Genomic DNA, 227,558 nt, shown 5'->3' with positions numbered 1-227,558 from the left:
GTAAGCGCGTTGCGTGAGGCCGGGGTGTTTTTCAGCCTGGCCAGCGGGCGCCCGCCCAAGGCCATGTTGCACCTGATCGAGACCTTCGGCATCGACGTGCCGGTGGCGGGCTTTAACGGCGGCACGTTGATCAACCCGGATGGCAGCATCCTGGTGGCCCACCACCTGCCGGCGGAAGCCGCGTTGGTCACGCTGGCGCTGTTTTCGGCCGAGCCGGACGTGGAGGTCTGGGTGTTCGCCGACGGCGACTGGCTGCGCCGTGACCCGCCTGGGCCGATGGTGCAGCGCGAAGCCGATGGACTGGGCTATGGGCCGGTGGTGGTGGACAGTTTCGAGCCGTACCTGGACCGGGTCGACAAGATCGTCGCCGCCAGCAACAACACACAGTTGCTGGTGGAGCTGGAGGCGCAGTTGCAGCCCAAGGTGAAGGGCTTGGCGCAAGTGTCGCGTTCGCAGCCGGTTTACCTGGACGTGACCGCCATGCTGGCAAATAAGGGCGAGGCCTTGAAGACCATCGCGACTCATCTTGGGGTGCCGCTTGCGCAAACGGCGGCCATTGGTGACGGTGGCAACGACCCGGCGATGTTTCATGTGGCCGGTTTGTCGATCGCCATGGGCCAGGCGGAAGAAACCGTCAAGCGTCAGGCCAGCGTGGTCACCGGCAGTAATGTCGAGGACGGCGCCGCCGAAGCGTTCGAACGGTTTATTCTTGCTGCACGTTAAGTAAGTTCAACTTCCGATCACTGTCGTGCAGTGGTCGGAAGTTGCAGGGCCGACTTACTTGGGCATTGCCCACTGCTGCAATTGGTAGCCGTCTTTATCGAGCTCGGCCCGCGCCTGCAGCAACAAGTTTTCCAGTTGCGCCGGGTCGGTGTAAGTGTTCGAGGACAGCTGTTTGCGGCCGATACGGGTATTGGTGCGATCGATGACGCTCAGGCTGAGGTCGCCATTGCCATCGTGCCAGGCCACGCACTGAAAGGGCTGGAAAGCGCGGTCTGCAATCAAAAGAGCTTCGTTGATGCGCAGCGGAGCGTTCATGTGGGTCGTCTCTCTCTATGCCCATTCAAGTGAGTACCGGCGGTTGGGCTGACCGTGCGGTGGGTTACTTGTACTGATGCACGATGGTGGGGTGCGGGTCACATGCTAGAGCGAGAAATTTTAACGTTCCCTGACTGACGTCATGTAAGCGGCTGTTTTAAAAGCTGAACCCAGGCGATAACGTTTCAAAGATAGGTGGCTTTTTGCCCGCAGTTATAGCGAATGGGTACAAGGGTCGCGTCAGGATTTTGCTAAGGTTCCTGTCAGTCATCCCAAACTGTTGTTTCTAATAACGTTAATGTTCTGACGCCAAGGAATATTCATGATCGTGCCCTCCGTCCAACGCCGCTTGCTGGTGGTAGACCCGTGTGCGGATTGCCATGGGTTGCTACCCGGCTTACGCACGGTCGGATGGGAAGTGGACAGTTGTGCGCTGGAAGCGGTGGGCGACCGTTCCTGCGACGTCGGCCTGCTGCGGTTGCAACCCTGCCATCTGGAACGTCCCGAAGCGGTCAAGGAGCTGATCGGCCGCAGCGGCACCGAGTGGATCGCGGTACTCAGCCAGGATGTATTGCGCCTGCAGAACGTTGGCGATTTTGTCTGCGAATGGTTCTTTGACTTTCATACCTTGCCGTTCGACGTGTCGCGGGTGCAGGTCACCCTGGGACGCGCCTTTGGCATGGCGCGCCTGCGCGGTAAAGGCCACACCCCAGTAGATGGGCCCGGGGATGAACTACTGGGCGACAGCCGCCCCATCCGTGAACTGCGTAAGTTGTTGTCGAAGTTGGCGCCGACAGAGTCCCCGGTGCTGATTCGTGGGGACAGTGGCACCGGCAAGGAACTCGTCGCCAAGACGTTGCACCGCCAGTCCCAGCGGCACGCCAAGCCGTTCGTGGCGATCAACTGCGGGGCGATTCCAGAGCACCTGATCCAGTCGGAACTCTTCGGCCATGAAAAGGGCGCCTTCACCGGGGCGCATCAGCGCAAGGTCGGACGTATCGAGGCCGCCCACGGTGGCACACTGTTCCTCGATGAAATCGGCGATCTACCGATGGAACTCCAAGCCAATTTGTTGCGGTTTCTTCAGGAAAAACAGATCGAGCGCGTCGGCGGCAGCCAGCCCATCCCGGTGGATGTGCGGGTGCTGGCGGCTACCCACGTTGACCTTGAGACCGCCGTCGAGAAGGGCACCTTTCGTGAAGACCTGTATTACCGTCTGAACGTCCTGCAAGTTGTCACGGCGCCGTTGCGCGAGCGACATGGTGACGTGGCGATGCTGGCCAACCATTTTTCACGCTTCTATAGCCAGGAAACCGGCCGCCGCCCGCGCAGCTTCAGCGAAGGGGCCTTGGTGGCAATGGGGCAACACCCGTGGCCGGGCAATGTGCGTGAATTGGCCAACCGCGTGCGCCGTGGTTTGGTGTTGGCCGAAGGGCGTCAGATCGAAGCGGTCGACCTGGGGCTGCAGGGCGAGCAGGCGGTTTCGCCACCGATGGCTACATTGGAAGATTACAAACACCGCGCCGAACGCCAGGCGTTGTGCGATGTGCTCGACCGGCACAGTGATAACCTGAGCGTCGCGGCGCGTGCACTGGGCATTTCCCGGCCGACATTCTACCGGTTGCTGCACAAACACCAGATCCGCTAGGGCGGGGGGGGGGAGAGGGCTTGTACCCGATGGCATTGTGTCAGTCAGCCAGTCTGTGACTGATATACCGCCATCGGGGGCAAGCCCCCTCCCACAAGTCCGCATTTCAATTAGAAGTAATACGGAAATTTCAGGCTGAAGGTAAAGTCCGGCGCATCGTCGGTCATCCCGATCGCCAGGTTCGGCACGATGGTCAGGTTATCCGATGCGGCAATCGTCATGCCCACGTTGAAGTAGCCGGCGTTGGCATCGCTGGAGACCACCGACTGCCAGTCGCCGCCGTCCGGCTTGAGCTTGCTTTTACGCTGCACCAGGTCCGACACCGAGAACGACATACTCATCTTCTCGTTGAGCGCGAACGCAACGCCCAGGCCGACCTGGAAGCTGTCGCCCAGGCGCACCTTGCCTCCCACCTTCTGGTTGACTTCGCTGCTGATGTCATCGAACGAGTCTTCGAAGTTGTGGGTGTACGACAGCGAGCCGAACAACACCGCAGGGTCGAAGGTCTTGACCAGCGAAATGCCCGGCGTGATCGACCAGACGCCGTTGCCCGTCGGCAGGCTTTCCGGCAGGTAGAGGTTGTCGTTGTTGGGCTGCTTGACCAGCTTGATGCCAAACGGCTCTTTACCCGTTGGCGCCTTTACCCGTACCGACACCACCGCATCCGGCAGGGTGGGGGTTTCATCGAGAAATTTGTAGGCCACGCCGAAGTTGACGTCACCGATGGTGGGGTCGCGGGTGACGGAGCCTTCCGAGGTCGCCGTGGCGTCGTTGCCGGCGCCGGCGGACTGGTAGGTCGAGTCGCGATAGACCACCGGCACGTTCAGGTCAAACTGCCAGCGATTGTCGACGTTGTAGCGCCCGGTCAGGTCAAGGGTCCAGCTGTCGGACTTGATCCGGTCCAGGTTGATGTTGCCGAGGAAGATCGAGTCCAGTGCCAGGAAGCCATTGAGGGTCAACTGGCGGGCGTCATAACGGGCATAGGTGACGCCGGTTTCGAAGCTGAACTTGCCATTGCCGAAAAAGCCGCTGGCTTCGTTGTAGAGGTTGCTCACGCTTTGCGCCGGCGCGGAATCATCCTTGAGCGACTGGCCGTAGGAACTGCCGCCGCCGCCCGCACCACCCGATGCCGCCGCCGCGCCCGTGCCGGCGACCACGGTACCGCCTTTCTTGAAGTCGGCGGGGGATTTGGCCAGGCGCCTGGGCGCTGGCGCCGCCGGTTGGTCTTCCACCTGGCGAACACGTTGTTCCAATACGGCAAGGGCTTTTTGCTGCACCTCGTAGCGTTGCTTGAGTTCCAGGAGTTCCTGCTTGAGGGTGTCGATATCGGCATCCGGTGCGGCATACAACACGGATGCGGGCAATAGCGTACTGAGACAGACCACCGCGCGGAGCGATAACGATCGATGCATGAAATAAGCCGTCCTTTTCTAATGCGTAAGTGTCGAGGGTCAGCGTAGTTCAATAACCGAGGGTGCGTAGGCCTTTGAGTTGATCCAGGTTGCAGTTCAACGCGCCGTTGTTCAAACCGTTATTGTTCATCACGACATTGAGCTGGGTCAGGTTGTTGACGAAGTTGCTATTGCCCGTCAAAACCGTGCCTTGCAGCACATTCCCGGTGCCGATCTGCTGCAGGCTGTTGCCCTGGTTGTGGTTGGCCTGGATCGCCATCTGCAGGCCGCCATTGTTGGCCGACACACTGACATGGCCTGCCGGGCTGTCGCCGGTGACCGTGCCACCGGCCACCAGTACTTGCCCGGATTGCACGAGGTTGGCAGGCGCTAAGCCGTCCTGCGTGACGTTGATGCCTACGGTGTTGTGGGCAGTGTTGCCGTCGCCGGCGGTGCGCACGCTTTGCACCACGCCCTGGCCAGTGCCAAGGCCAGCGCCGCCGATCACGTTGCCGGCCCCGGTGTTCTGGTTGCTTCCGGCCCCCGCCGAGCCAGTGGTTTGCACGTAGAACTGTGGCGTGATGGTGGCCTTGTCGAGCTGCAGGCTGGCCTTGCCGGTGATGCTGTCACCCACGGCATTGGTCCAGGTGCTGCTCATGACAATGCCGAAGCTGATGATTCGCCCCGGCATCACATAGCGGCCGCGCAGCTCGGCCATTTCCGAATCCTTGAGTTCGATCGGTTTGAAACCCGATGAAGCATAAGCGGGCATCGAGGCTGCCAGACACAAAACCGTCAGCCAACGGGAAGTGTTCATCTTTTGCTCCTGGAGCGTCCTGCCCCTTATTGCGCTTCTAGAAGAAGTCGCTCTGGATAAAACCGAAATCCATCAGCTCGGCGTCGCCTACGGGCCTGAACTCGTTCATCTGGTTCTTGGCGGTCAGCGGTGCGGGTGGGTCGAGCAACACGTTGGTCTTGTCGTAGCCTTCACCCAATACGGCGAACACGATGCCATTCCAGCCCTTGACGAAATCATCCCGCGAATAGCGCTTATGGCCCAGCACCGGGTCACCGATATACACCCAGTCCTTGTCGGCCCGCTGCATCACCACGAAGTGCTTGTAGCCGCGGATTTCCAGCAGCACCACGACGGGGATTTTCACGGTCGTCAGGGTGTCAGGGGCGATCTTGTAGCCCCGGGCGCGCATGCCGATGCTTTCGAGGTAGCGCTTCATGTCCAGCATGGAAAAACCCTGGGTACGCACCAGGTCCTGGTCGGCGGTGACCAGCATGCCTTTGATGATGTGTTCTTCGTCGACGTCCAGCCAATAGGCCTGGCGCAGGATGGTGGCGAGTGCCGCGGCACCACAACTGAAATCGGTTTTCTGTTCCACCAGGTTGGCGAACCGGCGTTCACGAATGCTCTCGACCTTCTTGAAGATCACTGCACCGCCGGGCATGGCAGAGATTGCCATGGTGCCTGCCCAAGTGGTGCCGGTGAGCAACATAAGAAGGGTGAGGGTCGCGATGCGCATGATCGAATGACCTGCTGGACACTGGAATAAAAAAGGGCCTTGTTGCCAAGGCCCCGTTGGATCAGAAGCGCACGCCACTGGCGCAGACGCTGCAACCTTGACCGATCGACAGGCTGTTGCTGCCTTGGTTGCCCGCACCGGATTGCAGGTTCACACCTACGTTACCGGAGTTGCGGTTAACCGAATTGTCGAGGCTTGAGTTGTTGGACACGTATTGAGGTTTGCCATAACCATGGCTGCTTGTGGCGGTATTGAGGTAGCTGTTATTGAGCGAGTTCTGCTCGGTATTGGAGGCCGCTGCGATGTTTTTGCCGTCAGCGGTGGTGATTGCCAGGTTATTTTTACCCTGGTTGCCTTGACCGGCCTGGCCGTTGTAACCCACGTTACCGGAGTTGCCGTTGACCGAGTTGTCCAGGGAGGCATTGTTTTGCGTGCCTTTGTTGACGAAGTTGTTGTGAGTGCTGCCCTGATCCACATCGATCACCGCGAACACCGTGGCAAAGTCGCCCTTGGCACTGGAGATGGCACCGGCGTTATCCGCCTGGTTGCCGGAGCCCGACTGCACGTTGACCCCTACGTTACCGCTGTTGCCGGTTACCGAACCGTCAGCAGAGGCATTGTTTTCAGTATTGGTGTCGTCGAATTTGTTGTGTTCGCTTTTTTGTACATCCGTGACCACAGCAGCAACCGTACCGGTAGGTTGCGGCGCTGGATGCCAGCCTCCGCCTGCTTGAGCGGCGGCAGCCATGAGTGCGGCGAGCGCGAAAACCATTGGTTTCAGAGCCATTTGAGGTTTCATGGTGTTTCTCCTTGCTTCTAATTAGTTGGGTTAAGTGTTGGTACGGTCCAGCCAGTGCTACCAAGCGTTTACTTGATAGTGATGCCCAGGGTGTTAGCCACTCGGTTCCCCACCCCGGCACTCTGGTTCACCTGAATCACTCCTCGGCTGCCGGTGAAGGCCTGGTCGCTGGTCACGACCTGGCGGCTGCCAGTGGTGGGGGTGAGCCCTGAGTCGGTCAACTGCGTCGTGTTCTGTTGCAACAGGACGCTGTCATCGATGCTTTGCGGACCAGGATTGAGGCTGATCCGCACGGCGTTGATCGATTGATTATTGGCCCCGGCCGACTGGTTGATGCCCAGTACGCCGTTGCCGTTGGTAAAAGAGGTGCCCAGGATCGCCGCCTTGGCGTTCAAGGACGGGTCGACGTTGCCGTCGAGTTTCTGAATGTTGAGGTTGGTCGCCTGGCCGCCGAGAGCGATGGCGCGGCTGTTGGACATTTGTTGCTGGGTACCGGCGGCCTGGTTGATCGACAGCACGCCCTGGTACTGTGTGCCGCTGTTGTCGACCACGGCGGAGTCGTCAGCCATTGTCGACGCGCTGCCCAGCAGCGCTAATATCCACACCAAGTGCTTCATCACTTGCCCCCCATCATGCTGCCGAGGTTGTTCAGGGGGGTCATGCCGCGCTGGATCGAATCACTGATCTGCCCACCCATCCCGCTGCCTGCTCCGTGGCCGGCGGCTGCGCCGGTGCCGAGGGTCGACATGCCGTTTTGCGTGGCGCTCAAGCCCGACGGATTGCCGCTGGGCTGGACGGAACGCGCAAGGCTCGAACCGCTGCGGATACCGCCGATGTCCACATCGCTGAGTTCACCGGAGATGGCGCTGATGACCTCTTTGCTGGGATTGGCATTGGCGGTGTTGGGGTAAGGGTCAGGGAGGGAGGTGCGCCCGTACATATGACCTTGCACGACACGCCCTGTCACGATCACACCGTCACCCGCCTGGCTCGGCAGGCTGATGCCGGCACTGAGCACGCAACTGATCAGCAGTGCGTTTATCGAGGCATGAGTGAGTGTGTTCACGGCGGCAGTCCTTATTATTCACGCTGACCCTAAACAGCGTTGTCAGGGACAGAGCAGAAGGCGTGCCGCTTTTGTTTTTTCTTGTTAATTCATGGTGTTGCCAATTGCGCTGGAGGGTGAGCCGGTTGTGGTGTTTCAGGCATGAGACAGTTGCGATCCTGCGCGATATGCCCGGCCGCTCGCGCCAGTTGTATCACTGATGAAACAGTGCCCATGACAAAACCATGAATCCGCACCCGCCGGGCGATTCAAGACACTTGGGTGTTTCAGAAATGGACAGTTGACGCTGCAGGCGCGCGTTCAGCCCTTGGGTGCTTTACGCGGGATGGAGTTGAGGACAGGGTTGCCGTCCTGGTTCTGGGTCAGGTAGACCGGCAGCACCTTGGGCAAGGAAGGGATGAGGTTGTTGACTTCACTGAGGTTATAAATCCCGCCAATGCGAATGGTCCCGGTGCCCGCGTCCGCCAGCATCGCGGGTTTGTCCAGGTAGCGGTTGATCAGCGGCAAGGCGTCGGCCAGGGCCAGGTTGTCGAGCACCAGTTTACCCGTGCGCCAGGCCAGCGCTGCGTCATTGGGCTGGATCGAGGCCACTCGTGGGGTGGCGTCGCCGCGCTGGTAACTGGCCTGCATGCCTGGGGTAAGCGGCACGCTGCCATGCACCGAGTCGCTGGCGATCTGCACCGAACCTTCGAGCAACATCACCCGAACCTGGTCTTCATACGTCCAGACATTGAACTGGGTGCCCGTCACCCGCACCTGCCCGTCGCCAGCCTGCACGATAAACGGATGATCGCTGTCATGAGTGACCTTGAAAAACGCTTCACCTTTTTTCAATTTGACTTGGCGTCTGTCTTTGTAAGCGCTGTAGACCAGTTCGGTGCCCAGGTTCAATTCCACCTGGCTGCCATCACCGAGGGTGACGCTGCGCAAGCCGTTGACTGCCTGGAAATGCTTATAGGAACTGGGCAACCAGCCGGCCTCCCAGCCAGTGAAGGCGGCCAGCGGTAACGCGGCGAGGCAAATGGTGGCTGCGACCGCGTAGGTTCGCCAGCGCGGGCGTGGCCTGGACGCCAAAACGACCGGCGCCGGCGTGCTGCGCGGCAGATGATCGGCCACGTCCCAGATTTCCAGCATTGCTGCATACTCAAAGGCGTGCAGCGGATGAGCATCGTGCCAGTGGGTAAAGGCCTGGCGCTCCGCCATCGTGCAGTCGCTCGCATGCATGCGCATGCACCAATGCGCGGCCGCATCGGTGATGGCGTCATACTCGGCTTCGGAAATGGGCTGGTCGGTCATTAACACATCCTGATTTGCGCCATTCTAACCTCCCAGGCAGGACGGCGAGAACCGCCATCGTGGCAAATGCGCATCAATGAGAATGAATCTCTCTGAAGCGCACCGGGCCCAGGCCGGCTGGCGACCTCTCAGGCCCCTGCGTCCAGCTCCCGGCCCAGATGGCTGATCAGGTAGGTGACCGAGTCGGCGTTGGCCAGGATCGTGTCGATGCGCCGATCCGCATTGCTCATGAAGACGGCACGGGCATCCGCCAGGTTTCGAGCGCCGGTGGTACTCAACACCTTGTCCTTGAGCAGCGAGGTACCCTGGCCGCTGCTGTAGTCGCTCCACTGCTGGGTGAGCGCGTCCAGGCTCTTGAACAACCGGGTGGCTGGCGTGAGCACCGAGAGGGCTGTTTCACGCAGGTCGGTCAGGTCGGTTTTCATCAGCGTGGCGCCTTTGATCTGCACATTGATCAGGTCCGGGAACGGTCGCATGCTGTCGAGGTAAGCCAGGTCTTCGGTCAGGGATTTCAAGTGCGTGATCTCGTGGATCAGCACCGCTGCGCGCGCATGGGCGGTGATGTCGAACGGGGTGGTGAGGCGATTTTGATAGACGTCCATGTTCGGATCGAAGAACCGGTCCAGCAGGTAGATTTTTTTGCTCGCATCCTCAGGCAGCACGAAGGCAAACGTATCTCGATCACCATGGCGGTGGGTACCGGTGACGAACCGCATTGAGTCGGGGTTGATCAGCGTGGGGTTGAGCAGCTCATCGAGCACCTCGTCGACGCGGGTTTCGATTCGCTGCACCTGCTGGGGCGACAGGCTGAGCACGCCGAACATTTCCGTGAAAAAGCGCCCGAGCCGACTGGTTGGCTCGCGCAGGGCGGCAAAATGCACCAGGTTGCGTTTGCACGTCACGGTGTAATACGTCGCCACGTTGAGCGCTTCGTTGATGCACTGCGCCTTCCAGCTGGACAGCGCGGCAATGGCTGTCATGCCCACCGCCTCGACGTTGATGGCCTCGCGCTCGGCCGAGCGGGTCAGCACCCTGTGGGTATATTTGGAGAGGGTCTTGCCATAGAGCGGATGATGCAGGTTCAGGTCCAGCACCCATTCGCCGCGGGCATTGCGCTGCACGTAGGGGCCGTGCTGGTCACCGTCACTCATGCGCCAGTGTTCAGCGGATGGCTTCACCGAATAGACCTTGCCATCCACCGGGACGAAATGGCGTTGATTGGCCTCATCCTTGTAAACGTGGGTCAAGAGGCTCTTTTTCAGGTCCTTCAGGTTGACCCCTGTGTTTTCGTACAGGCTCAGCCGGGTGCGCTGGGGTGCTGTCACATCGTGGGTCGCCAAGGTCATTGCCGCTGGCGCAGGGGCGTCAAGCCATTGCTCCACGGTGGTGGCTGGCTGGGGCGTCGCGGTGTCGGGCACGAGCCCGTCCAATTCCCTGCGCAGGGCAGCCATTTCGGCCACGCCGGCGATAAACGTCTTTAACCCGTGTTTCCAGCGGTGTTGCTGCAGGTCTTCGGCCGAGGTCATGAACAATTTGAAGCTGCGCCAGATCACCAGGGGGTAGGTCAGCTTGCCGGCCATGAACTGAATGCCTTGGGTAATGTCCTCGCTCAGCAGGCTCTTCACCGCGTCCCACTGCACCTTTGCGCCCAGGGTGAATTGGCTCGCCAGCATTTGCGACAACAGGCTGAGGTTGTCCGCGAACAGGCGTGTCAGCACGTTGCCGGAAATGGGCGTGTCGCCAAGACTGATCTCGGATAACTCGCGACGCGCGTGCTGGCGCAGCAGATTGCGGTAGGTCGCTTGTTGGCCGCCTTGCAGGCGGCTGATCACCCATTCCTGCAAAGCGCCTGGGGTAGTGAACTCACTGAGCAAGGTCGATTCACTGGTGTATTCCTTGAGCAGGTGCGTGTGGCTGTAGGGTGCATAAAGCAGCGTGGGGCCGGTAGCGCCTGCCTTGGGACCGATCAGGTAGCAGCCCAAGACCTTGGCTGGGATCGCGCCTGGCGTCGCGATCAGTTCAAGGGGACGAATGACCGCCGTTACGCCGTGGATCATGGCGCGGGCCACGGCGTCGGGCATGTCGAAGATTTGCTGAACGAAACTCCAGGCCGTACCCGACAGCCGTTCATCGAGCCTTTGTTCATGGGCGTACTGCAGCATTTGCCAAGGCAGCTGCCGACAAAACAGATCACGGCGTTTGAGCGCGTCATCGCCCTGGCCTTCCAGATGGCTGGCCAGGTGTGTCCGATACAGGCCCTTGAGGTCGAGTTGGCGCACCAGCTGTATCACGGCGTCGCCATCCAACCCAGCCGGCAGCGGCGTGGCGGAACGCGAACTGGGCCGGATATCGTCGGCGCGCAGCACGGGCCAGTGGCGCAAGGCAAAGTCCGTCAGGCTCTGGACATGCCCTTTGAGGTTGATCCGGGGCGCGATCAGCACATTGTCCGGGTCCAGCACCTGCTCGGGAAAGCGCGCCTTGAGCAGGCTGGAAAGGGTTGTCGCCGCCTGCTCGCGCATCGGGGTGATGCCGTGAAGATAGTCACGCTCCTGCGGTGCGCTGAGGCGGTATTGTTCGAGCAGCTCGGCATGCACAATCTGCTCGTGGGGGGGCGCCATGCCTAGCCACACCGGCAGCCCTTGCTGGAGCAGCATGGCTTTGGCGATGGCGAGGCTTCTAGCCAGGTTTGACGGCGGCGCTCGGCGCATCAAGGCGTCCAGCCAGTTCTGTAGCGCCCCAGCGCTCAGGTTCATCAGCAGCACATGGTCGATCTCGGCCCGTGTGCGTCGGCTGTAACTGCCTTGGCGGTTGTTCAGCAGGTGGTCGTCAATACGTTGCAGAGGGCCAAGCCTGAAGGTTTGATGGGGCTTACGTTTGGAGATGGGCAAGTTGTCCAGTAACGGCAGCCGCTGCGTTGGATCGGCGAGACGTTGCGTCAGTGCATCGCGCAGGTCGTCGACCGAGGTGAAGGCCTCATGGCCATGGTGGGGGGACCAAAGCAGAGCAATACCGGAATGCAGCGGGTCGAGCCCGCCGCGTTCGCTCAATACGAAGCAATTGGCCAGCGGCTCGGGCTCGGCTTGGCTGCCGACATAGAGCGACAAGCCGAAGGCGTCCGGTATGAAGCCGTTGAGGCCGTGACGAGTCAGTCGCGTCATGCTGTCGGCCTTGAGCGCGCTGTCGAGCAGCGCCAGCTCTCGTGGGGCGAGGCTTTTCTCCAGCTGGCGCAATTGCATTTCCCCACTGAGCCCCTGCAGCATGCCGAGGCTAAGGCGGGGCAGTTCATTGTCCAGAAACTCGCCCGGCAGCGTGCGCAGATCTTGTTGCCCAAAGGTTTTGAGGGTCTGCTCGATCACTCGATTGAAGAGGGTAACGGTCAGGCTGTTGAGCTTGGAAGCGACGCCCGCGATGCGTTTGCCGTAAAACCAGGCCAGTGATGATGGCGTCAGGGCTTCGGCCTGCCTGGCCAGGCGCGCGATAAAGTGTTCGACCATCGTCGAGGAGTCTTCGGGTAAGCGGGTTTCAAGCTCTTGCGCAGGCGTGGCGTAGGTATTGATGTGGACATCCTCGGCCTGCAGATCCAGCTGGCTTTTGGTTAACTGCGCATTCAGCGCCTTCGTCGCCAGGCTGTGCAGGGTCGGGTGTTTGCTCTGAGCGAGGGCGAGTGCCGCCTGGACGGCCTCCAGCCGTTGCAAATGGCCCTTGGTGCGTTGCGCCATGACGGTGGTCGGGCCACCCTTCGGGCCGGTGATGGGGTGCACGCTCCAGCGCCCGTCGGTCTGCAGCGCGAGTAAGCGGCTGTCGAGCATGAACCGGATATCCAGGGCGCTGTCGAGTAGCGCGCCCAGGTCGATGGTGCCGCCGCTGCGTCGAAAAAGCCCCAGGGAGTACTCCAGGTTGTCCAGCTGCTTGGCGGCAATGTCCTCGACCATTTCCTGGAATATATCGTCGGCCACGGGTAGGCCGACAACCTGCAACTGATCCATGCCAATGAATACGTTCTGTTCATCCAGGGACAAAAAATTGAGCAGTTCGTCTTCGTGGCCGGCCGTCTTGAGCATCGTCAGCAGGGTGGCGTGGAGGTCATCCAGATCCTTGAGCACCTGCAGGCCGCGGGCCTGGGTATACAGATAGGCGTGGTCATCACTGATCATCAGGGTGCTGGCCAGTTCAACTTGATGTTGATACTGCGCGCGTACCCGTATTTTCTCGATGCGCAATGGGCTGTCCAACGCAGTGCGTGCGGCTGTGCTCGGGAGCAAAAGGGCCCGCAGTGTGCGACTTTCGTCACTGGACAGGATGAAATTCTGGTGTTTGAACAGCAGGTCAGCGCGGAATTTGTCACGGATGACCCGGGCGAAGAACTCAAGGCGAGACTGGCCATTGTCAAAGTCCTCGTTCCAGTAGGTTTGCACCAGGCTGTTGAGCAGTTTCGACAGGATGCCGCTGGTTTGCTGTACGACGTTGTCCCAACGCACTTGGTCTTCGTCTCGTTGCGTCTGGTTAAAGTCGGTGGTGTCATGGCGTGGGTTGGAGAAACGGTGCGTCTGTTCGACTGGCCAGCCTTGCCTGGCATAAAACTGCAGCAACACCTCGCGCAACGGGGCAGAGGCGACCCAGCGGCTGTCTTCGCCGGCCCCCACCCGGCTGAAAAAATCGACTCGGGTGTCGCTTTGGTTCAGGCCCGGAAAATAGGCGCGGGCCATAATGCCGAGCAATGTGTCGAGCATTTCGTGCAGGTTGGGCAGTTGGCGTAATTGGGCGAGCATGGTCTGGACGTTGCTGTGCTGGTTAGCCAGGATCGTCTGCTCCTGGTCTTGCATGACCGCGCCCTGAACCACCTCGCGCGTGAGCGCCAGCGCCGCGTTGGCCGGTATTGCGTCGCGTTGGCTGATGGACAGAAACCGCAGCAGGTCGGCCCGTGTGCTGGGTTGTTTGAACCGATCGTGCAGTTCCTTGACCAGCACTGACGGGCTGTCGAACACTTCCAGGCCGCCATAGGGGGTATAGAGCACGGCGCGTTGTGCGTCTGGCGTGGGGCTCATCATGAACGCGCCGGCCAATGGAATGGAGGTTTTGTCGGTGAGGGTAATCAGCAGGCGTTCCACGGTCATCGGGTAGTTCTGGATCTTGGTGTCCTGCCGCGCCGCATGGGTGGCGTAGTAAAGCGTATGCAACCAATCCAGGTCTTTCACGGTAAATCCAAGCTTGCGCTCGCGCTCGGTGGGTGCCTTGCGTTTGATCGGGCGCAGGAATTCTTCGAAAAAATAAGGTGGGGTCAAGCGAGCCATCGGGTGTTCTCATCAGCGTCGGAAGAACAGGCAAAACTAAAGGCTGATGGGGCGGCGGTGGTGGTAGATAACTGGATCAAGCCGCAGGCGCCCGTTGACAGCAGGCATGGGCGGCGTTGTTTAATCGGTGTTCTGGATTCTCGTTGCCTCTTCCAATTATAAAATCGGAGCTACAGATGTCTGCCCAGTCCCCGGTAGTTGATCGTGCCAGCGTCTTCATCGGCTTCACTGAGCTGGTGGCCTTGCTGCAAACGGTGTTTGAAAAGCACGGTACCGCGCCCGAGGTTGCGGCCATTCTGGCGAACAATTGCGCCAGTGCCGAGCGCGACGGCGCCCATAGTCACGGGATTTTTCGCATGCCCGGCTATCTCAGTACGCTGGCCAGCGGCTGGGTGGACGGTCAGGCGCTGCCGGTGGTGACGGATGTGGCCTCTGGTTTCGTGCGGGTGGACGCCTGTAACGGGTTTGCCCAGCCGGCCCTGGCGGCCGCCCGATCCTTGCTGGTCGACAAGGCTCGCAGCGCCGGGATCGCGTTGCTGGCGATCCACAACTCCCACCATTTCGCCGCACTGTGGCCAGATGTCGAGCCCTTTGCCGACGAAGGCCTGGTGGCCTTGAGCGTGGTCAACAGCATGACCTGCGTGGTGCCCCACGGCGCTGATCGGCCGCTGTTCGGCACCAACCCTATCGCGTTCGCCGCGCCGCGCGCCGACGGCCCGCCGATCGTATTCGACCTGGCCACCAGCGCCATTGCCCATGGCGACGTGCAGATCGCCGCGCGCAAGGGCGAGCGCCTGCCGGCGGGCATGGGCGTGGACAGCCTGGGCCAGCCGACCCAGGACCCGAAAGCCATCCTGGAAGGCGGCGCGCTATTGCCATTTGGCGGGCACAAGGGCTCGGCCCTGTCGATGATGGTGGAGTTGCTGGCGGCCGCGTTGACCGGGGGGAACTTCTCGTTCGAGTTCAACTGGGCTGATCATCCAGGGGCGCGCACGCCCTGGACCGGCCAGTTGCTGATTGTCATCGACCCGAGCAAAACGGCTGGGCAAAGCTTCGCAGCGCGCAGTCAGGAACTGGTGCGGCAGATGCACGCGGTGGGGTTGCGACGGTTGCCGGGGGATCGGCGGCATCGCACTCGGGCGAAGTCTGAGGAAACAGGGATAGAACTTGAGGCGCAGGATCTGCGGCAGTTGCGCGAGTGGGCGGCGGGGTAAAAGGGGGCTGCGCCTTGCGCGCAGCCCGCACTCGTCAGTTACGGCGACCGAGCAACAGGCCTACTACCAGGCCAAAGCCTGCAGAAATGGCCACGGTCTGCCATGGGTGGCCACCGATATAGGTCTCGGTGGCATCCACGACCGGCTTGCTGCGCTCACGGACGCTGGAGACCGAGTCCAGGGCTTGCTTGAGTTTGATGGCGACCTGCTCACGCAGGGTTTCACCTTCCTCGCCCACCAGGGATGCGCTGCTCTTGAGCAGTTTGTCGGACTCTTCGATCAGCGCAGTCAGCTCGCTGAACGCTTGATCCTTGATTTGTTCTTCGACGGCTTGGGCGGCGGTTTTGCGGGCCATGTTTGACTCCTTGCAAGTGGATGTGGCGGTGACCAATGGAGTGTCGGGCAGTGGCAAAAGTTGCAGTTTATTTCGCGGGCTATCCATTTGCGGCAAAATCGAAATCGGGTCCTTTCGACCTACAGTGTAAGATGTCACCTATTTGTGCAGCAGGTAACTCAACATGAGCTTCAATCTCGCCAACAAGACCCTCGCCGAACGCGCCGAGCTGGAAGATGAAAAGTCCCGTCTCTACGACCTGTGGCAAGCCAACCTGGGCAAGGCCAAGGGCGAAGCCGCGCGGTTGTTCGGCGAGCGCGCCAAGCGCAAGGGCAAATGGGCCGAATGGGTGCGCGCGGAACTGGACGGCATGTCGCCGCCGGAGTTTTCCAACATGGTGCGCAGCGAAGTCAACAAGCTGATGGCGGCTAAATAAAGCTCGCCTCGATCGCCTCGCGGACCTTCAACAACAACGGGTCGAGCTGAGCCTGGGTGCGCCAGCCCAGCTCCACCGGATAACGGGGCAACGCCAGCGGGCAGGGCAGGACGCGCAAACTGGTCAGGCGGGCGATGGCTTCGGCGGCATGCCCCGGAATCGTCGCCACCGCCGCACTGCCCTTGAGCAGAAACGCCAAGGCGGCAAAATGGCTGGTGGACGCACACACTTGGCGGCTCAAGCCGTGCGCCGCCAAGCCCTCATCGGTAATGCCGATAAACCCGCCCGATGACACCAGCACATGGTCGCGCGCGACGAATTCCTTCAAATCGATCTGTTGCTGGCCGGGCGCCAGGCTGTCGGCGTCCACCAGGCAGCGATAATCACCCTCGCCGAGCACTTGCCGGCTCAGGCGCCGCTCGGCAAAACCGCCAGCGGTGATCGCCAGGTCCAGGCTGCGGTCGAGCAGGGCGGCTGCAACGATCTGGCTGTGGGTCTGGCGGAAAATCACCCGCAACATCGGCAGGCGCTGTGCAACGCTGTCCATCAGGCGGCGGCCGTAGGCAATCTCGAAATCGTCAGACAGGCCCAGTACCACCGAGCGGCCCTGGTAGTTCGGGCTTTGCGGGTTGATCATCGCCAGGCTTTGCCGGCAGCGGTCCAGCGCCTCGCTGATCACCGGTTTGAGTTGATTGGCGCGCACGGTCGGCGCCAGTCCGCGCCCGGTCCGCACAAACAACTGATCGCTGTACAGATCGCGCAAACGCCGCAAACCGGCGCTGATGGCCGATTGTGTGACCCCCAGGCGCAAAGCCGCACGGCTGGCGCTGGACTCGTCATGCAGGGCTTCGAAGGTCTTGAGCAGGTTAAGGTCAACCTGCGCGATATTTATCTGGCTCATATCATTTAGCACTGAGGTGGGCTTTATTCATGATCCAGCCTGGCCGGAGAATGGGCAACCCCCACTGACTTGGAGTGACGTGATGCCTGTTTCTACCGTGGCCGCTTTACAAATTGGCTCGCTGCCGGGCGGCAAGGCCGAGACCCTGGAACAGATACTGGCCTATGAGGGCGACATCCAGCGCAGCGGCGCGCAGTTGGTGGTAATGCCTGAGGCGCTGCTGGGCGGCTATCCCAAAGGTGAAGGGTTCGGTACTCAATTGGGGTATCGCTTGCCTGAGGGTCGTGAAGCCTTTGCGCACTATTTTGCCAACGCTATCGATGTACCCGGTGTCGAGACCGAGGCACTGGCGGGGTTATCCGCGCGCACCGGTGCCAGCCTGGTACTTGGCGTGATTGAGCGCAGTGGCAGCACCTTGTATTGCACCGTGCTGTATTTCGAACCCACGGGCGGGCTCGTGGCCAAGCACCGCAAGCTAATGCCCACCGGCACCGAACGGCTGATCTGGGGCAAGGGCGATGGCTCCACGCTACCGGTGGTCGACACCGCAGTTGGGCGGATCGGCGGCGCGGTGTGCTGGGAAAACATGATGCCGCTGCTGCGCACCACCATGTATGCCAAGGGCGTGCAGGTGTGGTGCGCACCCACAGTGGACGAGCGAGAGATGTGGCAGGTGAGCATGCGCCACGTGGCCCATGAAGGGCGTTGCTTTGTGGTGAGCGCCTGCCAGGTACAGGCCTCGCCCGAGGCGTTGGGCGTGGAGGTGGCCAACTGGCCGGCGGATCGCGCTTTGATTGCCGGTGGCAGCGTGATCGTTGGGCCGATGGGCGACATTCTGGCCGGGCCGCTGGTGGGCGAGGCGGGACTGCTGACGGCGCGGATCGATACCGATGACTTGGTGCGGGCACGGTATGACTATGACGTAGTGGGGCACTACGCCAGGCCGGATATTTTTGAGTTGACGGTGGACGAGCGCGCCAAGCCGGGTGTGCGCTATATCACCGACTAAACGCGGTTAAAAATGTGGGAGGGGGCTTGCCCCCGATAGTGGTGGGTCAGTTGCAGATAGGCTGACTGGTACACCGCCATCGGGGGCAAGCCCCCTCCCACATTTGATCTTCAGCGTTTGTCGCCCGCCGTTCACCAGGTGGCGGTGTTGGGCAAATCCAGCGTGCCACGCTCGACAAAGCGCATCGTGCCAAACAGCCCGCCCGCCAGCTTGCCGCGCAGTACATACGGCAGGTTGTTCAAGCTTTGGGTCTGGCTCAGGCCCAGGGTCTGGCGCAACACGGTAAACGCCGAAACGCTGACCGGCACCATCAGCACGGTCTCGGAAAACCTCGGGATACTGCCGGCCTGGTCGCTCACGCCCGAGGCCAGTGGCCGGCCGTTGACCTCCAGGTCCAGGGCCACGCCGTTGTAGTCGATCGCCGTTTCATTGGGATTCTGCACCCGCAGTTTCACGGCGAAGCGCACTTCCAGGTCCTGGCTTTGCAGCGGTTCGATGCCCACCACATTGATGTTGACCGGGTCGCGCTGGGGGAACAGCGCGCAGGCGCTCAAGGTCAGCAACAACAGCGATAGAACCATGAGCTTGCGCATCTGAACGTGCTCCTACTGTTTCGTGACGTCCGGGTCCTGCATGACTTTGAGGGTCGAGGACTCCGGATCAAATTCATCTTCGTGCAGTTCTATGAACTCTTCGGGCAGGAAAATGTTCAGCAGGATGGCACAGAACGCGCCGACGGTGATCGGCGACTCGAAGATGTTGTGCAGCGCCTTGGGCAGGTCGCGCAGCACTTCCGGCACAGCGGCCACGCCCAGGCCCATCCCCAGGGAAATCGCCACGATCAATACGTTACGTCGATGCAGCCCGGCTTCGGCGAGGATCTTGATACCCGCCACGGCCACGGTGCCGAACATGATCAGGGTCGCGCCGCCCAGCACCGGCTTGGGCATCAGTTGCAGCACCGCGCCGATCATCGGGAACAGCCCCAGCAGCACCAGCAGGCCGGCGATGAAGTAGGCCACGTAGCGGCTGGCAACGCCGGTCAGCTGGATCACGCCGTTGTTCTGGGCGAACGTCACCATCGGCAGGCTGTTGAAGGTGGCTGCCATGGCCGAGTTGAGCCCGTCGGCCAGCAGGCCGGACTTGATGCGCTTGATGTACAGCGGGCCCTTGACCGGCTGCTGGGAAATCATCGAGTTGGCGGTCAGATCCCCGGCCGCCTCCAGCGGCGAAATCAGGAAGATCACCGCCACCGGGATAAACGCCACCCAGTCGAACGAGAAGCCGTACTTGAACGGCACCGGCACGCTGATCAACGGCACCTGGGGCAGGGCGCTCATGTCCACACGGCCCAGCATCCACGCCACGACGAAGCCCAGGGTCAGGCCGATCACGATCGAACCCAGGCGCAGGAACGGGTTGTCAAAGCGGTTGAGCACCACGATGGTCAGCAGCACCAGCGCCGCCAGGCCCATGTTACTGGCGGCGCCCAGGTCGCCCGCGCCAAAGCCGCCGGCCATGTCGGTGACCGCCACTTTGATCAGCGACAAGCCCATCAAGGTGATGATGGTGCCGGTGACCACTGGCGTAATCAGCTTGCGCAGCTTGCCGATGAACTGGCTGAGCACCACTTCGATAAACGCCGCGAAAAAGCAGATGCCAAAGATCGTCGAGAGGATTTCATCGGTGCCGCCGCCACGGGCCTTGACCATGAACCCGGCGCTCAGAATCACACTGATAAACGAGAAGCTGGTGCCCTGCAGGCATAACAGGCCCGAGCCGATGGGGCCGAAGGTACGCGCCTGCACGAAGGTGCCAAGCCCCGAGACGAACAGCGCCATGCTCACCAGGTAGGGCACTTCGCTTTCCAGGCCCAGCACGCCGCCGACGATCAGGGTCGGCGTGATGATGCCGACGAAGCTCGCCAGCACATGCTGCAAGGCGGCAAAAATTGCCGCGGTGAAGTGCGGACGGTCTTCCAGGCCATAGATCAGGTCGGATTTATAGCGCGGGCGGGGGGCTTGAGCGTCAGACAAAATGAGGGCTCGGGTCAGAAAATGGAGGCGCAGGATGCCAGAAACGGCCGATTGCCTGAAGTGTAAAAAAATATTTATGAAAGCCCCGCATTAAATCCTCAAGCGTGCCGATACTCCGTATAGGTCCACCTATCAATAACAACAGAGGTGGCCAAGGTCTGGGCAGCGCGTTGTCGCTGACCGATCGTTTCGCGGCAGGGATGCTCGCAAATACTATTTCTGAGAGCCGCCCTTATGTCCCTCCGTCATCTGAATATTGCCCCTCGAGCATTTCTCGGTTTCGCCTTTATTGCGCTATTAGTGGTGATATTGGGCGTGTTTGCGGTCAACCGCATGACGCAAATGCGCCAAGCCTCGATGGACATGAGTGCGAACCAGCTACCCAGCGTGACGTACCTGGCGACCGTCACTGAAAACGTGTTGCGCCTGCGCATCCTGTCGTTTCGCGTGCTGGTCAATCGTGAGCCCGCCAGCCTGCAGGAAGCCCAGGTGCGCATGGGCGTGCTGGCCGACAAGGTCAAGACCGCCCAGGCCGGTTATGCCGCGTTGCCCGCAGGGCCGGAAGAGCTGACGGTCTACAAGGCCTTTAGCGTCACCCTGGACAATTACCTCAAGGCCCAGGCCGATATGTTGGCGCTGTCAGAGCAAGGCAAGGTCGATGACATGCGCGCGCTGATCAACAGCCGAATCAAGGAGGGCACCGACCAGATGGGCGAGCAGTTGAACAAGCTGATCGCCCTCAATATCGCCGACGCCAAGACTGCTGATGCCGAGGCCGGGCAAAGTTATGAGGGCGCGATTGCCGGTGTGATCGGGGTGTCCGTCGCCGCCGCACTGCTCACCGTGCTGCTCGCGTGGCTGTTGACCCGCAGCATTGTCACGCCGCTGCGCAAGGCTGTGGAAGTGGCCGAAACCATTGCCGCCGGCAACCTCAGCAAAACCATCGAAGACGATGGCAAGGACGAGCCGGCGCGCTTGCTCGGTGCGTTGGCGAGCATGCAAACCAATCTGCGCCAGACTATCCAGCATATCGCCGGTTCGGCCACGCAGCTGGCTTCGGCGGCGGAAGAACTGAGTGCGGTGACCGAAGAAGCCTCCCGTGGCCTGCAACAGCAGAACAACGAAATTGACCAGGCGGCAACGGCGGTCAATGAAATGACAGCGGCCGTGGAAGAGGTGGCGCGCAACGCGGTGTCCACCTCCGAGGCGTCCGGCCAGTCCAATCAGGCGGCACGGGAAGGCCGGGACCGGGTAGTTGAGACCGTCGGAGCGATCCAGACCATGACCCAGGACGTGCAAAACACGGCGGCGATGATCGAAGGGTTGGCGACGCAAGGGCGTGACATCGGCAAGGTGCTGGACGTGATCCGGGCGATTGCCGAGCAGACCAACCTGCTGGCGCTCAACGCCGCAATTGAAGCGGCGCGTGCCGGTGAAGCCGGGCGAGGCTTTGCGGTGGTCGCCGACGAAGTGCGGGCGCTGGCCCATCGCACGGCGCAGTCCACCCAGGAAATCGAGAAGATGGTCGCCGGCATCCAGAACGGTACCGGTGAAGCCGTGCAGTCCATGCAACAAAGCAATCAGCGCACCCAACACACCCTGGAGCTGGCCCGCGCCGCGGGTGTGTCGCTGGAACAGATCACCCAGTCGATCAGCCTGATCAACGAACGCAACCTGGTGATTGCCAGCGCTTCGGAAGAGCAGGCCCAGGTATCACGCGAGGTCGACCGCAACCTGGTGAATATCCGTGACCTGGCGACGCAGTCGGCGGCGGGCGCCAACCAGACCAGCGCGGCCAGCCATGAGTTGTCGCGGTTGGCGGTGGACTTGAATGGAATGGTGGCCAAGTTCGTTATCTGACCCTTTGGAATGCAGCCAAAAGGTGGGGGCTTGGATTGCTGTTGTGTCAGGTGGGTATTGCTTCCAGGTTAGCCAGGTTTTCGGTGCTTTCCCCGCCAACGCAGCCAGCAGCGTAACCATTGAAAAATGTGGGAGGGGGCTTGCCCCCGATGGCGGTGGGGCAGCCGTGAATGCATCTGCTGACACACCCTGATCGGGGGCAAGCCCCCTCCCACATTGGATCGCTGTCGTGTCAGGGGTTATTGCTTCCAGGCGCCTGGGTTTACCAGGTTTTGCGGGCGCTCGCCTGATAACGCTTGCAGCAGATTATCCACCGCACACTTGGCCATCGCCTCCCGTGTCTCATGGGTCGCCGAGCCGATATGCGGTGTCGCCACCACGTTGTTCAAGCGCAGCAGCGGCGATGCGTGATCCAGCGGTTCTTTCTCGAACACATCCAACCCCGCCGCACGAATAGTGCGTTGCTGCAACGCCTCGACCAGCGCAGCCTCATCCACTACCTTGCCCCGGGAAATATTGATAAAGATCGTTTCCGGCCCCATCAACGCAAACTCTTCAGCGCCAATCAGCTTTTCGGTTTCAGCCGTCAAGGGCAAGGTCAGGCAGACAAAATCGGCCTCTTCAAGCAACGCCGGCAAGCTGCGGTACTGCGCGCCAAAGCGTGCTTGCACCGCCGGCTTGGGCGAGTGGCTGTGGTAGATCACCGGCATGCCGAAGCCAAAGTGCCCGCGTTGCGCCAAGGCTTCGCCGATGCGGCCCATGCCGATGATCCCCAGGGTCTTGCCGTGCACGTCGCTGCCGAAATGCGCCGGGCCGATGTTCTTGTTCCACTGGCCGGCGCGCACCATGTCGGCCAGTTCCACCACGCGCCGGGCGGTGGCCAGGATCAACGCGAAGCCGGTGTCGGCGGTGGTTTCGGTGAGCACATCCGGGGTGTTGCTGAGCAGGATGCCGCGCTGGGTAAGGTAGTCGATATCGTAGTTGTCCACGCCCACCGAGACGCTCGCTACCGCCTCCAGGTGTGGCGCAAGGTCGAGCAGCCTGGCGTCCAGGCGCAGGCTGGCGCCCAGCAGGCCGTGGGCGTTGGGCAGGGCTTCGCGCAGTCGGGCCAGGCCGGTTTCGTCGAGTGCGTCGATGAGGGTCACGTCGACCTGCCCATGCAGGCGCGCCATCAGCGGCGCGGAGAGTTTCTTGTAGAGAACCACGGATTTTTTCATCAGGAATTGGCCTTCATTTCGAGGGTAGCCGCGGGCGCGCGTACACGGTCGCTGGCGCCGGGCTTGAGGAAAATCGTCAGCACCACCGACAGCATCAATGCACCGCTCATCAGCAGGTACGAAGCGCCCGGTGAACCGGTGCTGCTATTGAGGTAACCCACCAGGTACGAACCGCCGAACGAGCCCAGCGCGCCCATGCTGTTGATCAGCGCCATGGCGCCGCCAGCGACGTTGGCCGGCAGGATTTCCGGGACGATGGCGAAGAACGGACCATACGGCGCGTACATGCACGCGCCGGCGATCACCAGCAGGATGTAGGACCACCAGAAATGCTCGGCACCGAGGGCGTAGGACGCATAAAACGCAATAGAGGCAATCAACAGCGGCGGCCAGACGAAGCGCTTGCGCTTTTGCAGCTTGTCCGAGCCCCAGGACACCACCAGCATACCGATCACCGCTGCGAGGTAAGGCAAAGCTGACAGCCAGCCGGCCTCGACCATGTCCATCTTCAAGCCGGCCTTGAGGATCGACGGCAGCCACAGCACGAAGCCATACACGCCAATGCTCCAGCAAAAAAACTGCAGCGCAAGGATGATCACCTTCGGCGAGCGGAACGCTTCACCATAATTTTTCACCGCCTTGATGCCCACCTGTTCGGCGGCGAGGGCGCTTTCCAGGCTCTGCTTCTCACTGTCGCTCAGCCACTTGGCGTCCTTGGGGCGCTCATCGGCCAGCTTCCACCAGATAAACGCCCAGAGCACCGCCGGCAAGCCCTCGATGATAAACATCCAGCGCCAGCTGAAATGCTGCACCAGATAGCCCGAGACCACCGACATCCACAGCATGGTCACCGGGTTGCCGAGGATCAGGAAAGTATTGGCCCGCGAGCGTTCCGCACGGGTGAACCAGTGGCACAGGTACACCAGCATCGCCGGCATCACGGCGGCTTCGACCACCCCGAGCATGAAGCGTATGGCGATCAGCATGTAGGCATTGGAGACCACGCCGGTCAGGGTGGCCAGGCCACCCCACAGGATCAGGCTGACGAAAATGAGTTTCTTGACGCTGCGCTTTTGCGCGTAGATCGCCCCTGGCACCTGGAAGAAAAAGTAGCCAAGGAAAAACAGCGCGCCGAGCAGGGACGACATGCCCGGAGTGATCATCAGGTCTTCGGCCATCCCGGAGGCGGCGGCGAAGCCGTAGTTGGCGCGGTCCAGGTACGCCAGGCTGTAGGTGATAAACACGATGGGCATGATGTACCACCAACGGCGGGTGGCGAGTTTCACGGTTTCCATAAGGTTGCTCCTGAGCTTGTTGTAGTTGTGGCAACAGGTAGTGGGTCAAGCAACGGATCGGCTGGGTAATTCGGCGCGGGTGGGCAGGCCTTCCATATCGCCGCGGCTTTGTACGGCGCGGCTGCCGATCCAGTTGCCGCGTTGTACCGCCTCGGGGAAACTCAAATTTTCCAGCAGGGCGCTGATCATGCCCACGGCAAAACCATCGCCGGCGCCTACGGTGTCGACCACCGTGTCCACGCGTACAGCGGCAACGAAACCCTGGTCCATCTGGGTGCGGTAATACGCGCCATCGGGCCCGAGCTTGATCGCCACGGCTTCGGCGCCCTGGTCGAGGTAGAACGCGGCAATGTCCGCCGGGTCGTCGAAGCCGGTGAGCAGGCGACCTTCGCCGAGGCCGGGCAATACCCAGTCAGCCAGGCCGGCCAATGCGTTGATTTCGCGGATCATCTGGCTTTCGCTGGCCCACAGTGACGGGCGCAGGTTCGGGTCGAACGACACGCTGCGACCGGCCTTGCGCATCTGTGTCATCAGTTCCACCGACAGCTCGCGGGTAGCCTCGGACAACGCCGGCGGAATCCCGGTGGCGTGCAGGTGGCGGGCTTGCAGCAGCGCCGGCGTGATCGCCGAAACCGACAAGTGGCTGGCCGCCGAGCCTTTGCGGAAGTACTCCACTTGAGGGTCGGCGCCGGCGTCTTCGCGGGACTTGAGTTGAAAGCCGGTGGGATGCAAGGGGTCGACGGCCACATGGCGACAGTCCAGGCCTTCGCTGGCCAGGGTGTCGACCACGAAGCGGCCGAGGGAGTCATGACCGACACGGCTCAACCACGCCACATTGAAACCCAGGCGCGACAGGCCAATCGCGACATTGCTGTCGGCCCCGGCAATGCGTTTGTGAAAATGATCGACCTGGGCCAGATCGCCGGTCTGCTCGGCGACAAACATCGCCATGGTTTCGCCAAACGACAGGATATCGATCTCAGACATGGGCATTCTCCATGCGGGGTTGGCCAAGGCGGGCGAGGGTGGCGACCTGTTGCGCGGTGACTTGAACCAAGTCATCGCCCTGCAGCGGGAATTCCACTGCCCGGGTAATACCTTGGGTCATGTGCGTGAGCAGTTGTTCCCACAGATGCAGGTCGGTGGCGCCAGGCGGCAGCGCGACCAGCTTGCCGTCCGGGCGACGGGCCACGGCCTTGCAGTGCAGGTAGTCCACATGCCGACCCAGCAGGCGCGCGGCGGTGAGGGCGGATTGGTCCTGCCACTGCCAGTTGCCGATGTCGAAGGTCATCCTGACCGGCAGGCCCAGGCGTTCGACCTCGGTGAAAAACCGTTGCATCGGCTCGATCCGACCGCCGTGCAGGGTTTGGTCGTTTTCCACCAGCAGCTTGACCGGGTGGCGATTGAGCAGGGCATGCAGGCTTTCGAGGTCGTTGGTGTCGGTGAAGTAACCCAGGGACACTTTGAGCCACCGCGAGCCGAAGGCCTGGGCGCGGTCGAGGGTAGCGGCGAGGTCGGCATTGGGCTGGGCACGGCCGGCCACCCAGAGTTCCAGGGGCGAGGAAAATACCGATTCCAGGCCTTGCTCGGCAGCGGCCTGGGCCAGCGTGCCGGGTTGTTCGGTGGTCAGCAGTTCTTCACGCCATTCGATGCGCTGGGCGCCTGCGGCGTGCAATAGCGCGACAAAACTCAATTGGCCCTGCTGGCGGACCAGCTCGGCGCCGTAACTGGAAAGGCTGATGGAGACGGGGTATTCATGCATTGTCGTTTACCTCTGAAACCGGTTTCATTTTTATGCGCAGAGCGAAATGTGGGAGGGGGCTTGCTCCCGACAGCGGTGGGTCAGCTACAGATAAGCTGACTGACAGACCGCAATCGGGGGCAAGCCCCCTCCCACAGGGAATTGGGTGGAGCCTCGGATAATCAGTTGGGGCAGGAAGTCCAGGGTACGCGTGGGGGCTGTATCACCGCGCAGACGTTTGAGCAGGCAGTCGAACGCACTGGCGCCGATTGCCTCGGTCGGCTGGGCGAGGGCGGTGATGCCAGTGCCGACCAGTGGGTACCAGTCCAGGTCGTCCAGGGCAATCAGGCCGATATCGTCGAACAGGTTGCAGCCCAGCACCTTGAGCGCCCGGGTGCAGGCCAGCGCGGCCACGCCGTTGGCGCAGAACAATGCCTTGCGCGCGGGTTTGGCCAGGAAGGTGCGCAGGTGGTGTTCCAGCTCGTCGTCCAACTCCAGCACGGCGCCACTCATGTCTGGGCGCCTGGCGACTTCAGCCTTGAAACTGTGCAGGCGTTCCAGCCGAGAACTGGTGCCGTCGGTCGCTTCGCTCACCAGCAATACCTCGGCGTAGCCCTGCTGCTCGAGATGCTCCACCGCCATCCGCACCGCCGCCGGGTTATCCAGCCCCACCAGGTCGCTGCGCAGCGGCTCGACCTTGCGGTCCACCAGCACCAGCGGCATCTCCCGTTGCAGTTCCAGCAGCTCATCAAGGTGATGGCCGAGGGTGTTCACGATCAACCCTTCAATGTTGTACGAACGCAGCGCCGCCAGGTGCTGGCGCTCCTGCTCGTCATCGCGGTCGGTGTTGCACACCACCAGGCTGTAGCCGTGCTGGCGGCAGGCGGTTTCGACGCCGTGCATTACGGCAATGGAATAGGGGTTGCGGATATCGGCCACCAACATGCCGATCAGGCGCGTGCGCCCGCGTTTCAGGCCACGGGCCATCTGGTTGGGGCGATAGCCGAGCTGTTCGATGGCTTGCTCGATGCGCAGGGCAATCGCGTCAGAGAGCAGGGCGCGGTCATCGCCGATAAAGCGCGACACGCTGGCCTTGGACACGCCAGCGCGCTCGGCTACATCGAGCATGGTCACGCGGCTGCGCTGGGCGGCAGAAAATGAAGTCACGGTAGCGCCTTTCTTATTGGAGTTGAGTTGCACTGAAACCGGTTTCAGAAAACACCATGTAGCCCGTGGACGTCAAGTTTTTTCGTCGTCAGATCAGCAGGCTCAACCAGGTCGACCCCAACAGGAGCAAGGCCATGCACTGGTTGAAGCGTTGCATGGCGGTGGCTGAGCGCAGCCACCGGCTCGAGCCGGCCCCTAACACTGCCCAGGCCGCGAGGCAGGGCAGGGAAATTATGAAGAACACCAGCGACAACGACAGCACCTGCCCTTGGCGGTCCGGGCCATTGCCCGCAAATACACTGACCACGGCCACGGCCATCATCCAGGTTTTCGGGTTGATCAGCTGCAGGCTGGCAGCGCTGGTCAGGCCCAGGCGCTTGTGGGTGGCTTGCGGGCCGACGGCCTGGGGCGGTGCGCTGAAAATCTGCCAGGCCAGGTAGCTCAACCAGGCAACGCCGGCCCATTGCATGGCGCTTTGCACCTTGGGCAGATGGGTCAGCGATTGACCGATGCCTGAGCCCACCAGCAAGACAATCCCCGCCGCACCCGCGCACGCGCCGAAAATGATCGGCAGCGCAGCCTTGAAGCCATAGCGCGCGCTGTTACTGAGCACCAGCACATTGGTGGGGCCGGGGGTAATCGAGGCGACGAAAGCGAACAGCATGAACGGCATGAAGGTGGACAGCATGGCGAAGCACTCCAGCGAACTCAGGGATGGAGTCGATCTTCACAAGCCTGCGGGTGCCCTGTCTGGAAGATTTGAGCAACGTTTGCGGTAGGCGGCGGGCGTCAACCCATACGCGCGCACAAACCAGCGGCCCAGATGACTCTGGTCGGCAAACCCCAAGGCACTCGCAACCTCGACGGGTTGCTCGCCGTTGGCCAGTAGATGCCGGGCGCGGGCCAGGCGCAGCTGCACCAGGTAGGCGTGGGGTGGCAGGCCGAACGCGCTTTTGAACGCGCGGCTCAGGCGAAAGCGGTCCACGCCACAGGCCAGCGCCAGTTCATCCATGCCTACGTCGTGATGCAGGTGGGCGTGCAGATATTCGCGGGCCTTGTGGGCCACGGCTGGCAGGCGTGGGTCTTCGCGGTAGCGAGTGCGCCAATGAAGTTGCCCGGTGAGGCGTTCAAGCAACTGGTCCATGGCCTGTTGGCGCACGATGCGCATCTCGCCGCTGTGCAGGGTCTGGAAGGCGCGGGTGGTGGCAAGTGCCAGGCGCGGGTCGCTGGCCAGGGTGCTGGCGAAGCTTAGTTGACTGTTGACGGGAGCCTCGTTGAACACCGCGCTCACTTCGCGGGTCAACCAGTTCGGGTCGAGGTAGAGCATATGGTAGGTAAAACCGTCGGCCGTGGGCGCGTCGCCGTCGTGCAATTCGCCGGGTTCCAGCAAGAACACCTGGCCGGGGACGCTGTTATGTCGGGTACGCCGGCAATTGAATTGCTGCACGCCTTGCTCGGTGACGCCGATCAGGTAGCTGTCGTGCCAGTGCGGATCGTAGGCATGGCCTTCGAAGTGCGCGCGCAGGGTCTCGATGCCGGTGTCGGCGTCCTGGGACAGGTCGATCCAATTGTGCGCAGCCATAAAGCACCGAGGATGAATAGGTATTGCCATTAGTGCGCAAGGGCGGCCAGGCGTCTAGAAGGTTTGTGCAGCCTCAGCCAAACAACCCTGCGGCAATATTGATCGAGAACCCCAGAATCGCCGTGTTGAACAAAAAGCCGATCAGCGATTGCCCCAACACCACCTTGCGCATGCCACGGGTGGCGACGCCCACATCGGACGTTTGCACTGCCACGCCGATGGTGAAGGAGAAATACAGAAAATCCCAATAGTTGGGGGTGAGCAAGCCTTCAGCGAAGCGCAGTGCCGGCTCCTTGCCGTTCCAGGTGTAGTAGAGGCGGGCGTAGTGCACGCTGAAAATCATCCCGATCAGCAGCCAAGAACCGAGCACCGTCAAGCCGGTGAAGCCGTAGTGCAACAGACGTTCGCTGCTGGCGAGGTCCTTGCTGCCCACCAGTTCGAAGGTGATGGTGGCCAGGCTGGCGATGGCGGCGATACACACCGTGAGCAGCACCAGCCCGGCGTTTTCGTCTTCGATTTCGGCGATGCGCTTGACGTCCTCGGCCTTGGCGCGAACGGTCAGCCACAGCATCAGCACCAGGTAGGTCCAGACGCCGGCATTCCAGCCGATCAGGATTTTGCTGGCGAGGGTCTCGGCCGGCACCAGGATGCCCACGGCGAGGCCCAGTACAGCGGCGGATGAAAGGCGAGGGTGGGTGCGGGCGAGGAAGGGCATGGTTGCTCACAAATGGGAAACTGTGAGCACCATAGCTCATCCGCCTGTACTTGATCATGAACTTGGTCGATAACCCCTGTAGGAGCGAGCTTGCTCGCGAAAAACGTCCAGCCAACGCGTTCTGTCTGAATAAACGCGCAGGCCCTGAGTTCTTCGCGAGCAAGCTCGCTCCTACAAAAAGCTTAATCGGCCGTGTGGCGCTTGCGCACCAGTTTCATCACCACCACAAAAAACACCGGCACAAACACCACCGCCAAGGTCGCGGTGATCATCCCGCCGATCACCCCCGTACCAATCGCCTGCTGGCTCGCCGAGCTGGCACCGGTGGCGATCGCCAGGGGCACCACGCCAAGGATGAACGCCAACGAGGTCATGATGATCGGGCGCAAGCGCAACCGCGCCGCCTTCAAGGTAGCGCTGATCAGGTCTTCGCCCTGGTCGTACAGGTCTTTGGCGAACTCGATGATCAGAATCGCATTCTTCGCCGACAGACCGATGATGGTGATCAAACCCACCTTGAAAAACACGTCGTTAGGCATACCGCGCAAGCTCACCGCCAGCACTGCGCCGAGTACGCCCAGCGGCACCACCAGCAATACCGAGGTCGGAATCGACCAGCTCTCATACAAGGCCGCCAGGCACAGGAACACGATCAGCAGCGACAAGCCCAGCAGGATCGGCGCCTGTGAGCCGGACAGGCGTTCCTGCAACGACAGGCCAGTCCATTCCTGGCCCAGGCCCGCCGGCAATTGGCTGACCAGGCGCTGGATTTCATCCATCGCCTCACCGGTACTGTGCCCTGGCGCCGCTTCACCGCTGATGGCAATGGCCGGGTAGCCGTTGTAACGGGTCAATTGCGTCGGGCCCTGGGTCCATCTGGCTTCGACGAACGCAGACAGCGGCACCATTTTGCCGGCATTGTTGCGCACGTTGATGTTCATCACGTCCGCCACCTGGCTGCGCTGGTCGCCTTCGGCCTGCACCACCACCCGCTGCATGCGGCCCTGGTTGGGGAAGTCGTTGATGTAGGCCGAACCGATGGCCGACGACAGCACATTGCCCACGTCGGCAAACGACACGCCCAGCGCGTTGGCCTGCTTGCGGTCCACTTCCAATTGCACTTGCGGCGCTTCGGCCAGGGCGCTTTCGCGCACATTGGCCAGGATCGGGCTTTTGCCGGCAGCCTCCAGCAACTCGGTACGCGCGGCCATCAACCCCGCATGGCCGACGCCACCACGGTCCTGCAGGCGGAACTCGAAGCCACTGGACGTGCCCAGGCCGTCGACCGGCGGTGGCAGGATCGCATAGGCAATCGCATCCTTGAGTTCGCTGAAGGCCATGTTGGCGCGCTCGGCAATTGACGCCGCGGAGTCATCGCTGCCGCGTTCCGACCAGTCCTTGAGCGTGGTGAATGCCAGCGCCGCGTTCTGCCCGGAGCCGGAGAAACTGAAGCCCATGATCATGGTGGTATCGCCCACACCCGGCTCACCGGCATTATGCGCCTCGATCTGCTCGGCCACCTGCACCGTGCGGTTCTTGCTGGCGCCCGGTGGCAGCTGGATATCGGTGATGGTGTAACCCTGGTCTTCCACCGGCAGGAACGAGGAGGGCAGGCGACTGAACAACAGCCCCAGGCCCACCAGCAGCACCAGATAGATCAGCAGGTAACGCCCGCTGCGCTTGAGGGCATAGGCCACCCAGCCTTCGTAGCGGTCGGTGAGCTGTTCAAAGCGTTTATTGAACCAACCGAAAAAGCCGCCCTTGGCATGGTGCTCGCCCTGGGCAATCGGCTTGAGCAAGGTGGCGCACAGCGCTGGCGTCAAGGTCAGCGCCAGAAAGGCCGAGAACAGGATCGAGGTGGCCATCGACAGCGAGAACTGCTGGTAGATCACCCCCACCGAGCCGGGCATGAACGCCATCGGCAGGAACACCGCCACCAGCACCAGGGTAATACCGACGATGGCACCGGTGATCTGGCCCATGGCCTTTTTCGTCGCCTCCTTGGGCGACAGGCCTTCGCTGGCCATGATCCGTTCGACGTTTTCCACCACCACAATTGCATCGTCCACCAGGATGCCGATCGCCAGCACCATGCCGAACATGGTCAGTACGTTGATCGAAAAACCCAGCAACAGCATGGTGGCAAAGGTGCCCATCAGCGCAATCGGTACCACCAGCGTGGGGATCAGGGTGTAGCGCACGTTCTGCAAGAACAGGAACATCACCGCAAACACCAGCGCCATCGCCTCCAGCAAGGTGTAGACCACCTTGGTGATCGAGACTTTGACGAACGGCGAGGTGTCGTAGGGGATCTTGTATTCCACGTTGGCCGGGAAATAGCGCGACAGCTCATCCATCTTCGCCCGCACCAGGGTCGCGGTGTTCAGCGCATTGGCACCGGGGGCCAGCTGCACACTCACGGCGGTGGACGGTTTGCCGTTCAGGCGCGTGGAGAACTGGTATTCCTGGCTGCCGACTTCCACCCGCGCCACGTCGCCGATGCGCACGGTGGAGCCGTCAGGGTTGGCCTTGAGCACGATGTCGGCGAACTCCGCCGGCGTCGACAGTTGGCCCTTGACCAGAATGGCGGCGGTGATTTCCTGGGTGCGGGTGCCGGGCAAGTCGCCGATGCTGCCCGCCGACACCTGGGCATTCTGCGCGCTGATGGCGGCATTCACGTCGGCCGGGGTGAGGTTGAAACCGATCAGCTTCTGCGGGTCGATCCAGATGCGCATGGCACGCTCGGCACCATACAGCTGGGCCTTGCCCACACCGTCCAGGCGCTTGAGTTCGTTCATCACGTTGCGCGCCAGGTAATCGCTGAGCGCCACGTCATCGAGCTTGCCGTCGTTGGACGTCAGCGTCACCAACAGTAGAAAGCCGGCCGAGACCTTCTCCACCTGCAGGCCTTGTTGCGTCACGGCTTGCGGCAGGCGAGGTTCCACCACCTTCAAGCGGTTTTGCACGTCCACCTGGGCCATTTCCGGGTTGGTGCCCGGCTGGAACGTGGCGGTGATGGTCGCCGAACCGAGGCTGCTCTGGGACTCGAAATACAGCAGGTGGTCAGCGCCGTTGAGTTCCTGCTCGATCAGGCTGACCACGCTTTCGTCCAGGGTCTGGGCCGAAGCGCCGGGGTACACCGCGTAGATTTCCACCTTCGGCGGCGCGACGTTGGGGTATTGGGCCACCGGCAACTGCGGAATCGCCAGGAAGCCGGCCAGCAAGATGAACAGGGCCACCACCCAGGCGAAAATCGGGCGGTCGATAAAGAACTGCGGCATGGCGGGTTATTCCTTCACGAGCGGGCTGTCGTCCACTTCAACTTTTTCACCGGGGCGCGCATGTTGCAGGCCCTCGACGACAATGCGGTCACCGGGCTTGAGGCCGCGGCTGACGACCCAGCGGTCTTCGATCACCGCGCCCAACTCCACCGGCTGCTGGCTGACGGTCTGCTCGCTGTCGAGCAACAGCACCATGGGGATGCCGGCGCTGTCGCGGGTAATCGCGCGTTGCGGCACGCTGATGCCCTGCTGGTCGACCGCCTGTTCCAGGCGCACCCGCACAAAGCTGCCGGGCAGCAGGTCGAGGTCCGGGTTGGGAAACTCGCTGCGCAGGATGATTTGCCCGGTGCCCGGGTCGACGCTGATCTCGGCGAACAGCAGCTTGCCCGGCAACGGGTACAGGCTGCCGTCATCCTGGATCAGGGTAGCCTTGGCCTGGTCCTGGCCGACTTGCTTCAGGCTCCCGGCACGAAAGGCGCGGCGCAGGTCATTGAGCTCGCGGGTCGACTGGGTGAGGTCGGCGTGGATCGGGTCCAGTTGCTGGATGATCGCCAGCGGCGTGGCTTCGTTTTGGCCGACCAGGGCGCCTTCGGTCACCAATGCACGGCCGATGCGCCCGGAAATCGGCGCAGTCACGGTGGCGTAGCCCAGGTTCAACCTGGCCCGCTCGACGGCAGCCTTGTTGGCGGCGACTTCGGCGTTGGCCTGGCGCAGCGCGGCGCGGGCGTTGTCGTATTCCTGGCCGCTGATGGCGTTGCCTTCCACCAACTGGCTGTAGCGCTGCTCCTGCAGGCGTGCCTGGAACGCGTTGGCTTCGGCTTTGCTCAGGTTGGCCCTGGCGCTGTCGAGGTCGGCCTTGAACGGGGCCGGGTCGATGCGAAACAGCACGTCACCCTGTTTCACGTCGTGGCCTTCGTTGAACACCCGTTGCATTACCACCCCGGCGACCCGCGCACGCACCTCGGCCATGCGCGGCGCGGCGATGCGCCCGCTCAACTCGCTGGTGATGGACAGGGGCTTGGCCTGCAGCGTCTCGATGCGCACTTTGGCCAGGGGCATTTCCGGCGCCTCGGCTGCCGACTTGTCACACGCGCTCAGCGCCAGTGTGAGGGCCAACAGGCAAAACGGCGCAAACAGATTCTTCGACATGCTCTTATCCCAATATTGACTGGCGCATCCTAAGGTCACCTGCGCCGTGGTGCTGTGAAGCTATGTAGTGCGTCTGTGAAGAAATGTAAGGGTCGGGGCGCTTGGCCTCGGGGCCGTATATCCTTGCACAACCTTGCTTACAAAGAAGATCAAATGTGGGAGGGGCGGTGCGACGATTCGACTTGCCCCCTCCCACATGGGATTTGTGTACGGCACATCACTGTATTTTCTGGAAACACCTTCATGCCCAACATCCTCCTGGTGGAAGACGACGCCGCACTTTCCGAGTTGATTGCCAGCTACCTGGAACGCAATGGCTACCAGGTCAGCGTGCTCAGCCGTGGCGACCAGGTGCGCGAACGGGCGCGCCTGAACCCGCCGGACCTGGTGATCCTCGACCTGATGCTGCCCGGCCTCGATGGCCTGCAGGTGTGCCGCCTGCTGCGCGCCGACTCGGCCGGCCTGCCGATCCTGATGCTCACTGCCCGTGATGACAGCCACGACCAGGTGCTGGGCCTAGAAATGGGCGCCGACGACTATGTGACCAAACCCTGCGAGCCACGCGTATTGCTCGCCCGTGTGCGCACCTTGCTGCGCCGCAGCAGCCTGTCGGAACCCCAGGTGGCCAGCGACAAAATCATCATGGGCAACCTGTGCATCGACCTGTCCGAACGCACCGTGACCTGGCGCGAGCAGGCGGTGGAGTTGTCCAGCGGCGAGTACAACCTGCTGGTGGTACTGGCCCGACATGCCGGCGAAGTGCTCAGCCGCGACCAGATCCTGCAACGCCTGCGCGGTATCGAGTTCAATGGCACCGACCGCTCGGTGGACGTGGCCATCTCCAAGCTGCGCCGCAAGTTCGATGACCACGCCGGCGAAGCGCGCAAGATCAAGACCGTGTGGGGCAAGGGCTACCTGTTCAGCCGTTCCGAGTGGGAATGCTGAGCCATGTTTCGTGTACTGCTGCGCCTCTACCTGATCACGATCGTCACCTACAGCGCGGCGATCTACTTGATCCCCTCACTGGTAATCCAGCTGTTCGAACACCGTTACATGGACTACAACATCGAACAGACCCGCGGCCAGCAGAAGCTGATCGTCAAGCAATACGTGCGCGCACCGGTGGAACGCTGGTCACAGGTCACCGAGCAGTTGGGCCGCGACTTTGCGCCGTTGAAAGTGCAATTGCTGCTGCGCCAGGATGCGCGCTACACCCCGGCGGAAGAAAAACTGCTGGAACAGGGTAAATCGGTGGTGCGCCTGGGGGAATGGGGTTGGATGGAGGAAATCAGCTCGCCGATCAACGAGCAATTCGTGGTCAAGCTGACGGTCCCGCCCGATCCGTTGGACATGAACGTGCTGTACTGGGCGATCAACGTGCTGATCGTCGCGGCGCTGCTCGCTTGCCTGCTGGTGTGGCTGCGCCCGCACTGGCGCGACCTGGAACGCCTGAAAAGCACCGCCGCGCAATTGGGGCAGGGCAACCTGGCCGAGCGCACGCGTATTCCCGCCAGCTCCAGCATCGGCAGCCTCGCCTCGGTGTTCGACACCATGGCCGATGACATCGAGAACCTGTTGAACCAGCAACGCGACCTGCTCAACGCAGTGTCACACGAGCTGCGCACACCGCTGACCCGCCTGGATTTTGGCCTGGCCCTGGCGCTGTCGGAAGACTTGCCCACAGCGAGCCGGGAGCGCCTGCAAAGCCTGGTGGCGCATATTCGTGAGCTGGACGAACTGGTACTGGAGCTGCTGTCTTACAGCCGCCTGCAAAACCCGGCGCAGTTGCCGGAACGGGTCGAGGTGGTGCTCGACGAATTCATCGACAGTGTATTGGGCAGTGTCGACGACGAACTGGAAAACCCCGAGATCGTGATCGACGTGGCGCTCGACTGCGCCGTGGAGCGCTTCAGCCTCGACCCGCGTCTCACCGCCCGCGCCTTGCAGAACCTGTTGCGCAATGCCACGCGTTACTGCGACAAGCGCATCCAGGTCGGCGTCAGGGTATGCCCCAAAAAAGGTTGTGAAATCTGCGTGGATGACGATGGTATTGGCATTCCAGCGGACCAGCGCGAACGTATCTTCGAGCCGTTCTACCGTTTGGACCGTAGCCGCGACCGCGCCACCGGTGGTTTCGGCCTGGGCCTGGCCATCAGTCGCCGGGCCCTGGAAGCCCAGGGCGGCACCTTGACCGCCGAGGCTTCACCGCTGGGCGGCGCGCGGTTTCGCGTGTGGTTGCCTGCCATCGAATGATCAAAGCACTTTGACCGCTCGCCCGATGGCCTGAATCGGCCCGGTCGGTTTACCGGTGGGCGAGCCGCTTGAGTCTTCCAGGGTCAGTTCGAACAGCTGATTCGGCGCCAGCGGTGGCAGCTTGTCCAGCGGCACCGACAAGGTCTGCCCCGGCTTGACCAGCCCCAGGGAAACCGGGCCCTGCCAGCCATCGGCCTTGGTCCAGAACTGTAGCGCCTTGTCGGCGGGCACCTGCATGACGCCCAGGGGAATCAACTGGATCTGCTGGCGATCGCTGGCCTGGATGACCCAGCCCGGCGCCTGGTCTTGCGGGGCCACCAGCACCACGACAAACGTGGGTTCAGCGATGGGCGGGCGCATCCATAACAGCGTCGCCAGCACCAGGGTCGCCGTCAGCCCCGCAGCGGTGAGGCCGCGCCACACCACCAGCAGGTTCCACCATGGCACCGGTTTGTCCACGCGCTTGTGCGCCTGGGTGAGGCTGCGTTCGATGCGTGGCCATAGCTGCGCCGAAGGCGACACCGGTGGCGCCAGCGCCGTCAGTGGCAGCAGGCGCTGCTCCCAGGCCTGCACGGCTGCGCGCAGTTGGGCATCGTGCAGCAGGCGTTGCTCGACGTCGGCGCGCTGTTCGGCGGGCAGGGTGCCCAATACGTATTCACTGGCCAGTTCGTCGTCGTTCATGCCATGCACTCCCGCAGGGCGGCGAGGCTCCGTTTGATCCAGGCTTTGACCGTCCCCAGCGGGGTGCCCAGCTTTTGCGCGATTTCGCTGTGAGAATAACCGTCCACATACGCATGCAGGATGCATTGGCGCCGGGGCGGGTCCAGCTGTGCCAGGCAGGTGTGAATCTGCGCCGAACGCGCCTCGAATTCAACGTGTTCGGCAGGTGCCGCCAGTTGTTCGTGGGTATCGCCGAGCGCGATGTCGCGGCCGGTGTTGCGCACGCTGTTCAGCGCCAGATGGCGGGTCACGCTGAACACCCAGCCGCGCGCCGAACCGCGGCTCGGGTCAAAGCCATGGGCGCCGTGCCAGACCTTGATGAAGGCGTCGTGCACGATGTCTTCGGCCAGGGCCCTGTCCCGCACGATCCGCAGGGCCACACCCAGCAGACGGCTGCTGTCGTGCTCATAGAGCCGGTGCAGGGCACGGTGATCGCCGCGGGCGCAGGCCAGCAGGCACGCTTGATAGTCAAAGATGATTTCAGCCAAACCAAGGATTCCTGCCACTTCAGTAGACATCTGCGCGTTGTAGGGGCGAGCGTCCTCGCGCCTACAAGGCGAGCGTAGCCGAGTTTGCTCAGTTAGCGGCCCAGAAGATGTAGTCTGCCTGGTACTTCACGGTTTGCTGCGTGCCCTTGTTGGCGACCGTGCATGCGCTTGCGGGGGCGACGCCGCCCTTGAGCGCAACGCGCTGGATGTAACTCACGCCACGCATCGCGCCGTTGCCTTCAGCCGGGTTGGCCTTGACCAGTTGATACGGCAGGTTGCCAGCGCTCGACGGCGCCACGGCCAACTGGGTACCGGTGATTTTCGAGCCATCATTGGCTTGCCAGGTGGCCGGCGGGCCGAAGTAGGTGCCCACTTGCTTGCCGTTGCGGTCGTTCAATACCGCCTTGGGCCCGACAAAGGTCCACTCGGTCTGGCCGGCGGCGTTGGCCTTGTCGCGGCACTCATAGGTGATTTCGCCGACACCGGTGGTTTCCAGGGCGACCTTATGGCCATCCGGCACCTTGATGCTGTCGGGTACAACGGCCTGGGCAAACACAGCGGGGCTGGCGACCAGCAAACCGGTGAGGCAGAGCAGGGCTTTAGCGTTCATGGGTAGTTCTCCATTGGGTAGAACAGCGGGGTTGCTGCAAGTACTACCCGTGAGCGGCCCGGTTGGATGCAGCGATTAGAAAATAAACTTGCCAGGGCGCACACTGTGCTCCCGCTTTACCCAAGGAGAGATTGGCAATGACTGGTGTACACACGTCTGCTCAACAAGGTTTCTCCACCCAGGCCGTCACCTACGCCCAAGGCCGGCCGGACTATCCCAGGCAACTCACGGGCTGGCTGACGGAGGTATTGCACATCGACGGCCAGTCGAGTGTGGTTGATCTGGGCGCCGGCACCGGCAAGTTCACCCGCTTGCTCAGCACCCTGGCGCCAACGTTGACGGCCGTCGAACCGGTGGCTGCAATGGGTGCCCAGTTGACCAGGCTTCTGCCGGATGTGCGCCTGGTCAATGGCACCGCAGAGTCCATCCCATTGCCCTCTGCCAGCACGGACGCCGTGGTGTGCGCCCAGGCGTTCCACTGGTTCTCCTCCGAGGCGGCCCTGGCGGAGATCCATCGCGTGCTCAAGGCCGACGGCCGCCTTGGCCTGGTCTGGAACGTGCGGGATGAATCGGTGGATTGGGTCGCGGCCATCACCCGGATCATCACCCCCTACGAGGGCGACACCCCGCGTTTTCATACCGGTCGCTGGCGTGAAGCCTTTACCGGCGAGTACTTTTCCGACCCTGAGATGAGCTGTTTTCCCTACAGCCATGTGGGCAGCCCTCAGGAAGTAATCATGGACCGCTTCCTCTCCGTGAGCTTTATCGCCGCGTTGGCTGATGGACCCAAGGCAGCGGTCACCGCACAATTGCAGGCGCTGATCGACACGCATCCGGCGTTGAAAGGTCGGGACACCGTGGCCTTCCCCTATCAGACCCAGGCCTACGTCTGCCATCGGCTCGGCTAAAAGGCATAAAGTCAGATCATATTGATATAAGTGGTTATAAGAAAAATCGCTATCCTGCGGCCAGAAATTTATAAGGCCGCAGGTAGCTGTAATGGATGTAGGTAATGTGGGGTTTGTGGTTGCTGGCCTGATCGTTGGTTTTATCGTGGGCATGACGGGCGTTGGCGGGGGCTCGTTGATGACGCCGATCCTGTTGTGGTTCGGCATCAACCCGGCCACGGCGGTGGGCACCGACCTGTTGTATGCCGCCATCACCAAGTCCGGTGGCGTGCTGGTGCACAGCAAGAACAGGAACATCGATTGGACCATCACCGGCTGGCTCACCCTGGGCAGTGTGCCGGCGGTATTGCTGACCCTGTGGTTCCTCGCCAGTCTGCACACCGACCCCAGCGCGATGAACGCGGTGATCAAGCAGGCCCTCGGTGTGGTGCTGCTGCTGACGGCCCTGGCGATCCTCTTCAAGAAAAGCCTGTTGGCTTTTGCCCAGCGCCATGCCGGCGATCACTACCACATGAGCCCGCGCAACCTGAACGCGCTGACCGTGGTGACCGGCGCGGTGCTCGGCACCATGGTGGCCCTGACCTCCATCGGTGCCGGGGCGTTGGGGACGGTGGCGTTGTTCATTCTGTATCCGTTCCTGGCCACGCGTCGCCTGGTGGGTACCGAGATCGCCCATGCCGTGCCGCTGACCCTGGTGGCGGGGCTGGGGCATGCCAGCATGGGCAATATGGATTGGCATTTGTTGGGCTTTTTGTTGATGGGGTCGTTGCCGGGGATCTATATGGGTAGCCATATGACGGGCAAGCTGCCGGATGGGGTGTTGCGTCCGTGTCTGGCGGTGATGTTGATGGCTATCGGCTACAAGCTTGCGTTCTAGGCTGGACGCGGTTCCAGTGTGGGAGGGGCGGTGCGACGGTTCGACTTGCCCCCGATGGCGGCCTGACAGCCGACCATGGTGTTGGATCAGAGCGAGTACATATCCGTTGCTGCGGTAACGGCGGCTTAGGGTTCCGCCCTGACGGCGGGTCACTTTTGGAAAAGAGCCCCAAAAGTAACCAAAAGGGCTCTTGCCCCACCACTCGGCACCTCGCCCAGGCTCGGTGTGCCCGTAATCCGACATTGATTTGGAGGGCCGCCGCCACGCGCCATCCATGGCGCGGGGCGGCTAAACCGGCATCCCTGCCGGTTTACCCTCCAAATCAATGTCGAATTCCGGCCAGCGTGGTTTAACGGGGCGCCTAAGATCAAAAGCAAGATCAAGAGCGGCTCGCTTCGCATCGTGGTTACCGTAGGCTGCTACAAGGTTGTGTAGATACCTATGGCTATCGGGGGCAAGCCCTAATGCCAGTCAGCCAAGGCTTTTTGTAGGAGCGAGGCGGGCGGCTAGCCCTTGCTCGCGAAGAACTCAGGGCCCCCGCGTTTATTCAGAATGAACGCGTTGCCTAGACGTTTTTCGCGAGCAAGCTCGCTCCTACAGTGGCATTAGGGCAAGCCCCCTCCTACATAGGAGTCGCCGTCAGGCCTTGGCCGGGCCGTTGCCGATTTGCCAGACAAATGGCGGTTCGGTGTCGTTGATGACCCAGTCACCCACGATGCGCGCCTTGTAGATCACCGGATTATGCGAAGACACCGTCCGCGCATTGCGCCAATGTCGATCCAGCGCTTTACCCTGGCGCACATCCGAAGCCCCCAGCGCATTGAACAGTTCACTGGTAGCGCGCTGTATAAGCTGCGACACCACCACCTGCGCAGTGGCCGATTCGATTTCCGCCGCCACATTGGCTTCGCGCTCCACGGCTTCATCCCCACCAAACCGCGCCAGGTACGCCCGTTGCGCCGGCAGCGTGGCTTTCAAGGCGCTGGCCTCGGCGGCGTAGACCAGGGCCGCCACTTCGCCCACCACTTGCTGAACCTGCGCGTCCTGGCTGACATGGGGCGCATTGCCATGGCTGTAGATGCGCTGTCGGCTGCGCACCTGGTGTGCCACGTCGCGCAGGGCTGCGCGGCCGATGCCCGCCAGGCTGGCGAGCAGCACCAACTGGTAGAACGCGGTCTGGTATTTGAACCGTGTGGCAAAGTCGATGACGTTGTCTGCCTCCACCACCGCATGGTCAAAGCGCGATGTGCCGCTGCCGGTGGTGCGCTGGCCAAAGCCGTCCCAGTCATCGCTGTGGACCACGCCTGGCTGGCGGGCGCGGGTGGCGGCGATTACGTCGGCGCCGGTGTCGCTGCGTTGGGCGTAGACGTCGATCCAGTCGGCGAAAATGCTGCCGGTGCTGTAGAACTTTTCACCGTTGAGGGTCCATTGGTCGCCATCGGGGCTGACCTGGGTGACCACGTCGCCGATGGCCACGTTGCCGATCTCGGTCCAGGCGCAACCGACGATATCGCCGTCCACGAAGCGCTTGAACCACAGGTCGCGGGCGGCGCTGGGCGGCGCGTTGAGTCGGTCTTCGGCAAAGGCAAAGTGCCCGCGCAGGGCTTGAGGCACGTTGGAGTCGGCTTCGGCCAGTTCGATCAGCAGTTCGAACAGCTGCGGCAGGGAAGCGCCGCCACCGCCGTACTCCACCGGCACGCGCACCGCGCCAAAGCCGGCCTCCTTGAGCCACTGGATCGGTTCGTAGGGCAGGGTGCGGCTCAGTTCGCGCTCCACTGCGCCATCAGCGATGCGCTGGAAAATCGGCCGAAAGCGCGCGGCCAGGGGCGGGTAGTCGACGCCAGTGGACAGTGGATTGATGACGTGTTGTTCGGTCATGGGCAGGGCTCCTCGGCAGTGGTCAATACGAGGTGATTGCACAGTCCGTGCCGGGGGCCGACGCCCGTATTTACGGGCTGAAGTCTTCAGCCACTGTTGCCCTGGCAACAGCTGATCGACAAACCCGCACAGTCTGGGACATCAGCGTGCCCACGCTGCAATCGGTGCAGCACGCCTGGCCTGGGCGTTTTCCCGGCCTGGCACGCTTGCTGCTCAGTAACTGGATACATCCCTGTGTGCGAGGAACTATTCAATGAGTCAGCAAGCCGTGAAATTTGCCTATTGGGTGCCCAACGTCAGCGGTGGGCTGGTGGTCAGCAAGATCGAGCAACGCACCCACTGGGGCATCGACTACAACCGCAAACTGGCGCAACTGGCCGAAGCCGCCGGCTTCGAGTACGGCTTGACCCAGATCCGCTTCACCGCCGGCTACGGCGCCGAGAACCAGCATGAGTCGGTAGCCTTCAGCCACGCGCTGCTCGCGGCCACCACGACCCTCAAGGTGATCGCGGCGATCCTGCCGGGCCCGTGGCAACCGGCGCTGGCGGCCAAGCAGCTGGCGACCATTGACCAGCTCACCAATGGCCGTATCGCGGTGAATATCGTCAGCGGCTGGTTCAAGGGCGAGTTCCAGGCCATTGGTGAGCCGTGGCTGGAGCACGATGAGCGCTATCGCCGCTCCGAAGAGTTCATCCGCTCGTTGAAAGGTATCTGGACCCAGGATGACTTCACCTTCAAGGGCGACTTCTACCGCTTCAATAATTACACCCTCAAACCCAAGCCGCTGGGCCAGCCGGAAGTATTCCAGGGCGGCAGTTCGCGAGCGGCACGGGACATGGCCGCGCGGGTGTCGGACTGGTACTTCACCAACGGCAACACCCCGGAAGGCATCAAGGCCCAGGTCGATGACATCCGCGCCAAGGCGGCGGCCAATAACCATTCGGTCAAAGTCGGCGTCAACGCCTTTATCATCGCCCGTGACACCGAGGAAGAGGCGCGCGCCGTGCTGGCCGAGATCATCGACCAGGCCGACCCGGAAGCGGTCAACGCCTTTGGTGATGCGGCCAAACAAGCGGGCAAGGCCTCACCGGAAGGCGAGGGTAACTGGGCCAAGTCCAGTTTCGAGGACCTGGTGCAGTACAACGACGGCTTCAAGACCAACCTGATCGGCACGCCGCAACAGATCGCCGAGCGCATCGTTGCGCTCAAGGCGGTGGGCGTGGACCTGGTGCTGGCTGGCTTCCTGCACTTCCAGGAAGAAGTCGAGTACTTCGGCAAGCGGGTATTGCCGCTGGTGCGCGAACTCGAAGCCAAGGCCGGCATCCGGCAGGTGGCTTGAAGACCACCACCGCCGCACGCAGTTTGCTGTGAGCGAACCGGCACATGCGCTCGAATTCCCTCTGGCCGACCGGCAGATGCTATGGCCATCAGCAGGCGCGCGGCGCCTCAGCTGAGGTCAGTGGTCTGCTGGTAATACGGCACGCTTTGCGGGCGCGCGACCTGATGCTGGACGATGCGCTTTTCCAGGCGCAGGGCGGCGGTGTGGTCTTCGTAATAGTCGTTGATCAGGGCGAAGCGCCGGTAGCCACTGCGTTCATACAGCGCGAGGGCACCGGGGTTATCGCTGCGCACTTCCAGGCGCAGGTAGGCGCAGTCGTGTTCCACCGCGATTGCCTCGATACGTGCGAGCAACTCTTTGCCCAGCCCCAGGCCGCGCGCAGGCTCGGCAATGGCAATGGAATACAGGCGCGCCAGCGAAGTACCACGGTGAAACAGCACCAGTGCATAGCCCAGCAATTGACCGTCGTTTTGCGCCACCAGCAACTGGCCATGGGCGCGGCTGACCATCCATTGGAAACTGCGCGATGACAGCCGGTCGGTGGTGAAGCAGTGCTGTTCCAGTGCCACCAGTTCAGGCACATCGCAGGGGGTTGCAGCGCAAAGGAAAGAGCCATATGACCGCCGTAAAAGTTGCGTAACGAAACGGGACTTCTCTAAAAGATCGTGCTTAATAGAAAAGGTCGAGTTCTCTAAAGCGGATCAAATATTATGTCGGCGGTACAAAGTCATTGGCGTGAAGTATCCGAGCAAACAGTCGCGGCGACAATAACTTCCAACGGTTATTTTTCGGCCCCGTCCAAAGGTGCAAGCCAAGTCGTGATTATTGTCGAACGCAAGGAAGACTGGGCCTCCTACTTCCCCAGTGAAGACATTGTGACTGCCCAGGAATACCTGGAACAGACCCGGGAAAACGAGACGGGCAAGCGCGTGCAGGTGATCAACCTGTGCCGCGGCTACAAGTACCTGGGGCATGGCTACTACTGTTCCCTGCTGGCCGAAGCGCGGGGGCACAAGGTGATTCCATCGGTGCGCACGATCAGCGAACTGACGAAAAAGGCGTTGTACGGCCTGGCCCTGGACGACTTGGATAAAACCCTCGATAAAGCCTTGAGTCACCATCTTTACAGCAATACCGAAGGCTTTACCCTGACACTTTATTTCGGTCGAACCAATATAGAGCCGTTGCAGGACTTGGCCCGTCAATTGTTTGAAGCGTTTCCGTGTCCGATCCTCTTGGTTGATTTCAAAAAGAATAACGGCTGGCACATCGAAGGGGTCAAGTCCGGCGTATTGCATAAGTTGCGCGATGATCAGGAAGACCAATTCGCCCACGCCCTCGACAACTTCAGCCGCAAGATCTGGCGCCAACCACGCTCGCGCCGACTGGCCCGTTATGATCTGGCGATCCTCCACGATCCCCACGAGCAACTGCCGCCGTCCAACGCGCAAGCGCTGGAGAATTTCGTACGGGTAGGCAAGGGCCTGGGCATCGATGTGGACCTGATCGAGCGCAAGGATTACTCGCGCCTGGCCGAGTACGACGCCTTGTTGATCCGCGAGACCACCAGCGTCGACAACCACACCTATCGCTTCGCCAAGAAAGCCGAGAGCGAGGGCCTGGTGGTGATGGACGACCCGGCATCGATCCTGCGCTGTACCAACAAGGTTTACCTCACCGATCTGCTCAACAGCCATCAATTGGGCATGCCCGCCACCGAAATTCTCTACAAGGAGCGACCGGAAGACTTCGAACGGGTCGGCGAGCGCCTGGGCTTCCCGTTGGTGCTGAAGATCCCCGACGGTTGCTTTTCCCGTGGGGTGATCAAGGTAGAAAGCCAGGCGGCGTTGCTCAAGGCCACCGCCGAGTTGTTCGAGCATTCGGTGCTGCTGCTCGCTCAGGAATTCTTCTACACCGAGTACGACTGGCGTATCGGCGTGCTCAACCGCAAGCCGATCTTTGCCTGCCAGTACTTCATGTCCAAGGGCCATTGGCAGATCTACAACCACAAGGCCATTGGCCAGGACATCAACGGCGAATGCCGCACCCTGGCGGTCCACGAAGCGCCCAAGGCGGTGGTGGAACTGGCGGTGAAAACCGCCAACCTGATCGGCGATGGCCTCTACGGCGTAGACCTCAAGCAGTCCGGTGACAAAGTGGTGGTGATCGAGGTCAACGACAACCCCAATCTGGACGCGGGCATCGAGGATGCCTATTTGCAGGACGACCTCTATGGCTTGGTGCTGGAGGAGTTCGTGCGGCGCCTGGAGCTCAAACGTCAAGGGCAAGTGTGGTAGCGCGCCTCATTCCAACGCTGAAGGCTGTTCAGGCGGTGGGTTGCAGGGTCAGGACTTCAAAGCCGTCCGCCGTTACCGCCACGGTATGTTCCCATTGCGCCGACAGGCTGTTGTCCTTGGTCACCACCGTCCAGCCATCTTTGAGGTTGCGCACCTTGGCGCTGCCCTGGTTGAGCATTGGCTCAATGGTAAACACCATGCCTTCACGCAGTTCCAGCCCGGTGCCGGGGCGGCCGAAATGCAGGATTTGCGGTTCTTCGTGCATTTCCCGGCCGATGCCATGGCCGCAGTATTCACGCACCACGCTGTAGCCGTTAGCCTGGGCGTGACGCTGGATCGCATGGCCGATATCACCCAGGCGGGCACCGGGCCGGACCTGGCGGATGCCGGCCCACATCGCCTCGAAGGTTATCTCCACCAGCCGCCGCGCCTTGGGGGTGACGGTGCCGATCATGTACATCTTGCTGGAGTCGGCGATAAAGCCGCCTTTTTCCAGGGTGATGTCGATGTTGATGATGTCGCCGTCCTTGAGGATTTCCTTCGCGCTGGGCATGCCATGGCACACCACTTCGTTGATCGAGGTATTGATGCAGAAGGGATAGTCATATTGCCCGAGGCTGGCCGGGCGGGCCTTCAACTCCTGGCGGATGAAGGCTTCGACGGCGCTGTCCAGTTCCAGAGTGGAGCGGCCGGCGGCGACAAAGCCGTCAAGCATACTGAATACCTGGGCGAGCAGGCGCCCGGATTCGCGCATCACCGCGAGCTGTTGTGACGTCTTGATCATTGACTGCGCCCTCGGATCAGGTCGGGCTTGTCCAGCAACAGCTTGTTGATCAGCTCGTTGTAGGGCAGGTGCGGGTTGAGCTCGGCCAGCAGGCCGATCTTGATCCAGAATTCGGCCTGGGCGTTGATGGAACGGTCCATTGCGGCGCTGGCCAGACGGAGTTGTTCGTGCAGTGGGTCGGTGATCTTGACGATGCCCATAGGTGTCACTGTACAGGATGGAATATACGAATCGTATATGTTTCGTATGTCTTGCGTAAAGCCCCTCGCGCTGAACGGTGGCGTCTGCATTTGTTTGCCATATGTTGCTGAAAAAAAAGCCGCGCAAGTTAGCGGCTGGCACGACCTTGTGGGTTAAACGTTTAATCGATGCGGTTCGACGATGATCCCTAAACTGAGTTAATGCTTATATAACCAAGCGGGATGCTTATGAAGAAAGGTTACAACAGCAGTGGATTTTGCCGAGTAGGCTTCTGAAGAAAGCGTCTTCCAGGGCTGGCAAGACGCCGCAGGCAAGTGCCTGCGCGATACCTATAAATCTGTTGGCAGTCTCAAAAAAAGGAGAGGTTAGCCATGCTTTCGGAACTAGAGCTTCGCAGTATTATTGAAGGAAGTTTCCTGCCTAAACGGTGTGAGTGCACCAAAGCCGAAGACGCTTCGCTGACGATCAGGGTCTATGACGACCGCGACCGTGAACGTGTGGACCTGGAGGTCAAGGGTATAAGCGCGGACAAGCTCGACAGCAGTCGAGCCATTTGCAACCTGATCTCCGAATTGCGCGAAGAACTCAGGCACACCCACGCCCCTGTCCTGCAGCGAGCAGGAGGGCGTGGTTATTACGTCTGAGTGGCCCGTGGGCCTGGCGTTCGCCAGGCCCAGTGTCGTTTGCGGGTCACCAGCTCATGCGCACACCGGCGTTGCCACTGACACCTTCCAGGGCGTTGCCGTCCAGGTTGGTGTTGTAGTCCGCCGCCAGGTAGACACTCACCGCTGACGACAGTTGGGCCACAACCCCTACGCCCACATCGGCGCTGGACGACTTGTGGTCGCTCTTGATGCGGTCCACATCATCAAAGGTCACCGTGTCGCTACCGCCGAACGTACGCCACACGTTGCCGCGCAGGTAAGGCTCCACTGGCGTGTTGCCCACCCGGTAGCGGCCCTTGAGGCGCGCACCGACTCGGCCGGTCCAGTATTCCTGGGAATCGAACGACACCTTGGAAATGCCGTCGTTCTGGCTGTCCAGGTCGATGGTCTGGCGGATCACCTGGGCTTGCGGCTCCACCACCCAATGTTCGGAGACGGTAAACGGATAACCCGCTTCGGCGGACAGCGCCAGGGCATGGCCCTTGGTGTTCATCTTCACGCCACGGTCGGATTTGTTATCGCCGTCCAGGTGCGTAAACATCGCGACCACATCCACATATCCGCCCGCGGAGTCGGTGAGCGTCCAGTAGGCGCCGAAGTTGTCGCCATCGAGCTTGACCCGTCCGGAGCGCCGGTCCTCAAAGCCTTCGGCGAATCCCTTGACGTCTCCGTTCAAGCGACTCTGCCCGATGAACAGGCCAAAGCGTTGCAGTTGCCCGCCACTGGTGTGCGCCGCATAAAGATCATGCCCCACCTGATAGCCCTTGACGCTGCCGTCGAAGCTTGGCGATACGGTGCCCGACCAGCTCTTGTTGAAGTCGCTGCCGTAGGCACGCGCCCAACCGGCCGGCACCGCACCGCTTTCAGTGAGCAGGCTTTGCTCGCCCTGGCGGTCATGAAAGGTGCCTAGGGCCATTCGGGTCATTATCTGCGCGGCTGGCACCACGACCGAGTACACCGGCACTTCGAGGCGGTACAGCGCGATAGGCTCGGCACCGGCCACGGCCGTTGGCAGCACCGGGTTGCTGGCGGCCGATTGCGGTGACGTGGCCGCCGCGACCTGGCTCGGCGGCGGCGCCGGGGGCTCGACTGGCGCCACCGGTTGCGCGGTCGGTGGTTCTACCGGCGGTTCATCGGGGCCGACCACAGGCGGCGTTGGCGGAATCGGTGGCACAGGCACCACCACCGGCGGGGTGGGCGGTGCTGGCGGGACGGCGGGCGGCTGCACGGCGACCACCGAGGAGCGCAGGTACCAGTTGTTTTCCGTACCGGCGGTGACGCCGCCTTTGAACAGCAGGTATTCATAGGCACCGGCCGACACCGAGCCCTTCAAGGCAAAGGCATCCGTGCTGCTGACCGCGCCGTTGACGGCCTGCACCACCTCGATCCCGTTGTTCTGGGTAAAGCCACCAGCACCGCCGAGGTTGGTCACGGCGAGCTGGGTATGACCGCTGAGCGTGCCGTCGGACACCACCAACTTGTCCGTGGCGGAGTTGTCATCACCCAGCACGGTCTGCAGCCACAATTGACCGTTGTTGCCCACGTAGTTGCCATGCACCGTGAGGGCATCACCGGCATTGGCGCTGCCGGTGGTCATGTCAATCGTGCCGGCGTTATTCAGCGTCGCCAGTTGGCCCGCGCTATAGGGGCGAATCGCGCCCTGGGTCACGGCCAACGTACTGCTGCCATCGATGTTGAACGTGCCGGTGCTGCTGGTACTGTCGCCGAGAAAAAAATCCCCGGCCAGGTCAAAGCGCGAGGCGTTGTTGAGGTTGACCGTCTCCCAGCCGACATAGCGCGCCGGCGTGCCGGAGGTGGCGTTGTCGAAGGTCAGTTGATCATTGCCCAGCCCGCCGTCCAGGGAGGGCGTGCTGGCCAACTGGCTTTCACTGAGGCCGCGCAGCATTGCGGTGTCATCGCCATCGCCCATCAGCACGGCGGATTTGATCTGGCCGCCGCCCAGCCAATTGAATGTATCGTTGCCGACACTGGCGCGGACCTCGCCATTGATCACGCCGCCACTGACGGTGATGCTGTCATCGCCGCCGCTGACACTGATATTGCCGCCGATGGTGCCGCCGGAAACAATGATCGTGTCGGTGCCGAAGCCGGTCACCAGGTTACCCAGGATCGCGCCGCCGGACATATCGTAGAGGTTATTGTCGAGCTTCATGTCGACGCGGCCGATGGTGCCACCGGTTTGCCGTGCGATGTCGCCGTCTTCGAACGCGCCGACGATGGTGCCGCCGGTCATCAGGAAGGTGTCGCGCGAATCGCCCTGGGCCAGGGACTGGATTCGCCCGCCGTTCATGATGAAGTCATCGACGCCGTTGCCTTGCTGCACTGCGCCGGTGATCACCCCTGAATCGATGCGCACGGCATCGGCGCCTGCGCCAAAGGTGACGCTGCCATTGATAGTGCCGGTGCCGCCAGAGGGCAGGGTCAGGGTGTTATTGCCTTGCAGGTCGGTAAGGCCAGTGGCACTGGTGCCGCTGTCGCACACGTACGTATCGTTACCGGGACCTGGGGTAAAGGCGCATGCGGAGTGCGCGGTCTGGGGAGTGATGTACTGCAGTGAAAGAAGGCCGACAGCAATAACGGCTCGGGTTGGAAAGCCTGATGCCTTGGTCATAACGTGTCCTGTGTATTGTTTTTGTTACTGCTGTTCTTCGGTCTAGCACACACCTCGCTCATCGTTGAAATTTCTGACAAAGGGTAGCAGGCCGCGCAGCGCACGGCCTGTAGGGCGATCAGCCTAATTGGCTACGGTAAGGCAGGTCCGGCCCGGTGCGGGTGCAGGTCAGCGCTGCAGCGCGGATCGCAAAGCCGAGCATGGCGTCGATCTGTTCGCGGCCAAGCTGTTGCAGGCCCTCGACCGAGTCCAATTGGTGCTCGGTCAACCAGGCAATCAGTGCGGCCTGGAAGGTATCGCCGGCGCCCACCGTATCGGCCATCACGATATCGATGGCCGGTTGCGACCAAGTGCCATGGCGGCGGCTGAACACGCTGGCGCCATCGCCGCCACGGGTGAGAAACACCAGCTGGCAACGGTGTTGCAGCCAGCCTTGCAGCACGCTTTCCGGGGACTGCTCGGGGTAGAGCAGGTGCAGGTCTTCATCGCTGACCTTGATCAGGTCCGCATGCTTGACCAACTCCGCCACCCGGTCGCGCCACAGTTGGATGTCCGGTTGCGGGTTCAGCCGCACGTTGGGGTCGAGGCTGATCAGGCGCTTGCCGCTCTCGCGCTTGACCAGGTTGAGCAGCGTATCGCCGATTGGCTGTACCACCAGCGAGAACGAGCCGACATGCAGGCCGCGAATTTCGTCACCCAGGGGCGGCAGGTGGCTCAGTTGCAACTGCCGGTCTGCGCAGCCTTCGCCACGAAAGCTGTACTGGGGCGAGCCATTGGCGCCCACGGCCACCATGGCCAGGGTGGTTGGCGCATCGAAGGGCACCAGGAAGTCTTGGTTCACGCCTTCGTTCTTGAGCACCTGCAACAAGCGCCGGCCCAGGTAGTCGTGGGAGATCCCGGCAAAGAACCCTGACTCGATCCCCAGGCGGCGCAGGCCGACCGCCACGTTGAACGGCGAACCCCCGGCAATCGCCTTGTAATTGAGCTTGGCAGCCTGCCCGTCGGCATCCTCCTCGCTGAAAAAATCAAACAGCGCTTCACCACACACCAGATACATAGTTGCTCGCTCTTAAAGGGTTGCCACAAGTTGTTGATAGCGCTCGTAGGCTTGTTGATAGGCGCTGACATTGGCCGGCACCGGTACGGTGCGGCTGGCCGGATCGAGGCTCACGCATTTGTCGCACAGGCTGGCCAGGGGTTCGCCGGACTGACACCACGCCGCCTGGATCGCCGCGCCCAGGGCCGCGGCCTCGCTTTGTTCGGTGCAGACCACTTCGGTGTTCATGATATCGGCGACCATCTGCCGCCACACCGGGCTTTTCGAACCGCCGCCGATCAAGCGGATGCCCAGGCTTTGCAGGCCGGTCTGGCGCAGCAGGTCCAGGCCGTAGCGCAGGCCGAAGGTGGTGCCTTCGACCACTGCGCGGCACAGGTTGGCGCGGGTCAGGTTGGTCATGGTCAGGCCGTGCAGGCTGCCCGTGGCGTGGGGTAGGGCGGGTACCCGCTCGCCGTTGAGAAACGGCAGCATGCTCACTCCGTCGGCACCGATGGTGGCCTGCTCGACCAGGGCGTTGAAGGCGTTCAGGTCGAGTTCGAACAGCTCGCGGATCACACTGGTGGCGTTGGTCAGGTTCATCGTGCAGATCAACGGTAACCAGCCACCGCTGGAGGAGCAGAAGGTGGCGACCGACGCCTGGGGGCTGACGTTGGGCTGGTCGGCAAAGGCATAGACGGTGCCCGATGAGCCCAGGCTCATAGTGATTACCCCAGGGGCGATATTGCCGGTGCCGATGGCGCCCATCATGTTGTCGCCGCCGCCGCTGGCGACGACCGCCTTGGGGTTGATGCCCAGGCGCTCGGCGATGGCCGGCAGGATCGCGCCCACCGCTTGATCGGCTTCAATCAGCTCGGGCAACGCCGCCTGCAGCCGGCCACTGGGGTCGATGTGCTGAAGCAGCGCCACGTCCCATTCACGGCTGCGCACGTTGAAATAGCCGGTGCCCGAGGCATCGCCGTATTCGGCGACGGCGCGGCCGGTGAGCCAGTAATTGAGGTAGTCGTGGGGCAGCAGGATATGCGCAATGCGCGCGAAAAGGTCCGGATGCTGTTCGCGGGTCCAGAGCAGTTTGGATACCGTGTAGCCCGGTGCAATGGCCACGCCCAGGCGCTCCAGCGAGCCGCTTTCGCCGCCCAGGTGCTGCAGCAGGCGATCGTTTTCGGCGGCGGTCTCGGTGTCGCACCACAGCTTCGCCGGGCGCAGCACTTCACCGTGCTCATCGAGCAGCACCAGGCCATGCTGCTGGCCGGAAACGCCGATGCCGAGGATGTCCTGGCCGTCCACCCCGGCCTGCTGCAGGGCGCGGTGGGTGGCTTTGGTAAAGGCGTCGAGCCATTCCTGGGTGTGCTGCTCACGTCGGCCGTTGGCGCCGCTGATCAAGGTGTGCGCGGCGGCGCCCAGCCCCAGGACCTTGCCGCTGGACGCGTCGAGGACGATGGCTTTGGTGCCCTGGGTGCCGCAGTCGATGCCGAGGAACAGGTTTTGCTGGGTCATGATGATTTGCTCAGCAGTCTTATTTTTTGGATTGGTAATACAGTCAAAATGTGGGAGGGGGCTTGCCCCCGATGGCGGTGGGTCAGTGAAACCTATATTGACTGATACACCGCCATCGGGGGCAAGCCCCCTCCCACAGGTTCAAGCCGGTTTCTTCAGTAACGGCTTCAGCGTTTCAGTGACGCCGTGATCGCGCAAACTTGCATAACACCGCTCGAACGCTGCCACAAACTCAGGCGAATTGGGAATAGCTGTGCCGAAAATCTCTTCAACGCCCAGCAAGCGCTTGCTGATCAAGCTGTCATCGCTGACCAGTTGCTGGCAGAACTGCGCACGCGGATCCGGGATTTTGTAGCTCACCCCGTTCTCATCGACACCCTTCAGATACAACGCCCACGCAGCGACCACCAGTGCAGCCCGTTCAGTCTCACGGCCGCCCGCAATCAGGCGATTGATCGTCGGCACAGTGAACTTTGGAAACTTCGACGAGCCATCCGAACACACGCGCTCCAACTGATCGGCAATCGCCTGGTTGGAGAAACGGTCCACCAGGGTCTGCTTGTATTCGGTCAGGTCGATGCCCGGCACCGGCGCCAGGTTCGGCGTGACGTCCAGGTCCATGTAGGCGCGCATATAGGCGACAAACAGCGGGTCGTTCATGGTTTCGTGAACAAACCGGTAGCCCTTGAGAAAACCCAGGTAAGTCAGGGCCAGGTGGCTGCCGTTGAGCAGGCCGATCTTCATTTCTTCGTAAGGCGTCACGTCGTCGGTGAACTGCACGCCGACCTTTTCCCAGGCCGGGCGCCCGTTGACGAACTTGTCTTCCAGCACCCACTGCACAAAGGGCTCGCACACCACCGGCCAGGCATCGTCGATGCCGTGCTCATCATGCAGTTGCAGGCGGTGGGCCGTGCTGGTCATCGGCGTGATGCGGTCGACCATGGCGTTCGGGAAGCTCACATTGGCATCGATCCAGTCATGCAGTTGCACGTCGTGCAATGCGGCGAACGCCAGCAGCGCCTTGCGGGTGACGGCGCCGTTGTGCGGCAGGTTATCGCAGGACATCACCGTGAACGCCGGGGTGCCGGCGGCGCGGCGTTGGGTCAGCGCGGCGCAGATAAAGCCGAATACGGTCTTCGGTGCGCCGGGGTGCGCCAGGTCATGCTGGATCTGCGGCAGATGGGCCATGAATTCGCCGTTGCTGTCGTCGATGCAGTAGCCGCCTTCGGTGATGGTCAGCGAGACGATACGAATGGCCGGGTCGGCCAGTTTGTCGATCAGGGCCTGGGCGCCGTCTTCTGCCAGCAGCATGTCGCTGATGGCGCCGATCACGCGCACTTCGGTGTCGTCCGTGTCGCCCAGTTCGTACAGGGTGAACAGATAATCCTGGCCGGCCAGGTCGTCGCGGGCCTTACGGTCTTCAGCGCGCAGGCCCACGCCGCAGATGCTCCAGTCCAGGCCTTCGCCGGTGTTCATCAAGGCGTCGGTGTAAAACGCCTGGTGCGCCCGGTGAAAACCGCCGACGCCGATATGCGCGATGCCCTGGCGGGTGTCGGCAATCGCGTAGGCCGGCAGTTGCACTTCGGGGGCCAGCTGGGTGAGGTTGTGTTTATTCAGTTTCATCTGGAAATACTCGCGAAATCAGGCGGCAGCGCGCAGGGGACGGGCTACGGCCACGCCGTCGGTGTCGAACAGGTGGCAGTGCGCCGGGTCCAGGTGCAGCTGCAGGGTTTCGCCATATTGGCTGGCCATGTCACCGCGAATACGCATGGTCAGCGGCTCGCCGTTGGCGGTGATGACGTGGCAGAAGGTGTCGCTGCCCAGGCGTTCGCCGACGTCGGCGGTGACAGTCAGGGTGGTCTGGCCGGGGGCGGCGATTTCCAGGTGCTCCGGGCGAATGCCCAGGGTCACCGCGCTGCCTACGCTGAGGGTCGGGCCGCTCAGCGGCAGGCTGATCAGGGTGCCGGCGTCCAGCTGCACGTCGCAGCCCTGGCCTTCCACGCGGGTCACTTTGCCTTTGAGGAAGCCCATTTTGGGCGTGCCGAGGAAGCCCGCGACAAACAGGTTGGCCGGCTGGTGATACAGCTCCAGCGGCGAGCCGACCTGTTCGATGCGGCCGCTGTTGAGCACCACGACTTTGTCGGCCAGGGTCATGGCTTCGACCTGGTCGTGGGTCACGTAGATCATGGTCGCTTGCAGCTCTTTATGCAGGCGTGCCAGTTCCAGGCGCATCTGCACGCGCAGGGCGGCGTCGAGGTTGGACAAGGGTTCGTCGAACAGGAAGATCTTCGGGTTGCGCACAATCGCGCGGCCAATCGCCACGCGCTGGCGCTGGCCGCCGGAAAGCTGCTTGGGCTTGCGCTCCAGCAGCGGGCCCAGCTCCAGGATGCGCGCCGCTTCGCTGACCTTGCTTTCCACCAGCTTCTTGTCGACGCCGGCCAAATCCAGGGCGAACGACATGTTCTTGCGCACGCTCATGTGCGGGTACAGCGCGTAGGTCTGGAACACCATCGCCAGGTCGCGCTTGGCCGGGGTCACTTCGGTGATGTCGCGCCCGTCCAGCTCGATGGTGCCTTCGCTGACTTCTTCCAGGCCGGCGATCAGGCGCAGGAGTGTGGATTTGCCACAGCCCGACGGGCCGACGAACACCACGAACTCTTTGTCATTCACTTCCAGGTCGATGCCCTTGATGATGGAAAAACCTTCGAAGCCTTTTTGCAGATTCTTGATTTTCAGGTTGGCCATGATGGGCCCTCCGCTTGGAATTATTATTTGACTGCGCCGAAAGACAGGCCGCGCACCAACTGTTTCTGGCTGATCCAGCCAAAAATCAGGATCGGCGCGCAGGCCAGGGTCGACACGGCGGACAACTTGGCCCAGAACAAGCCTTCGGGGCTGGAATAAGAGGCGATCAGTGCGGTCAGCGGCGCGGCGCTCGATGACGTCAGGTTCAGCGACCAGAAGGCCTCGTTCCAGCACAGGATCAACGACAGCAGCACGGTGGAGGCCAGGCCGCCCTTGGCGATCGGCAGCAGCACCCGCACCATTTCCTGCCACAGGGTGGCGCCATCCAGGCGTGCGGCTTCGAGGATGTCCTTGGGAATGTCCTTGAAGTAGGTGTAAACCATCCACACCACAATCGGCAGGTTGATCAGCGTGTAGATGATGATCAGCGCGATGCGCGTGTCCAGAAGGCCGAAGCTCTTGGCCAGCAGGTAGATCGGCATCAGTACGCCCACCGGCGGCAGCATCTTGGTGGACAGCATCCACAGCAGCGTGCCTTTGGTGCGCTTTGTCTCGTAGAAGGCCATGGAGTAGGCGGCCGGCACCGAGATCAGCAGGCACAGGGCGGTGGCGCTGAACGAGATCAGCACCGAGTTCCAGGCATAGCTGAAGTAGTTGCTGCGCTCATTGATGTGCAGGTAGTTCTCCAGCGTCGGCGTGAAGATGAACTGCGGCGGCGTGGCGAACGCGTCGATTTCAGTCTTGAAGCTGGTCAGCACCATCCAGAAGATCGGAAAGAAAATCAGGATCGCGATGGCCCAGGCCAGGGTGCCGAGCAACAGGCTTTGCAGGCGGCGGGATTGTTGAAGCGTCATGGCGCGGCCCTCAAGGCTTGTCAGTCAGGTTTTTGCCGATCATCCGCACCAGGATGATCGCCGCGATATTGGCGATGACCACGGCGATCAAGCCGCCGGCCGAGGCCATGCCCACGTCGAACTGCACCAGCGCCTGGTTGTAGATCAAGTAGGCGAGGTTGGTCGAGGCGTAGCCGGGGCCACCGTTGGTGGTGGTGAAGATTTCGGCGAATACCGAAAGCAGGAAGATGGTTTCGATCATCACCACCACCGCAATCGGACGCGCCAGGTGCGGCAGGGTCAGGTGCCAGAAGATCGCGATGGCGCCGGCGCCGTCCAGGCGCGCGGCCTCCTTTTGTTCCTGGTCGAGGGACTGCATGGCGGTCATCAGCAGCAGGATGGCGAAGGGCAGCCACTGCCACGACACAATGATGATGATCGACAGCAGCGGGTAGTGCGCCAGCCAGTCCACCGGTTCGGCGCCAAACAGCTTCCAGACGGCGGCCAGCACCCCCGATACCGGGTGGAAAATCAGGTTCTTCCAGATCAGCGCACCGACGGTGGGCATGATGAAAAACGGCGAAATCAGCAACACCCGCACCAGGCCGCGGCCGAAGAACTCACTGGCCTCCAGCAGCGCACTGATCAACACGCCGAACACCACGCTGATCAGCAGCACGCTGCCCACCAGCAACAACGTGTTAGTGGCACCGGGCAGGAAGCCTGAGTCGGTGACGAAGTAGGTGAAGTTCTCCAGGCCGACGAACTGGTTTTCGCCGGGGTAGAGCAGGTTGTAGCGGATCAGCGAAAAATACAGGGTCATGCCCAGCGGCACGATCATCCAGAGCAGCAACAAGGCCACCGAGGGGCTGACGAGGAACCAGCCGGGGTTGGCCAGGCGGTTTTTTGGTGTCGTATTCATGATAATCAAGGCCGGTTAGAGACAGGTGCGCAAACCCCTGTAGGAGCGAGCTTGCTCGCGAAGGTATTCCAGGCGCATTGCGGCGTCGGATGTACCTTTTTCGCGAGCAAGCTCGCTCCTACAGGATCGGGGGTTACTTGGGGTAACCGGCCCGCTTCATTTCGCGCTCGGTGGTGGTCTGCGCGGCCGTCAGTGCGGCATCGACCGTCTGCTGGCCGGTCAGTGCGCCGGAGAAGAACTTGCCGACCTGGGTACCAATCGCCTGGAACTCAGGAATGGTCACCAGTTGAATGCCGATATACGGCACCGGTTTTTCCGTCGGCTTGGTCGGGTCCGCCACTTTCAGCGATTCCAGGGTCACCTTGGCGAACGGCGCGGCCTTCATGTACTCGTCGCTGTAGGTAGACTTGCGTGTGCCTGGCGGTACGTTGGCAACACCGTCGGTCTTGGCGACCAATTCGCCATATTCCTTGGAGGTGGCCCAACTGGTGAACACTTTGGCGGCGTCCTTGGCCTTGGAACTGGTAGGGATCGCCAGGCTCCAGGAATACAGCCATGAGGTGCCTTTGTCGGTCTTCTCATGCGGGGCAAAGGTAAAGCCGACATGGTCAGCCACTTTGCTCTGGGTCTTGTCGGTGACAAACGAGCCGGCCACGCTGGCATCCACCCAGATCGCGCACTTGCCGCTGTTGAACAGCGCCAGGTTCTCGTTGAAGCCGTTGCTCGACGCACCCGGCGGGCCGGATTTTTTCATGTTGTCGACGTAGAAGTTCAGCGCGTCTTTCCACTCCGGGCCGTTGAATTCGGGCTGCCACTTCTCATCGAACCAGCGCGCCCCGTAGCCGTTGGCCAGGGTGGTGATCAGCGCCATGTTTTCGCCCCAGCCGGCTTTACCGCGCAGGCACAGGCCGTATTGTTCTTTGGATTTGTCGGTGAGCTTGGCCGCGTATTCGCCGATCTGGCTCCAGGTCGGGTGTTCGGGCATGTTCAGCCCGGCGTCCTTGAACAGGTCAGTGCGGTAATAGGTGATCGAGCTTTCGGCATAGAACGGCAGGGCGTACAGCGAGCCTTTGACAGAAAGGCCGTCGCGTACCGAAGGGAATACGTCGTCGAGGTCGTAGGAAGCCGGCAGGTCTTCCATCGGCTCCAGCCAGCCCTTGGCGCCCCAGAGTGCGGCTTCGTACATGCCGATGGTCAACACGTCGAACTGCCCGCCCTGGGTAGCGATGTCGGTGGTCAGGCGCTGGCGCAGCACGTTTTCTTCGAGCACCACCCAGTTCAGCTTGATCTCCGGATGCTCGGCCTCGAAGGTTTTCGAGAGTTTCTGCATGCGGATCATGTCGCTGTTGTTGACGGTGGCAATGGTCAGGGTTTGCGCGCCGAGGCTGACGGCGCTGAGGGTCATGCAGGTCAGCATGCAGGTGGAGACAAGCAGAGCTTTTGCTGTGAACTTCATCGCGCACTCCATTTCCGCGCCCAGGGGGCTACAGAAGGACAGTTATTGTTGTTGTGTCTTCCTACAAGAAGTCAGGAAGAGTGTGCGCTGATTACAGCCTTCAAATGCGCCGGTGACAAATCCTTGGGCGCACGCTCACTGATACTTTTTTGCACTCGATGATCGTCCCCGTGGCGCGTGGGGACGATCGATGCCGTATTTAACGCTCGATATCAGCCAGTACCCGCTCAGCCAGCAATCGAGACACCTCGATCAACTGGGCAATACCCAGCGCGCCTTCGCGGCGTGAGCCGTCGAGCTCAAACGCGAAATCGCAGGTGAGGGCGTGGGCAGAGGCGAGTGATTCGCTGAGGTTGACCAGTAAGTCTTGAGTGGAGATACCGTCTTTCACGGTGAACAGCACGCTGGGTGCTGGATCGATTGGGGGATTCGGGGTGGGTTTGATCATGGTGAAACTCCTGATTTAAGTGGAGCTGCCACCCGATCGCCGCGACGCTATTGGGTGGTAGCTGTACGCAGGTTCGCGGACCGGAATCAGGAAACCGGCATACCCGAAGGTATCCCGCGCACAGCCACCATGAAGCCGCACAGTAGACGATAAAAAAACGTCGACTAACAAGCGCAAATGGCACTTTGCATCTGATTAACCGGGCCGCGACGCCCGTCCGCTGCGTATGCAGCGGTGTACGGAGACTAGAGATTGAGTGTCCTAGGGACAACCTCAAATCCTTGTCAGACGTTTCTGCGTTTCCCAGTACCTCAAGCCAGGTTCTGCTCAGTCAAGCGCTGCACCGCCAACCGTCGATAGTGGGACGGCGTCATCCCCTTGAGCTGCTGGAAGCGCCGGTTGAAGTTGGAGATGTTATTGAACCCCGACTCAAAGCAGACATCGGTCACAGCTTTATTGCCATCGGCCAGTAACTCGCACGACTTGCTGATCCGAAGGCGATTGACGAATTCAATGAACGTGCGCCCGGTGGCTTGCTTGAACACCCGGGAAAAATAGGTCGGCTTCATTCCCAGGTAGTCCGCGACTTCCTCCAGCGGCAGTTCGCGGGCGTAGTGGGCGAAGATGTAGTCCACCGCGCGGTTGGTGCGGTCGATGCTGTGTTCGTCGGCCAGTTGTGGCGTGTTGACCCCAGACAACAGTTGGTAGTCCTCACAGGCGCTCAATACTTCCAGCAAGATAAAGAAATGCCCCAGCCGCGCCATGCCCTGGGCATCCTCGATGCGCTGCATCAAGCTCATCGCCTGGGCAATCGTGCGTTTGCAGCGAAACTCGATGCCGTATTGCGCGCGCTCCAGCAGCGGCGACAGGGTCTTGAGCTCATTGAAGATATGACTGCCGTTCTCCAGCAGTTCATCGGTGAAATTGACCAGCATGTCGCGCTTGGGGATGACCTCGTCTTCCTCCACCTGGCTGATCCAGTTGTGGGGCAGGTTGGGGCCGGTAAGGAACAGGCTTTGCGGGTAGAAATTACCGATGTAGTCGCCAATGAACACCTTGCCGGAGCTGGCGACGATCAGGTGCAGCTCGTATTCCTTGTGGAAGTGCCAGCGCACCAGGGGGCAGGGGAAGCCGTGCTGGCGATAGATGATGGACAGGCCGTTATGGTCGTCCATCAGCTCGTAGGAAGGGTCTGTGATGCGCGTTGCTCGGGTCATGCTGCCGTCGCTTTATTGTGGTTGCTGCGTAGGATAATGCCCCGTTGCGCGCAACCCTGCCAGCGCCGGGCGTTCAAAGGCTACGGTTTTTTGCCTCGATCCACTGGGACATGTACTGGGTACTTTTATGGGCATGGTGGCGCAGCATGCTGCCGGTGAAATTATCCCGTCGATGCGCCTCCAAATGGCTGCGGCAGTGTTCCAGGCAGGCCACCAGCGCTGGCCCGTGGATATGTTGGTCATAGCGCCGGGCAAGCAGCTGCCGGCCATTTTCCTGGGCCTGGGTCCACCGCTCGCGGTCTTGATACAGGCTCACGGCCGCAGCGGCCAGGGCTGCGGCACTGCGCTCGATGGCACCCGGCCAGGGCTGTCCATCCGCCATGGCTTCGGCGCCAATTGGCGTGGTGACATTCGGCGTGCCACACAGCATCGCGTCCGCCAGTTTGCCCTTGATCCCCGCGCCAAAGCGCAATGGCGCCAGGCAGATGCGCGCGGCCGTCATCACTTGCAGTGCATCTTCGGCCCAGTTCATCACATGAAAGCCCTGCGCCGGGTTGTGCAGGGCGGTGGCCTTGGGCGGGGTGTAGGCGCCGTAGACATGCAACTGGGCGCCGGGCAATTGCTGGCGGATCAACGGCCACAGGCTGTGCTTCATCCACAGCACCGCATCCCAGTTGGGCGCGTGGCGAAAGTTACCGATGCTGAGAAAGTGCGCGCGGTCTTCGAACGGCGCGAAGGCTTCGGTCGGGGGCGCCATCATCAGGGGGCACCAGTGGAGCAGGGCGGCGGGCACCTTGAACTGATCGGTGAGCAGGCGGATTTCCACGTCGGAGATCATTAGGCTGATGTCACAGCGGTAAATCGCGGCGATTTCGCGTTTGGCCAGGTCGGTGTCGGCCATCAACTGGAACTCCTGCTCCAGGTTCGGGGCGAACAAGGCGCTGAAGTCGTCATTGTCGGGAGCGGCCCTGAGTGCATCCTTGAGCCGCTGGTGCCGTGCGTCGCGCAGGCTTTGCAAATCGGAGGTTTCCAGCACGCGCAGGGCGTCGGGGCAGCACTTTTCCACGCGCCAGCCGAATTGTTCCTCCATCATGAAACGGTCGAACAGCACGATGTCCGGGGCCAGTTCGCGAACAAAATCATCGAAGCTGCTGTTATTCAGTTCAATGGCGCATTCGGCGATCCCCAGGGCGGGCAAGTCAGCCTTGTGTTCACCGATGGTTGCGGGGCTGCTGAAGGTAATGTCCCAACCTTGTGTGAGAAAACTCTCCAGAATCTGCATCATATGCCCGCCCGCAGCCGAGGAACGGGGCTCCGGCCAGACATAACCAATGACCAGGACTTTGGTGGCGGGCTGATTCATCTACGGCAGGTTCCTTGAGGTGCAGGCAAAAAGCGCGCAATTAAACCACAACCCAGCGATATGACAATTTGTGTCTGGCGGTAGGTAGCCAACCGACTTTGTGGTTAACTTCCGCCTCTCGAATTCGTTTAACCAAACCCAACATAAGGATTCCGATCATGGCTCAAGTCACCCTTCGTGGTAACCCTGTCCAGGTTGAAGGCGAACTGCCGCAAGCCGGCACCCAGGCCCCAGACTTCACCCTGACCGCCGGCGATCTGTCGGACGCTACCCTGGCGACCTTTGCCGGCAAGCGCAAAGTGTTGAACATCTTCCCAAGCGTCGACACCCCGACCTGCGCGACCTCGGTACGCAAGTTCAACGCCCAGGCCAACGAACTGAACAATACCGTCGTACTGTGCATTTCCTCGGACCTGCCGTTTGCCCAGGCGCGTTTCTGCGGCTCCGAAGGCCTGGAAAACGTGAAAAGCCTGTCGGACTTCCGCAGCGCTGCGTTCTCCCAGGACTACGGTGTGGACATCGTCGACGGCCCGCTGCGCAGCCTGACCGCTCGTGCTGTCGTTGTATTGGACGAGAACGACAACGTATTGCACAGCGAACTGGTTGCCGAAATTGGCCAGGAACCAAACTACGAAGCAGCCCTGGCTGTTTTGAAGTAATTGTTTGCGCGTATGACTGTCGTTTGGCGGTAACACGCGTCGTGCACGATTGCGGCCTGGCCTAGTCCAGGCCGTTTTCATTTGGGTGTCAGCAGCTTAGCGAAACAACCCATGCACCAGGACCCGACGCTGAAAAGTTGTAAGCCCAAGGTAAATAGCCGGTAAAGGCGCTTTTCTAAATGCGCCCCAGTGCTTATCTTTCAGCCTCCCAAAGTAGAAGCTCTCGCGCCCAATGGTTGATCAATCCATGCAATCCTCCCCCCGCAACTCCCGCCGCTGGCTGTTCGGCCTGCTCGTACTGCTGGTGATCGCCGGCCTGTGCTGGAAATTCTGGCCCGGCGGCGCGGCCCACAAGGACGCCCCGGCCGGCCACACCGGCAAGAGCGGCATGGCGCGCCCGGGGTTTGGCGGCGCTACCGGCCCGGTGCCGGTGCGGGTGGCGCCTGCGGTAATAGGGGAGTTCCCGGTGTATTACAAGGCGCTGGGCACGGTCACCGCGCTCAACACCATTAATGTGCGCAGCCGGGTGGGCGGTGAACTGGTCAAGATCGCCTTCGAGGAAGGGCAGATGGTCAAGGCCGGAGACTTGCTGGCGGAAATCGACCCGCGCAGCTACCAGAACGCCTTGCTCCAGGCCCAGGGCACGTTGCTGCAGAACCAGGCCCAGTTGAAAAACGCCCAGGTCGACGTCGAGCGCTATCGCGGCCTGTATGCCCAGGACAGCATCGCCAAGCAAACCCTGGACACCGCCGAAGCGCTGGTCCTGCAATACCAGGGCACCGTCAAGACCAACCAGGGCGCGGTCGACGATGCCAAGCTGAACCTTGAATTCACCAAGATCCGCGCGCCGATTGCCGGTCGCGTCGGCCTGCGTCAGCTCGATGTCGGCAACCTGGTGGCCGCCAACGACACCACCGCCCTGGCGGTCATTACCCAGACCCAGCCGATCAGCGTGGCCTTCACCCTGCCGGAAAACACCCTGGAAACCGTCCTCCAGCGTTACCACGCCGGCAACAAGCTGCCGGTGGAAGCCTGGGACCGTGGCGACGCGAAAAAGCAGGCAATGGGCGTGCTGCAGAGCCTGGACAACCAGATCGACGTGACCACCGGCACTCTGAAATTCAAGGCGCGCTTCGATAACAAGGATCAGGCGCTGTTTCCCAATCAGTTCGTCAACGTGCATTTGCTCGCCGATACCTTGCACAACGTGGTGCTGGCACCGTCCGCCGCGATCCAGTTCGGCAATAATGGCACCTTCGTCTACAAGCTCGATGGTGACAAGAAGGTCAAGGTCCAGCCGCTGGTGGTGGGCGACACCGACGGCGACAACACCGTGATCAAGCAAGGCCTGGCGGCGGGTGATCGGGTGGTCATGGAAGGCACCGACCGGCTCAAGGACGGCAGCGAAATCGAGGTGGTCAACGACAGCAGCCAAGTGCCGACCACCCCGACCGAACACCTGCAAGGCAAGCCTGCGGCAAAAGGGGAGACCGGTACTGACGCCGGCAAGGCGCAAAAGGTCGGCGCATGAACCTGTCGCGCCTGTTTATCCTTCGCCCGGTCGCCACCACGCTGAGCATGCTGGCGATTGTGCTGGCCGGCCTCATCGCCTACCGGTTGCTGCCGGTGTCGGCGTTGCCCCAGGTGGATTACCCGACCATTCGGGTGATGACGCTGTACCCGGGCGCCAGCCCCGACGTGATGACCAGCGCGGTCACCGCGCCGCTGGAGCGCCAGTTCGGGCAGATGCCCGGCCTCACCCAGATGGCGTCCACCAGCTCTGGCGGTGCGTCGGTGCTGACCCTGCGTTTCAACCTCGACATCAACATGGATGTCGCCGAGCAGCAGGTGCAGGCCGCGATCAACGCCGCCACCAACCTGCTGCCCAAGGACCTGCCGGCACCGCCGGTGTACAACAAGGTCAACCCGGCGGACACCCCGGTGCTGACCCTAGCGATTACCTCCAAGACCATGCTGCTGCCCAAGCTCAATGACCTGGTCGACACGCGCATGGCACAAAAGATCGCGCAGATCAGCGGTGTCGGCATGGTCAGTATTGCCGGCGGCCAGCGTCAGGCCGTGCGCATCAAGGTCAACCCCGAGGCCCTGGCGGCCAATGGCTTGAACCTGTCGGACGTGCGCACCCTGATCGCCGCCTCCAACGTCAACCAGCCCAAGGGCAACTTCGACGGCCCCACGCGGGTGTCGATGCTCGATGCCAACGATCAGTTGGTGTCGCCCGAGCAATATGCCGAACTGATCCTGGCTTACAGCAACGGCGCGCCTTTGCGCCTCAAGGACGTGGCGCAGATCGTCGACGGCGCCGAAAACGAGCGTCTTGCCGCCTGGGCCAATGAAAACCAGGCCGTGCTGCTCAATATCCAGCGCCAGCCGGGCGCCAACGTGATCGAGGTGGTGGACCGTATCAAGGCCTTGCTGCCGAGTATCACCGACAACCTGCCGGCGGGCCTGGATGTGACGGTGCTCACCGACCGTACTCAGACCATCCGCGCGTCGGTGAAAGACGTGCAGCACGAACTGCTGATCGCCATTGCCCTGGTGGTGATGGTCACGTTCCTGTTCCTGCGCCGTGTCAGCGCCACGATCATTCCGTCCATCGCCGTGCCGCTGTCGCTGATCGGCACCTTTGGCGTGATGTACCTGGCGGGGTTCTCGGTCAACAACCTGACGTTGATGGCCCTGACCATCGCCACCGGGTTCGTGGTGGACGATGCCATCGTGATGCTGGAGAACATCTCCCGCTATATCGAGGAAGGCGAGACGCCGATGGCCGCCGCGCTCAAGGGCGCCAAGCAGATCGGCTTCACCCTGATTTCCCTGACCCTGTCGCTGATCGCCGTGTTGATCCCGCTGCTGTTCATGGCCGACGTGGTCGGGCGCCTGTTCCGCGAGTTTGCCATCACCCTGGCCGTGGCGATCCTGATTTCCCTGGTGGTGTCCCTCACGCTCACGCCGATGATGTGCGCACGCTTGCTCAAGCGTGAACCGAAGGAAGAAGAGCAGGGCCGCTTTTACAAGGCCAGCGGTGCCTGGATCGATTGGCTGATCGAAGCCTACGGGCGCAAGTTGCAGTGGGTGCTCAGGCACCAACCGCTGACCCTGCTGCTGGCCATCGCCACCCTGGGCCTGACGGTGGTGCTGTACCTGGTGGTGCCCAAGGGCTTTTTCCCGGTGCAGGACACCGGGGTGATCCAGGGGATTTCCGAAGCGCCGCAATCGATTTCATTTGCCGCGATGAGCCAGCGCCAACAGGAACTGGCGAAGATCATCCTGGCCGATCCGGCGGTTGAAAGCCTGTCGTCCTATATCGGCGTGGATGGTGACAACGCCACCCTCAACAGCGGCCGCTTGCTGATCAACCTCAAGGCTCACGGGCAGCGTGACTTGAGCGCGACGCAGGTGATCGCCCGCCTGCAGCCGGAAATCGACAAGCTGGTGGGCATCCGCCTGTTCATGCAGCCGGTGCAGGACCTGACCATCGAGGATCGGGTCAGCCGCACCCAGTACCAATTCAACATGTCCTCGCCGGATGCCGAGTTGCTGGCGCTGTGGAGCGACAAGCTGGTGCACGCCCTCAGCCAGTTGCCGGAACTCACCGATGTGGCCAGCGACCTGCAGGACAAGGGCCTGCAGGTGTACCTGGTGATCGACCGTGATGCCGCCTCGCGCCTGGGGGTCAGTGTCTCGACCATCACCGACGCGCTGTACGACGCCTTCGGCCAGCGGCAGATTTCCACCATCTACACCCAGGCCAGCCAGTACCGCGTGGTACTGCAGGCCCAGTCGGGCGAAACCCTGGGCCCGGCCGCGCTCAACCAGATCCATGTGAAGACCACCGACGGCGGCCAGGTACGGCTGTCGAGCCTGGCCCATGTGGAGCAGCGCCAGGCGCAGTTGGCGATTGCCCATATCGGCCAGTTCCCGGCAGTGATGATGTCGTTCAACCTGGCCCCCGGTGTTGCGCTGGGCAAAGGCGTGGAGCTGATCAACCAGACCCAGAAGGACATCGGCATGCCGATCGGCGTGCAGACCCAGTTCCAGGGCGCGGCCCAGGCGTTCGAGGCCTCGCTGTCGAGCACCTTGCTGCTGATCCTGGCGGCGGTGGTCACCATGTACATCGTGCTCGGGGTGCTCTACGAGAGCTATATCCACCCGATCACCATCCTGTCGACCTTACCGTCGGCGGCGGTGGGGGCCTTGCTGGCGTTGCTGCTCAGTGGTAATGACCTGGGCATGATCGCGATCATCGGCATCATCCTGCTGATCGGTATCGTCAAGAAGAACGCGATCATGATGATCGACTTCGCCCTCGACGCCGAACGCAATCAGGGCCTGGACCCGCAGACCGCGATCTACCAGGCGGCGCTGCTGCGCTTTCGGCCCATCCTGATGACCACCCTGGCCGCCTTGTTCGGGGCGGTGCCGTTGATGCTGGCCACCGGTTCCGGTGCGGAACTGCGCCAGCCCCTGGGCCTGGTGATGGTCGGTGGCTTGCTGGTGAGCCAGGTGTTGACGCTGTTCACCACGCCGGTGATCTACCTGTATTTCGATCGCCTCGGCCGGCGCTGGCGCAAAGAACCGCAGAGCCTGGAGCCGGTTGAGTCATGAACCTGTCCGGACCTTTCATCCGCCGGCCGGTCGCCACGCTGCTGCTGAGCCTGGCGATCATGCTGCTCGGTGGCGTCAGCTTCAATCTGCTGCCGGTGTCGCCGTTGCCGCAGATCGATTTTCCGGTGATCGTGGTCTCGGCCAGCTTGCCCGGCGCCAGCCCCGAGGTGATGGCGTCTACCGTGGCCACGCCGCTGGAGCGCTCGTTCGGCGCGATTGCCGGCATCACCACCATGAGCAGTTCATCGAGCCAGGGCTCGACGCGGGTGATTCTGGCGTTCGATTCCGACCGGGATATCAACGGCGCGGCGCGCGAGGTGCAGGCGGCGATCAATGCCTCGCGCAATCTGCTGCCCAGTGGCATGCGCAGCATGCCCACGTACAAGAAGATCAACCCGTCCCAGGCGCCGATCATGGTGCTGTCGCTGACCTCGGACGTGTTGCAGAAGGGCCAGCTGTACGACCTGGCCTCGACCATTTTGTCCCAGAGCCTGTCCCAGGTGCCGGGGGTGGGCGAAGTGCAGATCGGCGGCAGCTCCCTGCCGGCGGTGCGCATCGAGCTGGAGCCCAAGGCCCTCGACCAGTACGGCGTGGCCCTGGACGATGTGCGCAACACCATCGCCAACGCCAACCAGCGCCGGCCCAAGGGCTCCCTGGAAGACAGCGAGCGCAACTGGCAGATCCAGGCCAATGACCAGCTGGAAAAAGCCAAGGACTACGAACCGCTGCTGATTCGCTACCAGGATGGTGCTGCGCTGCGCCTGAGGGATGTGGCGAAAATCAGCGACGGCGTGGAAGACCGCTACAACAGCGGTTTTTTCAACAATGATTCAGCGGTGCTGCTGGTGATCAACCGTCAGTCCGGCGCCAACATCATCGAGACCGTCCGGCAGATCAAGGCACAGCTGCCGGCGTTGCAGGCCGTATTGCCGTCCAGCGTCAAGCTCAACCTGGCCATGGACCGTTCGCCGGTCATCACCGCCACCCTGCATGAAGCCGAGATGACCCTGCTGATCGCCGTGGCCCTGGTGGTGCTGGTGGTGTACCTGTTCCTCGGCAACTTCCGCGCCTCGTTGATCCCCACCCTGGCGGTGCCGGTGTCGTTGGTGGGCACCTTTGCGGTGATGTACCTGTACGGCTTTTCGCTGAACAACTTCTCGCTGATGGCGCTGATCCTGGCCACCGGCCTGGTGGTGGACGATGCCATCGTGGTGCTGGAGAACATCTCCCGGCATATCGATGAGGGCGTGCCGCCGATGAAGGCCGCCTACCTGGGGGCCGAGGAGGTCGGCTTCACCTTGCTGTCGATGAACGTGTCGCTGGTGGCGGTGTTTCTTTCCATTCTGTTCATGGGGGGAATTGTCACCAACCTGTTCCGTGAGTTTTCCATCACTTTGTCGGCGGCGATCATTGTCTCGCTGATCGTGTCGCTGACCTTGACCCCGATGCTCTGCGCGCGCTGGCTCAAGCCCCATGTCAAAGGGCACATGACCGGGCTGCAGCGCTGGAGCCACCGCATCAACGAGCGCATGGTCGCCGCCTATGCCACCAGCCTGGACTGGGTGCTGCGCCATCGCCGCCTGACCCTGCTCAGCCTGCTCATCACCGTGGGCGTGAACATCGCGCTGTATGTGGTGGTGCCGAAAACCTTCATGCCTCAGCAGGACACCGGCCAGTTGATCGGTTTTGTGCGCGGTGATGACGGGCTGTCGTTCAATGTGATGCAGCCGAAGATGGAGATTTTCCGCCAGGCCGTGCTCAAGGACCCGGCGGTGCTCAGCGTGGCCGGCTTTATCGGCGGCAACAATGGCATCAATAACGCGGTGATGCTGGTGCGCCTCAAGCCTATTGCTGAGCGCAAGGTCTCGGCCCAGGCGGTGATCGAGCGCTTGCGCAAGGACGTGCCGCTGGTGCCGGGCGGGCGTCTGTTCCTGATGGCCGACCAGGACCTGCAGTTTGGCGGCGGTCGCGACCAGACCAGCGCGCAGTATTCCTACATCCTGCAAAGCGGTGACCTGGCCGCGTTGCGCCTGTGGTACCCGAAAGTGGTGGCGGCCCTGCGTGAACTGCCGGAGCTGACCGCCATCGATGCCCGTGAAGGACGCGGTGCAGCCCAGGTCACGCTGATCGTCGACCGCGATCAGGCCAAGCGCCTGGGCATCGACATGGACATGGTCACCGCGGTGCTCAACAACGCCTACAGCCAGCGGCAGATTTCCACGATCTACGACAGCCTCAACCAGTACCAGGTGGTGATGGAGGTCAACCAGAAATATGCCCAGGACCCGATCACCCTCAACCAGGTGCAGGTGATCACCGCCGATGGCGCGCGGGTGCCGCTGTCGACCATTGCCCATTACGAGAACAGCCTGGCTGACGATCGCGTCAGTCATGAAGGGCAGTTCGCCTCGGAAAGCATCGCCTTCGACATGGCGCCAGGGTTCACGGTGGAGCAGGGCACCGCCGCCATCGAACGGGCGATTGCCAAGGTCGGCCTGCCGGAAGACGTGATCGCCAAGATGGCCGGCACCGCCGACGCGTTCGCCGCGGCCCAGAAAGGCCAGCCGTTCATGATCCTCGGCGCGCTGGTGGCGGTGTACCTGGTGCTGGGTATTTTGTATGAAAGCTATATCCACCCGTTGACGATTCTGTCGACCTTGCCGTCGGCCGGCGTCGGCGCGTTGCTGTCGATCTACCTGCTGGGCGGGCAGTTCAGCCTGATCTCACTGCTGGGACTGTTCCTGCTGATCGGCGTGGTGAAGAAAAACGCGATCCTGATGATCGACCTGGCGCTGCAGCTTGAGCGCCATGACGGCATGAGCCCGCAGGCGTCGATTCGCAGCGCCTGCCTGCTGCGCCTGCGACCGATCCTGATGACCACGCTGGCGGCGATTCTCGGTGCCTTGCCGTTGCTGCTCGGCGCCGGCGATGGCGCGGAAATGCGCCAGCCCCTGGGCCTGACCATCATCGGCGGCCTGGTGTTCAGCCAGATCCTGACCCTCTACACCACCCCGGTGGTTTACCTCTATCTTGACCGCGCGCGCCACCGCTTCAACGCCTGGCGCGGTGTGCGTACCGATGCTGCCCTGGACACTGCGCTATGAACGATTCAACTCACGCCACTGCACCCCGGCCCCCTGTAGGAGCGAGCTTGCTCGCGAAAAACGGGCAGGCACCGCGTTCTTCCAGGCTCGGCGCGTTATCGTTGACGGTCTTCGCGAGCAAGCTCGCTCCTACAGTGGGTTTGGCGTTGTTGCTCAGCGCCTGCGCCATCGGCCCCGATTATCAGCGCCCTGCGGTGGTGGAGCCTGCACAGTTCAAGCAAGCCGAAGGCTGGCGCCAGGCCAATCCAAGCGATTCCCTGGCCCGTGGCGCGTGGTGGGAGCTGTACGGCGACCGCCAACTGAACGACCTGGTGGTGCGCCTCAACACCGCCAACCAGACCGTCGCCCAGGCCGAGGCGCGTTTTCGCCAGGCCCAGGCGCTGGTGCGCAGTGCGCGCGGGGCGTTTTACCCCAGCGTCGACCTGAGCGTCGGCAAGACCCGCGCCAGCCAGGGCACCGGCAGCAGCAGCGCCAGCCTGAGCAGTTCCAGCAGCGGTATCCGCGACACCCTTAATGCGCAGTTGGGCGTGAGCTGGGAAGCCGATGTCTGGGGCAAGTTGCGTCGAGGCCTGGAGGCCAACGAAGCCAGCGCCGAGGCCAGCTCGGCGGACCTCGCCGCAATGCGCCTGAGCCAGCAGTCGGAACTGGTGCAGAGCTATTTGCAGTTGCGCGTCATGGACGAACAGACCCGTTTGCTGCAAGCCACCCTGGACACCTACCAGCGGTCGCTGCAAATGACCGAAAACCAATACCGCGCCGGTGTGGCCGGCAAGGACGCCATCGCCCAGGCGCAAACCCAGCTCAAGACCACCCAGGCCAGCCTGATCGACCTGATCTGGCAGCGTGCGCAGCTGGAAAACGCGATTGCTGTATTGATCGGTGAAGCACCGGCCAATTTCAGCCTGGCCGTGAGCAAGGACATTCCACCGTTGCCGCAGATTCCGGTCGGCCTGCCGTCGCACCTGCTGGAGCGCCGCCCGGATATCGCTTCGGCGGAGCGCTCGGTGATTGCGGCCAACGCCAATATTGGCGTCGCCAAGGCGGCCTATTACCCCGACTTGACCCTGAGCCTGGCGGGAGGCTATTCCAGCAGCACCTATGCGGACTGGATCAGCCTGCCGAACCGCTTCTGGTCGGTCGGCCCCAAGCTTGCCATGACCTTGTTCGACGGCGGCCAGCGCTCGGCGGAAGTCGACCGCAGCGTGGCCAGCTATGACGAAACCGTGGCCAAGTACCGCCAGACCGTGCTGGATGGGTTCCGCGAAGTGGAAAACTACATGGTGCAGCTCAAGGTGCTGGCGGACGAGGCGGTGGTCAGCAACGAAGCGCTGGAGGCGGCCCGCGAGTCGCTGCGGTTGACCGAAAACCAGTACAAGGCGGGGTTGATCGCTTATCTGGACGTGGTCACCGTGCAAGCGACGGCCTTGAGCAACGAGCGCACGGTACTCACCTTGCTGCAGTCGCGGCTGGTGGCGAGTGTGCAGCTGATTGCGGCGCTGGGTGGCGGATGGGATGGAAATACTGCCCTGGTCGAGAAGGAATGACCTGACACATTGATCGTTCTCACGCACAGCGTGGGGACGATCAATTGACGCCAAAAACCAGCCTCCATACCCTTCGCAATTAATCACCTGTCCAGGAATTATTCTCGCTACAATCCGCCGCTTTGCCACCCGGCCCGGGCTGTCAAATCGCGAGAAACCCCATGCTGACCGGTAGCTATTCCACCTCCCTCGTCGTGATCTCCCTGTGTGTCGCCATCCTGGCGTCCTACACCGCGCTGGACCTCGCCGGCCGCATCACCACCGCCAAGGGACGCGCGGCTTATCTGTGGATCGCCGGCGGTGCCGTCGCCATGGGCGTGGGCGTGTGGTCCATGCATTTCATCGGTATGCTGGCGCTGCGCCTGCCGTTTGCCCTCGGCTTTGACCTGGACATTACCGCACTGTCATTGCTGATCGCCGTGCTCTCCAGCGGTTTCGCGCTCTGGCTGGTCAGCCAGCCGCGCCTGCCGGCCTGGCAACTGGCATTCGGTGCGTTGATCATGGGCGCGGGCATCGCCAGCATGCACTACACCGGCATGGCCGCGATGCGCATGACGCCAGGCATCGATTACGACCCAACCCTGTTCGGCGCATCCTTGCTGATTGCGGTAGTGGCTTCCGGCGCTGCGCTGTGGATCGCCTTCAACCTGCGCCGCAACACGCCCTACGTACGCCTGGCACGCGGCGGTGCGGCGGTGGTGATGGGCGTGGCCATTGTCGGTATGCACTACACCGGCATGGCCGCCGCGCGTTTTGCCGATGACAGCTTCTGCGCTGGCGCACTCACCGGCTTGAGCGGCAAGGGCCTGGACAACCTGGTGCTGGTGACCTCCCTGGCCGTGCTGGTCATCGCCCTGTTGACCTCGCTGCTCGACGCCCGGCTGGAGGCGCGCACCGCCGTGCTGGCCGATTCCCTGACCCTGGCCAATCAGGAACTGACCCACCTGGCCCTGCATGACATGCTCACCGGCCTGCCCAACCGCACATTGCTGGCAGACCGCATTCAACAGGGGATCCAGGCGGTGAAGGAGCAGGGCGGCTGCTTTGCGCTGATGTTCATCGACCTGGACGGCTTCAAACCAGTCAACGATGCCTTCGGTCACCACATGGGCGACCAGCTGCTGCGCGAGGTTGGCCTGCGCCTGCGCGAAGACCTGCGCAGCCAGGACACCTTGGCCCGCATCGGTGGGGACGAATTTGTCTTGATGGTGCAACTGACCCAGCCGGACGATGCCATGGGCCTGGCCGAACGCCAGGTCAGCCTGATCAACCGCGCGTTCAAGGTTGCCGAGCACGAGCTGAAAATCTCCGCCAGCATTGGTATCGCCATTTTCCCGGGCAACGGTCACAACCCCCAGGAGCTGTTGATGAATGCCGATGCGGCGATGTACCACGCCAAGGGCATGGGCAAGAACGGCTACCGGTTCTTCGATGTGTCGATGAACACCAACGCGCGCAAACAATTGCAGTTGTTGCAGGACCTGCGCAACGCCCTCGAGCACCAGCAGTTTCGCTTGTATTACCAGCCCAAGTTCGACGCGATCAGCGGCATTGCGGTGGGGGCGGAGGCGCTGCTGCGCTGGCAGCATCCACAGCAAGGCCTGTTGTTGCCGGCCACGTTCATCGAGCTGGCGGAAAAGACCGGGTTGATCATTTCCATCGGCGAGTGGGTACTCAATGAAGCCTGTCGCCAGATGAGCCTCTGGTACGCCCAGGGTTATGAACACTGGCGCATTGCGGTGAACCTGTCGGCGCTGCAGTTTTGCCACGCCGGGCTGGTCGACAGCGTGGCCGCCGCCCTGGAGCGCCACCAATTGCCGGCCAACAGCCTGACCCTGGAGATCACCGAAACCACGGCCATGAGTGATGCCGATGCGAGCATGACCGTGTTGCAACAGCTCTCGGACATGGGTGTTGACCTGTCTATCGATGACTTCGGCACCGGCTATTCCAGCCTGATGTACCTCAAGCGCCTGCCGGCCAACGAACTGAAGATCGACCGCGGCTTTGTGCGCGACCTGGAGCACGACAGCGACGACGCCGCCATTGTGTCGGCCATCGTTGCGCTGGGCCAGGCCCTGGGGTTGCGGATTGTCGCCGAAGGCGTCGAAACAGATGCGCAGCAGAGCTTCCTGACACGCCTGGGCTGCAACTCCCTGCAAGGCTACTTGCTGGGCCATCCCTTGCCGGCCGACGGGTTCATCGCCGACATCCAGCGCGCCCAGGACGCGCAAGCGCCTGACAAAAGCCGTGCGTGACGGGTATTCTTCAACCCAACCCCACCATCAGGCCAAGCCAGGAGACCGCACATGGACAGAGTCGTCATCATCACCGGAGGCAGTCGCGGGATTGGCGCCGAGACGGCATTGCTCGCCGCTCGCCAGGGCTATCGCATCTGCATCAACTATCAATCCGATGAAAACGCCGCCCACCGCGTACTGGAACAGGTGCGTGCCCTGGGCGCACAGGCGATCGCGGTACGCGCGGACGTCAGCATTGAAGATGAAGTGATCGCCCTGTTCAATCGTGTCGATGTCGAGCTGGGCCGCGTCACGGCGCTGGTGAATAACGCGGGCACCGTCGGCCACAAATCACGGGTCGACGAGATGTCGGAGTTCCGTGTGCTGAAAATCCTCAAGACCAACGTGCTGGGCCCGATCCTGTGCGCCAAGCATGCGCTGCTGCGCATGTCGCCCAGGCATGGCGGGCAGGGTGGCAGTATCGTCAACGTTTCGTCGGTGGCGGCGCGCCTGGGCTCGCCGGGTGAATACGTCGACTACGCGGCCTCCAAAGGGGCGCTCGATACCTTCACCATTGGCCTGTCCAAGGAAGTGGCAGGCGAGGGCATCCGCGTCAACGCGGTTCGCCCCGGCTATATCTTCACCGACTTCCATGCCCTCAGCGGCGACCCTGACCGGGTCAGCAAGCTCGAATCCGGCATTCCCATGGCCCGTGGCGGGCGTCCGGATGAAGTGGCCGAGGCGATTATCTGGTTGCTGTCGGACAAGGCCTCGTACGCCACCGGTACGTTCATCGACCTGGGGGGCGGGCGCTGATCGCGCTTTCCCTCACCCCACGCATGCCCACTGTAGGAGCGAGCTTGCTCGCGAAAAACGTCCAGCCAACGCGTTCATCCTGAATAAACGCGCAGGCCCGGAGTTCTTCGCGAGCAAGCTCGCTCCTACAAAGAGCCTTGCCATTGCGCCACTCAAAACGAGCGCACTATCCGCCCCAGCGTCTCCATCGCCTGCTCCGACGCTTCGGTCCACGGGCTGCCGTAGTTCAAGCGGATGCAATTGCGAAAGCGCCGGGTCGCCGAAAAGATCGGCCCCGGTGCGATGCTGATGCCTTGCGCCAGGGCCATCTGAAACAGCTTCAATGAGTCGGTTTGCTCCGGCAATTCCAGCCACAGGAAATACCCTCCAGCCGGTTGGCTGACTCGGGTCTGCGCCGGGAAATACCGGGCGATGGCCGCGAGCATTGCGCTTTGCTGTTCTTCCAGGGCATAGCGCAGTTTGCGCAGGTGCCGGTCGTAGCCGCCGTGCTGCAGGTAATCGGCAATCGCAGCCTGGGCCGGCATCGACGGGCACAGCGAGGTCATCAGTTTCAAGCGCTCGACTTTCTGCGCGAAACGGCCGGCTGCCACCCAGCCCACGCGATAACCCGGTGCCAGGCTCTTGGCAAAGGAGCCGCAGTGCATCACCAGCCCTTCGGTGTCGAAGGCCTTGGCCGGTTTCGGCGCATGCTGGCCGTAATACAGCTCGGCATACACGTCGTCTTCGATCAGCGGCACCTGATGGCTGCGCAGCAACTGCACCAGCGCCTGCTTTTTTGCTTCCGGCACGGTGGCCCCCATCGGGTTCTGGAAGCTGGTCATGGTCCAGCAGGCCTTGATCGGGTAACGCGCAAGGCTTTGCTCCAGGGCGTTGAGGTCAATGCCGTCGCGCGGGTGCACCGGAATTTCCACGGCCTTGAGCTTCAGGCGCTCCAGCACTTGCAGGCAGGCATAAAACGCCGGGGCTTCAATCGCCACTAGGTCACCCGGTTCGGTGACGGCCTGCAGGCACAGGTTCAGCGCTTCCAGGGCGCCATTGGTAATCAGCAACTCTTCCATGGGCAGCATCAGGCCACCGACCATGTAGCGCAGCGCGATCTGGCGGCGCAGCTGCGGGTTGCCGGGGGACATGTCGGTGACCACCAGGCGTGGGTCCATTTCGCGGCTGGCACTGGCCAGGGAGCGGGCCAGGCGCGGCAGCGGGAACAGCATCGGGCTGGGGAAGGCCGAGCCGAAGGGCACGGTGTTCGGGTCTTTGATCGAGTCCAGCACCGAAAACACCAACTCGCTCACATCGACTTCGGTGGACTCGTGCACCTGCTCGCTCACCACCGGCTCGGAAAACGGGCTGGGCGCATGGGTATTGACGAAATAGCCGGAACGCGGCCGTGCGCGGATCAGGCCGCGGCGTTCCAGCAGGTAGTAGGCCTGGAACACCGTAGACGGACTGACGCCGTACGTCTGGCTGGCATAGCGCACCGAGGGCACGCGCTGGCCGGGGCCAAGGACGCCGGAGCGGATCAGTTCTGCGATGTCGTCGGCGAATTTTTCGTAGCGTTTCATGGGGGCCTGGTCACTTGCTTAAAGGGTCAGCGGTTCAGCGGTGCGACAAAGCGGCTGTCGGCTGCGCTGCAGATCCACGGCTCATCCACATCCGTCACCGTAAAGCGCAGGGTCTGCGAACTGCTCGCCGGCGTGTCCGCCAGCAGCGCCACCGACACCGGCACATCGCTGATTTCTCCCGGTGCCAGGCTGAGCTGGGTCTTGCCTTGCAACTGGAAGCCCTCGGCGTCCACCAGTTCCAGGCGGTAGTCCTGGCGCTGCTGGGTCTTGTTGATGACCTTGAGGCTGTAGATGTTTTCGATCAAGCCCTGGCTGTTCTCGCGGAACAGGCCGCGGTCCTTGGTCACATCCAGCGACACCATCGGCCGCTCGACCAGGGCCACCACCAACGCGGCGATCATGACCAGCAGCACGGCACTGTAGCCGATCAGGCGCGGCCTTAGCAGCCGGGTCTTGCCACCCTGCAGTTGATGTTCGCTGGTATAGCTGACCAGGCCGCGGGCATAGCCCATTTTGTCCATGATCGAATCGCAGGCATCGATGCACGCCGCACAGCCGATGCATTCCATTTGCAGGCCATCGCGGATATCGATGCCGGTGGGGCACACCTGCACGCACAGCTGGCAGTCGATGCAATCGCCCAGGCCCGCGGTTGCCGGCTTCACTTCGCGTTTGCGCGCGCCACGGCGTTCGCCACGGGCGGCGTCATAGGCAATGGTCAGGGTGTCTTTATCGAACATCACGCTCTGAAAGCGCGCATAGGGGCACATGTGCATGCACACCGCTTCTCGCAGCCAGCCGGCATTGAGGTAGGTGGCGGCGGTAAAGAACAGCACCCAGAACAGACTGACGCCGCCCAGTTGCCAGGTCAGCAGTTCGGCGGTCAATGGGCGGATGGGGGTGAAGTAGCCAACAAACGTCAGCCCGGTCAGCACGCTGATCCCCAGCCATAGCGTGTGCTTGGCCGAGCGCCGTGCCAGCTTGTTCAGGCTCCAGGGTGCGGCGTGCAGTTTGATGCGCTGATGACGCTCGCCTTCGGTGATTTTTTCGCACCACATGAACAGCCAGGTGAACGCGCTTTGCGGACAGGTATAGCCGCACCACACGCGACCGGCGAACACCGTGATCGCAAACAGGCCAAAGGCGCAGATGATCAACAAGGCCGACAGCAGGATGAAGTCCTGGGGCCAGAAGGTCGCGCCAAAAATGTGGAATTTGCTCTCGGCCAAATCCCACAGCACGGCTTGGCGTCCGCCCCAGTTCAGCCACACAGTGCCGAAAAAGGCCAGGAACAGAACGCCCGTGCCGCTCACGCGCAAGGTGCGGAACAGGCCGGTGAAGCTGCGGGTATGGATCAGGTTATCGCTGGATCTGGCCTTCACCTTCTTCGGGTGGATGGGCTCAAAGGTTTCCACGGTGGGGATTCGTTCGCTCATGGTCATTCGCTCATCAGCCTCCATCAGGCGGATGAACTATGCCCGGCGCTCTGTTTGCATAACAGATTCAGGTAACGCGATAAAAAGCGGATCAGATTGACGAGCCCGGATTAGAAAATGTGGGAGGGGGCTTGCCCCCGAAAGCGCTGGGTCAGTTGATATGGCAGGTAACTGACCCTCCGCTATCGGGGGCAAGCCCCCTCCCACAAGAGGTCTTCATGTACTGATACAGATCAATCAAATCACCGAACCAGGTGAATCGGCCTTCACATGCTGGCGGCCGTCGTGGGCCCCCGCGACGGTCAGTGCGTCGGCCTCGGCTTCGGTGATGTAGATCCGCTCGGCCGCCAGCTCTACGTACGACATGGCTTTATCGGTGTCGGTCACGATATTGACGCGGGTAGCGGGCACGCTCTGTTCCTGGCCGTTCTCGTTGAGCGTGAAATAGCACAGTTGGTTGTCGATACGGATAGGCATACCAGTGTCCTTTTCATGGGCTGTGATCGTTTGGGGCCACAGAGGCGTTAGGGTTCCACGCAACTGACTGACGGTCGCCGCTGTCCACCTTCTACCAATAATCGTAAAAGGGCGGCATCTATGGACGCTTGGCTGCATGAAGCGTGGCAAACACTGCAGGCGGAATTTGCCGATATCGGTGATGCCCGGCAGGTCACCCAAATGACCGTGCGCCTGTTGATGGCCGCGATCCTCGGCGGCATCCTGGGGTTCGAACGCGAGAGCAAGGGCAAGGCCGCCGGGGTGCGCACCCATATGCTGGTGGCGTTGGGCGCCGCGCTGTTCGTGATGGTGCCGCAGATGTCCGGCAACCAGGCCGATGCGATGAGCCGGGTGGTGCAGGGGGTGATTGCCGGAATTGGCTTCCTGGGTGCCGGCACCATTATCAAGGGCAAGGATGAAGACGCCGGTCACGTCAAGGGCCTGACCACTGCCGCCGGTTTGTGGATGACCGCTGCGATTGGCGTCTCGGCCGGTTTGGGCCGGGAATCCACAGCGGTATTGAGTACGTTGCTGGCCCTGGCGGTGTTCAGCGTGATGCCGAAAATCGTCAGGCGTTTCGAGAAGGACTGACGATCACCGGCGGCATGGTGGTCGGCGGCTCCTGTACCGGTGGCGGCTCGTTCTCGGGCGGTTCCTGTTCCGGGACCGGTTCAGGCTCGCTGGGGGGCAAGGTCGGGTTGTCGATATTCGGGTCCGGCGTTTCAGCAGGGATGGGGATCGTCATCGGTGTGGCCTCCTTTGTGCTTTGCTCTAAGGGGTGGACAGCCAGCGCAGGGAATTGATTCCCCGCCCGGTGGCGGCATATCCGCCTGAACTTTTGACTGGAGCCCAGGCTCGGACCTATTACGGGTCTGCGCTGCAAGCGCGCTGCCACCACCGAATTCGGATCAAGCACAGAGCGTCCACTGGGCGTAAGGGGAATAGGCTCGATGACTGCTGAAACACTGGTTCCAGAACACGCTTCGTTGCCGCTGTCCCAAGCACTGCTGTTACCCAGAATCGCGATTGAAAGCACCATGCCGGTGATCGACGGCGGCGAGTTTGCCGTCAAGGCGGTGGTCGGCCAGCGGGTCAACGTGACCAGTAAAGTGTTCGCCGATGGCCACGACAAGCTGGCTGTGCTGGTGCGCTGGCGCCCGCTGGGGCAGGAACACTGGCACAGCGTGGTCATGAGTGATGTGGGCAACAATGGCTGGGAAGGCGCTTTTACCGTCACCACCCAGGGGCCCCATGAGTTTTGCATCGAGGCCTGGATCGATACCTTCGCCAGCTTCTGCTATGAATTGCGCAAAAAACACGAAGCCGGGGTGCCGGTCAGCCTGGAACTGCAGGAAGGCCGCAGCCTGGTGCTGCAGGCCGCCGAGCGCAGTGACAACGAACTGCGCGACCGCCTGATGCTGCTGCATCACGAACTCTCCGGCCTGCTGGAAACCGAGCAGGTCGCGCAGTTCCTGCACGAAGACAGTGCACACCTGATGACCCAGGCCGACCACCGCGCCTATTTGAGCGTCAGCACCGTCTACCCGATTGACGTGGAACGCGAGCGCGCCCAGTTCGCCAGCTGGTACGAGCTGTTTCCCCGCTCGATCACCGACGATCCGGCTCGGCATGGCACTTTCAACGATGTGCACTCGCGCCTGTCGATGATCCATGACATGGGTTTTGACGTGCTGTATTTCCCGCCAATCCATCCCATCGGCCGTAGCCACCGCAAGGGCAAGAACAATTCCCTGACCGCAGGCCCTGATGATCCCGGCAGCCCCTACGCCATTGGCAGCGAGGAGGGCGGGCACGAGGCGATCCATCCGCAGCTGGGCAGTCGCGAGGATTTCCGTCGCCTGGTCAAGGCTGCCGCCGACCACGGCCTGGAGATCGCCCTGGACTTCGCCATCCAGTGCTCCCAGGACCATCCTTGGCTCAAGCAGCACCCGGGCTGGTTCAACTGGCGCCCGGACGGCACGATCAAATACGCCGAGAACCCGCCTAAAAAGTATCAGGACATCGTCAACGTCGACTTCTATGCGGCGGATGCGATTCCCAGCCTGTGGGTCGAACTGCGCGATATCGTGGTCGGCTGGGTGGAAGAGGGCGTTAAGACTTTTCGCGTCGACAACCCGCACACCAAGCCGCTGCCGTTCTGGCAATGGCTGATCAGCGACGTGCGCGCCCAGTACCCGGAGGTGATCTTCCTGGCCGAAGCCTTCACCACCCCGGCCATGATGGCGCGCTTGGGCAAAGTCGGTTATTCCCAGAGCTACACCTATTTCACCTGGCGCAACACCAAGGCCGAACTGAGTGAGTATTTCACCCAGTTGAACCAGTCGCCGTGGCGCGAATGCTACCGCCCGAATTTCTTCGTCAATACGCCGGATATCAACCCTGGCTTTCTGCATGAGTCCGGCCGCGCGGGTTTCCTGATCCGCGCCGCGCTGGCCACCATGGGCTCGGGCCTGTGGGGCATGTATTCGGGCTTCGAGCTGTGCGAGTCCGCGCCGGTGCCGGGCAAGGAGGAATACCTGGACTCGGAGAAATACGAGATTCGCCCTCGCGATTTCACCGCGCCCGGCAACATCATCGCCGAGATCGCCCAGCTCAACCGCATCCGTCGGCAGAACCCGGCACTGCAGACGCACCTGGGGCTCAAGCTCTACAACGCCTGGAACGACAACATCCTGTACTTCGGCAAGCGCAGCGAGGACGGCAGCAATTTCGTGCTGGTGGCCGTCAACCTCGACCCGCACAACGCCCAGGAAGCGCACTTTGAATTGCCGCTGTGGGAGATGGGTTTGCCGGACGACGCCCAGACCCAGGGTGAAGATTTGATGAACGGCCATCGCTGGACCTGGTACGGCAAGACCCAATGGACGCGGCTGGAGCCGCAGATGCCGTTTGGGATCTGGCGGATTACCGCTTCTTAAACGGTATGGAGATTCAAATGTGGGAGGGGGCTTGCCCCCGATGGCGGTGGATCAGTCACCTGATTTATCAACTGAAGCTCTGCTATCGGGGGCAAGCCCCCTCCCACATTGATCGCATTCCGTCTGCAGAATTTCAGCATTCCAGGAGTTTCCAATGGCGAAAAAACCCAAGCCAGCCACCTTTATCAAAGACCCGCTCTGGTACAAGGACGCGGTGATTTACCAGGTGCACGTCAAATCCTATTTCGACTCCAACAACGACGGCATTGGTGACTTTCCCGGGCTGATCGCCAAGCTCGACTACATTGCCGACCTCGGCGTGAACACCATCTGGCTGCTGCCGTTCTACCCTTCGCCACGCCGCGACGACGGCTATGACATCGCCGAATACCGTGGCGTGCACAGCGACTACGGCACCATGGCCGACGCCAGGCGCTTCATTGCCGAAGCGCACAAGCGTGGGCTGCGGGTGATCACGGAGCTTGTGATCAACCACACCTCCGACCAGCACCCCTGGTTCCAGCGTGCGCGCAAGGCCAAACCGGGCTCGGCGGCGCGGGACTTCTACGTCTGGTCCGATGATGACCAGAAATACGACGGCACGCGGATCATCTTCCTCGACACCGAGAAGTCCAACTGGACCTGGGACCCCGTGGCCGGCCAATACTTCTGGCACCGCTTCTATTCGCACCAGCCCGACCTCAATTTCGATAACCCGCAGGTCATGAAAGCGGTGCTGTCGGTGATGCGCTACTGGCTCGACCTGGGCATCGACGGCCTGCGCCTGGATGCGATTCCCTACCTGATCGAGCGTGACGGCACCAACAACGAGAACCTTGCCGAAACCCACGAGGTGCTCAAGCAGATCCGCGCCGAGATCGACGCGCATTACCCGGATCGCATGCTGCTGGCCGAAGCCAACCAATGGCCGGAAGACACCCAACTCTACTTCGGTGACCGTAAAGGCGACGACGGCGATGAATGCCATATGGCCTTCCACTTCCCGTTGATGCCGCGCATGTACATGGCCCTGGCCCAGGAAGATCGCTTCCCGATCACCGACATCCTGCGTCAGACCCCGGAAATCCCGGCCAATTGCCAGTGGGCGATCTTCCTGCGCAACCACGATGAACTGACCCTGGAAATGGTCACCGACAAAGAACGTGACTACCTGTGGAACTACTACGCCGCCGACCGCCGCGCGCGTATCAACCTGGGCATTCGGCGACGCCTGGCGCCTTTGATGGAGCGTGACCGGCGCCGCGTCGAACTGCTCAACAGCCTGCTGTTGTCCATGCCCGGCACGCCGACCCTCTACTACGGTGACGAAATCGGCATGGGCGACAACATTTACCTGGGCGACCGCGATGGCGTGCGCACACCGATGCAGTGGTCCATCGACCGTAATGGCGGTTTCTCCCGCGCCGACCCGGCCAGCCTGGTGTTGCCGCCGATCATGGACGCGCAATACGGCTATCAGTCGGTCAACGTCGAAACCCAAGCCCAGGACCCGCATTCACTGCTGAACTGGACGCGGCGCATGCTCGCGGTGCGCAAGCAATCCAAGGCGTTTGGCCGTGGCAGCCTGAAAATGCTCTCGCCCGCCAACCGCCGCATCCTGACGTATACCCGCGAATACACCGGGGAGGACGGCCACACCGAAATCATCCTGTGCGTGGCCAACGTCTCGCGCAGTGCCCAGGCGGCAGAGCTGGACCTGTCGGGCTTCGCTGGCATGGTACCGGTAGAGATGCTGGGCGGTAACGCGTTCCCGCCTATCGGCCAGCTCAATTTCCTGCTGACCCTGGCGCCCTATGGCTTTTATTGGTTTGTGCTGGCTGCCGAAAACCAGATGCCCAGCTGGCATGTGGAACCGGCCCAGAGCATTCCTGACTTCACGACATTGGTGTTGAAAAAACGTATGGAAGAATTATTGGAAGAACCCTGCCGTACCACCCTGGAACACACGTCGCTGCCGGCCTGGCTGCCCAAGCGCCGCTGGTTCGCCGGTAAGGACGCCGCCATCGACAGCGTGCATATCGCTTACGGCGTGCGCTTCGGCGACGCGCAGCACCCGGTGCTGCTCAGCGAGATCGACGTCACCAGCGCGGGCCAGACCAGCCGTTACCAACTGCCGTTCGGTTTCCTCGGCGAAGACCAACTCACCACGGCCTTGCCCCAGCAACTGGCCATGGCCCGCGTACGCCGCAGCCGCCAGGTGGGGCTGGTCACCGACGCGTTCAGTCTCGAGCATTTCGTTCGCAGTGTGATCCAGGGCCTGCAGGCGGGCACCGTGCTCAATAGCAGCGAGGGTGATCTGCGCTTCGAGGCAACGCCGCATTTGGCCGCCTTGCAGCTGACGGACGAAGCCGCGGTGCGCTACCTGTCTGCCGAGCAATCCAACAGTTCGGTGGTGGTGGGCGAGAGCCTGGTGCTCAAGCTGATCCGCAAAGTCAGCGCCGGGGTGCACCCAGAGCTGGAAATGAGCGCCTACCTGACTGAAGCCGCCTACCCGAATATTTCTCCGTTGATGGGTTCGATGAGCCGGCGCGACGTCCAAGGCGAGGACAACCTGCTGATGATCGCCCAGGGCTACCTGAGCAACCAGGGCGATGCCTGGAGCTGGACCCAGAACAACCTTGAGCGTGCGATTCGCGACGAGCTGGCCGAAGCGATTTCCGAACAGGAGCAGCACTACAACGCCCTGGGCGAACTGGCCGACTTTGCCGGCCTGCTTGGCCAGCGCCTGGGCGAGATGCACGTGGTGTTGGGCGCGCCTACCCAGAACAAGGACTTCAAGCCCGAAGTCACGTCCGTCAAGGACACCCAGGCCTGGGCCAAGGACGTGGGGGCGCAAATCCAGCGGGCCTTGCAGTTGCTCAAACTAAATCAAAGCCAGTTGAACCCCGCCGATCAGGCGCTGGTCAGTGAACTACTGGCGCAGGAAAAAGCCATCGGTACGCATGTCCATGCATTGGCGAAAGCCACGCTGGGCGGGTTGCGGATTCGCGTCCACGGTGACTTGCACCTGGGCCAGGTATTGGTGGTCAAGGGCGATGCCTATTTGATCGATTTTGAAGGCGAGCCGGCGCGTCCGCTGCATGAACGGCGCGGCAAGCACAGCCCGTACAAGGATGTGAGCGGTGTGTTGCGCTCCTTCGACTACGCGGCGGCCATGGCCTTGAATGTGCAAGCGGTTGACCATTCGCCGCAAGCGCAGGCCGCGCGTCGGCGTGTGACCGAGCGTTACCTGAGTGAAGCCCGCCAGGCATTTACCCAGGCTTATCAGGCAGCGACGGCTACACTGGCGCATGACTGGCAGGATGCCAACGGCCAGGACGCTGCGCTGACGTTGTTCAGCCTGGAGAAGGCCGCGTATGAAGTGGCCTACGAAGCGGAAAATCGCCCGAGCTGGTTGCCGGTGCCCTTGCAAGGGCTGCACGGTTTGCTCAGCGGGCTTACACCTGAATCGAAAACTGCACGCGGTGGGGAGACGTCATGAGTTTTACGCATAAAGAACCGCTGCAGCCCAAGTTGACTGCAATGCCGGCGTCCAAGGACGTCGACGCGCTGGTGCGCGCCGAGCACCACGATCCATTCTCGATCCTTGGGCCGCACGACGATGAGCAGGGCGGGCAATTTATCCGCGCGTTCCTGCCCGAAGCCTTGAGCGTCCAGGTACTGGCCCGTGACAGTGGCGAGCCGATCGGCAGCCTCGACGCGACCCAGGTGCCGGGACTGTTCGTTGGGCACTTCGGCACGCGCCAGGACTACCTGCTGAAGATTCAGTGGGCCGGCGGCGAGCAGATCACCGAAGACCCGTACAGCTTCAGCCAGTTGCTGCTGGGTGAAATGGACCTGTACCTGTTTGCCGAAGGTAACCACCGTGACCTGGGCAACTGCCTGGGCGCTCAGGTGACGACAGTGGACGGCGTGCAGGGCGTACGCTTTGCCGTCTGGGCACCGAATGCCCGACGGGTCTCGGTGGTGGGCGACTTCAACATATGGGACGGTCGCCGGCACCCGATGCGCTTGCGTCACCCTTCCGGCGTGTGGGAGATCTTTATCCCGCGCCTGCAACCCGGTGCGGCTTACAAGTACGAAATTCTCGGTGCCCACGGCATCCTGCCGCTCAAGGCCGACCCGGTGGCCCTGGCCACTCAACTGCCGCCGGATACTGCTTCCAAGGTCGCCGCGCCGTTGCAGGTGGACTGGCAGGACCATGAGTGGATGCAGGCGCGCGGTGACAAGCAGAAATCCACCGCGCCGCTGTCGATCTATGAGTTGCACGTCGGTTCCTGGCAGTGCGAACTCGACGAGGCCGGCGAAGTGTCGCGCCAGTACGGTTGGCGCGAACTGGCCGATCGCCTGATTCCCTATGTGCAGCAACTGGGCTTCACCCATATCGAGTTGATGCCGATCATGGAGCATCCGTTCGGCGGTTCCTGGGGCTATCAAGCCTTGTCTCAGTTCGCACCGAGCGCGCGTTTTGGCTCGCCGGAGGATTTCGCCTATTTCGTCAACGCCTGCCATCAGGCCGATATCGGCGTGATCCTCGACTGGGTGCCGGCGCATTTTCCGACCGACACCCACGGCCTGGCGCAATTCGACGGTACCGCACTGTACGAATACGCCAACCCGCTGGAAGGTTTCCACCAGGACTGGGACACGCTGATCTACAACCTGGGCCGCACCGAAGTGCACGGTTTCATGCTGGCGTCGGCGTTGCACTGGCTCAAGCACTTCCACGTCGATGGCCTGCGTGTGGATGCGGTGGCTTCGATGCTGTACCGCGATTATTCGCGCAAAGCCGGTGAATGGGTGCCCAACCGCCACGGTGGCCGGGAAAACCTCGAAGCCATCGAATTCCTGCGCCACTTGAACGACGTGGTAGCGCTGGAGGCGCCGGGCGCCCTGGTGATCGCCGAGGAATCCACCGCGTGGCCGGGCGTGAGCCAAAGTACCCAGCAAGGTGGCCTGGGATTCAACTACAAGTGGAACATGGGCTGGATGCATGACTCGCTGCATTACATCCAGCAAGACCCGGTGTACCGCGCCCATCACCACAATGAGCTGAGTTTCGGCCTGGTGTACGCCTGGTCCGAGCGCTTTATCCTGCCGATTTCCCATGATGAAGTGGTGCATGGCAAGCACTCGCTGATCGACAAGATGCCCGGCGACCGCTGGCAGAAATTCGCCAACCTGCGCGCCTACCTGAGTTTCATGTGGATGCACCCGGGCAAGAAGCTGCTGTTCATGGGCTGCGAGTTCGGCCAGTGGCGTGAGTGGAACCACGACCAGCAACTGGACTGGTATCTGCTGCAGTACCCCGAGCACCGTGGGGTGCAGAAGCTGGTGGGCGACTTGAACCGCCTGTACCGCGAGGAGCCAGCGCTGCACGAGCAGGATGACGCACCCCAGGGCTTCCAGTGGCTGATTGGCGACGATGCGATCAACAGCGTCTATGCCTGGCTGCGCTGGAGCAAGGACGGCAAGCCGGTACTGGTGGTCGCCAACTTTACCCCAGTGCCCCGTGAGGCATACGCTGTCGGCGTACCGTTCGCCGGGCGCTGGAGCGAAGTGATCAACAGTGACGCCGACATGTATGCCGGGTCCAACTACGGTAATGGCGGCGCGGTGCAAACCCAGGATGAACCGCGCCACGGGCAGCCGGTGTCGCTGTCGTTGAACCTGCCACCTCTGGGGGTGCTGATTTTGCGGCCTGAAGAGGGTTAAAACGCTGTAGCGCGCTGGCGGCGGTTGTCCGCGCTACTGGCAGGGTGCCACAATGGCGCCTTTGTCGGCAGTCAGACAGGCAGCGCGCATGAACAGCCATGGGCAAGACCCGGATCGCGTTATCGAGGAGCAGGTGCGAACCGACCGTTTGCACCAGCTGTTTCGCCAGTCGTTCCCGGCCATCTTTGGCAGCTACCTGGGCGCGGTCATGCTCTGCTGGCTGTGCTGGGACCGCTTCGATCAGTCGGTGATCCTGGTCTGGCTGGTGCTGCTGGCGGGCTCGTCACTGCTGCGCCTACAGCTCTTCGTCGAATGGTTCCGCTGCCCGGACAGCGAGCGAACCCCTGCGCGCTGGGAGCGTCGCTATTGGCTGACACTGATGCTGTCGGCGGGCATCTGGGGGAGCGGGGCGCTGGCGGTGATGCCGGTCGATGATCGCGTGTCCCAGGTACTGGTCATGCTGTTTGCGGTGGGCATGTCGGTCAGCGCGGTGTCCTGCTATTCGGCCTACCGTTACATGTCGCTGGGGTCCATGGGCCTGGTGTTGTTGCCCTGTACCTTGTGGCTGCTGTTCCAGCCATCACCGATGCAGGTGGGCGTGGCGCTGGCGGTATTGGTGTTCTCGTCCTTTGTGGTGGGTGCCACGCGCAAACTGTCCGACGCTTTGGAAAAGGCCTTTCGCCTGACTCGGCAAATGGAGCGTGCTCACGCGATTTCCACGCTCGCCGCGCAGACTGATGAATTGACCGGCTTGATGAACCGTCGTGCCTTTTTCGAGCGTGCCCAGCTGCTGCATGCGCAATGTCGTCGCGAACAGCAGCCGTTGTGCGCGCTGATGCTGGACATGGATCACTTCAAAAACATCAATGACACTTACGGCCATCAGACCGGGGACCAGGTCTTGCGCCAGATCGGCGGCGTGATCAGTGCCGGGTTCCGCCAGGTGGACGTGTACGGTCGCCTGGGCGGCGAAGAATTTGCGATCCTTTTGCCCGACACTTCGCTTGAGACCGCGCGCAGTCTCGCAGCACAATTGGTTCAGGCCATTGGTGAGCTGAAGGCCGGCCCGGTGCAGGGGCTGAGTGCCAGCCTGGGTCTGGCCTCGACCCATGCCCAGGCGCTGGATCTGTATGTCTTGATGGACAGCGCCGACCAGGCGCTGTACCAGGCCAAGGCGCGTGGCCGCAATCAGGTGGCCGTGGCGGGCTGATCCTTGGTCATGGCCCTGGCCAACGCCCGCGCGACCTGTTCGGCGGAGTAGGGTTTGGCAAGGAACTCAAAACCTTCATAACCACTGTCCGCCAGTTCTTCGCTGTAGCCTGAGACGAGCACTACCGGCAGGTCCGGCCGGCGCTGGCGCATCAATCTCGACATGGCGACACCGGTCATGCCCGGCATGACCACATCCGAGAAAACCGCATCGAAGGCCTCGGCGTCTTTGCCGGCAAGCGTCAGCGCCTGTTCGGCGTTGGTGGCCCAGGTGGTCTGGTAGCCCAGGTCCTTGAGGATCTGGCTGGCGAAGCGTCCCACTTCCAGGTTGTCCTCCACGATCAGGACATGCAATTGGGCAACATCCAGCGGGGGTGGAAGATCCTGGTGTTCTTCCTGCTGCGGCGCAGCTTCGCCTTCTACTTGGGGCAGGTACAGGGTGAACACCGTGCCTTGCCCGAGGGAACTGGCCACATCGATATTGCCGCCCGATTGCTTGGCAAAGCCGAATACCTGGGACAAGCCCAGTCCTGTGCCCTTACCGACGGCTTTGGTGGTGAAAAACGGTTCGAAAATGCGCTCGAAGGTATCGCCGGGAATACCGATGCCGGTGTCGGCCAGGGCGATGCTGATGTGGGGCAGCCGCGACTCGGCATCCCCGCGGATGCGCGGCAGTGGCTGCTGCGCGGCGACCTTGATGCTCAGGGTGCCCTGGCCGTCCATCGCGTCGCGGGCATTGAGGGCGATGTTGATCAGGGCGGTTTCGAACTGGCTGGGGTCGATGCGCGCATAGCAGGGCTGGTCGGGCAATTGCACCTGTACGTGAATGCGCGCGCCGGTGACGCTCTCAAGCATGTCGCCGATGTTCTGCACCCGTTGGCTGACATCGAAGACCTGCGGATTCAATGGCTGGCGGCGGGCAAAGGCGAGCAGTTGGCTGGTCAGCTTGCTGGCCCGCTCGACCGTATCGGACACCGCGCACATGTAGCGTTGCCGGCGTTCTTCCGACAGCCCCGGCTGGCGCAGGAAGTCCACGGATGAGCGAATGATCGTCAGCAGGTTATTGAAATCATGGGCGACGCCGCCGGTGAGTTGGCCGATGGCCTCAAGCTTCTGCGACTGGCGCAGCGCAGCTTCAGCCTGGGCGAGGGCGCGGGTGCGTTCTTCCACGCGCTGCTCCAGGGTGGCGTTGAGCTCGGTATAGGCTGCCAGGCCTTCACGCACGGCGGCATCGGCGCGTACGCGTTCGATGTGTGCCCAGGAGCGTTCGGTGACTTCGCCCAACAGCGCCAGGTCATAGGAGGACCAGTAGCGGGGCTGTTTGTCGTGCACGGCCATCAGCGCGGTGAGACGCCCGTCCTTGATCAAGGGCATGCAGATAGTCGCCGTGACCCCAAGCGTCTGGAAGGTCGCCGCTTCATGGGGCGGCAATTCGAGCAGGTTGTTGCACACCACCAGGGGCTCGCCGGCGCGCAGGTTGGTCACCGCACGCTCACCGAACGCGGCCAGGCTGTAATGGCCGATGATGCTCGGCGAGCCTTGCGCCGACCAGTCGCCGCGAATGGTAAAACCGTCCTGGTCGTCTTCCATGTCGGCGTAGGCGCAGATGGAAACTTGCAGGTGTTCGGCCACCAGGCGGGTGGTCGAGGTCATGATGTCTTCGGCATCGGTGGCGGTGGCGACGCTGCTGCCGATGGCGTCCAGCACTTCCAGGCGCCGGGCGAGGAACACGGTGGCGGTGGTTTCGGTCACCGTATCGAGCAACCCGACCACCTTGCCTTGTGCGTCCCGGATCGGGCTGTAGCAAAAGGTGAAATACGCCTGTTCAGGTGCCTCGTTACGCTCGATCAACAGCGGAAAGTTTTCGATATAGGTGGCATGCCCGGCAAATGCAGTGTCGGCGATAGGGCGGATGTCATCCCACACCTCATGCCACACCTCGCTGAACGGGCGACCCAACGCGTCGGGCTTGTTGCCCAGGATCGGCACGAATGCATCGTTGTAGAGGGTGATCAACTGCGGCCCCCAGACAATGGCCTGGGGAAAACTGGAGGCGAAGCACAGCGCGACGGTTGTCTTGAGCACGTCGGGCCAGTGTTCAAGCGGCCCCAGGGGCGTATTGGCCCAATCATGCCGACGAACCCGGTCCGCCATTTCGCTGCTATCTTGCAGCCAGTTCATCATTGGGTTCATACCTTGTTCGCTACGCGCTGTTAAGCCTTGAAGATCAGACTGACTAGCAACAGACCGAAATGCCCCTGATCAGTTCAGCGCGATTATCGCCTGATAGCACCTTGATTTCACCGTGCATTTGACCGGCCGAGCGGGCCGGCGGCCAATTTTTATTGGGTGCCGAACAGCCCCGTCCAATAGATGCCTGCATCGCTTTTCGGGTCCATCGCATAGGCTGCGCCCAATTCACGAAATTGCGGGTTCATCAGGTTGGCGCAATGGCCGGGGCTGGCGAGCCAACCGTCGAGGACTTTGCGCGGCGTATCGAGGCCGGCGGCGATGTTTTCACCGATGTTTTTCGCGATATACCCGGCCAGCTCGGCGCGGTCGCCGGGGGTGCGGCCGTCGTGGTCCAGGTGATCGAAAAAGTTGCCGTTGGCCATGTTGCGGGTGTGGCTGTTGGCGGCGCCGGCCAGGTCGTCGTTCCACGACAGCGGCGTGGTCGCGGTGAACGCTTCGGTGCCGCACTGGCGCGGCTGGGCACGGGCGGCGTTGATCAGGTCGAGCAGTTTGCGGCCTTCGGTCTGCCAATCGCCCAGGCCACTGGTCAGCAGCGGGCGGGCCAGCACGATGCGCCAGTCCTGGCCACTGTTGCTGACGCCGATATCGACGAACTGCGGATCGAGCACCACGCGACAAAAGCTTTCACGCACCGCTTTCATGGCGGCTTCGGCATCCTTTGGCCCGGACAGGCTGATGGCCTGTACGTTGACCATGGGGTACGCGGCCCGCGCCAGCGACTGCTGCAAGTCGCCGGCATTGGAGGCCGGCAGCACCAGCCGCGTATCACTGTTCAGCGGCGGCAATTCCTGGGAACCCTGGTCGCCGCAGCGCTGCACCTGGCTGCGGTACTGGTTGATCTGTTGTACCAACTGACTTTCTTCATTCGCCATCGCGCTGGCGCAGAACACCGTACTGGCGGCCAGCGTCGTAAGACCCATCATCAATGACAGAACGCGCATGGACGTTACCCTTGAGCTTGAAAGTGCCCATGATGCGCGATCCAGGTGCATGCATGCACCCGTTGGTCCGAACTTTTTTGCGCAATTGTTGAACGTCGGCACTTGGGAACCCGGCTACGCGGCGCGCAACAGGTACAATTGCCGTGCCTTGAAGTAGAAACCCAGGAATGTGCATGTACAGCCTTACCCGCTACACCACGCCGTGCCCCGAACCGGTCAACAGCCAGATCCTGCAGATGGTGGTGGACAACCTCACCGACATCAGCAGCGTGGCACTGGCGCCCAGTAACCTGCTCTACAACATTTACCAGTACGCCATCGGTTTTGAGGTGCACCTGTACCTGGAGGCGCTGGACGGATCGAAAGGCATCGCCGTTGAACTGGTGGTGGCGATGCAGGACGAGACAGTGGTTGGCTTCTGCCTGTATCTGCCGGTGAAGGATGACCCTCAAGCCTGCGGCGTGGCATTCATGGCCGTGCACGCGGGTTTCAGGCGCCAGGGCGTGGCCCGGGCCATGCTGGGTGACGTGTTGGCGCGCTATCCCCATGCGGAGCTGGCCTGCGCGGTGGAGAAGGTCCCGGCGTTCGAAGCCATGGGCTTCAAGGTACGTGGCGCGCGCGGTACCCAGGTGCTGATGAATACGCGGGACTATGGCACCGATGGCTTGATGGGCGTGCTCGACGTGGCGGCTATATATAGCTCGCTGGAAGTGCGGCAAATTCATACCTACCTGCTGCAAAAGCACGGTAAGCGGGCGATGGTGGACGCGGAAAAACAGCGCGACCGACACCTGGACCAATTGACGCGCAAGGTGCAGCGGTTTGTGGACGCACGCTTGGCCTGAGCACGGCGGTGGGTCAGTCATCTATGAATTGACTGCACCACCGCTATCGGGGGCAAGCCCCCTCCCACATTGGTTTTGTGGTGTTGCAGATGTCGCATGCGGCCGCCAGCCAGGTGAAACGTTAAGGTTTGATGCAGTCTTGAGGCTGCCCAGATCCAAATGTGGGAGGGGGCTTGCCCCCGATGGCGGTGTGTCAGTCCACTATTAATTGACTGAACCACTGCTATCGGGAGCAGGCTCCCTCCCACATGCGCCGCGCTTGACCATCGCCAGGATGGTTTCCAGCAATTCCTGCTGCGCTTCTTCACGGCTGATTTCTGCGCTGGCCGCGGCATGGGACAAGGCCTCGGCAGCCCCCAGCATGGCGCGCAGTCCCGCCCGGGAAAGCCTGCCACCCGGTGCGAAGGGGGCGAGGGCATCGCGGCATTTGTCGAGGAAGACCGCCTCGTACTTGCGCTTGAGGGCTTCCAGCTCCGGCGAGCCACTGAGTGCCGCCGTCACCCCCGGAATTTCGCGACCCTGCAGCAGCACGCAATCCACATAGGACGCTGCGATCACCCACGCACGCGCTTCAAGCGTCGCGCTGCTGGCTTCGATGGCGTCGACAAACACCTGATTCTGGCGCCCGTCGAAATCTTCATACAGCGCGGCCAGCAAGCCCGAACGCGTGACGAAATGGTCGTAGACCACCGGTTTAGTTACCCCGGCCATCTCCGCAAGGCGACCCAGGGTCAGGGCGTCGGTGCCTTCTTCGCGCACCAGTTGCCAGGCTGTTTCCAGTAACTGCTGCAGACGTTCCTCGCGGGAAAGGCGCCGACGCGGGGCAGGAGATTGTTCGCTTGACATGCTTATATACCAAAAGTAACTTAAGGGCGTTAACTTACTAAAAGTAGCTTAAGCCTAAAAGGAGTCAATGTCATGCATGCACTCATCGTTGTGGCTCATCACAACCCGCAATCCCTTACCCACAGCGTGGCCGAGCACGTCGGCGCCGGCCTGGACGCCTGCGGTCACACGTTTGAACTGGCGGACCTTGCGGCCGAAGGCTTCGACCCTCGCTACACCGCCGCCGACCACCGCGTACACCGAAACCGTGAAACGCCGCCGGCGGATGTGCTGGCCGAACAGGCACGCATCGAGCGCGCCGATGCGTTGGTATTGGTGTTTCCGATCTATTGGTGGTCGATGCCGGCGCTGCTCAAGGGCTGGGTCGACCGCGTCTTCGTCAACGGCTGGGCAATCGATTACGGCCCTGATACGCCGGTGACCAAGAAGTTGCGCCACCTCAAGGTGCATCTGCTGGCCTTGGGCGGCGCGGATGCAAGCGCCTTCGACCGGCACGGTTATGCCACGGCCATGCGCACGCAGATCGATTACGGGATCTTTGATTACTGCGGAGCGCAGGTGCTGACCTCGGAGTTGTTGCTGGAGTCGGAAAGCGAGACGGCCCAGCCGCATCTGCACAGGGCCAGGGCGTTGGGGCAGGAGCTGTTCGAGCGCGAGACGGTAGCGGGGTGATTCAAGCGTCGCGAAACAGGTCGTGGGCATCCAGCAAGCGGTAGGCAATCTCGGGCTGTTTCTCCATGCCCCGACGAATCGCTGCCGGAATCGACTGCCGAGTCTTGCGACACAGGCCGGGCAGTTCGTCGATGACGATCTGGATCCCGCGCATGCTCTTGACCTCGGTGTGGCCCGGCGCGATATGCAGGCGGATGCCCAGTTGGTCGTACATCCGCTGCTGCATATGCTCCAGGTCCTGCAGGCTCTTGAGGTTTTCCAGGCGCTCGAGCAGGCGTTTTTCTTCCTGGCGTGTCAGGTGGAGGATGCGCAGGTCGGCACCGGGCGCCTCCAGCAAGCGTTCGCGCTCGCAGTCACAGACGCCGGGTGGGCAGGGTTGGCGAATGGTCATGTGCATGCCCTCCCTAAACCTGCGCTGTGCCTTAATAGCTGAGCGTGACGCCCAGGCTGCCCAAGGCCTTCCAGTACTCCGGATAGGTCTTGGCCACGCAATCCGGGTCTTGAATACGGATGCCCGGGATCTTCAGCCCGGCCAGGGCAAAGCACATGGCGATGCGGTGGTCGGCATGGGTATCGATCAATGCGTTGCACGCCGTGCCGGCAAGCGCCGGGTCGGCCGCCACCAGCAGATCGTCGCCCTCGATGGTGGCCAGCCCCGGACGGATTTCGTTGAGGCCGTCGTGCAGCGCCTGCACGCGGTCACATTCCTTGACCCGCAGGTTGGCCAGTTCCGTGAAGCGCACCGGGGTATTGTTGAAGGCAGCGAGCACCGCCAAGGTCGGAATGGCGTCCTGCATCTGCGAGCCCACCACCGTGGCCTGCATGTTCGGGAACTGGGCGATCACCGCCTGGGCCTTGGCGTCCGGCTGGGTGAAGTCCTGGGCGGCGACACCGATGTCGATGCGGCCCCCGGTCAATACCTCGGCGGCCCACAGGTAGGTGGCTGCGGAGGCATCGGGTTCGATCAGGTAATCATGGGCGGAATAGCCGGTCGGGGCCACGCGCCAGGTGGTGTCGTCGATGGCTTCGACCTGGGCGCCAAAGGCGCACATGCAGTCCAGCGTCAGGTCCACATAGCCACGGGCACCGATGTCCTTGCCGGTCAAGGCAACCTCAATCGGCGCTTCGCCACATGCCGCGAGCATCAGCAGCGCCGAGACGTACTGGCTGGACAGGCCGCCGTCGATCTCGAAGCGCTTGGCCTGGACCTTGCCCACGCCGTGCACGGCCACCGGTGGGCAGCCGGTCGGGCTGTCGACCTGGATGCCATTCTGGCCGAGGGTGGCGAGCAGTGGCCCGATCGGACGCTTTTGCATGTAATCGTCACCGTCCAGCACCACGGTGCCCTGCACGGTGGCCACGGCGGCGGTGAGAAAGCGCATGGCGGTACCGGCATTGCCGAGAAACAGCGGCTGCGCCGGTAATTGCAGTTTGCCTTTGCCTGTGACCACGAAGGTGGTGTCGTCCGGCTCGTCGATGGTCACGCCCATCTGCCGCAGGGCCACTGACATGTGGCGAGTGTCATCGCTCTTGAGCGCGCCGCTCAAGCGGCTGGTGCCCTTGGCCAGGGCCGCCAGCAGCAGGGCGCGGTTGGTAATGGACTTGGAGCCGGGCGGCGCGACCTTGCCATTGAGGGGAAAGTTGGGCGGTGTAACGGTCACGGTTTTCTGCGAACTCAAGGGACAAGGCTCCTGATCAAGACGAGGTGGCATGGAGTGGCCGACGGGGCGGACCCGAATAATCAGCCAAAGGTGCGGTGCTTGTCGAGATTTAGCGCTTGCTCAGCCAGTAATCATGCAGCGTCCGGGCAGCCGGTTCGATTTCGCCGACCCGTTGCTGGTGGGCTGGCACATCCAGGTCTGCCGGTAATTCGAAGTTATCCTGTTCGGCGCACCAGGAGATTTTCTCGAACTGAGTCGCAAGTTCCGCGGGCAACGGCGGCCAGTTGCCGATGGCGGCGCCACGAATGTAGCCAAAGCACCATTCTTCGGCGAGGGTAACGGACTGGCCTTGGTGTTCTTTCTCATCGAAGCGCGCCTTGAAGCCCTGGGCATCACCGACCAGTTGCGCCGCCAGCGTGTTCAGGTGGCGCACGCACAGGTCCAGGAAAGCCCCGGCCTCCTCAGCGCTTTCCCAGGCCGGGTTCTGCCCACCCCAGATGGCGGGGAACCACTCGGCGATATCTACCTGCGTCGGGCTGGACACCAGCGCGGTGAAGTAGCCGTCGAGTTCGGCGACGTTGAGCACCGAATGGTCGTCGCCGTACTTGAGCAGGGTTTCTTCGATCAGGTCGAACTCGGCGATGGTGAGGGGCTGGGCGTGCATGGCAGGTCCTTTAAACGTCGAACGCCGCGAGTCAGGCGGCTTAAAGCGCGAAGGATGGCGTGTGCGCGGGGTTTTATCCAGCGTCTTTTCCATCCCGGCCGCGAGTCCCGCTTTTGGCCGATGCGCCGTTGCTGACCCTTGTTATAGTTCGGGCCTTATCACTCGCCAGTCAGGGATCACTGCCATGTCCGAATACCAAGCTTTCGTCGTCGAACTCAGCGGCAACGTTGCCCATGTGCAGATCAATCGTCCGGAAAAGATCAACGCGATGAACGCGGCGTTCTGGAGCGAAATCATCGACATCTTCCAGTGGGTCGAAGACACCGATGCCGTGCGCGCGGTGGTGCTCAGCGGTGCCGGCAAGCACTTTTCCTCCGGCATCGACCTGATGCTGCTGGCCTCGGTGGCCAATGAGTTCGGCAAGGACGTGGGCCGCAATGCGCGCCTGCTGCGGCGCAAGATCCTCGAACTGCAAGCCTCGTTCAATGCGGTCGACAACTGCCGCAAGCCGGTCCTGGCGGCGATCCAGGGCTATTGCATCGGCGGCGCCATTGACCTGATCAGTGCCTGTGACATGCGCTACGCCGCCGAGGACGCGCAGTTCTCGATCAAGGAGATCGACATTGGCATGGCCGCCGACGTCGGCACCCTGCAGCGCCTGCCGCGCATCGTCGGCGACGGGATGTTGCGTGAGCTGGCCTACACAGGGCGTCAGTTTGGCGCCGAAGAAGCGCGCAGCATCGGCCTGGTCAATCGGGTGTTTGCCGACCAGGCCAGCCTGTTGGCGGGCGTCATGGCCATTGCCCATGAAATCGCCGCCAAGTCGCCGATTGCCGTGGCCGGCACCAAGGCGATGATCAGCTATATGCGCGATCACACCATCAATGATGGCCTGGAATACGTTGCCACCTGGAACTCGGCTATGTTGCAATCCAACGACTTGCGCGTGGCCATCGCGGCCCATATGAGCAAACAGGCTCCCGAATTCGTGGATTGATCGATATGACCTCAGGCTGGATTACCACAACGCTGCTGGATAATGACGCCACCGGCGGCTGGGCGGTTGCCCGCAGCCGCGATGGCTTTCTGCATGATGCCAACGGGCCCTTGTTCCCTCGGGAGTGGCTCAAGCGCCAGGACCTGTCGGTGTTTGCCGAACACGGCATCGGGCACCTCGATGGCGAGCCGGTGTACCTGCTCGAAGTCGACGGTGCAGGCCAAGTGCCGGGTTGCAGCTGGCAGGGCCTGCGCGGCTTCATGCTGCAAGGCGATCACACCCTGTACAAAGTGCTGGGCTACGCCGCGCAGATCGGTACCTGGGCACGCGAGCACCGGTTCTGCGGCAGTTGCGGCCAGGCCATGGTGCAGGTGACACGGGAGCGGGCGATGTACTGCCAACCCTGCGACCTGCGCAGCTACCCACGGATTTCACCGAGCATGATCGTGCTGGTGACCCGTGGCGATGAGATTCTGCTGGCGCGTTCGCCACGGTTTGTTACTGGGGTCTACAGCACCCTGGCCGGCTTTGCCGAGCCGGGCGAGTCGGCCGAAGACTGCCTGATCCGTGAAGTGCGTGAGGAAGTGCAGATCGAGGTGAAGAATCTGCAGTACATGGGCAGCCAGTGCTGGCCGTTCCCGCATTCGATGATGCTGGGCTTTCATGCCGAGTATGCCGGTGGCGATATCGTGCCCCAGGCCGACGAAATCGAAGACGCGCAGTGGTTCAACATCCATGACCTGCCGCCGTTGCCGGCATCACGCTCGATTGCGCGGTACCTGATCGACCTCTATGTCGCCCGTCGCCTAGGCCACGCTGAACCAGTGCTGCCAGGCTAAGCGCACTGTCAGGCCGAGCACCACGGTGATGAAGACCGGGCGAATGAACTTGGCGCCGCCGCTGATTGCGCTGCGTGCGCCAAAGAATGCGCCGCCCATCACCGAAATCCCCATGGCCAGGCCGACCACCCAGTCCACCGAACCGTTGATGATAAACACCGTCAGCGCCGCCGCGTTGCTGACAAAATTCATGCTGCGCGCCACGCCGCTGGCCTTCACCAGATCGATTGGGTGCAGCAGCATGGTGCTCACGGTCCAGAACGCGCCGGTGCCAGGCCCGGCTACGCCGTCGTAGAAACCCAGGCCGAAGCCCTGGGTGGCCTGCCATTTCTTCTTGATCGGTGCCTCGGCGTCCAGCGGTGCCTTGGGCGTGCCGCCGAACAGCAGGTACACGCCGCAGGCGAACACGATCACCGGCAGCATCTTGTTCAGGGTCTCGGCGGGCAAATAATGCGCAACCACGGCGCCGGTCAGCGCGCCGACCAACGTACCGACGATGGCATGCACCCACTGGCGCGGGTGGAACAGCTTGCGCCGGTAGAAGGTGAAGCTGGCGGTGGCCGAGCCAAAGGTGGAGCTGAGTTTGTTGGTACCCAGCACCAGGTGCGGTGGCATGCCGGCGGTCAGCAGGGCAGGGGTAGTGAGCAGGCCACCGCCACCAGCGATGGCGTCGATGAAGCCGGCGATAAACGCCACGACGGCGAGAATGGCGAGGGTGGTCAGGTCAACGCTGAGTTCGAAGGGCATGGGCAGGGCTTATTGTTGGGTGGGCACAGAAGGCCGCCATCTTACCTGCCGAATGTACGCAGATCCAAATGAGTGAACCAACTGTGGGAGGGGGCTTGCTCCCGATAGCGGTGTATCAGTCAGCTCAAGTGTTGCTGACCCACCGTCATCGGGGGCAAGCCCCCTCCCACAGGTTTAACCGTGTTTGTCTGGCTATTTGTGGGTGCCCATCCACTCCAGCGCCGTGCGCCAGATGCAAATGCCCAGAAAATATGCCGACATCAGTGACCACAGCCCGAAGGTCCACGGGTTGGTGTTCGGGTAATCCACCACCATCAGAAAGCTGCACAGCAGCCAGATCGTGGTCACGGCGATGTTGATCGGCATGAACCGCTTGACCCGGAACGGATGCAGAAACTTCATCGGCGTCACGGTCAGGAGCGCCAGGCCGATCACGGTCAGTAGGGTGATCCACGCGTCGGGCTGGATGATGTACACGCACAAAGCCACCACATTCCAGGCCGCCGGGAAGCCGACGAAATAGTTGTCCTTGCTCTTCATGTTGACGTTGCAGAAGCAGAACAGCGACGACACCAAAATCACCGACACCGCGAACAAATGGGTAAATTCCGGCAGGTCGATGTAGCGGTAGATAAACAGTGCGGGGATGAACACGTAGGTGAGGTAATCGATCACCAGGTCCAGTACCGAGCCGTCAAAGCTGGGCAACACTGTGCTGACGTTGACCCGTCGCGCCAGGGAGCCATCGACGCCATCCACCACGAGTGCCAGGCCCAGCCACAGCAGGCAGGCCTTGGGTGAGTTTTCCAGCAGCGCCAGGGTGGCCAGGAATGCCAATACCACACCGGTGGCGGTAAAGCCGTGGGCGCCCCAGGCTTTGATTCTGGCTACATGCAGGGTCGATATCACGGGCGGTTCTCCAAAGGATCAAACGGGGCAGCCGACGGCGTAACGCGGTCGAGTCTGGCCGGGGAATGCAGGTATCGACCGGGAAGGCAGGGATAAGGTTCACCGCCCGGCGTATGGCTTAGCGTAGCAAGCGTAGGACGTTTCGGCATCAGCCCTGGCGAAACACGAGGGCCTTCAAGCCACTTTGCGCATCGATATCGGGGAATTCCGGCGGGTTTTCCAGGCGTTCGACGAAGCGCAGGCCCGGTGCTTCGCGGGTGACGCCGTCGATCAGGAAGTCTTCGCCAAAGGCCGGATCGTTCATGCACGCCAGTACCGTACCCTGGGGCGTGAGCAAATCCGGCAGGCGGCGCAGTACGCGCTGGTAATCCTTGGTCAGCAGGAAACTGCCTTTCTGAAAGGAGGGCGGATCGACGATCACCAGGTCATAGGGACCGCTGTTAGTGACTCTGGCCCACGACTTGAACAGATCGTGGCCCAGAAAAGTCACCTTGCCCAGGTCATGACCATTCAGGCGATGGTTGTCACGCCCACGGCTCAGGGCGCCACGGGCCATGTCCAGATTCACCACGTGGTCGGCACCGCCTTCGATAGCGGCTACCGAGAAGCCGCAGGTGTAGGCAAACAGGTTCAGCACCCGTTGGCCGCTGGCTTGCTCGCGCACCCAGTTACGCCCATAGCGCATGTCGAGGAACAGGCCGCTGTTCTGCTTTTTACCCAGGTCGATCAGGTAACGCAGGCCGCCTTCGGTGATGGTCAGCTCGTCGATGGCATCGCCCACCAGCCACTCGGTGGTGCTTTGCGGCAGGTAGCGGTGTTGCAGCGCGACGGTATGGGCGCCGAAGCCGGCCCAGTCGATCTGCAACAGCTGCTGCTTCAAAGCCTCCAGATGCGCGGTTTCCTTGAACAGCGCCACCAGCACCACGCCTTGCAGCCAGTCCACCGTCAGTTGCTCCAGGCCCGGCCAGCAGCGGCCACGGCCATGAAACAGGCGCCGGGTTTCAGCGGGAGGGCTGGCCAGGGCGGTGAGCAGATGGGCGTGCAGGGTGGCGAGTGCGTCTGGGGTCATCGGTGGGCGTCGGTCGTTGAGCGGGCGGCATTTTAAACACAATTGCGCGTCAGAGCGTGGCGATCAGGGCTGGGCCAAAGGATTCGCGCATGAATACCGGCGCAATGTAGCGCTCGTAATGCGCCTCGGACAGCAGGAAGAACTCCCGGTCAATCGCATCGCGCAAGTCGGTGAGGTTGCGCTCGCGAAACTCGGGCAGCAGCGCCAGCCCATAGGCGTCCAGCTTGGACATCACCCGAGCACCTCGGGCAATCAGCTGGTAGGCCCAGCAATACGGTGATTGGTGCGGCATGAAGCGAATCTTGCGGTCTTCCAGTTGCTGGCGCAGACGCTGCGGGTCGAACACTTCCAGCTTGCTGGCCATGACCTGCACCAGCAACTGCTCCAGGCGCAGCCACACCGCCTGTTTTTCTTCAGCGTTGTAGCCGTTCCACTGGATCACTTCGTGGTGATAGCGCTTGCAGCCGCGGCAGACCAAGTCACCGTAGACGGTGGAACACAGGCCTATACAGGGTGTCTTGATGGTTTGGTTGGGCATAAAGGACAAATTGCAAAGTTTATGGAACACCGCGCTCCCAATGTGGGAGTGGGCTTGCCCCCGATAGCAGAGGTTCAGTTAAAGCAACTGTGACTGATACACCGCTATTCGGGAGCAAGCCCCCTCCTACATTTTGGATCTGTGCTGTTACATCAATCCCAGCTCAGCGCGCCGCCGGTCTGGTACTCGATCACACGAGTCTCGAAGAAGTTCTTCTCTTTCTTCAAGTCCATGATCTCGCTCATCCACGGGAACGGGTTGGTGGTGCCTGGGTACTCTTCCTTCAACCCAATCTGCGACAGGCGACGGTTAGCGATGAACTTGAGGTAATCCTCCATCATCGCCGCGTTCATGCCGAGAACACCGCGCGGCATGGTATCCCGTGCGTATTCGATTTCCAGCTGGGTCCCTTGCAGGATCATCTGGGTCGCTTCTTCCTTCATCTCGGCATCCCACAGGTGTGGGTTTTCGATCTTGATCTGGTTGATCACGTCGATACCGAAGTTCAGGTGCATCGATTCGTCGCGCAGGATGTACTGGAACTGTTCGGCCACGCCGGTCATTTTGTTGCGGCGGCCCATGGACAGGATCTGGGTGAAGCCGCAATAGAAGAAGATGCCTTCCAGCACGCAGTAGTAGGCGACCAGGTTGCGCAGCAGCTCCTTGTCGGTGTCGACGGTGCCGGTCTCGAACTTCGGATCGGAGATCGAACGGGTGTATTTCAGACCCCAGGCGGCTTTCTTCGCGACCGATGGAATCTCGTGGTACATGTTGAAGATTTCGCCTTCATCCATGGCCAGCGATTCGATGCAGTACTGGTAGGCGTGGGTGTGGATCGCCTCTTCGAAGGCCTGGCGCAGGATGTACTGGCGGCACTCCGGGTTGGTGATGAGGCGGTAGACGGCCAGCACCAGGTTGTTGGCGACCAGGGAGTCGGCGGTGGAGAAGAAGCCCAGGTTGCGCATGACGATGCGGCGCTCGTCGTCGGTCAGGCCTTCGGGGTTTTTCCACAGGGCGATGTCGGCGGTCATGTTGACCTCCTGCGGCATCCAGTGGTTGGCGCAGCCGTCGAGGTATTTCTGCCAGGCCCAGTCGTACTTGAAAGGCACGAGCTGGTTGAGGTCGGCGCGGCAGTTGATCATGCGCTTTTCGTCAACGGCGACACGGGCGGAGGCGCCTTCGAGCTCGGCGAGGCCTTCGGCGACGTCGAGCTTGTCCAGGGCGGCCTTGGCGCGCACGATGGCGGCGGAGTCGTTGGCGGTGACGGCGCGGGCTTCAACGGCGGCGGCAGCGCCGGCACCGTCGAGGCGGTCCATGTTGGCTTCGCTGGCATGGCCGGCGTTGGCGCCTTTGACGACGGCTGCAGTGGTGTCTTCGCTGTCGACTTCATCCCAACTCAGCATTGAAATACTCCCTTGCGGTCTGTTCTGACGGCCAGTGGAACCGTCCAAAAAATAATAGGGTTTGCAAGCTTAAAGGCATTGAAATACCGCTCATAGTATGGTCGGTAAATACCGATGCTGCACACTATGTAGTGGTTTGATCTGTTTGTGGGCACACTATATGGTGTGTCTCGTCGATGGTCAACGGACAAGTCGGGACGTGACGTCGCAGGGGAGGCGAGCATCACCCGCGGCCCCCTGGCCTGATCGTTGAGTGGTAAAAGGCGGGCGTCAGATGACGTGGGCGCGTTGCAGCTCGGTCAGCGACCGCGCCTTGAGCTGCGCCAATATTGGATCGCGTCGGTCTCGCGGGTGCGGCAAATCCACGGCCAGCGCCTGGCGGATACTGCTGGGCCGGTTATCCATCACCAGCACCCGGTCACTGAGGTACAGCGCCTCGTCCACATCGTGAGTCACCAGCAGCAGGGCGATGGCATGATGGTCGGCCAGTTGCAGCAGCAGGTCCTGCAGTTTCATGCGGGTGAACGCATCCACGGCGCTGAACGGTTCATCCAACAGCAGCACCTGCGGTCGTGAATACAGGCCGCGGGCGATGGCGACCCGTTGTGCCATGCCGCCGGATAACGCCTTGGGCAGCGCTTGGGCAAAGCCCTTGAGACCGACTTCTTCGATCAACTGTGTGACCCAGGCCTTGTCGTAGTGATTGTCCGCGCTGAATCCGATGTTTTGTTCCACCGTGAGCCACGGCATCAACCGTGGCTCCTGGAACACGAAGGCCACTTCGCCGTCGGGGCTGCGCAGTTCGCCCTGGTAGTCGGTGTCCAGCCCCGCGACGATGCGCAACAAAGTGCTTTTGCCACACCCGCTGGGCCCCAGCAGGCTCACGGCTTCGCGCGGCTGCAACGCCAGGCGCACATCGTTCAACACGATGCCGCTGGCAAAGCTTTTACGCGCCACGTGAATGTCCAGCAGGGGTTGCACGCTCATTGTCCGGCTCCCTGAAAGGTGTCGCGCCAGGCCAGGCAGCGCTTTTCCAGCGCCGCGAGCAGGCCATCGCTGACCTTGCCAAGCAGCGCCAGCACGATGATCGCCGCCAGCACGATATCCGGCCGCGAGGTTTCCCGCCCATCGCTGAGCAAGTAACCCAGCCCTTTGGTGGCCGCGATCAGCTCGGCTGCCACCAGAAACATCCAGGCCAGGCTCAGGCCGCTGCGCAACCCGGTAAACAGGCCGGGCAGGGCCGCAGGCAATAGGATGCGACGCACCAGGCGCCGCCGATTGAAACCATACATTTGCCCGACTTCCACCAGCTTGCGATCAATATCACGGATGGCCGCGACGCCATTGAGGTAGACCGGGAAGAACGCGCCAATCGCGATCAGCACGATCTTGGAGGTTTCGTCGATGCCCAGCCACAGCAGCAGCAATGGCACCCAGGCCAGGCTCGGGATCGAGCGCAGCCCGGCGAAGGTCGGTTCCAGATAGGCCTCGGCCTCGCGGCTCAAGCCCACCCAGGCGGCAAATACCAGCGCCAGGCTGGCGCCGATGGCAAAGCCCAGCAGCACCCGCACGAGGCTGGCGTTGATGTGCTTCCACAGCGCGCCCTCGGCGAGGTCCGCCAGGGTCACGGCGATCTCGCTGGGCGCCGGCATCTGGTACGACGGCAGCCAGCCCACGCGCACAACCGCCTCCAGCACCAGCAGAATCAGTATCGGCACCACCAGGCCCTTGAGCCGGCGCGGCCAGGCACTGCGATTGATCGCCGTTGGCGCGGTGAGGGGCAAGGCTTGGGTTTTGCTGGTCATCAGGGGCTCCTTACTGACCGAACGAGGTGTCGAGCAACTGGTCGATCACCTGGTCCACATTCACCCCTTTGCGCACCAGCTCTTCGGACACCAGGATCGGCGCGGCCGCCTTGGACGCGAGCACATCCTTGCTGCTCAAGAACGGCGTGCTCAAGTCGGTACGCGACAGCTGCAGCCTGGCCACTTCCAACGGCAGCCCGGATTCGTCGGCGAGCAGCTTGGCGAACTCATCCGGGTGCTTTATCGCCCAGTCCCGGGCCTTTTCGTAGGCCCCCAGTACCGTGGTGATGGTCTGAGGATGCGCCTTGGCGAATTGATCGGTGACGCTGACCACGCCGTAGCTGTTGAAGTCCTTGTTACGGTAAAGCAGGCGCGAACCGGCCTGGATTTCGCTGGCGGCCATATGCGGGTCGAGGCCGGCCCAAGCGTCGACATCACCTTTTTCCAGGGCGGTGCGGCCGTCCGGATGTTGCAGGTGCACCAGTTCCACGTCGTCCTTTTTCAGCCCGGCCTGTTGCAGGCTGCGCAGGGTGAACAGGTACGGGTCGGTGCCTTTGGTGGCGGCGATTTTCTTGCCTTTCAGGTCCGTGACGCTCTTGAACGGCGAATCCTTGCGCACCACCAGGGCCGTCCACTCGGCGCGGCTGTACACGTACACCGATTTGATCGGACTACCATTGGCGCGGCTCAGCACGGCGGACAGGCTGGCGGAAGAGGCGAAATCCACGCCGCCACTGTTGAGGTATTCCAGCGAACGGTTGCTGCCCTGGCTCAGTACCCAGCCAACCTTGGAGTGCGGCAAGGCTTGTTCGAGCCAACCGAAGTGCTTGAGCACCAGGCTGACGGGCGAGTAGTAGGCGTAGTCGAGATTGACCTGCGCGGGGTCGGTTTCGGCGGCCTGGGCCGGCGGTTGCAGGCACAGGGCGAGGGCGCATGCGCCGAGTAAGCGTTTGGCGAAGGGGTTCATGGAACAGCTCCAGGCACGTGAGGCGTTTAGAGAGGCTTTTCTTATATTCAGAAAATTATTCGGCATGCTCCTTCATGCTTTTAAGGAATATGCAGTCTCTGTGCCATGTGCTTTGCCACGCATTTGCGGGTTGGTATCGGTTGGACGCTGTGGTGCAAGGGTGCAATTTGTTGAAGTGCTGTTGCTGGAGCAACAGTCTTTATATATCCATATCGAATAAATAAAGAGTTATATATTCCTTTTATTGTTCTTCTGGATGGCGCACTTTGAGGGCCTGCGCATTCGTGCGGATTGACTCAACAGCCAAAAGGAAAGCCGACATGACCATCAAAGCGATCAACGTGCGCAACCAGTTCAAAGGCGTTATCAAGGAAATCCTGCTAGGGGAAGTGGTGTCGGAAATCGACGTACAAACTGCGTCCGGCGTCGTCACTTCGGTGATCACCACGCGCTCGGTGCGCGACTTGGAGTTGAAAGTGGGCAGTGAAGTCATCGCCTTTGTGAAGTCCACCGAAGTGTCTATCGCCAAGCTGTAGCAGGCGCCAGTCAGCCGGCGCCTACAGCCGCAGATCACCGCTGGTGCAAGGCACGCTCCATGCGCTGCAGGCCTTCTTCGAGCATCGCCCGTGGGCAGCCGAAGTTCAGGCGCACGAACTGCTGGCAGTCATCACCGAACTCAATGCCGGCGCTCAAGCCGACCTTGGCCTGTTCCAGGAAGAATTGTTGCGGGTCATCCAGGCCCAGGGCGCTGCAGTCCAGCCAGGCCAGGAAAGTACCCTGTGGCGCATGCATCACCACGCCGGGCAGGCGGGTCTGGACGGCATTGAGCAGGTAATCACGGTTGGCTTGCAGGTATTGCACCAGCGCTTCCAGCCATTCGCCGCATTGGCTGTAGGCGGCGCGGGTGGCTTCCAGGCCCAGCGGGCTGACGCTGTCGACCATGCCGCAACGGGCCTGGTTGAAGCGTTCGCGCATCTCGGCATTCTGCACCACGGCGAAACAGGTCTTCAGGCCGGCCACGTTGTAGGCCTTGCTCGCCGACATCAGGGTGATGGTGCGCTGGGCAATCTCGTCGCTGAGGCTGGCGGTGGGGATATGCCGACGGCCGTCAAAGCATAGCTCGGCGTGGATTTCGTCGGAGATGATCAGCGCGCCGCTTTCCAGGCAGGCGTTGGCCACCGCCAACAGTTCTGCGCGTGGGAAGACTTTGCCGATGGGGTTGTGCGGGTTGCTCAACAGCAGCGCACCGGCGCCGGTCAGCGCCTGGCGCAGCGCGGGCAGGGGGGTGCGGTATTCATCCTCGATCAACTCGAACGGGAGTTCAATGCGCGGCAAGTTCCAGTGAGCGGGCGCCAGGCGAATCGGCCGGTAGTTGGGGGTTTGCAGCACCACCGGCTGGCCGGGTTGCACAAAGGCATGCAGGGCCATGTTGAAGCCCGGTTCGACGCCGGGCAGGAACAGCAATTCTTCAGGGTGTACGCGCCAGGCGTACTTGGCCCACAAGTCGGCGATGACGGCTTCGCGCACATCCGGGCCAGCCACGCTGTAGCCGAGAATCTGTTGGTCGAGGCGTTCACGCAAGGCTTGCAGCACCGAAGGTGGGGCGGCGATGTCCATGTCGGCGATCCACATCGGCAAAACGTCTTGCGGGTAGCGGCTCCACTTGGTGCTGCCGGTGCCGAGGCGTGGGTGGATCGTGTCGAAATCAAAGCTCATGGAGGGGCTCGTATCAGGAAGGCAGGCGGAATAGGCCGGTGATTCTAACGGGATAAGATCCAGTTGCCAGCAGCGTCTTTACAACCCCTGGCTGCCACGAATCAAGTCGTACGCCTTCCTGGCAAGCGGATTGGCCGTGTTCGGGCGGATCCAGAGGTAGTAGGTCACCTCCGGTAAGCGCGGCAATCCATCCGTTTCGCCCAATACGCGCATGTCCGGGCCGAGCATCTCCATGCTTCGCGGCGTCACCCCCAGCCCGGCGCGGGTCGCCGCCTTGATCCCGATCAGGTTCGACGCCAGATACGCCTGGCGCCACGCAATATTGGCCCGCTCCAACGCTTCCAGCGCATAGCGCCGGTAGATGCTGGGCTCGTCCACCAGAATCAACGGCAACGGCTCGCCGGGCTGGTGGATGTACTGCGCCGAACAAATCCACCAGACCGGCGATGTGCGCAACGCAAACCCCTCCAGGCTCGGGTCGGAGCGGGTGGAGATCACCATATCGACCTTGCCCCGGTGCAGGTCGTCCATCAGGAACGGGCTGCGCCCCACATCGATTTCCAGGCGCAGGCGCGGCGCGGAGCGGGCGATGTGGCTGAGGATCGGCGGCAGGATGGTGTCGGCAATGTCGTGGGGCGAGCCAATACGCAACACACCGCTCAGGCTGCTTTCGCGCAGGGAATTCAACACTTCGTCATTCAACGAGAGCATCTGGCGCGCATGGCGCAGCAACTGCAAGCCGGGCTCGCTCAGTTGCTTTTGCCGACCGCGCTTGACGAACAGGCTGACCCCCACTTGCTGCTCCAGGCGCTGCATGTGCTGGGTCACGGAAGATTGGGTGCGGGCCAGGTGCACGCCGGCTTCGGCAAAGCTGTGGTGGTCGACCACGGCGATAAAAGTACGTAGCAGTTCGAGGTCGAGGGTCGACATGGCCGGTTCCGGAGACGGTTTATATCAAGGGTGTGACGTTAAACATTAGCGTTTTTTATGTATGTGTGAGGCGTATTTTTAACCGGGCCAGTAAACATGGGGTTATTCCGCAATCGAAGGTTGTGCATCTACGTCGAGTTATAACGATATGAGATATCTGCATTTCCGTTGCCCGGCCACTCTCCCTAGCATGCCACTCCATCAGGTCGGGGCTACGCCGATCACTCCTCAGGGGAAATCCAATGAAGTTGAAGAAATGGTTGCCGGTGGCCCTGGGGTCGATGATCGCCCTGGGCGCCAGTGTGGCGGCGCAGGCCGATGCGACCCTGGACAAGATCGAGCAGCGCCATGTGCTGGTGGTCGGCGTGTTGTTGTCCGGCGGGCCGTTCGGCGGCATTGATCCGACGACCCAACAGCCCAAGGGCTTGAACGTGGACCTGGCCAACGAGCTGGGCCGCCAGCTCCAGGCCCAGGTGCAACTGGTGCCGGTACTGCCCGCCAACCGTGTGCAGTTTCTGCAGCAGGGCAAGGTTGACCTGCTGATCGCGAATATGGAATGGACCGCCGAGCGCGGTGAGATCCTGGGCTTTGTGCCCACCCCGTTCTACCGTATCGGCGGCGCCGCGGCCGTGCTCAAGGACAGCAAAATCGCGCGTTGGGAAGACCTCAAGGACCAGCCTGTCTGCACCTCCCAGGGCAGCAGCTACGTCAAACCGCTGACCGAATTCGGTGCGCAGATCAAGGCGTTCAAAAGCTCCTCCGAATCGCTGCTGGCCCTGCGCGGCAACAACTGCGTCGCGGCGGTGCATGATTCGACCCTGATCAACCCGCTGGTCCACGACAACGCCGAATGGAAGGACTACCGCGTCATAGGCCCGGAACTCAACCCGGCGCCGTCGGTGATCTGGACGCGTCGCGGCGAAAGCGACACCCAGGCCAAGCTCGACCCGATCATCAAGCAACTGCACCGCAGCGGCTGGCTGATCGAAGCCCAGACGCGCAACCGCATCAGCCCGGCATCGCCGGCGCTGGTGGAATTGCAGCAACAGTTCAAGGGCGCCTGAGCATGCAGATCAAAACCCTGGCCGCCCTCGGCCTGGCCCTGTGCGCAGGCTTCGCGCATGCCGACGCCACCCTCGACAAGATCAGCCAGCGCCACGCCATCAGTGTCGGGGTGATCCTCAGCGGGCCGCCATTCGGCACGCTCGACCCGAAGACCGGCGAGCACCTGGGTTACAACGTGGAACTGGCCAAGGCCGTCGGCCAGGCGCTGGGTGTCGAGACCAACACCGTTTCGGTGTTGGCACCCAACCGTGTGCAGTTTCTGCAGCAGGGCAAAGTCGACATTCTGATCGCCAATATGCAATTCACCGAAGAGCGCGCCGAGATCCTGGACTACGTGCCCACGCCGTACGAAGAAGTCGGCGGTGCGGCGTTGATTCGCAAAGGTTCGGCTATCAAACAGTGGGCCGACCTCAAGGACCAACCGGTGTGCGTGTCCCAGGGCAGCAACTTCATCAAGCCGTTGCAAGAGACTTACGGCGCGCAGATCAAGGCATTCCGCAGCCAGTCCGAATCGCTGCTGTCGTTGCGCGGCAATGGCTGTGTGGCGGCGGTGCACGTCAGCCCGACCATGCACGCATTGCTCAGCGATGCCGAGTGGGCCGGTTATGAGATCCCGTTGCCGGGGGACTTGATTCCGTCGAAATCGGTGATCTGGATTCGCAAAGGCGAGCACGACACCCAAGCCAGGCTCGATGCCATCGTGAAGGGCTGGCATAAAAGCGGCTTCCTGATTGCCCTGGGCGAGCGCACCGGCATGGCGCCGTCCCAGGCCCTGCGCGATTTGCACGAGCAGTACAGCCATGAGTGATGCGCTGTTCGCCACCCTGCAACATCTGCTCGGCAGCGCCCATGTGCAAAGCAGCGCGCAGGCGGCGCATTACCTGACCGACAAGCAAGGGCGCTACACCGGCCAGGTCGTCGCGGCAGTGCACCCGGCCAACACTGAAGAAGTGGCAGCGGTGGTGCGTGCCTGTGTGGCAGTGAAGGCGCCGGTCGTGGTGCAGGGCGGCAACACCGGCCTGATGGCCGGCGCCACGCCGGATGCCAGTGGGCGTGCGGTGTTGCTGTTGCTGGACCGGATGAATCGCGTGCGCGAGGTCGATACTGACAATGACACCTTGACGGTGGAAGCCGGTTGCATCCTGCACGACGTCCAGGCGGCTGCGCGCGCGGCAGGTCGCCTGTTTCCCCTGAGCCTGGAAGCCGAAGGCAGTTGCACCCTTGGCGGCAATCTCGGCACCAACGCCGGTGGCACGGCGGTACTGCGTTACGGCAATACCCGCGAACTGACCCTGGGCCTGGAAGTGGTGACTGCGCAAGGCCAGATCTGGCATGGCCTGCGCGGTTTGCGCAAGGACAACACCGGCTACGACCTGCGCGATCTCTACATCGGCAGCGAAGGCACGCTGGGCATTATCACCGCCGCGACCTTGAAGCTGTTCCCGCAGCCCTTGGCCCAGGCCACGGCGCTGCTGGCGTTCGATGAGCTGGCCCAGGCCGTCGCGTTCCTGTCCCATGCCCGTGCCGGTTTCGGCGCTAACCTGACGGCCTTCGAGTTGCTCAGCGCCAATTGCCTGGCCCTGCTGCGCGACCAGTTCCCGCAGGGCCCGCAGCCGTTCAAAACCGCGAGCCAAGCCTGGTTCGCCCTGATCGAACTTTCGGACAACCATGGCGAAAGCCATGCCCGCGAAGCCTTCGAGCGGGTGCTGGGCGACGCCTTCGAGCAGCAATTGGTCAGCGATGCCCTGATCGCCGAGAGCCTGGGGCAAAGCCAGGCCCTGTGGCTGCTGCGCGAGAACATGAGCGAGGCGCAGAAACGTGCCGGGCACACCATGAAGCACGATATCTCGGTGCCGATTTCCCAGGTGGCGGCCTTCGTGGCTCACACCGATGCACTGCTCCAGCAGCATTTTCCCGGTGTGCGCCATTTCACCTTCGGCCACCTGGGCGACGGCAACCTGCATTACAACGTGGCGCATCCGCTGGATTCGACGGCAGAGGCGCACATGGCGCACTACACCGAATTGAGCGCGCTGGTGCACGACAGCGCCCATGCCCATGGCGGCTCGATCAGTGCTGAACATGGGATCGGCCAGCGCAAGGTCGGCCTGCTGGGTCGCTACAAAAGCCCTGTGGAGCTGGATCTGATGCGCCGTATCAAGCAAGCGCTCGACCCACACAACGTGCTCAACCCCGGCAAAGTCCTCGAGGTACAGCCATGACTGTGCGCCTGTCCCAACGCGTGCAACGGGTGTCGCTGTCGGCCAACGCCACCGCCAAATCCCGCGCGACCGAACTGCGCGAGGCCGGGCGCGATATCCTCGACCTCACCACCGGCGAGCCGGATTTCGACACGCCGCAACCTGTCAAGCTGGCCGCCTATGCAGCCATTGCAGGCGGCGCCACCAAGTACACGCCGACGCCGGGCGTGAAGGCCTTGCGCATTGCGGTACGGCGCAAGTTGGCCGAGGAGAATCACCTCGACTATCCGCTGGCATCGATTGTGATCGCCAATGGCGCCAAGCAGATCATCTTCAATGCCTTCGCCGCTACCCTGGATGACGGCGACGAAGTGCTGGTGCCGACGCCGTACTGGCCATCGTTCCCGGACAGCGTGCGCTTCAACGGCGGCGAGCCGGTGTTGATCGAATGTGGATTGGAGCAGGGTTGCAAGCTGCTGCCGGCCCAACTGGAACGGCACGTCAACCCACGCACGCGCTGGTTGATCCTTAACAGTCCGGGCAACCCCAGTGGCGCGGTGTACAGCGAAGCCGAGCTGACCGCGTTGGCCGAGGTGCTGCGCCGCTATCCGCAGGTGCTGATCCTGCTGGACGAACTGTATGAACACATTCGTTTTGACGGCCGCCCGGTGCAGAACCTGTTGAATGTGGCCCCGGACCTGCAAGCGCGTTGCCTGCTGGTAGGTGGGGTGTCCAAGACCTATGCCATGACCGGCTGGCGTATCGGCTTCGGCGCGGGGCCGCAAACCCTTACCGACGCCATGGTGGTGGTGCAATCGCAGTCCACTTCCGGCGCTTCCTCGGTGGGCCAGGCCGCCGCGTTGGCGGCGTATTCCGGCGGGCTGGATTTTCTCGCAGAACAGGTCGCCACTTACCAGTTGCGTCGGGACCGGCTGGTCCAGGCGCTGAGGCAGGTTGACGGCCTGGAAGTCCTTGAGCCCCAAGGCGGCTTCTTCGTCTTTGTGCGCTGCGCCGGGCTGCTGGGACGCCTGCGCCCGGATGGCCTGCGTATCGACAACGACGCCGACGTCGTCGCCTGGCTGCTGGAGCAGGGCGTGGCGGTGGTGGCGGGCAGCGGCTATGGCCTGTCACCGTGGTTTCGCCTGTCCATCGCCACGGCGACTGACAGCGTGGCTGAAGCCGCGCGACGTATCGCCAGCGCGTGCGGGCAGTTGCAATGATGGAACTCTTGGTGCACTGGGCCGCCGACATCGGCCTGAACTACAACTTCCTGCTCGACGCCTACCAGCGCGGCTCCTTGGTGCAGGGTGCGTTGACCACCGCTTTGCTGTGCCTGTTCACTGTCATTGGCAGCCTGCTGGCGGGCATCAGCCTGGCGGCATTGCTCACCTCGGGCAACCCGTGGTTGGCCAGGCCTGCGCGGGTATTCATCGAAGTTACGCGCAATACACCCACCCTGGTGCAGCTGTACTGTGCGTTCCTGGTGCTGAACATGCTGCTGACCCAGGCGGTCGGCGCGGCCAACCCGCTGACGCCGTTCGCCTGGGTGGTGATCGTGATTTCCCTGCACAAGGGCGCGTTTCATGCCGAAGCCTTGCGCGCCGGCATCGAGGCGGTGCCCGCCGTGACGCTGGAGGCCGCCAGTTCCCTGGCCTTCAGCCGCCGCCAATTGCTGTGGAACGTGCAACTGCCGCTGGCGTTGCGCTTTGCCTTGCCGTCGCTGATCAACAACCTGATCGACCTGGTGAAAATGACCGCCGTGGCCTCGGCCATTGCGGTGGGCGATATCACCTACGCGGCGATCATGATCTGGACCCAGAGCGACAACGTGCTGGAGCTGATGATCCTGATCCTGGGCTTTTTCGGCCTGTTGAGTTTTATCGTCAATTGCGTGGGGCGCTGGCTTGAAGCGCGCCTGAGGATGCCCGGCTATGGCCATTGATTCATTCCCGGTGCTGTCGGCCTTGCTGCAATGGTCACCGGCGCTGGTGGCCGGGTTTGGCCAGAACATTCTGATCAGCCTGCTGGCGATTGCCATCGGTTCGGTGCTGGGCCTGTTGATCGGCGCACTGGCGCTGTCGCCCCTGGGGTTCGTCGCGCGGCTGTGGGTGCAAGTATTTCGCAATGCGCCGTGGCTGGTGCTGATCTATTTCACCACCTATGTGTTTCCGTTCGAGATCCGCATCGGCAGCAGCTACGTGTCGTTTCCCGATTGGGTCAAGGTCACCCTCGGCCTGGCGTTGCCGGCCAGTGCCAACGTGGCGGAGATCTTCCGCGGCGCCATCGGTTCGATCCCCAGCACCCAGTGGGAAGCAGCGCGCTCGCTGGCCTTCACCCGTGGCCAGTTGTTCCGCTCGATCATCCTGCCGCAGTGCTTCAAGCGCATGTTGCCGCCCTGGATGAACCTGTACGCGGTGGTCACCATGGGCACCGCACTGGCCTCGCTGGTGGGGGTGCATGACGTGATCGACACCGCGCAGATCGCCAGCAACACGGTGAACATGACCGGTTTCACGGTGGTGATCTACCTGAGCCTGTTGGTGCTGTTCTTTGCCTATTGCTACCCGATCTCACGACTCACCCAACACCTGGAGCGCCGTTATGCCTTCTATTGAACCGCTGGTGAGCCTGCGCGATGTGCACCTGTCGTTTGGTGACAACCCGGTGCTCAAGGGTATTGACCTGGAAGTGCTGCGCGGCCAGGCGGTCTCTATCATCGGCCCGTCGGGCTCGGGCAAATCCACGATTCTGCGCTGCATCACCGGGCTGTTGCAGCCCCAGCGCGGCATCATCCGCGTGGGCCAGACGCAGGTCGAAACGCTGGCGCAGGAAGCCCAGCGCATCGCACTGCGCAAGCGCGTCGGCTTTGTCTTCCAGCAATACAACTTGTTCCCGCACTTGTCGGTGCTGGAAAACCTGGTGATCGCCCCGCGCAAGGTGCTCGGGCGCAACCGTGCCGATGCGGAAAAGGACGCGCGGGCGCTGCTGGCCAAGGTGCGCATGGAGCACAAAGCTGATGCTTACCCTGGCCAACTGTCCGGTGGTCAGCAGCAGCGCGTGGCGATCGCGCGTGCCCTGGCGATGCGACCGGAGCTGATTCTGTTCGATGAAGTGACCTCGGCACTCGACCCGGAAACCGTCGGCGAAGTGCTGACAGTGATCCGCGAGCTCACCGAGGAAGGCATGACGTGCGTGCTTGTCACTCACGAAATGCGCTTCGCCGAAGAGATCAGCGATGTCGTGTACTTCACCGAAAACGGTGTGATTGTCGAGCACGGCAGCGCCGTACAGATCTTCCAGAACCCGGCCAGCGAGCGCACCCAGACGTTCCTGCGCCATGCCCTGGGCGATTCGGGGCGCCGTGGCCCGACTGTCCACGACCCCTACCTGCTGGCCAATTTGAGCCGTTACAGCCTGTCTGTCTGACCCGAGGAAATTTGTCATGAGTACCGAGAACCGTGCCGCCGTCATCGAAGCGTTTTTGCAACAGATCCGCGTGATCAACCAGCGTGGCGTAGACCGCGCGGCGCTGGCAGAAATCGTTGGGCTGCTGGAGCGCCTGGCCGAACGCCGCGACCTGTTCAACTTCGACCATTTCCCCGCACCGGTGCCGGGGCAGGGCAGCACGGCGTTCCGTTATCGCCTCAACGATGACGGCGACACGCCGACCCTGTACCTGAACTCGCTGTTGCCGGGCAAAAGTACAATCCCGCACAACCACGAGACCTGGGCGATCATCAGCGCGATTGAAGGCCAGGAGATCAACTACGTCTATGCGCGCAACGACGAGGGCCGCGAACCGGGCTTCACCAGCCTGACCCTGGAAAAAGAAGTGATCGTGCAGCCGGGCACTTCGATCTCTTTTCTTGGCGAAGATCTGCACGGGATCAAGGTTGAAGGCGAGCAGGCGACCTTGCACTTCCATCTCTACGGCTTGCCCCTGGAATCGTTGAATGGCCGTTACGGCGTGGAAGCGGACGGCCGCATCCTCAACTACAACGCCTCGCAGATGGCGCCGTCGATTCGCGCCTACTGATCGTTCCCCTGCGGGAGGGGCAAGCCCTATGTAGGAGCGAGCTTGCTCGCGAAAAACGTCCAGGCAACGCGTTCATTTTGGATAAACGCGGTGGCTCTGAGTTCTTCGCGAGCAAGCTCGCTCCTACAAAAAAGCCTTGACTGACTGGCGTTAGGGCTTGCCCCCCACCTTTCTCTTTAATTGTTGGGACTTCCATGAGCCAGACCATCACCCCGCATCAACTGCAGCAATGGCTGTTCGACAGGCAGGAAATCGCGGTATTCGACGTGCGCGAACACGGGCAATACGGCGAGGCCCACCTGTTTCACGGGGTGAACCTGCCCTACAGCCGCCTGGAGCTGGAAGCACGCCGCCTGGCGCCCAATCCGCAGGTGCGCCTGGTGATCTACGACCAGGACGGCGGGGAGGTCGCAAGGTCAGCGGCGACGCGGTTGCAGGCGCTGGGCTACAGCCGTGTGCATGTGCTGGAGCGCGGGGCCGATGGCTGGCAGGCGGCCGGCCTGCAGCTGTTCGCTGGGGTGCATGTGCCGTCCAAGGCCTTCGGCGAGTTGGTCGAAGCGGCCAGCCACACACCCCACATCACCGCGCGGCAACTGGCCGAGTGGCAGGCGCGGGGCGAACCGCTGGTGCTGCTGGACGGGCGACCGTTCGAGGAGTACCGCAAGATGACCATTCCCGGTTCCATCTGCTGTCCCAATGGTGAGCTGGGCTATCGGGTGCATGACCTGGTGCCGGATGACAGCACCCCGATCGTCATCAACTGCGCCGGGCGGACCCGCAGCATTATCGGCGCGCAGACCTTGATCAACCTGGGGTTGAAGAACCCGATCTACGCGCTGGAAAACGGCACACAGGGCTGGTACCTGGAAGACTTCCCGCTGGAGCACGGCAGTACGCGGCGTTATGCCGAGCACGTCAGCCCGGACCTGGGCCGGCAGCGCCAGGCCGCAGGGCAGTTGGCTGAGCGGGCAGGGGTGGAACAGGTCTCTGCGGATCAGGTGCGCCAGTGGGCCGACGATACGCAACGCAGCCTGTTCCTGTGCGATGTGCGCACCCTGGAGGAGTTCGTCGCCGGCAGCTTGCCGGGCGCGCAACATACACCGGGGGGGCAGTTGATCCAGGCCACCGACCTTTACATCGGCGTGCGTCAGGCGCGGGTAGTCGTGGTGGACAGCGAGGGTGTGCGTGCGCCCATCGTCGCCAGTTGGCTGCGCCAGTTGGGGCATCACGCCTACGTATTGAAAGGCGGCATCGACAGTGGCCTGGCGTTGCCGACCGCCCAGCCGGTGGCGTATGAACCGCTGCCGTTGATCAGCGCCGCGGCCCTGGCGCTGGCATTGAATGATGTGGACCTGGTCGACCTGCGCCCCAGCATGGCGTATCGCCAAGGGCATATTGCCGGCGCCCGCTGGTCGATTCGTTCGCGACTCAAGCCGGATCATCGCCCCCTGGTGCTGGTGGCGGATGACCCCGCCCTGGCGGCCTTTGCCGCGCAGGGGCGCTCGGCACGCTTGCTCGACGGTGGTTTTGCGGCCTGGGCCGCGGCCGGTCTGCCGGTCCATGCAGGCCCTCACACGCTGCCCGACGAGCAATGCATCGACTTTCTGTTCTTCACTCACGACCGCCACAGCGGTAACAAGGACGCCGCGCGCCAGTACCTGGCCTGGGAAATCGGCCTGCTGGCGCAGATGAGCACGGCGGAAATCGCCAGCCTCAAGCCGTTGGCGCCGGTGTCGCGGGTGCGTACGCGGTTGATCCACGCCGCACGGACTGAAAAGGGCCACGGCGGCCGCGCGGTCAATGTGCCGATTACGCGTCTGAGTACGGTGCTGTTCGACAACCTGGCGCAGATGCGCGACGCCCGGGCCCGGCGTGACAGCGAGCGGGTGCTGAGTTACGGCGCGCGGGGCAACCCGACGGCCCACGCCCTGGAAGACCTAGTCACTGAGCTGGAAGGTGGCCATCGCACGCGGCTGTACGGCACGGGCCTGGCGGCGGCGGCCCAGGTGTTCCTGGCCTACCTGCGCCCCGGTGACCATGTGTTGATCACCGATGCGGTGTATTCACCGGTGCGCAAGCTGGCGCGGGAGTTTCTCCAGCCGTTCGGCGTCGAGGTGAGTTATTTCTCGCCCGACGGCCAGGGCCTGGAAAACCAGCTGCGGGCCAACACCCGGCTGGTCTACGCCGAGGTGCCGGGTTCGTTGTTGTATGAGCTGTGCGACCTGCCGGCGATGGCAGCGTTGTGCAAGCCTCGCGGGATCCTGCTGGCCGTCGATAACACCTGGGGCTCTGGCTACCTGTACCGGCCCCTGGCATTGGGTGCGGATATTTCGATCATGGCCCTGACCAAATACCTCGGCGGCCACAGCGACGTGATGATGGGCAGCGTGTGCACCACCGCGGCCGCCTGGCCGGCGCTGAGTCGAATGAGCGATACCTTTGGCAATGCGGTGAGCGCCGACGACGCCTACCTGATCCTGCGTGGCGCCCGCACCTTGGCGTCACGCCTGGACGTGCACGAACGCCAGGCGGTGCAGATCGCGCAGTGGTTGCAGACGCAACCGCAGGTCAAGCGGGTGTTTCATCCCGCGCTCCCCGAACATCCTGGGCATGCCCTCTGGCGCCGGGACTTCACTGGCAGCAATGGGCTGTTGTCGTTTGAGATGGTCAATGCAGACGGCGGCTACCTGGAACGTTTCATCGATAGCCTGCAGCTGTTTGGACTGGGCGCCTCATGGGGCGGCTACGAAAGCCTGGTCACCGTGGCCGACACCCAGGACCGCGACAGTGCGGCGGACCGTGGGTTGAACCCGGTGGTACGGCTGCATATCGGCCTGGAAGATGTGGCGGCCTTGCTCGAGGATTTGCAGCGTGGCTTTGCGTTGGCGTCCGTTCCATGACCGACAGGTTCTGTAACAAAAACGCCATGGCACTGGGGATCGAATCCGCGAAGGGCTATTTTGGTGCATCTCAATAACCAGAGTAGCCACGGATGAAATACCAACCCTTCAGCCGCACCCTGATTGCCACCGCGCTGGTGTTGACGGTCAGTGGCGTACACGCCGCTTCCCAGGCCCCGGTGGCCGGTGAAAATGGCATGGTGGTCACCGCCCAGCATCTGGCGACACAGGTGGGCGTGGACGTGCTCAAGGCCGGCGGCAATGCGGTGGATGCGGCGGTGGCGGTGGGCTATGCGCTGGCCGTGGTGTACCCGGCGGCGGGCAACCTGGGCGGCGGCGGGTTCATGACCGTGCAACTGGCGGATGGGCGCAAGACCTTCCTCGACTTCCGCGAAAAAGCCCCGCTGGCAGCCACGGCCGATATGTACCTGGACAAGGACGGCAATGTTGTCGAAGGCCTGAGCGCCAAGGGCCACCTGGCCGTTGGGGTGCCTGGCACGGTCTCCGGCATGGAGTTGGCCCTGAGCAAGTACGGCACCCTCAAGCGCGCCCAGGTGATTGCGCCGGCGATCAAGCTGGCCGAACACGGTTTTGCCCTGGAGCAGGGTGATATCGACCTGCTGCACACCGCTACCGGTGAGTTTGAAAAGGACCAGGACCTGCGCGGTATCTTTCTGCACAACGGCCAACCGATGCAGGTCGGCCAGACGCTGGCGCAAAAAGACCTGGCCAAGACCCTCAAGGAGATTTCCGCCAAGGGCAGCGATGGTTTCTACAAAGGCTGGGTCGCCAAGGCATTGGTCGATTCCAGCCAGGCGGGCAAGGGCCTGATCACCCAGGCTGACCTGGACACGTACAAGACCCGCGAACTGGCGCCCATCGAGTGCGATTACCGCGGCTACCACGTGGTCTCGGCACCGCCGCCAAGCTCCGGTGGCGTGGTGATCTGCCAGATCATGAATATCCTCGAGGGCTACCCGATGGCGGACCTGGGCTATCACTCGGCCCAGGGCCTGCACTACCAGATCGAAGCGATGCGCCACGCCTATGTGGACCGCAACAGTTACCTCGGCGACCCGGATTTCGTGAAGAACCCGATCGCGCACCTGCTGGATAAAAACTACGCGGCTAAACTGCGCGACGCCATCGAGCCACACAAGGCCGGGGATTCCCAGGCGATCAAGCCGGGTGTGTCGCCCCATGAAGGCAACAACACCACGCACTATTCCATCGTCGACACCTGGGGCAACGCCGTTTCCGTCACCTACACCCTCAACGACTGGTTCGGTGCGGGCGTGATGGCGAGCAAGACCGGGGTGATCCTCAACGATGAAATGGACGACTTCACCGTCAAGGTCGGCGTGCCGAACATGTATGGCCTGGTCCAGGGTGAAGCCAATGCCATCGCACCGGGCAAGGCGCCGCTGTCGTCGATGAGCCCGACCATCGTCACCAAGGATGGCAAGGCGGTGATGGTGGTGGGCACGCCGGGCGGCAGTCGCATCATCACCGCGACCTTGCTGACCATCCTGAATGTCATCGACTACAAGATGAACATTCAGGAGGCCGTGGACGCGCCGCGTTTCCACCAGCAGTGGATGCCTGACACCACCAACCTCGAAACCTTTGCGGTCAGCCCGGACACCCAGAAGATCCTCGAAAGCTGGGGCCACAAGTTTGCAGGGCCGCAGGATGCCAACCACCTGGCCGCCATCCTGGTGGGCGCCCCGGCGCTGGGTGGCAAGCCGGTGGGCAACAACCGCTTCTATGGTGCGAATGACCCACGGCGTAACACTGGGCTGTCGTTGGGTTACTGATGTCAGTCAGTTAAGCAGCAGAAGTCATCTGTGGCGAGGGAACTTGCTCCCGCTGGGGCGCGAAGCGGCCCCCGCTCTTAGCTCTAAGGAATGGGCCTGCTGCGCAGTCCAGCGGGAGCAAGCTCCCTCGCCACAGTGACCGTGTGATCGGAAAGGGATCAATCAAATGCGCGAGCGCAAGGCAGCACGCCTACTGGTAATAAGCCCCTCGAACGAGGTACTGCTTTTCAGGTTTGTTCACAAGGAAGGCGCCCTGGCCGGGGACAATTACTGGGCTACGCCCGGCGGAGGCGTTGAAGCGGGCGAAACCTTCGCAGCTGCGGCGGTTCGTGAGCTGCGCGAGGAAACCGGCCTCACAGTCGACAGTGTTCAGTCTTCTGTCGCCGAGCGCAGCTTCCCGTTGAGGCTACCGAGCGGCGAAACGGTGCTGGCGATTGAACGCTATTTCATCGTGCAGGCGCCGAACGAGGCGGTGTCCCGTGCCGAATGGACGGAACAGGAAGCCCAGGTAATGGCTGACCATCGCTGGTGGTCTGCCCAGGCACTGCGCTCGACCAATGAAACGGTATGGCCGCAAGCGTTGGCCGAGATGCTGGTGCAGGCCGGGGTCTTTCATCAGTCTGCGCCTTGAGCGATCGACGCTTGAACAAGCGCTCAGCCCAGCAGCGCTTGGGTCTGGACTATCCTGGCATAGTCCATCGCCAGGTTACTCAGCGACAGCGCATGCACGTCTTGCGCAGGCCATAGCCGGCCCGACAGGTCAGCCTGGTCGAAGGTGAAGCAGGCGTCCGCGACCACGATCACGTCAAAGCCCAGGTTGCCAGCCGAGCGTGCCGTTGCCTCGACGGAGTTGTTGGTAATGACGCCAACGATCACCACTTGCCTGATCGAGCGCGTGTGCAGCCAGCGCTCCAGCCCCGTGGCGGTAAATGCATCCGGAACGTTTTTTTCCATTACCTGTTCATGCGCGAGGGGCTGCAGCGCGTCCTGGAATTCGCAGCCGGGCTGTCCTGGCCAGAACACCGAGCCAGGCGAACGAGAGATATGCCGCACATGGATAACCGGGCGTTGCGCCTGGCGCCATGCGCCAAGAAGTTGCTCTATGTGCCGCTCAGTGTCTGGGTTATTGCGCCGGCCAAGCGAGGCGCCGGCCATGCCTTTTTGCATGTCGATGATCACCAGCGCCGCGTTCATCGCTAACGGATCCATGGTCTGTCCTTTGACGTTCGAAGGGCGAAACATAACTGCCAGGGCAGGGCGGCGGACAGCGGTTTGCGCGCCATGTGCCCGAGCTTCAACCCGTCACACCGGCAACAACCCCGCCTCCTGATAGCTCTGCACCAGTTCATCATACAAACCAATATCCGCCCGGGTGCGAGCGATCAATTGTGCGCCGGCGATGGCGGTGTAAATCGCACGGGCGCGGCGCTGGCACGTGTCTTCATCGCCCAGCTTGAGCTCGCTCAGCCGTGCGGCCAGCCACGCCACGTTGATATCGGCGAACGTGACGACTTCTTGCTTCACCGGCTCCGGCAGGCCCTGGTATTCCGCCGCCATGAAGCTGGACAGGCACAACCGGTTACCGTTTTCGAGTGAGGTTCGAAAAATGCTCGGGTAGCGCCGCAGGCATTCGCGCGGCTCAGGCGTTTCGCGGTGGATCGCGTCGAGCACGTGGGCGGTGTCTTCCCAATAGCGTTTGGCGACTGCCGCGCCGAGGTCGGCCTTGCTCGGGAAGTGGTAATAGATACTGGCGTTCTTGATCCCCACCGTTTCGCCGATGCTGCGAAAGTTGATGCCGCTGTAGCCGAAATGCTGCGCCGCGATTTTTGCATCTTCCAGAATGGCTTCTCGTGCGTTTTCGCTCACGTATTGATTCCTCGGTGGCTGGGTGACAGTGCGAATTCTACACCTTGAAAATTTTACCTGCCAACTGACAGGTAGAGGTTGACAGCCTGCAGAAAAGCCCGCAACCTTTGCCTACCACTTGACAGGTAGGCGACAAAATCATGACATCCCAACAAACCCGATCCGACAGCTCCGCTCGCGCCATGATGAAAATCTACGACTGGTACAACGGCCCTTACCCTGCGCGTGTTCGCATCGCCCTGGCAGAAAAGGGGCTGCTTGCAGACACCCAGTTCGTGTCCATCAACCTCTGGGAAGGCAAGCACAAACAGCCTGCGTTTCTAGCCCTGAACTACTCCGGAACCTTGCCTGTGCTGGAGTTGCAGGACGGCACGCTGATCGCCGAATGCACGGCCATCACCCAATACCTGGATAGGCTGGACGGCAACCCGCAGCTCACCGGCCAGACGCCGACCGAGCAAGGCCTGATCCACATGATGACGCGCCGCGCGGAAATCGAATTGATGGATGCGGTCAGCGTTTACTTCCACCACGCCACCCCTGGGCTGGGGCCTCATGTCGAGCTGTACCAGAACGCTGAATGGGGCGAGCGCATGGGTGAGAAGGCCGTACGCGGCATGCGCCATTTCGACGCCATCCTCCAGACTCGGCCCTTTGTGGCAGGCGACGCGTTTTCGATGGCCGACATTGCCGTGCTCGGCGGCCTGATCTTCGCGTCACTGGTCAAGCTGCCCGTGCCCGATGAATGCCAGGCGCTGCTGGCCTGGCACGCCAGGATGAACGAGCGCGCCAGCGTCAAGGCCTGGCACGCGATGGTGGAAGAGGGCGACCGGCAAAACTGAAAACCCCTATGCGCGTAGGGCCCGCCTTGGCAGGTGGGCCGCTACGCCAGGGGCACGTGTGCCACTGGCATAGCTATACCGATCAGCAGCCCGCACGCAAAACCCTGAGACTTCCCGACGAAAATCTTCATAATGGCGGCCATTTTGTTTAGCTCGTTATTCTGGTGTGCCCGCATGGAAATTAAGGTCAACTTTCTCGACAACCTCCGACTTGAAGCCAAGTTCGATGATTTCACGGTGATTGCCGACCAGCCGATTCGCTACAAGGGCGACGGTTCGGCGCCGGGGCCATTCGATTACTTTTTGGCTTCGTCGGCGTTGTGTGCGGCGTACTTTGTGAAGTTGTACTGCGCCACGCGCAATATTCCCACCGAGAATATTCGCCTGTCACAGAACAACATCGTCGACCCGGAAAACCGCTACAACCAGATCTTCAAGATCCAGGTCGAGCTGCCTGCGGACATTTGCGACAAGGACCGCCAGGGCATCCTGCGCTCCATCGACCGCTGCACCGTGAAAAAAGTCGTGCAGGCCGGGCCGGAATTCGTGATCGAGGAAGTCGACAACCTCGACGCCGATGCGCAGGCGTTGTTGATGCCCAACTCCACCTCGGAAGCGGGCACCTACATCGCCGGCAAGGACCTGCCGCTGGAGCAGACCATCGCCAACATGTCGGCGATCCTGGCGCGCCTGGGCATGAAGATCGAAATCGCCTCGTGGCGCAATATCGTGCCTAACGTCTGGTCGTTGCATATCCGCGATGCCCACTCGCCGATGTGCTTTACCAACGGCAAGGGCGCCACCAAGGAAGGCGCGCTGGCGTCGGCATTGGGCGAATTCATCGAGCGGCTCAACTGCAACTTCTTCTACAACGACCAGTTCTGGGGCGAAGAGCTGGCCAATGCGGCGTTTGTGCATTATCCGGATGAACGCTGGTTCCAGCCGGGCCCGGACGACGAGCTGCCGAGCGAAATCCTCGATGCCTACTGCCTGAAAATCTACAACCGCGACGGCGAGCTGCGCGGTTCGCACCTGTTCGACACCAACTCCGGTAACGAAGCGCGGGGCATTGTCTCGCTGCCGTTCGTGCGCCAGTCCGATGGCGAGGTGGTGTATTTCCCCTCCAACCTGATCGAAAACCTCTACCTGAGCAACGGCATGAGCGCCGGCAACACCTTGGCCGAAGCCCAGGTGCAGTGCCTGTCGGAAATCTTCGAACGGGCGGTGAAGCGCGAAATCATCGAAGGCGAATTTGCGCTGCCGGATGTACCGGCCGAGGTCCTGGCCAGATACCCTGGCATCCTGGCGGGCATCGAAGGCCTGGAAGCGCAGGGCTTCCCGGTGCTGGTCAAGGACGCGTCCCTGGGCGGCGAGTTCCCGGTGATGTGCGTGACCCTGATGAACCCGCGTACCGGCGGAGTATTCGCCTCGTTCGGCGCGCACCCGAGCATGGAAGTGGCGCTGGAGCGCAGCCTCACCGAACTGCTGCAAGGCCGCAGTTTCGAAGGCTTGAACGACTTGCCGCAGCCGACTTTCGAAGCCCAGGCGGTTACCGAGCCGAACAACTTCGTCGAGCACTTTATCGACTCCAGCGGCGTGGTGTCGTGGCGCTTCTTCAGCGCCCAGTCCGATTATGAATTCGTCGACTGGGACTTCTCCGGCGCTGGCGAAGACTCCAACGCCCAGGAAGCCGCGACGCTGTTCGGTATCCTGCAAGGCATGGGCAAAGAGTCGTACATGGCGGTGTACGAACACCTGGGCGCTACCGCCTGCCGCATTCTGGTGCCGGACTACTCGGAAATCTACCCGGTGGACGACCTGATCTGGGACAACACCAACAAGGCGCTGTTTTTCCGCGAAGACATCCTCAACCTGCACCGCCTGGATGAGGCGCAGCTGCACGCGCTGGTCGAGCGCCTGATCGAAAGTGAGCTGGACGACTACACCGATATCACCACACTGATCGGCATTGAATTCGACGACAACACCGCCTGGGGCCAACTGACCATCCTGGAGCTGAAGCTGCTGATCTTCCTTGCGTTGCAGCAGCACGAGGAAGCCAAGGAATGCGTGGAGATGTTCCTGCAGTACAACGACAACACCGTCGAGCGTGGGCTGTTCTACCAGGCGGTGAACGCGGTGCTGGAGATGGAACTGGACGAGGACCTGGAGCTGGCCGACTACGAGGCCAACTTTAGGCGCATGTTTGGCAACGAGCGCATGGACGCCGTGATCGGCTCGGTCAACGGCAGCGTGCGGTTTTATGGGCTGACGCCGACCAGCATGAAGCTCGAAGGGCTGGACCGGCATTTGCGCTTGATCGAGAGCTACAAAAAGCTGCATGCAGCGCGGGCTAACATCATCCCGGCCTGATTTTGCACAATCAATGTGGGAGGGGGCTTGCCCCCGATGGCGGTGGTTCAGTCGACTAACCCAGTGGCTGACAGATTGCTATCGGGGGCAAGCCCCCTCCCACATTAGATTGCCGTTGTTTGGGGGGATTTATATGTGGGTCAGGGCCTGGGCCAGGTCCGCGCGCAAGTCTTCTACATCCTCAACCCCCACCGACAACCGCACCAACCCGTCACCAATCCCCAACTGCGCGCGCGTCGCCGCTGGGATGCTCGCGTGGGTCATGATCGCCGGGTGTTCGATCAGGCTCTCCACGCCCCCCAGGCTCTCGGCCAGCGCGAACACCTTCACGTTCTCCAGAAAGCGCCTGGCGCCCGCCAGGTCGCCGTTCAAATCCACTGAAATCATTCCGCCAAACCCGCGCATCTGGCGCGTGGCCAGTTCGTGCTGTGGGTGGGATTTCAAGCCGGGGTAATGCACCCGTGACACCTGTGGTTGCTGTTCCAGCCAGGTCGCCAGTTCCAGTGCGTTGCGGCAATGGCGCTCCATGCGCAGGGCCAGGGTTTTCACGCCGCGCAGGGTCAGGAACGCGTCGAAAGGCCCGGCGATGGCGCCCACCGAGTTTTGCAAAAAGCCCAGGCGCTCAGCCAGCTCGGGGTTGTCGCCAACGATGGCGATGCCGCCGATCACGTCCGAGTGGCCGTTCAGGTACTTGGTGGAGGAGTGCACCACGATGTCGAAACCCAGCTCCAGCGGGCGCTGGATCCACGGGCTGGCGAAGGTATTGTCGGCCACGCAGAGGATGCCGCGGGCGCGGCAGAGGCGGGCGATGGCGCTGAGGTCGGTCAGGCTCAGCAACGGGTTGCTGGGCGTCTCGACCCAGACCATGCGCGTGTCGTCCTGCAGCGATGCTTCAAAAGCCGACAGATCACTCAGGTCGACATAGCTGAACCGATGCCCGGCGCTGCGCTGACGCACCTTGTCGAACAGACGAAAGGTGCCGCCATACAGGTCATTGCCGGAAACGACGTGTGCACCGGCATCCAGCAGCTCAAGCACTGTAGAAATCGCCGCCAGCCCCGAGGCAAACGCGAAGGCCTGGGTGCCGCCTTCCAGGTCGGCAACGCAGCGCTCCAGGGCAAAGCGCGTCGGGTTATGCGAGCGGCCGTAGTCGAACCCTTTGTGCACGCCTGGGCTGTCTTGCAGGTAGGTGGAGTTGGCGTAGATCGGCGGCATCAGCGCGCCCGTCGTCGGGTCGGGGGATTGACCGGCGTGGATCACACGGGTGGCAAACGCGCTTTTATCGGGCTGGCTCATGCAAGGGATCTCCGTAGGTGGTTGAGCAGGTCGACGCGGGTGATCAGGCCGTGGAAGCCCGAGGCGTCGGCAATGATGGCGACCAGGCCGCGATCCAGCTCCGCCTGCAGTTCGGCCAGGCTGGCGCTGGGGGCCAGGGTGTGAAGAGTGCGGGTCATGGCGCTGGCCACGCTCATGGAAAAATGCGTGGCGTCCTGGTGCAGGCCCAGCAGCAGGTCGGACTCATCGATAACCCCCGCCAGTTGTTTGCCGTCCACCAGCACCGGCAGCTGCGAAACGTCCGCCAGGCGCATGCGCTGGAAGGCGGTGAGCAGGGTGTCATCGGGGCTGACGCTGATCACCCGGCCATCTTCGAAGCGGCGGGCAATCAGGTCGCGCAGGTCGCCGTAGTGCTTGTACTGCAATAGGCCGGCATCGTTCATCCATTGGTCGTTGTAGACCTTGGACAGGTAGCGCGTGCCGGTGTCGCACACAAAGGTGACCACGCGCTTGGGCTCGGTTTGTTCGCGGCAATAGCGCAGCGCGGCGGCGAGCAGGGTGCCGGTGGACGAGCCACCAAGAATGCCTTCGGCCTTGAGCAGTTGGCGGGCGTGGTCGAAGCTTTCTTCATCGCTGATGGAATAGGCGTGACGCACGCTGGACAGGTCGGCAATCGACGGAATGAAATCCTCGCCGATGCCCTCGACCGCCCAGGCGCCAGGGGTTGGCAGTTGGCCGCTGCGGCTGTATTCGGCCATCACCGAACCCACCGGGTCGGCCAGCACCATCGCCAGTTCGGGCTGCACGCGCTTGAAGAAACGCGTCAGCCCGGTGAGGGTGCCGGCCGAGCCGACGCCCACCACAATCGCATCCACATCGTGCTGGGTTTGCGCCCAGATCTCCGGCGCGGTGCTGGTTTCATGGGCCAGCGGGTTGGCCGGGTTGTTGAACTGGTCGGCAAAGAACGAACCTGGGATGCCCTTGGCCAGGCGCGCGGCCACGTCCTGGTAATACTCGGGGTGGCCCTTGCCCACATCGGAGCGGGTGATATGCACCTCGGCGCCCATGGCCTTGAGGTGCAGGACTTTTTCCGTGGACATCTTGTCGGGGACCACCAGCACCACCCGGTAGCCTTTGGCGCGACCGACCAGCGCCAGGCCCAGGCCGGTGTTGCCGGCGGTGGCTTCGATAATCGTGCCACCGGGGCGCAGCCGGCCGTCGCGCTCGGCAGCGTCGATCATGGCCAGGCCAATGCGGTCCTTGATCGAACCGCCGGGGTTTTGCGATTCAAGCTTGAGAAACAGGGTGCAAGGGCCGGTATCGAAACGGCTGACCTTGACCAGCGGCGTGTTACCGATCAGTTCAAGTACGGCGGGGCGGGATAGGCTGGGCATGTCGTCACCTGGTTACGGGATGGGCGTAGGGTGGGGGGACAGCAGAACGCAAAGCATGGCTAGAAACATAGGCCGGTCCCGCGTGGGGTGCAACCGGGTGGTCCGATGTGTGACTATTTTTGGCGCATGGTTGGTGAAGGGGGAGGCCGTGGCGAGCTCGGGCCTCGCAGGCAACCGAGATCAAATGTGGGAGTTGTCGAGCCCCGGCGAGGCTACGAAGGCGGCGGTATTGCTGGCCTATATACCACCTGACCCACCGCTATCGCGGCCTCGCTAAAGCTCGTGCGCTCCCACATTCCAACATTCCAACATTCCAACATTCCAACATTCCAACATTCCAACATTCCCACGCCCCATCAGCGCCCGGCGATGGCGGCTTCGATAGTGGCGATGTCAATTTTGCCCATGGTCATCATGGCGTCAAACGCGCGCTTGGCTACCCCCGGATCCTTGCTGGTCACCGCATCAACCAGCACCCGTGGCGAGATCTGCCATGACAGGCCCCATTTGTCCTTGCACCAGCCACAAGCGCTTTCCTGGCCACCATTGCCGACGATGGCGTTCCACAAACGGTCGGTTTCAACCTGGTCATCGGTCGACACCTGAAAGGAAAACGCTTCACTGTGCTTGAACATCGAACCGCCGTTCAGGCCGATGCAGGGGATGCCCAGCACGGTGAACTCCACCGTCAGTTCATCGCCCTGCTTGCCGGACGAATAGTCGCCGGGGGCGTAGTGCACGGCCTTTACTTCGCTATCGGGAAATGTTTTGGCATAGAAGGTCGCCGCCTCCAGCGCATCGCCGTTGTACCAGAGGCAAATCTTGTTTTTGTCGTTCATCGCAGGCTCCTTGGGTTGAAGGGTGCCTGAAGTCTAGACGATCGCTACGCCAGGGCGCTGTTGGCGCGAGCACCCGCACGCCGCGAGCGCCAGCCCAACCCCAGTACCATCAGCAAACCCAGGCCCGCCATCAGCGCGCCCGCCAGGGAAATCGCCGGGTAACCCAGTCCGGCATTGATCACCGCGCCGCCCAACGCCGCCCCAATTGCATTGCCAAAATTGAACGCCCCGATGTTCATCGCCGAGGCCAGGTTAGGCGCATCTTTTGCCGCCTCCATCACGCGCATCTGCAACGGCGGTACCAGGGCAAAGCTGGCGGCGCCCCACAGCAGGATCGACAGGGCGGCGGGCAACGGCCATTGCATCAGCACCGAAAAGGCCAGCAGTACGGCAATCAACACCACCAGCGAAATCACCAACGTGCGGTCCACCGAACGATCCGCAGACTTGCCACCCCACACATTGCCCAGGGTCAGCCCGATACCGAACAGCACCAGCATTCCCGTGACAAAGTTGGTCGACGCGTGGGTGACATCGCGCAAGATCGGCGCGATATAAGTGAACACCGTGAACATCGCACTGGAACCCACCACCGTCAGCGCCAACGCGGCCAGCACCGGCCCGCGCCCCAGCACGCGGATCTCCGCCATCAGGCTGCCGCCTTTCGGCGCGGGTGCATTCGGCAGCGCCCACCACAGCGCCGCCATCACCACCGCGCCCAGCCCGCTGATGCCCCAGAAGGCCGTGCGCCAACCAAAGTTCTCGCCAAACCAGGTGGCCAGGGGCACGCCACCAATGGTCGCCAAGGTCAGCCCCAAGAACATCGCTGCCACAGCCCCCGCGCGCTTCTCCGGCGCGACCACACTCGCCGCCACGATCGAACCAATACCGAAAAACGCCCCGTGGTTCAGTGAGGTCACCAGCCGGGCAATCATCAAGGTCTGGTAGTTGCTCGCCAGTGCCGACAGCAAATTACCCAAGGTGAAAATCGCCATCAGCCCGATCAACAAATAACGCCGGGGCACCCTGGCCGTCGCCAGCGTCATGATCGGCGCGCCAATCAGCACGCCCATGGCGTAGGCGCTGACCAAAAGCCCCGCAGCGGGAATGGATACGCCAAGATCGGCGGCAATACCGGGCAACATGCCCATGGGTGCAAACTCCGTGACCCCGATGCCAAAGGCACCGATGGACAAGGCTACAAGGGGTGGATTGATACGCATGGTTGACTCCTCATCTATGTGCCAAATGCTACAATCCGGCCTTTTCAAGCAGTAGCCCCTGATTGGGAACTACACCTTTGCGCCGGAGGCACAAATGGAAATAGGCGGGCGGTCGGGAGAGATGGAAGTGTTCGTCCGTGTCGCCGAACACGGCAGCCTGTCGGGCGCGGCGCGTGCCTTGGGGCTGACGCCATCGTCCATCAGCCGCATCATCACCCGCACCGAACGGCGCATCGGCACCCGGCTACTGCTGCGCACCACCCGCGCCATCACCTTCACCGCCGAAGGCGAAGCCTACCTGCGTGGCGCCCGGCGCATCCTGGCGGACATGGCCGAAGTCGAAGACGCCATCACCGACCAGGGCGCCCCACGCGGTCGCCTCCGAGTCAGCGCAGCCCTGGCCCACGGCCGCCTCACCATCGTGCCGCTGATCGCCTCCTTCAGCGCCCGCTATCCGGCCATCCTGGTCGACCTGATGCTGGGCGACGAAGTGGTCGACATCCTCGGCGGCCAAGCCGACGTGGCCATCCGCTTCGGCCCCCTGGCCGACAGCCCCTTGACCGCCCGCCACATCGGCTCCACCGGCCAAGTCATCGTCGCCTCACCCGACTACCTGGCACGGCATGGCACCCCGGTGACGCCGCAGGATTTACTCGGACACAACTGCCTGCGCTTCAACTTCCGCCGCGCGGCGCCGGATTGGCCGTTTCGAGTAGAGGGGCGGGATTTTTCGTTGAAAGTGACGGGGACGATTGAAGGGAACAGCGGCGAGGCGCTGGCACAGTTGGCGAAGCTGGGGGCGGGGATTGCGCGGGTGGGGGCGTTTAGCGTGGCGCAGGATCTGGAGCGGGGGGAGTTGGTGCCGTTGCTGGAGGCGTATAACCCGGGAGATGTGGAGCCGATTCATGCGGTGTTTGTGGGTGGGGCGGCGATGCCGGGAAGGGTGAGGGCGTTTGTGGATTTTTTGGTGGGGGGGCATTGGGTGTGAGGGGGAGTGTGGGATGGGTGTAGAAGGGGGGGCGTGACTGGCGGGTTTCGGCCAGAAGCAGTCATTCGCAATCATACAAATTCAAGGCAAATTGCTTACCCACTACAAAGTGAGAACTGTAATCTCTCTCAATCGCGGTCTCCTGAACCAAACCGTTAAGAGGCATCGGTTCTTCTTATCGGTTTTGGGTGAGCGAAGCTCCGGCTTTCTTGTACTCCACAGCGCCCATCCAATATGAGCATGGTTTGGCTCTCCTGCACCGGGAATGGATTCTTCGACTATAAGGGTATGGACATTATTGTACTGCGAAGGTAAAAGCGATGGCAAAATGCCAATAATAGGGACGTCGTCGTATGAATTCTGTCAAGGAAATCGTTGAGTGGGCCGTCACAGACCTTTCTGACTGGGAGGCCGACTTAGTTCGGCGTCTTTTGGAAAATGGAACACTACCAGAGGACTCCATTAAGCAAGTTATTGACAACGTCATCACAAGTTTCGGAATTAATGAAGGCGGAGAGCTTAAAGACTGTACAGCTCCATTTGTTAAGAACGAGATCATCGACGATCTGCCATCATCTGAACCAATCAAACTATGCAGCGTGTATGCTGTAGAAAATATAAACGCTATCTATAATGGATCGACATTGCCGTTCAGTCATAATGGGATCACTCTTATCTATGGTGAAAACGGGTCTGGAAAATCCGGATATACTCGACTTTTAAAAAATGCTTGCTTCTCCAAACATGTCGAGCCAGAAATTCTCCCAAACGTCTATAAAAATCAGAAAGGTCCACAAACCGCAAAAATTTCTTTTTTAAAGAACGGAGAACGATTGGTTTGGGAGTGGTCACCCGGAAAAACATTGACAGAGCTTTCAGTTATAAATGTATACGACTCTGATTCTGGAAAGATACTTTTAGAAAAAAACAATCAGGTCACGTACAAGCCAAAAGGGGTAGAAATATTTGATGAAGTAGCCTCTATAACCGAGGAAATTAAAAGAGTAGTTTCTGGAAAACTCAAAATAGCGAAACTTCCCGAGATATCCGACATTGAGAAATCTCCTGCCCTTCATGGATGGCTGAAGGCAATTTCTGACGAAACAACTCTTCAAAGTATAAAAACAAAGCTTTCTTGGGGCGATGAAAATCAGATTGAATTAGACAGATTGGGAGTTGCGATACAAGAAAATGAAAACGGTACTAGCACAAAGAAACTTGAGAAAATTACTGCCTTGATCGAAACACGTATCCCTAGGGTAATTTCGAAACTTAAGAGCTGTTTAGGTATACTCAGCAGTCAAAAGGCAAGGGAAGTATCTGAGTTAGAGAGCGCCGTAACTGTTACGAAACAGGCCTATGATTTAGCTGTCGCGAAGTTAGAAATAGCAGAACCGCTGGAAGGCGTTCATACCAAAGCATGGAAACTACTTTTTAACGCTGCAAAAGAGTTTTCAGAAAGCCATGCCTATGTAGGCAAGGATTTCCCCAACGTTGATGATGGCTCCCTGTGCGTTTTGTGTATGCAGCCCCTAGAGCATGAGGCCAAAGACAGATTGTCGCGATTTGAATTGTATATCATCGACAAAAGCAAAACGGTATACGAAACAACGCTTGCAAATCTTGAAGCAACAAAAAAAGCAATTAAAGATATTGTTGCGCCAGATCAAGAGTCTTATGAGCCACTTTGTAACGATCTGGCAGAGATTCTTGATAGTGATCACAGAGTTAGCGCGATATTTAAAATCATAAAATCAAGAAAAGACTACTTTGAACAGCCCAGCGACCAAAGTCGCGCATACCCTTCTGAGGAAGTAGACGCTGATCTACTGTCGCAGACTTTGATAGAGTTTCTGAGCCAGAAAAGACAAGAACTATTGCAAACGATTTCCCCTGAAAAACATAAACAGAATATCTGCAGACGTACTGATCTACAGCTAAACCGTAACTTGCATATATCTAAAGATTTGATTGTTGAATATCAGCAATCGCTTGCGTTCAATAAAAAAATAGCCGACGCATTAAATGCAATAAAAAATACGAAGCAGAAATTTTCCACCAAAGCTAAAGCTATAATTTCACAGCTAGTCACGCCAGATTTCATAGAGAATTTCAAGGCTGAATTAGAGTTTATGGGTGTTTCTCTTGATGTAAGAATCTCCCCAGTCGTGCGTGATTCTGATACCTCCCATAGTTTTTCCATAGCAGCTAAACGGCCTGGAAAAATTCTCAGCGAGGGGGAACAAAAAGTAATTTCTCTATCAGCGTTCTTGGCGGAAATTAAAACGTTCAGAAACAACGCTCCAATAATATTGGATGATCCGGTCAGCTCGCTTGATCATATATACCGAGAGAAAATCGCCGAGCGGCTATCGAAAGAGGCGCTAACTCGACAGATTATTATATTTACACACGATCTTTCGCTGATTATGGAAGTCGAGGGAAAGTGCGATGATATCGCTCTTACGCTCGGAAAAGGACCCGCTCGCTCGACATTTACCATACGCAGAAATGGCACAGACTCAGGGTTTTGCTACAGCAAAGCACCGTGGCGCGGTATGAGTACCGCTCAACGAGCACAACAACTAGATGAAGATACTCATGCCATTAAGGATTTTTACGAAAGTGATATTGGTAATTATAACCAGCGTGCGGCGCTGATTTACTGTTTGCTGCGGGAAGCGTGGGAAGCGCTAATAGAGCAAGATCTATTTTGCCAGATCGTAACGCGAGGCAGAAATAGCGTTCAAACCCTTAGACTGAATCAGCTTAGTATTGAACCTACAGATGCAAGTATCATCACCCAACAAATGACTAAGACTAGCAATTGGATGTTTGGCCATGACAAATCTCGAGCATTAACAGAAAATCGGCCCGCTCCAACGGATGTACTTGAAGATATTGCCAAGCTTAGGGCATTTTCGAAAGAAATTATTGCAAGAAGGAAAGCCGCAGAGAAAGAGTTCGGCGATCAATTTAAACCACCCGTGTGCGAGGTCGGCTGAAAAACGTTAATAGCGGTGAATCCCATCCCGAACTCAAAATGGTGCCGCATTTTGGCTGCACCAGCTGCGTGCCTGCTAGCCTTTTTCAAATCTGCTGCTTCCACCAACGCCACTGCGGCTTCGGGCCGAGGTCGTGTAAAAACGTTTTAGCGCAGAGCTGAGGTATAGAATCAAATTGCATAGAGCGAGGTGTTGATATGAATGAAGGCCTTTACGACATTGAGGTTTTGGCAAATCGGTGCAGATCCGATCAATCTCGTGAACACGTAACTGAAGCTATTCGTTGTTACAAAGCAGGTGCATACAGGGCAACAATTGTAACTGCGTGGATCGCTATAGTATTTGACCTGCTTGACAAAATCAGGGAGTTGTCACTGTCTGGGGACGCCGCAGCAAAATTACTAGAGGATAAGTATGCTGGGTATATTGCTCAAATCAATAATCAAAGCCAAGACGGCATAAAAGGGGCGCTTGAGTTTGAGCGGAAAATCTTGGAAACCTGTCGAGATACCTTGCAATTTTTTGATTCTCAACAATTTGTCGATCTTGAGCGCTTGCGCGAGGACCGACATCGCTGTGCGCACCCTTCTTTTCAGGATCTTGGTGTTCCTTATTATCCTTCAGCAGAGCAAGCGCGTTTGCATATTAGAAATGCGGTCATTCACGTGCTTGCTATGCCGCCGGTTCAAGGAAAGGCGGCTCTCGCAAAGCTTAAAATTCTAATAGCATCAGATTATTTCCCGCTGGATGTTAAGAGTGCTGAACTGCATTTGCGAGGCTCTAGCTTGGGAAATGGAACCGACGCCCTATTTAAAGGTATTGTCGACTCATTAATTTTCGGCTTCGTCACCCTCAATGATCCTCTGCATCATAAACCACAAGTATATGTAGCGCTCAATGCATTAGTCGAAATGAGGCCGGCTGTAGTTGCGGAACGACTGAAAAAAAATCTCAACCGCGTCGTAGTTAGCGCTCCTGATAAAGACTTTGCCAGCGCAGCTGCATTGATCGCATGGGTCAAAGGCGCATTGGAGGTTTTGGATGCGCCTGCTAAGGACAAAATTAAGAGATATGTAATGGTGGGCCCAACTATTGCGTTATTAAATCAACTTGAATCTTTCTATTTTATGCCTTCGCTAACCAGTGTGGTTATTGATCGTATAAATAGCTTGTCTATTGATGAGTTAGCCGTCGGGATCACAACTAATCTCAGGTATACGGCAAAGTCGCGCTCCATAAGTTTGCTCGGGCTTGCCCGCAGTTGGAGTGCTGTTAACGATATTTTTGATAAATTGATACTGCCATTATTCGGCTATTTGACAGTTGAAGAAATCAAACAAATTATCAGAATGCCAAGCGAGACTGGTGCCGATCTCATAAGCGCGCACTCATACGCATTGTTTATCGAAAACGTTAGGAAGCATTCAATACTGAAAAAAGAAGAATTAAACGAAATGCTTACGAAGCATCATGCGAGTTATTTAGTTGTGGTCTGATCTTAATTGCATCTGACAGCTTGATTTCGCCTTGCCAATCGTCGCCCAATCAGGTCGTCCATAGCGGCTGGAGAGATGGGCTCTCTTAAGTACGCTCAGCGTCTGCTTTTGGCCGATCGCAGCCGATGAGAAAGCACCCACTGCTTTCACCACACGCTGGCCTAGTTGCTCCAGCGCGTGGAGATTTTTTCATTAACCCGACGTAGCAACCGAACCCGCTTCCACCTCCGAAACCTGCTCCCGCAACCGCCGCCCAATAACATCCATCAAATCACACCCATCCCGCAGCGGTATCGCCAGCAGCTGCGCAAAATCCGAAAGCACAACGCAATCAGCGTCCACCTCACCCCGAAAAGCGATGTTTTCCAACACTTGAGTCACAGTGCGAATGCGGTAGTCAGCCATCGCTTGCAGCACGTCGAGCGGTGCTTCTGAATCAATGAGAAGGGACGCAGGAACCAGATCGATTCCGGTAAGGGGGATATATCTTTCCATGTTTAAAGCTCCGATAAATACAGTGATTTACCGATAGTCAGGTCGCCAAACCCGGTCGCTCCATGGCGACTGGAGGACTATAAGCGTCCTTGCATTGGAGGATCAACGTCAAGGTTGTAACCAACACGGGTCGCTCAAGTCCAATTACCGTTCACGCCCTATGCGCAGTCAACAACACCGTCGCCGCCGCCGACAAACAACCCCCCACATTTAAAAATGGTGGTTTGACCCCGATTTTACATTTTCTGACTTCCCTCAACCCCTTTTTGGCACTTGCCCACCTAATACCGCCTTTTACACTTGCTGAAACGTTTCATCGAGTTTATAAAACTGCCACAACTCCAAGAAAGGCTACCGCCATGACCCCCCTAAAATTCGCTGTCGCCCTCACCGCACTCTCCGCCGCCTCCCACGCCATGGCCTGGGACTATGTGCTCCTCGACACCGACAAAGCCGCGCAGAACTGGCAGGTCACCAGCCAGCAACTCGGCGTGCAAACCGAAAAACCCTTCAGCGTTACCCTGCGCACTCTGCACGGCGGTCGGCAGGAGGGGGTGAGCATTGTCGACATCGATAACGGCACGATGAAGCTCTCGGTGGTGCCGACTCGCGGTATGAACGTGTTGCAGGCTTCGGTCGGCGATGTGCGCATGGGGTGGGATTCGCCGGTCAAGGAAGTGGTCAATCCTTCCTTCATCGAACTCAATGGTCGCGGCGGGCTGGGCTGGTTGGAAGGTTTCAATGAGCTGGTCACCCGTTGCGGCTATGAATGGGTGGGTCACCCTGGCATCGACAACGGCGAATTGCTGACTCTGCATGGCAGGGCCGCGAATATCCCTGCGAACAAAGTCACCTTGCACATCGATGAAAAGCCGCCGTACGCCATCACCCTGCGCGGTGAGCTGAAAGAGCAGGCGTTCAAGAAGGTCGATTTTTCCGTGGCGACCGAACTGGTCACCGAGCCCGGCAGTGTTGTGTTTGCTCTGAACGACACCCTGACCAACAACGGCGACTATCCTAAGGAATACCAGGCGCTGTACCACAGTAACTTCAGCACTCCGTTCCTGGAGCAGGGCGCGCGTTTCGCCGCACCGGTGAAGCAGGTGTCGCCGTTCAACGACAAGGCCAAGGGCGAATTGGCCGATTGGCAAACCTACCGCGCACCCACCAAGGACTACGACGAAACGGTTTACAACGTGGTGCCCTATGCCGATGCCAAGGGCGATACCTTGACCGTGCTGCACAACAAAGCAGGCAGCCTGGGCGTGTCGGTCGGTTTCAATACGCAGACGCTGCCGGTGTTTTCCCTGTGGAAGAACACTGATACGCAAGTGCAGGGCTATGTCACGGGGCTGGAGCCGGGAACAAGTTTTTCCTACAACCGCCGTTATCAGCGGCCACTGAACCTGGTACCCACCATTGGGCCCAAGGAACACAAGCAGTTCCGCATCAGCTACAGCTTGTTGGCGGATAAGGCAGCTGTAGACAAGGCCTTGAAGCAGGTCAGCGAGATTCAGGCTGGGCGTGAGACTGAGGTGAGGCAGACGCCGTTGGTTGATTTGACCAAGGGGTAAGGGCGCCTGCACTGCTTCCACACACCGGCGCGGGAGTTACGCCCGGCGCGCGGTCAATAAAACCGTCGCCGCCGCCGACAACAACCCCGCGCAGCACCGATTGAAGATCCGCTTACCCCCAGGCTCGGCAAACCAGCGGCGCATATGCAAACCCATGTAGGCGTAGGCGCTGATAGCGATCCATTCCAGCGCCAGGAACATCGCGCCCAGCACGGCAAATTGCGCGGTGACGGGTTGGCCGGGCACCACGAATTGGGGGAGGAAGGCAGTAAAGATAAGGATGGCTTTCGGGTTACCCGCTGCCACCAGAAACTCCTGTCGCGCCAGGGCCCAGACGCTCATCCTGTTCGTGGCGGTTTGCGCCTCTGCCTGCGGGTTCGCGCACCACAGCTGGTACGCCAGGTAAAACAGGTACGCCGCGCCAAGCAGCTTGATCCCGTAGAACAGCAATTCCGACGTTTGCAACACCACCGCCAGCCCGGCGGAGGCGAGGGCGATCATGCCGGCAAAAGCCAGCAGTCGGCCGAGGCCGGCCAGGCAGGAGGTGCGGTAGCCGTAACGGGTGGCGTTGCTGACCGACAGCAGGTTGTTGGGGCCGGGGGCCATGTTCAGGGCGAAGCAGGCGGGCAGAAAGAGGGCGAGGGTGGCAAGGTCCATGGCGGCTCCGGAGTGGGTTGGACGGGAGCGTCGAGGATAAGGGGAGTGGGGGCGGTGCAGCAATCACGGCCAAGTTACGTCGAGTATGGAGAAACTAATTTCGTCATGTGCCCGCATGCATACTGAGACGACGTCAGCATTGCCTGAAGGATATACAATGATCCGCCAAGCGTTACCCACCGACGCAAAGGCCATTGCCCAAGTGCATATCCGTAGTTGGCAAGAGGCGTATCGCGACCTGATGCCTGCCCACTACTTGAACGCGCTGGCCGCCACGCTGGCTCAGCGCGAATCTCATTGGCGTCGCTCAATTGCATCGGGCGAACCCGGTGTATGGATCGCGGAACTGGACCAGCAGATTGTGGGTTGGATAGCAGTCGGCGCCAGCCGTGATGACGATGCCGCTGGGGCAGATGCCGGTGAGGTCATGGCGCTCTATGTTTTAGCCAAGCATTGGCAAACTGGCGTCGGGTCAGCCTTGTGGCGCGCGGGTCTGCAGGACTTGCTGGAGCAAGGATACGAGCGTTTGACGCTTTGGGTTCTGGCCCGTAATGAAAGGGCTATCCGCTTTTACCGCCGGGCAGGGTGTGTCGAGGACACGGGGAGTGAGCGCAATCTTGAAAGAGGCGGCGCCACCTTGGTGGAGGTCAGGTACAGGTTGTCCTTGACCTAAGCCCTCGTCCCAAACAGCCGATCAGCCAGTTCCCGACCGCGCTCCAGCCCGTGCGTCGTCAACCAGACCGATTTGTTCTTGTTTACCGGGTTATCGATAAAACCCTGTTCATGTAATTGGTTCATTATCTGGAAATCGTGCCCCTTCCATGAGTTTCCGTCATCGGTGCTGAAGACTGTCAGCAGGGCCAGTACGGCTTCCTCTATCAGCTTTTCGTCGTATTCCATAGTGGTTACACCCCTCGCGAATCGGGCGCGGCTCGTTTCTCAAGCAACGCTGTTCTCTGGCTTATCGATCGGCATTCGCACACTAAACACCGTGCCATGTTCCGTATCAGAACTCACCTCAATCACCCCACCATGAGAAGCCACGATTTCCGAGGCGATGAACAGGCCCAGGCCCAGGCCTTCGGTGGGGCCGTGGTTGATTGCGGAGCGCTGGGAGAAGCGGCCCATGGGGTTGAAGATGAACGGGAGCACATCCTCGGGGATCGCTTCGCCGCTGTTGTGCACGGTGAAGACCACAAGGCCCTCCTGTATCCCTAGGTCCACGTGGATAGGCCGCGTGGTGTCCCCATGCTGCACCGCGTTGCTGATGATGTTCGAGAACACCTGCTCCATGCGGGCGCCGTCGAATTCCCCGGCAACCGGCGTCTTGGCGTCGAATATCACGATGGCTTCGGGGTGAAAGGTGCGGATTTCTTCTATAACGCGCTGGCACAGCGGGGCCAGGTCTATTTCGGCTGTCTTGACCGGGATGCCCGGCCCCATCTGGCAGCGGGTGAGGTCCAGCAGGTCGCCGACGATCTGGCTGGCCCGGCGCACGCTGGTGAAGATCTGATTGGCAATTTTAGTCGCACGGGCTCCGGCGTCCTGGGCGTGGCGCAGCACGTCGGCGCCCAGCAGGATCGCGCCGAGTGGGGTGCGCAAGTCGTGGCCGAGGATGCCCAGGAACATATTGCGGGACGCCTCCACCGCACGTGAATAGCTGGCGACGGACTCGGCCAGCGCCTGGTCGATGGCTTCGTGGAAGCGCGTCATGTCGTCGACGTTGATCGGGGTGCCGTCTTTGACCTGGCGCATCCACTGGCTGACCACGCTGGTGCGCAGGGCGCGGTACTCCGAGACCATCTGATCGATGGTGAAGCCGGCCATCAGCCGCGTCATGGCGTGGATCTCCGCTGCGGTTTCCTGCTCCTCCTCCGGAGCGTGCCCCTGGGCCTTGGCGATTTGCTCCTGTCGGGTCTGCTTGGTGCGCAGGTCGGTGACGATGGCGCGCAACATCTGCTCGGCATGGTCGCGCAAGCCGACACTGTCGAGTTCCTCGCCCGGCGTGTCGAGGGTTCTGGCGAAGTCTTCCCAGGCCTGCAGGATCGGCTCGAGGTTTTCCAGGATGAAATCGGCCAAGCGCATGTCTGTAGTCCTGATAGAGGCGGGCAGAAGAGCGAGGCTGCGCAGCTGTAGGGAAATTCTCGGCAGTGTAGGAGTTTGTTCGCCGCTTTTAAAGCTCGGGCGGTGATGGGATACCGTGGATCCAATCTTTGCACTGAAAGCCAGCATATGGCTGGGGTTACAGCCCCAATGTCAGCGACCGCAGCCGTTGTTCCACCACGCTGTCAAAATGGCTCGCCAGCTCCTCGCAGCGCTCCGACGTGAGGCCGTCACAGCAGTCTATTCCCAACACAAACCCCTGGGCTTTGGCGCCGCCCTTGACGGCCAGAATCATTGACCCCGCCAGTTCGATTTCGCGCAGGATTCTGTAGGCCTGGCGTTTAATAGGGCCGGGCAAATCGTTGATGACTTCTTTCATGGCCGTCTCCGCAGCTTTGACTACACACACAAGACATTTGAAGCACTAACGGCCTCTTGAAAGCATCGACCGAAGGATGGTTCAGGAGTTTCGCTGCGCGCGGACGAAAGGCGATGAGTTACGGTGCTGCGGCTGGCGGATGGTCACGGCGCAGCGTCGCGCATCCGGCGGCGGTTGCGCGCAGCATGGGTTGGTTGCCGTTCAACCCCGCAGTACCAGCGACATGTCCGGGTACTGCGCGCAGATGAAGTCGACAAAAGCGCGCACCTTGGGCGCGGCCAGGCGCCGGGAGGTGTGCAACACCCAAAGCTCTGGCTCGATCTCGGACACCGTGCCCCACTGGACCAGTTCGCCCCGGGCCAGTGGCGCCCACGCGATGGATTGCGGAATCAGCGCTGCGCCGCCACCGGCGATCGCTGCATCGCGCACCATCAGTAACGAAGAGAACTGCAGCCTGGGGAGCGGTTCCAGCACCAGCTGCCCGCCATCCAGCCGCCAATGGGTGGGCATGAGCCCTGACGTTACGATGCTCGCCACCTGCCGGATTGCACCCGGCTGCGGCTTGGGTATGGCGGGCGCGGCTACCACCACCAGGCGGTCCTTGGCGAAGCATCGACCGACCAGATTGCTATCCGGGCTGGGGTTGATGCGAATGGCGACGTCGAATTGCTCGTCCACCAGGTCCACCAGGCGGTCTTCGGCCACCACGTCGATGACCACGTCCGGGTAGGCGGCGCAGAAGCGTGCGCCAATCCCGCCCATGGCCAGCTGGGAGAACAGAATCGGGGCGGCCACGCGCAAGCGACCGCGGGGAGTCGATAGGCCTTCGCGTGCGGCGGTCAGCGCTTCGGTCACCTCGCCCAGCGGGCCCTCGGTGCGCGACATCAGCAGCTCGCCTGCCTCGGTGAGCTTGAGCCCACGGGCACTGCGTTCGATCAGCCGTACGCCCAGTTGCTCTTCAAGGTCGGCGATTCGGCGCGACAGCGTGGCCTTGGACACACCGCTGGCGCGGCTGGCCCTGCCCAGGCTCTCGTTGGTGGCGACGAGGATGAAATCGATCAGGGCGTTGAGGTTCATGGTGTTCCATTTTTGAAACGAGGTGTCTAGATTCTGTGGCCTTCGTTTTCGTTATGCAACGAATTACTGTGGGTTCCAACCCAAACCCATTGATCCCACGCAGGAGTTTTATTCATGAGCATTCTAGTAGTCGGCGCCACTGGCACCCTCGGTTCACTCGTCACCCAAGGCCTCGCCCAGCGCGGCGCAGCGGTCAAGGCCCTGGTGCGCCAGGCGGGTAAACGGGACTTTCCGGCAGGCGTCACCGAAGTGGTCGGCGACCTTACCGATGTAGCGTCCATGCGCGCCGCTCTGGCGTCGGTACGTACCCTGTTTTTGCTGAATGCGGTGACGCCCGATGAGGTCACCCAAGCGATCATCGCTCTGAACCTCGCCCGGGAGGCGGGCATCGAGCGGGTGGTTTACTTGTCGGTGATCCATGCCGACACGTTCACCCAGGTGCCGCACTTCACCGGCAAGCACACCGTTGAACGCATGATCGAAAGCTTCGATATTCCCGCGACCGTTCTGCGCCCGGCGTACTTCATGCAAAACGACCTGATGGTGCAGCAGACGATCCAGGACTACGCGGTGTACCCGATGCCCATCGGCTCGGCCGGTGTGTCGATGATCGACACGCGGGACATTGCCGACATCGCCGTGGCCGAGCTGTTGCGACGCGACCAGGCCGCCACTGCGCTGCAGCGCGTGACGCTGGAGCTGGTAGGGCCGCAGGCGTTGACGGGAGCCGGCGTGGCCAAACTCTGGAGCTCGGCCCTGGGCCGCGAAATCGCCTATGGTGGCGATGACGTTGCCGCGTTTGAAACCCAACTGGCGGCGTACGGTCCTGCCTGGCTGGCCTACGACATGCGCCTGATGATGGAAGGCATCCAGGCGTTCGGCATGCAGGCAGCGCCAGGCAGCGTGGAGCGACTGGAAGCGATCATCGGCCGGCCGTTGCGCACTTACCAGGATTTTGTAAGCGAGTCAGTGCCAAAGACTGCCTCATGAATTGCACCAATCTCCTGTAGGAGCTGTCGAGCTTTAGCGAGGCTGCGAAAGCGTTGGGTCAGGCAACGAAGATGTTGACTGTACCGCCGCCATCGCAGCCTCGCTGGGGCTCGACAGCTCCCACATTTGAGCGGTGTTGTTATTGAGAACTGCGCCTGCTGAGATGGCTCTGCAAACCGAGACACACCCAACGCCACCCATCCCCTGTGGGAGCTGTCGAGCCCCAGCGAGGCTGCGAAAGCGGTAGTTCAGGCGACGAATATGTCGACCCTGTCACCGCCTCGCCAGCGCCCTCAGTCCCCACCACCCCACGTCACGGATGAAACCTGCGCCCCAGCGCATCCAGGCGCACGGCGATGGGGGGCAGGCGTTCGCTGCTGCGGGCGAGGGTTTCGACGTCGTTGGCGGTGTTTTGCGCGATGTGTTGCACCGACTGCAGGCGCTCTACGATTTCCAGGTTCGCCGAGGTCTGCTCGCGGGTGGTGGTGACGATGCGGCCATTGAGTTGGTCGATGTGTGCGATGTCTTCGCCCACGGCGCGCAGCATGTCGACGGCCACTTGGCTGTCTGCCACGCAGCGCTCCACGCCCTGGCGGCTGTCGTGCATGGCTTCGACGGCTTGGCGGCTGCCTTGCTGCAGGCCTTCGATAATGGTCCGGATTTCCTGGGTGGAGAGGGCGGTACGTTGGGCCAGGCTGCGCACTTCGTCGGCGACCACGGCAAAGCCACGGCCTTGCTCGCCGGCGCGGGCGGCTTCGATGGCGGCATTGAGGGCAAGCAGGTTGGTCTGGTTGGCGATGCTGCTGATCACCTCCAGCACCGAGCCGATTTGCTCCGCCTGTACAGCCAGCGATTGTACGGTGGATTCGGTGCCATTAATGCGTGACGCCAGTTGCGTAATCTCATGCTGGGCGCGGCCCACGCTTTGCTGACCGCGCTCGATCTGCTGGCTGGCCTGGCCGGCGTGCTCCACCGCCTGTTCGACGTGCACGGTAATGTGGCCCATGGCGTCTTCCATGCGCTGCATCGAGCCGGTCATTTCATTGATCTGCGCCAGTTGATGCCGTGCGCCTTGTTCCAGGGTGCCGCTGGCTGTGGCCAGTTCCTGGCCGAGTTGCCCCAGGCCGTGGGAGTCGCGGGCGACACCGTCGATCAGGTGGGTGAGCTGCTGCAGGAAGTGGTCGAAGCGCTTGGCGAGGGACACCCGCACCTTGGCTTCACCCTGGGCGGTGTCTTGCGTGAATTGCGAGGTGACGACGAGCATTTTTTCGAGCATTTCCTGGCTTTCGACCGCCTCGGCCTGGCTATGCACGGCGAGGTAGAGCAGGGCGACCGTTTCCATCACCACGTAGAACGCGTGGACGAAAATCATCGTCCAGCCGCCGTGATGGGCCATCACAAATACCGGCACGCCTTGATGCTGCAAGGCATGGAAGACCAGGTGATGCACGGCGATGGTCAGCGCCGCCACCAGGATCGGCAACCAGTCGCGGTAGAAGGTCAACACCGCCAGCAGCGCGAAAATACCAAAGTGCGATTCGATTACACCCTCGGCCTGGTTGATGTGCAAGGCGGCCATCACCATCAGGCCGGCGCCCAGCAGGCAGCGCATCACGCGGGTGCCGCCCATGGCGCGGTACAGCGCAGTCAGCACCACGCCGCTGCCGCCACCGACGATGACCGCTTGGGTAAAGGTGTCATGCCAGAACGCCAGCCCGAGGGAGAACAGGAACATCAGCCAGATCAACGCCAGCATGATGCGGTCGGCCTTGCGGTAGTGCTCCAGAAAGCGCGTAGGCATTCACGTTTACTCCATGTGGTTTGGCCAGGAACCAAGCATGCGGCGTGCCACGCGGGCCGCGGGTAGTACAAAGGAGGTGGCGATTTGCCGGCATCGATCCGGCAAACGGTTATCGGCAGATTGCAAGAGGACTTTAAGCAATGGCTGCCCGAGCGGGCAGCCGCGGTGGCGGTCAGAAGCTGTACTTGGCCGTCAACATCATGTTGCGTGGGGCGCCGTAGGAATCACCGCCATAGGTGACGGCTTCGGAGATGGACTGGTAGTAGTGACGATCAAAGATATTGTTGGCGTTGAGCTGCAGGTCCAGGTGCTGGTTGACCCGGTAGCCGGCCATCAGGTCGGTGACGGCGTAGCCGCCTTGCTTGAGCCGATAGGTGCTGCCGTCCGCCAGTTGGATGTCGTTGTACATGCGGCTCTGCCAGGACACATTGCCGCCCACGCGAAGTTTTTCCAGCGGGCCCTGGAAGTTGTAGCGGGTGGTCACCTTGAACAGGTGTTCCGGGGTGTCGGTGTCGAACTGCTTGTTGACCTTCTGCGGGTTGGCGTCGTCCTTGATGGTGTGGGTGCGCGCGTAGGTGTAGCCACCGCCCACCTGCCAATTCTCGGTCAGCGCACCCTGCAGTTCGAAGTCGATACCCTGGCTGCGAATCTCGCCAGAAGCCTGGTAGCAGGAGGCTTGTGGGCAATCCGGCACGACGATCTGCACCGCACGGTTTTCCTGGTCGACCCGGAACAGCGCCACACTGGCATTCAGCGCGCCGCCCAGGTATTCGCCCTTGATGCCGACTTCATAATTCTTGCCGACGATGGGCTTGAGCGGGGTGGCGGAGGTGTTTTTCTCACTTTGCGGGGTGAAGATGTCGCTGTAGCTGGCGTACACCGAGTGCTGGTCGTCCAGGTCGTAGATCAGCCCCGCATAGCGGGTGAGGTTGCGGGTGACCTTGTAGTCGCCGTCGCCATCGCGGTTGTCGTAGTCGTACCAGTCCAGGCGCCCGCCCAGGATCAGCTTGAGCGGGTCGGCCAGGCTCAGGCGGGTGGTGACGTAGACGCCGTCCTGGGTGGTGACGTCGCGCTGGTTATTGGTGCGGGTGAAGTTCGGTTTGCCGGCCGTGATCGGCCAGTTCAGATCGTAAGGGCTGTAGTCGTGGGTGGTGGTGTCCTCGATGCGCTTGCTGGCGCCTACGACCAGTTCATGGGTGCGCCCGAACGCCTGGAAAGGCCCACTGAAAAAGGCGTCGACCCCGGCCTGGTTCTGATCGAAGGCGGCCTGGTATACGGTGCGTGCCAGGGTATTGTTGGTCCAGCGCGACTTGTAGGAACCGGAGAACAGCGCGTCTTGCTCGGCGTAGTTGGCATTGACCTGCAGGCTCCAGTCATTGGCCAACTGCTGGCGCAGTTCGACAAAGACGGTGTTGACCTCCTGGTCCTTGTTCTCCCAGTCGGTACCGGGATTGTAAGAGCGCGACAGGTCGAGGTGACGGCCGTCCAGGCCGATCATCGACGAGCCCCAGAAGTAGTTGGTCTTGTCTTTCTGGTTGGAGTAGCCGAGGGTCAACGTGGTGTCTTCGCCCAGGTCGGCTTCGGTCACGGCATAGAACAGGCCGTGATCCTGCTCGACCTTGTCGATGAAGCTGTTGGCGTCGCGGTAAGAGGTCACTACGCGGCCACGCCAGGTGCCGCTGTCATTGAGGGGGCTGGAGGCGTCAAGCTCGCCACGGTAGTCGTCCCAACTGCCGGCGGCGCCGGTCAAGGTGACTTTCTGCTCGGCCAGGGGCCGCTTGCGGATCAGGTTGATGGCCGCCGAGGGGTTACCGGCGCCGGTGACCAGGCCGGTGGCACCGCGCACCACCTCGACCCGATCGAACATCGCCAGGTTCGGCTGCGAACCGACATTAACGCCGTTATAGCCACTGGGAATGCCGTCGTACATCAGATTGTCGACGTTGAAACCGCGCGCGGTGTAGCCCTGGCGACCGGGGCCGTTGGAATAATTGAGGAACAATCCCGGCGTGGCGTTCACCACGTCGTTGATGCTGGTCATCGCCTGGTCATCCATGCGCTGACGCGTAATCACGGTGACGGCCTGCGGGGTTTCGCGCAGGGTCAGTGGCAGTTTGGTTGCGGTTTTCATCGAGCCGGTGGTGTACGACTCGCTGCCTTCGGTGGTTTCGCCCAACTGCTGGCCGGACACCTCGGTGGCGCCAAGCTCAATGGTGCTCGGTGGCGCATCGGCCTCGGCGGCGAGGACCGCGTGGGAAGTGCTCAGGCAGATAGCCATTGCGATCAGACTCGGTGAAAACCCTTTGCCGCCATGGTGTGGCACAGACATGAATGTAGCTCTCCCGGAAGGCCATCCGTGGCGAATAATAAAACTGTTGATAATTATTCGCATCAGTGTGGCAGATTGAGCCTGTGGGAAAAAGCCTACGGGATTAATCAGTTAACGAATTTTTCACACGCCGCGTACCAGCGTTTTGCCACCTTTGCCTAGGTGAATACGATTTCGTAGGGGTCGCGCATGCGTTCGAGCAAGACCTGGGCGAGTATCGGCGCCAAGCCGATGGCGGGGTCGCCCGTGAGCTGGCTGGCATAGGCGTGCACGGCATGCAGCTTGTGGGCGATGCCCCAGGTATCCAGGCGCAACTTGCGCGCACGCTGCCAGGGGATCACCGCGCCTTCCCGTGCGGGCCAGTGCCAGGCCCAGATCGGCAGTTCGTAAAGTTGCGCACCCACCTGCTCGCACGCGTTGGCGCTGGCCCGGCCGACGGCTTCGTGATCGTCATTGCCGTCATGGCGCCAGGTGGTAAACACCACATCACCCGGCTGCAGGTAGCGGGCGATAAACTGGCTGATCTGTTGCTCATCGGCGGCCAGGGCGTTATCGCGAAACCCGCCACGAATCCATTTCAGGCTGTGCAGTGGCATACCCAGGCGGCGCAGGGCCTCGGCGCTTTCCTGGGGGCGGACCACACTCAACCGGCTGGCCGACCAGACCTTGGAGCCAGGATGGCTGGCGCTGCCATCGGTGATGGAAATCAATTTCAACGGGTGGGCGCGGGTGCTGAGCAATTGCAACAAGCCGCCGCAAGCGAGCACTTCATCGCCCGGGTGGGGGGCGATCACCACCACTCGCGCGCCTGGCGCAACCAGGCTGGACACGCTGATAACGGGGATTTGCGCCAACTGGGGCGCGCTGTTCCAGATTTGCGCGGAGCCGCGGCGGCCCTCGCTTAGGGAAGCAGGTTTCATGGGGTGTCACGTCCTTGTCGGTTGTTGCTTTAGTCTTCACCTCAGCCTCCGATCCTGGAGACTTGTGCGAAGCGTTATAAGCATAGACAAGGAAAAATGGCGCCATGGCGTTTTTTCAAGAAACCTGCATCAGGCTCTTCAGGTAGTCAGCGAAGCCGCCCTGGGCGCGGCAATCCAGGCGTGCGCTGGTGATCACTTGCGGGGTATGGCTCCAGGCGATGGAGGCACCGCAGCGTTCCAGATTGCGCACCAATTGCACATCCTCATGGCACGTCAACGGTTCAAATCCACCCGCTTGCAAATAGGCGCTGGCGCTTACCCCCAGGTTGGCCCCGTGGATATGCCGATGCCCGTCGTGGGCTTCATACGCCTGGTGATAGCGAATCTGCGCCGCCGCGTCGAAGCCTTCGCTCCAGGCGTCCACGGTCACGGTGCCGCACACGGCGTCGCAGCCCAGCGCCAGTTGCGCCACCAGCCAGTCCGCAGCAACGCGACTGTCAGCGTCGGTACAGGCAATCCAACGCGCGCCCAGGTCCAACAGGTGCTGCGCACCCGCGCCGCGGGCATGCCCGACATTACGCGCCTGCACGGCCAGGCAGTGCACGCCTCGCGCACCGGCAATCGCTGCACTGCCATCGCTGCAGCTGTCGAGCACCACCAGGATCTGTACCGCTTCGCCGTGCAGTTGCGGATGGCTGGCGGCGACCATTGCCGCGTCAAGGCATTCGCCCAATAACGCCTCTTCGTTATGCACCGGAATCAGGATGCCGATCATCGCAGGCCCTCGAGGCTTGCGACCGAGGCGCCATCGCGGCCCCACAGGTCGAGCAGGAAATCATCCTCATGGTGACGCGCTACAACGTGCAGGCCCAGTCGCTGCTGGAGCAGGGCATGCACCTGTTCGGCGGTTTGCGGGCAACCTTCAATCGGCGGTCGCCAGTGGCAGGCCAGCAGTTGGCCGTTATCCGCCAGGGCATCGAGGCAGTGGTCAATCAGGCGCTCAAGATCAGCGACGTCCAGGTAATAACACAGCTCACTCAATACAATCAGCTCGAATTGCCCCGAGGGCCATTGTTCGGGCAACCGGCGTTGCTCTACCTGAACGTTGGAAAACCCCGCCAGCCGCTTCTTGGCCAGCGCCACCGCAGCGCTCGCCGTATCGCAGCACAGCAAGCGATCACCGCGCGCCGCCAATTCGGCGCTCAGCTCGCCATTGGCACAGCCGGGTTCGAAAATCGAGGTGTAGCGGGCGCGGGTCAGGACTGCCAGGGTCAACGCGCGTTTGCGCTGTTCATACCAACGTTGACGAAACGCCCAGGGATCGTCGTTGCCGGTGAACATCTGGTCGAAATACGGGGTTGTCACACTCAAACGAACACCACTTCAAAAGGTTGCAGCAAACGCTCCACCACATAGGGCGCCAGCACCGGGGGCAGGCCGACCTGGGGGTCGCCCTCCAACTGGCTGGCAAAGGCGTGGATAGCATGGCGTTTGCGCGCGACTTTTTCCGGTGTCAGCGGGATCTTGCGCGCGCGCTCCCAAGGCACCATGCCGTCTTCGGCAGTCGCCCAGTGCCAGGTCCATACCGGCAGTTCATACAGCTGTGCACCCACGGCGCGGGCCGCTTCGGCGCTGGCGCGGCCGACGGCTTCATGGTCGCAGTGGCCGTCTTCGCGCCACGTCGCGAACACCACGTCGTTGGGCTTGAGGTAGCGCTGGATGAACGCGGTCAGCTCGGCTTCGCGCTCGGCGACCTTGCTGTCGGTAAAGCCGGCGCGCAGCCATTTCAAACTGTGCAGCGGCAAGCCCAGGCGGTGCAGGGCCTGGGCTGATTCCTGGGGGCGCACCACGCTCAGGCGTTGCACTGGCCAGCGTTTGGAGCCTGGGTGGCTGGCGCTGCCGTCGGTGACCGAAATCAGTTGAATGGGACGGCCCAGTGCGGCAAGCCCTTGCAGCAAACCGCCGCAGCCGAGCACTTCATCGTCCGGGTGCGGGGCGATGATCACCGCACGGCACCCCTCGGGCACCAGTTGCTCGACGCTGACATGCGGCAGTTCAGCCAGGCGCGCCGATGTCTGCCAGTAATGCAGCGACGTACCCTGGCCGACTATCGGGTTGGGTTTCATAACTGCCACCTCCCTGACGGTTGGTCGGCGACCTGTTCGCCCAGGGCCGCCAGGTCGCGTTCGGCATGGCTCTGGCGCACAAACACCGGCAAATCCGCCATCAATTGGGCGAAGTGCGGATCCTTGCAATAAGGCCCCGCACCGACCGCCCGCCCGACATGATGGATCACGTGCTCCACGGTTTCCTCGACGCACGCACGCACCTGTTGGGCCAGTAGTCGGGCATCGGCGGTCGGCGCCCGGTCTACCTGCTCGGCACTGGCGCGTAGCACGCAGGCCGCACTGTTCAACGTACTGTCCACCGCACCGAGGTGCGCCATGGCGTGCGGCTCCGGGCGCGTGCTGCACTGTTCGCGCAGCACTTCAGCCAGGCGCTGCGCCGCGCCGTACCAGCACGCGGCGATGCCGATTGCGCCTTGCCAGAAGCCCGGGCGGGCCAGGTAATCACCCGGCCCACCCACCGCCAGCCCGCGCGCCTGATCGAACACTATCTCCACACTGCCGGTGGCAGCCATGCCCACGGCATCCCAGCCTTCATCCGTCACCCGGACCCCTGGCTGATCCATCGCCACGGCGACCAGTTGCTGGCGGTCTTCCTCGTCCCACGCGGTCAACAATCCGTGTGACACCACCGACGCACCGGAGCACCAGGCTTTACGCCCGTCGACAATCAGGCGCTGGCCGTCACGCCGCACCCGCACCTTGGCGCTCGGCGGCTCGGCGGCCCACGTTCCCCAGGTGCTGCCCAGCGGCGGCAATGGGCTCTCGAGTTCAGCGATGATCGCCAGCGCATCGGTGTGGCCTTCAAACAGCTTGCACAAGCGCAGGTCGTGGCCGGCGACTTGTGCCAGGCCGCTGAAGCGCTCCAGCGTCTGGCCGCTGCCGGGCAACGGCAGCTGGTCCAGGCCTTCTTCCTGAAGGTCCTTCAAGGCATCACCCAGGGCCTGCGTGTTCGCATAGCCCCGGTAGCCCGAAAGGAATCCGTGCAACGCCATTTCACACCTCTTCGTCGTGCTGAAGCTCGAACAGCAGCAGGGAGCGGCCGGTTGCCGCGTACTCGTCTTCGAAGTCAAAGCGCTCCTGGCCACGTACCGCTGGGTCATTGGTGTCGAGCAGGCAATTCCAGGACTCGCCCTGGGGCACCGGTGGCAGGCGGAAATTGACCATGTCGTGATGGGCATTGACCACCAGCAACAGCGTGGCGTCGGCACCGGCACGCCGAATCCCGGTCTCCTGGGCGCGGCCATCCATCAGCATGCCCAGGCAACGACCGTGGCTGTCTTCCCACTGCTCAGTGGTCATCTCGTTGCCATCCGGCGCGAGCCAGGTGACGTCCTTCACGCCGATGTCTTCGTTGTAGTCACCCACCAGGAAGCGTCCACGGCGCAGGATCGGGTACGCCAGGCGCAACTTGATCAGGCGCTTGACGAACTTGAGCAGCGCCTTGCCGTCATCGTCCAGGTCCCAGTTGACCCAGCCGATCTCGCTGTCCTGGCAGTAGGCGTTGTTGTTGCCGTGCTGGGTGCGGGCGAATTCATCGCCGGCCACAATCATCGGCGTGCCCTGGGCCAGCAGCAGGGTGGCGAAGAAGTTGCGCATCTGGCGCAGGCGCAGCGCGTTGATTTCCGGATCGTCGGTGGGGCCTTCGACGCCATGGTTCCACGACAGGTTGTTATTGCTGCCGTCCTGGTTGTTCTCGTCGTTGGCTTCGTTGTGCTTGTCGTTGTACGACACCAGGTCGTGCAGGGTGAAGCCGTCGTGGGCGGTGATGAAGTTCACCGAGCTGTAAGGCCGGCGCCCACGATGGTTGAACATCTCGCCCGAGGCCGTCATGCGCCCGGCGAAGTCCGCCAACTGCCCGTCATCGCCTTTCCAGAAGGCGCGCACGGTGTCGCGGAAACGGTCGTTCCATTCCGCCCAGCCCGGTGGGAAATTGCCCACCTGGTAGCCGCCTGGCCCGCAATCCCAAGGTTCGGCGATCAATTTGAGCTGGCGCAGGATAGGGTCCTGGCGGCAGGCCACAAGGAAGCTGTGACGTTCGTCAAAGCCGTCGCGGTAGCGTCCGAGAATGGTTGCCAGGTCGAAGCGGAAGCCGTCGACGTGCATCTCGGTGGCCCAGTAGCGCAGGGAGTCGGTGACCATCTGCAGCACGCACGGGTGACTCAGGTCGAGGGTGTTACCGGTGCCGGAATCGTTGATATAGAAACGTTTTTCATCGGGCATCAACCGGTAGTACGAGGCGTTGTCGATACCGCGCATCGACAGGGTAGGGCCGCGCTCATTGCCTTCGGCGGTGTGGTTGTAGACCACGTCGAGGATCACTTCGAGCTTCTGCTCGTGCAGGTGCGCGACCATCTCCTTGAACTCGGCGATCTTGCCGCTGGCCAGGTAGCGCGGGTCGGGCGCGAAAAACGCGATGCTGTTGTAGCCCCAGTAGTTGGTCATGCCTTTTTCCAGCAAATGCTGGTCGTTGACGAAGGCGTGTACCGGCAGCAGCTCGACCGAGGAAATGCCCAACTGACGGATGTGCTTGAGCACGTCATCCTCCATCAGCCCGGCGCAGGTACCGCGCACCGACTCGCCGACTGAAGGGTGGCGCATGCTGATGCCGCGCAGGTGGGTTTCGTAGATGATCGTACGGTCCCATGGCACGCGTACCGGCTGGTCATTGCCCCAGGTGTGCGCCGGGTCGATGACCTTGCATTTGGGCACGAAGGGGGCGCTGTCGCGTTCGTCGAAGCTGAGGTCGTCGTCGGGGTGGCCGATGGTGTAGCCGAACAGCGCTTCGGACCATTTGAGTTCGCCCACCAGCTGCTTGGCATAGGGGTCGATCAGCAGTTTGTTGTGGTTGAAACGATGGCCGTTTTCCGGGTCATAGGGGCCATACACACGGTAGCCGTAGATCAGCCCTGGGTGGGCGTCGGGCAGGTAGCCGTGGAAAATTTCATCGGTGTATTCGGGCAGTTCGATGCGCTCCAGTTCCACTTCACCCGCATCGTCGAACAGGCACAGCTCGACCTTGGTGGCGTTGGCGGAAAACAGCGCGAAGTTGACGCCCAGGCCGTCCCAGGTGGCGCCAAGGGGGAAGGGCAAACCTTCACGAATCCGCGACGGCTCGTGGTCCGGCGTGGCTGAGGCTTTTTCGGGTTTGCTCATGGTGTTGCTCCTGCAAAGGTTCTTTTTTTCGGGCCGAACGCGGCCGTACTGACAATTATTCAGCGTATGACTTTAATAATAGATAAAGGCCCCCTGACGGCAATGCCGTCAGGGGGCGCGGCGATCAATGAGCGGCTGGTTTGGGTTTCTTCGGCGCGGCTGGCTTCTTCGGCGCCGGCTTGGCGGCAGCCGCAGGCGCAGCAGGTTTGGGCTTGGCCGCGGCCTTGGGCGCGGTCTTGGGTTTGGCGGCAGGCTTGGGCTTGCTTGGCGTCAGCGCTTCGGCCTCGGCCAGTTTGCGCGCCATCTCCCAGTGCCGTGCATCTTCACCGTGGGGCTTGCCTTCGGATTCCCAGATCTGATGCGCCAGTTCGCGGATGCGTTTGTCTTCATTACTCATCACACACTCCTCAGAGAAAATGTTCAGCTTTCTTGGATATCGGCATTGATAAAGACATTGACCGGGAAATCCCCCAGGGCAGTGCTGACCAACAGCTCCTTGTCTGGTGTGACTGCGCTTGTTTGAAAAAGTCCCTTCCAGTTTTGCGTCGGGGCGGCGAACGGTAATTTCACCCGCGTATCGCCCCAAACCTGCGCAGGAATCAGCGGTTGCAGCACATTTTCGAGCAAACGTCGGGACCAGCGCGGTACCACCACCAGCAGGCGTTTACCTTGGTGTTCGCGGCAGAAGGCGACCACGTGTTCGGCCCGTTCGCCAACCACCTCCAAGGCCGTGTAAGTGCCGTCTATGAACAACCCGAGGTGAGCCTTGCGCAAGGCCAGCACCTGCGCGATCAGCGCCTGTTTGACCCGCCCGTCGCGCCAGTGGGACAACAGCTCGACGGGGTTCGCCGGGGTATCCAATGCGCGTTGCCGCGCAGTGAAGTCCACCGGCCGGCGGTTGTCCGGGTCCACCAGGCTGAAGTCCCAGAACTCATCGCCCTGGTACACGTCCGGCACACCCGGCACACTCAGATGAAGCAAAGTCTGCGCCAGCCCATTCAGGGCGCCAGCGGGTGCGATGGCCTGGGCCGCGCTGGCAATGGCGCTGCGCAGTGGGCCGCCGGCTTCACTGAGCAATACACCTTGCAGAAAGGTTTCAACGCCGTGCTCGTAGGCCTCGTTCGGCGCGCTCCAGCTACTTTGCAGCTTGGCTTCGCGCAAGGCTTTCTGTTGCCACTGCCACAGCCGTTGCTGATAGGCCTCAAGGTCGGGGTTGGGCTCCAGAGGCCAGCTGCCGAGCAGCACTTGATAGAGGATCAGTTCGTCGCCCGCCGAAGGGCTATCGGGTGTGTCGCGCAGCGGTGCGGCCAGGCTGCGCCAGTGTTCGACCTGCTCGGCATACCAGGGGGCGCACTCGCTCAGCACCGCCAGGCGTGCGCGGGTGTCCTCACCGCGTTTATGGTCGTGGGTGGCGGTGGCCAGCAAATTGTGCGGGAAGTGCTCGAGTCGCTGCTGGTTGACCGCGTGAAAGTCCGCCAGCGGTGCACTGAACTGCTCGGTGCTGAAGCCCACATCGTTGCGCGACAACAACACCGCCGAACGGTAGAACGCGGTGTCTTCCACCGCCTTGGCGGCAGCGGGCGAGGTCAGTTGCTGGAAGCGCACGCAGGCATGCTTGAGCATCTTGCGTGCGCGGCCCAACGGGCGATTGCGCCACGGTTGCCCACCCAGCCATTTTTCCAGGTGATCGAGCACCGGCCAGTCGCCTTCGCTCAACGTGGTACGCGCTCCTTCCATGGCTTGCTGGAACACCTTGTCGTCCGCCGCGCTGCGCCCGCGGGCACTGATATAAGTGCGGTACACCGGGAAGTGCACGATCAGTTCCTGCAATGCCCGGCGAATTGCGCCCAGGGTCAGGTCACGGGTCATCACATCGTCGCGAGCCACTTGCAACAGCGCCTGGGCCACGCTTTCGAAGTCGCCGCCCAGGGAGCCGTTGAGGATTTGCTGGCGTGCCAGCCGGGCTTCGTCCATGAACGCCGACGGCCGTTCGCTGTGGCGTGACCACAATTCGGCCAGTGGGGCGAAACCGTCCGGATGGTGCTGCAGCAGCGACAGTTGGTTCATGAACTCATAGCCGGTGGTGCCGTCCACTTGCCAGTCGTCGCGCAGGGTTTCGCCTTCGCCAAGGATCTTTTCCACGAAGATTGGCAGATGCCGTTGCGGCGACAGCGCATCCACCCGGCGGCGCAGCTTGCGGCAGTAACCGCGCGGGTCGGCCAGGCCGTCGATATGATCGATGCGCAGGCCGTCGATCAAGCCGGCGCTGATCAGCTCGAACGTCTTGGCGTGGGTGGCCTCGAACACCGCCGTACGTTCCACGCGCAGACCGCCCAGCTCATTCACATCGAAGAAGCGGCGCCAGTTGATGTCGTCCGCCGCCGTGCGCCAACTCGCCAGGCGGTAAGTTTGTTGCTCCAGCAGCTCATGCAGGCGCTCGAAGCCCTCCGGCGTGCGCCCGTCGAAGCTGGCGAGGCGCCGTTCGATAGCGGGCAGCAGGCCCCCGGCCTGTTCGGCCAATGCCTGTTTGAGCCGGGCGGCTTCGGCGTAGGCGTCGTCCTGATAGGCGAGCATGGCGAAGCGATCAGCCAAGGGCTTGAGCGCCTCGTCGCCGCCCAGGATCAACGCGTAATCCCGTGGGCAGATCGGGAAGCGATGCTCATAGTGCTCGACGTAAAACCCACCTTGCGCCGCGTCGAACTTCAGGATCAGGTTGCCGCTCTGCAACGCCTCGCCGTAGTCGCTGCCGAGGAACGGCATCAAAAGTTGGCCCTTGAGCAGCGGGTCGGGTGAGTGCCACTGGATATCGAAGAATTCGCTGTAGGGGCTCAAACGGCCCCATTCCAGCAGGTCCAGCCACCAGGGGTTATCGGCGCCGCCCACGGCCATATGGTTGGAGACGATATCGAGGATCAGGCCCATGTCGTGTGCGCGCAGCTCGGCAACCAGGCGCCGCAACGCCGCCTCGCCGCCCAGTTCCGGGTTGACGCGGGTAGGGTCGACCACGTCATAGCCATGCATTGACCCAGCGCGGGCCTTGAGCAGGGGCGAGGCGTACAGGTGGCTGATGCCCATCTGGGCGAAATACGGCACCAGTGGCACCGCATCATCGAGGGTAAAACCTTTATGAAATTGCAGGCGCTGGGTGGCGCGCAGGGGCAGTGCTTTCATCGGTCACGCTCATAGGCTTGGTTGCGCGCAACCGCCAGCAGCTCGAGGCGGCGCGCGGCGCCGGCATTGTCGAGCAGGCTGGACGCTTCACCGGGCAGGCGGCGGCGCCAATTGGGATGGGTGTCGGTGGTGCCGGGCAGGTTGGGTTGTTCCTCCATGCCCAGGGCATCCTCCAGCGGCAGCAATACCAGCGGCGCACGGGTGTGGCCGAGGTAGCGCACGCTGGCGTCGATCATGTGGTCGGTGTCGTTGCGGATTTCATCGACGAAGTTTTGCGGGTCCTGGCTCAGGGCCTGGCGCAGCGCCTGGCGTTCGCGCAGGCGGTGCTCGCTCCATTGATCCACGGTGGGCGCATCGATCAGGCCCAACTCGATGTTCCATTCGATGTCGCGGCTGTGCCACCAGCCGTTGAGGGTCGGCAAGTCGTGGGTGCTGGTGGTGGCGAGGGCGTTGTCCGGCCAGTCGAGAATGGGCCGGAACTGGCCGTTGTGGTCTTGTTCGAACAGCAGCACGCGCATGCCGAGAATCGCCCGGCTGCTGAGTTTTTCCCGCAGGCCGTCGGGCACGGTGCCCAAGTCTTCACCGAGCACAATGGCCTGATGGCGATGGGATTCGAGCGCCAACAGGCGCAGCATGTCGTCCACCGGGAAATACAGATAGGCGCCGTCGCGCGGTGATGCGCCATTCGGGATGACCCACAGGCGTTGCAGGCCCATCACATGGTCGATGCGCAGGCCGCCGGCGTGGGCGAAGTTGGCCCGCAGCATTTCGATGAAGGCGCGGAAACCGTTGCGCTTGAGCCCTTCGGGGGAGAAGGCTGAGATACCCCAACCCTGGCCGGCACGGTTGAGGATGTCCGGCGGCGCGCCGACGGTCAGGTCGGCCAGCAGTTCATCCTGGCGGCTCCAGGCCTGGCTGCCACCGCCGTCTGCGCCCACCGCCAGGTCGGCAATCAGGCCGATGCCCATGCCACTGCCCCGCGCCGCCTGTTGCGCACGTTGCAGGCTGCGGGCGATCAGCCATTGGGTGAAGGCGAAATAGCCGATCTCATCACGGTGCTCCTCGGCGAACTGCGCCAACGCCGGGCTCTGCGGTGTACGCCAGGCTTCGGGCCACTGACGCCAGTCGAGGTCTTCGCCGGCGGCGGCGCGCAAGGCTTGCACGGCTTCGAAACGGCAGTGGTTTTCCAGGGCTTCTCCGCCGGCCTGGCGAAAGCTCTGGAAGTCTGCATGTTGGGGATGGTGACCATGGCGGAAGTCGTCATACAGCGCGCGCAGCAGGCGTTGCTTGGCCTTGGCGGCGGTGGGCCAGTCGATCAGGATGAGTTGTTCCAAGTCGTGCAATTCATCGGTCAGGCCCGCGGCCTCAATGGCATTGCGCACTTCACGTTCGCCCAGGATGCAACCCGGCGAGGCATACAGGCTGTTGAGAAACAGCCGGCTGGAAGGCGAGTAGGGGCTGTAGCGCTCGGTGTCGGCGCTGAACATGGCGTGCATCGGGCTGATCGCCAGGGCATCGGCGCCGCGCTCGGCGGCTGAGCGGGCCAAATGTTCCAGCGCCAGGGTGTCGCCAAAGCCGCCGTCGCCGAGGCGGCGCAGTGAGTAGAGTTGGGCGCTGAGGCCCCAGGCGCGGGCGGGGTTGCTGTCGACCGCTTCAGCCACGCTGTGGCAACGGGCGGGAGCGACGGCGACGGTGAAGGTTTGACCGTCGATATGCGCCTGGTGATAGCCGAGGGCGATAATGCCCGGCAGCACGGCATTGCCGTCAAGGCGTAACTCCAGGGTTTCGCCGTTTTCCAGCTGCACGCGGCATGGCGTGTCTGCCGCGAAGTAGTGGGCCAGGTCGAGGCCTTCACCACTGTCGACCGTCAGCAGCGGGGGCAGATGTTTATCCTGCTCGGCCTGCTCCAGTTCGCGCAGGCTGGCGTCGATCTGGTCTTCGGTGTCGGCCGGGTGTCCCAGCCCCTTGAGCACGGCGCGCAGCGCGTCGGGCTGCACATGTTGCGGGCGGCCGTTGGCATCGATCCAATCGACGGCCAGGCCCGCGCGGCTGGCGAGTAGTTCCAGGTTCGCTTCGCTCAAGACGGTTCTCCGGCAGGGAATAAAGATACGCGCGCACTGAAGGGCGGCAAGTGCGCCACGACCTCGGCAGGCGTTTGAAAGATCACGTGGGGCGATGCGGGCTGGTCGACGGGCTCGGCGCCGAGGTTCAGGTCGATTTGCAACACGCGGCCATTGCCCAGGCGCCAGCGCGCAGTGACGGCAGCGTCGCCCAGCACTTGTGCGCCCAGGGCCACGCTGCCGGGCAGGTGCGGCACCACATGCTGGTGGCGCAGGCTCAGCAAGTGGCGATAGAGCTGGGTGTGCTCGTTTTCGACGAAGGAGGGCTTCGACTGCTCGAGTGTCGTCACCGCATTCGGATCGGGAATGCGTTCACGTTGCTCGGGATCGTGAAACGCGGCGAAATCGGCGAACTCGTTGCGTCGGCCTTCACGTACGGCCTCGGCCAGCTCACCGTGATGGTCAGTGAAGAACAGGAACGGCTCTGCGGCGTTGACTTCATCACCCATGAACATCAGCGGAATCATCGGCGACAGCAGCAACAGGGCAGTCGCCGCCTTCAGCGCCTCGGGCGGGCACAGCTGGTGCAGGCGTTCGCCCAGGGCGCGGTTGCCGATCTGGTCGTGGTTCTGCAGGAACGCCACGAAGGCGGTCGGAGGCAGCTCGGCGCTGGGTTCACCGCGTGCATGGCCGTGGCGGGTGGTGTGGCCCTGGTAGATAAAACCTTCAGCCAGGCAGCGGGCCAGCCTGTCGGTGGGCTGCTCGGCAAAGTCGCTGTAATAGGCATCGGTTTCGCCGGTGAGCAGCACGTGCAGTACGTTATGGAAGTCGTCGTTCCATTGCGCGTCGAAATCATGCTTGAGCAGGCTGGCCTGGTTCAGCTCGTTTTCCAGCACCAGCCACACGTGGCGGCCGGTATCGACCTGCTGGCGCACCCGTTGCGCCAGTTCCTGCAGAAAACCGGGATTGTCGATGGCGTGTACCGCATCCAGGCGCAGGCCGTCGAAGCGGTATTCGAGCAGCCACATGAGGGCGTTATCGAGGAAGAAATCCCGCACTTCACGGCGTTCGAAATCAATGCCTGCGCCCCACGGCGTGTGCACGTCTTCCTGAAAGAAGCCTTTGGCATACTGGCCCAGGTAATTGCCGTCGGGGCCGAAGTGGTTGTAGACCACATCGAGGACCACCGCCAGGCCGTGGCCATGGGCGCAGTCGATCAGGTGCTTGAGCTGTTCGGGGGAGCCGTAGACAGAGTGCGGTGCGTAGGGCAGTACCCCGTCGTAACCCCAGTTGCGTTCACCGGGGAACTGCGCCAGGGGCATCAGTTCGATGGCGGTCACGCCCAGCTCGGCCAGGCGCGGCAGGTGTTTCTCGACTTCGGCGTAACCGCCCATCGCGCCGACGTGCAATTCGTAGATCACCGCTTCGTGCCACGGGCGGCCTTGCCATTGGCTGTGCCGCCACTCGTACGCGAGCGGGTCGACGACCCGGCTCCAACCATGGACGTCCTGGGCCTGGGCCCTGGACGCGGGGTCGGGAACATCCCGTTCCCCGTCGATATTGAAGCGGTAAAGCGTTCCGGCAGGGCAGGCTATTTCGACTTCGAACCAGCCGTCTGCCTGGGGCAGCATGGCGATGGATTTGCCATCCTGCAATTCAACGCTGACATAAAACGCGTCTGGCGCCCACAAGGCGAAACGCGTGTGTTGCGCGTCCAGCATCAGTGCACCGTGGGGCCAGGTTTCCAGAGTCCGTAACGGCATCTATGAAGACCTCTCTTTGATTATTTGGTCGATTTCCCCAGTGCTTTAGCCACCAGTTGTTCATACAGCTCGGCGTAGGGTTCCACCGCCTGGGACCAGTTGAAGGGTTGGGTCATGGCGCGGCTGCGCATGGCATTGAGCAGGCCTGGGTAGGAAAACACCTTGAACGCACGTTCCAGGGCTGCCTTGTAGCTGTCGACCGTGGATTCGTTGAACAGAAAGCCGGTGACGCCATCTTCAATGGTGTCGGCCAGGCCGCCGGTATTGCGCGCCACCGGCAACGAGCCGAAACGCTGCGCATACATCTGGCTCAGGCCGCACGGCTCATAGCGCGATGGCATTAGCAGGAAGTCGCTGCCGGCGAACATGCGGCGCGCGTCGGTTTCGTTGAAGCCAATGCGCACGCCGACCTGGCCGGGGAAGCGCAGCGCCAGTTCGCGCATGGCTTGTTCTTCTTCCGGCTCGCCACGGCCGATGATGGCAATTTGGCCGCCGTTTTCGACAATAAAGCTGGCGACGGCTTCGGTGAGGTCCAGGCCTTTCTGGTAGACCAGGCGCGACACCACGGCAAACAACGGGCCGGTGGAGTCGTGCAGGCCGAACAGCTCGCGCACATGGGCAGCATTGATGGCCTTGCCTTCCCAGTCACCGATATTGAAGTTGTGGGTCAGGTGGGTGTCAGTCGAGGTTTCCCAGCTTTCGTCGATGCCGTTGGGAATCCCGCTGAGCAGGCCCTGCTGGGTCTTGCTGGCGAGGAAGCCATCGAGGCCGCAACCGAATTCCGGGGTGGTGATTTCCGCGGCGTAAGTGGCGCTGACCGTGGTGATGTGGCTGGAATAGGCCATGCCGGCCTTGAGGAACGACATCTTGCCGTAGAACTCCATGCCTTCCTGTTGCAGGGCATGGGGCGGAATGCCCAGTTCGGGCGTGCAGCCCAGGCTGACCACGCCTTGGTAGGCGAGGTTATGAATGGTGAACAGGGTAGGGGTGCGTGAACCACGCCAGTGCATATACGCCGGGGCCAGGCCAGCCGGCCAGTCGTGGGCGTGCACCAGGTCCGGGCACCAGTGGATCTGTGCCAGGTTGGCGGCAATGTCGGCGGCGGCCAGGCCCAGGCGGGCGAAGCGGATGTGATTGTCCGGCCAGTCGCGGCCGTTGTTGGCGCCGTAGGGTGTGCCTTCGCGTTCGTACAGCTCAGGGCAGATCAGTACATAAATGACCAGGCCGTCCTTGAGGTCCATGCGCCCGATCTTGCACGGTGGCAGCGCCGCGTGGCCGCCCAGCTCACCGACAATATGGATCGGGTTGTCGCTCTCCATCACCTGCGGGTAGCCGGGAATCAGCACCCGCACGTCGTGCAGGTGGGCCATGGCGCGGGGCAGGGCAGCGGAAACGTCGCCCAGGCCGCCGGTCTTCACCAGGTCGGCAAACTCGGAGGTGACAAACAGCACTTTCTTTCGATTCGGGTTCTTACTCACGATCGGCCGCACAGTGTTGGGCAGGTCGGCCAATGACGTCGGCCCCCCTGCCTGCTGACTAAAACGCTCTCCCTGAGTTACTACTGCGGCACTGATCATAATGCACTCCCCTTGTTTCGTTGGTCGGCTAATGGCCCGCTGCCATTGGCTCCGAGTGACCGCATCCTGCGGCCAGGCGCACAAGCGCAATACAAACTGGCAAGGCGTATGCCAGTTGCACGGTTAGCTGAAAAAGTTTGGATGGGCGGGCATGCGGCCTGAACCGGATATGTTCGCCTTACCTAAAACTGGACCTGTGGCAGAGTTCGAAAGTTTCGATTTTTTGCGGGGTTTTTGTTTTGGAACGGACCCATCGGTCATGAGTCTAGGACAGATTCCAGCGCCTGCAGGGTTTAGCGGGAAAAATTGTAGGACAAAAAACTTATAAGGTTAAGCCGGCGAAACCTGTGGCGAGGGAGCTTGCTCCCGCTGGGGCGCGCAGCGACCCTAAGAGTTTGGGAGCGCTGCGCAACTCCAGCGGGAGCAAGCTCCCTCGCCACAGAGGTGCGTGCGCACTGAAAGGGTGCGTTAGCCGAGCACTCGAATGGGCGCGCCGTTCGCCCAGGCCTGGATGTCTTCGATCATTTGCCCGTAGAACTGTCGGTAGTTCTGCTCGCTCACATAACCGACATGGGGCGTGGCCAGGACGTTGGGCAGCGAGCGGAAAGGGTGGTCGAGCGGTAGTGGCTCCTGGCTATATACGTCCAGCGCCGCGCCGGCCAGTCGCCCATTGCTCAATGCGTCCACCAGTGCCTGTTCATCCACGATCGGCCCGCGTGCCGTGTTCACTAGATGCGCGCTGGGTTTCATCCAGGCCAGCGCCTGCGCGTCAACCAGGCCGCGGCTGCGCTCGCTGAGTACCAGGTGGACGCTAAGAATGTCAGCCTGTTCGAACAGCTCGCGCTTGCTGACCCAAGTCACCCCTGACTCGGCGGCCCGCTCTGACGTGAGGTTTTCGCTCCAGGCAATCACACGCATGCCGAATACCTGGCCGAACTGCGCGACTTTCTGGCCGATGCTGCCGAGCCCCAGGATGCCCAGGGTCTTGCCATACAGGTCGCCGCCCAGGCCGACTTGCCAGCCGCCCGCCCGCAAGGAGTTGGCCTCGGCCAGCAGGTTGCGTGTGGTAGCCATGATCAGCGCCCAGGTCAGCTCCGGCGCGGCCTGCTTATAGCTGTCGGTGCCGCAGACTTGGATTCCCAGCGCCTTGGCGGCAGGGATGTCGATGGCGGCGTTGCGCATGCCACCGGTCACCAGCAATTTGAGCCTGGGCAGCCCCTGCAATAACGCCTGGTCGAAGACGGAGCGCTCGCGCATTACGCAAATAACGTCGAACTCCTGCAAACGCTCGACCATCGTGGCGATATCGGCTGGGTAGTCGTGCAGAAAATGCACCTGGCCCAGAGGCTGAAGCATCGACCAATCCACCACACTGCTGGCCACTTGCTGCCAATCATCAATGACTGCGATCTGTCGCGACATTCACGCGTGCCTCGAAAAGGTTAAAGGGCATTCAAACCCTGCAACAGCGCAGCGTGGAAACGGGCCGGTTCTTCCATCTGCGGCGCATGGCCCAGGCCGTCGAACTCCACCAGGGTCGCATGGGGAATCAGCTTGGCTACTTGCTTGCCCAGCACCTGGTAGTTGCCGATCCTGGCCTTCACGTCCGCGGGCGCCAGGTCTTTGCCGATGGCGGTGTTGTCGCTGGTGCCGATCAGCAGCAGGGTGGGGGCTTGCAGGTTCTTGAACTCGTAGTACACCGGCTGGGTGAAGATCATGTCGTAAATCAACGCCGAGTTCCAGGCCACCAGGGTATGCCCCGGGCCCTGGTTGAGGCCGACCAGCATGTCTACCCATCGTTCGTACTCGGGCTTCCAGCGCCCTGCGTAATAGGTGTCGCGTTCATACTTGCGCACGCCGTCAGCGCTCATTTTCAGCTCGCGTTGATACCACTGGTCAACGCTCTGGTGAGGCACGCCCAGGGCTTTCCAGTCTTCCAGGCCGATGGGGTTCACCAGCCCAAGCTGTTCGGTTTGGCCGGGGTACATCAAGGCATAGCGCGTGGCGAGCATGCCGCCGGTGGAGTGGCCGAGCAGGGTGGCTTTTTGAATACCGAGTTTTTCCAGCAACTGGTGGGTATTGAGGGCCAGTTGCTGAAAGCTGTACTGGTAATGCTCGGGCTTGCTGGAGGTGCAAAAACCGATCTGGTCCGGGGCGATCACTCGGTAACCCGCGTCGCTCAAGGCTTTGATCGAGCTTTCCCAGGTGGCGCCGCAAAAGTTCTTGCCGTGCATCAGCACCACGCTGCGCCCGTTGGCCTTGCCTTTGGCCGGCACGTCCATATAGCCCATCTGCAGGCGCTTGCCCTGGGACTCGAAGTTGAAACGCTCGACCGGGTAGGGGTACTCGAAGCCCTCGAGTTCAGGGCCGTAGGTGGCGGCGAACACTGGCGCGGCGCTGGCTGTGAGCAGGCCGGCGACGCATAGATGTCGGATGGAAGGCATAGACATAAGCTCCGGAAATAATGCCCCGGATGCTGTTGAAGGGAGATTAACGGGGGATTAACACCCAGTGCAGGGTCACGGCGGCCAGCACGCCGTAGCGCAGCGCCTTGGCCAGGGTGACCAGCAGCAGGAAGCGCCATAGCGGTTCGCGCATCACGCCGGCTACCAGAGTCAATGGGTCGCCGATGATCGGCAGCCAACTGAGCAACAGCGTCCAATGGCCCCAGCGCGTGTAGTGGCGGCGGGCCTTGTCCAGCTGCCGGGGGCTGACGGGAAACCAGCGCCGCGCCTTGAAGTGCTCCACCGAGCGGCCCAGCAGCCAATTGACCACCGAACCCAGCACATTGCCCAGAGTGGCGATGCCCAACAGCAGCCACAGGCTGTAATGCCCGCTGAGCAGCAGCCCGACCAGCACGGCTTCCGACTGCAAGGGCAGTAATGTCGCCGCGCCAAAGGCGGCGGCGAACAGCCCCAGGTAACCCATCAGCACGGTTTCAGATGCCGATGAATCGGACGGGTTCGTTGCAGAGGGTTTTTCATGGTCGGTGTCACTGAACGCACGGCAGGAGGCGGGCATTTTCCCTGAAGCGGGTCAGTTAAGCGAGAGAGGGATCAATCCCGCAGGTGCTCCAAGCGATGCTTGAGCTGGTCCAGCGCAATGCGCGAGAGTTCGAGCATGCGTTCATGCAAGGTCACCAGTTGCAGTTCGGTCTCATAGGTCAGGACACGCTTGAACAGTGTGCCGCCTTGTTGTGCTTGCAGGAAATAGTGCAATGAGCCGTCGACCGCCAGTGAGGTGAATACGGTCTTGAACTCGTGCGGGCAACGGGCGATTTGCACGCGGTAACTCAGCGGGACACGTATGCCCAGCAGGTCGATGATTTCGGTGAACCGCGTGCCGACCGGCACTGAGCCGCAGGTGCCGGTATCGGCGCTTAAGGAGGTGGGGTGCCATTCGTGCCAGCGGTCGGGCTGGGTCACGTAGTCGTAGACGGTCTCGACCGAGGCCTGGATGAAGCGTTCCTGACTGATTCGCTCCAAGCGGACCGATTGCTCAGCGTGCATGACACACCTCCTGTGTGGCGGGTTTTACACTAGGAGTTGTGAGAATAGTCCGACTCCCGCGCTTTGCACGGGAGTATTCAGGCGTGGATCAACGCACTTTGAAGCGCCCCATCAAGGCAATCACCCGGCCATTGGCGTCCAGCAGGCTTTGGGTATTGGTTTGCGTGACATGACCGCTTTCTACCAACTCTTCAACCATCTGTCGGATCTGCACCATGCTGCGGTTGATCTCTTCGGTCACCGCGCTCTGCTGCTCGGCGGCCGTCGCGATCTGGGTGCTCAGGTTGTTGATGTGGCTGACCGAGCCTGCCATCTCATCGAGCCCGGTGTTGACCCGCTCCGTGGCATCGGCCGCCGACTGGCAGCTGGCCTGGGTGTTTTCCATGGCGGCGACCGATGAGCCCACACCGGTGGTCAGGCGCGCCAGCATTTCGTTGATCTGCGAGGTGCTGGCCTGAGTGCGCGCGGCCAATGCGCGGACTTCATCGGCCACCACGGCAAAACCGCGGCCTTGTTCGCCGGCCCGTGCCGCTTCAATCGCGGCGTTGAGTGCCAACAGGTTGGTCTGGCCGGCGATGGCGCCGATCACGCCGAGGGTTTCAGTGATACGCGCGGCGTCCTGGCGCATATTCTCCACGGTGTGGGTCGCGCTGGCGACTTCACCGATCAAGGCGCTGACACTGGCGGACGCTTCGCCCACCACCACGCGGGAGCGGTCGGCGTGTTCGTTGGCGCGCTGGGTGAACGCCGCCGTTTCCGCGGCGTTTTGCGCGACGGTGTCGGCGGTGGAGCTCATTTCGGTGATGGCGGTCACCGTCTGGTCCGTTTCCGAGGCGTGGCGCAACAGGATCTGGTTGGTGTGCGCCGAGGTTTGCTGCAGTTGCGCCAGGCCCGAGGACATGGCACCGGTGGCCTGGGTCACCTCACCGATCATGTTTTGCAGGTAGACGATAAAGCGGTTCACCGAGTGGCCGATGGCGCCCAGTTCGTCTTCGGCGCGGATGGTGATGCGTCGTGTGAGGTCGGCGTCGCCGGCAGACAGCGCGTCGATATTGCCCTTCAGCGCTTTCATGCGCTGGACCAGTTGGCGAATGGCATAGGCCGCCAGCAGCACCAGCAGGATCACCATCGGGATTTGCAGCAGCGCCAGGCTGCCGAGTACGTCATTGCGCTGGGCGGTGATCAGCGAAGTGGGCAGGGCAGTCGCCAGGAACCACGGGGTGCCTTCGATCGGGCGCATGTAGAAGGTACTGGCCACGCCCTGGTTGTCGAACTCAGCACGTTGCAAGCCCTGGTCGCGATGGGCGAGGGCCTTGCTGATCTGGGCGGCGAAGGCCGAGGTGCCAGTCAGTTCGCTGATGTTCTTCAGCACGATCGGGCCGCTGATGCGCGAGCTGTTGCTGATGATCTTGCCGTCGCCTTCGACGATCAGCATTTGCCCGCCGATGTCTTTTTCCTTGCTGGCCACCAGGTCATTGAAGAAGCCCAGGGTCACGTCGATGGTCGCCACGCCATAGGCGGCGCCGTCACGCTGGATCGCCATGGCGCAGTTGGTGCGCGGCTCCTGGCTGGCATCGTCCTTGTAGGCGGCGGCCCAGGCGCATTGGCCACGGGGCGAGGCGAGGCCGCCCTTGTACCAGCTCTGGTCGTAATAGTTGGGCGCCGGGTCACTGTTCCAGAAGGTGTTGACCGCCAGCTTGCCCGAGGCATCGCGGTGCCAGAACGTGCTGTGCTTGTTGCGCCCAGGGGTGCGCTGATTGGGCAGCGGCCAGATACCGCCGCCGAACACTTTGAGCTCGCCGTACTGGTCGACCAGGCCGGGCAGCACCTTGTCGATGGCGTCACTGTCGAGCAATGGAATGGTTTGGGTGATGGTGCGTTGCTGGGCCTGAACCTTGTTCAGTTCGCCCTGGATCTGTTCGGCTACCTCGCCGACGCGGTTAAGCACCACCTGCTCTTCGGTGTATTGCAGCTTGGGCGCGACCAACTGGCCGATGCCCACGACGGTCAACACCAATAACACCAGGACGAACAGCACCAGAAACAGGGTATAGCGGGCTTGGATGGAGCGCAGTGGGGGCATGGGGCCGTCCTTACGAAGCGTTATTGTCGACGCGGCTTTTTTAGAGCTTCGTAGGGCTATCGGCTTGGAAGCAGCCAGCTTTAGGTACGTGCGTGCAAGAAAGTGCGGGCGCCGTCGAACGGCGCCGCGTGGTCAGATTTCCAGCATGGCCATCACTTCCTCGGGGTAGCGCAGGCCGGCGGTTGCGTGGGCCGGGAAGATCGCTGTCAGCGCCCCCAGCTCGGTCGGGCTGAGGCTGATCGACACGGCCGCCACGTTTTCTTCCAGGTATTTACGCTGCTTGGTGCCGGGGATCGGCACGATGTAGTCGCCTTGCGCCAATACCCAGGCCAGCGCCAGTTGGCCGGCCGTTACGCCTTTATCGGCTGCCAGCGCTTGCACCTGTGCGACCAGTTGCAGGTTTTTCGCAAAATTCTCGCCCTGAAAGCGCGGGTTGAAACGCCGGTAGTCCTCGGCATCGAAATCCTCCGGGCTTTTCAGTGCCCCGGTGAGGAACCCCCGACCCAACGGGCTGTACGGAACGAAGGCGATGCCCAGGCGCTGGCAGGTGGCGAGGCAGCCGTTGTCTTCCTGATCGCGACTCCACAGCGAATATTCGCTTTGCAGGGCGCTGATGGGGTGAACCTTGTGCGCGCGCTCCAACGTGGCGGCCGACGCTTCGCTCAGGCCCAGGTAGCGCACCTTGCCCTGTTTCACCAGCTCGGCCATGGCGCCAACCGTTTCTTCGATGGCCACCTCGGGATCGATGCGGTGCTGGTAATACAGGTCCAGGGTTTCAATGCCCAGGCGTTGCAGCGTGCCGTCGATGGAGGCGCGCACGTACTCCGGGCGCCCACATACGCCACGCAGCGCGGGGTTTGCCGGGTCGCGCAGGATGCCGAATTTGCTGGCCAGGAACACCTGGTCGCGCTTGCCGGCGATGGCCTTGCCGATCAGTTGTTCATTGGTGTGGGGGCCGTACATGTCGGCGGTATCGAGAAAGTTGACGCCGAGCTCCAGGGCGCGGTGCAGGGTGGCGATGGCCTCCGTGGAGTCGAGGCCCGGCGTATAGAAGTCGCTCATGCCCATGCAGCCGAGGCCGATGGCGGAGACGTGGGGGCCGTTTTTACCGAGTTGGCGAGTGTGCATGGTGGTGCTCCTTGGTTGAGGCGTGCATTGTCGCGCTCGACAAAACCTGGATAAACCGGCTAAAAGCACTATCACTATTTGTAAAATCTAAACAATCTCCGGGGTGAACCGTGGACCGTTTCAATGCCATGCGCGTCTTCACCCGAATCGTAGAACTCGGCGGTTTTGCCAAGGCGGCAGACAGCCTTCAACTGCCGCGCGCTTCGGTGACGATCCTGATCAAGCAACTGGAGGCCCACCTGGGCGTGCAATTGCTGCAGCGCACCACGCGCCAGGTCAGCCCGACCCTGGACGGCGCGGCGTACTACCAGCGTTGCGTGCAGTTGCTGGCGGACCTTGAAGAAACCGAGGCGGTGTTTTCCTCGCGCCGGCAAAACCCGCGCGGCACCCTGAGCATTGATATGCCGTCGGGCATCGGCCGTTTGATCGTGATCCCGGCGCTGCCGACGTTCACCGCGCTCTACCCGCAGATCGAGCTGGACATCGGCCTCAACGACCGCCCGGTGGACCTGATTCGTGAAGGGGTCGATTGCGTACTGCGCGGTGGCCTGGCGTTGGACGACTCGCTGGTGGCGCGACCGCTGGCGATGATGCACCAGCTGACGCTGGCCAGCCCCGCCTACCTGCAGCGCATGGGCGTGCCCGCCAGCCTGGACGACCTGGCCCGGCATCAGATGATTGAGTATGTCTCCAGCGCGAGTGGCAAGCGCTTCGGCCTGGAATTCCAGCTTGGCACCGAGCTGCGCACGCTGAACTTGACGAAAGTGGTCGCCGTGAACAGTTCCGACGGGTATTTCGCGGCCTGTGAAGCCGGCTACGGGCTGATCCAGGCCCCGCATTATCACGCCATGAAGCAACTGGCCGAGGGCACGCTGGTGGAAGTGTTGCCGCAGGTGGCGGTGCCGAACATGGCGCTGACCGCGCTGTACCCGCCGCATCGCCAGCTGTCCCAGCGGGTCCGGGTGTTTGTCGATTGGCTGGTGAAGCTGTGCGCCGAGCCGGGCAACGGCTTGCGCCGCTAGCTTTGCGCGCGGCGGTAAGCGCCCGGTTGCTGCCCGGTGACTTTATGAAAGGCGCGGGTAAACGCCGCCACTGATTGATAGCCCACCGCCAGCGATACATCCGCCACGGTCTGGTCCGTCTTGAACAACTGGCAGGCGTGGCGCATGCGCATCATCAATAGCACCTGGCCCGGTGACTGCCCGCACAGTTCGTTGAACCGCTTGAAAAACGCCGAGCGTGACAACCCGGTGCAGGCGGCCATGCTTTGCAGTGTCCAATTCTCTGCCGGACGTGCGATCAGTTGTTCCAATAAATTGGAAAATGCCGGCTGTCGACCGAGTGCCGCCAGGCCGCCCAGTTCGGTGTTATCAAGCACTTGTTGGCGCAGCACATACAGAAACAGCAGATGGCACAGACGTTCGAGCAAGGCCGAAGAGGGCGCGGGCAGGCGCTCGCACTCCTGCAGAATCAGTTCGAACAGATTGCGCGCAGCGGTCAACGACGGGTCACCGGCGCGCAGGATGATCCAGGCGGGCAGGCTGTCGACAATCATCGCCGACAGCCCGGACTGGAAATCAAAGAAGCCGCAGACCAGGCCCACTCCGTCCGTAGCGTTGCTATCGAGCGCCAGCATCGGGCGGCGCGGGCATTCCTGTGCGCCCGCTGCGGTGTCTGCACCGGAAAGCCGATAGGGCAGGTCGCGCAGCAGGAACACCGCATCGCCATTGTTCAGGTACTGCGCTGATTGGCCGTCGATATGCAGCCAGCATTGGCCTTGTACGATCAGATGAAAACTCGCCCTCGCCAGCCCGTGGGTGCTCGCGTGCCAGTCGCCGCAGTAACGGCCGACGTGAAACAGGCTGGTGTTCAGTTCGAGGCTGTCTAATAACCAATCGACGAGTGCGCTGGACGAATTCATCTAACGAAAAGACTCTAGAGCAAGTAATCGCTACTTTAGCCTATTGAGCGGTTTTTTTATAACCAACAGACTGGAGTCATTCACCCATGAGGAGACCACTCCATGTCCCGTGTACCGCTGCTCACCCCTGAAACCGCGCCGGAAGCGGCCAAGCCCTTCCTGGAAAACGCGCTGAAAACCTCGGGGTTCATTCCCAACCTGCTTGCCGTACTGGCCAATGCCCCGGCGGCGCTGGAAACCTATATCACCGTGTCCGGCCTGAATGCCAAGTCGACCTTGAGCCTGGCTGATCGTGAAGTGGTGCAACTGATTGCCGCCACCCACCACGGTTGCGATTTTTGCGTGGCCGGGCACACCGCTGTGGCACGTAACAAAGCCAAGCTGCCCGAAGAGGTCATCGCGGCGCTGCGCCAGCGCGGTGAGTTGCCCGATGCGCGCTATGAGACACTCGCCGCGTTTACCCGTGAAGTGATCGCCACCCGTGGCGATGTCAGCGATGTGGGCTATGACGCGTTCCGCACCGCCGGCTACACCGACGGGCAGGCGCTGGAGGTTATCCTGGGGGTCAGCCTGGCCACGCTGTGCAACTTTGCCAATGTGTTTGCACGTACGCCGTTGAACCCTGAACTGGCGCAGTACCGTTGGGAACAACCGGCAAGCTGAGTTGGCGCGGGTCCACTGTAGGAACAAGGAGAAACATACATGCTTGACCCAATCTTGAGCCGTTGGCTCGATGTTCAAGCGCAGGCCCTGGACGTGGGCAGTTGCGATCCACAGGAAGTGCTGCCACGGCTGGCAGAAGCCAATATATTGCGAATCGGCGTGCCCAAGGCCCTCGGCGGCCTGGGCGGCGACGTGACCGGTGCCGTAGACGCCATCGCCCATATCGCCAGCCATTCCCTGGCGGCGGCGTTCGTGTGCTGGGGGCAGCGTTCCTTTATCGAATACCTGCTGCAAAGCCCCAATGCGCGGCTGCGCGAGCAACTGCTGCCGGACTTGATCAGCGGCAGGCTGGCCGGCGCCACCGGGCTGTCGAATGCGATGAAGTTTTTGTCTGGCATCGAGACGCTGCAGATCAGCGCCGAACCCACCGATCACGGCTGGACCCTCAACGGTCGACTGCACTGGGTGACCAACCTGCGCAAGAGCGGCTTCGTCGCCGCTGCGGCCATCGAGCACGCCGGCGGCGGTGCGCCGTTTATCCTGGCCATTCCGGATTCAGTGGCTGGCTTGCAGCGCTCCCGTGACCTGGAATTGCTCGGGCTGCAATCGAGCAATACCGCCGCCCTCGGCCTGGAAGGCGTGGAGTTGAGCCGCGACTGGCTGCTGCACGAGGACGCGCGGCAGTTCCTGCCGGCTGTACGCCCGGCATTCCTGGGCTTGCAGTGCGGTATGTCGATTGGCCTGGCCCGTCGCTCCCTGGCGGAGGTGGCCCATCATCTGGGCGCATCGCGCACCGTGTTGCGTGAAGAACTCGAAGCGCTGCGCGTGACCCTGGATCACTTGGTCAACGAACTCAAGAATGGCCTGCTGGCCGGGCGGTTCGCCTTCGAGCCGGTACCGTTGTTCAAGCTGCGCATCGCCCTGGCCGAAACCGCCGCCAGCGCGGTGCAACTGGAATTGCAGGCCAGCGGCGGCAAGGCTTACCTCACCGCCCACGGCAGCGGCTTTGCCAGGCGCTGGCGCGAATCGGCGTTCGTGCCCATCGTCACGCCCAGCCTGGTGCAACTGCGAACCGAGCTGCAACGCCAGGCCAACCTATGAACCCGACGGTATTGACGGCCCAGGGCGTGTGCCTGGGGTATGCCAGCGGCCCGGTATTGCAAGGCTTCGACCTGCAGTTGCAGCCCGGCGAAGTGGTGTCGATCCTCGGCCCCAGTGGTGTGGGCAAATCCAGTCTGTTGCGCGTGTTGGCCGGTTTGCAGGCGCCCCAGGGCGGTTTTGTCAGCGTGCTCGGTGAGCCGTTGAGTGGCCCGCACCCGCGGGTGGCGGTGGCGTTTCAGGATCCGAGCCTGCTGCCCTGGCTGAACCTGGAGAAGAACGTCGCCTTCGGCCTGGATTTCGCCCGGCAACCGCACCTTGGCAGCGAAGAACGCCGCCAGCGCGTCGACCATGCGATTGCCGCTGTGGGCCTGGAACATGCCCGTCACCAGTTTCCCGCGCAGTTGTCCGGCGGCATGGCCCAGCGCACCGCGTTGGCCCGCTGCCTGGCACGCCAGCCGCAGGTGCTGCTGCTGGACGAGCCGTTCGGCGCCCTGGACGAAGTGACCCGCGCCGATATGCAGCACCTTTTGCTCAAGGTCAACCGCGAGCAGGGCTCGGCAGCGGTGTTGATCACCCATGACATCGACGAAGCGCTGCTGCTGTCTGACCGCATCCTGCTGCTGGGTAACCGCCCGGCGCGCACGTTGGGTGAGTGGCATATCGACCTGCCGCAACCGCGTGAGGAACAGGTCGAAGCCATTGGCGCGCTGCGCATCGAGATTCTCAAAACCTTACGGCAGGCGAGCCGCCCTCAACCCAACCCCCTTGACCCGCTGGAGCCTAGCCATGTGCCTGGATGACCTGACCCACTCGCGCCGTGACTTTCTCAAACTCTCGGCGGTGCTCAGCGCCGCCGGCGCCTTGCCGTTGTTGAGCAGCCTGCAGGCGCGGGCGGCCAGCGAGCCCGACGCACCGGTGCGTATCGGCTACCTGCCGATCACCGACGCCACGCCGCTGTTGGTGGCGCACAACAATGGGCTGTTCGAAGCCGAGGGCATCAAGGCCGAGCGCCCAGTGTTGTTGCGCAGTTGGGCCCAGGTGATCGAAGCCTTCATCTCCGGCCAGGTCAACGTGATTCACCTGTTGTCGCCCATGACCGTGTGGGCGCGCTATGGCAGCAAGGTGCCGGCCAAGGTGGTGGCATGGAACCACGTCGGCGGTTCGGGGCTGACCGTGGCGCCGGGGATCACCGACGTCAAGCAGTTGGGCGGCAAGTCGGTGGCGATTCCGTTCTGGTATTCGATTCATAACGTGGTGGTGCAGCAGTTGTTCCGCGATAACGGCCTCACGCCGGTTGCGCGAGCGGCGGGCAGCGCGATTGGCGTCAATGAAGTCAACCTGATCGTGCTGCCGCCTTCGGACATGCCACCGGCACTGGCCAGCAAGCGCATCGACGGCTATATCGTCGCCGAGCCGTTCAACGCCCTGGCGGAAAACCTCAAGGTGGGCCGGGTGCAGCGCTTTACCGGCGATGTGTGGCGCAACCACGCATGCTGCGTGGTGTTCATGCATGAGCATGACCTGACCAATCGCCCGGAGTGGTCGCAGAAAGTGGTGAATGCCATCGTCAAGGCCCAGGTGTGGACCCGCGACCATCGTGAAGAGGCGGTGAAGCTGCTGTCCAAGGACGGCCCGAACCGCTACACGCCGCATGCCGAGCCGGTGTTGAGCAAGGTGCTCGCGCCTGCCGCCGCCGACCGCGCCGGGTACCTGGCCGATGGCGCGATCCAGCACGCCAACTGGGACGAGCACCGCATCGACTTCCAGCCTTACCCATTCCCCAGCTACACCGAAGAACTGGTCCGCCGCCTCAAGGACACCTTGATCGAAGGCGACAAGCGCTTTCTCGCCGACCTCGACCCGGCGTTCGTCGCCAAGGACCTGGTGGACGATCGCTTTGTGCGCAACGCCATCGAGGCCGTCGGCGGCATGCAGACCTTCGGCCTGCCTGAGGGTTATGCGCGGCATGAGGAGATCGGCGTTTGAGCAGCGGTAAAACTGTGGCGTGGCCGGGCTGGTTGCTCGGGTTGGGTGGCCTGGCAGGGTTGCTGGCGCTCTGGTGGCTGGGAGTGAAACTGTTTGGCGAGGCGGACGGCCTGTCGGCGCGCTTTTCCCTGGCAGCCACCTTCAGCAGCCTGTGGGAATTGCTCGGGCGCGGTGAGTTGTATGTGCACATCGCGGTCAGCCTCAAGCGCATCTTCGTCGGGCTGTTCCTGGCCTTGCTGGTGGGCGTGCCGCTGGGCCTGCTGGTGGGCAGTTCGCGCAACCTGGAGGCGGCGACCACGCCGGCCTTCCAGTTCTTGCGCATGATCTCGCCGCTGTCCTGGATGCCGATCGTGGTGATGCTGATGGGCGTAGGGGACCAGCCGATCTATTTCCTGCTGGCATTCGCCGCGGTGTGGCCGATCATGCTCAACACCGCGGCTGGCGTGCGTCAGCTCGACCCGCGCTGGCTGCAATTGAGCAAGAGCTTGAGTGCTACGCGCTGGGAGACGTTGCGCCGGGTGATCATTCCTGGCGTGGTGGGGCATGTGTTGACCGGCGTGCGCCTGGCCATCGGCATTCTGTGGATCGTGCTGGTGCCGTGCGAGATGCTGGGGGTGAGTGCGGGGCTGGGGTATTACATCCTCGATACCCGCGACCGGCTGGCGTATTCGGAACTGATGGCGATGGTGCTGCTGATCGGGCTGCTGGGGTTTGCGCTGGATGCCCTGGCGCGGTGGCTGCATCAGCGCTGGGTGCATGGGGGGTAAGCGTTTCTGCAGGGTGGGCGTCTCGCTGGCAGCGAGGCGCCCCTGCCTTCAGCGGTGCTCGTAGCCTGGGCCGCCTTCATAGCGATGGTCATGCCAGCCGCCACCACCGCGAGGGAAGAAGAAGCAGCCGCTCATGGTCAGCATGATCAGCAAGGGAATCAGCAGGGTGATTCGACGCAGCATTTGGGCAATCCTCAAGGTGTTCACAAGGTCAATCAGGCGCGGAACGAGCCAAAGCTTTTCATCGCCTGTAACATGAGACCCTGCCGCCCCCGGTCCATCCCCGTTTTCGGGTATGAGCTTGGCATGCGCGGCGATACACAGTGGATACATTCCTACCGGTTCGAGAACTCGTCATGACCCAAAAGCAACGTTTGAAATACTCGATTCTGATTGCCCTGGCCGTCCTGGCCTCGATGTTTGGCTTGTCCTACCTGCAGAACATCGGCGCGATCAGCGAAAAGACCTTCCAATACCTGGCCATTGCAATTGCCGTGGTGGTGGTGGTGATCAACGGCATCATGCGTCGCAAGGTCAAGCCGAACTTCTGATGAGCGCCTGATTCAGCCGCGTCCTTCGAGCACTTTGGCAGCCTCTTCATGGAGGCTGTAGCTCTTGTCGGCATTGAGGGTGATCACGCCCTCGCTGCACAGGCGCTTTAGCACCTCGCGCACACTGAGGAACGACAACGGGATGCCCAGTTCCAGCAGATGGCTGTGCACGCCGCGCACGCCAAGGGTGCGCTGGTTGCCGGCCGCGGTAAGCAGGGCGTCGATGACCTTCAGCCGGATCAGGCTGGTGCGCAGGCCGAAACACTTGAGCAGGTGGCGAATGCGCTGGTTGCCCTGTTGTTCGGGCCCTTGGGGGCGATTGGCGAAACTGGCTTCGGCGCTCGGTGAATGTCCATCCATGGGCACTTGCGGGTTGTACATGCAGAAACTCCTTATCAGAGCCTGATCAGGAAAATGATGGTGCTCTTATTCAATAAGACGAACGAACGGGCAAAATCATGAAGGGCACGATGTAGAAATTTTGTCGGTATCGGGTTTGTCACACTGCCGTCGCCCGGACCAAACGCGCCACGCCGCTAAATTATTTCCGCTGGGTTGCGTCCTTACGGTGGGGAAGTTGTCCCTACCGAGGGTGTTCAATTTGACTGTGGAGTCGGCGTGATTATTTTCAACGGGTTGTCCAGGGTATGCGTGGCAGGGCTGTTGCTGGGAGTGAGCCTGGCGGCGTCGGCGCGCGAGCAGGTGGCGCCGGCGCAGGCGTCGGCAGAGATCCGGCGTACCACCTACGGCGTGCCGCATATCCGCGCTGCCGATGAGCGCGGCCTGGGTTTCGGCATCGGTTATGCGTATGCCCAGGACAACCTGTGCCTGCTGGCCAATGAAGTGGTCACGGTGAATGGCCAGCGCGCCCGGTTCTTCGGCCCCGAGCAGGCCACCCTGGAGGAGCGCAACAACCTTACCAGTGATGTGTTCTTTACCTGGCTGAACACACCGGATGCGGTCGAGGCGTTCTGGAACGCGCAAACGCCGCAGATCCGCCAGCGTATCGAAGGCTATGTGGCCGGCTACAACCGCTATCTGAAAGAGCAGGGCGCACCGGCGCAGTGCCAGGCGGCGTGGGTGCGTCCGCTGGTGAGAGAAGACCTGGTCAAGCTGACCCGCAGGCTGCTGGTAGAAGGTGGCGTCGGTCAATTCGCCGAAGCACTGGTAGGCGCCACGCCTCCCCAGGCCACCACCGCCGTGCAGCCCGGCGCCAAGGCATTCGAATTCGCCGCCGCCAATCAACAGCGCTTCGCCCTTGACCGTGGCAGCAACGCCGTCGCGGTGGGTAAGGATCGCTCCTTCAACGGGCGCGGCATGTTGCTGGCCAACCCGCATTTCCCGTGGGTAGGCGGCATGCGCTTTTACGAGATGCACCTGACCATCCCCGGCCAGCTGGATGTGATGGGCGCGGCGCTGCCAGGGTTGCCGGTGGTGAATATCGGCTTCAACCAGCATGTGGCGTGGACGCACACGGTAGACACCTCCAAGCATTTCACCCTGTATCGCCTGACGCTCGACCCCAAGGATTCCACCCGCTACCTGCTCGACGGCAAGTCCTTGCCCCTGGATAAAACCACGCTGACGGTACAGGCCAAACAAGCCGACGGCAGCCTCAAGGACTTCACCCGCACCGTCTACAGCTCGCAGTTCGGCCCCGTGGTGCAGTGGCCCGGCAAGCTGGACTGGGACAAGCAATACGCATTCAGCCTGCGCGACGCCAACCTCGGCAACGACCGCGTGCTGCAACAGTGGTACGCCATGAACCGCGCCGGCAGCCTCAACGAACTGCAAACCTCGGTGCACACCCTGCAAGGCATCCCGTGGGTCAACACCCTGGCCGCCGATGACCAGGGCCAGAGCCTGTACATGAACCTGTCGGTGGTGCCCAACGTCAGTGCTGCCAAACTCGCGCAATGCAGCGACCCACGGGCCGGCCTGCAAATGATCATGCTCGACGGCAGCCGCAGCGCGTGCGCCTGGGATGTTGACCCTCGTGCCGCGCAAGCGGGGATCTTCCCGGCCGCCCAACTGCCGCAACTGCAGCGCACCGACTATGTGCAGCACTCCAACGACTCCGCCTGGATGGTCAACCCCAAGGCGCCACTCGCCGGCTTCTCCCCGGTAATCAGCCAGGACAACATCGGCCTCGGCCCCCGGGCCCGATTCGCCCTGCAACGCCTGCAAGCCCTGGAGCAACCGCCGATCACCGTCAACGCCCTGCAAGCCATGGTCATGGACAACGAGGTGTACCTCGCGGGGCAAGTCATGCCGGACCTGCTGCAGTTCTGCGCCAAGCACCTGGGCAACGATGCCGCTACGCTCCAGCCACTGTGCACCAGCCTGAAAAGCTGGGACCAACGCGCCAACCTCGACAGCGGCCTGGGCCTGGTGCACTTCATCAACCTGGTGGAACACCTGCAGCAAATCCCCGATGCCTGGCGCGTCGCCTTCGACCCGGCCCACCCGCTGACCACCCCCAGCGGCCTGGCCATCGACCGCGCGCCCGTGGCCAAAGCCCTGCGCGAAGCGATGCTCGCCTCGAGCAGCGCGGTCGACAAACTCGGCCTCAACCGCTGGGGCGACATCCAGCTCTCCGGGCATACCCCCATCCACGGCGGCCCGCAAGAACTGGGCATCTACAACGCCATGCAAACCGTGCCCCGCGCCGACGGCAAACGCGAAGTCATCAGCGGCACCAGCTACCTGCAAATCGTCACCTTCGACGACAAAGGCCCCCAGGCAGTAGGCGTATTGGCGTTCTCCGAGTCCAGCAACCCTCAGTCCAACCACGCCAAGGACCAGACCCAAGCCTTCTCCGAGAAAAAGCTGCGCCCACTGCCATTCACCGAAGCCCAGATCCAGGCCGATCCGCAGTACCAGCAGCGACGCGTACAGGAGTAGGGCAGGGCCGCAACCCCTTGATGCCAATGCGAAATATTTTTGAAATCAAGGGGTTGCAGGCATAGGCAAATGAGTACATAATGGCGCCCATCGAACGCAATGAAGCATTAAAAACTTCAATGTATTCAATGAGTTAGAGTAGAGGCGCGCTTCACAGAGCCCACTCGAGTTTGTATGCGGTGAGTGCAGGTAATACCGGCACTGATCGTTTGAGGCCGAGTAGCAAAATGGTTATGCAGCGGATTGCAAATCCGCCTACGCCGGTTCGATTCCGACCTCGGCCTCCACTCTTGAAAACCCCGTAGATTAACGTCTACGGGGTTTTTTATTGGGTGGGATTTGGTCATTGCTCGCGCAACAAAACCTGACGATCCATAGAGGGTGGTTCCATCTAGACAAAAGCAGCCTGATCGAATGCGAGATTCGATCTGGACACCCATGAAGTGATCTATCCGCTGAGAGGTATTGCTGAGCTGGAGATGGAATAACGATTGCGACTATCGCCGTCACGAAGTGAGTGGGGTGCTGATCGGGAGCTGCGTGGTGAAGGGCAGCTTACGGCCATAAGCGGTCAGTCATACTCGACCGCTTTCGACCCAAAGCTGCCTTCTAGCACCCAGGTCAGATATTGTAATTACTGGGGAGACAGCAGATCTCAGCCTGTCAAACAGGCGGAAAGTCTTCATACGACTTTGGGAAGTATCCCCAAATTCTCAGAACATCGGCGCGCACGTCAAACTCGAATCCAATTTGTGCAACCACCTTCGATATTTCTTCTGTATGGTCAATGGTTGTACGTGCAAGCAGCCGCCCTTTTGAGGGGACCGCTTCCGACAAGCCAATGTCGAACCATTCGACGGACGCAAATGGAAACGGTAAATGGTAAAACCACTCGACATCCCACTCTGAGACATATCCTGTGACGCACTTGGATCGGTAGGACGGACGCCATCCCTGGAGCTCGCGGAAATGATTGATCAGCTCATCCCACTTGGTATTGTTCGATGCGCTTGCCAAGTTTCTGGCAGCCACGGCAGCATGGATTTTATTCCGTGCTGCATCATCATGGCCCGCGCCGGCCCTCGGTGGTTCGCTCATATTCAGTCCTATCGATTTTTTGGTGTTCAAGAATGAATGATCGCTTCTGGCCGATTGTACCCGTTGCGAATGTCTGCAATGGGGCTGTTGAATTACCTCTTAGACAGCCGCCGCATCGTTGATAGCTGACTCATATGCATGCTTCTCAAATGTGAAGGGGCCAACACCGTCTATGATTTGAGGCTCTTCATAACCGTTCTCGTAAGCAAAGGAATCCCACGTGAAACAGTCATCGTTTTGGCGAACATATACTGAGTAGGCGCCACACCCTATGTCGCCGCACTCGGGGCAGATGTAAAGGAGGATACGACCACTTTCTGTTTCAGCGTGTTCGCGTAAAAGTAGGCGAGAGTTAGATAGGCTGTTTGGCTCCGGGAAGCCCTTGACGAAACAGCCCATGAAATCCGAATGACCACCATCAGCTAAGACGAGAGCATTGAGCAACGAACGTCCGTTAATCAGAAAATCGATGGAGAATCGTTCGGCCACGGTGCAGCCATTTGAGGAGCTTCCCGAACGAAACAACTGTTGAAATGCGAGGGAACTGGTGTCCATTCCTGCGAACCATTTTATGCACTGAGTGTGCGTGGGATTACATACGACATTGAAGGGGGGCACGGCAAGCTTCATCGGGTGATTGACCGCTTTTGGCCGGTTGCGGCCTGTCATTAAGGGCAGCCACCGACCCATTGCAACCGTTCAGCATGTGGCTAAAATCCACCAAGAATAGACCGCCACCCATAAGTGAAAACTGATGTTTACCTGCCCATGCTGCGGATATGCAGTCTTCGAGGAACACCCAGGGTCATACGACATTTGCCCAATTTGCTTCTGGGAGGATGACGTGTTCCAACTCTATTACCCTCACCAGGTGGATGGACCGAATAGATGTAGCTTGATCGAGGCGCAGGTCAATTTCGTCCAATTCGGTGCCTGCGAACGAACCATGTTGAAGAATGTGCGAATGGTTAGCGATAGCGATATGCGGGATGGTGAGTGGTTCCCACTCTGGACTCGCCGAGTCGCCATTCCAGATCCCGACTCCGACAACCAGCATCCTCAACACATGAAGTCGAAGTACGACCTCTACTATTGGCTGCGGACCTAGCAGCGCAAATTGGCGTACTAAGTCCAAATTGGTCGGAAGCAGTCTATTCCAAACGGCTGCTTTTGGCCGATTTCTGCCTGTCGCACAAAGGAACATCCGACTCAAAACTGCCTATCAGGAAATCCCCTGAGCCCATTCCAAACCCAATAAATTAAACAAAAAATTGATACATCAACGAACTGTTGATATTTTCGCAATCGTCGATGATCACTTGAAGGCACCAATGAAGGTTTCTGAAGCATCACCAGCCGAGCGACAGCTGATTCTTGATGTGCTTTATAGCACCCTCAAAATGCTCAGTAGTGCGGTAGGGCTTCATACGGAAATTGTGTTGCATGACCTGACCAATCCGGAGCGATCCATTCTCGCTATCGTCAATGGTCATGTTACTGGAAGAAGGGAGGGCGGTTCATTGTTGGGCGGCCCGCGCCAGGACGAGGGGTTTATCGCCGTCAGGCGCGCGATGGAGGATCACTCTGGCACCGATCCTGTGTTGGTACAGAATTACCCTACATTTGCACCCGACGGCCGCCCGCTCCGCAGTTCCACGGTGGTGTATCGCGACAGCAGCGGGCAACCTTTTGCCTGTCTTTGTATCAATGCCGACTTGAGCGGTATTGCTGCTGCCCACGCCTTGCTCGGAGGGCTTTTGGGCCTGCAAGGCGCTCCCGAGTCACGTGGCGATGAGCCCAGAGATATGGAGCAGATGATGGTGGAGATCATCCAGGTCGCTTGCCCCGGCGGTGCCGTACGGATGAAAAAACCTCAGAAGCTTGAAGCTGTGCGGCAGATGCAAGATCGCGGGATATTCATTGTCAAAGGCGGGATCGAAAAAGCCGCTGCCGCGCTTGGCGTTACCCGATACACCATCTACAACTACCTGGAGCAGATCCGGGCTACAGAAAACGCAAGCAGGCAGGAATAACCAGAATGGAACTCGATATCTTCCAGGTGGACGCTTTTTCCTCTGAGACTTTCGGAGGTAACCCGGCGGCGGTTTGTCCGCTGGAGGCCTGGCTGCCTGATGCAACGCTGCAACAGATCGCAGCAGAGAACAACTTGTCCGAGACTGCGTATTTGGTGCGCAATGGTGAGGTGTTCGAGTTGCGCTGGTTCACCCCCACGGTGGAGGTCGACCTTTGCGGCCACGCCACCCTGGCTGCAGCCTGGGTGCTATTTGAGCAGCTTGGGGAAAGCCGCGATACGCTGCGCTTTTCCACCCGCAGCGGTGAGCTGCGAGTGCGCCGCGAAGGCGGGCGCCTGGCCATGGACTTCCCGGCCAAACAGCCTGAGGCCGTAGCTGTCCCGCCAGGCCTGTTGCAAGCCTTGGGCCTGAAACAGGCCGATGCGCTTTATCGAACAGACGATTACCTAGTGGTGGTCGAGGATGAAACCATCATTGCAAGCCTCAATCCCGACTTCGTAGCCTTGTCTGCATTCGACGTGCGCGGTGTCGCGGTAACCGCGCCGAGTCGAAACTTCGACTTTGTCTCTCGCTGGTTCGGGCCTCGGGTTGGGGTGAATGAAGACCCGGTCACCGGCTCGGCCCACACCTCACTAGCGCCATACTGGGCCAAGCGCTTAGGCAAGCGCAGTCTGAGTGCCGAGCAAGGAGGGGCGCGCAAGGGCCAGTTGTACTGCGAGGTCCTGGACAGCGGCCGAGTCATTATCAGCGGCCACGGGGCGCTTTACCTGCGCGGTACGATCCATATCTGAGGCCCACTCATTCGGGCGAGCTTGCTCGACACTTTGGGGGGGGCCTTCTGGAAAAGGCCTCGGCCCAAAGCGAACACAAAAAACTCCTTAAAGTGCGGTAGTTTCCTAACGCTTTTCGCGCCATAGATAGTGGCAATAACTTTTCGGTCAAAGGAGTGGCTATGACCCCGTTAAACGGCCTACCCATCGTTGCAATTGGCGTTCTCTATATCGTAAATGTCATTTCGATTTGCCGGAAAAGGGTAGCGCCATGCGTACAGGAATGATGCTTGCCGGGATTGGCACCACGCTGGCGCTGTTGTCTGCATCGCCAGCCCAGGCTGCGCCTCTGCCAGTCACGGTCGGTCAGGATGGTATCTCGGTTCTGGTAGAAGGAGCGGGAACGGACATCATCCTGATCCCAGGATTTGCCTCGTCCTACGAAGTCTGGGCTGATTTGGCCGCCAGATTACGGCAGAACCATCGTCTGCATCTCGTACAGGTCGCGGGTTTTGCCGGATCGCCTGCTGTAAGCAATCCAGACGGTCGAGTAGTTGCACCGACGGTCGAGGCCATCGCCGAATACATCCGCAGCCAGGGCATCAAGGCGCCGTTCATCATCGGCCATTCGCTGGGGGGTGAAGTGGCACTGATGCTGGGTGCTCGCCATCCTGATCAAGTAGGGCGCTTGATGATTGTCGATGCGTTGCCCTTTTATACCTTGCTGTTTGACACCACAGCGACCGGTGAAACGGCGACGCCGCATGCGTCCGCGATGCGCGATGCTATGTTGGCGGCAACGCCTGAGCAGGTAGAAGCCATGCAGCATGCCTCTATCGCCCGTCTCGCCAAAACTGAAGCGGTTAGGCCAGATTTGGTCGCTGCGGGGATGAACTCTGACCGAAAGACTTTGGCCGATGCCATGTATGAGCTGATGGTCACGGACCTGCGGCCTGAGCTTGGACGCATAAAAGTGCCTGTCCAGGTCGTCTATGCCTACGACCCGCTTTATGGCATAGAGGCGTCCCACATAGATGCAATGTTCCGTGATGCCTTTGTCTCGACACCGGACATCAGCTTCAGGCGAATTGACGATAGTTTTCACTTCATCATGCTGGATCAGCCGGAACTGTTCGCTGACGCCGTCATCAAGTTTATTCATCTCTGAAGGGCGGCGGGATTGCTATGTAGATGATTTTGTTACCGTGCATGCGCGGGGCACTGGCCGTTGCATTCCAGTAATCACTTGTACGATGTCCTACCACAAGGTATTACTAAGTCTCCAACAACAATAAAACGACGGAGACCACTCCATGGACTCGACCCTGTCCGCCACGCCTGAAACCCTCGCCCAAGCGAAGGGCAACACCCGCCGCAGCTTCCTGAAAAAATCCCTCGCTGTTTCCGCCACGCTCGCCACCGTCGGCAGCACCGCACTGGCCCGGATCTCCGAGGCCGCTGAACCCTTGAGCCAGCGCTACCCTGATCCACTGGTTCACATCCTCGACGACAGCTTTCTCGAGCTACGTGTGTTCAACGCCAGTGTTGAAAAGCTCGCCACGGGTATGCGCTGGGCGGAAGGGCCGGTGTGGGTGGGGGATGGTCGCTATTTGCTGGTCAGCGATATTCCCAATAATCGCATCATGCGTTGGGACGAGATCAGCGACACGTTCACCGTGTACCGCGAGCATTCGAACTTCTCCAATGGCATGTGCCGGGATCGTCAAGGGCGCCTGATCGTGTGCGAAGGTTCCACTACCACAAGCGAAGGGCGCCGTATCACGCGCACCGAATACAACGGCGCGATCACCGTGCTGGCCGACAGCTTCGAGGGCAAGCGCTTCAATTCGCCCAACGACATCGTGTGTAAAAGTGACGGATCGATCTGGTTCACCGACCCGCCATTCCAGACCAGCAACAACTACGAGGGCCACACAGTCACCCCGACCCAACCCCATGCGGTGTACCGCATCGACGGTGAGAGCAAAGCAGTCACTCGGGTAATCGAAGACCTCAACGGTCCCAACGGCCTGTGCTTTTCGCCCGATGAAAAAAACCTGTACGTCGTCGAAGGCCGCGCCAAGCCCAATCGCCTGATCTGGGCGATTGCCGTGAAGGACGATGGCACTTTGGGCGAGCGGCGCAAGCACATCGAGGGGCTGGACTATGCCGCAATCGACGGCATCAAATGCGACGAAGCCGGCAACCTGTGGTGCGGCTGGGGCGGCAATGGTGATCCCAAGGCTGACCTGGAAAAACTCGACGGCGTGCGCGTTTTCAATCCGCAGGGCAAGGCCATCGGGCACATTTCACTACCGGAGCGCTGCCCGAACCTGTGCTTCGGGGGACGCGAAGGGAATCGGCTGTTCATGGCCAGTAGTCATTCGATCTACTCGCTGTTTGTGAATACGCGTGGGGCTACGTTTGCGTTGTAGACTCGACAGTCTTCTGGGGACAGTTCCGTAACAAGGGTGATCTGCCGTGAGTGAGGGGCTTGAAGACCTATTGGCCGAGCAGCTGGCAGTGGTGTTTTGCGGAATCAACCCCGGCATGACCGCTGCCGCCCAGGGGCATCACTTTGCGGGCCGAGGCAATCGCTTCTGGCGCACGCTGCATCTGGCCGGGTTTACGCCCGCCCAGGTGCCTGCGCAATGTGATCGGACGATTCTTGAGTACCAGTGCGGGTTGACCGCCGTGGTGGAGCGACCGACGGCTCGCGCCGATCAGTTGTCCAGGCAGGAGTTCGACGCAGCGGCAGCGGCTTTCGAACAGAAGATCGCGCGTTATGCTCCGCGCTACGTGGCGTTCCTCGGCAAGGCGGCCTACTCGGCCCTGTCCGGGCAGCGCAACGTGGCGTGGGGGCCTCAAGCCAGAACTTTCGGCAATGCCGCCGTGTGGATCTTGCCCAATCCCAGTGGGCGAAACCTGGCGTTCAGCCTGGAGCAACTGGTGGTTGCCTACCGACAGCTCAAAGAGGTCGCGATCGGCCCGACCACCATTCGTCTAACCCCCGGCACTCTAACCGCCGCGCCGCCTCTGAATATCAAGCGCGGATATCCCGAGCGTTAGAACGGAGAGCCAGCATGCATATCAACGAAAATGCCCCGGGCAACATTTCCCAGCAGGCAGTGACGCGCAGCCCGGACAACGAAACCGGGCACGATCCGAAGCTCGACGAAGATGGCATTCCGCTGCCGCCGGACGACGAGGCGCCTCTGGAGGAGGATATGTCGGATGTGGACGCGGCCGATTCGGTGGCGAGTGAGCATCCGGATAACTAGTGATGGACTCAAGCTTCTGAACCCGGCCTTGCGTCGGGTTTTTTTTGGAATTCATGGTGGGTAGGGGTGGGGCGTGATCGGGCGGGACTGAAGAGGGGACTGCTACGCAGTCCAGCGGGAGCAAGCTCCCTCGCCACAGGGGGGCGCGAATTCAGAGTGAGGTTTTTTCGACGAGTGACGTGTCTAGATCAAGGGTTGTAGGGCGGTTAGGGTTGTCATCGGGGGTTTAGCGGTCTACCCTGAAAATGTATGAATTGTTACAGACAATTTCGGTGAGGCTGTTTTCCAGTCACACGACTTCAGGATGAGGAACGAAAAATGTTTTCGCACGAAGGTACTGCATTAGAGCTGTTAACCCTGGTTTTTGCTGTGACAGGCGTACTCTTGGTAGCCTGGTTTTTTCACCACCAATACGAACTCAGAATGCGCAAGCGTGTAAAAAAACAACATCCTCTCGATAAGCAGCACTCAGCGCAAAGCCGCTGACTGCCCATCATCTGCGCCAGCCTGGCGGCTGGCCTCAGCCCGCCAGCTCTGGCCGGCTGATTCGCTGCTCCTTGACTTCACGTGCATAGCCTTCAAGACGTTTCTGTTGGGCGCCTAAAAGTGCGCATACCTTCATCAGCAGCGCCGCTTGATCTTGCGCGCTGCCGGCGGCTGCCATGGCCGTCAGTTCAACCACCGACCAACCGATGACAGCGCTGGCATCTTCAAGGTCATAGAACAGTTCCTGCTGCGCAGTTCTGGGGCCGTCCAGATCGTCCATCAACGCATCTACCTCCTAACACGATTGATTCATAGGCAAAGAAAAGCCCGCGATGGGGGAGCGGGCTAAAGGGATGTTCATGTAGGAGCTGGGATAACCCTAGACGCTTGTCTGTGAAAGCCTTGTGAAATACGCAAGTGGCGTTAGGCATAAAGTGTATTCCTCGATCCACCTTCAGCTGTACGGGGCGATTCACTGCGTAACCCTCTACTGTCGCAGGTACATCAACCCCGCTTGGATGCCGCGCCATGTTCATGTCCACCAGCCTTCTGTCAGCCTTTGTGCTGTTCGCCTTCGTCTCTTCGATCACGCCGGGGCCCAATAACACCATGTTGCTGGCGTCTGGGGTGAACTTCGGTTTTCGTCGTTCGATGCCCCATGCCCTGGGTATCAGCATCGGTTTCATGGTGCTGGTGATTTGCGTGGGGTTGGGCCTGGGCGAAGTATTCAAGCTTTTCCCATGGGCGTACACGGCGTTGCGCTATGTCGGTGCTGCTTATCTGCTGTACCTGGCCTGGAAGATTGCCAACGCCGGCGGCATGGCCGACAGCAATGACGAGCAGGGTAAGCCGATGACTTTTCTCGGCGCGGCGGCGTTCCAGTGGGTCAATCCCAAGGCGTGGATCATGGCGCTGGGTGCGATCACCACCTATACGCCAGCCGAGGGTTATGTGACCAATGTGCTGGTGATTGCGTTGGTGTTTGCCGTGGTCAACTTGCCGAGTGTGTGCGTGTGGGTTGGCTGCGGCAGCGGCTTGCGTAGCGTATTGCGCGAGCCGCGCTGGTTGAGGGCGTTCAATTGGACAATGGCGGGTTTGTTGGTGCTGTCGTTGTATCCGATGCTCGTTGTGGGGTAACAGCCCCATCAGACTGGCGAGATGGTCGCCAGCAAACCGATGCCGATGGTCAACACCAGAAAACCGAACAGGAAAATAGCCATCTTGGTCATAAGGCCTCCGAAGGGAAGGGGACGACAGAAATGTCGGGATGGCGCCATTGTCCGCTTCCGGCGGTTTTCGGTACAGACGCAGATGATGCGGAAAAAACCGTATCAGATTGCGCGGCAGGCGCTACACCGCGGGTTTCCAGGCCGTACAGGTTTTTAAAGATCAGCCGCAGGGATTGAGACAGCTACCGCGTTTGCCCCTAAGATAGCGCCCATTGCATCAACAATAAGAGTGGGCCAACCCTCGATGGAAAGACGCCAGTTCAGCGGTGGCATGAAAGGCAAGAACCTACGCTACCTCAACGACGATCTCACGCAGTCGGCCGCGGCCACCCGCATCGGCTTCCTGCTGCTCGAACACTTCTCCCTGCCGGCATTCACCCAAACCCTCGACACCCTGGTCACCGCCAATCTGCTGCGCCCCGAGCTGTTCGCGACGCGCACGTTCGGTTGGGACGAGCGTGAGGTGATCAGCGACCTTGGGCTGGTCATCCGCCCGGATGCGCGCCTTGAACTGGCCGTGCTGCCGGACCTGGACCTGCTGGTGATCTGTGGCGGATTTCGCACCGAACTCAAGGCCAGTGAAGACTTCATCCACATTCTGCGTGCCGCCGCCGAACAGGGCATCGGCCTTGCCGGCCTGTGGAACGGCGCATGGTTCCTTGGCCGCGCCGGCTTATTGCAGGCCTACCGCTGCGCCATCCACCCGGAACATCGTCCGGCGCTGGCGGAAGTGTCCAAGGCCGCCCAGGTGACCAGCGAGCCCTATGTGATCGACCGCGACCGCCTGACCGCTTCCAGCCCCTCGGGCGCCTTCCACATGGCCCTGGACTGGATCAAGAGCCTGCACGGCAAGGCATTGGTCGAAGGTATTGAAGATATCCTGGCCTTCGAAGAGTCGCGCTACCGGCGGATCAAGCCGACCGAAAACGTCTGCGTCAGCGCACCGCTGCGCGAAGTGGTCAAGTTGATGGACGCCAATCTCGAAGAACCCCTGGAACTTGACCAGCTCGCCGTCTACGCCGGCCGTTCACGCCGCCAGTTGGAGCGCTTGTTCAAGGAACAACTGGGCACCACGCCACAACGCTATTACATGGAATTGCGCGTGACGGAAGCGCGGCGCCTGTTGCAGCACACCGAGCTGTCCCAGGTGGATGTACTGGTGGCCTGCGGGTTCGTGTCGCCGAGTCATTTCAGCAAATGTTACAGCGCGTATTTCGGATATCGTCCCTCCAAGGAGAAGCGGTTGGTCAAGTAGCCTCGGTGTTGGAAGGCTCTGTTGGCAGCGATCCAGCTTTATCAGAACCGCCCCAACCGATACGCCTCCAACCCAGCTACCGCCTCACCGCTCGCCAGACGAGCAACTTTTTCCGCCGTTACCGCCGCCTGGGTCAACCCCAAATGCTGATGACCAAACGCAAGCAACACCTTGCCGTCGCATACCTGATCAATGATCGGCAACGAGTCGGGCAGCGACGGCCGGAAACCCATCCACGGCGTGGCGTCGTCAGCGTTCAGCGGCTGACGGAACAACCCATTGCTTAACCGATGCAACTGCCACGCCCGTTGCGTATTCGCCGGGCGCTTGAGGCCGGCGAATTCGACGGTGCCCGCCAGGCGCAGGCCGTCGGTCATGGGGGTCATGATGAATTTGCGTTCCAGCGAGGTGACGGCGAAGGGCAGGCGCTGGTGTTCGTGGGGCAGCATTAGGTGATAGCCGCGTTCGGTGTCCAGCGGCACGCGCTTGCCGGTGAGTGCGGCGGTCAGGGCGGCGGAGTGGGCGCCGCAGGCGATCAGGACCTGGCGTGCGGTTACGGTGCCTTGATCGGTCGTCAATGACACGCCGTTGCCGTCCACATGTGCATCAAGGACGCGCTGTTGCTGGAATTCCACGCCCAGGGCCTTGGCCGCTGCAACCAACTCGCCCACCACGGTGTAGGGGTCAAGAAAGTGCCCGGTAGCGGGGAAGAACAAACCGCCTTGTATCGCCTCGCTCAACTGCGGCGCCGCGCAGTGCACCGCTTGAGCGGACCAGAACGCGACCGGCACGCCTTGCTGCGTCATGCGTTGCTGCAAGGCATCCAGGGCGGCGCGGGATTCGGCACGCTCGAACACCAGCAGCGAGCCGTCCTCGCGCAACAGTTGGGGCTGCCCGATGGACTGCAACAGCCGCTGCCACGCGCCGAGGCTGGCTTCGTTCAGGGCGCGAATGCCGGCGACGGTGCGCTGGTAGCGCGCCGGCCGCAGGTTCAGCAAGAGGCGCATGAACCAGGGCAGGGCGCGGGGCAGGTAGGTCCAGTCCAGGCGCAGCGGGCCCATAGGGTCCAGGAGCATGGCCGGCAGGCGTTTGAGAATCGACAGGTCGGCGATGGGAAACACCTGTTCGGTCGCCAGGTGCCCGGCGTTGCCATAGGAGGCGCCCATGCCGGGCGCCTGCGCGTCGATCACCCGCACCTGCCGACCTTGCCGGGCCAGTTGCACGGCGCACGCAACGCCGATGATGCCGGCACCGACCACGACGATATCCGCTGAAGGGGGCTTGGCCATCGTCTATGCCTCTCTGCTGCCGTCGAGCAAGCGGCGCAACCGCAAGGGATTGGCGTGCTGCACGGCGGTGGGCAGCAACGCGTCCGGGAAGTCCTGGTAGCACACCGGGCGCAGGAAGCGCAGGATCGCCGCTGTCCCCACCGAGGTGCTGCGCGCGTCCGAGGTGGCCGGGAACGGCCCGCCATGCACCATGGCATCACACACCTCCACGCCGGTCGGCCAGCCGTTGACCAGCAGGCGCCCGGCCTTGCGCTCCAGCACCGGCAACAACGCCTGGGCCTGTGGCAGGTCAGCTTCATCCAGGTGCAGGGTGGCGGTGAGTTGGCCTTCCAGGTGTTCAGATACCTGGCGCATTTGATCAGCATCGCTGCATTGCACCACCAGCGAGGCCGCGCCGAAGACTTCGGCTTGCACCTGTGAATTGCTCAGGAAGGTCTCGGCCGAGGTCACGAACAGATGAGGCTGGCCCTGGTTCGGTCCGGTTGCCGGTAGGCCTTTTGCGATGATTCGCGCATGGTTGGCCAAGCTGCTTGCGCCGCGTTCGTAGGCATTGAAGATGCCGGGAGTGAGCATGGTCTGGGCTGGGCAGCGCTGGAGCGCGGCGCTGGCGGTGCTGATGAAACGATCCAGGGCGGGGCCTTGCACGGCGATCACCAGGCCGGGGTTGGTGCAGAATTGGCCGGCGCCCTGGGTCAGTGAGGCGACAAAACCTTCAGCCAATGCATCGCCCCGTGCTTGTAGCGCGGCCGGGAACAGGTAAACGGGGTTGATCGAACTCATTTCCGCGTACACCGGAATCGGTTCGGGGCGCGCCTGGGCCGCCCGACACAGCGCCACACCGCCGCTGCGCGAACCGGTAAAGCCGACTGCCTTGATACGCGGGTCGTTCACCAGCGCGATACCCACTTCATGGCCGGCGTCGTACAGCAGCGAAAACACACCATCCGGCAAGCCGCAGTGTTGCACCGCCTGGGCAATGGCGCGGCCCACCAGCTCACTGGTACCGGGGTGGGCCGGGTGGGCCTTGACGATCACCGGGCAACCGGCGGCAAGCGCCGAGGCGGTATCGCCGCCCGCCACGGAGAAGGCCAGGGGAAAGTTGCTGGCGCCGAACACCGCCACCGGGCCCAAGGCAATGTGGCGTTGGCGCAGGTCGGCACGGGGCAGGGGCTGGCGCTGGGGTTGGGCGGTGTCGACCCGTACATCCAGCCATTCGCCCAGGCGCACCGTGCGGGCAAAGCTGCGCAACTGCCCGCAGGTGCGGCCGCGTTCGCCCTGGATACGCGCACTGGGCAGACCGGTTTCGGCGACGGCGCGTTCGATCAGCGCATCACCGAGGGCTTCGATGTTGTCTGCGATGGCCTCCAGAAACGTGGCGCGGGCGGCCAGGGAGGTTTCACGGTAAGTGTCGAACGCGGCCCACGCCAGTGCGCAGGCTTGCGCGACCTGCTGGCTGTCGCCGCCGGCATAGGCGGGTTCCAGTGGCGTGTTGGTGGCCGGGTTGATGGCCCGGATCGCCTCGCGAGTGCCGCAAAGGGATTGCTGACCGATCAGCATGTTGCCTGTCAGAGTCATGGAGTCATCCTGTAAAACACAGCGAGTAAGTAGCCCATTTGTGGCGAGCAAGCTTGCTTGCGCTGGGGTGCGCAGCGCCCCCGATAAAGCCTGCGGCCGCTACACAACCAGCGGGAGCAAGCGCCCTTGCCACAGCGATCAGTCGACGTTCTGCTCGGCCGACCAATTGGCGTACCACTGGCGGAACAGCGCGTACTGCTGCTCGGCATAGCGGCGCTGAGCGTCGCTGAGTACGTCGGTTTCGTTAAAATGCAGCGCATAGCCCTGGTCGCCATTGAGTACCATCAGGTGCTTGTAATACAGCACCAGGTCGCAGCCTTCATCGAAGGACGACAGCACCGCCAGCGCCGCTTCCAGCTCGCGCGCCTGGCGACGGGCCTTGGCGTCGCCACTGGCGGCTTTTTTGCTCAAGGCCACCAGTTGCAGCACTTCCCGTGGCAGCGCATTGCCGATGCCGGTGATGGCGCCGGTGGCGTTGCAATTGACGAAGCCGTGCACCACTTGGGTGTCGACACCGACCATCAGGGTCACGTCATCGTCCTGGGAGGTGATGTTTTCTGCCGCATAGCGCAGGTCGGCGCCGCCGCCGAATTCCTTGAAGCCGATCAGGTTCGGGTGCTCGCGGCGCAGTTCGAAGAACAGATCGGCGCGGGTGGCGAAACCGTAGTACGGGCTGTTGTAGATCACCGCCGGCAGGTTGGGCGCCGCGTTGAGGATCGCCGCGAAGTGGGCCTTCTGTGCGGTGGCGGAGGCGCCGCGGGACAGCACGCGCGGAATCACCATCAAGCCTTGCGCGCCGACCTTGGCGGCATGCGCGGCGTGGGCCACGGCCTCACGGCTGTTGACCGCCCCGGTGCCGACGATGGTTGGCACACCCGCAGCCACCAGGCGCGCCACGCCTTCCTGGCGTTCTGCTTCGGTGAGCAGCGGCCAGTCGCCCATGGAGCCGCAGTAGACCACCGCGCTCATGCCGATATCGATCAGCTCGCGACCCTTGGCCACCAGGCCATCGAAGTCCGGTTTGCGCGCCGGGGTGCACGGCGTCATCAGGGCGGGCATGCAGCCGGTGAAAATGTTGTCGCTCATGGTGCTGACTCCTTGGTACTTGAGTATGAGAAGGGGCTCAGATGCCCCAGGCAAAAGGGTCCTGCTCGTCGATCAGCAAGGTGCTGTCGGCGGTCATGTGGGCGCGGCCGGTGATGAAGGGGCGCACGCGTTCGCCGTCCCATTCATAGCGGGCCTGGAATTGGCTGCCGGTGATGCTGGCCTGTACCCACGGCTCACCGGGGCTGAGTGTGCCGTCGGCGGCCAGGCAGGCAAGCTTGGCACTGGTGCCGGTGCCGCAGGGCGAGCGGTCATAGGCCTTGCCGGGGCACATCACGAAGTTGCGGCTGTCGGCATCGGCGTCATCGGCGAACAGTTCGATGTGGTCGATCAGCGCGCCGTCTGCGCCATGGATACCCTGGGCCTCAAGGGCCTTGAGCATGGCCCAGGTGTAATCGGTGAGGGCGTCCACATTGCTCATCTGCAACGCCTGGCCGTGCTCGGACACCAGGAAGAACCAGTTGCCGCCCCAGGCGATATCACCCGCCACCCGGCCATGGCCGGGCACGTCCACGCTGACTTGCCGGCGATAGCGATAGGCCGGGACATTGCGCAGGGTCACCGCGCCGTCGTCGTGCAGGGTGGCCGCCACCGGGCCTACCGGTGTGTCGAGGGTGTGCACGCCGGGCTCGATAAGCCCCAGGTAATGCAACGAGGCGACCAGGCCGATGGTGCCGTGGCCGCACATGCCGAGGTAGCCGGCGTTGTTGAAGAAAATCACACCGCAGGTCGCGCCGGGGCTGACCGGCGCGCAGTACAGCGCACCCACCAGTACATCGTTGCCACGCGGTTCCAGCAGGCAGGCGCGCCGCCATTGATCGTGGTGGTTGCGCAGGTCCTCGAGCTGATCGGCGATCGTCGCGCCCGCCAGCGTGGGGAAGCCGTTCATGATCAGGCGCGTGGGTTCGCCGCCGGTGTGGGAGTCGATTACGTGCAGGCGTTTCATGCAAGGCTCCTTCAGTGAGTGGCCGCAGAGAGCGGGGTGCTGTAGTGGTCATCGCTGACGGCTTCGCTTTCATCGTCTTCGCTTTCCAGGCGCACCAGGTGGGCCGGTACGCCGGTGGCGGCGCCCCAGTAGTAAATGCCCAGGGCGCAGACCGCCACGACGATAGTGTCGAACGGGTGGCTGATGAGGCCGATGCCGCCGAAACTGCCGAGCTTGGAGAGCAGGATAGTCACCGCATAAAAGCCGATCAGCCAGGCCGACGAACGCACTTGTTGCTTGAGATTCAGGTGGGCGGTGGGCACCCAGCGTGCGCACAACAGGTACACCACGAACATCAGGATTTGCAGGCCGAGCAACCAGGACACCGTGCTCCAGCCGGACCAGTACACAATCAATGCGGCGATGATGAACGACAGCGGGCCGAGTACCGCCATGCCCTTGACCCGGAACGGGCGCGCCAGCTGCGGTGCATTGCGGCGCAGCGCGGCGACGGTGACCGGGGCCACGGCGTAACTCAGGATCAGCGCGGCGGAAACCACGTTGATCAGCGCTTCCCAGGACGGGAAGGGCAGGGTCCAGAACACCGACAGGCCAAAGGTCAGCCACAACGCCGGGCGCGGGATGCCGGACTTCTCGTCGATGTGGGTGAAAATCTTGAAGAAGGTGCCAGTCTGCGCCCAGCCATACACCACGCGCGGGGTGGCATTCATGTAGATATTGCCGCAGCCGCTGGGGGAGATCACCGCATCGGCCACCACCAGGTAGGCCAGCCAGCCCACGCCGAGTGCCAGGGCGATATCGCGATAGGGCAGCGCCAGTTCCTTGCTGATCCCGGCCCAACCATTGGCGAGCATCTCCGTAGGCACGCCGCCCAGGAATGCGGTTTGCAACAGCACGTAGATGGCCGTCGACAGCAGCACCGAGAGGATCAAAGCAATCGGTATCGTGCGTTGCGGGTTCTTCACTTCACTGGCCACCGAAATGATCGGCGTCAGGCCCAGGTAGGCGAAGATCACCCCGCCGGCCGACACCGCCATCTCGATGCCCGACAGCCCGAACGGCGCAAAGCCCTGCAGCTGGAAATTCGCCGGTTTGAAGAAGGTGAACAGCACGCCGATCACCAGCAACGGCACGATGAACTTGAACACGCTCACCAGGTTGTTGGCGATGGCGAAGGTCTTCACGCTGCGGTAGTTGAGGATGAAGAACAGGCACAATAAGGCGAACTGCACCAGCCAGCCCAGGGTGGTCGGGTCGCTGGAGCCTACCTTGGTCAGCTCCGGAAACCACGCCGCGGCGTATTGGCGCGAGGCGACCACTTCAATCGCCACCAGGCTTGAAAACGCGATCAGCGTGATAAAGCCCATCAGGTAGCCCAGCAGCGGGCCGTGGGAATACACCGGGTAACGCACCACGCCACCGGCGCGGGGCAGGGCGGCGCCGAGTTCGCAGTAGACAATGCCCAGCAACAGCACCGCGAACCCGCCGATCAGCCAGGAAATAATCCCGGCGGGACCGGCGATTGCAGAGACATGGCTGGCGGCGAACAACCAACCCGAACCGAAGATGGCCCCCAGCCCGATAAAGGTGAGGTCCATCAGTGACAGCTGTTTCTTGAACTTGCCTTGGCCTGACATAGCGGCGCCTTCTTGTGAGTTATTGGATAGGCATGCAGTGGCGCTATCGTGAACCCGATGGGCGGGCGGCGATTGATGTTTTGCGGTGGCATGAGTGACGAATTCAGCACAATCGCCAGCGCTCGACAGCGTCGCGGGCATGGGGCAATCTGCTCGGCGTCAGGGTCTGAAACGAGCGAAGAAGGTCATGGTGCAGCAGGTGTTTGCGAGTCTCTTCCAGGGCGGTCGTCCCCACAGCATCGAGCAGTTGCTGACCGGCGCGGCGCAGCTGTTGCCATTGTTGGACGTGATCCCCAACGCTGCGATTTTCATCAAGGACATCGACGCCCGCTACGTGCTCGCCAACCGCACCCTGGTGCAGCGCTGCGGCCTGCGGCAACTGCAACCGCTGCTGGGCAAGACCAGCGCCGAAGTGTTCCCCGCGCAACTGGGGCCGGGCTATACCGAGCAGGACCGACGGGTGCTGCAGGAGGGGCTGGTGCTGGAAGACCAGCTTGAACTGCACCTTTACGGCAGCCGCGAACCGGGCTGGTGCCTCACCCACAAATGGCCGCTGTATAACGACAGTGGCACCATCATCGGCCTGGCCGGCATTTCGGTCGACCTGCAATCGGCCAGCGAAGCCCACCCCGCCTACCAACGCCTGGCGGCGGTGGACGAGCACATCCGCACGCACTTCAACCGGCGCGTCACCCTCGGTGAGCTGACGCGCATCGCCGGCATCTCCGTGGCGCAGCTGGAGCGCTACTGCAAACGCGTGTTCCACCTCACGCCCCGGCAAATGATTCAGAAGGTGCGGCTGGAGCATGCCCATCGATTGCTGCACACCGAACTGCCGATTACCGAGGTGGCGTTGCAGTGCGGGTACACCGACCATAGCGCGTTTACCCGCCAGTTCAAGGCGTCGACGGGGTTCACGCCCAGGCAGTACCGTCAGGCAACGCAAGGCTTGATATAGCTGCTATCCAATGTGGGAGGGGGCTTGCCCCCGATAGCGGCGTGTCAGTCAGTCTATGTATCACTGACCCACTCCCATCGGGAGCAAGCCCCCTCCCACAGTGGAATCTGCATCCCAATGCAACGAATCGCTTCGCTCGCCGCTCCTATGCTTACGAGTAACCTCTCACGACCACAGGTATCAGGCTTATGACGGCGGCGGACAACGATCATGTGAATTGGCTGGTGCAGCGCTCCATGCTGCACGCGGCGCGCCAGCGGGCCAAGCTCTATTCGGGGCAGGGGCGGATGTGGCAGCAGCCCTTCGCGCAAACCCGGCCGCGTGATGCGTCTGCCTTGTCTTCGGTATGGTTCACCGCCTACCCGGCCTCGATCGTCACCCGCGAAGACGGCACCGTGCTGGAAGCGCTGGGGGACGAGGCGTTGTGGCATGCGTTGTCGAAGATCGGCATCCAGGGCATTCACAACGGGCCGTTGAAGAAGTCCGGCGGTCTGTCCGGCACTGACTATACGCCGACCATCGACGGCAACTTCGACCGCATCAGCTTCGACATCGACCCGCAACTGGGCACCGAGGCGCAGCTGCAGGCGCTGACGCGCATGGCCGCCGCGCACAATGCGGTAATCATCGACGACGTAATTCCCTCGCACACCGGCAAGGGCGCGGACTTTCGTCTGGCCGAAATGGCCTATGAAGACTACCCGGGCCTGTACCACATGGTGGAAATCCGCGAAGAAGACTGGCCGCTATTGCCGGAGGTCGCCGAGGGGCGTGACGCGCAGAATCTCACCCCGCAGCAGGTGGATGCGCTGCGCGACAAGCATTACATCGTCGGCCAGTTGCAGCGGGTGATTTTCTTCGAACCTGGCGTGAAGGAAACCGACTGGAGCGCCACGCCTGTCGTCGTGGGTGTCGATGGCAAACCACGACGCTGGGTGTACCTGCATTACTTCAAGGAAGGCCAGCCGTCGCTGAACTGGCTCGATCCGTCGTTTGCCGCCCAGCAGATGATCATCGGTGACGCGCTGCATGCCATTGATGTGATGGGCGCGAAGATCCTGCGCCTGGACGCCAACGGCTTCCTCGGGGTGGAGCGCAAGCTCGACGGCAGCGCCTGGTCGGAAAGCCATCCGCTGTCGATCACCGGCAACCAGTTGCTGGGCGGGGCGATTCGCAAGGCGGGCGGTTTCAGTTTCCAGGAGCTCAACCTCACCGTCGACGACATTGCCTCCATGTCCCACGGCGGCGCCGACCTGTCCTACGACTTCATCACCCGGCCGGCCTACCAGCACGCGTTATTGATGGGCGACGCCGAATTCCTGCGCCTGATGTTGCGCCAGATGCACAGCCTGGGCATCGACCCTGGCTCGCTGATCCACGCCCTGCAAAACCACGACGAACTGACCCTGGAGTTGGTGCATTTCTGGACGCTGCACGCCCATGACAGCTTTATGTTCCAGGGCCAGACCTTCCCCGGCAACATCCTGCGCGAGCACATCCGCGAGCAGATGTACGAACGCCTGACTGGCGAACACGCGCCGTACAACCTGAAATTCGTCACCAACGGCGTGTCCTGCACTACCGCCAGCATCATCACCGCAGCCCTGGGCATTCGCGACCTGGAGGCGATCACTGCGGCCGACATCCAGCAGATCCGCCAGATCCACTTGCTGCTGGTGATGTACAACGCCATGCAGCCTGGGGTGTTTGCACTGTCCGGTTGGGACCTGGTGGGCGCGCTGCCGTTGGCGGCCGACGAAGTAGCGCATTTGATGGGCGATGGCGACACGCGCTGGATTCATCGTGGCGCCTACGACCTGGTCGACCTCAACCCCGACGCCGAACTGTCGGCCGGGCAGATGCCGCGTTCCAGAAGCCTGTATGGCAGCTTGAACAGCCAATTGCAGGACCCGGACTCATTCGCCTCGCAACTGCAAAAGATCCTCGGCGTGCGCCGCGCCTACGACATCGCCGCCAGTCGTCAGATTCTGATCCCGGACGTCGAGCATCCAGGGCTGCTGGTCATGGTGCATGAGTTGCCGGCCGGCAAGGGAACGCAGATTACCGCGCTGAATTTCGGCGCCACGCCGATCACCGAATCCCTGCACCTGCCCAACATTGCACCGGGGCCGGTGGTGGATATCATCAATGAGCGTGTGGAAGGGGATCTGACAGAGGAGGGGACGTTTACGATTACGCTGGATGCCTACGAGGGGCTGGCGTTGCGGGTGGTGAGCAGTACACCGATGTAAGGCTGGCAGGCCGGGATGAACGGCGCTCTACGTCGTTCATCCCGGCGCGTTGCAGTCAACTAAGGGGCAGGTAATCAGTGGTGCTTGTTCTTGTGTTTATGCTTGTTGCCTTTGTGCTTGCCGTCGGAACGGTGGCCGCTTTCGTCATCCGCCAGATTGTTGCCCAGCGCGCCGCCAGCTGCGCCACCCAGGCCTGCGCCGATGGTCGAACCGGTGCTGCCACCCAGGTGATTACCGATCACTGAACCACCCGCAGCGCCAACCCCGCCGCCCAGCGCCGCTTCGGTTCGATTGCCTTTCTGCGCGCCCACCGCACCACCGGCTGCACCACCTACGCCGGCGCCGATGGCCGCACCGGTCGAGCCACCAAGCTGCTGGCCGACCACATTGCCCAGTGCGCCACCCAGCCCGCCACCCAGCGCGGAGGTGCCATCGCCGGCAGCCAGCGCCGACTGGGAAATCAGGACGCCCAATGCCAGGGCCGGGAGTGTCATTTTCATTTTGTGTACCTCTAGGGGGCTGCGCACAGGCGTTTAAGGGGGTTAACGCACGCCTGGCACTGGATTAGAGCACACACGGGGTGTTTCGGTTCTCGTACCGGCGTTTTCACGACGATAAATTTTTTTGCGGGTCTCTTGAAATCTTTCCGCGCGTCCATAAATTTTTGATCACGCGATGCCGAAAGCGGGTCGCGGACTAAATCACTTGGAGAAACTCAGGAGATTTTAAAATGGCTACTACCCTTTCGTTGGCCCCACTGTTCCGTCAATCGGTGGGCTTTGACCGCTTCAATGACCTGTTCGAGTCGGCGCTGCGCAGCGAGGCTCCGAACTCCTATCCACCTCACAACGTGGAAAAGCACGGTGACGACGCGTACCGCATTGTCATCGCCGTGGCTGGCCTGACCGAGGAGGATCTGGATATCCAGGTCGAAAGGGGCGTTCTGACGGTTTCCGGCGGAAAACGCGAAACCGACGAGAAGGTCGCTTACCTGCACCAGGGCATTGCCCAGCGTGCTTTCCGGCTGTCGTTCCGCCTGGCGGACCACATCGAAGTACGCGGCGCATCGCTGACCAACGGGTTGCTGAGCATCGACCTGCTGCGTGAGGTGCCTGAAGAGGCCAAACCCAAACGCATCACGATTGGTGGCGAGGCCAAGCCTGAGCTGCGTCAGGTGAGTTTGCAGTGAGGTAATCGGCGGTAAGAAGGCGCTCTGCGGAGCGCCTTTTTTGTGCGTGTATCAACGGTTTTAGTTGCGAACGCCATGTCGGTTCGAACGGGCCAGGGTTCTGATCGTCATACTGGGCAATAAATTGGGTAGCAATGAGCCTGCTTTGCTCCTCCTGAAATTGTGCTTATGAAGAATTATTTAGGTTGCGTTCGCAGGCGATTCCCACTCGATATTCTCCCTGGCGCAATCGGACTTTGATCCATCAAATTTAACTTTGAATAATCAGCACGTTAGAGAAAACAAAGGTGAGGAATAGCAACTCAGCGTTGTGATTTTTATTAGCTTCCTATCATTTCTTTTCAGCTGAATATTCCAAAACGGTCTTTTGTCGAGAAATAGCGGACATGCTTTATTGCTAATGGATGTAACAAATTGTTTCAATTTTTTGCCGTTATTCGGTACCGACAAGGGGGCTTTCTGTCGGCGAACAGGTGAATACCGTTCGTTGCGACGCAGTGGGTTAAGCCTGGGACATTGATGATTTTGCGTGTGTCTGTTCGACGCATTGCAAACAAGGGATTTGCACAATTATCGAGGCTTGAACCCATGAATCATGTGATCAACTCCATACTGGAAAATGCATCGACTCGCCCCTCAATCGGCCATACCAACCCCGCGTTACTGCATGACGTTCTATGGCGAGCATTGGAGCAGGCGCTAAAGGCAAACACGGATGACGATGCCTCCCAAACCCCGCACACTCGCGCCTGTCTGAGGATCTTGGCTGAAATCGATACGCTGTCGTATCTGGACAAGGCTGATTCGAAATTGGCGGCTGCCTTGGGCAAGGCGTTCTTCGAATCCCGCTCCAGTAAAGACGTCGAGGCGTTCTGGAAATTGTTGCTGATCAAACAGCTGCTGTTCGAATTGTCGGTCAGGAGTGTAGCGACCCAGATTGCCTCGCAGGCCAGCCTGCCCCGTCAGTTGATTACGCTTGACCCTCAGTTGATTGCTGCGCCGTCGGGGGTAAATATCAGCCTGGGGCTGCTGTGCAAAGAGACCGATCAGCTCAAGCATTCCGTCGTGCTGGTCTTGCAGAAATTGGCACAGCACGTCGAAGACCGCGGCCTCAAAAAGCCTCAAGTCACTGCGCAGATCCTGCTTGAGCTATACGACGCCGTATGGTCGGGCAGTAATGGCACCGATATCGAGTCGCAGATTTTTTACGCCGACAGTATGTATGACGCGTTGCCCGACGCGCATCATGCCTTGGGCCTGGCGCCACAGGACAAATGGCTGACGTTGTTCACCTGGTTATACGGCGACAAGGATGGTCGCCCCTATGACACCAATCAGCACACTGAAACCCTGGTCGTGGCGCTGGAAACTGCGCTGCGCAATCGCTACATCGCAGATATCGACAGCCTGATCAAAGACGGCGGCGCACGGCATCGCCTGGAAGAGATTCGTGCACGCCTGGGCAAGGATCAGCCCGGGCACTTCGAGCATCCCGCCGAACTGATTGACGCCCTGGGCAGTATCCGTTTTACCCAACCGGCCGCCATCGACCGTCTGCTGCTGCGGGTGCATGCGTTTGGCTTTCACTACCTGGAAATCGAGTTTCGTGAAAACGCCGAGATGTTCAGCAGCGTGGTCGATGAGATTCTTTCCAGCCAATGGCTGGAAACCATCGGGTTGGGCCAGGGCCAGCACTATCACCAACTGGATGAGCGTGCGCGGCAGGCCGCGCTTGAGGTCGCGCTGGAGGACGGGGAAGCCCAGACCCCCGCTGTGCTGTGGCAAGGGTATCTGCAACGCACTACCTCGATTTACACCAAGAAAGCCAAGCAATACGCCGGCCAGGATTACATCGCGCTGATGGAGCAGGACCCGAGCTATATCCGCATGCACGATGCGCGCAACGCGCTCGAGCGGTTTGAAATGATCGACCATTATCGCGATCGGATGAAAATCCACGGGATCGCCGAGTACACCTCGGCTCTCAGTGCGCTGGAGGTGCTGTTTTTGATGAGGGCGGCCCAGGTACGAGACGGTATCGACATCGCCCTGCAACCCGAAGACTTGGCAGGTGCCGAGCGCACGCTTGCCACGGTGCATGAGCTGTACGAAAACCCGTTGTACCGGGCGCATCTGGCAACGCGGGGCAACCGTCAGTACATCACATTTGGCCCCAGCGACACTGGCAAGCAAGGCGGCAAGGCCATGCACAAACTAAACATGGCGATTGCCAACCAGCATAAGCTGATCGCGGCCCGCTACGGTATCGAGGTGGTCGTCCACGTCATCATGGGCGCAGAACACGCACGGTGTAACGGCGTGATCGCCGAAACCTTGCAGGAGTTCGGCGCATTGGAGGGCCCGGAAACCCGGTTCATGCTGGCCGGTTGCGCAGAGATGCGTGCTCATCTGTTGACCCGCAACCAGTCCGTCAGCTTCCTCAGCCAGTTGTACCGTATGCACGCCGAGCCCCAGCCGCAGCCTGGCGAAGATGTCATTGCTGGCAGGATTCAACGCTGGGCGCAGGTGGTGCGACGCTACCAGGCGACGTTCTTCGAGCACCCGGCGCTGCCGTCGCTACTGCGGGATCTGGCGCGATTCGATGTAGTCAGGGCCACCGCCAAGGGGACCCGACCGCCTTCTCGTATCTTCAACATCAAGGTTTTCGAATCGCGACCCGATGCGATTCGGGCGATTCCCTGGACCCGCGCCTTGCTGGCCGGTGGGTTGCACAGCGAACTGATCGGCGTCGGGCAGTTCGCGCAAGAGCCGGCAGCGCACCTGTCGAAGGCCTTCAACGAGGACGAGAGCTTTCACACCTACGTCAAAGGCATGGCCTACGCCATTGCGCGGACAGATCTCAAATGCGCCTGGCTGACCTTGACCGGTAGCATCCCGGAAAAGGCTCACATCCTGTCGCTGGCTGAAGCCTTGCAGACCGAAACTGTCGGTACGGCCGAGCAACTGCTGGCCAGCCTGCACCTGGAAGTGATTGAAGGTAAACGCTTTGTGTACAAAGCCAGTACCGGCACCGAACCGGCGGACCCATGGAGAATCAAGGAAGGCAGCTTGCTCAACCTGTGGCCCAGCCTCAAGGCAGAGGTCTACCGCAAGGAAAAGAACCTGAGAATCTATCGGTTGTTTCTGATCTACGCCAAAAGCAATCCCGAGTTCATCCAGTCTTCGTCGCTGAATGATTTCTACAGCGGGTTCCTTGCGGCCGTGAGCACCGATGTGGGTCTGGTCGATCCCACAAGCGCCCACCATTTCACCTGGTGATTAACCGCGATACCCAGGGAAACCTGGGTATCGGCAAGCGCTACCCTCCAAGAGGACCAACTGTATGGCATTTCCCATCCTGATACTGGATGCCCCCGGCCCGCCGTTGCTGTTTGAGGAAGTCGATCGCTTTCTTGAACTGGGCCTGGACGTCACCCTCAACCTGCATTATTTCGCGGACAAGGACCGCATCCGGCAGCACTACACCACGCGCATTCGATATGCCGAAATCAACTGCCATGACGAGCCTGCCTTTATCGCCGCCGTGACTCGGGCCGGGGGGTACAGCGTGTTCAAGACGCGCCTGAACATCCCCCTTGGCGCCAGCCTGATCCGCGCCGCCACCTCTCCCGCGTTGACCACGCCACTGCGTGCCATCGCCCAGGCCGGCACGGGAGTCAATCATATTGATCGGCTCGAGTGCGAGCAGCGTGGCGTGGCGGTACTCAACACGCCGGGCTCCAACGCGGCTGCCGTTGCCGAATACGTCGTGGCCCAGGCGTTGTTTCTATCCCGCGACCTGGACTACTACAACGCCGAAACGCACAGGGGGCATTGGGCAAAAGGCACGCTGGCACCCACCCCCGAATACGCCGAACTGACGCTTGGGCTGGTGGGCACCGGCAGTATTGCCCGTCAGGTAGCGCGCAAGGCTTCGGCGTTGGGCATCAAGGTGATCGCCACCGGGTCCGAACGTTTTACCGAAGCAGTGGCGCGCAGTCTTGAGCTTGAACGACGGGCAAGCCTTGAGCAGCTACTGGCCGAGGCTGACATCGTTTCGATCCACGTACCGCTCACCACGTCGACCCGAGGCTTGTTCGGCACGGACGAGTTCCGGCAGATGCGCCAAGGTTCAATCCTCATCAATACTGCTCGCGGCGGGATCGTCGACGAGCACCAGCTGGCAGCCTTCATGAGCCGGTTTCCCAGGCATATCAAGGCGGTCGCCATCGATACCTTTGCCCTGGAAAAAGACCGCTTCGACTCGCCGTTGGCCCCTATACCCAACGCGCAACTGACGCCGCACATTGCCGGCAATACCACCACGGCAATCAGGACGGCGTCACGCCAGATCATCGACAAGATCCACGCATTCAGTGCCGCCGCAATCGCGGGTTAACCTATAGGACACAAGGAAGGCCACATCATGCAAACCTCTATTCTTACCCGCCTTAACGCCCTGAGTTGTACCGACCTCAGCGATGCGATGGACCGCCTGAACATCGTTTGCCAGTGCACCGACATCATGCCACTGGACCGCACGTTCCAGCTCACGGGTAAAGCCTGGACCCTGCGCTACGGCCCTATTGGCCGGGACGGCGGCTCGGTCGGTGATTACATCGATGACCTTGAAGCCGGCCAGGTGGTGGTGATCGACAACCAGTCGCGGCAGGACACCACCGTTTGGGGTGATTTGCTGACTTCTACCGCCGCCCGCAAATGCTTGGCCGGTACCGTGATTGATGGCATCTGCCGCGACGTTGATCGTGCGTTGGAGCTCAACTATCCGATCTTCTCCCGAGGTAACTGGATGCGCACCGGCAAGGATAGGGTGCGTGTCGAAGCGATCCAGGCGCCCGTGACGCTGGGTGGCGTGCGGGTACAACCTGATGATTGGTTGCGCGGCGATGGTGATGGTCTGGTGGTAATTCCAGCCGGTTCACTGAGCGAAGTGCTGGCGGTGGCCGAAGAAATTCATCAGGCCGAAGAGCATATCCGTGCGGCTATCGATGCGGGCGTCCCTTTACGCCAAGCCCGCGCCGATTATGGCTACCACGCTTTGCAGACGCCGCGCCGCTGATTGGCCAACAACAGAAGCCGCACCAAGTGCGGCTTCTGTTGATGCAGTTGCGGAGCAGGCCCCATCATTGCGGAGCACAAAAGATAAGGGCCTGCCCAGGTTTCCCTGGCAAGCCCTTGATATCTGTGGTGCCGAACCCGGAATCGAACGGAATGATAACGCATTGAAATCTATATTTTATTTTCAATAATATTAAGAATGTTATCCCTAAAAATATCCTATTTTAACGACGTGCGGTGCGTAAGGTTCGGCGCATGCTGGGTAAGCACTATCAATCAATCTATCGGTCTACATAAATCTCGCACGAGCCATCCCCCCAAGAACATTTTCACTTAGCTATAGGCCGGTAGTTTTAAGTAAAAATTGTATTATGCCCCCATTTTTTCCCCAATCGCAGCCAATATACGAGCGATGCGACTGGCAATTTCTGACAAAAAACCAAGGTGGCGCTGGGTGGCATTCATTGTACCCCCATCCACTATGAGAGGGATTGGCGGTTAAACCTTCCGCGGTTGCCTCGATAGCGACCATCGAACTCCGCCCAAAATTTTGCTGTTGGCGAATATTGACCCAGTCAAATTAGGATGCAGTGGGGGCCAGTCTTTAATCAGCGCTAACCTATCTCAGGTTTTTAGATTAAATATCTATAATTTAGCGAGTGCTGAGACGGTAGTGATTATAAAGAGCGGGAAGGATGAATAGCAAACCGCCTCGTGTGAAAAAGTGTCATAAATAAAATTGCTTTGAATTCAACGAAGAAAAAAACCAATCAGTGATTTGAAAAAAATCAATATGCGAAAACATGAAACTTTATTCATGATGGTTGCCGGCGATGCCGGAGTCACGATGCTTGATATTGCTACGATCAACCCTGTACATTTCACTTAAGTTCCAGCATCAATGATCGCCAACAGGAAGTTACTCTATGCTCATTGCTAAAGCTGAAGTGTTCTTGACAGAAGTGCCATATAAAAATCCTTATCAAACCGCAACCAATATAACCGTAAAAGGCCGGCATGTAGTATTAAAGCTTACCACAGACACAGGGCTAATTGGATGGGGGGAGTCGGGTATTATATCGAGAGCGTATCCTGCCCAAGGCGATACTCCTGAAACGATGTTGGCAGTATTGGAAGCCTATTTGTGTCCTGCAATAATTGGCAAAAACCCATGTTTGTTTGAAGTGATAATGAGTGATCTGGACCTGTTAATTAAGGGCCATCTGTTTGCCAAGTGCGCGATAGATCATGCGCTTCTCGATCTTGCAGGAAAAATATATAATGTTCCAGTTTGTAATTTATTAGGAGGAGCGTATGAACTTAGCTACAAGGTAAGTCGTAGCTTACCGTTTGCTTGCGCCAAAGTTGTCACTGAGCGTGCGCTTGAGTTACAGGGGCTCGGCTATGAGCGATTGACACTCAAAGGGTCCGGAGTGTTGAAAGATGATTACGCCTGTTTTAAATCCGTCAGGCAGGCGTTAGGTGATAATTTTGAATTGGAAGTGGATCCCAACTGTGCCTATGACGTTTCCACCGCAATTCAGTTTATAAAACGTATAGAACAGCACGGCGTTTTTGCTGTCGAGCAACCTACACCAGGCCATGATATCGCCGGCTTGGCCGAGGTTAAGCGAAATGTCAGCACTCCTATCATTGCCGATGAAAGTGTTTTCAACGCCAGAGATTTAAAGGAGATAATTCATCTCAACGCCGCGCACGTAATCTGCCTGAAGCCATTCAAGTCGGGTGGCATATTAGCCTCTCGTCGCTTATGTGCTGCGGCCGAAATCGCAGATTTGCAAGTCAGTACCGGGAGCATGCACCCATTTGGTATTGGCACTGCAGCCCTTCATCATTTTGTGTCCACCCTAAAAGATGTAGCAACCACGGGGTATGGATGCCCTACTGAAAGATTTGCAGACGATATAATTGATGAGAGTTGTTATTCGTTTCGCGATGGGAAAGTTAAACTTTCTATCGATAAGCCAGGGTTGGGTGTAGAGGTAAATGAAGAAAAACTACTTTCTTATACCTCACGCTATAAGCTAATTGAGCACTCAAAAGCCGTATAACCCTCTAAGGCAATGGATTGTATTTTATGACTTTTATAACGCTCGTCGATTCTACGCTACGCGAAGGAAATCAAGCTCCTGGGGTTAAACTCACAACCCGATCTACTTTGACAATAGCCTACGCGCTTGCAAGCGCGGGTATCGACTTTATCGAAGCAGGCCACCCATACGCGTCGAAACAAGAATTTGACAGAGTCACGGCCCTTGTGCGGTCAAAAATCGTCAAAAATGTTCTTGTGCATTCCCGCGCTCATCGAGATGATATTGGTGCTGTTGCTGCGACAGGGGCAAACTGGATAGGCATATTTGCCGGCATCAATGAAACGACGCAGAAATATCGTATTAGAAAAACAAAAGCACAGATACAAGATCTAATCAAGCAGAGTGTGCTGTATGCAAAATCACTGGGTCTGAAAGTTCGCTATACCGTTGAAGACGCATCCAGAACGCTGCTTGATGATTTAGTTGAGACATTTAAAATTGCTAAAGCTGCCGGGGCGGACCGAATTTGCTATGCGGATTCACTAGGGGTTTGCGAGCCTTTCAAGGTTCAGACAACTATTAAACTAATTAAACAATCATTACCTGGCATTGACCTCGAAGTTCACTTTCATGACGACAGAGGTTTGGCGATGGCTAATACCTTGGCCGCCATCGAGGCAGGTGCTACTTTTATTTCCTGCACGGTCAATGGCATAGGTGAACGATGCGGCATCACCGAAACATGCCTTCTGATTGCTAATTTGCACTACAACTCAATATCTTGCAGCGGTAAAGCCTCGAAAATTCTTAAGCTCAGTAATGTCGTTTCGAAAGAGCTAAACGACGCCTTTGACCGACGGCGTCCGATCATCGGCGAGTACAGCTTCGTACATACTGCAAAGCTTCATGTGACCGCCAATTCCCGAAACAAAAATTGCTATCACTGGATAGACCCTGCTTACTTTAGCGAATAAACCGCGACTTGAATCTTATGCGAGCACTTCAACATGACGAGTCATGAGTGGTTGACAGGCGTCGGTCTGGTTTTCCTCGGAATATTAACGGGTTTCGTCGGGACCAACACCGGTGGGAGCGTGTTTTTAACCGTTCCGGTAATGATCTGGCTGGGGATTCCGCCTCAGTCGTCCATCGCCACAGCGCGCTTGGCCTCGGTAGGCACTATGGTTGCAGGACTGCGGCACTTCCATAATCAGGGAAAGGTCGATTATGCACTGGCCTTTCCGGCTGCGGTACTGGGGTTGGTTGGGGCTCTGGGAGGAGCGAGCCTTCTTCTCCAAATAGATCCTGCGCTGTTGCACAAAGTAATTGGCGGGCTGACATTGCTGCTCGTCGCGTTGTCCCTTATAAAAAAACCTCGTGGCAGCGAAACACCTCCCTCAGCGATCAGACGTCTATTTGGTTATATCCTCTTTATCCCAGTAGGCATGATCGGCGGGTTATTCGGTGGACAAGCTAAGCTTTCGACGTATTTATTCATTATCTTTTTTAGAAAAACCATCAGCGAATCGGTGGGTACCCGCAAAGTCGGCGGGCTAGTGCTCTCTGTGGGTACACTAATAATTTTCGGCGTCAGCGGCATCATTAACTGGCAGTACGGATGTTGCCTAATTGTTGGCACGCTATTGGGTGCAAATGCCGGCGCAAAGTTTGCGTTAAAGAAGGGCGACCAGTGGATGGAGTCAGTTTTCAATATAGTTGTGGTCACGTTAGCATTGAGGATGCTGTTTTGGTGAACAGAAACACGCAGCTTATCCGAATCGGGTCTACTTGCGCTTACCGGCGTACTCGGCATCGGCGAAGGTCATTTGCTTCATTGAAAAGCTCGGCGATTGGTGTCCGCAGATTTTGCCAAATCAGGAAGTCTTTTCTAGGATTTCCCTAAAAAGCTTGGAATTCGGCAGAAACCGACGGAACGCCATAAACGAAAAAACCCGCCAAACGGCGGGTTCTAAAGGGTTTCACGGACTTTACTGGCCGTCAGTGGAACTAGAGATGGTGCCCGAACCCGGAATCGAACCGGGACGCCCTTACGAGCGGGGGATTTTAAGTCCACGTACAAAGACTTAAAAAACAGTAGGTTAGCTATATTTATGGTCCGCAATTGTACGTGGATGCGTCGCTTGTAGCCCTTTGTTTTCAAGGGCTCATATTTTATTGCGGAAAGGATTTTCACTTCGTTGGAAGCACCTTTAGGCCTTTTCGGCGCCGGATATACTGCTCTGTCATGCCGACAGTGGTGTGCCCCAATTGATCTCTCGCATCGCGAATACTGCCAGTCGATTCCTCCTTGTCTGTTGCTGCTTTTGCGCGAAGGTCGCGCATCTGAAAAGCAGACTTTTCAATCCCGGCCTTCATCCTGGCCGCGTCAAATCTCCCTCTGAGCATGCTCGTTGTCATCGCCTGGCCGTTGTCCATGACGACGAGCCTGGTTGAGCGAATTTTGTGCCCCTTTTTCCTTTCGAAAATGCGGTCAATAACCACCTTCAGCTCTCCTACAACCTCAATACGGCGTTTAGCGCTGGTCTTCCCTTGCTTGATCAGCAACTGGTTATCAAGCAGGTCACGTTCGTCCATCTTCAGCGTGTCACCTATGCGCTGAGCTGTGAGATAGAACAGGTCTAACGCGTCCTTGAGTGGCTGATCAGCGTGTAGATACACCGCTGCCAACATTTCGTCTTCGACGTAGGTGTCCCGGCCCGTCTCCTTGTTTCCTTTGATGCCGGCGCACGGATTGGCTAGCGACGTATAGCCGCTCTGACGCGCGAAATTCCAGATAGCGCTGAGCAGGGCCTTTTCTCTATTGGCACGCACCTTCGCAGTCTTCGACCGATAACGCAGGTATTGAACGACGTGCTTCGGCTCGATCGCCTCAAGCGGGCCGGGCGGATCATTGAAGAAAATCAACAGTTGTTTTAGCTCGCGGATGTTGTCTTTTTGTGTGTTCAGCGACTTCGTAGGCACCACCTCGTCCATATACTTGTTTGCGACGTACTCGAAGGTGAGTACCTGTGCGACGATTGCATTGGCTGCCCGGCTCTTTTCAAGTCGAGCATATTCAACGATTGCGGCTCCGTAGTCGGAACCAAGTGCGATTTCCTTCCTAGGTTTACCGCCAGCGTCGTAGTAGTAATAAACCCTTCCCCCTGGCCGCAGGCGCTTTCTCAGCCGAGGGATGCTGCCAGGGTTAGTTGGTCGTCTTGCCATCTACTGAATTCCCATCCTTGGTTGCCATTCAGCCTTTTCGGGCTGCCGATCTTTTTTCCCGGCCAGCAGTGAAGCAGAGATCACGCAGGGCCAGCCGTTGCGCTTTATAGTGTGGCGGATGCCATTGCGGGACAGGACCATGATTTGGCCAGCTTTTGTCTTGGCGCCGGTCAATTCGCAAACATCCTCATGCGACAGGAATTGAATTCCATCCATAACTACCTCCCGCCGGCTGTGGGCCGCGCTGTCTTGATGATGTGAACGGCCAGGCCGAAGGTGATGAGCAGCCAGGCGCAGGTGCCGGCGAAGGCGTGGATCAGTGCCTCGGTGGTGCCGGTGGCCAGAAGTTCGGGCCCGGCCCAGAAGAACCAGCAGCCGCTGGCGACCAGGTACAGCAAAGCGCCCAGCAGTATCACGGTGAGTTTCATAGCGAACATGGGGTGTCCTTGCCGCGCTGGGCGGCAGAAGGTGGGTTAGGGTTTCTTCATGAAGGTGATCCAGTGCGTTTTCTCGCGCTTTCCGGACTTGTGGCCAAACAGCGGTTGCTCTTCTGTGAGGGCAAGAATTTCGCTGACCCGGACCTGGGTTTCGTTCCACTTAAAGATCAGGAACTGGCCAGGACGGAGCACCCGGAAGCACTCCGCGAAGCCTTTGCGCAGATCGTCGCGCCAGTCGTCGGTGAGGATTCCGTACTTCAGCCGCAGCCAGCTTTCCCGCCCAGCCCGCACCAGGTGCGGTGGATCAAACACCACCATGTTGAAGCTGGCGTCAGGGAATGGCAGGTTCCGAAAATCCATGATGACGTCCGGCTCAACCTTCAACACCCGGCCATCACACAGCACATGCTCTTCATCGCGGATGTCGCCGAACAGCGCCCGCTGGTCGCCCTTGTCGAACCACATCATGCGGCTGGCGCTGCAGGGATCGAGGACTTGTGCATTCATGGCATAGCTCCGCCCGCCGCTCACCGGCAGGCTGTTTAGTTGGGGAGAATTTGTTATATGGCTATTTGATATTTGCTGGAGTAGCTTGAGGTTTTCTATCTAGGGGTGAGTGAGAATGCATAAATTTTTGTACCTGACACATGCCTCGTGGACTGAGTCATGGGTCCATGGAGGTTCCATCCCGCTGGCGCTTGCAAGTAAGTACAAACGCATGGATCGCGATGGTATTTACACGCCAGATGAAAACCTTATCCACGAGGCGGAAATAGATTTGCGATCACTTCATCCATTTGTGTCATTCGGGGAAACTCCAAATGTTAGAGACTTCACGTTCACGGGAAACTATTTCAATGGAATGCCAATGCCTGAAGTAAGAAACGCGAACTTTTATACGGAAGACGGGCTGATCCAATCTTTCTGTAATGTCTTCGATGTGGAGATTGCTAATCGTTTTGGGAAGACCGCGTGTGTGCGAATTCACAATATTGAAAAGCTGCGGAAACACCTAGATAAGCGCTTGGGGCGCAAATCTCGATTTGGAAACTGTGAATACACGCATGATCACCAACGGAATCATTTTCTGAAATCTCATGATGATACCTGGCAGCAGGAATATAGGTTTTTCTGGCCGGACAAAGTTGCCTGCTCTGTTGAGCTGCCGCCCGGGATTGCCGAGATTGTGTGGACGGCGTAGTTCTGATCGGGGCGATCAATTAGCGCCACGTCCCCTTGTAGATGAAGACGTAGGCGAACCAGAGGGTGGCGATCATGGCGTCACCCGCTTGAACTCGACCACCCAGACCCACGGGTTTGCAGCCCAGTCACCGCCGACTGATGACCAGAGAAGCTCGAACGATTTGCGCGGGTCGGCGCTGTAGGTATCGATCCCATCGACGTGCCACCATTCACCGAGTTCGGCATGATCCGTGTATAGCCGGACGCCTTCGGCCTTGGCCTGATCCTCGCTGATATCCTGCAACCGCTCGACGCGTACCTCAGTGATCTCTAGCAGTATGCGACTGACCCAGCGCGGCATATGAATTGAAGTTCGAATTTTCCCTGGCTTGATCATCGCGCAGCCGGTCTGCCGGAAGTCCCAATCTGCCGGGTACCGGATAGGTTCGCCATTGCTCAGCTCTCGCGGAGCGATAGAATCCACCTGAGCGTCAGCTTGCCAAGCTTCTCGCACCCACAACCGCTCGCCACGACGGCCGTAGGGGCAGGGTGCGAACTCTTCCAGCTCTTTGGCGCACTCCGCTTCGGTCGCTCCGAACACGCCGAAACCGTATCGCGGGTGGCGCTGGGCAATTGACATCCAACGGTGACGCTCGCCGGGAGCAACGGAAGAGTCTTCGGCCGGGATCTGGAAGCCTTTGACCAACCGCCGCGTGACCGTCTTCCGGCCTTCCAGGATGGCGCGCACCATCGGCGCCGAGAACAGGATGGGCCGTTCTTTGATTGCGGTCATGGCTTACTCCGTTCCAGCGAGGTATGCCGGCTCTGTGGCGGCGGTCAGCCATTCGCGCAACGTGCCGACGATCTTCGTGCGGTCATCTTCATCGCACCACGGCTTGTCGAGCCATTCATCGCTGACCAGCTCAACATCCCAGTCGTCATAGGCGCCAGGCTCTTCGCCGTTCATTTCTTCGAGCACCCGGCGTGCGCCGGCCTCATCGACAGCTGCAACCCAATCGCAGTCGCCGACCATGAAGGCGAGTAATGGAAGTGGTGCGGGCTGGCCGCCATTCAATTCGAATACTTGTTTTCCATTTTCCAGGGGCATGACTTCGTCCTCGCCGCTATTGCGGCTGACTTTGGGCTGGTAGGGATGGCCTTTAGCCTTGATAGAGGTCAGGGCCTGAATGGTGGAGAATCAGCGCTTCGCTTGATAACGCTCAAGGAGAGCGCTATGTCACATAACTTGGATACGCCGATTCCGCATGAATATCGCGGGCACAAAGTAGTCTTGAAGTTTGAGTGGACAAGGCCAAACGATGACTCGCCGGCCTCTGCCCATATTTTGGAAGACGGGGCAGTTAAAGGCCTCGCGGAAAAAGTAGCTGAACTGCATGGGCCTTGGGCTGACTACCCAAGCGCACTCTCGGACGCGATCGAAGTCGCTGAGCGCTGGATCGACAGTCAGTTACCATAGTGATGGTTTGTGATTCCAAGGACTGCGAGCGGAGTAAGTAATGAAGTGTTTGATTTGTGGTGCAAAGTCTCGTGCACGCGGCCGAGCCTTTCTGGGTAGTACTTTTGAATGTGTTGAATGTGGGGTCTATGTAGTCAGTCCCGACATTTTAAAATGCCTACAAATTGGGGGTAGAGTCATTTCCATTGAGACAACGCGCTTATGGCTGATTAGCCAAAGGCTGGTTAATAGCCACAACCCAGTAATTGATTGTGGAACCGTTCGTTGGCTGAAATGATTTGTTCATATGAGCCAAATGCTGGCAAGCGTAATCCCTGGCGCTTACTGGCGAAGGTTTCAACCAGTAGAGCCGTCGCGATCCAGCGCAATCCCGGTCCAGAGCATGCTGCAGAGTTCCGTTTGTGGCGGATCTCATCTCACTTTAGCGCTATGGAGCAGATTAAGCAGAGAGCTCTTTCAGCTTTTGTTTAGTAGATATATCGAATTCAGCCTGTAGACGCTGTGCGACATCATAAGTAACGCTATTCGAGCAAAGTAAACCCAGCACGAAGCCGTTTGCTCTCGCTGCCGCCTTCACCGCCACGATCATCGAACCGGCTTTCTGAATTTCCGTCATGATATTGTCTGCTTGGAGGATAATCGCATCGGCAAGATTTTTTTTTGGATTGGCCATTTTTTCTACTCTATACACATACAAGGTTTTGCTGGCTTATAGCCATTATATGGAACTGCGGGCTCACAAATCTAGAAGATCCACGGCAGCTTCTCTGTGTTCGAAAAAAATGATTGTGTCCCGACTGATGGCGCTTCGTGAGGCTTGATCAGCGACGATCTTGCCTAAGCGATTAGCGCTGCTCATTGATATGGGTTATTACGGGTGACCGGCATGGAGCCGAAAAGGGGTTGATCTTGAAAAAAACGCTTTTGATTCTCGCCGCTGCAGTCTTCGCCTCTTCAGGCTTTGCTGAAATTGTTGAACCGACACCGGCAAAAGCATGCTCATTGCTTGCTGATGTAGGGCTGAAGGGACGCAAATGGGTAGACGATTACGGAGATGGCTCTTCTGGCTGTGCCAGCGACTATAAGGAAATCGGTTCGGCGACCGGCCTGGCAAATAACCTGGCTTTCTACGTCACCGGGGTCAGCCAGTACGTGATGGAGATGAAGCTGGTGCTCAACTATAACCAGCCTTCTCAATCCGGCCCCGCAACGAAAGCCCTAATTGTAGCCGCCAGTAAATTGTCTCAGCGAGCGCTTGGAGCTCCATTGCCCGAACTTGTCATAGCTCTAATAAAGCGGGGAGAGCATGGCTCTGCGAATGTGGGCAAGGGTGTGGTCGAAGTGGTTCGTGAAGACTGGCCAACCGGTAAAGGCTACGAAGTACAAGTAATGATGCGCTGACCGTATTTTTCTAACGGGCGCCGCCTCCACGACAGCGCGGCGCTACGTATGGTTTCAGGACGAGGCGCGCTTGAGCTGTTCGGTTAGCTGAGTTGGAAGCCCGCGCAGCGTCAGCGTGCCGCCGCCTTCGTCGAACTCGATCTTGTCACCCAGCAGGTGCGCCTCGAAGCTGATAGACATGCCCTCGGCGCGGCCGGTGAATCGCCGAAACCTGTTGAGCGTCTTTTTATCCGGTGGCAGGGTGTCGGAAATGCCGTAATCCTTTGCCTTGATGAAGTCGTAGAAGCTCTTCGGCCGGTCTTCGTCGATCAGGCCCGACAGCTCGTCGAGCGTGATCGGCTCCCCGATTTTGGCCTGTGCCATTGAATAGTTGACCAGGGTGGCCGTCTTCTCACGGGCCGCCTCATCGACCATGTCCTCGCTCTCAACAAAGTCGCTGAAAGCCTTCAACAGCGTGCGGGTCTCGCCCGGGCCGTCGATTCCTTCCTGGCAGCCGATGAAATCGCGAAAGTACTCGTTGAACTTGCGGCCCTGCTTGCCCTTTAGATAGGAGATGTATTGCAGCGACCGCGGGTTGTTCTGCCATTCGCCGATATTAATCCGCGCGGCCAGGCGGATGTGGTCCAGGTCCAGGCGCTTCACTGTCATTAGGTGGAGTTCTTCGGTCATGGTCACCGCTTCGGTTTCCTGTACCAGCGCAATCACCAGGTAATCGGTCAGGCCTTGCTGGTAGTGGCAGAAAAGCGCGTGTCCACCAGTGGAAAGGTTCGATTCTTCCATCAGCTTGGTCAGGTGTTCGACTGCGGTGGTGCTGAACTCCAAGAAACTGGAGCCGCCGGCCAGGTACTTGCCGAGCCAGCCGCTCAAAGGGTGAGCGCCTGACTCAGCATGGAAGAAACCCCAGGCCTTGCCGGCGGTGGCGTTGTAGCTTTCGTTGAACTGCTGCATCAGATCGTCACGGGCCTGGTTTTCGACCTGCTCGGACACGCCGAGGAACAGAACAGCCGGGGTGCCGTCGGGCTTCTTATCAATCTTGTGGATAACACTGTGGCGAATGGGCATTGCGTTTACCTCAGGTAGGCGCCGCCCTCCGGTGGCCGGTGGTGGCAATTTGGTTTGGGTTGGAGTATTTGTGTTCGGCCCGGCATGGAGCCGGCGAGGGAGTTACGTGACAATCGAAAATATGATGCTGACTATCCACAGGGTTCCTGAAATAGTCCTCAACACCGGTACCGACTACAAGATTTTGGCCGGCTTCGCTTTGACAGCTTTAGCTGTGTTAGCAGGTTCATGGGCCACTGCCTATACATTCAAGAAAACTGTGGTCAGCCAAGGGGATATTGCTACTGCAGGCGCCATCCGCTCCAGTCGACAGGCGTGGATCAATGAGCTTCGTGATGCTTGCGCCAATTACGTTGCAGCTGTTCTGCAGATATCTGATTTGCGAATTCAGAGAGCTGAGTGGCTGGCAGAAAAGCGTGTGCACATGACGCCGTTGGCAGCATTTCTTTTTTTTGAAAATGAAAACCCTCAGTGGTCCGGATATTCATCTGCTGCTGTTCATCAAGCCCGAATGCTTCGGGCAAAGGTTGAGTTAATGCTAAATCCTGACGAACAGGAAACGATGGACCTACTGACTTCTTTGGATGAGGCCTATGCAGGCGCAGCCACCGATCTGGACAATCTCTCTGAGCTCTGTGATGCGGTAGTAACCCGTGCCCAAAAAATTATTAAGGCTGAATGGCGTATGACGAAGTTGGGAAAATAAATTTTGGTTTGATGGCGGGCGAGGTGTCACGACAGCATGTCACGCTATGCAAATGTGATCTGCCAGTTGTTCGTCGCTCATACGGTCGGCGCCGCGGATGAATCGGGAAATCAGATCTTGCTCTTCGTCGATACCGCACCTAGCCATCACCCGCTTCAGTGCGGCGTCATCGTTGTGATAGAGCTTCGTTACAATCTGCCGTGACAGTAGTGCAGCTTCTCTTTCCGCCTTGGTCAGCTTGTCCCGCTCGCGCTTGCGCTCTGTTGGCGTCTTGGCCATGGCCTGCCTCTTCTATTCCGCTGGCCGGCAGTGCGAGCCAGGTTTGACGTTTGCGTTGCTGGGTGCGGGCTATGCGGCGCATGAATCGGCCTTCACCTGATTCCAGGCGCCAACTACTTCGAATATCCGCGCGGCGTGCGCCTCGTCCAGCGATATCGCTTCGGGGATGGCAATCCAGCCCGAGGCCACCATCTGGCTCTGGTTGGCCTCGTCGCGGAGCTTCTTGTAGCAATGCTCGATCACGTCTTCCAGGTGGTCGGAGAGGTAGACGCCGTCGGGCGCTACCTCCACCGATTTGCTGTACCGGTCTCCGCGGGCGTCGATGCAGAGGGCGCTGAGGTAGATCGTCCAGCGGTGGGGAATGCCACAGACGGCCTGACCGATCTTCCCGGGCGCGATGTTCTTCAGCGACTTGTAGTTGATCATGCCCTGTCGGCCACTGGGGTCGATGTTGACCACCGCGACGTGGTTGGCGGCCAGCAGCGACCGGCAGGACCGGTCAATGCGGGCTTTGAGGTTGTGCGGCTTGCGCTTGCTCATAAAGCCTCCGCGAGTTTGCGCAGCGCTTCACGCTCGGCCCGGGTGATGAGCGGCTTGCGGCGCTTGAGGATGGTTGTCGGATCGACGAATTCCGAACGCTTCGCCGGCGCTGGATTGATCGCCGGGCTATCGCCGATGGTGAGCTGGCCGCCGGCGGCCAGGTGCCGCCGGACCTGACTGGAAAGCTCCAGCGCTTTTTCGCGCCGGAACTCGATATCAGATCTGAGGTTGCTGATCATGCTGCCGCCTTGCCGAGTGTCACCCCGGCCATGCTGAAGTTTGCACCCTGCGCTGCGACCATCGCGTCGAGCGCTTCCCAGTTGACCAAAAGCAGCGTGATCGGCGCCTGACCATATGCCACTGCTTTGATCAGTGCCTCGAAGTCCGTTACGTTGGCCTGCAGCGCTACCTGCTCCACCGTGTGGCTCGGCACAGGCTTTGTGGCCTGGCCGACGGGCGCCGCCTTGACCGGAGCGGTGCGGACAGGCTCTGGTGTCGCCACCTTCTCCACGACAGGCTCTGGCTTGATGGTTGCCAGCTGCTGGGCTTCCTGCTCTTCGGCGATGCGCTTCGCTTCAGCCTTTACCTTCTCCGCCTTCTGGTGTTCGGAGATTCGGAATTTGATCAGCGTCACCAGGTCATCATTGGCCTTGGTCACCAGCTGCTGCACGTCGTTGAACAGGAAGGCGTAATCAACGGCGAGCTCCGCCAGGCTGGTCAGGTTCAAGCGAATACTGTCCGCTGCCTGACTGGCGTCGATCTTCGCCCGGGCAAGCTCGGTATCTACCGCGTCCTGGAGGCTGGCGATGGTGCGCTTGTTCTTCATGGCGCCGGCGAAGTCCGAAACGACATGAGGCAGCGTGACCTTGCCAAGCGTCTTGTTGATTGCGGCGATGTGATCCGCCAGCGCCAGCTCGGCTTTTTGCTTGATGTTGGTCTTCACCAGCAGCTCTTGAGCCTTCACCAGCTTGTCGACTTTCAGGCGTGTCTCGCGAGCATGGGCACTGATGCGATCCAACGACGAAAACAGCTCGTCGATGCTTTGGGTCTGCGACAGGGCCTGCTTTTTGGCGACGGCGACAGCCTCTTCAACGTCGCCGCACCATTTGACCGCCTTCTTGGCGTCGGCGAAGTCTTGGTCGGTAGAGAGCGTGGTTTTCACCGAGTCGATGACAGCCAGGGCCGAGTCTTCAAACACCTTCAGGTTGCTGGCGGTGACCATGCCGGTCAGCTCGATGCGCAGCGCTGGCAGCTCATCGGGTGCCTTGCCGACGACGATTGAAGGAGCGTCGGCCATTTCGAAGTTGGCCAAGTCTGCCTCGAACTGTTTCCAGCCCTCGATCAACTGGGCCGCGCGGCCGGCCACCGGCCGGTATTCCATGTGCACAAAGTTCTCCGGCGTGCCGTCCGAGCAAACAAATATGACCCGCTCAGCGCCGCTCACCAGCAGTTGCTGCTCAAGCTGCCAGTAGTAGTGCGGAGCCAGGTCGCCGGCTTTCACCTGGGCCACGAGTGACTCATTCCACAGTTTGTGCTCGAACAGTGTCTCGCCGAGCATCGTGGCGCCATCCATGGAGGCCAGCAGGTTGCCCTCGGTAGCAACGATCGGATAAAGCTCTTCGCCGATCAGTGCTTCGGCCAGTGGGCGGGCCAGGGCTTCAGTAGCGTGGCCCTTGTCGAAGATGAACTGCTGAGACGGCGTGACATCGGGCGTGATGCCGGTCTTCTTGGCGGCGAGCAGGTCGGTGCGGGTTTGGTACTTCGAAGCGCCCATCATTGCTGGGGCTTCAGAGGCAGTGAAGTGCTGGGCGCGGAGGGCAAGCCACTCTGCGGAGCCTTGAGCTACGTTGTGAATTTTCATGCTGCGTCTCCATCGAGGGCTTTGAGGTTGGTGATTTTTTCAATCTGCGCCGGGCTCAGCGTGTACTTGCTGCTGATGGTCGCAATGAGGTGTTCGGGGCTGGTGCGGTTCGAGTCGATAAGTGGCTGCCACTTCACGATGTTCTCGGTCAGCAGTTCGTCGGAGTAGGCGGGCAGCGCTTCCGGTTCAGGCTCGGCGCGCTGTCGAGGGCTGACATCGCGCGCCGGCTCCTCGAATGCCTTACCTTCCATCTCGTCGGCCGTTGGCGCCGACCCGACTTCAGGGAATGCTTTGCGCAAGGCCTGGGCCTCAGCGCATTTGGCGAGCTGGGCAAATGCTCGACGCTTCCACATGGCGTTGGGCGCAGCGGTGTCCTTGCTCGATGTCGCGTAGTTCTCAAGCCAGCGCTCGTTGGCTGTGTACTCGGCCACCAGCCCGTTGCTCATCTGCCGCTTGACGGTCACGCGGCACCATTCGGGATACGTGACCTCTACGCCGCTCAACTTCGCCGTTACTGGAGGGCCATATTCCGGCTCGCTGATCCCTGCGTACTGGCCGGTGCGCGCCGCCTGGATGCGGTACAGGCCGATGCCAGGCATCACCGTGTCCTGCATCTTTTTCGTCTTCGAGTTCCAGATCGGAACGATGTGCACCGGCTTCAACATTGGGTCCAGGTGCGCCGCCTGGCAGTAAGCCAACACCATCACGACTGAGTTCTTTTCGGCGCCGGGATAGAGGCTGCTGCTCAGCACTTCAACGAGCGCGGCCTCCGATATCGCAGGCGTGTTGTCGTCCTGCTTCATTACTGCGGACATGGGGAATCCTTGCCGCGATGCTCGCAGCGATTGAAGGTGTTGGTTATTGAGAGATTCGATCAGCGAGGGCGCTGAGCAACATCAGAAAGGTGCAGACGGAGAGGGCGGAGAAGGAGCCGCGCCAGATGAGTAGGCGCCGGGTACGCTGGTGGGTGGTCAAGGCCTAACCCTCACCGCGATCCGCCCGCCCTTCATGGTTGCCGCCAAGCGCTTCGGCAAGGTGGCCACGGCACGCTCACGCGGCTGGCCGATCACTTCATTGAAGGGGAGGCCAAAGCCCAGCATGATCAGCCTCGACTCAACCTCGTCGAGCTGCTCGTCGATCAGCGATTTAACCGGTGATGTAGTCACGCTGCCTCCTTGCGCGAGACCTTGTTGAGGCGGGCGCAGTAGTGGTCGAATTCCTTGAGGGTGATCGTTTCGTCAATCAAGAATTGGGCGATCATCCGCTGAACAATTAGAGCCTCTTCCTGCGTGCTTGCTGCATGCATGAGGCTCTCCAGCGCTTCGTCAATGAGGATGTGGGCGCTCATACATCAGCATCCACGTCGTCTTCGCGCTCTTCCCGTTCCGCCGCTATCGCGTCTGCGGCATACGGCCTCAGCAGCGCTACGGCGATCTTCTCGACCGCTTCAATGGGCCGTTGCTGGCCCAACAGGTCTGCAGCATGGGACCGGGCATCGCTCTGGCTGCCGAGCATTGCCGACAGCAGCAGGCGGGCAAACGAATCGCGCTGGTCGAGGCCGTCTATCTGGCGCTGGTTTAGGTGACCCTGCAGGACCGTGCAGAACCGGTCGAACGTCACCACCTGCGGCTGGCCGTAGCGGCGCTTCCACTTGATGTCGACGCCGCACACCAGGCGCTCCGCCGAATGCTCAAGCCAGTCCGTCACCTCGTCGCTCTCGCTTACCTCTGGAGGCAACTGAGCGTCGTAACGCTCCTGGCAAATATTCAATGCTGCGTTCATGGTCGCCTCCAAGGTAGCGGGTTGTTCACCTGTATTCGTCAACACTCATGCCTCCCGCCGTTTGCCGATGGGCGCGGAGGAGTGCTGACGGGTAGAGGTGGGAAGGGGAGCGCCTGTTTTACAAGGGGCAGGCTCCCTGTTTCCTCGCTTTCCACAGCCGAGGGAAACCCCATATGCTTCGGCTTCCACAGTCGAAACAAGGAATGCAGTTATGGCGAATTACATGGTGCGGGTTGAGTTACTGAAGGCCGGATGGGATGACTACGAGGATCTTCATGCTGGGATGGAAGCGTTGGGGTTGATGAAGACCATTGCTTTCGCCGACGGGACGTTGCGAAAACTCCCAATCGGCACCTACTACGGATCAAGCAGCCTTGACATAACCACGCTTCGCGAGCGGATCAGGGGGCTCGCTACTCCGCTTTCCGGGCATGGCGGACCGTGGATTTTTGTATCTCAGTCCGAAACATGGTCTGCTTGGTTAGACCTGGCCTGAGACTTTCCGCCCCCACTGGCCGCGCCCTTCGGAGCGTTGTCGATAGCGTGCAGTTTCAGTACTTTCATTGAAACGGTGAAGGCGGTATCGAAATCGGTACCGTCGTCATTCGCTACGATCCGAACCAACTCACGAACTCGTTCAATCTGTTCTTCGTTCATTCCTTTCTCCAGTTTGATTTCCCAATGCACCCGGGTAACCAGATGCATCAGTGAAAAGGTCCGTCACGCTGCGAACAGCTCTTGTTGGTGTGGCTGCGGCATGCAGCGCTGGAGCCCGGCGCGCATGGCTGATTCCAGCAGTTCGGCGTCTTGCTCAAGCTCAGGAAATTCCCCAGCAAATTCGCTTACCGCGCTGCGCAGTCCTGCTGCCTCACGCTGCAGAGCTGGAATGACGATGCTGATCATGTTGCCGATCGTGCGCAGATCAAGGCTGCATTCCCGACAAAGCCGGATGTAGTCGAGCATGTACTTCGGCATTTCACTTACTCCCGGTTGTCATCCCAAGCAGCCCTCGCGAGAAGGCTGCTCAGTGATGCTTTCCGCCGTGACCCGCTACTGGCGTCGGTCACCGGCTTGAATCAAATGTCACTCCAGCCGCGGGCCTTTCGGCTTGTTCTCCCGCTGGATAACTGTTCTTGGCGCTTTACGCTGCACGTCCGGGTCAGTTGCCAACCCTCTGAACCGTTTAGGCCGGTTCATCGCTGCCTTTGAATCTGGGCCGGTGGTGATCCGGCAAGGGGTATCGCTAAAGAGCGGCGCAGGTTTAGCTGCTGGCCGGCGTTCTTCGTTGCTGGCTTGAGGCGATAATCACAGAGTGTGTTTGTTGTGTCAACACGTAATGTGTTTGTATTTTTCATGATTGAATCACGCTGTGTGGTTTTTATAGGGGAATTGAGAAGGACGGGGTGGTGAGCCCGCCTGCTGGCGTGCTCATTTAGGAATCGCAGTATTCGCGCCAGCCGATCCTGACGGCACCATCATCCAGATGCTCGATCCTGATGCCGGCGGTGTCGCCGATGTCTTGGATGACCTGGCGCCAGGCTTCAGGGCTTTCGTCGTCGCGCCTGGAAACCTCGACCAACTGAACCCGCTGGACCCGGGGAGAGGCGATCAAGCCTTGTAGGCGATGGCCCACAAGCTCGTAGGAGTTTCTCGGTTTGGGTGTGGGGTAGGGTGCTTGGTTCATGCGTCGCTCCTTGCGAATACTGTATGCATACACAGTATTGGTGCTGGCATATCTTGGCAAGAGGGCGGCAGGAAGTTTCATGCATAAATGCATATTTTGGTTGGCGGAGCTTTTTGGCAAGCATGAAAAAGCCCGCGCTTGGCGGGCTTGAGGTCGATCGGGAGAGCTACGCGTCAGGTGCCACAATATGGATTTCGCCGAGAAGGTCGCTCACTGAGCGGATGTTGTCGCGCGCACCTAGCGCCTCAGCCTCCGAGGAAAATGGTCCGACAGCGACGTATTTCGCCGATCCTTTCGTGGTCGGGAGCCCCAGGCGCTTCACTGACCGGGTTGCCTCTGCGTGAGCCCATGGCTCGCATTCCACCCGCACAGTCCATCCTGACATCAAGGGTGCTTGTGAGGACAGTACTGGGAGCACGTCACCACCACAATGTTTGCACTTGATGGCTGCTCTTTTAATGTTCTCTGCACAGAGCGGGCAGGGGCGGGTATCTGTCTCGGCCGCTGATTGCGGCGCAGTGGATTTTCCGCCAAGAAGCACCATAAGCAAGCCGGCGAGTATGATTACTCCGCCGACAATCGTGTGCACTTGGCGGTCTGCCATGAGGCCCAGATTGTTTACCCGGCCGCCCGCTCCAGTCGAGACGGAAACATCCATGCTCAGCGCGAAGATTAGCCAGCACACGCCGATAATCAGCGCGAACGTCCCAAATCCTTTCATTGAATCCCTCCGTAATTGAGCTCGCACTTTACCATTCGTGGCGTACAGCCACCATTGGAGGGAAAAGCCGAACGGGCAAATCGCAGGCAAAGAAAAGCCCGCGATGGGGAGGGCGGGCTTAAAGGCTTTCATAAGGAGCTGGGATAACAATAGGCGCTCGACTGTGAAAGAGATGTGAAAGCTTGCGCTCAGTAGGACGTCGCGATTGCCTTGGCGAGTTGCATATCGGACATGAGGGGCGACCTATAGCTCAATCGATAGTGTCGGGATGCTTGCTCAAACTGTGCGCCGCGAATCTCTCCATCCGACCCAATGAATGCCAGAGCTTCTGTCTTCGCCGATGTGAAAACCTTTGGCGGTTCGGTCGTGAGGGATGTGGTCGCCCCAATTTAAATGGTTGGCGCGGAGATTGTGAGGAATATCGCGGCAGCGATAGGGTTGGCGCCATCACCTGACACGGCCTGCGTGCTGATTGATGCCAGTAGGGCGGCCCCAGAGCCTTCCATGAATCCATTCATCGATGCTTCCATTGCTATTAGAGGGCGCCAAGATAGCAGAGGGTAGGGTGGTAGAACAAAAAGCCAGGGGATGGGCCCGGCTTAGATTTTTTTTGGGTGGGTGAATCTATATGGGGTTCTCAGCCGGCATCGGACAAATACAACTGCCTTATAACACCCTCTTTTATGCTGGCCTTACCCCTTACCTCAAGCTTCTCACCAGATGCAAAATGTTGAATATAAACATTTGCACTCGACTCAAAAGCAGGGTCAGTTATTTTGGCGTTGACACGGCTCGTTCCATCGTCATCAGCTTCAGGTTCGCCATCCTGGCCGAGAAGTCTGACCTTCGCTGTGCCTCGCTCTCTATCCATTTCCGTGATTATTACTACAAAGGATTTTAGCCCTGTTAGCTCGGCGTCATCGTCGTCGGCAAGGATCGCATCTTTAGTTGCCTGGTCAATAGATATGGGCTGTGCTCCAGATTCCGGGCTCGGGATTATATCAATGCTGCGGCACGTCTGCCCCACAGGGGACACAGCTTGCTTTAGTGATGATCTCAAACTTTCCGCAAGTTTCTCGATAGTCAGAAGCAACCGGTCCGTAGTCTTATCGTTACGCCCGGTTTGTGAATCGAGCTGCTTTTCAAGCAGCTCCCTCAGATGCTTCATTTCTTCGCCCTTGTTGCTATTCCTAGCAACGATATAAGAGACAATTGCGGTAATGATGCTGCCGGCTAAGCCCGACATAAGCTGTGACTGCATTACGCTTTGCAGCTCAACGGCCAATTGAAAGCACTTGGCCTTCGGCTCAGTTGCAAAAGCCCTGACTTCAAGGGCTTGCCATTGCTTAGCGTAGGACCCCGTAGCCACAAAGTGGCCGACTACGCTGTAAATTCGACCAAACCCTTGCATCGATTCACCCAGAGCCATCATGTCAATGACATGACGATCTGCATCCTTTCCCTCGTAACGAATCAAAAGACTGTCAACGGTATAAAGGTCGGTGCTCTCATTCATAGTAGGCTTCCTTTCCAAAATTTTCATCAAAAACTGTATGTATAAACAGTATTGATGTCTCTCAGGTTGGTTTTGTCGAACTCTATTGCACTTGAGTTCGCCAGGTGATGACAGCTAAAGGAGCCATCTGGCGACAGCCAAATTTATGCGTAGTTTCGCATTGGGCGGGTTACCCGGCTTCATCTGGTGTTATAGAAATGGTTCAGCGCTATCAGCTCAACCACAGCCACGAAAACGCAGAGCACAAGGAACCCAGGGCTGAAGACCCGCTTGCGGCCTGATGAGCCCCAGCTAAGACCAGCTGCGTCGGAATAGCCGGGGATCATCATGAGGAAAGCCAGGCAAGCAATGACCCCGACCTTGCTCCAGAAGGACTGCTCTCGCCATGAGGTTGATGGCTTTCCTAGTGCGGATGGCATCAGTAAAACTTCTGCAGCGCCTGGACAACCACGCCAACGATCCGGCAATTCTCGTCGACGGCCTCAATAGGGTAGCTAGGGTTCAGCGGCTTCAGGAACAGCCGGCCGCCGTCGCTCACCAGCTTCTTGAATGTCGCCTCGTTGCTGTCTGGCAGCTTAGCCACGACCAGCTTGCCTGGTGCGACCTCAGCCTCAGTGTCCACCAGGATCAGAGTGCCCTCGGTGATGCTCTGGCCGGCGGGCGCCGTCATTGAGTCGCCTTTGACCGTCAGCCAGAACGCAGGACCTTTGGAGTCGTACTCCGAAAATTCGTAGGTGTCCGAGATTCCAGCCGGGTAGGGCTCCACGGCTTCTGCCCAGGCGCCGGCGGCAACCCAGCTCACAACCGGGTAGCGGAATGATTTGGTGGGCTGGGCGGCGACTGAAATATTCGAGGGGCTTTCGCCAGGCAAAAGTAACGCTGCCGGATCGACTTTCAGCTCATGGGCAATCTTGGCGATATCTTCAAGGTTTGGCTCCCGAGCATCTTTCTCATAGTTTCCTATGCGCGATTGGGATTTCCATCCGCACGCCTTTGCCAAGGCAGCCTGAGAAAGCCCTGCTTTTTCTCTGTAGTGCGCGATGCGCGATCCGAGTGTCTTCATGGATCGAATTTTAATCACGGAGTGAAATAAAATCCGCCCACTTATTGTGTTTGCCAATAACACGATATGTGTTTATCCTTGATTTATTGACCGCAGGAGCAACGCAATGAATCTCATAGCAGAGTTTCGTGAGGAGGCCGGAATCACCCAGGCAGCCTTGCACCGAAAGCTCAACTGGAAGCAGTCGCGGCTCGCAAACTACGAGTCGGGGGCGCGCCCATTGAAGCTTGAAGACGCCCGGAAGATCGTCCAGGCGCTGAATGAATTGGGTGCGAAATGCACTTTGGATCGCGTTTTTCCGCAGCAATCTACTGCGGATGTTCGGGCCGCCTAGGCGACTTCCCTGTCCGCCGTTCCATTGAAGCCAGATTAGAAGAGAGCAGTCCCAATGCAAACGTCCAGTTCCAGACACACCGTACAAACCCGTGATCAGGTGCTGGTCGCCCACGCTGCAAACCAGATCGCACGCACCAGCCTGAGCCAGGACGACTTCGCTCAGGCGCTGAGCCGTGAGATCTACCTGACCGTGCCCGCCGCGAAGATCAAAGACGCGAAAGTCCCGGATTTTGAAGAGCTTGCTCGCCTGAACGATGTCGGCGAGTTCATTAAGGCAACAGGCCGCTGGCTCAAGCGCGTTCAGCGCTGGCTTTCCGGCGACCAGGAAATGCCTTCCTGGCTGGAAGAGTCGTGGGTCAACGCCCTTGAGCCTGAATTCCGGGACCACTGCGTAAACGAACTGGCGAGTCGCCACGGACTGACCGGCGCCCGCCAGATGACCAGTGACCAATGCGCAAACAAGAGCTTTGGCGCGCTGATCCGCGCCCTGGGTGATGTGATCGATACCGGCAGCGAAGTATTCGACGACCAGGTCATGTGCGAACTGGATCTGCCGCACCTACCGGCGTTCGCGAAGCAGTGCCGCCAGGTTGAAGCGAAGGCAGGGGAGTTGGGGCGCCGTGCGGAGCAACTGCTCGCGGCGGCTCAGCGAAATTTGAAATCCGTTTCCTGATTTCCCGCGCATGCGCGGAAATCGGTGCCCCATCGGGTTCGCACTATGAATTAAGCGGATCTGAAACCCAGGCACAAAAAAGCCGACGGTCGAGGTCGGCTAATTCGATAACACTTTGTGAGGCCGATTATATGCAAACCCCGCCACATATCAATAGCACTGCCAATATCGCGCCACGTTTTTCGCAATCTGAAAACGTGGCGCGCAATTCATCTGTGATTCCGTTCGACTTCGACGGCACCGCAATCCGGGTCATCACCGACAAGCTCGGCGATCCGTGGTTTGTCGCACGCGATGTCGCTGACGCACTGGGCTACTCGAAGCCAGAGAACGCCGTGTCCCGTCACTGCAAGGCTGCGACCACTACCCCGAAACAGGGTGGTGGTTTCATGACCATGATTCCTGAGCGGGACCTGTACCGGCTGGTGATGAAGTCCAAACTGCCGGCCGCCGAGAAGTTCGAAGATTGGGTAGTCGGGCAAGTGCTGCCGAGTATCCGCAAGACCGGCACCTTTTCTGCCCAGGGCCCGAATAACTCCAAGATCGTCGGCGAGCTTGCCATTTTGGAATGCTTCGACCGCCTGTTGAAGCCTGCCAACTCCAGCAAGATGCTGATGCTGGCCAAGATCGCCGCCAACAACGGCCTGGACGCCAAGTTCCTTCCAGGCTATGCGGTGGACGCCGCCCCTGGTGCCGCTGGTGGCTCTTCCATGCCGACCAAGGCAATTACCGCCCTGATCAAAGATCACGGCATCGCCAGCACGGCTCGCGCCTTCAACCTTGCATTGGAGGCTCACGGCTTCCTCAAGGTCCTCCAGCGCAAAAACTCCAAGCAGGAAATGGTGGACTTCTGGTCTGTTACCGAGAAGGGCATGGCCTACGGCAAGAACCTTACCAGCCCTCAATGCCCCCGCGAAACGCAGCCTCACTGGTACGTGGATCGCTTCCTTGAATTGGCCGCTAAGGTCGGGAAGGCCTGACATGCAATACACCGTCACGATTAACCAGGTGAAGGCGCTGGAGTGGGGGCTGAATTCTCAGCAGGCCCTGCTGTTCGCCTTCGTCTACGGCTGCCCAAGCTGGACCAAGCCAATTAAAACCGATGACGGGATCTTCTTCGCGCTGAGCAAGGCCAAGATCATCGAGGAGCTGCCGCTGCTCACCGATAAGCCGGACACCGCTTACCGCATGCTGAAGGCCCTCGAAGAGGCCGGTTTGATTGAGCTTTCCAGCACTTCGAACATCACACTTTTTCGCCTCACCGAGAAGGCCGTCGAGTGGAACCAGAAGCTGGATGGGTCGGAAAAATATCCGACCCCACCAAAAAACAAGGGTCGGAAAAATATCCGATCTACCTCGGATAAATCTCCGAGCAAGGTCGGAAAAAAATCCGAACAAGGGTCGGAAAAATCTCCGACAAATCAGGATACCAATCATCAGGGTACCAATCAGGACACCAGTCAGGACTTGCAGGACGCCACCGGCAAGCCGGCTCAGTCCCGCGGTCTGGTGCTGGTGGTTGATCGCACCGAAACCCCACGGGTCGAGATCCCCGCCGACATGCCTGGCCCCAAAGACCAGACCTGCAAAACCTTCAAGGTCTGGGCGAACTACGCCATGGCTTACCGCAAGCGCTACAGCGCCTGGCCTGTGTGGAATGCCAAGGTCGGCGGCCAGCTCGGACAGTTGGTAGACCGTCTCGGCGCCGACGTCGCCCACCACGTCGCTGCCCACTTCTTGAAAACCAGCGATGCCGCTGTGCTGCGCAAGTGCCACAGCCTCAACGAGCTGCTGGCCAACGCCGAGAGCTATCACACCCAGTGGGTGACCGGGCAGCGCATCAACGGCACAACCGCCCGCCAGATGGAACGGACAGAGGCGAACCACTCCGCAGCGGAGCAGGCC

Annotated in this window: 211 protein-coding genes, 1 tRNA gene and 2 pseudogenes (2 of these 214 cut by a window edge); 87 read left to right on the top strand and 127 right to left on the bottom strand. The window is 60.9% G+C overall.

Features of this window, described 5'->3' with window-relative positions; all coding sequences use genetic code 11:
* On the top strand, window positions 1–723 hold the 3' portion of the coding sequence (locus C4J94_RS15390; protein ID WP_124386966.1) for an HAD family hydrolase. It extends 102 nt beyond the left edge of the window; the window shows 723 of its 825 coding nt (coding positions 103–825); its start codon lies off the left edge, out of view; the stop codon is at window positions 721–723.
* 54 nt (window positions 724–777) lie between these two features.
* Here the strand turns inward: C4J94_RS15390 and C4J94_RS15385 are convergent, their stop codons facing one another.
* Window positions 778–1,038 (bottom strand): hypothetical protein, encoded by a 261-nt coding sequence (locus tag C4J94_RS15385; RefSeq protein WP_124386965.1) that lies wholly within the window; start codon window positions 1,036–1,038, stop codon window positions 778–780.
* A gap of 322 nt (window positions 1,039–1,360) precedes the next feature.
* On the opposite strand from C4J94_RS15385, the gene C4J94_RS15380 reads away from it, so the two are divergent.
* Entirely contained in the window at window positions 1,361–2,686 is a 1,326-nt protein-coding gene (locus tag C4J94_RS15380) for a sigma-54 dependent transcriptional regulator (RefSeq protein WP_124386964.1), read from the top strand.
* Between the two features lie 110 nt (window positions 2,687–2,796).
* On the opposite strand, the gene C4J94_RS15375 is transcribed toward C4J94_RS15380, so the two are convergent.
* From C4J94_RS15375 to C4J94_RS15340, 8 genes are all read right to left on the bottom strand, one after another.
* Window positions 2,797–4,098, bottom strand: a complete 1,302-nt coding sequence (locus C4J94_RS15375; RefSeq protein WP_124386963.1) for an autotransporter outer membrane beta-barrel domain-containing protein — start codon at window positions 4,096–4,098, stop codon at window positions 2,797–2,799.
* 49 nt (window positions 4,099–4,147) lie between these two features.
* Window positions 4,148–4,894 (bottom strand): hypothetical protein, encoded by a 747-nt coding sequence (locus tag C4J94_RS15370; protein WP_124386962.1) that lies wholly within the window; start codon window positions 4,892–4,894, stop codon window positions 4,148–4,150.
* 37 nt (window positions 4,895–4,931) lie between these two features.
* On the bottom strand, window positions 4,932–5,612 hold the full coding sequence (locus tag C4J94_RS15365; protein WP_124386961.1) for a C39 family peptidase: 681 nt from the start codon (window positions 5,610–5,612) through the stop codon (window positions 4,932–4,934).
* A 61-nt stretch (window positions 5,613–5,673) separates the two neighbouring features.
* The gene (locus C4J94_RS15360; RefSeq protein ID WP_124386960.1) at window positions 5,674–6,411 is read right to left on the bottom strand and encodes a hypothetical protein; all 738 of its coding nucleotides are present in this window, start codon (window positions 6,409–6,411) and stop codon (window positions 5,674–5,676) included.
* A 68-nt stretch (window positions 6,412–6,479) separates the two neighbouring features.
* Window positions 6,480–7,028 (bottom strand): adhesin, encoded by a 549-nt coding sequence (locus C4J94_RS15355; protein WP_124386959.1) that lies wholly within the window; start codon window positions 7,026–7,028, stop codon window positions 6,480–6,482.
* Entirely contained in the window at window positions 7,028–7,477 is a 450-nt protein-coding gene (locus C4J94_RS15350) for a hypothetical protein (RefSeq protein ID WP_124386958.1), read from the bottom strand. The genes C4J94_RS15355 and C4J94_RS15350 overlap by 1 nt, the downstream gene beginning before the upstream one ends.
* Window positions 7,478–7,777: 300 nt before the next feature.
* A complete protein-coding gene (locus tag C4J94_RS15345; protein WP_124386957.1) occupies window positions 7,778–8,773 on the bottom strand; it encodes a FecR family protein in 996 nt (331 codons plus the stop codon).
* Between the two features lie 128 nt (window positions 8,774–8,901).
* Entirely contained in the window at window positions 8,902–14,064 is a 5,163-nt protein-coding gene (locus tag C4J94_RS15340) for a dermonecrotic toxin domain-containing protein (RefSeq protein ID WP_124386956.1), read from the bottom strand.
* Between the two features lie 176 nt (window positions 14,065–14,240).
* On the opposite strand from C4J94_RS15340, the gene C4J94_RS15335 reads away from it, so the two are divergent.
* Window positions 14,241–15,278 (top strand): Ldh family oxidoreductase, encoded by a 1,038-nt coding sequence (locus C4J94_RS15335; RefSeq protein WP_124386955.1) that lies wholly within the window; start codon window positions 14,241–14,243, stop codon window positions 15,276–15,278.
* A 34-nt stretch (window positions 15,279–15,312) separates the two neighbouring features.
* Here the strand turns inward: C4J94_RS15335 and C4J94_RS15330 are convergent, their stop codons facing one another.
* Window positions 15,313–15,633 (bottom strand): YqjD family protein, encoded by a 321-nt coding sequence (locus tag C4J94_RS15330; protein WP_032875861.1) that lies wholly within the window; start codon window positions 15,631–15,633, stop codon window positions 15,313–15,315.
* Between the two features lie 163 nt (window positions 15,634–15,796).
* On the opposite strand from C4J94_RS15330, the gene C4J94_RS15325 reads away from it, so the two are divergent.
* Entirely contained in the window at window positions 15,797–16,048 is a 252-nt protein-coding gene (locus tag C4J94_RS15325; RefSeq protein WP_124386954.1) for a hypothetical protein, read from the top strand.
* Here the strand turns inward: C4J94_RS15325 and C4J94_RS15320 are convergent.
* Window positions 16,041–16,949: a LysR family transcriptional regulator gene (locus tag C4J94_RS15320; protein ID WP_124386953.1), complete on the bottom strand. Its 909-nt coding sequence runs from the start codon at window positions 16,947–16,949 to the stop codon at window positions 16,041–16,043. The two genes, C4J94_RS15325 and C4J94_RS15320, sit on opposite strands and share 8 nt — an antisense overlap.
* Window positions 16,950–17,031: 82 nt before the next feature.
* On the opposite strand from C4J94_RS15320, the gene C4J94_RS15315 reads away from it, so the two are divergent.
* Window positions 17,032–17,958 carry a carbon-nitrogen hydrolase family protein gene (locus tag C4J94_RS15315; protein WP_124386952.1) on the top strand — a complete coding sequence of 309 codons (927 nt, stop codon included), beginning with the start codon at window positions 17,032–17,034 and terminating at the stop codon, window positions 17,956–17,958.
* 131 nt (window positions 17,959–18,089) lie between these two features.
* Here C4J94_RS15315 and C4J94_RS15310 read toward each other — a convergent pair whose 3' ends face one another.
* Both C4J94_RS15310 and C4J94_RS15305 read right to left on the bottom strand, forming a co-directional pair.
* Entirely contained in the window at window positions 18,090–18,551 is a 462-nt protein-coding gene (locus C4J94_RS15310) for an LEA type 2 family protein (RefSeq protein WP_124386951.1), read from the bottom strand.
* Between the two features lie 12 nt (window positions 18,552–18,563).
* Window positions 18,564–19,994, bottom strand: a complete 1,431-nt coding sequence (locus C4J94_RS15305) for a nucleobase:cation symporter-2 family protein (RefSeq protein ID WP_124386950.1) — start codon at window positions 19,992–19,994, stop codon at window positions 18,564–18,566.
* Window positions 19,995–20,228: 234 nt separating this feature from the next.
* On the opposite strand from C4J94_RS15305, the gene C4J94_RS15300 reads away from it, so the two are divergent.
* Window positions 20,229–21,854 (top strand): methyl-accepting chemotaxis protein, encoded by a 1,626-nt coding sequence (locus C4J94_RS15300; protein WP_124386949.1) that lies wholly within the window; start codon window positions 20,229–20,231, stop codon window positions 21,852–21,854.
* Window positions 21,855–22,093: 239 nt separating this feature from the next.
* Here C4J94_RS15300 and C4J94_RS15295 read toward each other — a convergent pair whose 3' ends face one another.
* From C4J94_RS15295 to C4J94_RS15250, 10 genes are all read right to left on the bottom strand, one after another.
* Window positions 22,094–23,071 carry an NAD(P)-dependent oxidoreductase gene (locus C4J94_RS15295; protein ID WP_124386948.1) on the bottom strand — a complete coding sequence of 326 codons (978 nt, stop codon included), beginning with the start codon at window positions 23,069–23,071 and terminating at the stop codon, window positions 22,094–22,096.
* Entirely contained in the window at window positions 23,071–24,366 is a 1,296-nt protein-coding gene (locus C4J94_RS15290) for an MFS transporter (RefSeq protein WP_124386947.1), read from the bottom strand. Before C4J94_RS15290 ends, C4J94_RS15295 begins: the two co-directional genes overlap by 1 nt.
* Before the next feature lie 45 nt (window positions 24,367–24,411).
* Entirely contained in the window at window positions 24,412–25,353 is a 942-nt protein-coding gene (locus C4J94_RS15285) for a sugar kinase (RefSeq protein ID WP_124386946.1), read from the bottom strand.
* The gene (locus tag C4J94_RS15280) at window positions 25,346–26,128 is read right to left on the bottom strand and encodes a sugar phosphate isomerase/epimerase (RefSeq protein ID WP_124386945.1); all 783 of its coding nucleotides are present in this window, start codon (window positions 26,126–26,128) and stop codon (window positions 25,346–25,348) included. Before C4J94_RS15280 ends, C4J94_RS15285 begins: the two co-directional genes overlap by 8 nt.
* 84 nt (window positions 26,129–26,212) lie before the next feature.
* Window positions 26,213–27,274, bottom strand: coding sequence for a LacI family DNA-binding transcriptional regulator (locus tag C4J94_RS15275; protein ID WP_124386944.1), 1,062 nt, complete (start codon window positions 27,272–27,274; stop codon window positions 26,213–26,215).
* Between the two features lie 88 nt (window positions 27,275–27,362).
* Complete coding sequence (locus C4J94_RS15270) at window positions 27,363–27,962, bottom strand: LysE family translocator (protein ID WP_124386943.1); 600 nt, start codon at window positions 27,960–27,962, stop codon at window positions 27,363–27,365.
* 39 nt (window positions 27,963–28,001) lie between these two features.
* The gene (locus tag C4J94_RS15265; RefSeq protein ID WP_124386942.1) at window positions 28,002–28,856 is read right to left on the bottom strand and encodes an AraC family transcriptional regulator; all 855 of its coding nucleotides are present in this window, start codon (window positions 28,854–28,856) and stop codon (window positions 28,002–28,004) included.
* A 73-nt stretch (window positions 28,857–28,929) separates the two neighbouring features.
* Window positions 28,930–29,571, bottom strand: coding sequence for a DUF1345 domain-containing protein (locus tag C4J94_RS15260; RefSeq protein WP_124386941.1), 642 nt, complete (start codon window positions 29,569–29,571; stop codon window positions 28,930–28,932).
* A gap of 182 nt (window positions 29,572–29,753) precedes the next feature.
* On the bottom strand, window positions 29,754–32,852 hold the full coding sequence (locus tag C4J94_RS15255) for an efflux RND transporter permease subunit (RefSeq protein WP_124386940.1): 3,099 nt from the start codon (window positions 32,850–32,852) through the stop codon (window positions 29,754–29,756).
* Between the two features lie 6 nt (window positions 32,853–32,858).
* Window positions 32,859–34,001, bottom strand: a complete 1,143-nt coding sequence (locus C4J94_RS15250; protein WP_124386939.1) for an efflux RND transporter periplasmic adaptor subunit — start codon at window positions 33,999–34,001, stop codon at window positions 32,859–32,861.
* Between the two features lie 243 nt (window positions 34,002–34,244).
* Here C4J94_RS15250 and C4J94_RS15245 point away from each other — a divergent pair, with 243 nt between their 5' ends.
* Together C4J94_RS15245 and C4J94_RS15240 are read left to right on the top strand one after the other, a co-directional pair.
* The gene (locus tag C4J94_RS15245; protein WP_124386938.1) at window positions 34,245–34,946 is read left to right on the top strand and encodes a response regulator transcription factor; all 702 of its coding nucleotides are present in this window, start codon (window positions 34,245–34,247) and stop codon (window positions 34,944–34,946) included.
* 3 nt (window positions 34,947–34,949) lie between these two features.
* Window positions 34,950–36,254, top strand: a complete 1,305-nt coding sequence (locus tag C4J94_RS15240) for an ATP-binding protein (RefSeq protein WP_124386937.1) — start codon at window positions 34,950–34,952, stop codon at window positions 36,252–36,254.
* Here C4J94_RS15240 and C4J94_RS15235 read toward each other — a convergent pair whose 3' ends face one another.
* The 3 genes from C4J94_RS15235 to C4J94_RS15225 all read right to left on the bottom strand — a co-directional run bounded on the left by C4J94_RS15235 (window position 36,255) and on the right by C4J94_RS15225 (window position 38,072).
* On the bottom strand, window positions 36,255–36,935 hold the full coding sequence (locus C4J94_RS15235) for an anti-sigma factor domain-containing protein (protein ID WP_124386936.1): 681 nt from the start codon (window positions 36,933–36,935) through the stop codon (window positions 36,255–36,257). It lies immediately after the preceding gene.
* Entirely contained in the window at window positions 36,932–37,462 is a 531-nt protein-coding gene (locus C4J94_RS15230) for a sigma-70 family RNA polymerase sigma factor (RefSeq protein WP_124386935.1), read from the bottom strand. Before C4J94_RS15230 ends, C4J94_RS15235 begins: the two co-directional genes overlap by 4 nt.
* 88 nt (window positions 37,463–37,550) lie before the next feature.
* The gene (locus tag C4J94_RS15225; protein ID WP_124386934.1) at window positions 37,551–38,072 is read right to left on the bottom strand and encodes a DUF3455 domain-containing protein; all 522 of its coding nucleotides are present in this window, start codon (window positions 38,070–38,072) and stop codon (window positions 37,551–37,553) included.
* 137 nt (window positions 38,073–38,209) lie between these two features.
* On the opposite strand from C4J94_RS15225, the gene C4J94_RS15220 reads away from it, so the two are divergent.
* Both C4J94_RS15220 and C4J94_RS15215 read left to right on the top strand, forming a co-directional pair.
* Entirely contained in the window at window positions 38,210–38,980 is a 771-nt protein-coding gene (locus tag C4J94_RS15220) for a class I SAM-dependent methyltransferase (protein WP_124386933.1), read from the top strand.
* Window positions 38,981–39,071: 91 nt separating this feature from the next.
* On the top strand, window positions 39,072–39,857 hold the full coding sequence (locus tag C4J94_RS15215) for a sulfite exporter TauE/SafE family protein (protein WP_124386932.1): 786 nt from the start codon (window positions 39,072–39,074) through the stop codon (window positions 39,855–39,857).
* Between the two features lie 639 nt (window positions 39,858–40,496).
* On the opposite strand, the gene C4J94_RS15205 is transcribed toward C4J94_RS15215, so the two are convergent.
* Window positions 40,497–41,735, bottom strand: coding sequence for an acyl-CoA dehydrogenase family protein (locus C4J94_RS15205; protein ID WP_124386931.1), 1,239 nt, complete (start codon window positions 41,733–41,735; stop codon window positions 40,497–40,499).
* A 253-nt stretch (window positions 41,736–41,988) separates the two neighbouring features.
* On the opposite strand from C4J94_RS15205, the gene sfnG reads away from it, so the two are divergent.
* Window positions 41,989–43,074, top strand: a complete 1,086-nt coding sequence (gene sfnG, locus C4J94_RS15200; RefSeq protein ID WP_124386930.1) for a dimethylsulfone monooxygenase SfnG — start codon at window positions 41,989–41,991, stop codon at window positions 43,072–43,074.
* A gap of 110 nt (window positions 43,075–43,184) precedes the next feature.
* Here sfnG and C4J94_RS15195 read toward each other — a convergent pair.
* A pseudogene (locus tag C4J94_RS15195) lies at window positions 43,185–43,646 on the bottom strand (GNAT family N-acetyltransferase); the annotation flags it as partial.
* Between the two features lie 138 nt (window positions 43,647–43,784).
* Between C4J94_RS15195 and C4J94_RS15190 the strand changes: the two are divergent.
* Window positions 43,785–45,371: a RimK family protein gene (locus C4J94_RS15190; RefSeq protein ID WP_124386929.1), complete on the top strand. Its 1,587-nt coding sequence runs from the start codon at window positions 43,785–43,787 to the stop codon at window positions 45,369–45,371.
* A gap of 28 nt (window positions 45,372–45,399) precedes the next feature.
* On the opposite strand, the gene map is transcribed toward C4J94_RS15190, so the two are convergent.
* Entirely contained in the window at window positions 45,400–46,155 is a 756-nt protein-coding gene (gene map / locus C4J94_RS15185) for a type I methionyl aminopeptidase (protein ID WP_124386928.1), read from the bottom strand.
* On the bottom strand, window positions 46,152–46,355 hold the full coding sequence (locus C4J94_RS15180; protein ID WP_124386927.1) for a ParD-like family protein: 204 nt from the start codon (window positions 46,353–46,355) through the stop codon (window positions 46,152–46,154). The genes map and C4J94_RS15180 overlap by 4 nt, the downstream gene beginning before the upstream one ends.
* A gap of 372 nt (window positions 46,356–46,727) precedes the next feature.
* Here C4J94_RS15180 and C4J94_RS15175 point away from each other — a divergent pair, with 372 nt between their 5' ends.
* Window positions 46,728–47,000: a DUF1652 domain-containing protein gene (locus C4J94_RS15175; RefSeq protein ID WP_124386926.1), complete on the top strand. Its 273-nt coding sequence runs from the start codon at window positions 46,728–46,730 to the stop codon at window positions 46,998–47,000.
* Between the two features lie 46 nt (window positions 47,001–47,046).
* Here the strand turns inward: C4J94_RS15175 and C4J94_RS15170 are convergent, their stop codons facing one another.
* The 11 genes from C4J94_RS15170 to C4J94_RS15120 all read right to left on the bottom strand — a co-directional run bounded on the left by C4J94_RS15170 (window position 47,047) and on the right by C4J94_RS15120 (window position 61,188).
* Window positions 47,047–49,653: an autotransporter outer membrane beta-barrel domain-containing protein gene (locus C4J94_RS15170; RefSeq protein WP_124386925.1), complete on the bottom strand. Its 2,607-nt coding sequence runs from the start codon at window positions 49,651–49,653 to the stop codon at window positions 47,047–47,049.
* Between the two features lie 118 nt (window positions 49,654–49,771).
* Entirely contained in the window at window positions 49,772–50,710 is a 939-nt protein-coding gene (locus C4J94_RS15165; RefSeq protein WP_124386924.1) for a carbohydrate kinase, read from the bottom strand.
* Between the two features lie 12 nt (window positions 50,711–50,722).
* Window positions 50,723–52,204, bottom strand: coding sequence for a xylulokinase (gene xylB, locus C4J94_RS15160; protein ID WP_124386923.1), 1,482 nt, complete (start codon window positions 52,202–52,204; stop codon window positions 50,723–50,725).
* A 141-nt stretch (window positions 52,205–52,345) separates the two neighbouring features.
* Entirely contained in the window at window positions 52,346–53,827 is a 1,482-nt protein-coding gene (locus tag C4J94_RS15155; RefSeq protein WP_124386922.1) for a mannitol dehydrogenase family protein, read from the bottom strand.
* Between the two features lie 18 nt (window positions 53,828–53,845).
* Window positions 53,846–54,949, bottom strand: a complete 1,104-nt coding sequence (locus tag C4J94_RS15150; RefSeq protein ID WP_124386921.1) for an ABC transporter ATP-binding protein — start codon at window positions 54,947–54,949, stop codon at window positions 53,846–53,848.
* A 23-nt stretch (window positions 54,950–54,972) separates the two neighbouring features.
* Window positions 54,973–55,803: a carbohydrate ABC transporter permease gene (locus C4J94_RS15145; RefSeq protein WP_065876330.1), complete on the bottom strand. Its 831-nt coding sequence runs from the start codon at window positions 55,801–55,803 to the stop codon at window positions 54,973–54,975.
* A 10-nt stretch (window positions 55,804–55,813) separates the two neighbouring features.
* The gene (locus C4J94_RS15140; protein WP_124386920.1) at window positions 55,814–56,704 is read right to left on the bottom strand and encodes a carbohydrate ABC transporter permease; all 891 of its coding nucleotides are present in this window, start codon (window positions 56,702–56,704) and stop codon (window positions 55,814–55,816) included.
* Between the two features lie 133 nt (window positions 56,705–56,837).
* Window positions 56,838–58,121 carry a sugar ABC transporter substrate-binding protein gene (locus C4J94_RS15135; RefSeq protein WP_372240900.1) on the bottom strand — a complete coding sequence of 428 codons (1,284 nt, stop codon included), beginning with the start codon at window positions 58,119–58,121 and terminating at the stop codon, window positions 56,838–56,840.
* 238 nt (window positions 58,122–58,359) lie between these two features.
* Window positions 58,360–58,608 (bottom strand): DUF6124 family protein, encoded by a 249-nt coding sequence (locus C4J94_RS15130; protein WP_046067944.1) that lies wholly within the window; start codon window positions 58,606–58,608, stop codon window positions 58,360–58,362.
* Between the two features lie 311 nt (window positions 58,609–58,919).
* On the bottom strand, window positions 58,920–59,825 hold the full coding sequence (locus C4J94_RS15125) for an AraC family transcriptional regulator (protein ID WP_124386918.1): 906 nt from the start codon (window positions 59,823–59,825) through the stop codon (window positions 58,920–58,922).
* Window positions 59,826–59,898: 73 nt separating this feature from the next.
* Window positions 59,899–61,188 carry a glycosyltransferase gene (locus tag C4J94_RS15120; RefSeq protein ID WP_124386917.1) on the bottom strand — a complete coding sequence of 430 codons (1,290 nt, stop codon included), beginning with the start codon at window positions 61,186–61,188 and terminating at the stop codon, window positions 59,899–59,901.
* 158 nt (window positions 61,189–61,346) lie between these two features.
* Between C4J94_RS15120 and tpx the strand changes: the two genes are divergently transcribed.
* The 7 genes from tpx to C4J94_RS15085 all read left to right on the top strand — a co-directional run bounded on the left by tpx (window position 61,347) and on the right by C4J94_RS15085 (window position 74,180).
* Window positions 61,347–61,847, top strand: a complete 501-nt coding sequence (gene tpx / locus C4J94_RS15115; protein WP_124386916.1) for a thiol peroxidase — start codon at window positions 61,347–61,349, stop codon at window positions 61,845–61,847.
* A 232-nt stretch (window positions 61,848–62,079) separates the two neighbouring features.
* Window positions 62,080–63,378 (top strand): MdtA/MuxA family multidrug efflux RND transporter periplasmic adaptor subunit, encoded by a 1,299-nt coding sequence (locus C4J94_RS15110; RefSeq protein ID WP_124386915.1) that lies wholly within the window; start codon window positions 62,080–62,082, stop codon window positions 63,376–63,378.
* Window positions 63,375–66,476: an MdtB/MuxB family multidrug efflux RND transporter permease subunit gene (locus tag C4J94_RS15105; RefSeq protein WP_124386914.1), complete on the top strand. Its 3,102-nt coding sequence runs from the start codon at window positions 63,375–63,377 to the stop codon at window positions 66,474–66,476. Before C4J94_RS15110 ends, C4J94_RS15105 begins: the two co-directional genes overlap by 4 nt.
* Complete coding sequence (locus C4J94_RS15100; RefSeq protein WP_124386913.1) at window positions 66,473–69,580, top strand: efflux RND transporter permease subunit; 3,108 nt, start codon at window positions 66,473–66,475, stop codon at window positions 69,578–69,580. The genes C4J94_RS15105 and C4J94_RS15100 overlap by 4 nt, the downstream gene beginning before the upstream one ends.
* Window positions 69,577–71,124: an efflux transporter outer membrane subunit gene (locus C4J94_RS15095; protein ID WP_124386912.1), complete on the top strand. Its 1,548-nt coding sequence runs from the start codon at window positions 69,577–69,579 to the stop codon at window positions 71,122–71,124. The genes C4J94_RS15100 and C4J94_RS15095 overlap by 4 nt, the downstream gene beginning before the upstream one ends.
* Window positions 71,125–71,285: 161 nt before the next feature.
* On the top strand, window positions 71,286–73,382 hold the full coding sequence (locus tag C4J94_RS15090; protein ID WP_124386911.1) for a bifunctional diguanylate cyclase/phosphodiesterase: 2,097 nt from the start codon (window positions 71,286–71,288) through the stop codon (window positions 73,380–73,382).
* A 51-nt stretch (window positions 73,383–73,433) separates the two neighbouring features.
* Window positions 73,434–74,180, top strand: coding sequence for an SDR family oxidoreductase (locus C4J94_RS15085; RefSeq protein ID WP_124386910.1), 747 nt, complete (start codon window positions 73,434–73,436; stop codon window positions 74,178–74,180).
* A 152-nt stretch (window positions 74,181–74,332) separates the two neighbouring features.
* Here the strand turns inward: C4J94_RS15085 and mapR are convergent, their stop codons facing one another.
* From mapR to C4J94_RS15070, 3 genes are all read right to left on the bottom strand, one after another.
* The gene (mapR, locus tag C4J94_RS15080) at window positions 74,333–75,742 is read right to left on the bottom strand and encodes a GntR family transcriptional regulator MpaR (RefSeq protein ID WP_124386909.1); all 1,410 of its coding nucleotides are present in this window, start codon (window positions 75,740–75,742) and stop codon (window positions 74,333–74,335) included.
* A gap of 26 nt (window positions 75,743–75,768) precedes the next feature.
* Window positions 75,769–77,178, bottom strand: coding sequence for a cytochrome c oxidase accessory protein CcoG (gene ccoG / locus C4J94_RS15075; protein WP_124386908.1), 1,410 nt, complete (start codon window positions 77,176–77,178; stop codon window positions 75,769–75,771).
* A gap of 237 nt (window positions 77,179–77,415) precedes the next feature.
* Entirely contained in the window at window positions 77,416–77,655 is a 240-nt protein-coding gene (locus C4J94_RS15070; RefSeq protein WP_124386907.1) for a DUF3203 family protein, read from the bottom strand.
* A 120-nt stretch (window positions 77,656–77,775) separates the two neighbouring features.
* On the opposite strand from C4J94_RS15070, the gene C4J94_RS15065 reads away from it, so the two are divergent.
* Window positions 77,776–78,267, top strand: a complete 492-nt coding sequence (locus C4J94_RS15065; RefSeq protein WP_124386906.1) for an MgtC/SapB family protein — start codon at window positions 77,776–77,778, stop codon at window positions 78,265–78,267.
* Here C4J94_RS15065 and C4J94_RS27635 read toward each other — a convergent pair.
* A complete protein-coding gene (locus C4J94_RS27635; RefSeq protein WP_164485585.1) occupies window positions 78,245–78,421 on the bottom strand; it encodes a hypothetical protein in 177 nt (58 codons plus the stop codon). The two genes, C4J94_RS15065 and C4J94_RS27635, sit on opposite strands and share 23 nt — an antisense overlap.
* A 205-nt stretch (window positions 78,422–78,626) precedes the next feature.
* On the opposite strand from C4J94_RS27635, the gene C4J94_RS15060 reads away from it, so the two are divergent.
* From C4J94_RS15060 to C4J94_RS15045, 4 genes are all read left to right on the top strand, one after another.
* On the top strand, window positions 78,627–80,615 hold the full coding sequence (locus tag C4J94_RS15060) for an alpha-1,4-glucan--maltose-1-phosphate maltosyltransferase (RefSeq protein WP_124386905.1): 1,989 nt from the start codon (window positions 78,627–78,629) through the stop codon (window positions 80,613–80,615).
* A gap of 154 nt (window positions 80,616–80,769) precedes the next feature.
* Window positions 80,770–84,117 carry a maltose alpha-D-glucosyltransferase gene (gene treS / locus C4J94_RS15055; protein WP_124386904.1) on the top strand — a complete coding sequence of 1,116 codons (3,348 nt, stop codon included), beginning with the start codon at window positions 80,770–80,772 and terminating at the stop codon, window positions 84,115–84,117.
* Entirely contained in the window at window positions 84,114–86,351 is a 2,238-nt protein-coding gene (gene glgB / locus C4J94_RS15050; RefSeq protein WP_124386903.1) for a 1,4-alpha-glucan branching protein GlgB, read from the top strand. The genes treS (C4J94_RS15055) and glgB overlap by 4 nt, the downstream gene beginning before the upstream one ends.
* A 52-nt stretch (window positions 86,352–86,403) precedes the next feature.
* A complete protein-coding gene (locus tag C4J94_RS15045; RefSeq protein ID WP_124386902.1) occupies window positions 86,404–87,561 on the top strand; it encodes a diguanylate cyclase in 1,158 nt (385 codons plus the stop codon).
* Here C4J94_RS15045 and C4J94_RS15040 read toward each other — a convergent pair.
* Together C4J94_RS15040 and C4J94_RS15035 are read right to left on the bottom strand one after the other, a co-directional pair.
* Window positions 87,540–89,744, bottom strand: coding sequence for a GAF domain-containing protein (locus C4J94_RS15040; RefSeq protein ID WP_124386901.1), 2,205 nt, complete (start codon window positions 89,742–89,744; stop codon window positions 87,540–87,542). The genes C4J94_RS15045 and C4J94_RS15040 overlap by 22 nt on opposite strands.
* A 158-nt stretch (window positions 89,745–89,902) precedes the next feature.
* A complete protein-coding gene (locus C4J94_RS15035; protein WP_124386900.1) occupies window positions 89,903–90,754 on the bottom strand; it encodes a CAP domain-containing protein in 852 nt (283 codons plus the stop codon).
* Window positions 90,755–90,927: 173 nt separating this feature from the next.
* Between C4J94_RS15035 and C4J94_RS15030 the strand changes: the two genes are divergently transcribed.
* Window positions 90,928–91,599, top strand: a complete 672-nt coding sequence (locus C4J94_RS15030; RefSeq protein WP_124386899.1) for a GNAT family N-acetyltransferase — start codon at window positions 90,928–90,930, stop codon at window positions 91,597–91,599.
* 204 nt (window positions 91,600–91,803) lie between these two features.
* Here the strand turns inward: C4J94_RS15030 and C4J94_RS15025 are convergent, their stop codons facing one another.
* Window positions 91,804–92,445, bottom strand: coding sequence for a TetR/AcrR family transcriptional regulator (locus tag C4J94_RS15025; protein WP_124386898.1), 642 nt, complete (start codon window positions 92,443–92,445; stop codon window positions 91,804–91,806).
* A 72-nt stretch (window positions 92,446–92,517) separates the two neighbouring features.
* Between C4J94_RS15025 and C4J94_RS15020 the strand changes: the two genes are divergently transcribed.
* On the top strand, window positions 92,518–93,117 hold the full coding sequence (locus C4J94_RS15020) for an NAD(P)H-dependent oxidoreductase (RefSeq protein WP_124386897.1): 600 nt from the start codon (window positions 92,518–92,520) through the stop codon (window positions 93,115–93,117).
* A 1-nt stretch (window position 93,118) separates the two neighbouring features.
* On the opposite strand, the gene C4J94_RS15015 is transcribed toward C4J94_RS15020, so the two are convergent.
* The 3 genes from C4J94_RS15015 to C4J94_RS15005 form a co-directional block, all read right to left on the bottom strand.
* Window positions 93,119–93,508, bottom strand: coding sequence for a hypothetical protein (locus C4J94_RS15015; RefSeq protein WP_124386896.1), 390 nt, complete (start codon window positions 93,506–93,508; stop codon window positions 93,119–93,121).
* Window positions 93,509–93,539: 31 nt separating this feature from the next.
* The gene (aroA, locus tag C4J94_RS15010) at window positions 93,540–94,796 is read right to left on the bottom strand and encodes a 3-phosphoshikimate 1-carboxyvinyltransferase (RefSeq protein WP_124386895.1); all 1,257 of its coding nucleotides are present in this window, start codon (window positions 94,794–94,796) and stop codon (window positions 93,540–93,542) included.
* Between the two features lie 91 nt (window positions 94,797–94,887).
* The gene (locus C4J94_RS15005; RefSeq protein ID WP_124386894.1) at window positions 94,888–95,442 is read right to left on the bottom strand and encodes a UPF0149 family protein; all 555 of its coding nucleotides are present in this window, start codon (window positions 95,440–95,442) and stop codon (window positions 94,888–94,890) included.
* Window positions 95,443–95,626: 184 nt separating this feature from the next.
* Here C4J94_RS15005 and C4J94_RS15000 point away from each other — a divergent pair, with 184 nt between their 5' ends.
* Window positions 95,627–96,439, top strand: coding sequence for a crotonase/enoyl-CoA hydratase family protein (locus C4J94_RS15000; protein ID WP_124386893.1), 813 nt, complete (start codon window positions 95,627–95,629; stop codon window positions 96,437–96,439).
* Between the two features lie 5 nt (window positions 96,440–96,444).
* Window positions 96,445–97,278, top strand: coding sequence for an NAD(+) diphosphatase (nudC, locus tag C4J94_RS14995; protein ID WP_124386892.1), 834 nt, complete (start codon window positions 96,445–96,447; stop codon window positions 97,276–97,278).
* Here nudC and C4J94_RS14990 read toward each other — a convergent pair.
* From C4J94_RS14990 to C4J94_RS14955, 8 genes are all read right to left on the bottom strand, one after another.
* Window positions 97,246–98,025 (bottom strand): TSUP family transporter, encoded by a 780-nt coding sequence (locus tag C4J94_RS14990; RefSeq protein ID WP_124386891.1) that lies wholly within the window; start codon window positions 98,023–98,025, stop codon window positions 97,246–97,248. The genes nudC and C4J94_RS14990 overlap by 33 nt on opposite strands.
* Before the next feature lie 192 nt (window positions 98,026–98,217).
* A complete protein-coding gene (gene pcsA / locus C4J94_RS14985; protein ID WP_124386890.1) occupies window positions 98,218–98,934 on the bottom strand; it encodes a phosphatidylcholine synthase in 717 nt (238 codons plus the stop codon).
* 148 nt (window positions 98,935–99,082) lie between these two features.
* Window positions 99,083–100,003: a class I SAM-dependent methyltransferase gene (locus tag C4J94_RS14980; protein WP_124386889.1), complete on the bottom strand. Its 921-nt coding sequence runs from the start codon at window positions 100,001–100,003 to the stop codon at window positions 99,083–99,085.
* Between the two features lie 49 nt (window positions 100,004–100,052).
* On the bottom strand, window positions 100,053–100,541 hold the full coding sequence (locus C4J94_RS14975; protein WP_124386888.1) for a DUF1289 domain-containing protein: 489 nt from the start codon (window positions 100,539–100,541) through the stop codon (window positions 100,053–100,055).
* A gap of 152 nt (window positions 100,542–100,693) precedes the next feature.
* Window positions 100,694–101,944, bottom strand: a complete 1,251-nt coding sequence (locus C4J94_RS14970; protein ID WP_124386887.1) for a ribonucleotide-diphosphate reductase subunit beta — start codon at window positions 101,942–101,944, stop codon at window positions 100,694–100,696.
* 270 nt (window positions 101,945–102,214) lie between these two features.
* Window positions 102,215–102,931, bottom strand: coding sequence for an ABC transporter ATP-binding protein (locus tag C4J94_RS14965; RefSeq protein ID WP_124386886.1), 717 nt, complete (start codon window positions 102,929–102,931; stop codon window positions 102,215–102,217).
* Window positions 102,928–103,749, bottom strand: a complete 822-nt coding sequence (locus tag C4J94_RS14960) for an ABC transporter permease (protein ID WP_124386885.1) — start codon at window positions 103,747–103,749, stop codon at window positions 102,928–102,930. The genes C4J94_RS14965 and C4J94_RS14960 overlap by 4 nt, the downstream gene beginning before the upstream one ends.
* Window positions 103,750–103,759: 10 nt before the next feature.
* Window positions 103,760–104,716, bottom strand: a complete 957-nt coding sequence (locus C4J94_RS14955) for an aliphatic sulfonate ABC transporter substrate-binding protein (protein ID WP_124386884.1) — start codon at window positions 104,714–104,716, stop codon at window positions 103,760–103,762.
* Between C4J94_RS14955 and C4J94_RS14950 the strand changes: the two genes are divergently transcribed.
* Together C4J94_RS14950 and C4J94_RS14945 are read left to right on the top strand one after the other, a co-directional pair.
* Window positions 104,715–104,936 (top strand): hypothetical protein, encoded by a 222-nt coding sequence (locus C4J94_RS14950; RefSeq protein ID WP_124386883.1) that lies wholly within the window; start codon window positions 104,715–104,717, stop codon window positions 104,934–104,936. The genes C4J94_RS14955 and C4J94_RS14950 overlap by 2 nt on opposite strands.
* 100 nt (window positions 104,937–105,036) lie before the next feature.
* Window positions 105,037–105,252 (top strand): molybdopterin-binding protein, encoded by a 216-nt coding sequence (locus tag C4J94_RS14945; RefSeq protein WP_065891026.1) that lies wholly within the window; start codon window positions 105,037–105,039, stop codon window positions 105,250–105,252.
* A 34-nt stretch (window positions 105,253–105,286) separates the two neighbouring features.
* Here C4J94_RS14945 and C4J94_RS14940 read toward each other — a convergent pair whose 3' ends face one another.
* Window positions 105,287–106,432, bottom strand: a complete 1,146-nt coding sequence (locus C4J94_RS14940; protein ID WP_124386882.1) for a MalY/PatB family protein — start codon at window positions 106,430–106,432, stop codon at window positions 105,287–105,289.
* Window positions 106,433–106,510: 78 nt separating this feature from the next.
* On the bottom strand, window positions 106,511–107,362 hold the full coding sequence (locus tag C4J94_RS14935) for a LysR substrate-binding domain-containing protein (protein ID WP_124386881.1): 852 nt from the start codon (window positions 107,360–107,362) through the stop codon (window positions 106,511–106,513).
* A gap of 242 nt (window positions 107,363–107,604) precedes the next feature.
* Here C4J94_RS14935 and C4J94_RS14930 point away from each other — a divergent pair, with 242 nt between their 5' ends.
* From C4J94_RS14930 to C4J94_RS14880, 11 genes are all read left to right on the top strand, one after another.
* Window positions 107,605–108,426, top strand: a complete 822-nt coding sequence (locus C4J94_RS14930; protein ID WP_124386880.1) for a transporter substrate-binding domain-containing protein — start codon at window positions 107,605–107,607, stop codon at window positions 108,424–108,426.
* Window positions 108,427–108,428: 2 nt separating this feature from the next.
* The gene (locus tag C4J94_RS14925; RefSeq protein WP_124386879.1) at window positions 108,429–109,235 is read left to right on the top strand and encodes a transporter substrate-binding domain-containing protein; all 807 of its coding nucleotides are present in this window, start codon (window positions 108,429–108,431) and stop codon (window positions 109,233–109,235) included.
* Window positions 109,228–110,649 carry an FAD-binding oxidoreductase gene (locus C4J94_RS14920; RefSeq protein ID WP_124386878.1) on the top strand — a complete coding sequence of 474 codons (1,422 nt, stop codon included), beginning with the start codon at window positions 109,228–109,230 and terminating at the stop codon, window positions 110,647–110,649. Before C4J94_RS14925 ends, C4J94_RS14920 begins: the two co-directional genes overlap by 8 nt.
* A complete protein-coding gene (locus tag C4J94_RS14915) occupies window positions 110,646–111,848 on the top strand; it encodes an aminotransferase class I/II-fold pyridoxal phosphate-dependent enzyme (protein WP_124386877.1) in 1,203 nt (400 codons plus the stop codon). The genes C4J94_RS14920 and C4J94_RS14915 overlap by 4 nt, the downstream gene beginning before the upstream one ends.
* Complete coding sequence (locus C4J94_RS14910; protein ID WP_124386876.1) at window positions 111,845–112,570, top strand: amino acid ABC transporter permease; 726 nt, start codon at window positions 111,845–111,847, stop codon at window positions 112,568–112,570. The genes C4J94_RS14915 and C4J94_RS14910 overlap by 4 nt, the downstream gene beginning before the upstream one ends.
* The gene (locus tag C4J94_RS14905; protein WP_124386875.1) at window positions 112,560–113,243 is read left to right on the top strand and encodes an amino acid ABC transporter permease; all 684 of its coding nucleotides are present in this window, start codon (window positions 112,560–112,562) and stop codon (window positions 113,241–113,243) included. The genes C4J94_RS14910 and C4J94_RS14905 overlap by 11 nt, the downstream gene beginning before the upstream one ends.
* Window positions 113,230–114,054, top strand: a complete 825-nt coding sequence (locus tag C4J94_RS14900) for an amino acid ABC transporter ATP-binding protein (RefSeq protein WP_124386874.1) — start codon at window positions 113,230–113,232, stop codon at window positions 114,052–114,054. The genes C4J94_RS14905 and C4J94_RS14900 overlap by 14 nt, the downstream gene beginning before the upstream one ends.
* Window positions 114,055–114,070: 16 nt before the next feature.
* The gene (locus C4J94_RS14895) at window positions 114,071–114,664 is read left to right on the top strand and encodes a cysteine dioxygenase (RefSeq protein WP_124386873.1); all 594 of its coding nucleotides are present in this window, start codon (window positions 114,071–114,073) and stop codon (window positions 114,662–114,664) included.
* A gap of 194 nt (window positions 114,665–114,858) precedes the next feature.
* Entirely contained in the window at window positions 114,859–117,564 is a 2,706-nt protein-coding gene (gene metC / locus C4J94_RS14890) for a cystathionine beta-lyase (RefSeq protein ID WP_124386872.1), read from the top strand.
* A gap of 92 nt (window positions 117,565–117,656) precedes the next feature.
* Complete coding sequence (gene ggt, locus C4J94_RS14885) at window positions 117,657–119,381, top strand: gamma-glutamyltransferase (RefSeq protein WP_124386871.1); 1,725 nt, start codon at window positions 117,657–117,659, stop codon at window positions 119,379–119,381.
* 166 nt (window positions 119,382–119,547) lie between these two features.
* On the top strand, window positions 119,548–120,012 hold the full coding sequence (locus tag C4J94_RS14880) for an NUDIX hydrolase (protein ID WP_124386870.1): 465 nt from the start codon (window positions 119,548–119,550) through the stop codon (window positions 120,010–120,012).
* A 23-nt stretch (window positions 120,013–120,035) separates the two neighbouring features.
* Here C4J94_RS14880 and C4J94_RS14875 read toward each other — a convergent pair whose 3' ends face one another.
* Together C4J94_RS14875 and C4J94_RS14870 are read right to left on the bottom strand one after the other, a co-directional pair.
* Window positions 120,036–120,590, bottom strand: a complete 555-nt coding sequence (locus C4J94_RS14875) for a cysteine hydrolase family protein (protein WP_124386869.1) — start codon at window positions 120,588–120,590, stop codon at window positions 120,036–120,038.
* A 93-nt stretch (window positions 120,591–120,683) separates the two neighbouring features.
* Window positions 120,684–121,247 carry a TetR/AcrR family transcriptional regulator gene (locus C4J94_RS14870; RefSeq protein ID WP_124386868.1) on the bottom strand — a complete coding sequence of 188 codons (564 nt, stop codon included), beginning with the start codon at window positions 121,245–121,247 and terminating at the stop codon, window positions 120,684–120,686.
* A gap of 140 nt (window positions 121,248–121,387) precedes the next feature.
* Here C4J94_RS14870 and C4J94_RS14865 point away from each other — a divergent pair, with 140 nt between their 5' ends.
* Entirely contained in the window at window positions 121,388–122,089 is a 702-nt protein-coding gene (locus C4J94_RS14865; protein ID WP_124386867.1) for a glutathione S-transferase, read from the top strand.
* Between the two features lie 174 nt (window positions 122,090–122,263).
* Entirely contained in the window at window positions 122,264–124,462 is a 2,199-nt protein-coding gene (locus C4J94_RS14860) for an OsmC domain/YcaO domain-containing protein (RefSeq protein ID WP_124386866.1), read from the top strand.
* 129 nt (window positions 124,463–124,591) lie between these two features.
* Here C4J94_RS14860 and C4J94_RS14855 read toward each other — a convergent pair whose 3' ends face one another.
* From C4J94_RS14855 to C4J94_RS14840, 4 genes are all read right to left on the bottom strand, one after another.
* The gene (locus C4J94_RS14855) at window positions 124,592–125,758 is read right to left on the bottom strand and encodes a cystathionine gamma-synthase (RefSeq protein ID WP_124386865.1); all 1,167 of its coding nucleotides are present in this window, start codon (window positions 125,756–125,758) and stop codon (window positions 124,592–124,594) included.
* The gene (locus C4J94_RS14850; RefSeq protein ID WP_124386864.1) at window positions 125,755–127,131 is read right to left on the bottom strand and encodes a cystathionine beta-synthase; all 1,377 of its coding nucleotides are present in this window, start codon (window positions 127,129–127,131) and stop codon (window positions 125,755–125,757) included. Before C4J94_RS14850 ends, C4J94_RS14855 begins: the two co-directional genes overlap by 4 nt.
* Window positions 127,132–127,487: 356 nt before the next feature.
* Window positions 127,488–127,970, bottom strand: coding sequence for a VOC family protein (locus C4J94_RS14845; protein WP_124386863.1), 483 nt, complete (start codon window positions 127,968–127,970; stop codon window positions 127,488–127,490).
* Window positions 127,971–128,014: 44 nt separating this feature from the next.
* Window positions 128,015–129,193 carry an MFS transporter gene (locus tag C4J94_RS14840; RefSeq protein WP_124386862.1) on the bottom strand — a complete coding sequence of 393 codons (1,179 nt, stop codon included), beginning with the start codon at window positions 129,191–129,193 and terminating at the stop codon, window positions 128,015–128,017.
* A 94-nt stretch (window positions 129,194–129,287) separates the two neighbouring features.
* Here C4J94_RS14840 and C4J94_RS14835 point away from each other — a divergent pair, with 94 nt between their 5' ends.
* The 3 genes from C4J94_RS14835 (at window position 129,288) to C4J94_RS14825 (ending at window position 134,682) form a co-directional block, all read left to right on the top strand.
* A complete protein-coding gene (locus C4J94_RS14835; RefSeq protein WP_124386861.1) occupies window positions 129,288–130,181 on the top strand; it encodes a LysR family transcriptional regulator in 894 nt (297 codons plus the stop codon).
* A 353-nt stretch (window positions 130,182–130,534) separates the two neighbouring features.
* A complete protein-coding gene (locus C4J94_RS27870) occupies window positions 130,535–133,186 on the top strand; it encodes an AAA family ATPase (protein ID WP_256657527.1) in 2,652 nt (883 codons plus the stop codon).
* Window positions 133,187–133,383: 197 nt separating this feature from the next.
* Window positions 133,384–134,682 (top strand): hypothetical protein, encoded by a 1,299-nt coding sequence (locus C4J94_RS14825; protein ID WP_124386860.1) that lies wholly within the window; start codon window positions 133,384–133,386, stop codon window positions 134,680–134,682.
* Window positions 134,683–134,874: 192 nt separating this feature from the next.
* Here the strand turns inward: C4J94_RS14825 and C4J94_RS14820 are convergent, their stop codons facing one another.
* The gene (locus tag C4J94_RS14820) at window positions 134,875–135,177 is read right to left on the bottom strand and encodes a hypothetical protein (protein ID WP_124386859.1); all 303 of its coding nucleotides are present in this window, start codon (window positions 135,175–135,177) and stop codon (window positions 134,875–134,877) included.
* Window positions 135,178–135,536: 359 nt separating this feature from the next.
* On the opposite strand from C4J94_RS14820, the gene C4J94_RS14815 reads away from it, so the two are divergent.
* Complete coding sequence (locus C4J94_RS14815) at window positions 135,537–136,751, top strand: aldose 1-epimerase family protein (RefSeq protein WP_124386858.1); 1,215 nt, start codon at window positions 135,537–135,539, stop codon at window positions 136,749–136,751.
* Between the two features lie 36 nt (window positions 136,752–136,787).
* Here the strand turns inward: C4J94_RS14815 and C4J94_RS14810 are convergent, their stop codons facing one another.
* Window positions 136,788–137,408: a LysE family translocator gene (locus tag C4J94_RS14810; protein ID WP_124386857.1), complete on the bottom strand. Its 621-nt coding sequence runs from the start codon at window positions 137,406–137,408 to the stop codon at window positions 136,788–136,790.
* Window positions 137,409–137,565: 157 nt separating this feature from the next.
* Between C4J94_RS14810 and C4J94_RS14805 the strand changes: the two genes are divergently transcribed.
* Window positions 137,566–138,081, top strand: coding sequence for a GNAT family N-acetyltransferase (locus C4J94_RS14805; protein WP_124386856.1), 516 nt, complete (start codon window positions 137,566–137,568; stop codon window positions 138,079–138,081).
* Here the strand turns inward: C4J94_RS14805 and C4J94_RS14800 are convergent.
* The 4 genes from C4J94_RS14800 to C4J94_RS14785 all read right to left on the bottom strand — a co-directional run bounded on the left by C4J94_RS14800 (window position 138,078) and on the right by C4J94_RS14785 (window position 140,967).
* The gene (locus tag C4J94_RS14800; RefSeq protein ID WP_124386855.1) at window positions 138,078–138,308 is read right to left on the bottom strand and encodes a DUF6429 family protein; all 231 of its coding nucleotides are present in this window, start codon (window positions 138,306–138,308) and stop codon (window positions 138,078–138,080) included. The genes C4J94_RS14805 and C4J94_RS14800 overlap by 4 nt on opposite strands.
* Before the next feature lie 39 nt (window positions 138,309–138,347).
* Entirely contained in the window at window positions 138,348–139,493 is a 1,146-nt protein-coding gene (locus tag C4J94_RS14795; protein WP_124386854.1) for a sensor histidine kinase, read from the bottom strand.
* Between the two features lie 157 nt (window positions 139,494–139,650).
* Complete coding sequence (locus C4J94_RS14790) at window positions 139,651–139,890, bottom strand: hypothetical protein (protein WP_124386853.1); 240 nt, start codon at window positions 139,888–139,890, stop codon at window positions 139,651–139,653.
* Between the two features lie 201 nt (window positions 139,891–140,091).
* On the bottom strand, window positions 140,092–140,967 hold the full coding sequence (locus tag C4J94_RS14785; RefSeq protein ID WP_124386852.1) for a LysR family transcriptional regulator: 876 nt from the start codon (window positions 140,965–140,967) through the stop codon (window positions 140,092–140,094).
* A 114-nt stretch (window positions 140,968–141,081) separates the two neighbouring features.
* On the opposite strand from C4J94_RS14785, the gene C4J94_RS14780 reads away from it, so the two are divergent.
* Window positions 141,082–141,957, top strand: coding sequence for an NmrA/HSCARG family protein (locus tag C4J94_RS14780; protein WP_124386851.1), 876 nt, complete (start codon window positions 141,082–141,084; stop codon window positions 141,955–141,957).
* A gap of 313 nt (window positions 141,958–142,270) precedes the next feature.
* Here the strand turns inward: C4J94_RS14780 and C4J94_RS14775 are convergent, their stop codons facing one another.
* The 19 genes from C4J94_RS14775 to C4J94_RS14685 form a co-directional block, all read right to left on the bottom strand.
* Window positions 142,271–143,758, bottom strand: coding sequence for a methyl-accepting chemotaxis protein (locus C4J94_RS14775; RefSeq protein ID WP_124386850.1), 1,488 nt, complete (start codon window positions 143,756–143,758; stop codon window positions 142,271–142,273).
* 172 nt (window positions 143,759–143,930) lie between these two features.
* A complete protein-coding gene (locus C4J94_RS14770; protein ID WP_124386849.1) occupies window positions 143,931–146,087 on the bottom strand; it encodes a TonB-dependent siderophore receptor in 2,157 nt (718 codons plus the stop codon).
* A gap of 158 nt (window positions 146,088–146,245) precedes the next feature.
* Complete coding sequence (locus C4J94_RS14765; RefSeq protein ID WP_124386848.1) at window positions 146,246–147,007, bottom strand: PIG-L deacetylase family protein; 762 nt, start codon at window positions 147,005–147,007, stop codon at window positions 146,246–146,248.
* A gap of 115 nt (window positions 147,008–147,122) precedes the next feature.
* Window positions 147,123–147,782, bottom strand: coding sequence for a glycosyltransferase family 2 protein (locus tag C4J94_RS14760; protein WP_124386847.1), 660 nt, complete (start codon window positions 147,780–147,782; stop codon window positions 147,123–147,125).
* Window positions 147,779–148,378, bottom strand: coding sequence for an SAM-dependent methyltransferase (locus C4J94_RS14755; protein ID WP_124386846.1), 600 nt, complete (start codon window positions 148,376–148,378; stop codon window positions 147,779–147,781). Before C4J94_RS14755 ends, C4J94_RS14760 begins: the two co-directional genes overlap by 4 nt.
* Entirely contained in the window at window positions 148,375–149,133 is a 759-nt protein-coding gene (locus tag C4J94_RS14750; RefSeq protein WP_124386845.1) for a PIG-L deacetylase family protein, read from the bottom strand. The genes C4J94_RS14755 and C4J94_RS14750 overlap by 4 nt, the downstream gene beginning before the upstream one ends.
* A complete protein-coding gene (locus tag C4J94_RS14745) occupies window positions 149,130–150,128 on the bottom strand; it encodes an acyl-CoA dehydrogenase family protein (RefSeq protein ID WP_124386844.1) in 999 nt (332 codons plus the stop codon). The genes C4J94_RS14750 and C4J94_RS14745 overlap by 4 nt, the downstream gene beginning before the upstream one ends.
* A 1-nt stretch (window position 150,129) precedes the next feature.
* Window positions 150,130–152,289: a glycogen debranching protein GlgX gene (gene glgX, locus C4J94_RS14740; RefSeq protein ID WP_124386843.1), complete on the bottom strand. Its 2,160-nt coding sequence runs from the start codon at window positions 152,287–152,289 to the stop codon at window positions 150,130–150,132.
* 124 nt (window positions 152,290–152,413) lie between these two features.
* Window positions 152,414–152,686 (bottom strand): DUF2934 domain-containing protein, encoded by a 273-nt coding sequence (locus tag C4J94_RS14735; protein WP_124386842.1) that lies wholly within the window; start codon window positions 152,684–152,686, stop codon window positions 152,414–152,416.
* A gap of 23 nt (window positions 152,687–152,709) precedes the next feature.
* Window positions 152,710–155,460 carry a malto-oligosyltrehalose synthase gene (locus C4J94_RS14730; protein ID WP_124386841.1) on the bottom strand — a complete coding sequence of 917 codons (2,751 nt, stop codon included), beginning with the start codon at window positions 155,458–155,460 and terminating at the stop codon, window positions 152,710–152,712.
* On the bottom strand, window positions 155,457–157,541 hold the full coding sequence (gene malQ, locus C4J94_RS14725; protein WP_124386840.1) for a 4-alpha-glucanotransferase: 2,085 nt from the start codon (window positions 157,539–157,541) through the stop codon (window positions 155,457–155,459). The genes C4J94_RS14730 and malQ overlap by 4 nt, the downstream gene beginning before the upstream one ends.
* Window positions 157,538–159,283, bottom strand: a complete 1,746-nt coding sequence (gene treZ, locus C4J94_RS14720; protein WP_124386839.1) for a malto-oligosyltrehalose trehalohydrolase — start codon at window positions 159,281–159,283, stop codon at window positions 157,538–157,540. The genes malQ and treZ overlap by 4 nt, the downstream gene beginning before the upstream one ends.
* A 20-nt stretch (window positions 159,284–159,303) precedes the next feature.
* A complete protein-coding gene (glgA, locus tag C4J94_RS14715; RefSeq protein WP_124386838.1) occupies window positions 159,304–160,860 on the bottom strand; it encodes a glycogen synthase GlgA in 1,557 nt (518 codons plus the stop codon).
* Window positions 160,861–161,328: 468 nt separating this feature from the next.
* The gene (locus C4J94_RS14710) at window positions 161,329–162,282 is read right to left on the bottom strand and encodes a D-2-hydroxyacid dehydrogenase family protein (RefSeq protein ID WP_124386837.1); all 954 of its coding nucleotides are present in this window, start codon (window positions 162,280–162,282) and stop codon (window positions 161,329–161,331) included.
* Between the two features lie 20 nt (window positions 162,283–162,302).
* Window positions 162,303–163,304: an alpha/beta fold hydrolase gene (locus tag C4J94_RS14705; RefSeq protein WP_124386836.1), complete on the bottom strand. Its 1,002-nt coding sequence runs from the start codon at window positions 163,302–163,304 to the stop codon at window positions 162,303–162,305.
* A 46-nt stretch (window positions 163,305–163,350) separates the two neighbouring features.
* Entirely contained in the window at window positions 163,351–163,794 is a 444-nt protein-coding gene (locus tag C4J94_RS14700; RefSeq protein ID WP_124388987.1) for a YqaA family protein, read from the bottom strand.
* A gap of 122 nt (window positions 163,795–163,916) precedes the next feature.
* On the bottom strand, window positions 163,917–164,369 hold the full coding sequence (locus C4J94_RS14695; RefSeq protein ID WP_124386835.1) for an SRPBCC family protein: 453 nt from the start codon (window positions 164,367–164,369) through the stop codon (window positions 163,917–163,919).
* A gap of 88 nt (window positions 164,370–164,457) precedes the next feature.
* A complete protein-coding gene (locus C4J94_RS14690) occupies window positions 164,458–166,452 on the bottom strand; it encodes a methyl-accepting chemotaxis protein (protein ID WP_124386834.1) in 1,995 nt (664 codons plus the stop codon).
* Between the two features lie 132 nt (window positions 166,453–166,584).
* The gene (locus C4J94_RS14685; RefSeq protein ID WP_124386833.1) at window positions 166,585–167,580 is read right to left on the bottom strand and encodes an aldo/keto reductase; all 996 of its coding nucleotides are present in this window, start codon (window positions 167,578–167,580) and stop codon (window positions 166,585–166,587) included.
* 110 nt (window positions 167,581–167,690) lie between these two features.
* Between C4J94_RS14685 and C4J94_RS14680 the strand changes: the two genes are divergently transcribed.
* A complete protein-coding gene (locus C4J94_RS14680) occupies window positions 167,691–168,602 on the top strand; it encodes a LysR family transcriptional regulator (RefSeq protein ID WP_124386832.1) in 912 nt (303 codons plus the stop codon).
* On the opposite strand, the gene C4J94_RS14675 is transcribed toward C4J94_RS14680, so the two are convergent.
* Complete coding sequence (locus tag C4J94_RS14675) at window positions 168,599–169,501, bottom strand: AraC family transcriptional regulator (RefSeq protein WP_124386831.1); 903 nt, start codon at window positions 169,499–169,501, stop codon at window positions 168,599–168,601. The two genes, C4J94_RS14680 and C4J94_RS14675, sit on opposite strands and share 4 nt — an antisense overlap.
* Window positions 169,502–169,603: 102 nt before the next feature.
* On the opposite strand from C4J94_RS14675, the gene C4J94_RS14670 reads away from it, so the two are divergent.
* From C4J94_RS14670 to C4J94_RS14650, 5 genes are read left to right on the top strand one after another with little or no spacing between them, the layout of a single operon-like run.
* The gene (locus C4J94_RS14670; RefSeq protein WP_124386830.1) at window positions 169,604–170,164 is read left to right on the top strand and encodes a carboxymuconolactone decarboxylase family protein; all 561 of its coding nucleotides are present in this window, start codon (window positions 169,604–169,606) and stop codon (window positions 170,162–170,164) included.
* Between the two features lie 39 nt (window positions 170,165–170,203).
* On the top strand, window positions 170,204–171,265 hold the full coding sequence (locus C4J94_RS14665) for an acyl-CoA dehydrogenase family protein (protein WP_124386829.1): 1,062 nt from the start codon (window positions 170,204–170,206) through the stop codon (window positions 171,263–171,265).
* The gene (locus tag C4J94_RS14660; RefSeq protein ID WP_124386828.1) at window positions 171,262–172,065 is read left to right on the top strand and encodes an ABC transporter ATP-binding protein; all 804 of its coding nucleotides are present in this window, start codon (window positions 171,262–171,264) and stop codon (window positions 172,063–172,065) included. The genes C4J94_RS14665 and C4J94_RS14660 overlap by 4 nt, the downstream gene beginning before the upstream one ends.
* Complete coding sequence (locus C4J94_RS14655) at window positions 172,052–173,251, top strand: ABC transporter substrate-binding protein (RefSeq protein WP_124386827.1); 1,200 nt, start codon at window positions 172,052–172,054, stop codon at window positions 173,249–173,251. The genes C4J94_RS14660 and C4J94_RS14655 overlap by 14 nt, the downstream gene beginning before the upstream one ends.
* 14 nt (window positions 173,252–173,265) lie before the next feature.
* Entirely contained in the window at window positions 173,266–174,018 is a 753-nt protein-coding gene (locus tag C4J94_RS14650) for an ABC transporter permease (protein WP_164485616.1), read from the top strand.
* 48 nt (window positions 174,019–174,066) lie between these two features.
* On the opposite strand, the gene C4J94_RS27865 is transcribed toward C4J94_RS14650, so the two are convergent.
* Window positions 174,067–174,201 carry a hypothetical protein gene (locus C4J94_RS27865; RefSeq protein WP_256657526.1) on the bottom strand — a complete coding sequence of 45 codons (135 nt, stop codon included), beginning with the start codon at window positions 174,199–174,201 and terminating at the stop codon, window positions 174,067–174,069.
* A 173-nt stretch (window positions 174,202–174,374) separates the two neighbouring features.
* Here C4J94_RS27865 and C4J94_RS14645 point away from each other — a divergent pair, with 173 nt between their 5' ends.
* Window positions 174,375–174,569 carry a hypothetical protein gene (locus tag C4J94_RS14645; RefSeq protein WP_124386825.1) on the top strand — a complete coding sequence of 65 codons (195 nt, stop codon included), beginning with the start codon at window positions 174,375–174,377 and terminating at the stop codon, window positions 174,567–174,569.
* Between the two features lie 12 nt (window positions 174,570–174,581).
* On the opposite strand, the gene C4J94_RS14640 is transcribed toward C4J94_RS14645, so the two are convergent.
* On the bottom strand, window positions 174,582–174,950 hold the full coding sequence (locus C4J94_RS14640; RefSeq protein WP_124386824.1) for a fe2+ zn2+ uptake regulation protein: 369 nt from the start codon (window positions 174,948–174,950) through the stop codon (window positions 174,582–174,584).
* Between the two features lie 237 nt (window positions 174,951–175,187).
* Between C4J94_RS14640 and C4J94_RS14635 the strand changes: the two genes are divergently transcribed.
* Both C4J94_RS14635 and C4J94_RS14630 read left to right on the top strand, forming a co-directional pair.
* The gene (locus C4J94_RS14635; RefSeq protein WP_124386823.1) at window positions 175,188–177,473 is read left to right on the top strand and encodes an acylase; all 2,286 of its coding nucleotides are present in this window, start codon (window positions 175,188–175,190) and stop codon (window positions 177,471–177,473) included.
* 213 nt (window positions 177,474–177,686) lie between these two features.
* Window positions 177,687–177,760: transfer RNA gene (locus C4J94_RS14630), tRNA-Cys, on the top strand.
* A gap of 376 nt (window positions 177,761–178,136) precedes the next feature.
* Here the strand turns inward: C4J94_RS14630 and C4J94_RS14625 are convergent.
* Both C4J94_RS14625 and C4J94_RS14620 read right to left on the bottom strand, forming a co-directional pair.
* The gene (locus C4J94_RS14625) at window positions 178,137–178,571 is read right to left on the bottom strand and encodes a DUF6678 family protein (protein WP_124386822.1); all 435 of its coding nucleotides are present in this window, start codon (window positions 178,569–178,571) and stop codon (window positions 178,137–178,139) included.
* A 99-nt stretch (window positions 178,572–178,670) separates the two neighbouring features.
* Window positions 178,671–179,126 carry a hypothetical protein gene (locus C4J94_RS14620; protein ID WP_124386821.1) on the bottom strand — a complete coding sequence of 152 codons (456 nt, stop codon included), beginning with the start codon at window positions 179,124–179,126 and terminating at the stop codon, window positions 178,671–178,673.
* 199 nt (window positions 179,127–179,325) lie between these two features.
* Between C4J94_RS14620 and C4J94_RS14615 the strand changes: the two genes are divergently transcribed.
* The 8 genes from C4J94_RS14615 (at window position 179,326) to C4J94_RS27630 (ending at window position 185,141) form a co-directional block, all read left to right on the top strand.
* The gene (locus C4J94_RS14615; RefSeq protein WP_124386820.1) at window positions 179,326–179,679 is read left to right on the top strand and encodes a CPCC family cysteine-rich protein; all 354 of its coding nucleotides are present in this window, start codon (window positions 179,326–179,328) and stop codon (window positions 179,677–179,679) included.
* A 223-nt stretch (window positions 179,680–179,902) separates the two neighbouring features.
* Complete coding sequence (locus C4J94_RS14610; RefSeq protein ID WP_124386819.1) at window positions 179,903–180,604, top strand: transcriptional regulator; 702 nt, start codon at window positions 179,903–179,905, stop codon at window positions 180,602–180,604.
* A gap of 5 nt (window positions 180,605–180,609) precedes the next feature.
* Window positions 180,610–181,395 (top strand): PhzF family phenazine biosynthesis protein, encoded by a 786-nt coding sequence (locus tag C4J94_RS14605; protein ID WP_124386818.1) that lies wholly within the window; start codon window positions 180,610–180,612, stop codon window positions 181,393–181,395.
* 250 nt (window positions 181,396–181,645) lie between these two features.
* Complete coding sequence (locus C4J94_RS14600) at window positions 181,646–182,542, top strand: alpha/beta fold hydrolase (RefSeq protein WP_124386817.1); 897 nt, start codon at window positions 181,646–181,648, stop codon at window positions 182,540–182,542.
* A 145-nt stretch (window positions 182,543–182,687) separates the two neighbouring features.
* On the top strand, window positions 182,688–183,809 hold the full coding sequence (locus C4J94_RS14595; RefSeq protein ID WP_124386816.1) for an SMP-30/gluconolactonase/LRE family protein: 1,122 nt from the start codon (window positions 182,688–182,690) through the stop codon (window positions 183,807–183,809).
* 46 nt (window positions 183,810–183,855) lie between these two features.
* Complete coding sequence (mug, locus tag C4J94_RS14590; protein WP_124386815.1) at window positions 183,856–184,443, top strand: G/U mismatch-specific DNA glycosylase; 588 nt, start codon at window positions 183,856–183,858, stop codon at window positions 184,441–184,443.
* Window positions 184,444–184,457: 14 nt separating this feature from the next.
* Window positions 184,458–184,655: a hypothetical protein gene (locus C4J94_RS14585; RefSeq protein WP_124386814.1), complete on the top strand. Its 198-nt coding sequence runs from the start codon at window positions 184,458–184,460 to the stop codon at window positions 184,653–184,655.
* A 318-nt stretch (window positions 184,656–184,973) separates the two neighbouring features.
* A complete protein-coding gene (locus tag C4J94_RS27630; RefSeq protein ID WP_164485584.1) occupies window positions 184,974–185,141 on the top strand; it encodes a hypothetical protein in 168 nt (55 codons plus the stop codon).
* Between the two features lie 34 nt (window positions 185,142–185,175).
* Here the strand turns inward: C4J94_RS27630 and C4J94_RS14580 are convergent, their stop codons facing one another.
* Window positions 185,176–185,421, bottom strand: coding sequence for a hypothetical protein (locus C4J94_RS14580; RefSeq protein ID WP_124386813.1), 246 nt, complete (start codon window positions 185,419–185,421; stop codon window positions 185,176–185,178).
* 248 nt (window positions 185,422–185,669) lie between these two features.
* On the opposite strand from C4J94_RS14580, the gene C4J94_RS14575 reads away from it, so the two are divergent.
* Entirely contained in the window at window positions 185,670–186,278 is a 609-nt protein-coding gene (locus tag C4J94_RS14575) for a LysE family translocator (RefSeq protein WP_124386812.1), read from the top strand.
* Between the two features lie 363 nt (window positions 186,279–186,641).
* Window positions 186,642–187,625: a GlxA family transcriptional regulator gene (locus C4J94_RS14570; protein WP_124388986.1), complete on the top strand. Its 984-nt coding sequence runs from the start codon at window positions 186,642–186,644 to the stop codon at window positions 187,623–187,625.
* A 41-nt stretch (window positions 187,626–187,666) separates the two neighbouring features.
* On the opposite strand, the gene C4J94_RS14565 is transcribed toward C4J94_RS14570, so the two are convergent.
* From C4J94_RS14565 to C4J94_RS14540, 5 genes are all read right to left on the bottom strand, one after another.
* The gene (locus tag C4J94_RS14565) at window positions 187,667–188,914 is read right to left on the bottom strand and encodes an FAD-binding oxidoreductase (protein WP_124386811.1); all 1,248 of its coding nucleotides are present in this window, start codon (window positions 188,912–188,914) and stop codon (window positions 187,667–187,669) included.
* 3 nt (window positions 188,915–188,917) lie between these two features.
* A complete protein-coding gene (locus C4J94_RS14560; protein WP_124386810.1) occupies window positions 188,918–190,489 on the bottom strand; it encodes an aldehyde dehydrogenase (NADP(+)) in 1,572 nt (523 codons plus the stop codon).
* A gap of 138 nt (window positions 190,490–190,627) precedes the next feature.
* Window positions 190,628–191,575 (bottom strand): dihydrodipicolinate synthase family protein, encoded by a 948-nt coding sequence (locus tag C4J94_RS14550; protein WP_124386809.1) that lies wholly within the window; start codon window positions 191,573–191,575, stop codon window positions 190,628–190,630.
* Window positions 191,576–191,612: 37 nt separating this feature from the next.
* The gene (locus C4J94_RS14545) at window positions 191,613–192,539 is read right to left on the bottom strand and encodes a 4-hydroxyproline epimerase (protein ID WP_124386808.1); all 927 of its coding nucleotides are present in this window, start codon (window positions 192,537–192,539) and stop codon (window positions 191,613–191,615) included.
* An 11-nt stretch (window positions 192,540–192,550) separates the two neighbouring features.
* The gene (locus C4J94_RS14540; protein WP_124386807.1) at window positions 192,551–194,176 is read right to left on the bottom strand and encodes an APC family permease; all 1,626 of its coding nucleotides are present in this window, start codon (window positions 194,174–194,176) and stop codon (window positions 192,551–192,553) included.
* Window positions 194,177–194,363: 187 nt separating this feature from the next.
* On the opposite strand from C4J94_RS14540, the gene C4J94_RS14535 reads away from it, so the two are divergent.
* Complete coding sequence (locus C4J94_RS14535) at window positions 194,364–195,134, top strand: AraC family transcriptional regulator (protein WP_124388985.1); 771 nt, start codon at window positions 194,364–194,366, stop codon at window positions 195,132–195,134.
* Between the two features lie 188 nt (window positions 195,135–195,322).
* Window positions 195,323–197,386 (top strand): maltose alpha-D-glucosyltransferase, encoded by a 2,064-nt coding sequence (gene treS / locus C4J94_RS14530; RefSeq protein WP_124386806.1) that lies wholly within the window; start codon window positions 195,323–195,325, stop codon window positions 197,384–197,386.
* Window positions 197,387–197,460: 74 nt separating this feature from the next.
* On the opposite strand, the gene C4J94_RS14525 is transcribed toward treS (C4J94_RS14530), so the two are convergent.
* Window positions 197,461–197,886 carry a hypothetical protein gene (locus tag C4J94_RS14525; protein ID WP_124386805.1) on the bottom strand — a complete coding sequence of 142 codons (426 nt, stop codon included), beginning with the start codon at window positions 197,884–197,886 and terminating at the stop codon, window positions 197,461–197,463.
* 230 nt (window positions 197,887–198,116) lie between these two features.
* Between C4J94_RS14525 and C4J94_RS14520 the strand changes: the two genes are divergently transcribed.
* From C4J94_RS14520 to C4J94_RS14490, 7 genes are all read left to right on the top strand, one after another.
* A complete protein-coding gene (locus tag C4J94_RS14520; RefSeq protein ID WP_124386804.1) occupies window positions 198,117–198,575 on the top strand; it encodes an Hsp20 family protein in 459 nt (152 codons plus the stop codon).
* 762 nt (window positions 198,576–199,337) lie between these two features.
* On the top strand, window positions 199,338–201,854 hold the full coding sequence (locus C4J94_RS14515; protein ID WP_256657525.1) for a phosphoenolpyruvate carboxylase: 2,517 nt from the start codon (window positions 199,338–199,340) through the stop codon (window positions 201,852–201,854).
* Between the two features lie 64 nt (window positions 201,855–201,918).
* Entirely contained in the window at window positions 201,919–202,974 is a 1,056-nt protein-coding gene (locus C4J94_RS14510) for a D-isomer specific 2-hydroxyacid dehydrogenase family protein (RefSeq protein ID WP_124386802.1), read from the top strand.
* A gap of 27 nt (window positions 202,975–203,001) precedes the next feature.
* The gene (locus C4J94_RS14505; protein WP_124386801.1) at window positions 203,002–203,655 is read left to right on the top strand and encodes an RraA family protein; all 654 of its coding nucleotides are present in this window, start codon (window positions 203,002–203,004) and stop codon (window positions 203,653–203,655) included.
* 925 nt (window positions 203,656–204,580) lie between these two features.
* Entirely contained in the window at window positions 204,581–205,726 is a 1,146-nt protein-coding gene (locus C4J94_RS14500) for a mandelate racemase/muconate lactonizing enzyme family protein (RefSeq protein ID WP_124386800.1), read from the top strand.
* A gap of 26 nt (window positions 205,727–205,752) precedes the next feature.
* Window positions 205,753–206,682: a LeuA family protein gene (locus tag C4J94_RS14495; protein ID WP_124386799.1), complete on the top strand. Its 930-nt coding sequence runs from the start codon at window positions 205,753–205,755 to the stop codon at window positions 206,680–206,682.
* A gap of 33 nt (window positions 206,683–206,715) precedes the next feature.
* Window positions 206,716–207,462: a sulfite exporter TauE/SafE family protein gene (locus tag C4J94_RS14490; RefSeq protein WP_124386798.1), complete on the top strand. Its 747-nt coding sequence runs from the start codon at window positions 206,716–206,718 to the stop codon at window positions 207,460–207,462.
* A 436-nt stretch (window positions 207,463–207,898) separates the two neighbouring features.
* On the opposite strand, the gene C4J94_RS14485 is transcribed toward C4J94_RS14490, so the two are convergent.
* Genes C4J94_RS14485 through C4J94_RS14470 form a run of 4 tightly spaced genes read right to left on the bottom strand, consistent with a single transcriptional unit; the run spans window position 207,899 to window position 209,877 of the window.
* The gene (locus C4J94_RS14485) at window positions 207,899–208,933 is read right to left on the bottom strand and encodes a tyrosine-type recombinase/integrase (RefSeq protein ID WP_124386797.1); all 1,035 of its coding nucleotides are present in this window, start codon (window positions 208,931–208,933) and stop codon (window positions 207,899–207,901) included.
* Complete coding sequence (locus C4J94_RS14480) at window positions 208,934–209,149, bottom strand: DUF4224 domain-containing protein (RefSeq protein WP_124386796.1); 216 nt, start codon at window positions 209,147–209,149, stop codon at window positions 208,934–208,936.
* A gap of 2 nt (window positions 209,150–209,151) precedes the next feature.
* Window positions 209,152–209,370, bottom strand: a complete 219-nt coding sequence (locus tag C4J94_RS14475) for a hypothetical protein (RefSeq protein WP_124386795.1) — start codon at window positions 209,368–209,370, stop codon at window positions 209,152–209,154.
* A gap of 36 nt (window positions 209,371–209,406) precedes the next feature.
* Window positions 209,407–209,877, bottom strand: coding sequence for a class I SAM-dependent methyltransferase (locus C4J94_RS14470; protein WP_124386794.1), 471 nt, complete (start codon window positions 209,875–209,877; stop codon window positions 209,407–209,409).
* A 115-nt stretch (window positions 209,878–209,992) separates the two neighbouring features.
* On the opposite strand from C4J94_RS14470, the gene C4J94_RS14465 reads away from it, so the two are divergent.
* Window positions 209,993–210,571, top strand: coding sequence for a hypothetical protein (locus tag C4J94_RS14465; protein WP_124386793.1), 579 nt, complete (start codon window positions 209,993–209,995; stop codon window positions 210,569–210,571).
* A 72-nt stretch (window positions 210,572–210,643) separates the two neighbouring features.
* Here C4J94_RS14465 and C4J94_RS14460 read toward each other — a convergent pair whose 3' ends face one another.
* Together C4J94_RS14460 and C4J94_RS14455 are read right to left on the bottom strand one after the other, a co-directional pair.
* Window positions 210,644–211,345 (bottom strand): hypothetical protein, encoded by a 702-nt coding sequence (locus tag C4J94_RS14460; protein WP_124386792.1) that lies wholly within the window; start codon window positions 211,343–211,345, stop codon window positions 210,644–210,646.
* 3 nt (window positions 211,346–211,348) lie between these two features.
* Entirely contained in the window at window positions 211,349–211,660 is a 312-nt protein-coding gene (locus tag C4J94_RS14455) for a hypothetical protein (RefSeq protein ID WP_124386791.1), read from the bottom strand.
* Window positions 211,661–211,786: 126 nt separating this feature from the next.
* On the opposite strand from C4J94_RS14455, the gene C4J94_RS14450 reads away from it, so the two are divergent.
* Window positions 211,787–212,029: a hypothetical protein gene (locus C4J94_RS14450; RefSeq protein WP_124386790.1), complete on the top strand. Its 243-nt coding sequence runs from the start codon at window positions 211,787–211,789 to the stop codon at window positions 212,027–212,029.
* Between the two features lie 439 nt (window positions 212,030–212,468).
* Here the strand turns inward: C4J94_RS14450 and C4J94_RS14445 are convergent, their stop codons facing one another.
* Window positions 212,469–212,702 (bottom strand): hypothetical protein, encoded by a 234-nt coding sequence (locus tag C4J94_RS14445; protein WP_124386789.1) that lies wholly within the window; start codon window positions 212,700–212,702, stop codon window positions 212,469–212,471.
* A 236-nt stretch (window positions 212,703–212,938) separates the two neighbouring features.
* Here C4J94_RS14445 and C4J94_RS14440 point away from each other — a divergent pair, with 236 nt between their 5' ends.
* Window positions 212,939–213,430 carry a hypothetical protein gene (locus C4J94_RS14440; protein WP_124386788.1) on the top strand — a complete coding sequence of 164 codons (492 nt, stop codon included), beginning with the start codon at window positions 212,939–212,941 and terminating at the stop codon, window positions 213,428–213,430.
* Window positions 213,431–213,484: 54 nt separating this feature from the next.
* On the opposite strand, the gene yejK is transcribed toward C4J94_RS14440, so the two are convergent.
* Entirely contained in the window at window positions 213,485–214,492 is a 1,008-nt protein-coding gene (gene yejK / locus C4J94_RS14435; protein ID WP_124386787.1) for a nucleoid-associated protein YejK, read from the bottom strand.
* A 106-nt stretch (window positions 214,493–214,598) separates the two neighbouring features.
* On the opposite strand from yejK, the gene C4J94_RS14430 reads away from it, so the two are divergent.
* On the top strand, window positions 214,599–215,198 hold the full coding sequence (locus C4J94_RS14430) for a hypothetical protein (protein ID WP_124386786.1): 600 nt from the start codon (window positions 214,599–214,601) through the stop codon (window positions 215,196–215,198).
* Window positions 215,199–215,237: 39 nt separating this feature from the next.
* Here the strand turns inward: C4J94_RS14430 and C4J94_RS14425 are convergent, their stop codons facing one another.
* The 8 genes from C4J94_RS14425 to C4J94_RS14390 all read right to left on the bottom strand — a co-directional run bounded on the left by C4J94_RS14425 (window position 215,238) and on the right by C4J94_RS14390 (window position 219,660).
* A complete protein-coding gene (locus C4J94_RS14425) occupies window positions 215,238–215,477 on the bottom strand; it encodes a hypothetical protein (protein WP_124386785.1) in 240 nt (79 codons plus the stop codon).
* Window positions 215,478–215,546: 69 nt separating this feature from the next.
* Window positions 215,547–216,017 carry a hypothetical protein gene (locus C4J94_RS14420; protein WP_124386784.1) on the bottom strand — a complete coding sequence of 157 codons (471 nt, stop codon included), beginning with the start codon at window positions 216,015–216,017 and terminating at the stop codon, window positions 215,547–215,549.
* Window positions 216,014–216,256 carry a hypothetical protein gene (locus tag C4J94_RS14415; protein ID WP_124386783.1) on the bottom strand — a complete coding sequence of 81 codons (243 nt, stop codon included), beginning with the start codon at window positions 216,254–216,256 and terminating at the stop codon, window positions 216,014–216,016. The genes C4J94_RS14420 and C4J94_RS14415 overlap by 4 nt, the downstream gene beginning before the upstream one ends.
* A complete protein-coding gene (locus C4J94_RS14410) occupies window positions 216,253–217,878 on the bottom strand; it encodes a YqaJ viral recombinase family protein (RefSeq protein ID WP_124386782.1) in 1,626 nt (541 codons plus the stop codon). Before C4J94_RS14410 ends, C4J94_RS14415 begins: the two co-directional genes overlap by 4 nt.
* The gene (gene bet, locus C4J94_RS14405) at window positions 217,875–218,681 is read right to left on the bottom strand and encodes a phage recombination protein Bet (protein WP_124388984.1); all 807 of its coding nucleotides are present in this window, start codon (window positions 218,679–218,681) and stop codon (window positions 217,875–217,877) included. Before bet ends, C4J94_RS14410 begins: the two co-directional genes overlap by 4 nt.
* Before the next feature lie 168 nt (window positions 218,682–218,849).
* Window positions 218,850–219,044 carry a hypothetical protein gene (locus tag C4J94_RS14400; RefSeq protein WP_124386781.1) on the bottom strand — a complete coding sequence of 65 codons (195 nt, stop codon included), beginning with the start codon at window positions 219,042–219,044 and terminating at the stop codon, window positions 218,850–218,852.
* Window positions 219,041–219,226 (bottom strand): hypothetical protein, encoded by a 186-nt coding sequence (locus tag C4J94_RS14395; protein ID WP_124386780.1) that lies wholly within the window; start codon window positions 219,224–219,226, stop codon window positions 219,041–219,043. Before C4J94_RS14395 ends, C4J94_RS14400 begins: the two co-directional genes overlap by 4 nt.
* Window positions 219,223–219,660 (bottom strand): hypothetical protein, encoded by a 438-nt coding sequence (locus C4J94_RS14390; RefSeq protein WP_124388983.1) that lies wholly within the window; start codon window positions 219,658–219,660, stop codon window positions 219,223–219,225. The genes C4J94_RS14395 and C4J94_RS14390 overlap by 4 nt, the downstream gene beginning before the upstream one ends.
* Before the next feature lie 211 nt (window positions 219,661–219,871).
* Between C4J94_RS14390 and C4J94_RS14385 the strand changes: the two genes are divergently transcribed.
* On the top strand, window positions 219,872–220,156 hold the full coding sequence (locus C4J94_RS14385; RefSeq protein ID WP_124386779.1) for a DUF2622 domain-containing protein: 285 nt from the start codon (window positions 219,872–219,874) through the stop codon (window positions 220,154–220,156).
* On the opposite strand, the gene C4J94_RS14380 is transcribed toward C4J94_RS14385, so the two are convergent.
* The 7 genes and pseudogenes from C4J94_RS14380 to C4J94_RS14350 form a co-directional block, all read right to left on the bottom strand.
* Window positions 220,117–220,365 carry a hypothetical protein gene (locus C4J94_RS14380; RefSeq protein WP_124386778.1) on the bottom strand — a complete coding sequence of 83 codons (249 nt, stop codon included), beginning with the start codon at window positions 220,363–220,365 and terminating at the stop codon, window positions 220,117–220,119. The genes C4J94_RS14385 and C4J94_RS14380 overlap by 40 nt on opposite strands.
* Window positions 220,366–220,380: 15 nt before the next feature.
* Window positions 220,381–220,635, bottom strand: a complete 255-nt coding sequence (locus tag C4J94_RS14375) for a hypothetical protein (protein ID WP_124386777.1) — start codon at window positions 220,633–220,635, stop codon at window positions 220,381–220,383.
* 457 nt (window positions 220,636–221,092) lie between these two features.
* Window positions 221,093–221,344, bottom strand: coding sequence for a DUF1654 domain-containing protein (locus C4J94_RS14370; protein ID WP_124386776.1), 252 nt, complete (start codon window positions 221,342–221,344; stop codon window positions 221,093–221,095).
* Between the two features lie 909 nt (window positions 221,345–222,253).
* Window positions 222,254–222,579: pseudogene (locus C4J94_RS14365) on the bottom strand (DUF2388 domain-containing protein).
* 123 nt (window positions 222,580–222,702) lie between these two features.
* Window positions 222,703–223,581, bottom strand: a complete 879-nt coding sequence (locus C4J94_RS14360) for a hypothetical protein (protein WP_105706787.1) — start codon at window positions 223,579–223,581, stop codon at window positions 222,703–222,705.
* Between the two features lie 179 nt (window positions 223,582–223,760).
* The gene (locus C4J94_RS27860) at window positions 223,761–224,000 is read right to left on the bottom strand and encodes a hypothetical protein (RefSeq protein WP_124386775.1); all 240 of its coding nucleotides are present in this window, start codon (window positions 223,998–224,000) and stop codon (window positions 223,761–223,763) included.
* Window positions 224,000–224,707 carry a LexA family transcriptional regulator gene (locus tag C4J94_RS14350; protein ID WP_124386774.1) on the bottom strand — a complete coding sequence of 236 codons (708 nt, stop codon included), beginning with the start codon at window positions 224,705–224,707 and terminating at the stop codon, window positions 224,000–224,002. The genes C4J94_RS27860 and C4J94_RS14350 overlap by 1 nt, the downstream gene beginning before the upstream one ends.
* Before the next feature lie 43 nt (window positions 224,708–224,750).
* Here C4J94_RS14350 and C4J94_RS14345 point away from each other — a divergent pair, with 43 nt between their 5' ends.
* The 4 genes from C4J94_RS14345 to C4J94_RS14330 all read left to right on the top strand — a co-directional run.
* Entirely contained in the window at window positions 224,751–224,978 is a 228-nt protein-coding gene (locus tag C4J94_RS14345) for a helix-turn-helix transcriptional regulator (protein WP_124386773.1), read from the top strand.
* Window positions 224,979–225,032: 54 nt separating this feature from the next.
* On the top strand, window positions 225,033–225,653 hold the full coding sequence (locus C4J94_RS14340) for a hypothetical protein (protein ID WP_124386772.1): 621 nt from the start codon (window positions 225,033–225,035) through the stop codon (window positions 225,651–225,653).
* Window positions 225,654–225,784: 131 nt separating this feature from the next.
* The gene (locus tag C4J94_RS14335; protein ID WP_124386771.1) at window positions 225,785–226,633 is read left to right on the top strand and encodes a BRO family protein; all 849 of its coding nucleotides are present in this window, start codon (window positions 225,785–225,787) and stop codon (window positions 226,631–226,633) included.
* 1 nt (window position 226,634) lies between these two features.
* A protein-coding gene (locus C4J94_RS14330; protein WP_124386770.1) for a phage replication protein crosses the window boundary here: on the top strand, window positions 226,635–227,558 show its 5' portion. It continues 54 nt past the right edge of the window; only the first 924 of its 978 coding nucleotides appear in the window; its start codon is at window positions 226,635–226,637; its stop codon lies off the right edge, out of view.

The organism is Pseudomonas sp. R5-89-07 (assembly GCF_003851685.1).
GTDB lineage: Bacteria > Pseudomonadota > Gammaproteobacteria > Pseudomonadales > Pseudomonadaceae > Aquipseudomonas.
The sequence above is the reverse complement of the archived record's forward strand: the minus strand, read 5'-3'. Positions and strand labels throughout refer to the sequence as shown.

Coding starts and splice junctions, on each gene's coding strand:
- C4J94_RS15385 (WP_124386965.1), bottom strand. CDS start 1,038: ATGAACGCTCCGCTGCGCATCAACGAAGCTCTTTTGATTGCAGACCGC.
- C4J94_RS15380 (WP_124386964.1), top strand. CDS start 1,361: ATGATCGTGCCCTCCGTCCAACGCCGCTTGCTGGTGGTAGACCCGTGT.
- C4J94_RS15375 (WP_124386963.1), bottom strand. CDS start 4,098: ATGCATCGATCGTTATCGCTCCGCGCGGTGGTCTGTCTCAGTACGCTA.
- C4J94_RS15370 (WP_124386962.1), bottom strand. CDS start 4,894: ATGAACACTTCCCGTTGGCTGACGGTTTTGTGTCTGGCAGCCTCGATG.
- C4J94_RS15365 (WP_124386961.1), bottom strand. CDS start 5,612: ATGCGCATCGCGACCCTCACCCTTCTTATGTTGCTCACCGGCACCACT.
- C4J94_RS15360 (WP_124386960.1), bottom strand. CDS start 6,411: ATGAAACCTCAAATGGCTCTGAAACCAATGGTTTTCGCGCTCGCCGCA.
- C4J94_RS15355 (WP_124386959.1), bottom strand. CDS start 7,028: ATGAAGCACTTGGTGTGGATATTAGCGCTGCTGGGCAGCGCGTCGACA.
- C4J94_RS15345 (WP_124386957.1), bottom strand. CDS start 8,773: ATGACCGACCAGCCCATTTCCGAAGCCGAGTATGACGCCATCACCGAT.
- C4J94_RS15340 (WP_124386956.1), bottom strand. CDS start 14,064: ATGGCTCGCTTGACCCCACCTTATTTTTTCGAAGAATTCCTGCGCCCG.
- C4J94_RS15335 (WP_124386955.1), top strand. CDS start 14,241: ATGTCTGCCCAGTCCCCGGTAGTTGATCGTGCCAGCGTCTTCATCGGC.
- C4J94_RS15330 (WP_032875861.1), bottom strand. CDS start 15,633: ATGGCCCGCAAAACCGCCGCCCAAGCCGTCGAAGAACAAATCAAGGAT.
- C4J94_RS15325 (WP_124386954.1), top strand. CDS start 15,797: ATGAGCTTCAATCTCGCCAACAAGACCCTCGCCGAACGCGCCGAGCTG.
- C4J94_RS15320 (WP_124386953.1), bottom strand. CDS start 16,949: ATGAGCCAGATAAATATCGCGCAGGTTGACCTTAACCTGCTCAAGACC.
- C4J94_RS15315 (WP_124386952.1), top strand. CDS start 17,032: ATGCCTGTTTCTACCGTGGCCGCTTTACAAATTGGCTCGCTGCCGGGC.
- C4J94_RS15310 (WP_124386951.1), bottom strand. CDS start 18,551: ATGCGCAAGCTCATGGTTCTATCGCTGTTGTTGCTGACCTTGAGCGCC.
- C4J94_RS15300 (WP_124386949.1), top strand. CDS start 20,229: ATGTCCCTCCGTCATCTGAATATTGCCCCTCGAGCATTTCTCGGTTTC.
- C4J94_RS15295 (WP_124386948.1), bottom strand. CDS start 23,071: ATGAAAAAATCCGTGGTTCTCTACAAGAAACTCTCCGCGCCGCTGATG.
- C4J94_RS15290 (WP_124386947.1), bottom strand. CDS start 24,366: ATGGAAACCGTGAAACTCGCCACCCGCCGTTGGTGGTACATCATGCCC.
- C4J94_RS15285 (WP_124386946.1), bottom strand. CDS start 25,353: ATGTCTGAGATCGATATCCTGTCGTTTGGCGAAACCATGGCGATGTTT.
- C4J94_RS15280 (WP_124386945.1), bottom strand. CDS start 26,128: ATGCATGAATACCCCGTCTCCATCAGCCTTTCCAGTTACGGCGCCGAG.
- C4J94_RS15270 (WP_124386943.1), bottom strand. CDS start 27,962: ATGCTGTCCACCTTCATGCCGTTCATGCTGTTCGCTTTCGTCGCCTCG.
- C4J94_RS15265 (WP_124386942.1), bottom strand. CDS start 28,856: ATGGCTGCGCACAATTGGATCGACCTGTCCCAGGACGCCGACACCGGC.
- C4J94_RS15260 (WP_124386941.1), bottom strand. CDS start 29,571: ATGCCCTTCCTCGCCCGCACCCACCCTCGCCTTTCATCCGCCGCTGTA.
- C4J94_RS15255 (WP_124386940.1), bottom strand. CDS start 32,852: ATGCCGCAGTTCTTTATCGACCGCCCGATTTTCGCCTGGGTGGTGGCC.
- C4J94_RS15250 (WP_124386939.1), bottom strand. CDS start 34,001: ATGTCGAAGAATCTGTTTGCGCCGTTTTGCCTGTTGGCCCTCACACTG.
- C4J94_RS15245 (WP_124386938.1), top strand. CDS start 34,245: ATGCCCAACATCCTCCTGGTGGAAGACGACGCCGCACTTTCCGAGTTG.
- C4J94_RS15240 (WP_124386937.1), top strand. CDS start 34,950: ATGTTTCGTGTACTGCTGCGCCTCTACCTGATCACGATCGTCACCTAC.
- C4J94_RS15235 (WP_124386936.1), bottom strand. CDS start 36,935: ATGAACGACGACGAACTGGCCAGTGAATACGTATTGGGCACCCTGCCC.
- C4J94_RS15225 (WP_124386934.1), bottom strand. CDS start 38,072: ATGAACGCTAAAGCCCTGCTCTGCCTCACCGGTTTGCTGGTCGCCAGC.
- C4J94_RS15220 (WP_124386933.1), top strand. CDS start 38,210: ATGACTGGTGTACACACGTCTGCTCAACAAGGTTTCTCCACCCAGGCC.
- C4J94_RS15215 (WP_124386932.1), top strand. CDS start 39,072: ATGGATGTAGGTAATGTGGGGTTTGTGGTTGCTGGCCTGATCGTTGGT.
- C4J94_RS15205 (WP_124386931.1), bottom strand. CDS start 41,735: ATGACCGAACAACACGTCATCAATCCACTGTCCACTGGCGTCGACTAC.
- sfnG (WP_124386930.1), top strand. CDS start 41,989: ATGAGTCAGCAAGCCGTGAAATTTGCCTATTGGGTGCCCAACGTCAGC.
- C4J94_RS15190 (WP_124386929.1), top strand. CDS start 43,785: ATGTCGGCGGTACAAAGTCATTGGCGTGAAGTATCCGAGCAAACAGTC.
- map (WP_124386928.1), bottom strand. CDS start 46,155: ATGATCAAGACGTCACAACAGCTCGCGGTGATGCGCGAATCCGGGCGC.
- C4J94_RS15180 (WP_124386927.1), bottom strand. CDS start 46,355: ATGGGCATCGTCAAGATCACCGACCCACTGCACGAACAACTCCGTCTG.
- C4J94_RS15175 (WP_124386926.1), top strand. CDS start 46,728: ATGCTTTCGGAACTAGAGCTTCGCAGTATTATTGAAGGAAGTTTCCTG.
- C4J94_RS15170 (WP_124386925.1), bottom strand. CDS start 49,653: ATGACCAAGGCATCAGGCTTTCCAACCCGAGCCGTTATTGCTGTCGGC.
- C4J94_RS15165 (WP_124386924.1), bottom strand. CDS start 50,710: ATGTATCTGGTGTGTGGTGAAGCGCTGTTTGATTTTTTCAGCGAGGAG.
- xylB (WP_124386923.1), bottom strand. CDS start 52,204: ATGACCCAGCAAAACCTGTTCCTCGGCATCGACTGCGGCACCCAGGGC.
- C4J94_RS15155 (WP_124386922.1), bottom strand. CDS start 53,827: ATGAAACTGAATAAACACAACCTCACCCAGCTGGCCCCCGAAGTGCAA.
- C4J94_RS15150 (WP_124386921.1), bottom strand. CDS start 54,949: ATGGCCAACCTGAAAATCAAGAATCTGCAAAAAGGCTTCGAAGGTTTT.
- C4J94_RS15145 (WP_065876330.1), bottom strand. CDS start 55,803: ATGACGCTTCAACAATCCCGCCGCCTGCAAAGCCTGTTGCTCGGCACC.
- C4J94_RS15140 (WP_124386920.1), bottom strand. CDS start 56,704: ATGAATACGACACCAAAAAACCGCCTGGCCAACCCCGGCTGGTTCCTC.
- C4J94_RS15135 (WP_372240900.1), bottom strand. CDS start 58,121: ATGCTGACCTGCATGACCCTCAGCGCCGTCAGCCTCGGCGCGCAAACC.
- C4J94_RS15130 (WP_046067944.1), bottom strand. CDS start 58,608: ATGATCAAACCCACCCCGAATCCCCCAATCGATCCAGCACCCAGCGTG.
- C4J94_RS15125 (WP_124386918.1), bottom strand. CDS start 59,825: ATGACCCGAGCAACGCGCATCACAGACCCTTCCTACGAGCTGATGGAC.
- C4J94_RS15120 (WP_124386917.1), bottom strand. CDS start 61,188: ATGAATCAGCCCGCCACCAAAGTCCTGGTCATTGGTTATGTCTGGCCG.
- tpx (WP_124386916.1), top strand. CDS start 61,347: ATGGCTCAAGTCACCCTTCGTGGTAACCCTGTCCAGGTTGAAGGCGAA.
- C4J94_RS15110 (WP_124386915.1), top strand. CDS start 62,080: ATGGTTGATCAATCCATGCAATCCTCCCCCCGCAACTCCCGCCGCTGG.
- C4J94_RS15105 (WP_124386914.1), top strand. CDS start 63,375: ATGAACCTGTCGCGCCTGTTTATCCTTCGCCCGGTCGCCACCACGCTG.
- C4J94_RS15100 (WP_124386913.1), top strand. CDS start 66,473: ATGAACCTGTCCGGACCTTTCATCCGCCGGCCGGTCGCCACGCTGCTG.
- C4J94_RS15095 (WP_124386912.1), top strand. CDS start 69,577: ATGAACGATTCAACTCACGCCACTGCACCCCGGCCCCCTGTAGGAGCG.
- C4J94_RS15090 (WP_124386911.1), top strand. CDS start 71,286: ATGCTGACCGGTAGCTATTCCACCTCCCTCGTCGTGATCTCCCTGTGT.
- C4J94_RS15085 (WP_124386910.1), top strand. CDS start 73,434: ATGGACAGAGTCGTCATCATCACCGGAGGCAGTCGCGGGATTGGCGCC.
- mapR (WP_124386909.1), bottom strand. CDS start 75,742: ATGAAACGCTACGAAAAATTCGCCGACGACATCGCAGAACTGATCCGC.
- ccoG (WP_124386908.1), bottom strand. CDS start 77,178: ATGAGCGAACGAATCCCCACCGTGGAAACCTTTGAGCCCATCCACCCG.
- C4J94_RS15070 (WP_124386907.1), bottom strand. CDS start 77,655: ATGCCTATCCGTATCGACAACCAACTGTGCTATTTCACGCTCAACGAG.
- C4J94_RS15065 (WP_124386906.1), top strand. CDS start 77,776: ATGGACGCTTGGCTGCATGAAGCGTGGCAAACACTGCAGGCGGAATTT.
- C4J94_RS27635 (WP_164485585.1), bottom strand. CDS start 78,421: ATGACGATCCCCATCCCTGCTGAAACGCCGGACCCGAATATCGACAAC.
- C4J94_RS15060 (WP_124386905.1), top strand. CDS start 78,627: ATGACTGCTGAAACACTGGTTCCAGAACACGCTTCGTTGCCGCTGTCC.
- treS (WP_124386904.1), top strand. CDS start 80,770: ATGGCGAAAAAACCCAAGCCAGCCACCTTTATCAAAGACCCGCTCTGG.
- glgB (WP_124386903.1), top strand. CDS start 84,114: ATGAGTTTTACGCATAAAGAACCGCTGCAGCCCAAGTTGACTGCAATG.
- C4J94_RS15045 (WP_124386902.1), top strand. CDS start 86,404: ATGGCGCCTTTGTCGGCAGTCAGACAGGCAGCGCGCATGAACAGCCAT.
- C4J94_RS15040 (WP_124386901.1), bottom strand. CDS start 89,744: ATGATGAACTGGCTGCAAGATAGCAGCGAAATGGCGGACCGGGTTCGT.
- C4J94_RS15035 (WP_124386900.1), bottom strand. CDS start 90,754: ATGCGCGTTCTGTCATTGATGATGGGTCTTACGACGCTGGCCGCCAGT.
- C4J94_RS15030 (WP_124386899.1), top strand. CDS start 90,928: ATGTACAGCCTTACCCGCTACACCACGCCGTGCCCCGAACCGGTCAAC.
- C4J94_RS15025 (WP_124386898.1), bottom strand. CDS start 92,445: ATGTCAAGCGAACAATCTCCTGCCCCGCGTCGGCGCCTTTCCCGCGAG.
- C4J94_RS15020 (WP_124386897.1), top strand. CDS start 92,518: ATGCATGCACTCATCGTTGTGGCTCATCACAACCCGCAATCCCTTACC.
- C4J94_RS15015 (WP_124386896.1), bottom strand. CDS start 93,508: ATGACCATTCGCCAACCCTGCCCACCCGGCGTCTGTGACTGCGAGCGC.
- C4J94_RS15005 (WP_124386894.1), bottom strand. CDS start 95,442: ATGCACGCCCAGCCCCTCACCATCGCCGAGTTCGACCTGATCGAAGAA.
- C4J94_RS15000 (WP_124386893.1), top strand. CDS start 95,627: ATGTCCGAATACCAAGCTTTCGTCGTCGAACTCAGCGGCAACGTTGCC.
- nudC (WP_124386892.1), top strand. CDS start 96,445: ATGACCTCAGGCTGGATTACCACAACGCTGCTGGATAATGACGCCACC.
- C4J94_RS14990 (WP_124386891.1), bottom strand. CDS start 98,025: ATGCCCTTCGAACTCAGCGTTGACCTGACCACCCTCGCCATTCTCGCC.
- C4J94_RS14980 (WP_124386889.1), bottom strand. CDS start 100,003: ATGACCCCAGACGCACTCGCCACCCTGCACGCCCATCTGCTCACCGCC.
- C4J94_RS14975 (WP_124386888.1), bottom strand. CDS start 100,541: ATGCCCAACCAAACCATCAAGACACCCTGTATAGGCCTGTGTTCCACC.
- C4J94_RS14970 (WP_124386887.1), bottom strand. CDS start 101,944: ATGCTGAGTTGGGATGAAGTCGACAGCGAAGACACCACTGCAGCCGTC.
- C4J94_RS14965 (WP_124386886.1), bottom strand. CDS start 102,931: ATGAGCGTGCAACCCCTGCTGGACATTCACGTGGCGCGTAAAAGCTTT.
- C4J94_RS14960 (WP_124386885.1), bottom strand. CDS start 103,749: ATGACCAGCAAAACCCAAGCCTTGCCCCTCACCGCGCCAACGGCGATC.
- C4J94_RS14950 (WP_124386883.1), top strand. CDS start 104,715: ATGGAACAGCTCCAGGCACGTGAGGCGTTTAGAGAGGCTTTTCTTATA.
- C4J94_RS14955 (WP_124386884.1), bottom strand. CDS start 104,716: ATGAACCCCTTCGCCAAACGCTTACTCGGCGCATGCGCCCTCGCCCTG.
- C4J94_RS14945 (WP_065891026.1), top strand. CDS start 105,037: ATGACCATCAAAGCGATCAACGTGCGCAACCAGTTCAAAGGCGTTATC.
- C4J94_RS14940 (WP_124386882.1), bottom strand. CDS start 106,432: ATGAGCTTTGATTTCGACACGATCCACCCACGCCTCGGCACCGGCAGC.
- C4J94_RS14935 (WP_124386881.1), bottom strand. CDS start 107,362: ATGTCGACCCTCGACCTCGAACTGCTACGTACTTTTATCGCCGTGGTC.
- C4J94_RS14930 (WP_124386880.1), top strand. CDS start 107,605: ATGAAGTTGAAGAAATGGTTGCCGGTGGCCCTGGGGTCGATGATCGCC.
- C4J94_RS14925 (WP_124386879.1), top strand. CDS start 108,429: ATGCAGATCAAAACCCTGGCCGCCCTCGGCCTGGCCCTGTGCGCAGGC.
- C4J94_RS14920 (WP_124386878.1), top strand. CDS start 109,228: ATGAGTGATGCGCTGTTCGCCACCCTGCAACATCTGCTCGGCAGCGCC.
- C4J94_RS14915 (WP_124386877.1), top strand. CDS start 110,646: ATGACTGTGCGCCTGTCCCAACGCGTGCAACGGGTGTCGCTGTCGGCC.
- C4J94_RS14910 (WP_124386876.1), top strand. CDS start 111,845: ATGATGGAACTCTTGGTGCACTGGGCCGCCGACATCGGCCTGAACTAC.
- C4J94_RS14905 (WP_124386875.1), top strand. CDS start 112,560: ATGGCCATTGATTCATTCCCGGTGCTGTCGGCCTTGCTGCAATGGTCA.
- C4J94_RS14900 (WP_124386874.1), top strand. CDS start 113,230: ATGCCTTCTATTGAACCGCTGGTGAGCCTGCGCGATGTGCACCTGTCG.
- C4J94_RS14895 (WP_124386873.1), top strand. CDS start 114,071: ATGAGTACCGAGAACCGTGCCGCCGTCATCGAAGCGTTTTTGCAACAG.
- metC (WP_124386872.1), top strand. CDS start 114,859: ATGAGCCAGACCATCACCCCGCATCAACTGCAGCAATGGCTGTTCGAC.
- ggt (WP_124386871.1), top strand. CDS start 117,657: ATGAAATACCAACCCTTCAGCCGCACCCTGATTGCCACCGCGCTGGTG.
- C4J94_RS14880 (WP_124386870.1), top strand. CDS start 119,548: ATGCGCGAGCGCAAGGCAGCACGCCTACTGGTAATAAGCCCCTCGAAC.
- C4J94_RS14875 (WP_124386869.1), bottom strand. CDS start 120,590: ATGGATCCGTTAGCGATGAACGCGGCGCTGGTGATCATCGACATGCAA.
- C4J94_RS14865 (WP_124386867.1), top strand. CDS start 121,388: ATGACATCCCAACAAACCCGATCCGACAGCTCCGCTCGCGCCATGATG.
- C4J94_RS14860 (WP_124386866.1), top strand. CDS start 122,264: ATGGAAATTAAGGTCAACTTTCTCGACAACCTCCGACTTGAAGCCAAG.
- C4J94_RS14855 (WP_124386865.1), bottom strand. CDS start 125,758: ATGAGCCAGCCCGATAAAAGCGCGTTTGCCACCCGTGTGATCCACGCC.
- C4J94_RS14850 (WP_124386864.1), bottom strand. CDS start 127,131: ATGCCCAGCCTATCCCGCCCCGCCGTACTTGAACTGATCGGTAACACG.
- C4J94_RS14845 (WP_124386863.1), bottom strand. CDS start 127,970: ATGAACGACAAAAACAAGATTTGCCTCTGGTACAACGGCGATGCGCTG.
- C4J94_RS14840 (WP_124386862.1), bottom strand. CDS start 129,193: ATGCGTATCAATCCACCCCTTGTAGCCTTGTCCATCGGTGCCTTTGGC.
- C4J94_RS14835 (WP_124386861.1), top strand. CDS start 129,288: ATGGAAATAGGCGGGCGGTCGGGAGAGATGGAAGTGTTCGTCCGTGTC.
- C4J94_RS27870 (WP_256657527.1), top strand. CDS start 130,535: ATGAATTCTGTCAAGGAAATCGTTGAGTGGGCCGTCACAGACCTTTCT.
- C4J94_RS14825 (WP_124386860.1), top strand. CDS start 133,384: ATGAATGAAGGCCTTTACGACATTGAGGTTTTGGCAAATCGGTGCAGA.
- C4J94_RS14820 (WP_124386859.1), bottom strand. CDS start 135,177: ATGGAAAGATATATCCCCCTTACCGGAATCGATCTGGTTCCTGCGTCC.
- C4J94_RS14815 (WP_124386858.1), top strand. CDS start 135,537: ATGACCCCCCTAAAATTCGCTGTCGCCCTCACCGCACTCTCCGCCGCC.
- C4J94_RS14810 (WP_124386857.1), bottom strand. CDS start 137,408: ATGGACCTTGCCACCCTCGCCCTCTTTCTGCCCGCCTGCTTCGCCCTG.
- C4J94_RS14805 (WP_124386856.1), top strand. CDS start 137,566: ATGATCCGCCAAGCGTTACCCACCGACGCAAAGGCCATTGCCCAAGTG.
- C4J94_RS14800 (WP_124386855.1), bottom strand. CDS start 138,308: ATGGAATACGACGAAAAGCTGATAGAGGAAGCCGTACTGGCCCTGCTG.
- C4J94_RS14795 (WP_124386854.1), bottom strand. CDS start 139,493: ATGCGCTTGGCCGATTTCATCCTGGAAAACCTCGAGCCGATCCTGCAG.
- C4J94_RS14790 (WP_124386853.1), bottom strand. CDS start 139,890: ATGAAAGAAGTCATCAACGATTTGCCCGGCCCTATTAAACGCCAGGCC.
- C4J94_RS14785 (WP_124386852.1), bottom strand. CDS start 140,967: ATGAACCTCAACGCCCTGATCGATTTCATCCTCGTCGCCACCAACGAG.
- C4J94_RS14780 (WP_124386851.1), top strand. CDS start 141,082: ATGAGCATTCTAGTAGTCGGCGCCACTGGCACCCTCGGTTCACTCGTC.
- C4J94_RS14775 (WP_124386850.1), bottom strand. CDS start 143,758: ATGCCTACGCGCTTTCTGGAGCACTACCGCAAGGCCGACCGCATCATG.
- C4J94_RS14770 (WP_124386849.1), bottom strand. CDS start 146,087: ATGTCTGTGCCACACCATGGCGGCAAAGGGTTTTCACCGAGTCTGATC.
- C4J94_RS14765 (WP_124386848.1), bottom strand. CDS start 147,007: ATGAAACCTGCTTCCCTAAGCGAGGGCCGCCGCGGCTCCGCGCAAATC.
- C4J94_RS14760 (WP_124386847.1), bottom strand. CDS start 147,782: ATGATCGGCATCCTGATTCCGGTGCATAACGAAGAGGCGTTATTGGGC.
- C4J94_RS14750 (WP_124386845.1), bottom strand. CDS start 149,133: ATGAAACCCAACCCGATAGTCGGCCAGGGTACGTCGCTGCATTACTGG.
- C4J94_RS14745 (WP_124386844.1), bottom strand. CDS start 150,128: ATGGCGTTGCACGGATTCCTTTCGGGCTACCGGGGCTATGCGAACACG.
- glgX (WP_124386843.1), bottom strand. CDS start 152,289: ATGAGCAAACCCGAAAAAGCCTCAGCCACGCCGGACCACGAGCCGTCG.
- C4J94_RS14735 (WP_124386842.1), bottom strand. CDS start 152,686: ATGAGTAATGAAGACAAACGCATCCGCGAACTGGCGCATCAGATCTGG.
- C4J94_RS14730 (WP_124386841.1), bottom strand. CDS start 155,460: ATGAAAGCACTGCCCCTGCGCGCCACCCAGCGCCTGCAATTTCATAAA.
- treZ (WP_124386839.1), bottom strand. CDS start 159,283: ATGCCGTTACGGACTCTGGAAACCTGGCCCCACGGTGCACTGATGCTG.
- glgA (WP_124386838.1), bottom strand. CDS start 160,860: ATGATCAGTGCCGCAGTAGTAACTCAGGGAGAGCGTTTTAGTCAGCAG.
- C4J94_RS14710 (WP_124386837.1), bottom strand. CDS start 162,282: ATGTCGCGACAGATCGCAGTCATTGATGATTGGCAGCAAGTGGCCAGC.
- C4J94_RS14705 (WP_124386836.1), bottom strand. CDS start 163,304: ATGCCTTCCATCCGACATCTATGCGTCGCCGGCCTGCTCACAGCCAGC.
- C4J94_RS14695 (WP_124386835.1), bottom strand. CDS start 164,369: ATGCACGCTGAGCAATCGGTCCGCTTGGAGCGAATCAGTCAGGAACGC.
- C4J94_RS14690 (WP_124386834.1), bottom strand. CDS start 166,452: ATGCCCCCACTGCGCTCCATCCAAGCCCGCTATACCCTGTTTCTGGTG.
- C4J94_RS14685 (WP_124386833.1), bottom strand. CDS start 167,580: ATGCACACTCGCCAACTCGGTAAAAACGGCCCCCACGTCTCCGCCATC.
- C4J94_RS14675 (WP_124386831.1), bottom strand. CDS start 169,501: ATGAATTCGTCCAGCGCACTCGTCGATTGGTTATTAGACAGCCTCGAA.
- C4J94_RS14670 (WP_124386830.1), top strand. CDS start 169,604: ATGTCCCGTGTACCGCTGCTCACCCCTGAAACCGCGCCGGAAGCGGCC.
- C4J94_RS14665 (WP_124386829.1), top strand. CDS start 170,204: ATGCTTGACCCAATCTTGAGCCGTTGGCTCGATGTTCAAGCGCAGGCC.
- C4J94_RS14660 (WP_124386828.1), top strand. CDS start 171,262: ATGAACCCGACGGTATTGACGGCCCAGGGCGTGTGCCTGGGGTATGCC.
- C4J94_RS14655 (WP_124386827.1), top strand. CDS start 172,052: ATGTGCCTGGATGACCTGACCCACTCGCGCCGTGACTTTCTCAAACTC.
- C4J94_RS27865 (WP_256657526.1), bottom strand. CDS start 174,201: ATGCTGCGTCGAATCACCCTGCTGATTCCCTTGCTGATCATGCTGACC.
- C4J94_RS14645 (WP_124386825.1), top strand. CDS start 174,375: ATGACCCAAAAGCAACGTTTGAAATACTCGATTCTGATTGCCCTGGCC.
- C4J94_RS14640 (WP_124386824.1), bottom strand. CDS start 174,950: ATGTACAACCCGCAAGTGCCCATGGATGGACATTCACCGAGCGCCGAA.
- C4J94_RS14625 (WP_124386822.1), bottom strand. CDS start 178,571: ATGAGCGAACCACCGAGGGCCGGCGCGGGCCATGATGATGCAGCACGG.
- C4J94_RS14620 (WP_124386821.1), bottom strand. CDS start 179,126: ATGGACACCAGTTCCCTCGCATTTCAACAGTTGTTTCGTTCGGGAAGC.
- C4J94_RS14615 (WP_124386820.1), top strand. CDS start 179,326: ATGTTTACCTGCCCATGCTGCGGATATGCAGTCTTCGAGGAACACCCA.
- C4J94_RS14610 (WP_124386819.1), top strand. CDS start 179,903: ATGAAGGTTTCTGAAGCATCACCAGCCGAGCGACAGCTGATTCTTGAT.
- C4J94_RS14605 (WP_124386818.1), top strand. CDS start 180,610: ATGGAACTCGATATCTTCCAGGTGGACGCTTTTTCCTCTGAGACTTTC.
- C4J94_RS14600 (WP_124386817.1), top strand. CDS start 181,646: ATGCGTACAGGAATGATGCTTGCCGGGATTGGCACCACGCTGGCGCTG.
- C4J94_RS14595 (WP_124386816.1), top strand. CDS start 182,688: ATGGACTCGACCCTGTCCGCCACGCCTGAAACCCTCGCCCAAGCGAAG.
- C4J94_RS14585 (WP_124386814.1), top strand. CDS start 184,458: ATGCATATCAACGAAAATGCCCCGGGCAACATTTCCCAGCAGGCAGTG.
- C4J94_RS27630 (WP_164485584.1), top strand. CDS start 184,974: ATGTTTTCGCACGAAGGTACTGCATTAGAGCTGTTAACCCTGGTTTTT.
- C4J94_RS14580 (WP_124386813.1), bottom strand. CDS start 185,421: ATGGACGATCTGGACGGCCCCAGAACTGCGCAGCAGGAACTGTTCTAT.
- C4J94_RS14575 (WP_124386812.1), top strand. CDS start 185,670: ATGTTCATGTCCACCAGCCTTCTGTCAGCCTTTGTGCTGTTCGCCTTC.
- C4J94_RS14570 (WP_124388986.1), top strand. CDS start 186,642: ATGAAAGGCAAGAACCTACGCTACCTCAACGACGATCTCACGCAGTCG.
- C4J94_RS14565 (WP_124386811.1), bottom strand. CDS start 188,914: ATGGCCAAGCCCCCTTCAGCGGATATCGTCGTGGTCGGTGCCGGCATC.
- C4J94_RS14560 (WP_124386810.1), bottom strand. CDS start 190,489: ATGACTCTGACAGGCAACATGCTGATCGGTCAGCAATCCCTTTGCGGC.
- C4J94_RS14550 (WP_124386809.1), bottom strand. CDS start 191,575: ATGAGCGACAACATTTTCACCGGCTGCATGCCCGCCCTGATGACGCCG.
- C4J94_RS14545 (WP_124386808.1), bottom strand. CDS start 192,539: ATGAAACGCCTGCACGTAATCGACTCCCACACCGGCGGCGAACCCACG.
- C4J94_RS14540 (WP_124386807.1), bottom strand. CDS start 194,176: ATGTCAGGCCAAGGCAAGTTCAAGAAACAGCTGTCACTGATGGACCTC.
- C4J94_RS14535 (WP_124388985.1), top strand. CDS start 194,364: ATGGTGCAGCAGGTGTTTGCGAGTCTCTTCCAGGGCGGTCGTCCCCAC.
- treS (WP_124386806.1), top strand. CDS start 195,323: ATGACGGCGGCGGACAACGATCATGTGAATTGGCTGGTGCAGCGCTCC.
- C4J94_RS14525 (WP_124386805.1), bottom strand. CDS start 197,886: ATGAAAATGACACTCCCGGCCCTGGCATTGGGCGTCCTGATTTCCCAG.
- C4J94_RS14520 (WP_124386804.1), top strand. CDS start 198,117: ATGGCTACTACCCTTTCGTTGGCCCCACTGTTCCGTCAATCGGTGGGC.
- C4J94_RS14510 (WP_124386802.1), top strand. CDS start 201,919: ATGGCATTTCCCATCCTGATACTGGATGCCCCCGGCCCGCCGTTGCTG.
- C4J94_RS14505 (WP_124386801.1), top strand. CDS start 203,002: ATGCAAACCTCTATTCTTACCCGCCTTAACGCCCTGAGTTGTACCGAC.
- C4J94_RS14500 (WP_124386800.1), top strand. CDS start 204,581: ATGCTCATTGCTAAAGCTGAAGTGTTCTTGACAGAAGTGCCATATAAA.
- C4J94_RS14495 (WP_124386799.1), top strand. CDS start 205,753: ATGACTTTTATAACGCTCGTCGATTCTACGCTACGCGAAGGAAATCAA.
- C4J94_RS14490 (WP_124386798.1), top strand. CDS start 206,716: ATGACGAGTCATGAGTGGTTGACAGGCGTCGGTCTGGTTTTCCTCGGA.
- C4J94_RS14485 (WP_124386797.1), bottom strand. CDS start 208,933: ATGGCAAGACGACCAACTAACCCTGGCAGCATCCCTCGGCTGAGAAAG.
- C4J94_RS14480 (WP_124386796.1), bottom strand. CDS start 209,149: ATGGATGGAATTCAATTCCTGTCGCATGAGGATGTTTGCGAATTGACC.
- C4J94_RS14475 (WP_124386795.1), bottom strand. CDS start 209,370: ATGTTCGCTATGAAACTCACCGTGATACTGCTGGGCGCTTTGCTGTAC.
- C4J94_RS14470 (WP_124386794.1), bottom strand. CDS start 209,877: ATGAATGCACAAGTCCTCGATCCCTGCAGCGCCAGCCGCATGATGTGG.
- C4J94_RS14465 (WP_124386793.1), top strand. CDS start 209,993: ATGCATAAATTTTTGTACCTGACACATGCCTCGTGGACTGAGTCATGG.
- C4J94_RS14460 (WP_124386792.1), bottom strand. CDS start 211,345: ATGACCGCAATCAAAGAACGGCCCATCCTGTTCTCGGCGCCGATGGTG.
- C4J94_RS14455 (WP_124386791.1), bottom strand. CDS start 211,660: ATGCCCCTGGAAAATGGAAAACAAGTATTCGAATTGAATGGCGGCCAG.
- C4J94_RS14450 (WP_124386790.1), top strand. CDS start 211,787: ATGTCACATAACTTGGATACGCCGATTCCGCATGAATATCGCGGGCAC.
- C4J94_RS14445 (WP_124386789.1), bottom strand. CDS start 212,702: ATGGCCAATCCAAAAAAAAATCTTGCCGATGCGATTATCCTCCAAGCA.
- yejK (WP_124386787.1), bottom strand. CDS start 214,492: ATGCCCATTCGCCACAGTGTTATCCACAAGATTGATAAGAAGCCCGAC.
- C4J94_RS14425 (WP_124386785.1), bottom strand. CDS start 215,477: ATGGCCAAGACGCCAACAGAGCGCAAGCGCGAGCGGGACAAGCTGACC.
- C4J94_RS14420 (WP_124386784.1), bottom strand. CDS start 216,017: ATGAGCAAGCGCAAGCCGCACAACCTCAAAGCCCGCATTGACCGGTCC.
- C4J94_RS14415 (WP_124386783.1), bottom strand. CDS start 216,256: ATGATCAGCAACCTCAGATCTGATATCGAGTTCCGGCGCGAAAAAGCG.
- C4J94_RS14410 (WP_124386782.1), bottom strand. CDS start 217,878: ATGAAAATTCACAACGTAGCTCAAGGCTCCGCAGAGTGGCTTGCCCTC.
- bet (WP_124388984.1), bottom strand. CDS start 218,681: ATGAAGCAGGACGACAACACGCCTGCGATATCGGAGGCCGCGCTCGTT.
- C4J94_RS14395 (WP_124386780.1), bottom strand. CDS start 219,226: ATGAGCGCCCACATCCTCATTGACGAAGCGCTGGAGAGCCTCATGCAT.
- C4J94_RS14390 (WP_124388983.1), bottom strand. CDS start 219,660: ATGAACGCAGCATTGAATATTTGCCAGGAGCGTTACGACGCTCAGTTG.
- C4J94_RS14385 (WP_124386779.1), top strand. CDS start 219,872: ATGGCGAATTACATGGTGCGGGTTGAGTTACTGAAGGCCGGATGGGAT.
- C4J94_RS14380 (WP_124386778.1), bottom strand. CDS start 220,365: ATGCATCTGGTTACCCGGGTGCATTGGGAAATCAAACTGGAGAAAGGA.
- C4J94_RS14375 (WP_124386777.1), bottom strand. CDS start 220,635: ATGCCGAAGTACATGCTCGACTACATCCGGCTTTGTCGGGAATGCAGC.
- C4J94_RS14370 (WP_124386776.1), bottom strand. CDS start 221,344: ATGAACCAAGCACCCTACCCCACACCCAAACCGAGAAACTCCTACGAG.
- C4J94_RS14360 (WP_105706787.1), bottom strand. CDS start 223,581: ATGAATGAGAGCACCGACCTTTATACCGTTGACAGTCTTTTGATTCGT.
- C4J94_RS27860 (WP_124386775.1), bottom strand. CDS start 224,000: ATGCCATCCGCACTAGGAAAGCCATCAACCTCATGGCGAGAGCAGTCC.
- C4J94_RS14345 (WP_124386773.1), top strand. CDS start 224,751: ATGAATCTCATAGCAGAGTTTCGTGAGGAGGCCGGAATCACCCAGGCA.
- C4J94_RS14340 (WP_124386772.1), top strand. CDS start 225,033: ATGCAAACGTCCAGTTCCAGACACACCGTACAAACCCGTGATCAGGTG.
- C4J94_RS14335 (WP_124386771.1), top strand. CDS start 225,785: ATGCAAACCCCGCCACATATCAATAGCACTGCCAATATCGCGCCACGT.